Annotated in this window: 190 protein-coding genes and 1 tRNA gene; 100 read left to right on the top strand and 91 right to left on the bottom strand. The window is 57.5% G+C overall.

Going from position 1 to position 183,983, the window contains the following annotated elements:
• Positions 1–325: 325 nt before the first annotated feature.
• The 12 genes from ACR0C9_RS20315 to ACR0C9_RS20260 all read right to left on the bottom strand — a co-directional run bounded on the left by ACR0C9_RS20315 (position 326) and on the right by ACR0C9_RS20260 (position 13,620).
• Entirely contained in the window at positions 326–1,792 is a 1,467-nt protein-coding gene (locus tag ACR0C9_RS20315) for a mannitol dehydrogenase family protein (RefSeq protein WP_480781908.1), read from the bottom strand.
• Between the two features lie 23 nt (positions 1,793–1,815).
• Positions 1,816–2,589 (bottom strand): L-iditol 2-dehydrogenase, encoded by a 774-nt coding sequence (locus ACR0C9_RS20310; RefSeq protein WP_170634608.1) that lies wholly within the window; start codon positions 2,587–2,589, stop codon positions 1,816–1,818.
• Positions 2,586–3,590 (bottom strand): ABC transporter ATP-binding protein, encoded by a 1,005-nt coding sequence (locus ACR0C9_RS20305; protein ID WP_170455971.1) that lies wholly within the window; start codon positions 3,588–3,590, stop codon positions 2,586–2,588. Before ACR0C9_RS20305 ends, ACR0C9_RS20310 begins: the two co-directional genes overlap by 4 nt.
• Before the next feature lie 12 nt (positions 3,591–3,602).
• On the bottom strand, positions 3,603–4,433 hold the full coding sequence (locus ACR0C9_RS20300) for a carbohydrate ABC transporter permease (protein WP_170455969.1): 831 nt from the start codon (positions 4,431–4,433) through the stop codon (positions 3,603–3,605).
• A 12-nt stretch (positions 4,434–4,445) separates the two neighbouring features.
• Positions 4,446–5,312, bottom strand: coding sequence for a carbohydrate ABC transporter permease (locus tag ACR0C9_RS20295; protein WP_170455967.1), 867 nt, complete (start codon positions 5,310–5,312; stop codon positions 4,446–4,448).
• Between the two features lie 107 nt (positions 5,313–5,419).
• Positions 5,420–6,724, bottom strand: coding sequence for an ABC transporter substrate-binding protein (locus ACR0C9_RS20290; protein ID WP_170455965.1), 1,305 nt, complete (start codon positions 6,722–6,724; stop codon positions 5,420–5,422).
• Between the two features lie 95 nt (positions 6,725–6,819).
• Positions 6,820–7,845: a LacI family DNA-binding transcriptional regulator gene (locus tag ACR0C9_RS20285; RefSeq protein ID WP_170455962.1), complete on the bottom strand. Its 1,026-nt coding sequence runs from the start codon at positions 7,843–7,845 to the stop codon at positions 6,820–6,822.
• Positions 7,846–7,942: 97 nt separating this feature from the next.
• Positions 7,943–8,953 carry an Ldh family oxidoreductase gene (locus tag ACR0C9_RS20280; RefSeq protein ID WP_170624800.1) on the bottom strand — a complete coding sequence of 337 codons (1,011 nt, stop codon included), beginning with the start codon at positions 8,951–8,953 and terminating at the stop codon, positions 7,943–7,945.
• A gap of 12 nt (positions 8,954–8,965) precedes the next feature.
• Positions 8,966–9,529, bottom strand: coding sequence for a DUF3726 domain-containing protein (locus tag ACR0C9_RS20275; protein ID WP_170624799.1), 564 nt, complete (start codon positions 9,527–9,529; stop codon positions 8,966–8,968).
• Positions 9,526–11,187 (bottom strand): hypothetical protein, encoded by a 1,662-nt coding sequence (locus tag ACR0C9_RS20270; protein WP_170624798.1) that lies wholly within the window; start codon positions 11,185–11,187, stop codon positions 9,526–9,528. Before ACR0C9_RS20270 ends, ACR0C9_RS20275 begins: the two co-directional genes overlap by 4 nt.
• Positions 11,180–12,178, bottom strand: a complete 999-nt coding sequence (locus ACR0C9_RS20265; RefSeq protein WP_170624797.1) for a membrane dipeptidase — start codon at positions 12,176–12,178, stop codon at positions 11,180–11,182. The genes ACR0C9_RS20270 and ACR0C9_RS20265 overlap by 8 nt, the downstream gene beginning before the upstream one ends.
• Positions 12,178–13,620 carry an aldehyde dehydrogenase family protein gene (locus ACR0C9_RS20260; RefSeq protein ID WP_170624796.1) on the bottom strand — a complete coding sequence of 481 codons (1,443 nt, stop codon included), beginning with the start codon at positions 13,618–13,620 and terminating at the stop codon, positions 12,178–12,180. The genes ACR0C9_RS20265 and ACR0C9_RS20260 overlap by 1 nt, the downstream gene beginning before the upstream one ends.
• Before the next feature lie 104 nt (positions 13,621–13,724).
• Here ACR0C9_RS20260 and ACR0C9_RS20255 point away from each other — a divergent pair, with 104 nt between their 5' ends.
• The 11 genes from ACR0C9_RS20255 (at position 13,725) to amaB (ending at position 24,056) form a co-directional block, all read left to right on the top strand.
• Complete coding sequence (locus ACR0C9_RS20255) at positions 13,725–14,600, top strand: LysR family transcriptional regulator (protein ID WP_170634592.1); 876 nt, start codon at positions 13,725–13,727, stop codon at positions 14,598–14,600.
• Between the two features lie 119 nt (positions 14,601–14,719).
• Positions 14,720–15,235, top strand: a complete 516-nt coding sequence (napF, locus tag ACR0C9_RS20250) for a ferredoxin-type protein NapF (protein ID WP_170455946.1) — start codon at positions 14,720–14,722, stop codon at positions 15,233–15,235.
• Positions 15,232–15,525 carry a chaperone NapD gene (locus ACR0C9_RS20245; protein ID WP_170455944.1) on the top strand — a complete coding sequence of 98 codons (294 nt, stop codon included), beginning with the start codon at positions 15,232–15,234 and terminating at the stop codon, positions 15,523–15,525. The genes napF and ACR0C9_RS20245 overlap by 4 nt, the downstream gene beginning before the upstream one ends.
• Positions 15,522–18,014 carry a nitrate reductase catalytic subunit NapA gene (gene napA, locus ACR0C9_RS20240; protein WP_170524143.1) on the top strand — a complete coding sequence of 831 codons (2,493 nt, stop codon included), beginning with the start codon at positions 15,522–15,524 and terminating at the stop codon, positions 18,012–18,014. The genes ACR0C9_RS20245 and napA overlap by 4 nt, the downstream gene beginning before the upstream one ends.
• A 27-nt stretch (positions 18,015–18,041) precedes the next feature.
• Positions 18,042–18,863, top strand: a complete 822-nt coding sequence (gene napG, locus ACR0C9_RS20235; RefSeq protein ID WP_170455940.1) for a ferredoxin-type protein NapG — start codon at positions 18,042–18,044, stop codon at positions 18,861–18,863.
• Positions 18,860–19,777, top strand: a complete 918-nt coding sequence (gene napH / locus ACR0C9_RS20230; protein ID WP_480781907.1) for a quinol dehydrogenase ferredoxin subunit NapH — start codon at positions 18,860–18,862, stop codon at positions 19,775–19,777. The genes napG and napH overlap by 4 nt, the downstream gene beginning before the upstream one ends.
• A gap of 12 nt (positions 19,778–19,789) precedes the next feature.
• Positions 19,790–20,227 (top strand): nitrate reductase cytochrome c-type subunit, encoded by a 438-nt coding sequence (locus ACR0C9_RS20225; protein ID WP_170455936.1) that lies wholly within the window; start codon positions 19,790–19,792, stop codon positions 20,225–20,227.
• 32 nt (positions 20,228–20,259) lie between these two features.
• The gene (locus tag ACR0C9_RS20220; RefSeq protein WP_480781906.1) at positions 20,260–20,955 is read left to right on the top strand and encodes a NapC/NirT family cytochrome c; all 696 of its coding nucleotides are present in this window, start codon (positions 20,260–20,262) and stop codon (positions 20,953–20,955) included.
• Positions 20,956–20,968: 13 nt separating this feature from the next.
• Positions 20,969–21,226 (top strand): hypothetical protein, encoded by a 258-nt coding sequence (locus ACR0C9_RS20215; RefSeq protein WP_480585838.1) that lies wholly within the window; start codon positions 20,969–20,971, stop codon positions 21,224–21,226.
• A 208-nt stretch (positions 21,227–21,434) separates the two neighbouring features.
• The gene (locus tag ACR0C9_RS20210; protein ID WP_480781905.1) at positions 21,435–22,541 is read left to right on the top strand and encodes a saccharopine dehydrogenase family protein; all 1,107 of its coding nucleotides are present in this window, start codon (positions 21,435–21,437) and stop codon (positions 22,539–22,541) included.
• 18 nt (positions 22,542–22,559) lie between these two features.
• Complete coding sequence (amaB, locus tag ACR0C9_RS20205) at positions 22,560–24,056, top strand: L-piperidine-6-carboxylate dehydrogenase (protein ID WP_480781904.1); 1,497 nt, start codon at positions 22,560–22,562, stop codon at positions 24,054–24,056.
• Positions 24,057–24,092: 36 nt separating this feature from the next.
• On the opposite strand, the gene ACR0C9_RS20200 is transcribed toward amaB, so the two are convergent.
• Positions 24,093–25,670 carry a DUF5928 domain-containing protein gene (locus tag ACR0C9_RS20200; RefSeq protein WP_170455926.1) on the bottom strand — a complete coding sequence of 526 codons (1,578 nt, stop codon included), beginning with the start codon at positions 25,668–25,670 and terminating at the stop codon, positions 24,093–24,095.
• A 141-nt stretch (positions 25,671–25,811) separates the two neighbouring features.
• On the opposite strand from ACR0C9_RS20200, the gene ACR0C9_RS20195 reads away from it, so the two are divergent.
• Positions 25,812–26,630: a sulfotransferase family protein gene (locus ACR0C9_RS20195; RefSeq protein ID WP_170455924.1), complete on the top strand. Its 819-nt coding sequence runs from the start codon at positions 25,812–25,814 to the stop codon at positions 26,628–26,630.
• A gap of 102 nt (positions 26,631–26,732) precedes the next feature.
• On the top strand, positions 26,733–27,116 hold the full coding sequence (locus ACR0C9_RS20190) for an immunity protein Imm33 domain-containing protein (RefSeq protein ID WP_480781903.1): 384 nt from the start codon (positions 26,733–26,735) through the stop codon (positions 27,114–27,116).
• A gap of 96 nt (positions 27,117–27,212) precedes the next feature.
• Here the strand turns inward: ACR0C9_RS20190 and ilvD are convergent, their stop codons facing one another.
• On the bottom strand, positions 27,213–29,045 hold the full coding sequence (gene ilvD / locus ACR0C9_RS20185) for a dihydroxy-acid dehydratase (RefSeq protein WP_480781902.1): 1,833 nt from the start codon (positions 29,043–29,045) through the stop codon (positions 27,213–27,215).
• Between the two features lie 107 nt (positions 29,046–29,152).
• Here ilvD and ACR0C9_RS20180 point away from each other — a divergent pair, with 107 nt between their 5' ends.
• From ACR0C9_RS20180 to ACR0C9_RS20165, 4 genes are all read left to right on the top strand, one after another.
• On the top strand, positions 29,153–29,716 hold the full coding sequence (locus ACR0C9_RS20180; protein ID WP_170455918.1) for an XRE family transcriptional regulator: 564 nt from the start codon (positions 29,153–29,155) through the stop codon (positions 29,714–29,716).
• A 4-nt stretch (positions 29,717–29,720) separates the two neighbouring features.
• Positions 29,721–29,993: a CBU_0592 family membrane protein gene (locus ACR0C9_RS20175; protein WP_170455916.1), complete on the top strand. Its 273-nt coding sequence runs from the start codon at positions 29,721–29,723 to the stop codon at positions 29,991–29,993.
• Positions 29,994–30,063: 70 nt separating this feature from the next.
• Entirely contained in the window at positions 30,064–30,918 is an 855-nt protein-coding gene (gene sseA, locus ACR0C9_RS20170; RefSeq protein WP_480781901.1) for a 3-mercaptopyruvate sulfurtransferase, read from the top strand.
• Positions 30,918–32,102 (top strand): amino acid aminotransferase, encoded by a 1,185-nt coding sequence (locus ACR0C9_RS20165; RefSeq protein WP_480585860.1) that lies wholly within the window; start codon positions 30,918–30,920, stop codon positions 32,100–32,102. The genes sseA and ACR0C9_RS20165 overlap by 1 nt, the downstream gene beginning before the upstream one ends.
• 68 nt (positions 32,103–32,170) lie before the next feature.
• On the opposite strand, the gene ACR0C9_RS20160 is transcribed toward ACR0C9_RS20165, so the two are convergent.
• Together ACR0C9_RS20160 and ACR0C9_RS20155 are read right to left on the bottom strand one after the other, a co-directional pair.
• Positions 32,171–33,481, bottom strand: a complete 1,311-nt coding sequence (locus ACR0C9_RS20160; RefSeq protein WP_480781900.1) for an ammonium transporter — start codon at positions 33,479–33,481, stop codon at positions 32,171–32,173.
• A 34-nt stretch (positions 33,482–33,515) separates the two neighbouring features.
• A complete protein-coding gene (locus tag ACR0C9_RS20155; protein ID WP_170434072.1) occupies positions 33,516–33,854 on the bottom strand; it encodes a P-II family nitrogen regulator in 339 nt (112 codons plus the stop codon).
• A 259-nt stretch (positions 33,855–34,113) separates the two neighbouring features.
• On the opposite strand from ACR0C9_RS20155, the gene ACR0C9_RS20150 reads away from it, so the two are divergent.
• On the top strand, positions 34,114–36,300 hold the full coding sequence (locus tag ACR0C9_RS20150; protein ID WP_480781899.1) for a transglycosylase domain-containing protein: 2,187 nt from the start codon (positions 34,114–34,116) through the stop codon (positions 36,298–36,300).
• Positions 36,301–36,354: 54 nt separating this feature from the next.
• Here ACR0C9_RS20150 and leuB read toward each other — a convergent pair whose 3' ends face one another.
• The gene (gene leuB / locus ACR0C9_RS20145) at positions 36,355–37,458 is read right to left on the bottom strand and encodes a 3-isopropylmalate dehydrogenase (protein WP_170738013.1); all 1,104 of its coding nucleotides are present in this window, start codon (positions 37,456–37,458) and stop codon (positions 36,355–36,357) included.
• A 91-nt stretch (positions 37,459–37,549) separates the two neighbouring features.
• Here leuB and ACR0C9_RS20140 point away from each other — a divergent pair, with 91 nt between their 5' ends.
• Positions 37,550–38,077, top strand: a complete 528-nt coding sequence (locus tag ACR0C9_RS20140; RefSeq protein WP_170455904.1) for a redoxin domain-containing protein — start codon at positions 37,550–37,552, stop codon at positions 38,075–38,077.
• Here ACR0C9_RS20140 and ACR0C9_RS20135 read toward each other — a convergent pair.
• Positions 38,074–38,967, bottom strand: a complete 894-nt coding sequence (locus ACR0C9_RS20135; RefSeq protein WP_480585866.1) for a LysR family transcriptional regulator — start codon at positions 38,965–38,967, stop codon at positions 38,074–38,076. The genes ACR0C9_RS20140 and ACR0C9_RS20135 overlap by 4 nt on opposite strands.
• Positions 38,968–39,050: 83 nt before the next feature.
• Between ACR0C9_RS20135 and ACR0C9_RS20130 the strand changes: the two genes are divergently transcribed.
• A complete protein-coding gene (locus tag ACR0C9_RS20130; RefSeq protein ID WP_480781898.1) occupies positions 39,051–39,965 on the top strand; it encodes a Rossmann-fold NAD(P)-binding domain-containing protein in 915 nt (304 codons plus the stop codon).
• Here the strand turns inward: ACR0C9_RS20130 and ACR0C9_RS20125 are convergent.
• The 6 genes from ACR0C9_RS20125 to ACR0C9_RS20100 form a co-directional block, all read right to left on the bottom strand.
• Positions 39,929–40,957, bottom strand: coding sequence for an endonuclease/exonuclease/phosphatase family protein (locus ACR0C9_RS20125; RefSeq protein WP_480781897.1), 1,029 nt, complete (start codon positions 40,955–40,957; stop codon positions 39,929–39,931). The genes ACR0C9_RS20130 and ACR0C9_RS20125 overlap by 37 nt on opposite strands.
• Positions 40,954–41,784: a hypothetical protein gene (locus ACR0C9_RS20120; protein WP_170455896.1), complete on the bottom strand. Its 831-nt coding sequence runs from the start codon at positions 41,782–41,784 to the stop codon at positions 40,954–40,956. The genes ACR0C9_RS20125 and ACR0C9_RS20120 overlap by 4 nt, the downstream gene beginning before the upstream one ends.
• 332 nt (positions 41,785–42,116) lie before the next feature.
• Positions 42,117–42,722, bottom strand: a complete 606-nt coding sequence (gene leuD / locus ACR0C9_RS20115) for a 3-isopropylmalate dehydratase small subunit (RefSeq protein WP_170455894.1) — start codon at positions 42,720–42,722, stop codon at positions 42,117–42,119.
• Between the two features lie 43 nt (positions 42,723–42,765).
• Complete coding sequence (locus ACR0C9_RS20110; protein WP_170634544.1) at positions 42,766–43,308, bottom strand: DUF308 domain-containing protein; 543 nt, start codon at positions 43,306–43,308, stop codon at positions 42,766–42,768.
• A 37-nt stretch (positions 43,309–43,345) separates the two neighbouring features.
• A complete protein-coding gene (gene leuC, locus ACR0C9_RS20105; RefSeq protein ID WP_170634542.1) occupies positions 43,346–44,749 on the bottom strand; it encodes a 3-isopropylmalate dehydratase large subunit in 1,404 nt (467 codons plus the stop codon).
• A 52-nt stretch (positions 44,750–44,801) separates the two neighbouring features.
• Entirely contained in the window at positions 44,802–44,900 is a 99-nt protein-coding gene (locus tag ACR0C9_RS20100) for an isopropylmalate isomerase (RefSeq protein ID WP_170455888.1), read from the bottom strand.
• Positions 44,901–45,133: 233 nt separating this feature from the next.
• On the opposite strand from ACR0C9_RS20100, the gene rsfS reads away from it, so the two are divergent.
• From rsfS to ACR0C9_RS20085, 3 genes are read left to right on the top strand one after another with little or no spacing between them, the layout of a single operon-like run.
• On the top strand, positions 45,134–45,493 hold the full coding sequence (rsfS, locus tag ACR0C9_RS20095; protein ID WP_039525373.1) for a ribosome silencing factor: 360 nt from the start codon (positions 45,134–45,136) through the stop codon (positions 45,491–45,493).
• 44 nt (positions 45,494–45,537) lie between these two features.
• Positions 45,538–46,008 carry a 23S rRNA (pseudouridine(1915)-N(3))-methyltransferase RlmH gene (gene rlmH / locus ACR0C9_RS20090; RefSeq protein WP_480781896.1) on the top strand — a complete coding sequence of 157 codons (471 nt, stop codon included), beginning with the start codon at positions 45,538–45,540 and terminating at the stop codon, positions 46,006–46,008.
• Between the two features lies 1 nt (position 46,009).
• The gene (locus ACR0C9_RS20085; protein WP_480781895.1) at positions 46,010–46,495 is read left to right on the top strand and encodes a flavodoxin family protein; all 486 of its coding nucleotides are present in this window, start codon (positions 46,010–46,012) and stop codon (positions 46,493–46,495) included.
• A gap of 3 nt (positions 46,496–46,498) precedes the next feature.
• Here ACR0C9_RS20085 and ACR0C9_RS20080 read toward each other — a convergent pair whose 3' ends face one another.
• Both ACR0C9_RS20080 and ACR0C9_RS20075 read right to left on the bottom strand, forming a co-directional pair.
• Positions 46,499–46,846 carry a hypothetical protein gene (locus ACR0C9_RS20080; RefSeq protein ID WP_480781894.1) on the bottom strand — a complete coding sequence of 116 codons (348 nt, stop codon included), beginning with the start codon at positions 46,844–46,846 and terminating at the stop codon, positions 46,499–46,501.
• Positions 46,847–46,881: 35 nt separating this feature from the next.
• Positions 46,882–47,592, bottom strand: a complete 711-nt coding sequence (locus ACR0C9_RS20075) for a DUF599 domain-containing protein (RefSeq protein WP_480781893.1) — start codon at positions 47,590–47,592, stop codon at positions 46,882–46,884.
• Between the two features lie 82 nt (positions 47,593–47,674).
• Between ACR0C9_RS20075 and ACR0C9_RS20070 the strand changes: the two genes are divergently transcribed.
• The 7 genes from ACR0C9_RS20070 (at position 47,675) to ACR0C9_RS20040 (ending at position 54,763) form a co-directional block, all read left to right on the top strand.
• Entirely contained in the window at positions 47,675–49,114 is a 1,440-nt protein-coding gene (locus ACR0C9_RS20070; RefSeq protein ID WP_480781892.1) for an FAD-linked oxidase C-terminal domain-containing protein, read from the top strand.
• Between the two features lie 67 nt (positions 49,115–49,181).
• On the top strand, positions 49,182–50,282 hold the full coding sequence (locus ACR0C9_RS20065) for an FAD-binding protein (RefSeq protein ID WP_480781891.1): 1,101 nt from the start codon (positions 49,182–49,184) through the stop codon (positions 50,280–50,282).
• A gap of 4 nt (positions 50,283–50,286) precedes the next feature.
• Entirely contained in the window at positions 50,287–51,606 is a 1,320-nt protein-coding gene (gene glcF / locus ACR0C9_RS20060) for a glycolate oxidase subunit GlcF (RefSeq protein ID WP_480781890.1), read from the top strand.
• Between the two features lie 110 nt (positions 51,607–51,716).
• Complete coding sequence (locus ACR0C9_RS20055; protein ID WP_480585895.1) at positions 51,717–52,508, top strand: trypsin-like serine peptidase; 792 nt, start codon at positions 51,717–51,719, stop codon at positions 52,506–52,508.
• Entirely contained in the window at positions 52,505–53,320 is an 816-nt protein-coding gene (locus tag ACR0C9_RS20050) for a trypsin-like serine peptidase (protein WP_480781889.1), read from the top strand. Before ACR0C9_RS20055 ends, ACR0C9_RS20050 begins: the two co-directional genes overlap by 4 nt.
• Before the next feature lie 124 nt (positions 53,321–53,444).
• Positions 53,445–53,912, top strand: coding sequence for an Hsp20 family protein (locus tag ACR0C9_RS20045; protein WP_170738040.1), 468 nt, complete (start codon positions 53,445–53,447; stop codon positions 53,910–53,912).
• A gap of 152 nt (positions 53,913–54,064) precedes the next feature.
• Complete coding sequence (locus tag ACR0C9_RS20040; protein ID WP_170738042.1) at positions 54,065–54,763, top strand: tetratricopeptide repeat protein; 699 nt, start codon at positions 54,065–54,067, stop codon at positions 54,761–54,763.
• Between the two features lie 41 nt (positions 54,764–54,804).
• On the opposite strand, the gene ACR0C9_RS20035 is transcribed toward ACR0C9_RS20040, so the two are convergent.
• Positions 54,805–56,988, bottom strand: a complete 2,184-nt coding sequence (locus ACR0C9_RS20035) for an esterase-like activity of phytase family protein (protein WP_480781888.1) — start codon at positions 56,986–56,988, stop codon at positions 54,805–54,807.
• Positions 56,989–57,121: 133 nt separating this feature from the next.
• Positions 57,122–58,597 (bottom strand): NAD-dependent succinate-semialdehyde dehydrogenase, encoded by a 1,476-nt coding sequence (locus ACR0C9_RS20030; RefSeq protein ID WP_480585907.1) that lies wholly within the window; start codon positions 58,595–58,597, stop codon positions 57,122–57,124.
• Positions 58,598–58,880: 283 nt separating this feature from the next.
• Between ACR0C9_RS20030 and ACR0C9_RS20025 the strand changes: the two genes are divergently transcribed.
• From ACR0C9_RS20025 to ACR0C9_RS19990, 8 genes are read left to right on the top strand one after another with little or no spacing between them, the layout of a single operon-like run.
• Positions 58,881–59,960 carry a coiled-coil domain-containing protein gene (locus ACR0C9_RS20025; protein WP_170455862.1) on the top strand — a complete coding sequence of 360 codons (1,080 nt, stop codon included), beginning with the start codon at positions 58,881–58,883 and terminating at the stop codon, positions 59,958–59,960.
• Between the two features lie 51 nt (positions 59,961–60,011).
• Positions 60,012–60,341 carry a hypothetical protein gene (locus ACR0C9_RS20020; protein WP_480781887.1) on the top strand — a complete coding sequence of 110 codons (330 nt, stop codon included), beginning with the start codon at positions 60,012–60,014 and terminating at the stop codon, positions 60,339–60,341.
• A gap of 33 nt (positions 60,342–60,374) precedes the next feature.
• Positions 60,375–61,493, top strand: coding sequence for a hypothetical protein (locus tag ACR0C9_RS20015; protein ID WP_480585911.1), 1,119 nt, complete (start codon positions 60,375–60,377; stop codon positions 61,491–61,493).
• A gap of 56 nt (positions 61,494–61,549) precedes the next feature.
• The gene (locus tag ACR0C9_RS20010; protein ID WP_480781886.1) at positions 61,550–63,481 is read left to right on the top strand and encodes an AAA family ATPase; all 1,932 of its coding nucleotides are present in this window, start codon (positions 61,550–61,552) and stop codon (positions 63,479–63,481) included.
• A complete protein-coding gene (locus ACR0C9_RS20005; RefSeq protein ID WP_480781885.1) occupies positions 63,478–64,074 on the top strand; it encodes a hypothetical protein in 597 nt (198 codons plus the stop codon). The genes ACR0C9_RS20010 and ACR0C9_RS20005 overlap by 4 nt, the downstream gene beginning before the upstream one ends.
• Positions 64,071–65,408, top strand: coding sequence for a DUF6638 family protein (locus tag ACR0C9_RS20000; protein ID WP_480781884.1), 1,338 nt, complete (start codon positions 64,071–64,073; stop codon positions 65,406–65,408). Before ACR0C9_RS20005 ends, ACR0C9_RS20000 begins: the two co-directional genes overlap by 4 nt.
• A gap of 1 nt (position 65,409) precedes the next feature.
• Entirely contained in the window at positions 65,410–65,676 is a 267-nt protein-coding gene (locus ACR0C9_RS19995; protein WP_170455850.1) for a hypothetical protein, read from the top strand.
• A 10-nt stretch (positions 65,677–65,686) separates the two neighbouring features.
• A complete protein-coding gene (locus tag ACR0C9_RS19990) occupies positions 65,687–66,331 on the top strand; it encodes a DUF1523 family protein (RefSeq protein WP_170455848.1) in 645 nt (214 codons plus the stop codon).
• A 6-nt stretch (positions 66,332–66,337) separates the two neighbouring features.
• Here ACR0C9_RS19990 and ACR0C9_RS19985 read toward each other — a convergent pair whose 3' ends face one another.
• From ACR0C9_RS19985 to ACR0C9_RS19960, 6 genes are all read right to left on the bottom strand, one after another.
• Positions 66,338–67,435, bottom strand: coding sequence for a flagellar basal body P-ring protein FlgI (locus ACR0C9_RS19985; RefSeq protein WP_480781883.1), 1,098 nt, complete (start codon positions 67,433–67,435; stop codon positions 66,338–66,340).
• Positions 67,432–68,439, bottom strand: coding sequence for a flagellin (locus tag ACR0C9_RS19980; RefSeq protein WP_480781882.1), 1,008 nt, complete (start codon positions 68,437–68,439; stop codon positions 67,432–67,434). The genes ACR0C9_RS19985 and ACR0C9_RS19980 overlap by 4 nt, the downstream gene beginning before the upstream one ends.
• Before the next feature lie 2 nt (positions 68,440–68,441).
• The gene (gene flgK / locus ACR0C9_RS19975; RefSeq protein WP_480781881.1) at positions 68,442–69,893 is read right to left on the bottom strand and encodes a flagellar hook-associated protein FlgK; all 1,452 of its coding nucleotides are present in this window, start codon (positions 69,891–69,893) and stop codon (positions 68,442–68,444) included.
• 33 nt (positions 69,894–69,926) lie between these two features.
• Complete coding sequence (locus tag ACR0C9_RS19970) at positions 69,927–71,222, bottom strand: flagellar hook protein FlgE (protein ID WP_480781880.1); 1,296 nt, start codon at positions 71,220–71,222, stop codon at positions 69,927–69,929.
• A gap of 90 nt (positions 71,223–71,312) precedes the next feature.
• Positions 71,313–72,152 carry a flagellar motor protein MotB gene (locus ACR0C9_RS19965; protein WP_480781879.1) on the bottom strand — a complete coding sequence of 280 codons (840 nt, stop codon included), beginning with the start codon at positions 72,150–72,152 and terminating at the stop codon, positions 71,313–71,315.
• Between the two features lie 87 nt (positions 72,153–72,239).
• Positions 72,240–73,577, bottom strand: a complete 1,338-nt coding sequence (locus tag ACR0C9_RS19960; protein WP_480781878.1) for a FliI/YscN family ATPase — start codon at positions 73,575–73,577, stop codon at positions 72,240–72,242.
• An 87-nt stretch (positions 73,578–73,664) separates the two neighbouring features.
• On the opposite strand from ACR0C9_RS19960, the gene ACR0C9_RS19955 reads away from it, so the two are divergent.
• The 9 genes from ACR0C9_RS19955 to ACR0C9_RS19915 are packed head-to-tail and all read left to right on the top strand — an operon-like array spanning position 73,665 to position 78,203.
• Complete coding sequence (locus ACR0C9_RS19955; protein ID WP_170455834.1) at positions 73,665–74,051, top strand: FlgB family protein; 387 nt, start codon at positions 73,665–73,667, stop codon at positions 74,049–74,051.
• 6 nt (positions 74,052–74,057) lie between these two features.
• Positions 74,058–74,444, top strand: coding sequence for a flagellar basal body rod protein FlgC (flgC, locus tag ACR0C9_RS19950; protein WP_170455832.1), 387 nt, complete (start codon positions 74,058–74,060; stop codon positions 74,442–74,444).
• Between the two features lie 12 nt (positions 74,445–74,456).
• Positions 74,457–74,747, top strand: a complete 291-nt coding sequence (fliE, locus tag ACR0C9_RS19945; protein WP_170455830.1) for a flagellar hook-basal body complex protein FliE — start codon at positions 74,457–74,459, stop codon at positions 74,745–74,747.
• 3 nt (positions 74,748–74,750) lie between these two features.
• The gene (locus ACR0C9_RS19940; RefSeq protein ID WP_480781877.1) at positions 74,751–75,023 is read left to right on the top strand and encodes a flagellar biosynthetic protein FliQ; all 273 of its coding nucleotides are present in this window, start codon (positions 74,751–74,753) and stop codon (positions 75,021–75,023) included.
• The gene (locus ACR0C9_RS19935; RefSeq protein ID WP_480627182.1) at positions 75,023–75,733 is read left to right on the top strand and encodes a flagellar hook-basal body complex protein; all 711 of its coding nucleotides are present in this window, start codon (positions 75,023–75,025) and stop codon (positions 75,731–75,733) included. Before ACR0C9_RS19940 ends, ACR0C9_RS19935 begins: the two co-directional genes overlap by 1 nt.
• Before the next feature lie 21 nt (positions 75,734–75,754).
• A complete protein-coding gene (gene flgG, locus ACR0C9_RS19930; protein ID WP_170455824.1) occupies positions 75,755–76,540 on the top strand; it encodes a flagellar basal-body rod protein FlgG in 786 nt (261 codons plus the stop codon).
• A complete protein-coding gene (flgA, locus tag ACR0C9_RS19925) occupies positions 76,540–76,956 on the top strand; it encodes a flagellar basal body P-ring formation chaperone FlgA (RefSeq protein WP_480627183.1) in 417 nt (138 codons plus the stop codon). The genes flgG and flgA overlap by 1 nt, the downstream gene beginning before the upstream one ends.
• Positions 76,956–77,687, top strand: coding sequence for a flagellar basal body L-ring protein FlgH (flgH, locus tag ACR0C9_RS19920; protein WP_170455820.1), 732 nt, complete (start codon positions 76,956–76,958; stop codon positions 77,685–77,687). Before flgA ends, flgH begins: the two co-directional genes overlap by 1 nt.
• Positions 77,688–77,696: 9 nt before the next feature.
• Positions 77,697–78,203 carry a flagellar basal body-associated FliL family protein gene (locus tag ACR0C9_RS19915; RefSeq protein WP_170455818.1) on the top strand — a complete coding sequence of 169 codons (507 nt, stop codon included), beginning with the start codon at positions 77,697–77,699 and terminating at the stop codon, positions 78,201–78,203.
• A gap of 40 nt (positions 78,204–78,243) precedes the next feature.
• On the opposite strand, the gene ACR0C9_RS19910 is transcribed toward ACR0C9_RS19915, so the two are convergent.
• From ACR0C9_RS19910 to ACR0C9_RS19880, 7 genes are all read right to left on the bottom strand, one after another.
• Complete coding sequence (locus ACR0C9_RS19910) at positions 78,244–78,633, bottom strand: hypothetical protein (protein ID WP_480781876.1); 390 nt, start codon at positions 78,631–78,633, stop codon at positions 78,244–78,246.
• Positions 78,630–79,718, bottom strand: a complete 1,089-nt coding sequence (flhB, locus tag ACR0C9_RS19905) for a flagellar type III secretion system protein FlhB (RefSeq protein ID WP_480781875.1) — start codon at positions 79,716–79,718, stop codon at positions 78,630–78,632. Before flhB ends, ACR0C9_RS19910 begins: the two co-directional genes overlap by 4 nt.
• Positions 79,715–80,488, bottom strand: coding sequence for a flagellar biosynthetic protein FliR (locus ACR0C9_RS19900; RefSeq protein ID WP_480781874.1), 774 nt, complete (start codon positions 80,486–80,488; stop codon positions 79,715–79,717). The genes flhB and ACR0C9_RS19900 overlap by 4 nt, the downstream gene beginning before the upstream one ends.
• Positions 80,485–82,572: a flagellar biosynthesis protein FlhA gene (gene flhA / locus ACR0C9_RS19895; protein WP_480781873.1), complete on the bottom strand. Its 2,088-nt coding sequence runs from the start codon at positions 82,570–82,572 to the stop codon at positions 80,485–80,487. The genes ACR0C9_RS19900 and flhA overlap by 4 nt, the downstream gene beginning before the upstream one ends.
• Positions 82,573–82,581: 9 nt before the next feature.
• Positions 82,582–83,280 carry a transglycosylase SLT domain-containing protein gene (locus ACR0C9_RS19890; protein ID WP_480585964.1) on the bottom strand — a complete coding sequence of 233 codons (699 nt, stop codon included), beginning with the start codon at positions 83,278–83,280 and terminating at the stop codon, positions 82,582–82,584.
• A gap of 73 nt (positions 83,281–83,353) precedes the next feature.
• Entirely contained in the window at positions 83,354–83,782 is a 429-nt protein-coding gene (locus tag ACR0C9_RS19885; RefSeq protein WP_480781872.1) for an Lrp/AsnC family transcriptional regulator, read from the bottom strand.
• Positions 83,783–83,833: 51 nt separating this feature from the next.
• A complete protein-coding gene (locus ACR0C9_RS19880) occupies positions 83,834–85,054 on the bottom strand; it encodes an MFS transporter (protein WP_170455806.1) in 1,221 nt (406 codons plus the stop codon).
• 180 nt (positions 85,055–85,234) lie between these two features.
• On the opposite strand from ACR0C9_RS19880, the gene ACR0C9_RS19875 reads away from it, so the two are divergent.
• The 7 genes from ACR0C9_RS19875 (at position 85,235) to ACR0C9_RS19845 (ending at position 90,013) form a co-directional block, all read left to right on the top strand.
• Positions 85,235–85,849 carry a ribonuclease D gene (locus ACR0C9_RS19875; protein ID WP_170455804.1) on the top strand — a complete coding sequence of 205 codons (615 nt, stop codon included), beginning with the start codon at positions 85,235–85,237 and terminating at the stop codon, positions 85,847–85,849.
• The gene (locus ACR0C9_RS19870; protein WP_170455802.1) at positions 85,846–86,808 is read left to right on the top strand and encodes a KpsF/GutQ family sugar-phosphate isomerase; all 963 of its coding nucleotides are present in this window, start codon (positions 85,846–85,848) and stop codon (positions 86,806–86,808) included. Before ACR0C9_RS19875 ends, ACR0C9_RS19870 begins: the two co-directional genes overlap by 4 nt.
• Positions 86,809–86,821: 13 nt before the next feature.
• On the top strand, positions 86,822–87,421 hold the full coding sequence (locus ACR0C9_RS19865; RefSeq protein WP_480627188.1) for an LPS export ABC transporter periplasmic protein LptC: 600 nt from the start codon (positions 86,822–86,824) through the stop codon (positions 87,419–87,421).
• Positions 87,422–87,424: 3 nt separating this feature from the next.
• Positions 87,425–87,916 (top strand): LptA/OstA family protein, encoded by a 492-nt coding sequence (locus tag ACR0C9_RS19860; protein WP_170455798.1) that lies wholly within the window; start codon positions 87,425–87,427, stop codon positions 87,914–87,916.
• Positions 87,916–88,674, top strand: a complete 759-nt coding sequence (gene lptB, locus ACR0C9_RS19855; RefSeq protein ID WP_480585977.1) for an LPS export ABC transporter ATP-binding protein — start codon at positions 87,916–87,918, stop codon at positions 88,672–88,674. The genes ACR0C9_RS19860 and lptB overlap by 1 nt, the downstream gene beginning before the upstream one ends.
• Before the next feature lie 252 nt (positions 88,675–88,926).
• On the top strand, positions 88,927–89,490 hold the full coding sequence (hpf, locus tag ACR0C9_RS19850; protein WP_170455794.1) for a ribosome hibernation-promoting factor, HPF/YfiA family: 564 nt from the start codon (positions 88,927–88,929) through the stop codon (positions 89,488–89,490).
• A 58-nt stretch (positions 89,491–89,548) separates the two neighbouring features.
• Positions 89,549–90,013: a PTS sugar transporter subunit IIA gene (locus ACR0C9_RS19845; protein WP_170455792.1), complete on the top strand. Its 465-nt coding sequence runs from the start codon at positions 89,549–89,551 to the stop codon at positions 90,011–90,013.
• Between the two features lie 65 nt (positions 90,014–90,078).
• On the opposite strand, the gene dalA is transcribed toward ACR0C9_RS19845, so the two are convergent.
• On the bottom strand, positions 90,079–90,594 hold the full coding sequence (gene dalA, locus ACR0C9_RS19840; protein WP_170455790.1) for a divisome-associated lipoprotein DalA: 516 nt from the start codon (positions 90,592–90,594) through the stop codon (positions 90,079–90,081).
• A 169-nt stretch (positions 90,595–90,763) separates the two neighbouring features.
• Here dalA and ACR0C9_RS19835 point away from each other — a divergent pair, with 169 nt between their 5' ends.
• Together ACR0C9_RS19835 and ACR0C9_RS19830 are read left to right on the top strand one after the other, a co-directional pair.
• The gene (locus tag ACR0C9_RS19835; RefSeq protein ID WP_170455788.1) at positions 90,764–91,363 is read left to right on the top strand and encodes a L,D-transpeptidase; all 600 of its coding nucleotides are present in this window, start codon (positions 90,764–90,766) and stop codon (positions 91,361–91,363) included.
• Positions 91,364–91,501: 138 nt separating this feature from the next.
• Positions 91,502–91,684 (top strand): hypothetical protein, encoded by a 183-nt coding sequence (locus tag ACR0C9_RS19830; protein WP_170455786.1) that lies wholly within the window; start codon positions 91,502–91,504, stop codon positions 91,682–91,684.
• Positions 91,685–91,758: 74 nt separating this feature from the next.
• Here the strand turns inward: ACR0C9_RS19830 and hemH are convergent, their stop codons facing one another.
• Together hemH and ACR0C9_RS19820 are read right to left on the bottom strand one after the other, a co-directional pair.
• The gene (hemH, locus tag ACR0C9_RS19825) at positions 91,759–92,808 is read right to left on the bottom strand and encodes a ferrochelatase (RefSeq protein ID WP_480781871.1); all 1,050 of its coding nucleotides are present in this window, start codon (positions 92,806–92,808) and stop codon (positions 91,759–91,761) included.
• A gap of 56 nt (positions 92,809–92,864) precedes the next feature.
• On the bottom strand, positions 92,865–93,695 hold the full coding sequence (locus ACR0C9_RS19820) for a class I SAM-dependent methyltransferase (RefSeq protein ID WP_480585987.1): 831 nt from the start codon (positions 93,693–93,695) through the stop codon (positions 92,865–92,867).
• A gap of 40 nt (positions 93,696–93,735) precedes the next feature.
• Between ACR0C9_RS19820 and ACR0C9_RS19815 the strand changes: the two genes are divergently transcribed.
• From ACR0C9_RS19815 to ACR0C9_RS19800, 4 genes are read left to right on the top strand one after another with little or no spacing between them, the layout of a single operon-like run.
• A complete protein-coding gene (locus ACR0C9_RS19815; protein ID WP_480781870.1) occupies positions 93,736–94,434 on the top strand; it encodes a double zinc ribbon domain-containing protein in 699 nt (232 codons plus the stop codon).
• Positions 94,435–94,472: 38 nt separating this feature from the next.
• Positions 94,473–94,730 (top strand): glutaredoxin 3, encoded by a 258-nt coding sequence (gene grxC, locus ACR0C9_RS19810; protein ID WP_170524318.1) that lies wholly within the window; start codon positions 94,473–94,475, stop codon positions 94,728–94,730.
• A complete protein-coding gene (locus ACR0C9_RS19805) occupies positions 94,730–95,560 on the top strand; it encodes a carbon-nitrogen hydrolase family protein (RefSeq protein WP_480781869.1) in 831 nt (276 codons plus the stop codon). Before grxC ends, ACR0C9_RS19805 begins: the two co-directional genes overlap by 1 nt.
• A gap of 13 nt (positions 95,561–95,573) precedes the next feature.
• Positions 95,574–96,014, top strand: a complete 441-nt coding sequence (locus tag ACR0C9_RS19800; RefSeq protein ID WP_037313149.1) for a MarR family winged helix-turn-helix transcriptional regulator — start codon at positions 95,574–95,576, stop codon at positions 96,012–96,014.
• A gap of 367 nt (positions 96,015–96,381) precedes the next feature.
• On the opposite strand, the gene ubiG is transcribed toward ACR0C9_RS19800, so the two are convergent.
• Positions 96,382–97,158: a bifunctional 2-polyprenyl-6-hydroxyphenol methylase/3-demethylubiquinol 3-O-methyltransferase UbiG gene (gene ubiG / locus ACR0C9_RS19795; RefSeq protein ID WP_170738095.1), complete on the bottom strand. Its 777-nt coding sequence runs from the start codon at positions 97,156–97,158 to the stop codon at positions 96,382–96,384.
• A gap of 48 nt (positions 97,159–97,206) precedes the next feature.
• Between ubiG and pip the strand changes: the two genes are divergently transcribed.
• The 8 genes from pip to infB all read left to right on the top strand — a co-directional run bounded on the left by pip (position 97,207) and on the right by infB (position 105,690).
• Entirely contained in the window at positions 97,207–98,184 is a 978-nt protein-coding gene (pip, locus tag ACR0C9_RS19790) for a prolyl aminopeptidase (protein ID WP_480781868.1), read from the top strand.
• Positions 98,181–99,002 (top strand): ABC transporter substrate-binding protein, encoded by an 822-nt coding sequence (locus ACR0C9_RS19785; protein WP_480781867.1) that lies wholly within the window; start codon positions 98,181–98,183, stop codon positions 99,000–99,002. Before pip ends, ACR0C9_RS19785 begins: the two co-directional genes overlap by 4 nt.
• 94 nt (positions 99,003–99,096) lie before the next feature.
• The gene (locus ACR0C9_RS19780) at positions 99,097–100,011 is read left to right on the top strand and encodes a hypothetical protein (RefSeq protein WP_170455766.1); all 915 of its coding nucleotides are present in this window, start codon (positions 99,097–99,099) and stop codon (positions 100,009–100,011) included.
• Positions 100,012–100,020: 9 nt separating this feature from the next.
• Positions 100,021–100,191: a hypothetical protein gene (locus ACR0C9_RS19775; protein ID WP_170455764.1), complete on the top strand. Its 171-nt coding sequence runs from the start codon at positions 100,021–100,023 to the stop codon at positions 100,189–100,191.
• Positions 100,192–100,356: 165 nt separating this feature from the next.
• A complete protein-coding gene (gene rimP, locus ACR0C9_RS19770; protein WP_170455762.1) occupies positions 100,357–100,947 on the top strand; it encodes a ribosome maturation factor RimP in 591 nt (196 codons plus the stop codon).
• Complete coding sequence (gene nusA, locus ACR0C9_RS19765) at positions 100,947–102,560, top strand: transcription termination factor NusA (protein WP_170455760.1); 1,614 nt, start codon at positions 100,947–100,949, stop codon at positions 102,558–102,560. Before rimP ends, nusA begins: the two co-directional genes overlap by 1 nt.
• 23 nt (positions 102,561–102,583) lie before the next feature.
• Positions 102,584–103,207 carry an RNA-binding protein gene (locus tag ACR0C9_RS19760; protein WP_170455757.1) on the top strand — a complete coding sequence of 208 codons (624 nt, stop codon included), beginning with the start codon at positions 102,584–102,586 and terminating at the stop codon, positions 103,205–103,207.
• A gap of 8 nt (positions 103,208–103,215) precedes the next feature.
• Complete coding sequence (gene infB, locus ACR0C9_RS19755; protein ID WP_170455755.1) at positions 103,216–105,690, top strand: translation initiation factor IF-2; 2,475 nt, start codon at positions 103,216–103,218, stop codon at positions 105,688–105,690.
• 70 nt (positions 105,691–105,760) lie between these two features.
• On the opposite strand, the gene ACR0C9_RS19750 is transcribed toward infB, so the two are convergent.
• The 7 genes from ACR0C9_RS19750 to ACR0C9_RS19720 form a co-directional block, all read right to left on the bottom strand.
• Positions 105,761–106,165: a GNAT family N-acetyltransferase gene (locus tag ACR0C9_RS19750; RefSeq protein ID WP_480586006.1), complete on the bottom strand. Its 405-nt coding sequence runs from the start codon at positions 106,163–106,165 to the stop codon at positions 105,761–105,763.
• Positions 106,166–106,418: 253 nt separating this feature from the next.
• Positions 106,419–107,195 (bottom strand): hypothetical protein, encoded by a 777-nt coding sequence (locus ACR0C9_RS19745; protein WP_480781866.1) that lies wholly within the window; start codon positions 107,193–107,195, stop codon positions 106,419–106,421.
• A gap of 216 nt (positions 107,196–107,411) precedes the next feature.
• A complete protein-coding gene (locus tag ACR0C9_RS19740) occupies positions 107,412–108,239 on the bottom strand; it encodes an alpha/beta hydrolase (protein WP_170455749.1) in 828 nt (275 codons plus the stop codon).
• 3 nt (positions 108,240–108,242) lie between these two features.
• A complete protein-coding gene (locus ACR0C9_RS19735) occupies positions 108,243–109,121 on the bottom strand; it encodes a tryptophan 2,3-dioxygenase (protein ID WP_170455747.1) in 879 nt (292 codons plus the stop codon).
• 63 nt (positions 109,122–109,184) lie between these two features.
• Positions 109,185–110,213, bottom strand: coding sequence for an L-threonine 3-dehydrogenase (gene tdh / locus ACR0C9_RS19730; RefSeq protein ID WP_480586118.1), 1,029 nt, complete (start codon positions 110,211–110,213; stop codon positions 109,185–109,187).
• A 14-nt stretch (positions 110,214–110,227) separates the two neighbouring features.
• Positions 110,228–111,412: a glycine C-acetyltransferase gene (locus ACR0C9_RS19725; protein ID WP_480781865.1), complete on the bottom strand. Its 1,185-nt coding sequence runs from the start codon at positions 111,410–111,412 to the stop codon at positions 110,228–110,230.
• Positions 111,413–111,523: 111 nt separating this feature from the next.
• Positions 111,524–112,087 (bottom strand): XRE family transcriptional regulator, encoded by a 564-nt coding sequence (locus tag ACR0C9_RS19720; protein WP_170634446.1) that lies wholly within the window; start codon positions 112,085–112,087, stop codon positions 111,524–111,526.
• A 117-nt stretch (positions 112,088–112,204) separates the two neighbouring features.
• Between ACR0C9_RS19720 and ACR0C9_RS19715 the strand changes: the two genes are divergently transcribed.
• Positions 112,205–113,380, top strand: a complete 1,176-nt coding sequence (locus tag ACR0C9_RS19715) for an acetyl-CoA C-acyltransferase family protein (RefSeq protein ID WP_480781864.1) — start codon at positions 112,205–112,207, stop codon at positions 113,378–113,380.
• Positions 113,381–113,476: 96 nt separating this feature from the next.
• On the opposite strand, the gene ubiB is transcribed toward ACR0C9_RS19715, so the two are convergent.
• Together ubiB and ubiE are read right to left on the bottom strand one after the other, a co-directional pair.
• Positions 113,477–115,006 carry a 2-polyprenylphenol 6-hydroxylase gene (ubiB, locus tag ACR0C9_RS19710; protein WP_480781863.1) on the bottom strand — a complete coding sequence of 510 codons (1,530 nt, stop codon included), beginning with the start codon at positions 115,004–115,006 and terminating at the stop codon, positions 113,477–113,479.
• Positions 115,007–115,759: a bifunctional demethylmenaquinone methyltransferase/2-methoxy-6-polyprenyl-1,4-benzoquinol methylase UbiE gene (ubiE, locus tag ACR0C9_RS19705; RefSeq protein WP_480781862.1), complete on the bottom strand. Its 753-nt coding sequence runs from the start codon at positions 115,757–115,759 to the stop codon at positions 115,007–115,009.
• Positions 115,760–115,845: 86 nt separating this feature from the next.
• On the opposite strand from ubiE, the gene mutM reads away from it, so the two are divergent.
• The 6 genes from mutM (at position 115,846) to recF (ending at position 122,483) form a co-directional block, all read left to right on the top strand.
• Positions 115,846–116,697: a bifunctional DNA-formamidopyrimidine glycosylase/DNA-(apurinic or apyrimidinic site) lyase gene (gene mutM, locus ACR0C9_RS19700; RefSeq protein WP_170624741.1), complete on the top strand. Its 852-nt coding sequence runs from the start codon at positions 115,846–115,848 to the stop codon at positions 116,695–116,697.
• 66 nt (positions 116,698–116,763) lie between these two features.
• Positions 116,764–117,540 carry an enoyl-CoA hydratase gene (locus tag ACR0C9_RS19695; RefSeq protein WP_170624739.1) on the top strand — a complete coding sequence of 259 codons (777 nt, stop codon included), beginning with the start codon at positions 116,764–116,766 and terminating at the stop codon, positions 117,538–117,540.
• A 228-nt stretch (positions 117,541–117,768) separates the two neighbouring features.
• A complete protein-coding gene (rpsT, locus tag ACR0C9_RS19690; RefSeq protein WP_039541017.1) occupies positions 117,769–118,032 on the top strand; it encodes a 30S ribosomal protein S20 in 264 nt (87 codons plus the stop codon).
• 557 nt (positions 118,033–118,589) lie between these two features.
• The gene (gene dnaA / locus ACR0C9_RS19685; RefSeq protein ID WP_170455729.1) at positions 118,590–119,978 is read left to right on the top strand and encodes a chromosomal replication initiator protein DnaA; all 1,389 of its coding nucleotides are present in this window, start codon (positions 118,590–118,592) and stop codon (positions 119,976–119,978) included.
• A 229-nt stretch (positions 119,979–120,207) separates the two neighbouring features.
• Entirely contained in the window at positions 120,208–121,329 is a 1,122-nt protein-coding gene (gene dnaN / locus ACR0C9_RS19680) for a DNA polymerase III subunit beta (RefSeq protein WP_480781861.1), read from the top strand.
• Positions 121,330–121,388: 59 nt separating this feature from the next.
• Positions 121,389–122,483, top strand: coding sequence for a DNA replication/repair protein RecF (gene recF, locus ACR0C9_RS19675; RefSeq protein WP_480781860.1), 1,095 nt, complete (start codon positions 121,389–121,391; stop codon positions 122,481–122,483).
• Here recF and ACR0C9_RS19670 read toward each other — a convergent pair.
• Positions 122,480–123,046, bottom strand: a complete 567-nt coding sequence (locus ACR0C9_RS19670) for a carboxymuconolactone decarboxylase family protein (RefSeq protein WP_480781859.1) — start codon at positions 123,044–123,046, stop codon at positions 122,480–122,482. The genes recF and ACR0C9_RS19670 overlap by 4 nt on opposite strands.
• 100 nt (positions 123,047–123,146) lie before the next feature.
• Between ACR0C9_RS19670 and ACR0C9_RS19665 the strand changes: the two genes are divergently transcribed.
• A complete protein-coding gene (locus ACR0C9_RS19665) occupies positions 123,147–123,719 on the top strand; it encodes a TetR/AcrR family transcriptional regulator (RefSeq protein WP_170524373.1) in 573 nt (190 codons plus the stop codon).
• Positions 123,720–123,821: 102 nt separating this feature from the next.
• The gene (gyrB, locus tag ACR0C9_RS19660; RefSeq protein WP_480781858.1) at positions 123,822–126,239 is read left to right on the top strand and encodes a DNA topoisomerase (ATP-hydrolyzing) subunit B; all 2,418 of its coding nucleotides are present in this window, start codon (positions 123,822–123,824) and stop codon (positions 126,237–126,239) included.
• 238 nt (positions 126,240–126,477) lie between these two features.
• Here the strand turns inward: gyrB and ACR0C9_RS19655 are convergent, their stop codons facing one another.
• Positions 126,478–127,149, bottom strand: coding sequence for a hypothetical protein (locus tag ACR0C9_RS19655; protein ID WP_480781857.1), 672 nt, complete (start codon positions 127,147–127,149; stop codon positions 126,478–126,480).
• 158 nt (positions 127,150–127,307) lie between these two features.
• Between ACR0C9_RS19655 and ACR0C9_RS19650 the strand changes: the two genes are divergently transcribed.
• The 5 genes from ACR0C9_RS19650 (at position 127,308) to ACR0C9_RS19630 (ending at position 133,470) form a co-directional block, all read left to right on the top strand.
• Entirely contained in the window at positions 127,308–128,666 is a 1,359-nt protein-coding gene (locus ACR0C9_RS19650; RefSeq protein WP_480781856.1) for a hypothetical protein, read from the top strand.
• A gap of 187 nt (positions 128,667–128,853) precedes the next feature.
• The gene (locus ACR0C9_RS19645) at positions 128,854–129,810 is read left to right on the top strand and encodes an ABC-three component system protein (protein WP_480781855.1); all 957 of its coding nucleotides are present in this window, start codon (positions 128,854–128,856) and stop codon (positions 129,808–129,810) included.
• A gap of 2 nt (positions 129,811–129,812) precedes the next feature.
• Positions 129,813–130,064, top strand: coding sequence for an ABC-three component system middle component 8 (locus tag ACR0C9_RS19640; protein WP_480781854.1), 252 nt, complete (start codon positions 129,813–129,815; stop codon positions 130,062–130,064).
• The gene (locus tag ACR0C9_RS19635) at positions 130,054–131,862 is read left to right on the top strand and encodes a DUF2326 domain-containing protein (RefSeq protein WP_480781853.1); all 1,809 of its coding nucleotides are present in this window, start codon (positions 130,054–130,056) and stop codon (positions 131,860–131,862) included. The genes ACR0C9_RS19640 and ACR0C9_RS19635 overlap by 11 nt, the downstream gene beginning before the upstream one ends.
• Positions 131,863–132,402: 540 nt before the next feature.
• Positions 132,403–133,470 carry an RES family NAD+ phosphorylase gene (locus ACR0C9_RS19630; protein ID WP_480781852.1) on the top strand — a complete coding sequence of 356 codons (1,068 nt, stop codon included), beginning with the start codon at positions 132,403–132,405 and terminating at the stop codon, positions 133,468–133,470.
• Between the two features lie 237 nt (positions 133,471–133,707).
• Here ACR0C9_RS19630 and ACR0C9_RS19625 read toward each other — a convergent pair whose 3' ends face one another.
• The gene (locus ACR0C9_RS19625) at positions 133,708–134,535 is read right to left on the bottom strand and encodes a hypothetical protein (protein WP_480781851.1); all 828 of its coding nucleotides are present in this window, start codon (positions 134,533–134,535) and stop codon (positions 133,708–133,710) included.
• A 121-nt stretch (positions 134,536–134,656) separates the two neighbouring features.
• On the opposite strand from ACR0C9_RS19625, the gene ACR0C9_RS19620 reads away from it, so the two are divergent.
• From ACR0C9_RS19620 to ACR0C9_RS19605, 4 genes are read left to right on the top strand one after another with little or no spacing between them, the layout of a single operon-like run.
• The gene (locus ACR0C9_RS19620; protein WP_480781850.1) at positions 134,657–135,310 is read left to right on the top strand and encodes a hypothetical protein; all 654 of its coding nucleotides are present in this window, start codon (positions 134,657–134,659) and stop codon (positions 135,308–135,310) included.
• Positions 135,307–137,259, top strand: coding sequence for a Mu transposase C-terminal domain-containing protein (locus tag ACR0C9_RS19615; RefSeq protein ID WP_480781849.1), 1,953 nt, complete (start codon positions 135,307–135,309; stop codon positions 137,257–137,259). The genes ACR0C9_RS19620 and ACR0C9_RS19615 overlap by 4 nt, the downstream gene beginning before the upstream one ends.
• Positions 137,240–138,220: a TniB family NTP-binding protein gene (locus tag ACR0C9_RS19610; RefSeq protein ID WP_480781848.1), complete on the top strand. Its 981-nt coding sequence runs from the start codon at positions 137,240–137,242 to the stop codon at positions 138,218–138,220. Before ACR0C9_RS19615 ends, ACR0C9_RS19610 begins: the two co-directional genes overlap by 20 nt.
• Positions 138,192–139,841, top strand: coding sequence for a TniQ family protein (locus tag ACR0C9_RS19605; RefSeq protein ID WP_480781847.1), 1,650 nt, complete (start codon positions 138,192–138,194; stop codon positions 139,839–139,841). Before ACR0C9_RS19610 ends, ACR0C9_RS19605 begins: the two co-directional genes overlap by 29 nt.
• A 269-nt stretch (positions 139,842–140,110) precedes the next feature.
• Here ACR0C9_RS19605 and ACR0C9_RS19600 read toward each other — a convergent pair whose 3' ends face one another.
• Positions 140,111–140,314: a hypothetical protein gene (locus ACR0C9_RS19600; RefSeq protein ID WP_480781846.1), complete on the bottom strand. Its 204-nt coding sequence runs from the start codon at positions 140,312–140,314 to the stop codon at positions 140,111–140,113.
• A gap of 436 nt (positions 140,315–140,750) precedes the next feature.
• A complete protein-coding gene (locus tag ACR0C9_RS19595) occupies positions 140,751–142,085 on the bottom strand; it encodes a hypothetical protein (protein WP_480781845.1) in 1,335 nt (444 codons plus the stop codon).
• Positions 142,086–142,184: 99 nt separating this feature from the next.
• Between ACR0C9_RS19595 and ACR0C9_RS19590 the strand changes: the two genes are divergently transcribed.
• From ACR0C9_RS19590 to ACR0C9_RS19575, 4 genes are all read left to right on the top strand, one after another.
• A complete protein-coding gene (locus tag ACR0C9_RS19590; protein WP_480781844.1) occupies positions 142,185–142,418 on the top strand; it encodes a hypothetical protein in 234 nt (77 codons plus the stop codon).
• 10 nt (positions 142,419–142,428) lie between these two features.
• Positions 142,429–143,904, top strand: coding sequence for a guanitoxin biosynthesis MBL fold metallo-hydrolase GntH (gene gntH, locus ACR0C9_RS19585; RefSeq protein WP_480781843.1), 1,476 nt, complete (start codon positions 142,429–142,431; stop codon positions 143,902–143,904).
• A gap of 1 nt (position 143,905) precedes the next feature.
• Positions 143,906–144,886, top strand: coding sequence for a CobW family GTP-binding protein (locus tag ACR0C9_RS19580; RefSeq protein ID WP_480781842.1), 981 nt, complete (start codon positions 143,906–143,908; stop codon positions 144,884–144,886).
• A 102-nt stretch (positions 144,887–144,988) separates the two neighbouring features.
• Positions 144,989–145,909 carry a hypothetical protein gene (locus ACR0C9_RS19575; protein ID WP_480781841.1) on the top strand — a complete coding sequence of 307 codons (921 nt, stop codon included), beginning with the start codon at positions 144,989–144,991 and terminating at the stop codon, positions 145,907–145,909.
• Between the two features lie 197 nt (positions 145,910–146,106).
• Here ACR0C9_RS19575 and ACR0C9_RS19570 read toward each other — a convergent pair whose 3' ends face one another.
• The 8 genes from ACR0C9_RS19570 to ACR0C9_RS19535 all read right to left on the bottom strand — a co-directional run bounded on the left by ACR0C9_RS19570 (position 146,107) and on the right by ACR0C9_RS19535 (position 150,491).
• On the bottom strand, positions 146,107–146,283 hold the full coding sequence (locus ACR0C9_RS19570; protein ID WP_480781840.1) for a hypothetical protein: 177 nt from the start codon (positions 146,281–146,283) through the stop codon (positions 146,107–146,109).
• Positions 146,284–146,477: 194 nt separating this feature from the next.
• Positions 146,478–146,771 (bottom strand): hypothetical protein, encoded by a 294-nt coding sequence (locus ACR0C9_RS19565; RefSeq protein WP_171105884.1) that lies wholly within the window; start codon positions 146,769–146,771, stop codon positions 146,478–146,480.
• A gap of 53 nt (positions 146,772–146,824) precedes the next feature.
• On the bottom strand, positions 146,825–148,114 hold the full coding sequence (locus tag ACR0C9_RS19560) for an AAA family ATPase (RefSeq protein ID WP_480781839.1): 1,290 nt from the start codon (positions 148,112–148,114) through the stop codon (positions 146,825–146,827).
• A 4-nt stretch (positions 148,115–148,118) separates the two neighbouring features.
• Positions 148,119–148,616 (bottom strand): hypothetical protein, encoded by a 498-nt coding sequence (locus tag ACR0C9_RS19555; protein WP_171105880.1) that lies wholly within the window; start codon positions 148,614–148,616, stop codon positions 148,119–148,121.
• Entirely contained in the window at positions 148,609–149,031 is a 423-nt protein-coding gene (locus ACR0C9_RS19550; RefSeq protein ID WP_171105879.1) for a hypothetical protein, read from the bottom strand. Before ACR0C9_RS19550 ends, ACR0C9_RS19555 begins: the two co-directional genes overlap by 8 nt.
• 17 nt (positions 149,032–149,048) lie before the next feature.
• Positions 149,049–149,142: transfer RNA gene (locus ACR0C9_RS19545), tRNA-Ile, on the bottom strand.
• Between the two features lie 391 nt (positions 149,143–149,533).
• The gene (locus ACR0C9_RS19540) at positions 149,534–150,049 is read right to left on the bottom strand and encodes a hypothetical protein (protein WP_480781838.1); all 516 of its coding nucleotides are present in this window, start codon (positions 150,047–150,049) and stop codon (positions 149,534–149,536) included.
• A 211-nt stretch (positions 150,050–150,260) separates the two neighbouring features.
• Positions 150,261–150,491 carry a DUF1192 family protein gene (locus tag ACR0C9_RS19535; protein ID WP_480781837.1) on the bottom strand — a complete coding sequence of 77 codons (231 nt, stop codon included), beginning with the start codon at positions 150,489–150,491 and terminating at the stop codon, positions 150,261–150,263.
• Between the two features lie 444 nt (positions 150,492–150,935).
• Here ACR0C9_RS19535 and ACR0C9_RS19530 point away from each other — a divergent pair, with 444 nt between their 5' ends.
• On the top strand, positions 150,936–151,970 hold the full coding sequence (locus tag ACR0C9_RS19530) for an IS110 family RNA-guided transposase (RefSeq protein ID WP_480781836.1): 1,035 nt from the start codon (positions 150,936–150,938) through the stop codon (positions 151,968–151,970).
• A gap of 505 nt (positions 151,971–152,475) precedes the next feature.
• Here ACR0C9_RS19530 and ACR0C9_RS19525 read toward each other — a convergent pair.
• The 3 genes from ACR0C9_RS19525 to ACR0C9_RS19515 form a co-directional block, all read right to left on the bottom strand.
• Positions 152,476–152,964 carry a RidA family protein gene (locus tag ACR0C9_RS19525; protein ID WP_170520075.1) on the bottom strand — a complete coding sequence of 163 codons (489 nt, stop codon included), beginning with the start codon at positions 152,962–152,964 and terminating at the stop codon, positions 152,476–152,478.
• A 345-nt stretch (positions 152,965–153,309) separates the two neighbouring features.
• Positions 153,310–154,347, bottom strand: a complete 1,038-nt coding sequence (locus ACR0C9_RS19520; RefSeq protein WP_480781909.1) for an IS110 family RNA-guided transposase — start codon at positions 154,345–154,347, stop codon at positions 153,310–153,312.
• A gap of 136 nt (positions 154,348–154,483) precedes the next feature.
• Positions 154,484–154,900 carry a MerR family transcriptional regulator gene (locus ACR0C9_RS19515; protein WP_170520077.1) on the bottom strand — a complete coding sequence of 139 codons (417 nt, stop codon included), beginning with the start codon at positions 154,898–154,900 and terminating at the stop codon, positions 154,484–154,486.
• Positions 154,901–154,974: 74 nt separating this feature from the next.
• On the opposite strand from ACR0C9_RS19515, the gene ACR0C9_RS19510 reads away from it, so the two are divergent.
• Entirely contained in the window at positions 154,975–155,619 is a 645-nt protein-coding gene (locus ACR0C9_RS19510; RefSeq protein WP_170734126.1) for a cation efflux transmembrane domain-containing protein, read from the top strand.
• A gap of 237 nt (positions 155,620–155,856) precedes the next feature.
• On the opposite strand, the gene ACR0C9_RS19505 is transcribed toward ACR0C9_RS19510, so the two are convergent.
• From ACR0C9_RS19505 to ACR0C9_RS19480, 6 genes are all read right to left on the bottom strand, one after another.
• Positions 155,857–156,633, bottom strand: coding sequence for a 2-keto-4-pentenoate hydratase (locus tag ACR0C9_RS19505; protein ID WP_480781835.1), 777 nt, complete (start codon positions 156,631–156,633; stop codon positions 155,857–155,859).
• 208 nt (positions 156,634–156,841) lie between these two features.
• Entirely contained in the window at positions 156,842–157,462 is a 621-nt protein-coding gene (locus ACR0C9_RS19500; RefSeq protein WP_171106045.1) for a cysteine hydrolase family protein, read from the bottom strand.
• Between the two features lie 276 nt (positions 157,463–157,738).
• On the bottom strand, positions 157,739–158,596 hold the full coding sequence (locus ACR0C9_RS19495) for a DUF302 domain-containing protein (RefSeq protein WP_480781834.1): 858 nt from the start codon (positions 158,594–158,596) through the stop codon (positions 157,739–157,741).
• A gap of 16 nt (positions 158,597–158,612) precedes the next feature.
• A complete protein-coding gene (locus ACR0C9_RS19490) occupies positions 158,613–158,987 on the bottom strand; it encodes a DUF4345 domain-containing protein (protein WP_109311468.1) in 375 nt (124 codons plus the stop codon).
• A 1,465-nt stretch (positions 158,988–160,452) separates the two neighbouring features.
• A complete protein-coding gene (locus ACR0C9_RS19485) occupies positions 160,453–161,997 on the bottom strand; it encodes a ShlB/FhaC/HecB family hemolysin secretion/activation protein (protein ID WP_480781833.1) in 1,545 nt (514 codons plus the stop codon).
• Positions 161,998–162,216: 219 nt separating this feature from the next.
• The gene (locus ACR0C9_RS19480) at positions 162,217–163,149 is read right to left on the bottom strand and encodes an SdiA-regulated domain-containing protein (protein ID WP_170470501.1); all 933 of its coding nucleotides are present in this window, start codon (positions 163,147–163,149) and stop codon (positions 162,217–162,219) included.
• A gap of 181 nt (positions 163,150–163,330) precedes the next feature.
• Here ACR0C9_RS19480 and ACR0C9_RS19475 point away from each other — a divergent pair, with 181 nt between their 5' ends.
• Positions 163,331–164,089, top strand: a complete 759-nt coding sequence (locus tag ACR0C9_RS19475; protein ID WP_170520100.1) for a DUF4956 domain-containing protein — start codon at positions 163,331–163,333, stop codon at positions 164,087–164,089.
• On the opposite strand, the gene ACR0C9_RS19470 is transcribed toward ACR0C9_RS19475, so the two are convergent.
• The 8 genes from ACR0C9_RS19470 to ACR0C9_RS19435 form a co-directional block, all read right to left on the bottom strand.
• A complete protein-coding gene (locus ACR0C9_RS19470) occupies positions 164,090–165,031 on the bottom strand; it encodes a metallophosphoesterase family protein (protein ID WP_170520103.1) in 942 nt (313 codons plus the stop codon).
• On the bottom strand, positions 165,021–166,454 hold the full coding sequence (locus tag ACR0C9_RS19465) for a hypothetical protein (RefSeq protein WP_480536390.1): 1,434 nt from the start codon (positions 166,452–166,454) through the stop codon (positions 165,021–165,023). The genes ACR0C9_RS19470 and ACR0C9_RS19465 overlap by 11 nt, the downstream gene beginning before the upstream one ends.
• 19 nt (positions 166,455–166,473) lie before the next feature.
• Positions 166,474–167,118 carry a protein-tyrosine phosphatase family protein gene (locus ACR0C9_RS19460; RefSeq protein ID WP_170418739.1) on the bottom strand — a complete coding sequence of 215 codons (645 nt, stop codon included), beginning with the start codon at positions 167,116–167,118 and terminating at the stop codon, positions 166,474–166,476.
• Between the two features lie 120 nt (positions 167,119–167,238).
• Complete coding sequence (locus ACR0C9_RS19455; protein WP_170470490.1) at positions 167,239–167,412, bottom strand: hypothetical protein; 174 nt, start codon at positions 167,410–167,412, stop codon at positions 167,239–167,241.
• Positions 167,413–167,454: 42 nt separating this feature from the next.
• Positions 167,455–167,760, bottom strand: coding sequence for a hypothetical protein (locus ACR0C9_RS19450; RefSeq protein ID WP_170470487.1), 306 nt, complete (start codon positions 167,758–167,760; stop codon positions 167,455–167,457).
• A gap of 52 nt (positions 167,761–167,812) precedes the next feature.
• Positions 167,813–168,427 (bottom strand): hypothetical protein, encoded by a 615-nt coding sequence (locus tag ACR0C9_RS19445; RefSeq protein WP_170408626.1) that lies wholly within the window; start codon positions 168,425–168,427, stop codon positions 167,813–167,815.
• Positions 168,428–168,482: 55 nt separating this feature from the next.
• Positions 168,483–168,944: a hypothetical protein gene (locus ACR0C9_RS19440; protein WP_170520111.1), complete on the bottom strand. Its 462-nt coding sequence runs from the start codon at positions 168,942–168,944 to the stop codon at positions 168,483–168,485.
• A 201-nt stretch (positions 168,945–169,145) separates the two neighbouring features.
• The gene (locus tag ACR0C9_RS19435; RefSeq protein WP_170337109.1) at positions 169,146–169,445 is read right to left on the bottom strand and encodes a hypothetical protein; all 300 of its coding nucleotides are present in this window, start codon (positions 169,443–169,445) and stop codon (positions 169,146–169,148) included.
• Positions 169,446–170,013: 568 nt separating this feature from the next.
• On the opposite strand from ACR0C9_RS19435, the gene ACR0C9_RS19430 reads away from it, so the two are divergent.
• The 3 genes from ACR0C9_RS19430 to ACR0C9_RS19420 all read left to right on the top strand — a co-directional run bounded on the left by ACR0C9_RS19430 (position 170,014) and on the right by ACR0C9_RS19420 (position 171,892).
• Entirely contained in the window at positions 170,014–170,529 is a 516-nt protein-coding gene (locus tag ACR0C9_RS19430) for a DUF805 domain-containing protein (RefSeq protein WP_480781832.1), read from the top strand.
• Positions 170,530–170,601: 72 nt separating this feature from the next.
• Positions 170,602–171,372, top strand: a complete 771-nt coding sequence (locus tag ACR0C9_RS19425; protein ID WP_480781831.1) for a hypothetical protein — start codon at positions 170,602–170,604, stop codon at positions 171,370–171,372.
• Entirely contained in the window at positions 171,356–171,892 is a 537-nt protein-coding gene (locus tag ACR0C9_RS19420; protein ID WP_480781830.1) for a hypothetical protein, read from the top strand. The genes ACR0C9_RS19425 and ACR0C9_RS19420 overlap by 17 nt, the downstream gene beginning before the upstream one ends.
• Positions 171,893–172,145: 253 nt before the next feature.
• Here ACR0C9_RS19420 and ACR0C9_RS19415 read toward each other — a convergent pair whose 3' ends face one another.
• Positions 172,146–173,033, bottom strand: a complete 888-nt coding sequence (locus ACR0C9_RS19415) for a LysR family transcriptional regulator (protein ID WP_480781829.1) — start codon at positions 173,031–173,033, stop codon at positions 172,146–172,148.
• Positions 173,034–173,111: 78 nt separating this feature from the next.
• On the opposite strand from ACR0C9_RS19415, the gene ACR0C9_RS19410 reads away from it, so the two are divergent.
• The 3 genes from ACR0C9_RS19410 (at position 173,112) to ACR0C9_RS19400 (ending at position 175,042) form a co-directional block, all read left to right on the top strand.
• Complete coding sequence (locus ACR0C9_RS19410; protein ID WP_480627206.1) at positions 173,112–173,552, top strand: DoxX family protein; 441 nt, start codon at positions 173,112–173,114, stop codon at positions 173,550–173,552.
• Between the two features lie 29 nt (positions 173,553–173,581).
• A complete protein-coding gene (locus ACR0C9_RS19405) occupies positions 173,582–174,370 on the top strand; it encodes a nuclear transport factor 2 family protein (protein ID WP_480708685.1) in 789 nt (262 codons plus the stop codon).
• Between the two features lie 171 nt (positions 174,371–174,541).
• Positions 174,542–175,042: a hypothetical protein gene (locus ACR0C9_RS19400; protein WP_170624730.1), complete on the top strand. Its 501-nt coding sequence runs from the start codon at positions 174,542–174,544 to the stop codon at positions 175,040–175,042.
• Positions 175,043–175,053: 11 nt separating this feature from the next.
• On the opposite strand, the gene ACR0C9_RS19395 is transcribed toward ACR0C9_RS19400, so the two are convergent.
• The 6 genes from ACR0C9_RS19395 to ACR0C9_RS19370 form a co-directional block, all read right to left on the bottom strand.
• Positions 175,054–177,798 carry an AsmA family protein gene (locus ACR0C9_RS19395; protein ID WP_480781828.1) on the bottom strand — a complete coding sequence of 915 codons (2,745 nt, stop codon included), beginning with the start codon at positions 177,796–177,798 and terminating at the stop codon, positions 175,054–175,056.
• Between the two features lie 103 nt (positions 177,799–177,901).
• Positions 177,902–178,654 (bottom strand): DUF3299 domain-containing protein, encoded by a 753-nt coding sequence (locus ACR0C9_RS19390; RefSeq protein ID WP_480781827.1) that lies wholly within the window; start codon positions 178,652–178,654, stop codon positions 177,902–177,904.
• A 219-nt stretch (positions 178,655–178,873) separates the two neighbouring features.
• Complete coding sequence (locus tag ACR0C9_RS19385) at positions 178,874–179,254, bottom strand: hypothetical protein (protein ID WP_170455709.1); 381 nt, start codon at positions 179,252–179,254, stop codon at positions 178,874–178,876.
• A 24-nt stretch (positions 179,255–179,278) separates the two neighbouring features.
• Complete coding sequence (locus ACR0C9_RS19380; RefSeq protein ID WP_480781826.1) at positions 179,279–179,551, bottom strand: hypothetical protein; 273 nt, start codon at positions 179,549–179,551, stop codon at positions 179,279–179,281.
• A 190-nt stretch (positions 179,552–179,741) separates the two neighbouring features.
• A complete protein-coding gene (locus ACR0C9_RS19375; RefSeq protein ID WP_170524394.1) occupies positions 179,742–181,088 on the bottom strand; it encodes an amidohydrolase family protein in 1,347 nt (448 codons plus the stop codon).
• Positions 181,089–181,202: 114 nt separating this feature from the next.
• Positions 181,203–182,564 carry a metal-dependent hydrolase family protein gene (locus ACR0C9_RS19370; RefSeq protein ID WP_480781825.1) on the bottom strand — a complete coding sequence of 454 codons (1,362 nt, stop codon included), beginning with the start codon at positions 182,562–182,564 and terminating at the stop codon, positions 181,203–181,205.
• Positions 182,565–182,666: 102 nt separating this feature from the next.
• Between ACR0C9_RS19370 and ACR0C9_RS19365 the strand changes: the two genes are divergently transcribed.
• On the top strand, positions 182,667–183,773 hold the full coding sequence (locus tag ACR0C9_RS19365) for a helix-turn-helix domain-containing protein (RefSeq protein WP_480781824.1): 1,107 nt from the start codon (positions 182,667–182,669) through the stop codon (positions 183,771–183,773).
• Positions 183,774–183,983 lie beyond the last annotated feature (210 nt).

Below are 183,983 nucleotides of genomic sequence, written 5' to 3'. Positions count from 1 at the left end.
GCTCCCGCAACCAGTGTCAGAAAACCCCAACCCAGCCCGTTCAGACTACTATTGATCCACTGGATCAATTGCTTAACGTCTTCACCTCGTCAGGCTCATAACCTGAAGGTCAGAGGTTCAAATCCTACGTCCGAAACCAGCCGAACAAACCCAACCGATTCAAAAAGACAGCCCATCGACCTGTTTAACCAAAGGTTCACAGTGTCAAACCTTTGGCGGCGGCCGGTGATGGCGATTGGGTACCCAACGCGTTTGAGCGAAGGGCAATATCCGATAGATGTATCGTTCTTGGCCCAAAGTGATTTTCTTGGGTTTCCAGAAAATGTCAAAGGTACCGTTTCAATGTGGCCCGGGCTCCGTTCTGCCAAATCTCGGAAAGCCAATCTGAAAATTCCTGAGCGAAACGTTCGTTCAATCCGACCTGACCGTACAAACCGGTTTTAACAATCCACGCCTTTGGGTCGTCTTTGGCGGCAATTGCCGCCCGTTGCAATTCGTCCCACAGGGGGTCGTTGGCTTGAATCTCGGTTCCGTCCTCCCGAATGCCCGCGCACATTCGACACCAGAATGCTTCGGCAAGGGCCAAACCGGAAATAGACGCGCCTTCCCCAAGCGCGTCCAGAAGGGACGGCAACAGGAACTCGGGGTGGCGAGAGGATCCGTCAAAGGCAACGCGGCGCGTTGTGTCCTGGATGGTCGGGTTTGCAAAGCGGCGCCCGATCAGGGTCAGATAATCAGTGGGGGTGAGGCCGGGGACCGGTTTGACATGGGGCACAATGCATTCTGACTGTACTTTCCGGAAAAACCCGGCAAGATCAGGATCTTTCATGCAATCTGCAATTGTCGGAACGCTTAATATCTCTGCGACATTGGCAAGCAATTGGTGGCCACCATTCAGGATTCTGAGCTTCATGGCCTCATAGGTATGAACGTCGTTTGTTATGGTAACACCAACCTCTTCCAATGGTGGTCGGCCTGCACAAAATGCGTCCTCAATGACCCATTGGCGAAACCGTTCGTGGGTGACCGGGGCTTTGTCATCGACACCCAGATCGTGACACATTGAAATGACTTCATCCCGGGTGACCGGGACGATGCAATCCACCATCGAATCCGGAAAAGCGCCCTGTTGGTCGATCCAATCGGCAAGATCCGGGTCCGACAATTTGGCCAGCCCAATGACGCAGGACCTGAGTATTGCGCCATTGCCCTTGAGGTTGTCGCAACTCAGTGCGGTGAACGGGCGCGTCCCGGCGTCCCGGCGGTGTTTCAGGGCCGCGACCAGCGCTCCGAACACCGTCCGGGGTTGGTTTGGGTTTTGCGCGTCATGTTGGATATCGTTATGTGTTGTGTCAAAATCCCCTGTTTTAGGGTCTTGATAGTAACCGCCTTCCGTCACCGTCAACGACACGATGCGGATCGCCGGATCCGACATCTGTCGGATCAGAGCACTGTTCCCCTCTTCAATTGGCAGATAGTCGATCATCGGGGCGATGACCTCGGCCGAGATGCCTGAAGGGTCGAGCTCGATCAGGGTTGTCAGGCAATCCTGGGCCATCAGCTTTTCACGCATCTCGGCGTCATAGGGTCGAACGCCCGCGCCGATGATCGCCCAGTCATTCGCCCTGCCCATTTGCATCAGCTGATGGATGTACCAGGCCTGATGGGCCCGGTGGAAATTGCCCAAACCGATATGCACAATGCCGGGTGTTAGGTCTTCGGGCCTGTACCGAGGGGTTTTGACCTCGACCGGTAGATCCGCCAAGGCAGATCGGCGCAGTTTGATCGGCATGTGTGTTTCCGAGCGCGGGTCCATCAGCTCATCCAGTTTCCGCCATCGACGTTATAGGTTTGGGCCACGATGTACTCGGCCTCGTCCGAGGCCAGAAAGACGGCCATGCCGGTCAGATCCCCGGCGTGGCCCATGCGGCCATAGGGGACCGCCGCCGCAACCTCGCGCTTCTTCTGGCCGGGCGCTTTGCCTTCGTATCTGGCGAAGAAGGCATCGACACCGTCCCAATGTTCACCGTCCACAACCCCGGGGGCGATGGCGTTTACGTTGATCCCGTGCTGGATCAGGTTCAGCCCTGCGGATTGAGTCAGCGAGATCACCGCAGCCTTGCTGGCGCAATAGACGGCGACCAGAGGTTCCCCGCGCCGTCCGGCTTGCGAGGCCATATTGATGATCCGACCTTTGACGTCGTTTTTGATCATGTGCCGCGCCACCGCCTGCAACGTGAACAGGGTGCCCGCCACGTTGATGTCAAAGACGCGCTGGTAGTCGGCGCGATCAATCTCGGTGATTGGCGCGGCGGTAAAAATGGCTGCGTTGTTGATGAGAATGTCGATGGTGCCGAACCGGTCGGCGGTTTGGTCAATTGCGGTCTCAATACTGGCCTGATCAGTGACATCCATTTCCACCGCCAAGGCCGCTGATCCAATCAGTGCGGCCGCATCTTTGGCGCGGGCAATATCGATATCGGCAATGGCAACCTGCGCGCCCTCGGCCACATAGGCTTGGGCAAAAGCCAGCCCGATCCCGCGGGCGGCCCCCGTAATCAGCGCGGTTTTGCCCTTCAGGCGCGTCATTCGATCCGCAGCCCCTGTTGATCAAACCGGTGAATGACGTCGGCGCGTGGGGTCAGGTGGATGCGATCCCCGTGGCGGAATCCAACCTCGCCATCCGCGCGGACGGTGATGGTTTCGGCCAGACCGGTTTCGTGGATGTGGAAGAACGTGTCGGACCCAAGATGTTCCGACACGCCGACAACACCGGACCATGTGCCTTCGGTGTCGGACACTGCGATGTGTTCCGGGCGAATGCCGATGGTCTGCGCGCCGTGTTTTGCGGCCTCGTCCCCTTCGATGAAATTCATCTTGGGTGAGCCGATGAAACCCGCGACGAACAGGTTGCGCGGGGTTCGATAGAGTTCCAGTGGAGAGCCGACCTGCTCGATAACGCCTGCTTGCAGCACGACGATCTTATCCGCCATGGTCATCGCTTCGACCTGATCATGGGTTACGTAGATCATCGTGGTCGCAAGGCGCTCGTGCAATTCGCTGATCTCCAGCCGCATTCCGACGCGCAACGCTGCGTCGAGGTTCGACAGTGGTTCGTCGAACAGGAACGCCGCCGGTTCCCGCACAATCGCGCGCCCGATCGCGACCCGCTGACGTTGGCCGCCGGACAACTGGCCGGGGCGGCGGTCCAGATAGTCGGTCAGGTTCAGAACGCCCGCCGCGCCTTCGACACGCTTGTCGATCTCGGCCTGATCCAGCTTTGCCATACGCAATGGGAACGCGATGTTCTTGCGCACGGTCATATGCGGATACAGAGCATAGGATTGGAAAACCATCGCCAGCCCGCGTTTGGCGGGTGGCACGTCCGTTGCATCCGACCCGTCAATGTCGATGGAGCCGCTGGTGATGTCTTCCAGCCCCGCGATCAGGCGCAACAGGGTGGACTTACCGCAGCCCGAGGGGCCGACGAAGACGGTGAACTCGCCATCTTCGATGGTCAGGTCCAGCGGGGGAATGACCTGAACGTCGCCGAAGCTTTTGGTCACGGACTTGAGTTGGATACGTCCCATACGTCGTCTTCCTTATTTCACAGCGCCGAAAGTCAGGCCGCGGACAAGTTGTTTCTGGCTGAACCAGCCAAGGATCAGGATTGGTGCAATCGCCATGGTCGAGGCTGCGCTGAGCTTGGCAAAGAACAGGCCCTCGGGGCTGGAATAGCTGGCGATGAAGGCGGTCAGAGGCGCGGCATCGACGGCGGTCAGGTTGAGGGTCCAGAACGCCTCGTTCCACGCCAGGATAAAGTTCAGCAACACGGTCGAGGCGATGCCGGGAATGGCCATGGGCGTCAGCACATAGAGGATTTCCTCTTTCAACGTCGCCCCGTCCATCCGCGCGGCTTCCAGAATCTCACCCGGAATTTCGCGGAAATAGGTGTACAGCATCCAGACAATGATCGGCAGGTTGATCAGCATTAGCACGACGACCAGCCCTCCGCGCGTGTCCAGCAGGCCCAGCCGGATGAACAGCAGGTAGATCGGATAGAGAACGCCAACCGCAGGCAGCATCTTGGTGGACAGCATCCACAGCAGGATGTCCTTGGTGCGCTTCGAGGGCACAAAGGCCATTGCCCAGGCTGCGGGCACTGCAATGATCACGCCCAGAATGGTTGAACCCCCCGCGATGATGACCGAGTTCCACAGGAACCGCATGTAATCCGAGCGTTCCTGCACGATGGCATAGTTCTCCAGCGTCCAGTTGAAGTTCAGAAACAGGGGCGGGCTGGCAATTGCCTGCGCCTCGGTCTTGAAACTGGTCAGGATGGTCCACAGGATCGGGAAGAAGATCAGCAACCCAACAGCCCAGGCAAGGGCGGTGTTCAGTGTTTTACGGCGGGGTGTGACGGCGCGGGCCATGGTCTTACCTCCTCACGCGTCCAGGTTTTTGCCGACGATACGCATCAGGAAGATGGCAACGATATTGGCAAGGATGATGGCGTAGACACCTCCGGCTGATCCGAGGCCAACGTTCTGGCTTTCCAGCACGCGCTGGAAAATCAGGTAGGTGAGTGTGCGGGTGCCGAACGCGCCGCCGGTGGTCACGAAAATCTCGGCGAAGATCGACAGCAGAAAGATCGTCTGGATCAGGATCACGATGGTGATCGCGCGGCTGAGATGCGGCAGGACGATGTGGTAAAAGCGTTTCAGCACCGGCGCACCGTCCATTTCAGCCGCTTCCAGCTGCTCACTGTCCAGCGACTGGATCGCGGTCAGCAGGATCAGCGTTGCAAAGGGCAGCCATTGCCATGAGACGATCATGATGATCGAGGTCATCGAAGCCTCGGACAGCCATGAAATCGGCTCGGCCCCGAAAAAGCGCCACAGATGCGCCAACAGGCCGTTCACCGGATCCATGAACATGTTCTTCCAGACCAAAGCGGAGACGGTGGGCATCACAAAGAAGGGCGCGATCACCAGAATGCGGACAACGCCTTGCCCCCACATCGGCTGGTCCAACAGCATCGCCAGCAGGACACCCAGAATGACCGTGATCACCAACACGCCGCCGACAATCAACAGCGTCGCCTGAACCGCAGGCCAGAAGGAACTGGAGGAAACGAACCGGATGTAGTTGTCGAACCCGACCCAACCCAGATCACCACCGCGCAGGGGCAGGTATTTCTTGAAGGAGAAATACAGGGTCATCGTCAGAGGCACGAGCATCCAGCCAAGCAGCAGGACCACTGCGGGTGCCATCATCAGGCGGGCAACGGATCGGGAATGTTGGGTTGCCATGGCGCAAGACCTCTCTGTTCAGGCATAGGGCTAGCCTGCGAGAAAAACACGAGTTGTGAAAGTGGGGAGCGGGGGACAGGCACCTGTCCCCCACTGGGAGGGAGGCCTCAGTACCCTGCGGCTTCCATCTCTTCGGTGGTGAAGGCCTGCGCTTTGGCAAGGGCTTCGTCCACGGTTTGCTGACCGGCATAAACCGCCGAGAATTCCTGGCTGACCTGCGTGGCGATGCCTGCAAACTCAGGAATGGCGACAAACTGGATGCCGGTATAGGGCGTCGGCTGGGCGCAGCAGTTCTGCGGATCCGCCGCAAGGATCGACTTCAGCGTCATCTGCGCGAAAGGGATGTCCTTGTAGTTGTCGTTTTCATAAAGCGAGGTCCGCGCACCCGGAGGCACATTGGCCCAGCCTTCGTTCTCGGCCACCAGCTCGATATAATCCTTCGAGGTCGCCCATTCGATGAACTGCTTCGCGGCGTCTTCCTGCTGCGTGCCAGCCGGAATGGCCAGTGCCCAGGCCCAGAGCCAGTTGGCGCGCTTATCAACGCCTTCTGAATTTGGTGCCAGCGCAAAGCCGACCTTGTCCGCCACGGTTGAATCGTCGGGGTTGGTCACGAATGATGCGGCAACGGTCGCGTCGATCCACATCCCGCACTTGCCCTGCTGGAACAGTGACAGGTTTTCGTTGAATCCGTTGGTGGCATAACCCGCAGGACCGGATTCATTCATCATATCGACAAAGAATGTCAGTGCTTCTTTCCACTCGGGCTGATCGAACTGGGGCTTCCAGTTTTCATCGAACCAGCGCGCACCGAATGAGTTCCCGGTTACGGTGATAAAGGCACCGCCTTCACCCCAGCCCGCCTTACCGCGCAGGCAGATGCCGTTGATGTCATTGTCCCGGTCCGTCATCGCCGCCGCAGCTTCGCGGATGAATTGCCAGGTGGGCGCTTCGGGCATTTCCAGACCGGCAGCCTCCATCAGGTCGGTGCGATACATGATCATCGAGCTTTCGCCATAAAACGGCGCGGCATAAAGCGTGCCGTCGTTGCTCAGCCCGCCTGCCATGGCGGGCAGCAGGTCGCCCACATCGTAGTCATCGGACATGCCATCCAGCGGCACCAGCCAGCCATTTGCGCCCCAGATGGGCGTTTCGTACATGCCGATTGTCATGATGTCGAACTGGCCACCCTTGGTGGTGATGTCCGTGGTTACGCGCTGACGCAGCACGTTTTCTTCCAGCGTCACCCATTCCACATCAATGCCGGTCGCTTCGGTGAAATTGTCGGTGTAGCCCTGCATCCGGATCATGTCGCCATTGTTGACGGTGGCGATCGTTATGGTTTGCGCATGGGCCGCGGCCGTGGCGACGAAAGTCAGTGCAGTCGCCGCACGAAGTGCGTTCTTAAAATACATCCCTGTCCTCCCTGAGCTTGGATGTCATGCAGGAAGGGTAGTCGGTAAATTATCGCGGCGTCAATAAAAACTTTACGCGCGTTAAAGTTTGGCGATCATGCAGACTCCCGCAATACAAGCCGGGCCGGGAACAGGGTTTCCCTCCGGCTGTCAAATTTCCCCCCACTTTCAATGAGTTCGAACAGTGTTTCGACACTGCGCCCCGCGACATTGTCATAGTCATGCGCCGCCGTGGTCAAAGACGGGCAGGTGAATTTTGCAAAGGGATGATCGTCGTTCGAGGCGACCCTCAAGCTGCAATCGTCTTTGCGACCAACCCGAATCCCCTGCTCGTAACAGGCGGCAAGAAACCCGATTGCCAGGCGGTCATTGCTGCACAGAACCGAGTTTGTTTTCAGCGCGCCGTCCTCCAGAACTTTCAACGCGCCCCGATGCCCGATCTCTTCAAACGCCCAGCCTTCACCGTCGATCCTGATCACATGGGGGTCGAACCCCAGGCGCTCCATCACCTCGACATAGGCTTTGCGCCGCTTGTTGGCGTTGGGGTTTGCGGGTGTCCGCATCTCGAAGAAAGATGGCGGCTCGCCAGTGCGGGTCATGTATTCCACGGTCTGCGAGACAAAGCTGAAATTGTCTGATCCGATAAAGGCCGCACCCAGCCCCTCGATATTGCTGTCGAACAGGACCGTCGGCACATTCTTGCAGAACTTTTCAATCGCCGACCGGTCCGAGTCGCGCCCCAAGGGCGCAAGCAACACACCCGCCGGTTTCAGCGAGCGCAGGCTGTCCAGAATCTCGACCTCAAGTTTCTGTTCACCATGCGAGCTGAACAGCGAAGGCCGATAGCCTGCGGCGATGCAGCTTTGTTCCAGATAGCGTGCGATCTCGGCAAAGAACGGGTCGGCAAGGTAGGGGACCACGATGCCGATATTCTTGGTCAGTTTCCGGTTCTGATTGATCGCGAAGATATTGGGGCGGTAGTCGAACCTCTCCAGCGCTTCTTCGATGCGGGCGCGGGTGGTTGGGCGGACGCTGTCAGGATCATGGAAGTATTTGGAAACGGTCGGCCGGGATATTCCGCTGAGGGCCGCGAATTCTTCCATATTCCTGATTTTGGTCATTCTACCCTGCCTGCACCCGGAGAGCTGTCTTGATTTGCGCTATCTTTACATAATCTTTGCGCGCGATAACAATCAAGGGTCAGGCAGCCGCGTTTGTTCAGGCAAGGATCGCTTCGATCCGATCCAGGGTCGCCTGATTTACCGCGACGCCCTGCTCGGCAGCGTTGCGGCGTTTCGCCTGACGGCCATCGCCGGGCAGATGCGCGCCGTCTTGCGCGCGAATGGCGTGGACAAGCGCCTCAATCCGGTCGGCAAACGCCCCACCGGATGTCGCGCCGGGATCGATGGCCAGAAACATCTGGCCGGTGCGGGGCGGGCCGCCTGCGGTGCCCGAGAAAGGCGACGCGTCGATCCCCAGGGTCGCGCCGGTCATGGCGGCAGCCAGGACTTCGGTCAGCAGCGAAACTCCGACGCCTTTATACCCGCCTGACGGGGCCATCGAGCCTTTGAGCCCCACATTAGGGTCTGTTGTCGGATTTCCCTCGCTATCCAGCGCCCAACCTACGGGGATCGGTTTGCCTTCGCGCGCGTGTTTCATCACTTCGGATTTGGCGATTGTGCTGGCGGATTGATCGATCAGCAAGGCAGGCTGGCCGTCTGGTCCGGGTGCAGCGACAGAGAACGGGTTGGTCCCGACCACCGGCTTCGCCCCGCCCGACGGCGCAATGGACGCGGGCGCGTTGGTAAAGCCCAGTCCCAGCAGCCCGGCCTGTGCCAGCCGGTAGGTGTGATAGCCCAGAACCCCGCAATTATAGCTGTTCTTGATGGCCAGCGCGGCAATCCCGTGTTCCTTGGCCAAAGGGATCAGCCTTTTGAACCCCGCATCGATGGCCGAATGGGCAAAGCCGGTGGCCGCGTCAACTGCGATCACGCCCGGGCGTGGCTGGTCCACAACCGGTGTGGCCTGCCCATCCACCTTGCCGCATTGCACATGCTCGCAATAGATCGGGATATAGGCCAGCCCGTGGCTGGCAACGCCGTCGGCTTCGGTTGCGGCGGTGGCAACAGCCAGGGGTCGGGCGTTGGCCTCGGACGTTCCAGCGGCCACCAATGCGTGCAGGGCCAGATCTTCGATTTCGGCCAGTGTCAGGGTCTTGGTTTGCATCATCAACTCACTCGGTCAGTCATTGTCAGTTGTCCCGGCACCTGCGCCGCGCGCGCGGCTTTCCTCGGTCGCCGGGGCATAGGTTCGATGGGCCAGCGCGTTCAGTGCCTGCCAATCGCGCGGCAGTGGCGCGGCGCGGGTTGCATGGGCGCGGGCTGTGGTCAAAACGCCGCCGCTTGCGATGGTTACGGTCTCGGACCGGTCAGGAAATCCCTGCGCCAACTCCAGTGACCTGCCATTTGTCACCGCCACCACGCCGCCGCATTTCACAGTGACACACGCTTTGATCAGGCGGGCGGCGTTGGCTGCAAAGGGCAGGATCATAAGCGGAGTGCTGACAGCGGGAATGGTGACGGTTTCGGTGGTCAGAACGCGCGCCCGATCCGACAGGGACACGCCCTTGATCAGTGTTTGCGCCCCGGTCTCCAGATCAGTGGTCAGAGCACCGACCCCGTCCAGACCCTGAGCGCACAACCAGCGGCAGGCCTTTGCCGCCTCGTCCGCCAGCCCCCAGGGTTGGCCCGCCCCACGGGTCGCCCGCTTGGCGATGGTTTCCACCTCATTCAACGACAGGGTCATGCGGACGGCTCGGGATAGACCCACAGGTCGGCATTGTCCGGCGTCAGATCGGGCGGATAAGGGGCCCCGGCATACATGACCACGCGCACCCACCGGTCCGAGCGGGGATCAAACCGGGTTACGCCAAAAAAGGACAGTTTGGCGCGCAGCATGTCAATCGGCACCACGTCGGCCCCGATCGTGTTCGAGCGGATCTCGCCATAGGGCGCTGAGCGTGTGATCTGGGCGCGCCGGACGCTTTGGCGATGTTCGGGGTGGTGGGCGAGGGTGTCTGCCACCGGGCTGTGCGGGTCCGCTGTTACAAGCACGGCCAACGCTGCCGTGGCATCACGGGCCGGGGCCAGCGGTTGTTCGTAGGCTTCTATCGGTTCCTCGAACCGTTCGCCTAACCTTGGTTCCAGCTTCTCTTCCGAGATATACCACGCCCTTGCGCAGTTCTCGGGCGCGGTCCAGTCCCGATCCAGCAAGGGGCCGAAATTCCGACGCAACAGGTTGGACACCTCAGCCACAGGCATGGACCCATCCAGCACAAAGGGCCCGCTGTGATCGGACATTGTGGTCGCCAGATCATCGACCAGATCGCCATGCGGCTCCAGAATCAAGGAGGCGACAAGCTCTTGCCCTTCAGCGCTGAGCGTTTGGTCCGTCCAAATCATGAGATTATTCCAAGGCGTCGCGCCCGACAGCCCTGTATCTTCCAAATAAGACCCAAGCGCGGCCAGATCGTCCGTCAGGTGCTGAAGCTTGACGATCTGGATCGGGTGTTCAGATCGCCATGTCGCCACAAGCTGTTCGCACCTGTTGACCAGATCGCGAAACAGGTCGATCTGTTCAGGCGAGGCGGGCAGGTCGCGCACCCGCGCAATGGCGGTTTCGCGGGCCACAATCCAATTGTTCAGCAAAACCGGATGGTTGACCAGATAGGGGGCCATGCCCAGCCCGGTCGAATTGCCGATGCCGATCTGCCGCGCAAGACCTTCGTCCAAACGCGCGGCCCTGTCGCCGCCGCGCACCTGTGCCATATGCTCGACCAGATCGCGTACGAACCAGCGGGTCAGGTAGACCGACAGCATCTCGGCCTGAAACGGCGACTGCATCTCGGGCCGGTTGGCAATCACCTCGCGGTCGGCGGCCCCCAGCTTGCCCGAGCCGTAAACAGCGGTAGTGCGCATCAGATACCCGACCGCCTCAAGCTGGTTCGCATCCGGCTGGCGGCCATTGGACAGGCAGTCCACCACATGTTCCCACAACCGGACCGAGCGGTTGGCGCGGCTGACCGAAATCTCACGTTCAGTGACCCGGCCCGCTTCTTGCAGGGGCACGTTTTGCGACAGGCGCTCGATGTCATGGGGCTCGGGCACGCCGTCAAACAGGGTGAATGTCGTGTCCCATGCGGTCGCAATCACCCGGTCCGAGCGCATGTGGTCCGGCAGATCATGGGCGAATGCCACCAGCGAATAGGCGCGCTCCGGCCCTTGCGCGGTATAAACGGCGTGACCCACGCCCTGTGCGTCGATCTCAAAAACCGGGCGTGAGAATTCCCAGCTTTCCCGAGCCATCCGGCGGGTCAGCTGCCGCATGAAGCTGAGCCGGCATTGATGCAGCGACCCCAGCCGTTCCAGAGTCATGATCTTCTCGGGTGGGCGCAGCTCAGCCATCTGGTTGCACCTGCGACGTGAAATTTTCAGCGAAGAAGCGATACCAGTTGCCGCCCATCACGGCGGCGACATCCGAGTCATCCATGCCGGTTGCGCGCAGGCCGGATTCGATGTTGCCAAAGTCGCGATTGTCCCGGAACCAGTCTGGCATGGGCGGAAACCCCGGCGCAGCGGCCGAGCCTTCGCCATAGTCGATCTCTTTGCTCCACCGTCCCACGCGCATCCATTCCACAATGCTGTCGGGCTGATCCTGACACAGATCCGTGCCGATCCCCAAATGCTCGATGCCAAACCTGTCCGCCGTGCGCGCGATCATCTCGCAGAACTCCTGCAGCGAGCAGCCCGAGCCGCCCTTCAGGTGATGAGGGTAGATCGAAAAGCCGAACATGCCGCCATTTTCTGTCACTGCACGGATGACATCGTCGCGCTTGTTGCGCAAAGCAGGATGCCAGTCGTGGGGGTTGGCGTGGGTGATGGCGATGGGGCGGGTGGAATGATCGGCGGCTTCGATGGTCGAGCGATCCCCGGAATGGCTCATGTCGATCACCAGCCCCACGCGGTTCATTTCGCGCACGACCTGCTTGCCCATTCGGGTAAGGCCGGTGTCTTCGGCCTCATAACAGCCGGTCGCCAGAAGGGACTGGTTGTTATAGGTCAGCTGCATGAACCGCGCGCCCAAGGTGTGCACGATTTCCACCAGGCCAATATCGTCTTCGATGGGTGAGGGGTTCTGGAAGCCGAAGAACACCGCCGTGCGCCCGGTTGCACGGGCGCGGTCGATATCTGCGGCGGTCAGCCCCTTCATGATCAGATCCGGATACTGCTCGAACCAGCGGTTCCAGCGTTCGAAGTTCAGGACGGTTTCGCGAAAGCTCTCATGGTAGGCGATGGTGACGTGGATCGCATCGACCCCGCCTTCGCGAAGCTGCCGGAAAATCTTTTCCGACCAGTTGGCATATTGCAGCCCGTCTATTCTGAGGGTGGGCCGCATCAGACGGGGCCTGCGCTTATGTAGGCGGTTTTGACCGTGGTGTAGAACTCGGCCGCGGCCTTGCCTTGTTCGCGCGGTCCGTAGGAACTGTCGCCGCGCCCGCCAAACGGCACGTGATAGTCGGTGCCCGCTGTCGGCAGGTTCACCGTGACCACACCGGTGCGCGCATTGCGGCGGAAATGCGTGGCCCGCGCCAGCGAGCGGGTCACGATGCCCGAGGTCAGGCCGAAATTGGTGTCGTTGACGACGCTCAGCGCCTCGTCATAGCTGCCGACCTTGATGACGCTGGTCAGGGGGGCGAACATCTCTTCACGGTTTATCGCCATGTCATTGGTGGTGTTCAGGAACACGCCGGGGCTCATGTAGAACCCGTCATGCGGCATATCCAGACCTGCGCCGCCACAGGCCAGCTCGGCCCCTTCGGATTTGCCCAGATCGACATAGGCCAGATTTTCGTTCAACTGCTGCTGGCTGACGACGGGCCCCATCTGTACGCCCTCTTCCAGCGCGTGGCCAACCTTCATCGCCTGCGCACCGGCGACCAGTTTCTCGACAAATGCATCATGGATGTTGGCGTGGACCACCAGCCGGGATGAGGCAGTGCATTTCTGTCCTGTGCCACCAAAGGCCCCGCCCAGTGCCAGCGTGACGGCCAGATCCAGATCGGCATCGTCCATAACCGCCAGCGCGTTCTTGGACCCCATCTCCATCTGCACTTTGGTCAGGTTCTGGATTGCAGCGGCGGCGATCCCCTTGCCCACGGGAACCGAGCCGGTGAAGGAAATCGCGTCGATCAGCGGGCTTTCCACCAGACGCTGACCAATCGTGCCGCCCGAACCCATGATCAGGCTGAACAGACCTTTGGGGATATCCTGCCGCGCGATGATCTCGGTCAGCGCGACCGCCGATGCCGGGGTCACATTCGCCGGTTTCCATACGACCGCGTTGCCATAGCACAGCGCAGGCGCGATCTTCCACGAGGCGGTCGCGGTCGGGAAGTTCCAGGGGCTTATGATCGCAACGGTGCCTACGGGCTCGCGGCGCACGTCAATCTCAATATCTGGGCGCACGGAATCGGCGTTTTCCCCGATCTGGCGCAGGCATTCGGCGGCGTAGTAGGTGAAGAACTGACCGGCGCGATAGACTTCGCCCTTGCCCTCGGCCAGCGGTTTGCCTTCTTCACGGCTCAGCAATGTGCCCAGCTCTTCTGCGCGGGACATCATTTCGGTGCCGATGGCGTTCAGCACGGCCTGTTTCCGCTCCAGCCCATAAGCCGCCCATTCGGCCTGAGCCGCGCAGGCGCGGGTCAGGGTGGCGTCCAGCTGATCCGATGTCGCCTGAGCGTACAGGCCGATCAGGTCGGTTACATCCGACGGGTTGCGGTTTTCAATCTCGGTATCACCCGCCAGCCATTCGCCAGCGATAAGGTTCTTGTGGGTCACGGAAAGCCTCGGGAAGGGTTTGAGCAAGGTTGCGGGATGATGGACATGGGGCAAAACATCAGTCAAACTCAAATTTCTTGAGAAAACTTCAGGAAAATTGAAATATGGCGATCAAGATCGAGATGTTGCGATGCTTCTGCACGGTGGCGGAAACGGGCAATCTGGCGGATGCGGCAGACCGGCTGGGCCGTACGCAATCTGCGGTTTCCATGACGCTGAAACAGCTTGAGGCGCATCTGGGCCGCCCCTTGTTTGTCGGAGAGCGCAAAAACCGCCTGACGGATTTGGGTGCCCATGTGCTTCAACTGGGCCAAAGCCAGTTGCGTCAGTTCGATTCGACGCTGGAAACCATCGACATGCTGACCCGCGCGCCGCAAGGCCTGCTGCGGATTGCGGCAGTACCGTCGATGGCGGCATTGGTCTTTCCGCCCCTCGTGCGTCATTTCACCGACCACCATCCGGGGGTGAAGATCGAGCTGCGGGACACCGATACCGAGCAGGTTCTGGACGCCATCGGGCAGGGCTGGGCGGATATCGGGATCGCCTCGTCCAGAAGGCCGGTGAAAGGCACCAAAGTTGCGCCGCTGTTTCAGGACCCGTTCGGGTTGGTGATGTCGGATCATCACCCGTTGGCCTCGGTCTCTGGACCGATCACCATCAGTGACGTGTTTCGCAGCCCGTTTCTGCGCAATGCGCTGTGCGATCAGATACAGTCGCGGCGCATTCAGGACCATCTGGCCAGAATCGATGTCACCGTTCACAACACCCATTCCCTGCTGGCCATGGTCAGCACCGGCAGCTGGGGCACGCTGTTGCCTCAGGCCGCGACTCGGCTTGTCTCATCCGATCTAAAGTTCCGAAAAATCGTTGATCTGCCGGAAACGCGCGAGGTCTTTTTGTACCAGTCCGAAACCACCGCCTGGCCGATGCTGGCGGACGAGGCCGCCGGGGTAATCCGGTCGTCCAGCGCCAAAACATGATTCTTAATGAGATTATTTGTTTTGCCGCGTGAAAATTGACCTGTGTCAAATTCGGTAAGTTTGAAAACTGTTAGCACGGCTGATACGTTTGACATTGTCCAGGACACGGTCGCCAGCACATGAGCCAGATGACCACAAGACGCGCGTTTCTCAGCGCACGCGCACTTCGCGAGGATAAGGACGCGATTCGTCCTCCGGGTGCGGTGGAATCTGGTTTTGTGGATGCCTGTTCCGCATGCGGGGATTGCATAACCGCTTGCCCCGAAGGGATTTTGTCAAAGGACGCCGATGGATACCCGATCCTTGAACTGAATGCCGGTGCCTGTACCTTTTGTGCAGGCTGCGCTGAGGTCTGCGAAACCGATGCGCTGCAGGTTGATCGCGTGCCTGACTGGCCATGGCGCGCCGCCGTACAGGCGACCACGTGCCTGTCGATGAAGGGCATCAGTTGCCGTGTGTGTCAGGACAGTTGCGATGCGCGTGCGATCCGTTTCCAGTTGCAACTGGGCGGGCGTGCGGAACCCGTTCTGGATCAGGACAGTTGCATCGGCTGCGCCGCCTGCGCCTCGGCCTGCCCGGTTGGCGCGGTCGCGCTTGAACGCCCTCAAACACCCAAACCAGAGGTCATCCAATGAACATTTGCGGTTGCCTTGTTCACGTGGCTGCGGATCGAACCGCATCAGCCCGTGCAACCATGACCGAAACCGATGGCGTCGAGGTTCATGCCGAAGCCGAAGATGGCCGTTTCGTTGTTGTCGTCGAAGATACGTCCGACCGATTGGCATCCGAGACGATCATGGATCTGCATCAGATCCCCGGCGTGATTTCACTGACGCTGACCTATCACCATTTCGAAGATCTGGCGGAATCCCCGCCCCAACCCAATGCCCCAAGCCAACCGACCAGCAGGAGGCTCGTCCAATGACTGTTTCTGAATCCCGTCGTACATTCCTCAAGGCATCTGCTGCTGCCGCCACCGCTTCGGCCGCCGGTATCCCGATGGCTGCCGGTCAGGCGAATGCACAGGCCGATGCGCCCGACATCCGCTGGGACAAGGCAGCCTGCCGGTTCTGCGGCACCGGCTGCTCGGTTCTGGTGGGCACCAAGGATGGCCGCGTGGTCGCAACCCAGGGCGACCCGGACGCACCGGTCAACCGGGGCCTGAACTGCATCAAGGGCTATTTCCTGTCCAAGATCATGTACGGTCAGGACCGCCTGACCACGCCGCTGCTGCGCAAGACCAATGGCGAATACGACAAGAATGGCGAGTTCGAGCCGGTCAGCTGGGACGAAGCTTTTGACGTGATGGCCGCCAAGTGGAAAGAGGCCCTGGCCAAGAAAGGCCCGACCAGCGTGGGCATGTTCGGCTCGGGACAGTGGACGGTTTGGGAAGGCTATGCCGCTTCGAAACTGATGAAAGCTGGCTTCCGGTCGAACAATATCGACCCCAATGCGCGGCACTGTATGGCCTCGGCCGTGGTGGGCTTCATGCGCACCTTCGGCATTGACGAGCCGATGGGCTGCTATGACGACCTCGAACACGCGGATACGTTTGTTCTGTGGGGCTCGAACATGGCCGAGATGCACCCGATCCTGTGGTCGCGCCTGACCGACACGCGCCTGACCAAGCCGGGCTGCGAAGTGCATGTGCTGTCGACCTTCGAACATCGCTCGTTCGAGCTGGCCGACAATGGCATCGTGTTCGAACCGCAGACCGATCTGGCGATCCTGAACTATATCGCCAACTACATCATCCAGACCGGCGCAGTGAACGAAGAGTTCGTCAAGAACCACGTCAACATCACCAAGACCGCAACCGATATCGGTTACGGCCTGCGCGACAACAACCCGCTACAGCAAGAGGCTGAGAACCCGAACTCGGGCAAGCTCGAGCCGATCAGCTTTGAGGAATATGCCAAGGCAGTCGAGCCTTACACGCTGGAATACACCGCCGAACTGTCCGGCGTTCCGGCCGACAAGCTGGAGAAACTGGCCAAGCAATATGCCGACCCGAACCGCAAGGTCATGAGCCTTTGGACCATGGGCTTCAACCAGCATACCCGCGGGTCCTGGGTGAACTCGCTGATGTATAACGTCCACCTGCTGGTGGGTAAGATTTCGGAACCCGGCAACTCGCCCTTCTCGCTGACAGGTCAGCCCTCGGCATGCGGGACAGCGCGCGAGGTTGGTACCTTTGCCCACCGTCTGCCCGCTGACATGGTGGTGGCAAATGATGAGCACCGGAAAATCTGTGAAACCGCGTGGAATATCCCTGAAGGAACCATTCCGCCCAAGCCCGGTTTCCACGCGGTTCTGCAGCACCGCAAACTCAAGGATGGCGACCTGAACGCCTATTGGGTGCAGTGCAACAACAACATGCAGGCCGCGCCGAATATCAACGAGGAAGGTTATCCCGGTTACCGCAACCCGGAAAACTTCATCACCGTGTCCGATCCCTATCCGACGGTCACTGCCGTATCCGCCGACCTGATCCTGCCCACCGCCATGTGGGTTGAAAAGGAAGGTGCCTATGGCAACGCCGAACGCCGCACCCAGTTCTGGCGGCAGCAGGTGAAAGCGCCGGGTGAGGCGAAATCGGACCTGTGGCAGTTGATGGAATTCTCCAAACGCTTCACCGTCGAAGAGGTCTGGGGCGAGGAACTGCTGGCCAAGATGCCTGAACATCGCGGCAAGACCATGTTCGACGTGCTTTACGCAAACGGACAGGTCGATAAGTTCCCGCTGTCCGAAACCGCCGAAGGTTTCGACAATGACGATGCGGAACATTTCGGGTTCTACGTTCAGAAAGGTCTGTTCGAAGAATATGCCGAGTTTGGGCGCGGACATGCGCACGATCTGGCCCCGTTCGAGATGTACCATCAGGCGCGCGGCATGCGCTGGCCGGTCGTGGACGGCAAGGAAACGCTGTATCGCTTCCGCGAAGGCTATGACCCTTATGTGTCCGAAGGTGCGGGCGTCGAATTCTATGGTCACAAGGATGGCAAGGCCAAGATCATCTTTGCGCCGTTCGAACCCGCTGCAGAGGTGCCGGATGAAGAATATGATCTGTGGCTGTCCACCGGTCGGGTTCTGGAGCACTGGCACTCGGGTTCGATGACCCGCCGTGTGCCGGAACTGCACCGCGCCTATCCGAATGCGGTCGTCTACATGCACCCCGAAGACGCGCGGGATCGTGGTCTGCGGCGCGGGCAGGAAATCGTGCTGTCCACTCGCCGTGGCGAGGTCACAAGCCGGGTCGAGACCCGTGGCCGCAACAAGGTGCCGCGTGGTCTGGTCTTCATGCCCTGGTTTGACGAGCATCAGTTGACCAACAAGCTGACGCTGGACGCGACCTGCCCGCTGTCGAAAGAGACCGACTTCAAGAAATGCGCCTGTAAGGTCGAGCGCGCGTAACCGGCAAGGATCGCAAAGGTCGTCCCCATGTATCCCCTTGTCGACACACCCCTTTCGCCGCAGCGGCGCCGGTTCCTGCAGGACTCGGCGCGGGCGGCGGGCGGCTGCGCAGTCGCCGGGCTCGGGCTGGCGTGGCTGGCCCGCGATGCCCGTGCCCTGCCGGCCGAGGCATTGCGCCCGCCCGGTGCGCTGCCGGAAAAGGAGTTTCTGTCGGCCTGCATTCGCTGTGGGCTCTGCGTGCGGGATTGTCCTTACGATACGTTGAAACTGGCTGAGTTAGGATCTGATGCTGCGGCAACGGGCACACCCTATTTCACTGCCCGTGATGTGCCCTGTGAAATGTGCGACGACATTCCGTGCGTCGCGGCCTGTCCGACAGGGGCGCTGGATCCGGGTCTGCAAAACATCGACGACGCCGAAATGGGCGTTGCGGTGCTGGTCGATCAGGAGAACTGCCTGAACTTCCTCGGCCTGCGCTGCGATGTCTGCTATAGGGTCTGCCCCGTCATTGACGAGGCGATCACACTGGAAACCGCGCATAACACCCGCTCGGGCCACCATGCGCTGTTCATTCCAACGGTTCACGCTGACCGCTGCACCGGCTGCGGTGTGTGTGAGAAAAGCTGCGTTCTTCCCGATGCGGCGATCAAGGTCCTGCCCACCCGACTGGCGCGCGGCAGCAGCGCGGATCACTACCGCAAAGGCTGGGAAGAGAAAGAGGCCAGGGGCGCCCCCTTGGTCGAGGGTCTGATCGATCTGCCCGATCGCCTGCCGGGACCGGGGATCGACAATCTGGCTACACCCGGCGGGTTCGAGCCCGGATACGCTCTGCCGGGGGCAGGGCAATGAGCGCGCGCACCCATATGCCTGTCGGGCGTGAGGCCATCGAGGCCAAGGGCTGGATCGGCGCACATAAGTTCTTGCTGTTGCGCCGTAGCAGCCAGCTGTTGTTTCTGGCGCTGTTCCTTCTGGGGCCATGGTTCGGCATCTGGATCGTTCAGGGCACGTTGGCCGGGTCGCTGACCCTTGGCGTCTTGCCGCTGACCGACCCGTTTGTTCTGATGCAGAGCCTGATTGCAGGCCATTGGCCCGAATTGACGGCCCTGATCGGCGCGGTAATCGTGCTGGTCGCCTATGCGCTGATCGGAGGCAGGGTCTATTGTTCCTGGGTGTGTCCCATCAACCCTGTGACCGACGCGGCCAACTGGCTGCACCGCAAGCTGGACCTGCCCAAAGGCTGGCAACCCAAACGCGGAACCCGCCTGTGGGTGCTGGCCACGGTCCTGATCGTCTCGGGGCTGGGCGGTGTGATTGCGTGGGAACTGGTGAACCCGATCACCATGCTGCATCGCGGATTGATCTTTGGCATGGGCTTTGTCTGGGCCATGGTTGCGGCCATCTTCGTCTTTGACCTTTTCGTTTCGCGCCATGGCTGGTGTGGGCACCTGTGTCCGGTTGGTGCGTTCTACGGCCTGATCGGAACCAAAAGCCTGCTGCGGGTCAGCGCCCACAACCGCGTTGCCTGTGACGATTGCATGGATTGCTATGCGGTCTGCCCCGAAAATCAGGTGATCTCGCCCGCTCTCAAGGGCAAACCGGGATCCAGCCCGCTGATCCTGTCGCCCGACTGTACCAATTGCGGCCGCTGCATAGATGTCTGCGCGGTCGACGTCTTCAACTTTACTCACCGGTTCGACGACCACTTCACCAAACCCATCCGTCCAGTTGCCGCGCCAGAGACGCGCGCCGCCAGACTTCATTAAGGGAGTGCCAAGATGAAAATATCAATCGTGACAGGTGGAATTGCCCTGATCCCCGTCCTGCTCCTGAGTGGGTTTGCCCTTGCGCAGTCAGCCCAGGTGGAAACGCTGCGGGGTGCGGATGTGGATGAGCTGATCCCGCTTGATCAGATCCACAAGAATGTCGAAGGGCGCATGCAGCGCAACTATCGCCAGCAACCTCCGCTGATCCCGCATTCGATCGAACAGTACCAGATCGACATCCGCACCAATCAGTGCCTGTCCTGCCATGACTGGACTAAAGCGGGTGAGCGTAACGCGCCGACCCTGTCGATGACCCACTATCTGGATCGCGAAGGGCGCGAGTTGGATCAGATCGCGGGCACCCGGTATTTCTGCAACCAGTGCCACGTGCCGCAGGCGGATGCTCCGCCGCTGGTCGAAAACGTGTTTCAGCCGTCCTCGGGCAACTAATCCAACCCACAAGAAAATAAAGGAGCACCAATATGGCAGCATCTCCTGAAAAACGCGGTTGGATCCGCCGCCTCTGGTCCTGGATATGGACCCCGGCTGTGGCCTTCAGTTCCGGGTTCCTGATTCTGGCGGGTTTTCTGGCCGGTATCCTGTTCTGGGGTGGGTTCCACTGGACACTGGAACTGACCAATACCGAGGAATTCTGCGTCTCGTGCCACACGATGGAAACCAACCTGGGCGAATATCGCGAGACCATCCACTATAACAACCACTCTGGCGTGCGGGCGATCTGTTCCGACTGCCACGTGCCGCACGAGTGGAATCACAAGATCAAGGCCAAGATCATGGCCGTGAAGGACGTGTATCACGAACTGGCCGGGACCATCAGCACGCCTGAGAAATACGAGGCGCATCGCATCAGCATGGCCTCGGCGGTCTGGAAGAAGATGAAGGCGTCGGACAGCCGCGAATGCCGGAACTGCCACAACTTCGACTATATGGACTTCACCATTCAGGAAACCCGCGCCGCATCCGAGCATCAGCGCGCCATCGACAACAACATGACCTGCATCGACTGCCATCAGGGCATCGCGCACAGCCTGCCGCCCAATTACCTTGAGACCTACGAGGATGTAACGGCCGAACTGGAAGGCAAAGCACCGTTGCAGCAGCACGCAACCGCCGACAGCGACGAAATCCGGTCATTCCTGTCCACGCGGACCGATTGAGAAGGGGCGAGATATGCTTGATATTCTGGGAACCATCGGCGGCAATATCCTAAGCTTGCCGGGTATTCTTGGCCTCGCCCTTGGCATGATGACCCGCCGTCTGTGGCTGGGCGCAACGTTGGGCGGTCTGGTCGGTGTGGCCGAAACCCTGGTATTTGCCGGGTTTCAGTTCGCCCATGTCGAAGCGCTGGAACTGATGATTGCTATCGTGGTTGGCGTTTGTGCAGGCAGCGTCGGCACGATGATCCGGCTGAAAGGCGCGACCGTCTGACGGCGTTCTACCCCGGGTAAACAACAGATTGATGTCAGACGCTCCGGACTGCGGTCCGGGGCGTTTTTCTGTCAGGTCCGTGATTTTCCATAATGACGGAAATCTCGGCATAATGACGAATATGACGTGCTTTTCGTCAAGATACCCCCTGCGAAATGACCATCCTCTGCGCCACTCTTGAAGGAAAACCAGAAAGAGGAGGCACGCAATGTCCTGGACTGTTTGCGTCGTAGGGGCTGGCAAGATCGGGCAGATGATCGCCACGCTTCTGAAAGGATCACCGAATTACAGCGTCACCGTCGCAGATCACGATCTGAAAGCGCTGGGCGAGGTTGCAAAGCTGGGCGTGGCCACCAAGCAGATCGATGCGAAAGACGCTGAGGGGCTGGCCGAGGGGCTGGATGGCTTCGACGCCGTCATCTCAGCAGCCCCGTTCTTTCTGACCCCGACCATTGCCAAAGCGGCCAAACAGGCAGGCGCGCATTACTTTGACCTGACCGAGGATGTCGCGGCCACCAACGCGGTGCGCGAACTGGCCGACGGAAGCCAAACCGCCTTCATGCCGCAATGCGGTCTGGCACCCGGATTTGTCGGTATCGCGGGCGCGTCGCTGGCGGCGGAATTCGACCAGATCGACAGTCTGCACATGCGGGTGGGGGCCTTGCCGCTTTTTCCCACCAACGCGCTGAAATACAATCTGACATGGTCCACGGACGGGTTGATCAACGAATACTGCAACCCCTGCGATGCCATCGTGAATGGTGAACGCGTCAAGACCGCACCGCTGGAAGACTATGAGGTGCTGGGCCATGACGGGGTGGAATACGAATGTTTCAACACCTCCGGCGGTCTGGGGACATTGCCGGAAACGCTGGAGGGCAAGGCGCGGGCGGTCTCCTATCGCTCGATCCGCTATCCGGGCCATTGTGATATCCTGAAACTGCTGCTGCACGATCTGGGGCTGGAACGCCGCCGCGATTTGCTGAAAGAGATCTTCGAGGCCGCCCTGCCGCGCACCGATCAGGATGTGGTGTTGGTTTATTGCACGGCCAAAGGCATGATCGACGGAGCGCTGCGCGAGAAATCCCTTATCAACAAAAGTTTCGCCCGCGAGATCAACGGACAGGTCTGGAGCGCCATTCAGGTCACCACCGCCGCAGGTGTTCTGGGCGTCGTTGATCTGATGCGCACCGGCGTGCTGCCGTCGACCGGATTTGTCCGACAAGAGCAGGTGAACCTGTCCGATTTCCTGAACACCGAATTTGGCCGGCTCTACCGGGCGGGCGATGTAACCCCACAGAACAAGGCGGCCTGAGATATGAAAGACGTTGTGATGACTGCAGAAACCACTCTGGCAAACCTCGACCTGACTGCTGCCGAGTTGACGGGCGGCACGCTGACCGTGCGATCCCCGATTGACGGGCGCGTTCTGGCCGAGTTGCACGAAACCCCGGCCTCTGAGATGGAGACCATCTTTGCCAATGCCAAAACCGCGTTCAAGGCGTGGCGCACCGTGCCAGCCCCGCGCCGGGGTGAGTTGATCCGACTGCTGGGCGAAGAACTGCGCGCCGCCAAGGACGACCTGGGCGCGCTGGTCAGTTGGGAGGCGGGCAAGATTACGTCCGAAGGTCTGGGCGAAGTGCAGGAGATGATCGATATCTGCGACTTTGCCGTTGGCCTCTCGCGGCAGCTGTACGGTCTGACCATCGCGTCCGAACGCCCCGGCCACCGGATGATGGAGACGTGGCATCCGGCGGGGCCGGTTGGCGTGATCTCGGCCTTCAACTTCCCGGTTGCGGTCTGGTCGTGGAACGCGGCACTGGCAATTGTCTGCGGCGATCCGGTGATCTGGAAACCGTCCGAAAAATCGCCGCTGACGGCAATGGCCTGTCAGAAAATATTCGAACGCGCACTGGCCCGGTTTGGTGACGCGCCTGACAACCTGCTGCAAACCCTGATCGGCGGTGCCGCGCTGGGCGAGGCGCTGGTGGCCAGTGAAGACGTGCCGGTGATCTCGGCCACCGGCTCGACCCGCATGGGCCGCGCAGTTGCGCCCATCGTCGCGGCGCGGTTCGGCAAGTGCATTCTGGAACTGGGCGGCAACAACGCGATGATCGTTGGCCCCTCGGCGGATCTGGAAATGGCGGTGCGGGCGATTGTGTTCTCGGCTGTCGGAACGGCGGGGCAACGCTGTACGACGCTGCGGCGGTTGATCGTGCATAACTCGATCAAGGATGAACTGGTTGCGCGCCTCAAGAAAGCCTATGCCGGTCTTCCCATTGGCGATCCGTTGGCCGAAGGGACTTTGGTTGGCCCCTTGGTGGACGAGGCATCGGGTGCCGCGATGACTGCTGCGCTGAAGGCGGCTGAGTCCGAAGGCGGCACCGTGTTTGGTGGCAAACGCGTGACCGCAGGGGTGCCTGGCGGTGTCTACATGGAACCTGCCATTGTAGAGATGCCCGGTCAGACAGACGTGGTTAAAACCGAAACCTTCGCCCCGATCCTCTATGTGATGGGCTATGACGAATTCGATCACGCGCTGGACTTGCAAAACGACGTCCCGCAGGGCCTGTCCTCGTGCGTGTTCACTCTGAACATGCGCGAGGCCGAGCAATTCCTGGCCGCAGCTGGATCGGATTGCGGCATCGCCAACGTGAATATCGGGCCGTCCGGGGCCGAGATTGGCGGTGCCTTCGGGGGCGAAAAAGAAACCGGTGGCGGGCGCGAAAGCGGCTCGGATGCCTGGAAAGCCTATATGCGCCGTCAGACCAATACCGTGAATTATTCGGCGGAACTGCCGCTGGCGCAGGGCGTCAAGTTCGACATCTGATCACGGTCCCGGCGGTGCGGATCGTGCCGCCGGGCCTTAGTCTGAAAACAGGTAATCCAGCTTCATGATGGACTGCGCCTTGTCGCTTTCCACACCCAGAAAGCGGGCAATGGCGGCCTCATTTTCGGCGCGGTCGGCGCTTTCGCGCAGGCGCAGATAGCCATCGATCCCGGCCTCGCGGATTTGCTGGGATTCATAGGCCAGATCATTGCGCAAGGTGGGCAACAGGCGGGAAACCGTCTCAGCCGGGCTGTTTTCACCCGCCAGCCCGACGCGGCGGGCGTGGCCAATCAGGTAGTCGTCGGAATAGTCGCACTCGATCTCCAGCACATGAGTCTTGGCCGCGTCACCGCAGAAATCCTGAATGACGTCCAGATTGGACGGGTCCAGACACAGCGCCAGTTGGTTTGACCCGAAATGCTGAAACAGCATTTGGACAACCGCCCGGCGATGGCGCGAGCGTTTGTTGAGCGTCGTCTCGATCCCACCCAGATCGGGCAGGGGCGTGTCCTGTTCGTTGAACAGATACTCGACGCACGGGATGTCGGTTTCCGAGGCGATCTGATCCACCAGCCGTTTGGCCACGTGCCACTTTTTGCAGACGATCAGGAAAAGTTCACGCTCGGGACCCAGCGTATTTCCGGCCTCCCAGAACCGCTGCCCGAACCGGCGGCCCACGCGGCCCCGCCCGGTCAGGAAGGCGTACAGGTTGCGCCCCTCATCCGAGATAGGGAACTCGACGCCAGTGCTGGCATACAGCGCGCCCAGCCGGTCCTTCAACTCATGCGCCTCGGGGCTGATCTTGCGGGCAAACAGATAGTTCTGCCCCAGCAGCATGTCGAAATGATCGTTGTAGAACGTCACCGGCATTCCGTAATCCGAGAACATCAGGAAGGTCGGCGTGCGGTTTTCGATCTCACCCTTCGGGATCAGATGACGGACAAGCGTCTGAAAGAAGGTTTCATCCGGGATCCAGGTGGTCGAGAAGAACCGGATCACGTCGCGACGCTGTTGCAAGAACTCAAGGATCATTTCGACCGTGCGGCGGCGCAGGCACCACCATTGGCTGCCGATCATGACTTGTAAGTCTTCGGGAATCTCACGGATCAGTTTGAAACGCTTTTGCAGCTCATAAGCGGCATAGAACCGTTTGGCCTGCGTGCGTTCGTTGAAATAGTGGCGATAGATCAGCCGGTCTTCTTTCATCCCGGTCTTGATCCAGTTGCTGGCAAAGAAATCGTGGCTTTCGATGAAATCCCTGTCCTGCTCGTCCAGAAAATTATGCGTGTATTCCGCTGTCTTGATCGCCATGCAATCGCCCGACAGCATGTAGAAATGGGTGGCCCGGGGGAATGTCTCGACAGCCGCTTGCAGCGCATAAAGCGTGGCCTGCACCAAAGACCACTCACCCCAACCGCATTTGATGCGCTTGTCGGCGAAGGTGACATTCGGGTTGCCCTTCAGCGCGGTGCGGATCTTGTCATAATCCGCCTCACGCGCGCGGGCATCGAAATGGATCGCCATGCAATCGCCGGCGGCGGTCAGCTGCTCGGCCTGCGCGATGATCGCGTCAGGGTCTTTGTGGCACAGCAGGATATAGGCAATCTTTGCCATTTGGTGTCGCGATTTCCGTTTTTGCCCGATTGCACCTGTGATACTGAGGATGAGCGATTGAATAAACAGAGTATTTTTGGTTTTTTGATTTCAAAAGCTGGCCTATCAACCTGATACCCGACCAGCATAGGAGGCACGCAGATGGGGTTTCCCGGCACCTGGATGACCGAGAGCGAAAGCATGGTTTACCGTGTGGTGCCGAAATGCGCGTGCTCGACCATTGGTCAGATCATGTATTACTCGGATCACGGGCAGTTCTTTGACGGCGATATCCACGACGCCAAGGACGGGATGCACAAATGGGCCTTCGATCAAAGCCAGGGTATGATCGCGGAAAATGTGCGCAATCACGGGTCGTATTCCTTTACCTGTGTGCGCAATCCGTACACCCGGATTCTGAGTTCCTTTTTCGACAAGATTTGCGGCATCCAGCGCAATGGCAAGAGGTATCGGGGCAATCTGGTGCCGACGCTGGTGTATAATTACGGGATCGAAGTGGGCGGAGATGATGGCAAGGGTGAGTTCGACCAGATCGCCAGCTTCCGCCGGTTCCTGCTGTTTGCCCGCGATACGATCCGCTGGCGGCGCCCGATGGATCCGGATATTCACTGGTCCGCCATGTCGGGGCATGTGTCGACCTTCATCGTGAATGGCGGGCGGTATGATCGCATCTTTTGGACCGAAAAGTTCAACGATGGGATGCAGGGCGTGCTGGACAGTCTTGAGACCCCACACGCCATTGATCTGTCCGCAATCCCCCGTTTCAACGAATCCGAAGGCCACGGCCCCAAACGCGCGCATCCGGTCGAGGACTATTTCGACGATCTATCGATGCATCTGGTCTATGAAATCTACAAACAGGATTTCGAGCTGTTCAAATACGATTTCGAAAACCCGGCCAACAAGATGCCCGTGGGTGAGATCGATCTGGACGAAGTGCACGCCAAGCTGGGTGATTGAGCGGCGATCGGTATCCCCGGCAGCGATACATCTGCCCGGAACATGGTTTGCAGATGAGCGTCTGCTTCTAGTCCAAAGTTGCTTCAAATTTGAAAGTGGATAGTGTCGCGGGACAATGGGAAAGCAATTTTGAAGCAGAGTATTCGACAATCGCAAAAACAAGTCTGTGCGGACCTTGAACTCAAAACTTGCGAAGCCTTCGATGGGGACAAAGTAGGTGTTTCACAATCTGCACTAGAGGGGCTGATGCCACTTAACGGGCTTCGTCATCCGCCGACATCAGGTGTAAGTGGTTGGTATCTTTGGGGTGGAGTAGAGCTTTCAGATGCTGCTGATTTCTTTAAACCGATGCATCTAGCTCACCTTGAAACCCGATGCGAACTCAGTCTTAAGTTTCTGATTCTTCCACCCGGTTGGCGCTTCCTCACTGACGGAACTTACGAGGATGTCTGGTTCGATCCGGCCTTGCTTGAAATCGAAGACTGAAAGCCTCCTGAGACTCGAACGTTAGCTTAATCCCACAAATGAACAAAAACGGCCCACCGGACAGGTAGACCGTTTTTTAGTTGAGCGGTTTCCAACTCAAACCTGACGCACCGCCCCTTTGGCGGCGCTGGTGGTCAGCTTGGCATAGGCTTTCAGCGCGGTAGAGACCTTGCGCTTGCGCGGCTCTGCCGGTTCCCAGCCCTTTTCGTCCTGCTCTGCGCGACGTGTGGCCAGTTCCTCATCCGACACCGCCAGATGGATCGAGCGTTTGGGGATGTCGATCTCGATCCTGTCACCCTGACGCACCAGACCGATCACGCCGCCTTCGGCGGCCTCGGGTGAGACATGGCCGATGGACAAGCCCGACGTGCCGCCCGAGAAACGGCCATCGGTCAGCAGCGCGCAGGCTTTGCCCAGACCTTTGGATTTCAGATACGAGGTCGGATACAGCATTTCCTGCATGCCCGGCCCGCCACGCGGACCTTCGTAGCGGATGACGACCACGTCGCCCTCTTTCACCTTGCCGGTCAGGATGTCACTGACCGCCTGATCCTGGCTTTCGCAGACATAAGCCGAGCCGGTGAAGGTCAGGCTGCTGGCATCCACACCTGCTGTTTTCACGATACAGCCGTCCCGGGCGATGTTGCCGAACAGCACCGCAAGGCCTCCGTCCTGAGAAAACGCGTGCTCCTTGGACCGGATCACACCGCCTTCGCGGTCGGTATCCAACTCCTTGTACCGGTTCGACTGGCTGAACGCCTGTGTGGTGCGCACACCGCCGGGGGCAGCTTTGAACAACTCCCGCGCGGCGGGGTTGTTGGCGATCTTGATGTCCCAATTGGCAATCGCCTCGCCCATGGTTGGCGTGTGCACCGTGCTGCAATGTTCGTGGAACAACCCGGCGCGGCTAAGCTCGCCAAGGATCGAGAAGATGCCACCGGCGCGGTGGACGTCCTCCATATGCACGTTCTCGGTGTTGGGCGCGACCTTACACAGGCAGGGGACATTGCGGCTGAGGCGGTCCATGTCGGACATGGTGAAATCGACGCCGCCTTCGTGGGCGATGGCCAGCAGGTGCAGAACCGTGTTGGTTGACCCGCCCATAGCGATATCCAGGCTCATCGCGTTCTCAAATGCATCGAAGGTTGCGATTTCGCGCGGCAGGAAGCCTTTTTCGTCCAGCTCATAATGCCGCTTGGTGATCTCGACGATGCGCCGACCAGCCTCAAGGAACAGGTTCTTGCGGTCTGCATGGGTGGCGAGGGTCGAGCCGTTGCCCGGCAGCGCCAGACCCAGCGCCTCGGCCAGACAGTTCATCGAGTTCGCGGTGAACATGCCCGAGCATGACCCGCAGGTGGGGCAGGCGTTTTCTTCGATATGCTGCACCTGCTCATCGGTAAAGCGGTCATCAGCGGCGGCGACCATGGCATCCACAAGGTCGATCTTTTTGGCGTCCAGATCGGCAATATCGATCTTGCCCGCCTCCATCGGCCCGCCCGAGACGAAAATGGCCGGGATATTCAGGCGCATCGCGGCCATCAGCATACCCGGGGTGATCTTGTCGCAGTTCGAGATGCAGACCATCGCATCGGCACAGTGGGCATTGACCATATATTCAACGCTGTCGGCGATCACCTCGCGTGAGGGCAGCGAATACAGCATACCGTCATGGCCCATGGCGATGCCGTCATCCACGGCGATGGTGTTGAATTCCTTGGCGACGCCGCCTGCGGCCTCAACCTCGCGCGCGACCATCTGGCCCAGATCCTTCAGGTGGACGTGGCCTGGCACAAATTGCGTGAACGAGTTGACGATGGCGATGATCGGCTTGCCGAAATCGTCATCCTGCATGCCGGTGGCGCGCCACAGGCCACGGGCGCCGGCCATGTTGCGGCCATGGGTGGAGGTTCTGGATCGGTACATTGGCATGATGCTGTTTCCCTATTGCCTCGGGTTGCATTGCGTCGAGATTGTGCGTTATAGCGCACGTATCACATGTGCGCTATAACGCACAAGGGGATTCGAAAGACAGCGATATGGCACCGGACGACATTACTCTGAAACTACGGGATGTGCGCGCGGCCTCGGGGCTGAGCCTGTCGAAAGTGGCTGAAATGACCGGTGTCAGCAAAGCCATGCTGGGCCAGATCGAACGGGGCGAATCCAGCCCGACCATTGCGACCCTGTGGAAGATCGCCAAGGGGTTCCAACTTCCGCTGAGCGCGTTGATCGGGTCGTCCGTTCTGCGCGATCCGGCCAATGCGGGCGTGTTCCAGACCGTCACCTTCCCCGGCAGTATCGAGGTCAAGATCGTATTTCCTTTCGACCCGGCGCTGGGCGCGGAAACCTTTCACGTCCAGCTTGCCCCCAACCAAAGCCACGAGTCCCCCCCCCACGCCGCCGGCGTCACCGAAGAGGTCTTTGTCCTCAGCGGAGATCTGGAGATTCTGCGCGATGGGGAATGGCTGCCCTTGCAGACCGGGCAGGGCCTGCGCTTTGCCGCCGATCTGGCGCATGGATACCGGGCCGGTGCCCAAGGGGCAGCTTTTCTGAATATGCACCACTATTCGCAACAGCCTGACCATCTGAACGGAACCTGACCGCATGACCGCCTTGCTGGAAACCCTGACCATCGTGGACGCCATCGGGTCCTTCGGGGCGCTGATCGTGGTGGCGGCCTATTTTGCAACGCAGATGCGGATGATGAATTCCGACGATCTGACCTTTCCGGTCGTGAACCTGTTGGGCTCGGTGCTGATCGTCTATTCGCTGGTGCATAATTTCAACCTTGCCTCGATGCTGATCGAAGGGTTCTGGATTCTGATCAGTCTGATCGGGATTATTCAGCATTTTCGCCTGCGCCGGGCGTCAGAATAGGCCTATCCAGCCTTGAACCCCTATCCTGCCGGGTATAGGGAAAATTCAAGCTCGCTGAGGAGAGGCTTTGATGCAGGACGATCCGAAAACCCTGGTATCTACCGAATGGCTGGCCGCACATATCAAGAACCCGGATCTGCGGATTCTGGACGGGTCGTGGTATCTGCCTGCGCAGAACCGTGACGCCAGGGCCGAATATGAGGCGGGCCACATTCCCGGCGCGCGCTTCTTCGACATTGACGAGATTTCCGACCACCGTTCGGATCTGCCGCATATGGCACCGCCGGTGGAAAAGTTCATGTCGCGCCTGCGGGCCATGGGCGTGGGTGACGGCCATCAGGTGGTGGTCTATGACGGCGCGGGGCTTTTCTCGGCGGCGCGGGTCTGGTGGCTGTTCCGCCTGATGGGGCAAGAGAACGTCGCCGTGCTGGATGGCGGTCTGCCCAAGTGGCAAGCCGAAGAACGTGAGATCGAGGATCTGCCCCCCGTTATTCGCGACCGCCACATGACCGTACGGGTGCAGAACCAGATGGTGCGCGATGTTACGCAGGTCTCTGCTGCTGCCAAGCTGGCCGATCACCAGATCATCGATGCCCGTTCCGCCGCCCGTTTCGCCGGAACCGAGGCCGAGCCGCGCGAAGGCTTGCGCTCGGGCCATATTCCGGGATCGCACAACGTGCCCTTTGGCGACCTGCTGAATGGGGACGGCACGATGAAATCGCCCGACGATTGCCGTGCCGTGTTCGAGGCCGCAGGCGTCGACCTGTCGAAACCTGCGATCACCAGTTGCGGGTCAGGCGTGACCGCCGCAATCCTCAGCCTTGCGCTCGAGCGCATGGGCAAGAAAGACCACTCGCTTTATGACGGCTCCTGGGCGGAATGGGGTGCCTTCCCGACCCTGCCCGTCGCAACCGGAGAGACCTGATGTTCGAGAACCTCAAACCGCAGCCCGCCGACAAGATTCTGGCGCTGATGCAGATGTACCGCGAAGACCCGCGCGATCAGAAGATCGACCTGGGCGTGGGCGTCTACAAGAATGCCGAGGGCGTAACCCCGGTGATGCGTGCGGTCAAAGCCGCTGAACAGCGCATCTGGCAAGAGCAGGAGAGCAAGGCCTATACTGGTCTGGCCGGTGATCCGGCCTATTCGGATGCGATGATCGGCCTGATCCTTGGCAATGCAGTTCCGCGCGGCAATATCGCCGCCGTGGCGACCCCCGGCGGCACCGGCGCGTGTCGGCAGGCGTTTGAGATGATCCGTATGGCCAACCCCTCGGCCCGTGTATTTGTGTCGAACCCGACATGGCCCAACCACCTGTCGATCCTGAACTATCTGGGGATGGAGACGGTCCAGTACCGCTATTTCGACGGCGAAACGCGCGGCGTTGATTTCGATGGCATGATCGAGGACCTGAAAACCGCCACCGCAGGCGATGTGGTTCTGCTGCATGGTTGTTGCCACAACCCGACCGGTGCAAACCTGAACATGGTGCAATGGCAAGAGGTCGTGAACCTGATCAACGAGCGTGGCCTTGTGGCGATGATCGACATTGCCTATCAGGGTTTTGGCGACGGGCTTGAAGAAGACGCACAGGCAACCCGCCTGGTGGCCTCGTCCGTCAAGCGCTGCCTGATCGCGGCGTCCTGTTCGAAGAATTTCGGCGTTTATCGCGAGCGTACCGGCCTGCTGATGGCAATCAGCGATGATCCGGCGCAGACGGCGTTGAATCAAGCGACCCTGGCCTTCCTCAACCGTCAGAACTATTCCTTCCCGCCCGATCACGGTGCGCGGGTTGTGACCACGATCCTGAACGACGACGCCCTGCGTGCCGATTGGGCCGCCGAGTTGGAAGAGGTGCGCCTGTCCATGCTGGGCCTGCGTCAGCAACTGGCCGACGAATTGCAACGCCTGACAGGATCGGACCGCTTTGGCTTTGTCGCCCAGCATCGGGGCATGTTCTCGCGTCTTGGTGCCGCGCCGGAACTGGTCGAGAAACTGCGCGCCGATCACGGCATCTACATGGTTGGCGACAGCCGCCTGAACATCGCCGGTCTGAACGCAACAACCGTGCCGATTCTGGCACAGGCGATTGTTGACGTTGGGGTTTAGTCCAAACTACATTCCAAAAAGAAACCCGGGCACGAGCGCCCGGGTTTTTTTGTTGAGCAGATTGCAGCTTAGCCTTTCGAGAACTCCGGGTAGGCTTCCATACCCAGTTCTGCCATGTCCAGACCGTTGATCTCGTCTTCTTCGCTGACGCGGATGCCGACGGTTACTTTCAGAACCATCCACAGGATCAGCGCGGCGACGAAGGTGAAGACACCGTAGGCAACGATACCGGTCAGCTGGGTGATCAGGTTGGCCTCGCCGTAGAAGATCACGGCGATGGTGCCCCAGATGCCTGCGAACAGGTGGACCGGGATGGCACCGACCACGTCGTCGATCTTGAACTTGTCCAGCATCGGAACCGCGAAGACCACGATGATACCGCCCACGGCACCGATCCACAGCGCGCCGAACAAGGTCGGGGCCAGCGGTTCAGCAGTGATCGAGACCAGACCGGCCAGCGCGCCGTTCAACACCATGGTCAGGTCGGGCTTTTTATACAGGACCTGGGTCATGATCAGGGCGGCAACTGCACCTGACGCGGCGGCCATGTTGGTGTTGGCGAAGATGCGCGACACGTCGGAGACGTCACCCACGGTGCCCATCGCCAGCTGCGAGCCGCCGTTGAAGCCGAACCAGCCCAGCCACAGGATGAACGTCCCCAAAGTTGCCAGCGCCAGGTTCGAACCGGGCATCGGGTGAACCTTGCCGTCCTTGTACTTGCCGATACGCGGGCCAAGGATCAGACAGCCAGCCAGAGCGGCCCAGCCCCCGACCGAGTGCACGACGGTCGAACCGGCGAAGTCGGAAAAGCCCATGGCGTCCAGCCAGCCGCCGCCCCATTTCCACGACCCCGAAATCGGATACAGGATGCCGGTCAGCACGATGACGAAGATCAGGAAGGGCCACAGCTTGATCCGCTCGGCCACGGCGCCCGACACGATGGACGCGGTCGCAGCCACAAAGACCAGCTGGAAGAAGAAGTCCGAGCCGATCGAGGCATAGTCCAGGGCGGCTTCGGCAGGGTCAACACCCACCGCATCAAGTACCGTCGGACCGCCAAGGGCAAAGAACCCATTGAAGTCGCCCGGATACATCGTGTTGAAGCCGACCAGCCAGTACATGATCGCGGCGCAGGAAAACAGCGCCACGTTCTTGATCATCTGCATGGCCACATTCTTGGACCGCACCAGACCACCTTCCAGCATGGCAAAACCTGCCGCCATGAAGAAGACCAGAAAGCCCGCCATCAGGAACAGCAGGGTGGTAAAGATATACTGGGTGTGCAGCGCGGCCTCGCCTTCTGCGGCTTCTTGCGCCAAACCCATCTGCGGCAGCACGACCAGCGCGGCAGCAGGGATGAGAGATTTCATCAGGTTCATGTGTTTTCCTCGGATTGAGTGTGAGTGTCGGCGCTTACAGCGCCTCTTCGTTGGTTTCCCCGGTCCGCACGCGCAGCGCCTGCTCGACATCGAGGACGAAAATCTTGCCGTCACCGATCTTGCCGGTCTTGGCGGTTGTGGTGATGGTCTCAACGATCTGGTCGGCCATCGTGGCGGGCACCACGATCTCGAGCTTGATCTTGGGCACGAAGTTCACGGCGTATTCGGCGCCGCGATAGATTTCAGTGTGACCGGATTGCGAGCCGAAGCCCTTAATTTCGGTCACCATCATGCCGCGCACGCCAGCCTGGGTCAGTGCCTCGCGCACCTCCTCGAGCTTGAACGGCTTGATTGTCGCAATGATCAGTTTCACGTCTTTCCCCTCTGCTTCTCCGGTCTGACCGGCTTGTTTGCACCTGCAGAAAAAGAGCGTGACCCGAGGCGGTAAGAAACGGTTTTGGGGCGTAATTCGGTTCAAAAATGACGCAAAGTTGCACAATTTTTGCACAAAACCTGCCGTGCGTCCAAATTTTAGGCGGATATGGGAGGGGAAATTCCGGTAAATCGGACCTCAACATAGGCAGGCCACCGGGGTATGGTGGGCCAAAAGTATAACCGGGCAGAGTTTGAGCATGACTGAGTCCAAGCGCCGCAAACCGACATTGGTCGCGGATAAACGGTACCCGTCGAAGGGGCGCAAACCTTCGGCGACCAAGCGGGCTGCGAAACCGGCGGGCAAGAAATCGACCGCCCGCAAGACAACCACGCGCAAGACCGCCCGCAAGAAGACACGCAAACGCTCGAGCGGCAATGGCGGTGGGATTTTTCGCCGTCTTTTCCGTTGGATCTGGCGTCTGATCTGGGGTGTGACCTGGCGCGTCGGGGCCGTGGTGGCGATGCTGATCGCGCTGGCGGTCGGTGTGGTCTACACCTCGCTGCCCGATGTGGATGCCTTGCTGGACGGGCGTGCGCGGGGGTCTGTGACGCTGTTGGATCGTGACGGCAAGGTCTTTGCCTGGCGCGGTGATCAGTTTGGCGGTGTGATTACGGCGGACACCGTCTCACCCCATTTGAAGAACGCGGTGATCGCCACCGAGGATAAGCGATTCTATCGCCATTTCGGCGTCAGTCCGCGCGGCGTTGCCAGCGCCGTGCGTATCAACCTGAGCGAGGGGCGCGGGCCATTGTCGGGCCATGGCGGGTCCACCATCACCCAGCAAACGGCCAAGCTGTTGTGTCTGGGCGTGCCTTACGACCCGGCTGAGTGGGAGTCAGAGGCCGCTTATGAGTCGGACTGCCGTCAGGGCTCGTTATGGCGCAAGGGTAAGGAAGCCATTTATGCGCTGGCGATGGAGGTCAAATACTCCAAGGACGAAATTCTGACGATCTATTTGAACCGGGCCTTCCTGGGTGCAGGTGCGCGCGGGTTCGAGGCTGCAAGCCAGCGCTATTTCGGCAAATCCGCGGCCGAGGTCTCGCCGGCCGAAGCGGCGATGCTGGCGGGTCTTCTGGTTGCCCCGACACGCTATGCGCCCACCAACAGCCTGCAACGCTCGCAGGATCGTGCGCGGCTTGTGGTCGGGTTGATGGAGGATCAGGGTTATCTGTCCGGCGCGCAGGCCAGCGAGGCGCGCAGCCGCCCGGCGGAACTGTCCGAGGCTGCAGCAGCAAGGGCTGGTGGCTATTTCGCCGATTGGGTCATGGCCAGCGGGCCCGAGTTTTTCACCCGCAACACCACCGAGGATGTGGTGATCCGTACGACTCTGGACCAGCGTATTCAGAGATCGGCAGAAGAGGCGCTGCAATTCATCTTTCAGGAGAAGGTTCGGGAAGGGTCCAAGGCACAGGCGGCGATTGTGGTGATGTCCGCTGATGGGGCCGTGCGCGCGATGGTCGGCGGGCGCAAGACCCGCGTGTCGGGCGCGTTCAATCGCGCGACGCAGGCGCTGCGCCAAACCGGATCGTCCTTCAAGCCATTCGTCTATGCCACAGCATTGGAGCTGGGCTATTCGCCCTATGACATTGTGGTCGATGAACCCTATTGCGTCGACATTCCGGGGTCGGGCAACTGGTGCCCCAAGAACTATACGAACAAGTTTTATGGCCGCGTGACGCTGGCCGATGCCCTGAAGAACTCGCTGAACATTCCCGCTGTGAAAGTGGCCGAAGTGGCCGGGCTGGACAATGTGCGCACCGTGGCCAGCGGCTTCGGGATTGCCAGCGATCTGGCGCAGGGACCGGCGCTGGCGCTGGGCGCATCCGAAAGCACACTGATCGAGATGACCGGGGCCTATGCGGGTATCCTGAACGGTGGGTCATCTGTGGAACCATATGGTCTGACCGAGTTGAAGCTGCTGGGCGATGACACGCCGGTCATGGTGACGACCACCGGGATCGGTGAGCGGGTGATCAATGACAACGCGGCCAAACAACTGACCTGGATGATGGAGCGTGTGGTGTCCCAAGGCACCGGCGGTCGCGCGAAGCTGCCGGGATGGCAGGTTGCGGGTAAGACCGGCACGACTCAGGCCGCGCGGGATGCATGGTTCATTGGCTTCACCGCCGACTACGTGGCCGGTGTTTGGATGGGCTATGACGACAACACGCCGCTTTCGGGTGTCACCGGTGGCGGGCTGCCTGCCGAGATCTGGAAAGAGACCATGCTGCGTGTGACCGAAGGGATGACGCCCACGCCATTGCCGATGATCGTGCCCGAACCGCCAGTTCAGGTCGCGCAGCCCCAACCCCGTCGACGCCAAGGTGGTGGCTTTGAACGGGCCATCAATAACTTGATCCGGGATATCTTCGGCGGGAACTGATACGAAAAAGGCGGCGCACCGGGCGCCGCCTTTCTTCAATTCTATCTAGGTAGCTTACAGGCTGGCATCCAGCGCAGCGATGATGGCTGCGCCCATTTCCGTGGTCGAGACCGGGGTCACGCCCTCATCCGCCAGCAGGTCACCGGTGCGGACGCCGTCGGCCAGCACCTTCTCGATCGCGGTTTCCAGACGGGTGGCCTCATCGCCCTGGTCAAAGCTATAGCGCAGCGCCATGGCGAAGCTGAGGATACAGGCGATCGGGTTGGCCTTGCCTTCACCTGCGATGTCGGGTGCCGAGCCATGTACCGGCTCGTACATCGCCTTGGGGCGGCCATTGGCCATCGGAGCGCCCAGGGACGCCGAGGGCAACATACCCAGCGAGCCGGTCAGCATCGCGGCACAATCCGACAGGATGTCGCCGAACAGGTTGTCGGTCAGGATCACGTCAAACTGCTTGGGCGCGCGCACCAGCTGCATCGCGCCATTGTCGGCATACATATGGGACAGTTCAACCTCGGGGTAATCGGCGGCGACGCGGGTCACAACCTCACGCCACAGGATGCCCGATTCCATCACGTTGGCTTTCTCCATCGAGCACAGCTTTTTGTTCCGGCGCATCGCCAGTTCAAAGGCCGAGCGCGCGGCGCGTTCGATCTCGGATTCGGTGTAGCGCTGGGTGTTGATGCCGACGCGTTCGTTGCCTTCCTCGAAGATACCGCGCGGTTCGCCGAAATAGACGCCAGAGGTCAGCTCGCGCACGATCATGATGTCGAGGCCAGCGACGATATCCTTTTTCAGCGACGAGAAATCTGCCAGCGCGTCAAAGCACTGGGCCGGGCGCAGGTTGGAATACAGATCCATTTCCTTGCGCAGGCGCAGCAAGCCGCGCTCGGGCTTGAGGCTGAAATCCAGATCGTCGTATTTCGGACCGCCTACGGCACCCAGCAGCACCGCGTCGACCTCTTGCGCCTTGGCCATGGTTTCGTCCGACAGGGGCTTGCCGTGGGCATCATAGGCCGCACCACCGACCAGATCCTCGCTCACGTCAAAGTGAAGGCCGCGATTGGTGCCGAACCAGTCGATGATTTTGCGCACTTCGGCCATAACTTCCGGGCCAATTCCGTCTCCGGGCAGGATGAGGAGCGAGGGGTTGGACATGAAGGGTCTCCTTGCGTTTCACAGCTCAGGCCCTAGCGTCTGCGCCGCAGCGGGTCAATGAGACGATCCGGCAGAATCACGAGGAAAACACATGTTGATACCGGGAAATCCCGTCCCAGGCCTGAAAATCGAAACCGTGGGCCATGGAAGTTTTGATCTGGATGCCGACAAGGGCGAAAACGGCACGCTGGTGATTCAGTATCGCGGCCTGCATTGCCCGATCTGCATCAGGCAGATGGGTGAGGTTGAAGCCGCGCTGGACGACTTCGCCGCGCTGGGGCTTGAGGTCATCATGCTGAGCACCGACACCGCCGAACGCGCTGCGGAAACCGTGGCAAAAGCGGGCACGACCCGGCTGCGCGTCGGGCACAGCCTGCCGCTGGCCGCTGCGCGGGAAGACTGGGGCCTGTATCTGTCCAAAGGTCGCGAAGGCACCGCCGAGGCCGCGTTCTTTGCAGAACCGGGGCATTTCTACATCGCCCCCGACCGGACGCTGTATTTCGCCTGGCAGCAATCGACCCCGTTTGGCCGCCCCTCGGTCGCTGACATGCAGGGTGGTATCAAATACGCGCTGGACAATGGCTATCCGCCGCGCGGCACCTATACCGGCCCGCTTTAAAGGCTGGCTTTCAGCCCGTCGGCCAGCAAGTCCCAGACCCTGCGAATGCGCGGGGTCTGGCGCATCGCTTGCGGCGCGGCAAGCCAGACCGGCAGGATCGGAATCTTTACATCCAGCGGCAGAACCTCGACCAGAGGGTCCTCTTCGGCGACCTGAACCTGACTGAAGCCGATACCGCACCCGGCGCGGATCAGCTCCCAATAGGCGCTTTGCAGATCGCAGCGGGTGGCAAAGCTGTCCTTGCTGGCGGGCCATCCCTTTTCCTGCATCTTTCGGATGATGTCTTCGTTTGCATCGAACCCGACCAGATCGTGATGGAACAGATCCTCGGGCGTTTTGGGGCGTCCGACGCGGTTCAGGTAAGTTGTGGCCGCGCAGAAACACAGCGGGACATCACCAAGGTAGCGCGACACGATATCCATCTGTTCGGGACGATACATGCGCACGGCGATATCGGCCTCGCGATAGAGCAGGTTTTCAGTTGCGTCCGTTGCGACCAGTTCCAGTTGAATGGCCGGTTCCTGCTGCCGTATATGCGCCAATATGGGCGGCAACAGGTGGTGAGAGGCAAAGACGGACGCGGTGATCCGCACCGTGCCTTCCAGCTCTTGCGACTGGCCTGCCGCCGTCATGCTGAACGCGTTCATCGCCTGATGCATCTGCTGCGCCATGGGCAGCAGCTGGTTGCCCACATCGCTGAGTTTCAGCCCCCGTGCGTGCCGGTCAAACAGCGACACGCCAAGTTCCTCCTCTAGCGCATGAATCTGCCGGCCCAGCGTGGGCTGGCTGCGGTCCAGTTGCCGCGCGGCGGCGGACAGAGACCCGGTTTCGGCCACCGCCAGAAAGCTTTGGATCAGCGACCAATCGGCATGGGTAAGCGCTTTGTCCATTCAGATATGAATACATGATCTGCGTTTGCCGGCAATTCCCTGAATCATGTGCATGGTTAAGTTGGTCCCGACAGGAGGGCACCATGCAACACACCGTACTGATACTCGGCGCCAGTGGCCGGTTTGGCCGCAATGCCGAACTTGCGTTTCGCAAAGCCGGTTGGACCGTGCGGATATTCAATCGCGAGGCTGACAAGCTGGAGCAGGCGGCGCGTGGCGCGGACGTGATCGTCAACGCCTGGAACCCGCCTTATACCCAGTGGGCCCGTCTGGTGCCGGGCCTGCACCGGCAAGTGATTGACGTGGCTGAACGCACTGGTGCAACGGTCATCGTGCCGGGCAATGTATATGTATTCGGGGCGGATACTCCCGGCCCGTGGTCTACTGACAGTCCGCATCTGGCCCGGAACCCTTTGGGTCGTATCCGGATCGATATGGAGGACGCCTATCACCGTTCAAGCGCACGGGTGATCATCCTGCGGGCCGGGGATTTCATCGACACGTGTGCGTCGGGGAACTGGTTTGATCAGGTGATGATCAAGGGTCTGTCGAAAGGGCGACTGACCTATCCGGGCAACCCCGATATTCCCCATGCATGGGCGTACCTGCCTGACCTTGCAGCGACGGCCGTCATGTTGGCCGAGATGCGGCAAGACTTGCCTCGGTTCTGCGATCTGCCATTTGCCGGATATACGCTGACCGGGCGCGAGATTGCGCAGTCTCTGTCGCGGGTGACGGGGGGTGATGTGGCGCTCAAACGGATGCAATGGTGGCCCCTGCAGCTTGCCTGTCCTTTCTGGCGCATGGCCCCGCATCTGCTTGAGATGCGATATTTGTGGGATGTGCCGCACCGGCTGGACGATACGGCCTTGACCACGTTGATCGGCCCGGTGCCGCATACCGATCTGGATCAGGCGATGCGTACAGCGATACCATCAGAGCAGACCGCGACTGCGGTGCCTCATGGCATCGAGACATCCACCCAGACCAGCCGATGACGGCTGGCCCGTTCGGCGCTGTCCCTTTTCGCATCACTCGGCGCGGGCCAGAAGACACCGGCATCAACAACCTTCAGATCGGCTGAGGGCAGAACGTAATCCACCCGCAACTCCCCCACCGCCTTCCAATGGACCGTGGCCCTGTCGCCCGCGAGGGATTTCGGCTGCGGATCCTGCAGGCGCGGGTCCGAGAGAAGGTTGGCGATGGTCTCTCTGCGCCCATCGCTGTGATTGGGATCCAGATTGGCATCCCCAGCGATCACAAACGGATCGGTCGGGGCTGGGCCAATGCCACCATCCATCAGCACCGACCAGAGCCGGATCTCATCCCGGTTGCGCAGGCCGTTGCGATCCTCGGGGCCGTCGAACACGGGCGGGGTTGCGTGAAAGGTCATCAGGTTCAGACGGCCCGAGGGGGTGTTGATCGGCACGACCCAATGGCCGGTCGACGACAGGCGCTGCGCCGCTTGTGCCTGCTCGGACGGGTACGGTGCACCCTCGGCCACGGGCAACTCGGCCCCCGGTAGATCGCGCCACAGAAGGTCCGAGAAATTCCGCACCTCGGACATCGCAATCTCATAACGCGACAACACCGCCAGCCCGCCATGCCCGGTAAACAAGCCCCATCCCTGCGAGTCTCCCGGACCTTGCGTGCGGCCATCCCCATCCAGATCAAGCCCGCTGTCCTGCCCGGTATTGGGCTGCGCGGTAAGCTGATAGGGGTAATCCAGCCCGGCCTCTCTGAGGCTTTCTGCCAGAGCCGTCAGGGCCATCGCGTTCATGTCCCAGTCGATGCCTTGCAGCGCCACGATGTCGGGCCCCGCGGCCACAAGCACATCGATGACCGCAAGCACCTGCGCCTCGTCGCGCTGAATGTCGCGCAGCAGCAGGCCGGGGCCTTTCCGGCTGAGCTCGGTGTTGAAGCTGGCAATGCGCACCACATCTGCCTGCGCCGCGACGGGCAGCAACAGCAGGATCAGGGCGCGGATCATGCGGCCTGAGTTGTCTCGGATGTTGAGTAAGCGCGGCGCTTTTCCACGATCAGCCCGGCGATACGCAGGGTCGCCATGCCACGCATGATCATGCTGGCGGGCAGGAAGGCCCAGGCGCTCATGGTCCAGATCAGGGTCTGCGGGTTGTTCAGCGAAATCGGCGTCACGAAATTGGTCAACAGCTTGATCACGGCCGGGATCAGGAACGGCAGCAGGATACCGATGCAGATGTTCAGACGACCGTCACGCTGCAGGCGGCTGACCACGTCACCGCCTTTGGTGGGGTCGAACAGCGGCAGGTTGGTCCAGACGTTGAAGGCCCCGTTGCCAGTGGGCCAGCCGCGCAGTTTCACCGCATAGGCAAAGCTGGCAATCGTGACCAGAGCGGCGACATAGGCGACACTCGCTGTGATCCGCACCAGTTCAACCAGCGGCGCGCTGGCGTCGGCAGGCAACATCAGAACGATCAGCCGGACGGGTGAGTACGGGAAGTCCACCACATTGGCGACGGCCAGACCCATAGAATACGAGAATGTGGTCAGATCGGTTGGTGCATAGCCATTCTTGCAGACCAAAGTCAGGAACGTGACCATCGACATCAGGCCGACAAAACGCAGCCGATTCACCGGCGGGGCGTCGCGGAATTCGATAAAGCTGGGAAAGGCAGAGTTGTATTCGGCAAAGGTCAGGATGAACGCGAGGATCGCGAGGAAGACCACTATCTCGGTCCCGTTCGTCGATGATACAGGCAGGTACAACGCGGGTGTCAGCACCAGAAGTGCAACCAATATTCCACGTATCGCCGCCCCAGTTGTGCGCGCAATCACTATCCGAACCCTTTTTCAAACTGGATCAGCCGATCTTTGCCGACTTGATTTCCAACTTGTGCCCGCCCGTTTCTTAATTCTGACGGATGCCTCTTTCCGTCACCATGGACGATAAGCGACATTTCGCTCAAGTCAGGGTGCAGATAACATGTGATTTCGGGCAAAATGATGGCGCAACTGGTGCGGGATTGCATCATTTTGGACGCAAATCCGACGTGTATCTCAATTTGATACCTAGATGTTGTGGTTTGGGAAAAATCAACCCCAAGAATGCGAACGGGGCCGCGTGCGCGACCCCGTTAGGTTGAGTGTCAACAGATTCGTCCCCAGAATCACACCCAGGGGCGCGCCTGACCTGCATGTTCTTCGAATTTGTCGATGTGGTGGTCTTTCTCCATCGTCAGGCCGATATCGTCCAAACCGTTCAGCAGGCAGTGCTTGCGGTGCGGGTCGATGTCAAACTCGATGACAACACCGTCCGAGGTGGTGATCTGCTGATCTTCCAGATGCACGGTCATGCGGGCGTTCTCGCCCTTGTGCGCGTCTTCCATCAGAATCGCGTGGTGTTCTTCTTCGACCACGATGGGCAGGATGCCGTTCTTGAAGCAGTTGTTGAAGAAGATGTCGGCAAAGCTGGTCGAGATCACGACCTTGATGCCGAAATCCTTGATCGCCCAGGGCGCGTGTTCGCGGGACGAGCCGCAGCCGAAATTGTCACCCGCGACCAGAATCTCGGTCTGGCGATAGGCGGGTTTGTTCAGAACGAAATCCTCGTTCTCGCCGCCATGGTCGTGATAGCGCATCTCGTCAAACAGCACGACGCCCAGGCCGGACCGTTTGATGGTTTTCAGGTGCACCTTCGGAATGATCATATCGGTATCGATATTGATCAAAGGCATTGGGGCGGCCACCCCGTGGACTTTTTCAAACTTTTCCATGTTCACACTCCGTGCGGGAGAGGGCCGCGCCCATGTCCCGCGGTTAAGCTTGTTTCGTTTCGTTGGGTGCGTTTTTGACAAAGAACGCCATGAAGACCAATCCGAACCCGTTGAACAGCATCTCGATGCCCAGCAGGATGCCCAGCAAGCTCAGCAGAGCTGCGGGTTCCGATGCCGCGTAAGACCAGATGATACCGGCCAGCACGATGGACAAGATGCCCGAGATCAGCGTGGGCCAGAAGAACTGCGTTCCGCGCATCTGGAACGACAGGATGACCCGCGCGATGCCGCCTGCCATGAACAGGATCAGCATCACGGTCGCCAGCGTCAGCGTGCCTTGCAGCGGGTGATCCAGAAAGGACCAGCCCAGAAACAGCATCACCGCACCCATGATGAGTGACAGGATCTTGTTGCCGGTGCCTTCAACCGTGAAGCCGCCGACGATTTGTAGCCCGCCTGCAATCAGCAGCAGCACACCGGTCACCACCGTCACGGCAACAGACGCCACCACCGGCGCGCCCAGCACAAAGATGCCGAACGCGATGGACAGCAGTCCAAGCAAGAGCCATTTGATCCAGTCACTCATGTCTTCAATCCCTCAAATATCTAGATATGAGGAGACCTTACATCAATTCACGGACGTCTGTCAGCCGTCCTGTGATTGCCGCTGCGGCAGCCATCGCCGGGCTCAGAAGATGGGTGCGTCCGCCGCGTCCCTGACGGCCTTCGAAGTTGCGGTTCGAGGTCGCGGCACAGCGCTCGCCCGGTTGCAACTGATCGGGGTTCATGGCCAGACACATCGAACATCCTGCCAGACGCCATTCGAACCCGGCCTCTTTGAAGATGTCGGCCAGACCCTCTTCCTCGGCCTGCGCACGCACCAGACCGGAACCGGGCACGACCATGGCGCGCATCCCGTCCTTGATCTTTTTGCCCTTCAGGATTTCAGCCGCGGCGCGCAGGTCTTCGATGCGGCCATTGGTGCACGAGCCGATGAAGACGGTGTCGATCTCGACATCGCTCAGCTTCTGACCGGCTTCTAGACCCATATATTCGATGGAGCGGCGGGCCGCGTCGACCTTGCCGCCTTCGAAATCCTCGGGGTGCGGTACCGATGCGGTGATCGGCAGCACGTCTTCCGGGCTGGTGCCCCAGGTGACGACCGGCGCGATGTCTTCGCCGCGCAGGGTAATGACCTTGTCGAAATGCGCGCCTTCGTCGGTGTAGAGTGTCTTCCACCAGTCCATCGCGGCTTCCCACTGGGCACCCTTGGGTGCGTGCGGACGACCTTTGACATATTCAAAGGTGGTCTCATCCGGCGCGATCAGGCCCGCGCGGGCGCCGCCTTCGATCGCCATGTTGCAGACGGTCATGCGGCCTTCCATCGACAGATCACGGATCGCTTCGCCGCAATATTCGATGACATAGCCGGTGCCGCCAGCGGTGCCGGTTTCGCCGATCACGGCCAGAGTGATATCCTTCGCGGTCACGCCCGGCTGCAATTTGCCGGTGATCTCGACCTTCATGTTCTTGGATTTCTTCTGGATCAGAGTCTGCGTGGCCAGAACGTGCTCAACCTCAGATGTACCAATGCCGTGGGCCAAAGCACCAAACGCGCCGTGGGTGGCGGTGTGGCTGTCGCCGCAGACAACGGTCATGCCGGGCAGGGTCCAGCCCTGTTCCGGGCCAACGATGTGCACGATGCCCTGACGGACGTCATTCACCGGGTAATAGTGAATGCCGAAATCCTTGGCGTTCTTGTCCAGCGCCTCGACCTGAATACGCGATTCGGGGTTTTCGATCCCGTTCACGCGGTCCGGCGTGGTCGGTACGTTGTGATCCGGTACGGCAATGGTCTTTTCCGGTGCGCGCACCTTGCGGCCCGCCATGCGCAGGCCCTCGAACGCCTGTGGGCTGGTGACTTCGTGCACCAGATGGCGGTCGATATACAGCAAACAGGTGCCATCATCGGCTTCATGCGCGACATGAGCATCCCAGATCTTGTCATAGAGTGTTTTGGGGGACATCGGTCCTCTCCCGTATTTAGATGAGAATAGCTGGCGAGTGGCTGGACGCCGCCTATAGGCGGGCCAGAACCGTGCGGGCAGCCCCAAAGAACCGTTCACGCAGGCGCGCGCGGTCTTGCAGGTCGATATTCGGGGCCGTATGAGGTCTCATAAGCGGTCAGATATAGATACTGGCCGAGTCTATCAAGGTCCCTTACGACCCCGCAGATGCCGTCAGGGCACAATGCTGTGTGGGTTCCGGGGGCCTTCATTGAAATGTCACGGGGTGCTTGTTACCTTATAAGTATCCCTGCGCCGGGGATCTGACGGCGCGCAGCAAAGGAGGACTATGTCCTGTCTCTACATACTCAGGCGGGTTTGCCTGCCGAAGATGGGGCCAGCGTGATGGCCCACTCTCAGTCAATCAGCGACAAGCTGCTTGAACGTATCCTTTCCTCACTTTCCGATGACAAGGCCGAAGACGTTGTGCAGATCAACCTGCAGGGCAAGTCTTCTGTTGCGGATCACATGGTGATTGCCTCAGGTCGGTCGACCCGGCAGGTTTCGGCCATGGCGGAAAAGCTGACGGATCGCATCAAGCAGGAATTCGGTTTCACCTCGAAGGTCGAAGGCAAGGATGCCGGCGACTGGGTGCTGATCGATACGGGCGACGTGATCGTCCATATCTTCCGCCCCGAAGTGCGCGAATTCTACCAGCTGGAAAAGATGTGGCTGCCTGCGGGCGGCAGCGCCTCGGCGAACTGAGGCGCCATCCCGGCCCGTATTAAGGGGCCGGAGGCGAGAGAGATATGCGTATCAGCATAGTTGCGGTCGGGCGATTGCGCGCCGGGCCCGAGAAGTCCCTGCTTGACGATTACCTGACCCGATTTGACCGGACCGGCCGTAGTCTGGGCCTTGGTCCTGCGCGGGTGATCGAGGTTGAAGACAAGAAAAACGCAGGCATGGGGGCCGAGGCCGCGCTGCTGCGCAAGGCCCTGCCCAAAGGCGCGGTGATCTGCACGCTGGATGAGCGGGGGCGGGTGATGACTTCGCCTGATTTTTCCAAGAAACTGGGCGGCTGGCGGGATGCCGGACGGCAGGATCTGGCGCTGATCATCGGCGGGGCGGATGGGATCGACCCCAGCCTGCGGGCTGAGGCGGATTTTTCCATCTCATTCGGGTCGATGGTCTGGCCCCATATGCTGGTCCGTGTGATGCTGGCCGAGCAACTGTATCGGGCTGCAACCATCCTGTCGGGCGGCCCTTATCACCGGGTCTGACATGGCGCAGCTTCTGATCGTTTACCATTCGCGCACCGGCGGAGCCCGGCAGATGGCCGAAGCGGCGGCTGCGGCGGGGCGTGACGAGGCCGAGGTTGTTCTGAAGTTCGCCGATCAGGCCGGGCCGGAGGATTTGCTGGCCGCCGATGGCTATATCTTCTGCGCGCCCGAGAATCTGGCGGCGATTTCGGGTCTGATGAAGGAATTTTTTGACCGCAGCTACTACCACGTGCTGGGCCGGATCGAGGGTCGACCCTATGCTCAGATGATCTGCGCCGGGTCGGACGGAGAGAATGCCGCCCGTCAAACTGCCCGCATCGCCACCGGCTGGCGGTTGAAAGAGGTTCAGCCGCCGCTGATCATCTGCACCCATGCGCAGACGCCCGAGGCAATTCTGGCCGAAAAGACAATCCCTGACGAACAGCTTGAGCACTGTCGTGAGATCGGTGCTGGGATGGCCGCAGGGCTAAGCCTCGGGGTGTTCTGAGCGTCAATTCAGATCGACGACCGTAGTGTCTTCAGCCCAGCCGCCAACATTGTCGCGGGCCTGAATCTGCACCTGCGCGGTGCCTTCGGGAATGGCGACGCCACCAAGTGATCGGGTAAAGGGTTGCTCATCCACATGCGGATGATGCAGCACGCGCATCCCCAGCTCATTCCCGTCCATGTCCAGCACACGCCAGCCATCTGCGTAATCGTCCCAGCCGGTGTCAGGATGCCGGATGGTGACGTCAAACCGCCATGTATCGCCGCTTTGGCGGGCCGAGACCTCCTCGATTGTCGGCGGATCGGCCAGGACGGGCGTGGCAAACAGGGCGGTAAGAATCAGATAACGCATGGGTAGACCATAATTTGTTAAGCGCAGTATTGCGATCACGTCTTGGTGTCAGGCGGCAAGGTCAAAAGAACTGAGCGAGAGTGCGAGGCGAACTCACGCCGGTAGAGAACGCCAACCGTGATGGCTGTTCCAAGGATCAGCGTGATGGGCCCCAGGAACCAGGCCAAAGAGGCAAGAGCGAAATAGGTGGCCCGCAGCGCGCGGTTGAAGCTGCGGGCGGCGGTCACGCAAATCTCGGCCGACTGGGCCGCGCGAGGGTAGGCCTGTGCGTCCTCCGGGTCGTTCGGAACAGCAGCCATCAGCACGGCGCAATAGCCAAACAGACGGTGCGCCCAAACATATTTCAGAAAGGCATTGGCCAGAAACAGGATCACGACCAGTATCTTGATCTCCCACACCAGCGCAGGCGCGCTGCCGATGGCCAGATCGCTGGCGACACCGGACAGTTGTTCGGTATTGCCCAGCAGGGCCAGCCCGCCGCCAATGGCGATCATCGTGGTCGAGGCGAAGAACGTACTGCCCTGCCGCATCGCCGCCACGACCTGCGCGTCGAACATGCGCGGTTGCCGGGTGACCATCTCGCGCATCCAGTCCCGGCGGAAGTCGTCCATCATCATGGAAACGGATCGCCTGTTGGGTAAGGGATGCTCGATCTTCCAGCCGATCCCCTGCCAGGCCCCGATCAGCAACAGGATGGCGACATAGTCCAGTGTCGAAAACAGAAGCGCGCGATCAATCCAGGTCATGGGCGCGACAGTAGGCACAGATCATTGAACTTGCCAGATCGATAAATTGGTAATATTATTTTACCAAATTGGAGGATCAGCAATGGACATGCCCCAGCCAAATCCCGATGTGCTTGCACGCAAGCAAAGCGTTCTGGCGCGTTTGCTGCAGGTTTTGCCCGGGGATGCGGTGATTCACGACCCGGCGGAAACGCGCGCTTATGAATGTGATGCGCTGACCGCCTATCGCTGTCCGCCGATGCTGGCGGTGTTGCCATCAACCACGCAAGAGGTCTCGGACGTTTTGCGCATCTGCCATGATGAGGGCGTGCCGGTGGTCCCGCGCGGGTCCGGCACATCGCTGGCGGGCGGAGCGCTGCCCACGGCGGATTGCGTGATTCTGGGTGTGGCGCGCATGAATGAGGTGCTGGAGACGGATTACGACAACCGCTTCATCCGCGTTCAGACCGGTCGCACCAATCTGAGTGTGACCGGCGCGGTCGAGGAGGAGGATTTCTTCTATGCGCCCGATCCGTCCTCGCAACTGGCTTGCGCGATTGCGGGGAACATCGCGATGAACTCGGGCGGGGCGCATTGTCTGAAATACGGTGTGACCACCAATAACCTGTTAGGCGTCAAGATGGTGATGATGGATGGCAGCGTTGTCGAGATCGGCGGCGCGCATCTGGATTCCGGTGGGCTGGACCTGTTGGGTGTGATCTGCGGCTCTGAAGGGCAGTTGGGCGTCGTGACCGAGGCAACGCTGCGCATTCTGCGCAAGCCCGAAGGCGCGCGGCCTGTGCTGATGGGGTTCGATGACAATGAGGTGGCCGGGCAATGCGTTTCGGACATTATCAAGTCGGGCATCCTGCCGGTGGCGATCGAGTTCATGGATACGCTGTGCATCAAGGCCTGCGAGAACTTCGCCCATGCGGGTTATCCCGATTGCACGGCTTTGCTGATAGTCGAAGTCGAGGGGTCCGAGGCCGAGATCGACTATCAGCTTTCGAAGATCATCGAGATTGCCAAGCGTCACAACCCGGTCGAATTGCGCGAGAGCCAGTCGGCGGAAGAAAGCGCCAAGATTTGGCTGGGGCGGAAGTCGGCCTTTGGGGCGATGGGGCAGATGAATGACTATATGTGCCTGGACGGGACGATCCCCGTGTCGTCCTTACCCGAGGTGTTGCGCCGGATCGGTGAGTTGAGCGAGGAATATGGCCTGCCCGTAGGCAATGTCTTCCATGCGGGCGATGGCAACATGCACCCCTTGATCCTGTTCGATGCCAACAAGCCCGGTGATCTTGAGAAATGCGAGGCGTTTGGCGCGGATATCCTGAAGCTGTGCGTCGATGTCGGCGGGTGCCTGACCGGAGAGCATGGGGTGGGAATCGAAAAGCGGGATCTGATGTCGCATCAGTACACGCCCGCCGATCTTGAGGCACAGATGGCGGTAAAGGATGTGTTCGACCCACGGTGGCTGCTGAACCCGGCCAAGGTGTTTCCATTGGATGTGTCGAAAGGGCGGCGGATGGCGGCGGAATGAGGGGCCAGCCCCTCTTGGCCCTGCGGGCCAATTCACCCCGCCGTATTTTTGAACAAGAAGAAGTATCATGAGACCTGAGACAGAGATGGAACTGGCCGAGATCGTGGCCGGGCTGAACGGGCCGGTGCGTATTGAGGGCGGCGGCACGCGGGGCGTACAGGGACCCGAGCCGGTTTTGAGCACGGCCGCTCTGAGCGGAATAACGCTTTATGAGCCGGGTGCGCTGACTTTGGTGGCGCGGGCCGGAACTCCGTTGTCTGAGGTCGAGGCAGCGTTGGCAGCGGAAGGGCAGCAACTGGCGTTTGAGCCTGCGGATTATCGGGTACTGCTTGGACATTCAGGAGAGCCGACGATTGGCGGAATCGTAGCCGCCAATATCTCGGGCCCGCGCCGGGTGCAGGCCGGGGCGTGTCGGGATTTTCTGCTGGGGGTGCGCTTTGTTGATGGGCTGGGGCAAGTGGTCAAGAATGGCGGGCGGGTGATGAAGAATGTCACCGGCTATGATCTGGTCAAGCTGATGGCCGGATCCTGGGGCACTCTGGGTGTTTTGACTGAGGTATCGTTGAAGATGCTGCCCATGCCCAAGGCGACGGCGACTTTGGGCGTTTCGGCCCCCCATGTCGCGGGTGCGATTGAAGTTCTGTCTGCGGCGTTGAAATCCCCCTTCGAGGTCAGCGGCGCTGCTTATGATCCTGCGATGGGGCTGGCCCTGTTGCGGGTTGAGGGGTTTGAGGATTCGGTTGCCTATCGCGCTGGGCGGTTGCAGACGGTTTTATCCGGGTTTGGCGAGGTGTCGCGCATGGAAAACCCTGAAGATATTTGGTGCGCGATCCGGGATGCCCGGGCGTTTGCGGGCAAGGATGGCGATGTCTGGCGTATCTCGGTCAAGCCGAGCGACGCACCTGAGATTTCTGCGCGGCTTGAGGCCAGCGGGCTGTTGCTGGATTGGGGTGGCGGATTGATCTGGGCGCTGGTGGATGACGGGTCGGACGTTCGGGCGCGATTGGGGGATTTTTCAGGCCACGCAACGCTGGTGCGGGCGGCCCCGGAGACGGTGAATGCTCTGGGCCGGTTTCAGCCTGAACCGGCACCGGTTGCGGCTTTGACCCGTGGGTTGCGGCAGCGGTTCGACCCGCATGGCCGTTTCAATCCGGGCCTGATGGGGTAGGCAGATGCAGACGACATTTACCGAAAAGCAACTGCAGGACCCGGCGATTCGGCGCTCCAATGAAATCCTGCGCAGTTGTGTGCATTGCGGGTTCTGCACGGCCACGTGTCCGACCTATCAGGTGCTGGGCGATGAGCTCGACAGCCCCCGGGGTCGCATCTACCTGATCAAGGACATGCTTGAGAATGACCGTGTGCCGGATGAGAAAACGGTCAAGCATATCGATCGTTGTCTGTCTTGCCTCGCTTGTATGACCACCTGCCCATCCGGAGTGCACTATATGCACTTGGTCGATCACGCGCGGGAATATATCGAGAACAATTACAAGCGCCCTCTGTCGGATCGGGTGTTGCGCTGGGTGCTGGCGCAAATTCTGCCCTATCCGATACGGTTTCGCTGGGCCCTGATCGGGGCCAAGCTGGGCCGTCCGTTTCGGTTCCTGATGCCGGATGCGCGGTTGCGGGCGATGCTGGACATGGCACCGAAACACATCCCTCCGGTCAGTCGCAATGACGATCCGCAGAGCTTTGCGCCCATCGGCCCGCGCAGAAAACGCGTTGCGCTGATGACGGGCTGCGCACAGAAGGCTCTGAACACCGATATCAACGACGCCACGATCCGGTTGCTGACCCGTTTGGGCTGTGAGGTTGTGGTGGCCGAAGGGGCCGGGTGTTGCGGGGCGCTGACCCATCACATGGGCAAAAGTCGTGACAGTCACGTTGCGGCGGCGGCCAACATACGGGCCTGGGCCCGCGAAATGGATCGAGACGGGCTGGATGCCATCGTCATCAACACCTCGGGCTGCGGCACAACGGTCAAGGATTACGGGCATATGTTCCGCAATGATATCCTGGCCGATGATGCTGCGCGTGTCTCGGGTATTGCGATGGATATCAGCGAGGTACTGATGCAGTTGGACCTGCCTGAACAAAGGTATCAGGGCCTGACCGTTGCCTATCACGCGGCCTGTTCGCTTCAGCATGGGCAGAAGATCAAGACCTACCCGAAAGACCTGCTGAAGCGGGCCGGGTTCAAGGTGGTGGAACCCGCAGACAGCCATTTGTGCTGCGGCAGTGCCGGTACCTATAACCTGATGCAGCCCGAAATCTCGGGCCAGTTGAAGCAGCGCAAGGTCAAAACGCTTGAGGCGAAAAGACCCGATATTATCGCTGCGGGGAATATCGGCTGCATGATGCAGATCGGCTCGGCCACCGAGGTTCCGATTGTGCATACGGTCGAGCTGTTGGACTGGGCAACCGGCGGGCCGAAGCCCCGGGCACTGACCACCAGCCGGGCAAATCAAGACGTGCCAATCCTGCGCTGAAACCGCGTGATGCCCGGTGGCATCATATCGGTCACAAAACCCAATCCGCCCTATTTTCGCCGCACGCGCCCCATAAGACAGTGGGCCGGAGGAAACGGGCGGAGTACCGCGTGCGCAAATGGATCAAAGCGATGGCGCTGTGCGTGTTGCCTTTCACGGCAGCGGCACAGGACACCGGGCTAAAAAGCCTGGAAACCTCTGATTCCGGTCGGGATTGGATGGCTGTCGGTCGGTTGAACATCAAGGGCGTGGGGTTTTGCACAGGAACGCTGGTTGCGCCGAATCTGGTCCTGACCGCCGCGCATTGTCTTTTCAACAAAGGCACCGGCCAGATCATCGATCTGGCGGATATCGAGTTTCTAGCAGGCTGGCGTCTGGGGCGGGCCTTGGCCTATCGCGATGCACGGCAGGCGGTGATTCATCCGGGCTATAGCTTTGGTGCCGACGCGTCGCCTGACCGTGTCAGCACGGATATTGCCTTGATCGAGCTTTGGCAGCCAATTCGAAACACCTCCGTGACCCCGTTTGACACCGGCGCGCAGCCGAAACGCGGCGAAGAGGTCGGCGTGGTGTCCTACGCGGCGGATCGGGCCGAGGCCCCGTCACTGCAAGAGGTCTGTTCGGTCATGAATCGGCAGGCGGGCATTCTGGTCATGTCCTGCGATGTGGATTTCGGGGCTTCCGGCGCGCCAGTCTTTTCCTTCTCGGGGCCCGAGCCGCGCATCGTCTCGGTCGTGGCCGCCAAGGCCAGCATGGACGGGCAAAGCGTGGCCATTGGCACCGCAGTCGAACACGCGCTTGAGCTGTTGCAGGCCGAGCTTGCGGCAGGGCGCGGGTTCACATCCTCGGCGTCAGGAAACGGTGGGGGCAAAAACGTAGGGGCGAGGTTCGTCAAGCCATGATCAGGGTCATTCTTTGTTTTCTTCTCGGTCTTTCTGTCATTGCAACCACCGCGCAGGCCCAGACCAACAAGCGCAAACTGACAGATCGAGAGGATCTGTACGGGTGGGAAGCGATTGGCCGGCTGGACGTCGGCACGCGTTCCTTCTGTACCGGAACGCTGATTGCACAGGATCTGGTTTTGACCGCCGCACATTGCGCTTTGGACAAGCGGACGGGCAAACCTTATGTGCCGGGCGAGGTTACGTTTCGCGCGGGCCTCAGCAACGGCACCGCATTGGCTGAACGCAAGGTGGTGCAGATCGCCGCCCATCCCGGTTATGTGGCAAATTCGCCCCTGTCCGTTCAGAGCATTCAGGACGATGTCGCCCTGATGCGGCTGGAAGAACCGATACCCTATGACATTGCCGACCCGTTTGCCCTGCATAACGGGCGGGTGGCGAACGGCGAGATCAGCATCGCCTCATACGGACGCGGGCGGGCCGAGGCGATTACGCGCGAACGCTCGTGCCGTATTCTGCAACGGCGGCAGGGGCTGATCACCTTTGATTGTGACATCACCTTCGGCTCGTCCGGGTCAGCCATTCTGGCCAGGAACGGCTCGCGCTGGCAGATTTTGTCCGTGGTTTCCGCCGTCAGTGTGCAGGGTGGCCGAAAGACCGGATTTGGGATGGAGCTTGAGGGCGTGGTCTCGGACCTCAAAGCAATCATGCGCCGCGACGCGCCCCAGCCCAAAGCGTCGATCCGCCGGTTGCAGGTCGGAACGGACAAGTCCAGTTCCGGCGCGAAATTCATCAGCTCGGGCGGGGGTTGAACTTGGTCAAAATGCTACCCATGTGAACTGTACCGGGTCGCCACAAACGGGGCCTGGCAGTTGAAATCGCCCGTCCGTTCGGAGGGCATATATCGTAAATCGCTCAAGGATGAGGATACGACACATGCGTACTTTTGATTTTGCACCGCTGCACCGCGCCACCATTGGCTTTGACCAGATCGCCGACATGATGGACCGCGTTCTGACCAACGACGTGGCACAGCCCAGCTATCCCCCATACAACATCGAGAAAACCGATGCCGACACTTACCGGATTTCCGTGGCCGTCGCCGGTTTTTCCGAAGCAGACCTGTCCGTCGAAGTGAAGGAAAACTCGCTTGTCGTGGCCGGTAAGAAAGCCGCCGAGGATCAGGAGCGCAGCTATCTGCACCGTGGCATCGCCACCCGCGCATTCGAGCGTCGTTTCGCGCTGGCCGACCACGTCCGCGTCACCGGCGCGAGCCACGAAAACGGCATGCTGAACATCGACCTGAAGCGCGAAGTGCCCGAAGCCCTGAAACCGCGCCGGATCGAGATCACCTCGGCCAAAGCCATCGAGAAGGACGTGGTTGACGCGAAAGCGGTCAACTAACGCCTGAAAGTCCTGCGACAGTCGCCTCCTCCCAGACTGTCGCAACCCACGCCCCGCGTTCCTCCAGACGCGGGGCGTTGTTAGTTTTGACTACCCTAGTATTGAGATCGCCTCTAAGGTGTGTGTCGTAGCTTAATAACTTTGGAAAAAACGTGTATTTTCGGTATCTGAGTTTTTTGCTTCTATGGCCATCCGCCCTTATTGCGGGACCGCACCTGTGTGAGGCCGTCAATCCTAACAACAATCCTGTTGGGAGCGTTGAGGCGTGTTCAGAACTACTGGAAGATAATGACCTATCAATAGAAGTGCGTGCAGCGGCTCTCAGTGATCGAGGTATTGCCTATCGCGAGCTCAGACGATTTGAGCAAAGCGCACAGGACCTCACGGATAGCCTGGCTTTGGTTCGAGATACGTCTACGATGCGAATGCTGGCTTGGACATACCGGGAAATGGGCCAACCCGTAGATGCCGAGGCCATGTATTCGGAGATTTTGACCACAGATACGCATTGGCAAGGCTGGTTATCCAGATGTGTTGTGCGACAGGATCTTGAGCGCTTTGAGGGTGCATTGGAAGATTGCCTGAAGGCACTTAGCCAAGTCGAAGACAACGAAGACGTGTTGTTCTTTACCGCCCGCGCTTACAATTTCCTTGGCCAGCCCGAGGATGCTCTTCTTCTGGCCGAAAAGGCAATTTCTGTAGAGCCCGACTCACCAAGGCATTTGGTAGAACAGGCATGGGCGCTGCATTTGATGGGACGAAGCGAGTTTGCCCGGGACTTGGCGCGGTTGGGCTTGCGCCGTTTCAATGGCGACTCCGGCTTGTTGTCCTTTTTGGAAGATACAAAATAACAAGGTCCCGCGAACAGCCTTCGTGGGACCTTTTTTGAAGTTCAATTCCCAGCCGTTACCGACCCGATCGACCAGAACTTCGTCTCGCCCGAGGCATCGTCGACGCCGTCATTGTCGGTCATAACAAATGCCTCGCCCGAGGGCAGGATGGCCAGGCCTTCGATCTTGTCCAGAACGTAACCGCCGGTCGAGGTCAGGTCGGGCAGCAGGTCGCGGACCTCTTCCTTGCTGACCACCGGCAGGTCGCCGCCCAGCGGGGCCGGGGTCATTTCTGACAGCGGGATGCGGTAGATCTTTTTGGTCACGGCGCGGTGGTCGTGCTGGTTGTCGCGTTCGATGACATAGACATGGTCACCGAAGGCCACGATTTCCGACAGGCCAACCCAGCCTGTTTCCGGGTCTGCCTTGGGATAATGCACCGCGCCCCATTCCTGGGTCTCCAGATTGTAGGCGACCAGTTTCACGTGGTTTTCCGGGTCGTCTTTCCATTCGCGCTGAACGGCCATCCACAGGGTGTCGCCGACCTTGGTGATGCCCTCAAAACCGAAACGCTTTTCGACGGCCATCAATTCCGGCGGCAGGCCAATCTCGCCCTTGCGGTCTTTGATCAGACCGTCGGCCGAGACATGGTAGATCGCGTGCGGGATCACCCGGTCAGTGCGACCTTCCGAGGCGACGTAGAAGCCGCCGTTGCCGTCCAGCGTGATGCCTTCCAGGTCCAGCTTCTGCGCCGGGTTGCCGTCCTGACGATGAATGCGGATCACATCCACGATACGGGCAGGTTGCTGGCTGGGGTCGATCTTGAAGATCGACGGCTGGAAACCGTAAAAGCTGTCATTGACCGCATAGATCATGCCGTCCTCATCCGCGACCAGACCGGAGAGTGCGCCCCATCCGATCAGTTCATCCGCGCCTTCCGAGGTCAAATGCGGATAGTTGGCCGGGGCGTCCTGATACTCGAAAATCGAGACATGCGCGCGCGGGCCGCCATCTTCGATCAAGTCCTTTTCGTTGGCCGAGATCAGCAGGTTGCGCTCGGGGATCGCCACATAGCCTTCCGGTCCAACGCCCGAAGGCAGCAGTTGTTTCAACACCGGATTAGCCGGGTCGGTGGCGTCATAGACACCAACGACCGAGGCACGCTCGGCCCCGACAAAGATCATCGGCGTGCCGTCGAAGGTGGCTGCGGTTACGCTTTCAGGCTCGACGCCCTTGGCGTCTGAACGCTTATCCGGGTAGTGGCCAATCTGAATGATCGCCTTCTCGAACTCGGTGCCATTCTCGTAAACAACGGTGCCGTCCTTTTGGAAGATCGTCCAGCCGCGCGAACCGCCCTGATAGTCGCCTTCGTTGGCCGTGGCGAAGTGGCTGTCGTCGATCCATTTCACTGCATCGGGTTCACGCAGGCGACCCGGCTGGCTTTCGGTGAAAATCAGCGCGCCGCGTTCGTCGGTGGCGTCGATGCCTTCCAGATCCACGCTGCCGGCCGAGAAATGGCTGACCACGTTGCCGTCTTTGTCGACAACCGCGATGTGGTTGTTTTCCTGCAAGGTAACGACGGTTTCGCCGAGGGCGTTGATGTCAACAAACTCCGGTTCGGGGTCGGTGGGCGCAACTTCGGCCAAACCGGTCAGCGAGGCCATTTTCATGCCCGCGCAATCCAGCGCGCCATCCTTCAAAGGCACCAGTGCCAGCGATCCGGCGGGCAATTGCGGGATGATGCCGTCGTTCAGGTCTTCGTCCCGCTCATTCTCGATCGCTACGGCAACAAAGCTGCCATCGGGCGCAATCGCGACGCTGTCGGGCTGACCGCCCAGATCACAAGCACCGGATTCGGCCTTACCCGCGATATCGACCGAGATCAGCTTGCCCGAAGGCGCAGTGTAGCTTTCCGACGTGTTCACGCCAACAAAAGCCGTGTCGCCAACGATCCCAACCGAGGTCGGTTCACCCCCCACTTCCATCGCACCCAATGGCGCAGGGTTCGCGGGGTCGCTGATGTCGATCATGCCGATCACACCCAACGGGCTGTCGGTATAGACCAGCGTCATGCCATCCGCAGTGGCCGCGATGATCTCGGGCGAGGTTTCGCGAGTGGTATCGGCCCCTTCGGCCATGTTCTTGACGACGGGGAAAGACGCAATTCGGTTGAAATTCATCTCTGCCATGGCCTGACCGGCAGTCAGGGCAAGGGCAGATGTCAGGCAGACATAGCGCAATGACATCGGTTGGGATCCTCTCTGGGTTGGTCGCCAGAGGGATGACCCCGGTTCATTGCGGTATTGTGACGATTTCGATTCAGTTTGATGACAAGCGCATCAGGGTCGGCCACCGCCCGAAGGCGATGGCCGGATCGCATCAGACCGACAGGCAGACGTATTTCATTTCCAGATAGTCTTCCATGCCGTGATGGCTGCCTTCGCGGCCCAGACCAGATTGTTTGACGCCGCCGAACGGGCCAAGCTCGGTCGAGATGATGCCGGTGTTCACGCCGACGATGCCGTATTCCAGCGCCTCGGCTACTTTGTAGACGCGGCTCAGGTCCTTGGCGTAGAAATACGAGGCCAGACCAAAAATCGTATCATTGGCCATTGCGATCACGTCGTCCTCGTCTTCGAACTTGAACAATGGGGCCAGCGGGCCAAAGGTTTCGTCCTGCGCCACCATCATGTCCTGCGTCACGCCGGTCACGATGGTCGGCTGGAAGAAGGTGCCGCCCAGATCATGGGGCAGACCGCCGGTCAGCACCGCACCGCCTTTGGATGTGACGTCCTCGATATGCTCTTTGACCTTCTCGACGGCTTCGGCGTTGATCAGCGGGCCGGTTGTGGTGCCCTCGGTCAGGCCATCGCCAATCTTCAGCGCTTCGACTGCGGCCTTCAGTTTTGCTGCGAACTCATCGTAAACACCGGCCTGAACGTAGATACGGTTGGCACAAACGCAGGTCTGACCGTTGTTGCGGAACTTGCACAGCATCGCGCCTTCGACAGCCGCATCCAGATCCGCGTCGTCGAACACGATGAACGGCGCGTTGCCGCCCAGCTCCATCGAGCATTTCATGACCTGATCGGCGGCCTGTTTCAGCAGGATGCGCCCCACCTCGGTCGAACCGGTAAAGGTCAGCTTGCGCACACCGGGGTTTTCGCAGAACTCCTTGCCAATCTCACTGGCGCGCGACGATGGCACCACGTTGAACACGCCCGCCGGGATGCCCGCCTGTTCCGCCAGAACCGCCAGAACGATCGCGGACAGAGGCGTTTCTTTGGCTGGGCGCGCAACAAAGGCACAGCCCGCAGCCAGCGCAGGCCCGGCCTTGCGGGTGATCATCGCGTTGGGGAAGTTCCACGGGGTGATCGAGGCCGCCACGCCAATGGGCTGCTTCATCACCATGATCCGCTTGTCGCGCTGGTGGCCCGGGATCGTCTCGCCATAGATGCGCTTGGCTTCTTCCCCGAAGAACTCGATGAAAGACGCGCCATAGGCGATCTCGCCCACCGCTTCGGCCAGCGGTTTGCCCTGTTCGGCGGTCAGGATCTTGCCCAGATCCTCGGCGTTTTCCATCATCAGATCGTACCAGCGCCGCAGGATTGCCGCGCGTTCTTTGCCGGTCAGCTTGGCCCATTCCTTTTGTGCCGCCTCGGCCTGCGCAATTGCACCCGCCACCTGCGCGCGGCTGACATCGGCCACCTCGGCGACCACATCGCCCCGCGCAGGGTTGGTCACGGTGAAGGTGCCATTGTCGCCATCCACCCACTGACCGCCGATATAGGCCTTGGTCGCCAGAAGATCGGGGTTCTTGAGCAGGGATTTCAGATCGGTTGTTGCGTCCAGCATAGGTTAGCCTCCGGCAGATATGGTTTGCGCGCACCCAAACAGGTGTTGCGGGCTTTGTCTATGGCCACTGTGGCGGGCGGATCATCCCAGTTGGCGTTCCTTTCGGTCGGGCATAGCGTTGCAGCTGCGCCGCAGTGCCGTGTTCACCGTCTGGTTGCGCCTGCTTGCCTTTCAATTCGGGTGCGAGTTTGCCAAAGTTTCCGGGATTTTGGACGTTAAGGGGATGTAAATGACCGTAACATTCCCTATCTTATTGGGTATATAAGGAAAAAGGGATAGCAAGATGTCGAACCAGCAGTTTGAGGCGTTGATTCAGGAAACTCAGACCAAGGTGCGCGAGTCGCAATCGCAGATCGAAGGCCTGACCTCGCGCATTGAAGCCGCCCGTGCCAAGATTGGCACCGCCGAGGCGGATATCGACATCGAAAACGCCACGCTTGAAGATGTGCACGCTCATACAGAAGTGATGAACGCCAATATCGCCGAGCTGATCATGGGTCTGGACGACGTGACCAGTGCGTTTTCCAAGGATTTCGACGAGATGCGCTCGAAAACCGGGTGGGAGAGCTTTGTGGGCGTGTTCTCGAAAGGCAAATCCGAGTCGATGCGGCAGGAGCGGATGCGCACCGCCAATATCGACGACAAGCTGCAGGATCTGATCGCCAAATCGGACGTGATCGTGAAGCTGCTGGAAGGGCAACTGGCCGTGCTGGAAGAACAGCGTGTGAAGGTCGAGGAGAACCTGACCGTCACGCTGGATGATCGCGAAGCGACCGTGGCCGAGTTGGAGGCTCTGCGCGCCGAGATTCAGGGCATGGACCCCACGATTATCACTTTGGAAAACAAGATCAGCGTCGAACAGGACGCCGCCGCGCGGACCCAGTTGGAAACCGAACTGGCCGAGTTGAACAAGCAATACAACGCAAAGGTTCAGGAGGAACAGGTCAAGCTGGCCAAGTCGCAGACGCTTGAGCGCTACATCGAAAAGGGCAAAACCTGGGTCGATTCACTGCAGAACCAGGCGGCGACGCAGATGGTGCTGATCAACAAGCTGCAGACGGACACGCAACAGCGCGTGGTGCTGTATGACGCTCTGACCAAATCACTTAAAACCGCGCAGCAGCAGGACGTGGCCCACCGTATCAACGAGATCGGCGTGCAGACCGACCAAGAGGCACAGACGGCGATGGCCGCCATCGGCACCGCGACCAACCAGAAAATGGCCGACATGCTTGAGGCGCATGAGGACCACATGGTCTTTGCCCGCGATGTGCTGGAGAAAAAGGCCAAGGCCGACGAACGCTTTGCCCGTCGGTTTGCTTCGATTGTCGAGAAGCATGATAAGAATTTGTATGGGGGTTAGGCCCTTATGTGGAGTTGGAGAGTTTTTCGCAGATTTGGTTTCTTGGGCATCTTGATCGCGGTTGCAGGAAGACTGGTCTCGTTTTTCTCTGGACGAAGTGTTTCGTTGGCGGACATTGGTACAGACGCGCCATTTCGCTTCACGCTTCAAGATGACATGAACGGGATTATGTTCGCGGCACTCTTTCTTGTTTTTCTGTTTGTTTTGGTCGGTTGTTTCGGGATTCTTGCCCGCGCGCTTTTCTCCATGGCTGCTCACACTATTCGGAGCCGCGATCCACAATTCTTCAATGTGCGCCAATCGGAGGCCAATATGCTCTTTAGCTTCTTTGAACTTGATGCATTCGGAAGAGTGCGTTCCGCCAAGGGTAAAGGGCAGTGATTTCAGAATTTGAGATCCTGCTAAGAGACGCAAATGACTAACCCCACCCAAGACCATGTCGGCCTGACCGACACCTTCGCCTCGCGCCGCTATTTCCGCAAATTCGAGGTGATCACCGTCCACCTCTTGCGCGTGGCCGCAACGATGGAGGCCGAAGGTGCGATCAGTAAGCAAGAGGTGCGGATCGTGTCGCGTTACCTCTCGGGGCTGCTCTACACCTTCCGGGCGCTCAGCATGAAATACCTGCTGGTCGGGCGCGATACGGGGCGGTTCTTTGGCAGCCTCGCCATGGACAAGCGCGACAGCGGGTTTCCGGTGGCGGCCGAGTTGCTGACCATGGCCAATGATGTGCAACAGGCGCAGGTGCATCTGGCGAATATGCCGTCCGAGGACGACCTGAAAACCGACATGGTGCGCACCATCATTGGCGACCGGGCAATCCCCACCAAGCTGCAATTCGCGCTGTCGCAAAGGCTCTATTACGAGGAATTGCTGAAAGGTCAGCTTTTCTGGGCCCGCAATGATCCCGAATGCCACTGGATCGGAAACGAAGGCGAGCGACGCAAGTTCCTGATCCACTGGGCGGTCTATGACAGCCAGATCAACCTGCCGGTCATTTACCTGATGCAGTTGGAGGACAGCGGCAAGACGGCCCTGCCCAAGGACCAGCGCCGCTGGCCCGAGGTGCAGGCCCATCTGATGGCGCAATCTCTGGGCGGGTTGAAACTGGTGACGATTGCCAAAGGCTTCGATCAGGATTTCGACGACCTGCACCCCAAACACATGCGCCGCATCCATGTGGGGCCGATGTATTCCTCGGCCTATACCGAGCAATCCGGCCCGCTGCGGCAGGTGCTGGAGGACGCGCAATCTCCGCAAGGGCAGGACTGGGCGCTGGCCTGGACCATGGAAGAGTTGGAGAGCGAGGACGTTGTCGAAGAACGCGCCGGGTGGTTTTCCACCGTCGAGCGCGAGGTCTTTGCGCTGGATCCGTTTGGCGGGCAGGGGGCCGAGACCGGGGCGACGCGCACGCAGCGCTCGATTATCCTGCCCCAGCGCCCGTTTCAGGTACTGGCCGAGCGAAATCCGCCGGGCTTTGCGGATGTGCGCAAGTTCGTGGTCAGTAAGTCGGGGCAGGTGTTGCGGTATTAGAATTTTTGCCTCCGGCGGGAGTATTTTTGAAAAGATGAAGCAAGGGCTGTTTTGAAATGAGTTTGACGTCAGATCAGATGGAATTGCGCGAAGCAGATATTCGCAAGCATTATCCGGCGGCGACCGCCCTGCTGAACGGGTTTGAACACGCCCCGCGGATTGCCAAGGCGGTTGAGGCCGCCGTTGAGCGGTCTCCGGGTGTGTCAACGGGGCGGCGGTTTCGATCGACCACGCCGGGACTGGTGACGCGGCGCACCGTGCGGGCAGATGGGGTGCATCTGGTCGAACGGATCGAGTCCTCGGATGATGGCGATACGCTGGTCTCTCCGCCGCAGGCAACCACGCAGCAGGCGATCCGACGCGCCATTGCCATCGCTCTGGCCGTGGCCGAGGCCTATGCGGACCAGACCCCGCTGGCCGACCTGAAACGCGCGAACTTCGCCGGGGACTTGCCCGCCGCCCGCAAGACGGAATTCTCGGAATTGCTGACGGCCGAGGCTCTGATTACGTCGCACGTGTTCGGCAATGCGCTGGCTTATCTGATGTCCTCGCATCTGGGCGAAACCACCGTCGATATTGGTGAGGTCGAAGAGGTTCTGACCGACAATGGCCAGCTCGCCCTGCATGGCGCTTTGTGGGAGCTGGACCAGACCCTTGCCAAACACGCCCCCGACGATACCCACCTGATCGCCGCAACCAGTGCCTATGCCGAGCAATTGATGGATAAGGCCGCCCTGCGTGCCCAGACCGCAGGTCATCTGGCCCCGTTCCAGAACGCCGCCTGGCATATTGAGGCTGATGATCTGACGATCCGGGGCTTTGAACCCGCCTCAAAGGCCAAATCCACCACCCTGACCATGACGTTCAAGAAACCGAACGAGGTGGTCGGCAACCATATCGCCAAGTATCAGGCGATGAAGCTGGCCAAAATGCTGATGGCCTATGATTTCGACCGTCGCCTGAACCCGTTCGCGGAACTCGGCGGGTTCATCTTTACCTTCATGGGCGACGGCAAACCGGGCACCGGCAAGACCACCCTGATCCAGATGATGGCCGGGCTGATCAACGACTATTGCCAGAACGCAGGCTATCCGTTCCGCTACCAGAACCTGAGCACCGACAATATTGACAGCTATCAGGGCAAGTCCGGCCAGAACGCCAAGGCCTTTATCAACACGGTTCAAGACCCCTCGGTCATCGGTTTCGGCACCATCGACGATATCGACCAGTTAGCGGGCAAACGCGGCGACCGGCAGTCCTCAGCCGGGCAACTGGAAATCACCGCCGTTCTGATGGAGAGCTTTGCGGGCGCCAACACTGTCGTGCGCGGCAATTGCACCTTTGGCATGTTCTCGAACTACCCCGAGAATGTGGACGACGCCCTGCGCCAGCGGGCAGGCGCGCGGTTTCTGGTGGACGGGCCGCAAACGCGCGAGGATTACATCGACATTCTGCACCTGCTGATGGGCCGCAACCACGACATCCCGCTGGGCGAACACGACGCCTATGCCGCGCAGGAGATCAAAAAGGCCGTCGCCGCCAGTTTCGAAAGCCACTCCCGCCCGCACGAAGACGCCTTGTTGCAAGTCTATGACCGGGTCTCTGGCGAGATCGGCCAGATGGACACGATCGCCAAGCTGGGCACCTACCTCAAGGCGATCCAACAGGCGGATGAGCGGTTCACCGGTCGCGCAATCAAGAACATCACCGATGCGGTCAAGGTCCGCGCGATGGATTTCGAACTGCCCGACGAGTGGATGGAAAACCCCGACCTGTTCCTGTTCCGGGACTACGACACCAAGAAGGCCATGATCGAGGACCTGCGCCAGCCGATCACGGTCGAGATGGTGATGCAAGAGATCAACCGCTACGCTGACAGCGAGTTCCGCTATGCCGACAAGAGCGACGAGGTCGCCATCGAAAACGCGGTGCGAGAGATGAGCCGGATGGAAGAGGCCAAGCGGCGGTATCTGGAGGGGAAGGGGTGATAGCGCTAGTTGTAGTTCTTGCCGTTTTAACTTTTTTGGCAACTACCCCAGTCGTCCTTGCAGCCCTTTCAAAGTACCCGGGTGGATTGATTGATAAGATTGAGCTTTTTGTATCGGAATTCGATGGCATACTGATCTCAATAGGCACTCTCAGCTTGGTTTCTATGCTGGCTGTTTTGACGGCGAGGTTAACGAACCAGTCAGCTGAAAGAAGGGAAAAAGCCAACAGAAAAGTTCAATCTGAGTTGAAAATCGCGGAATTCAGAAGACAGTGGATCGACGAAATGCGTTCCGACTTAACCGAGTTTTCGCGTCTAGTTTTTCATCGTGACGGAATAGACGACATTAGCCAACTCTTTGCGATTAGAACGAAAATTTACATGCGTTTGAACTTGGAAGAGAAAAAAGCGCTAGCCGTCGTTCAAGCTATGGATGAAGCGTATACAGCGGACTTTAATGAAGCGGACACTGAGACGCTAATGAAAACGCAAATACGACTCTCTAGAGTTAGCAATGAATTTTTGAGAGGCGAGTGGCGAAGACTTAAACAGGATATACTAGACGCTCAAGTTCTTGCTGAGAATGAAACATGATCCGCCTCATCGAAAAAGGCCTGATGTTCGGCAACCTCGTCCACATCTCCAGCCCGGCTCTGGTCGAGCGGTATAACCGCGCGCTGCAGCATCTGGCGGGCAAGACCACGGCGCTGACGGATTTTCATGTCGATATCTCGGGCTATTCGCCGGAGGTGGGGATTGAGTTGGAGGACGAACTCTACCTCAACCCCAACGGGGTCAACCGGCAGTTCATCCTGCTGACGACCGAGCAGAAACGCGCGCCTTTGCTGAACGTCAAATTCTCAACCTCGCGCGAAATCCTGCGCGAATTCATCGAGATGAACGAGGCGCAGTTGTTCGCCCTGACCGCCACCGATGCAGTGGCCGGAGAGCTGGTGAACTCGGTCATCAAACTCACCACGCCCCGCGATCTGCTGAACCTGCGCAAGATCGAGATTGAGGCTGACACCGCCGGCGGCACCTTGCGCAAGGCACAGCAACTGGCGGGGATGGTCGAACGGTTCAAGACCGAAGAGGATGCGTGGTTCGACGACGTATTGATCGCAAAAATGATCGAAACGGCCAAGGAAACCGGCGACGTCACTCGCAACCCGGTCCACCTGCGCCATACTGCGTTCGAGCAACGCAACTTCTGGACGGCGCATTTCGGTGGGCTCTATCTGTTCCCCGATCTGGACCACCCGGCGGCGATTTGCATGGGCAAAAAACCAGACGACCTGCCGATCAAATATGTCTTTGGCCCTTCGCAACGAAACCAGATTGCCAAGTTCCTGGACTATAACGATCTGGTTGAACCCATCGTCAAGGCGCGCAGTGTAGATGCCGCCGCGATCCTGCAACAGAAGATGGATTTCCTGACCATCGCCGCCGCCGCAGATGCCGATGTCGATCTGACCGGGCTGGATCGCAGCGACATGCGACGTCTGGCGCGCAATCATTCGGATCGCCTGCCCGAGGCGTATCACGGTCTGGCGCAACTGCTGCGCTGGGCGACCGATGGCGGGCCGTGGCCGCGCATCACCTCGGACCATCCGGCCTATTTCTACACACTGCGCGCCGCCGATACGCCAAACCGGGACCTTGTGAATATGCTGTTGTCGGAACTGGCCCCACTGGACCCGCGCCAGATGTTCATCTGCCATAAAGAGCTGTTCTACAGCACTTACAAAACCTGGCCCGAGGCCAAGAAAGCCTATGTTGCCGACTTCCTCGCGCGCGAGTATCAGGTGGACAAGGCCGGGGCCCGCGCGGCCCTGTTCGGGCATGAGCCGGATATGTCCGGCGAGGATCGGATCAGCAAGGCAGTGATCGCGCGGGTCGGGCCTTGGGGTTCGGTGAGGAAGGGCTGAGATGTTCGGAGCGATGCGCCTGTTTCTGATCCTGCTGGTGATCCAGACGGTTGCCTATGTTGCGCTGTCGCTCTATTCGCGCAACGCACGCCGCCGCAAGCTGGAAAGCTGGTGGGACGAAAAGGGCAAGCGCGGCAACAAACAGGCCTTTGTGGAACGCGGCCTGCACGTCTACGACAATTCGTTCCGGCGCAAACTGATCCTGGGCGTTTATGTCGTGCCTTGGGTGGCAATCGGCGTGCTGATCTATATTGTGAATTATATGTGAGGGTTAGGGCATGGCCTATTTGAAATGGGCATTGATCATCATCTTCTGGGGCACGATTGCGGTGGTCCTGCAATACTCTCTGCCGCAGCGCGATATCGTGCGGATCGTAAACACATACGAAGAGCGGCAGGACCTGAACGACTGGACCCGTATCTTCTGGTCCGAGCCAGATGATCAATCCACCAGCCTGTCGAACCGCGATGTGCAGTTCATTCAGGCCGTGCGCGCCAATGGCAAGCCGATTGTCTACCGGAACGAGGATACCAGCTGGGGCTGGCCGCCCTATTTCAAGTTCGACACGGCAAACCTGTATACCGAAGCGAATGACGCGATATCTGATAAAGCGGACCCGGATTGGGTGGCGGTCACGCATTACGGCTGGCGGAACGAGTTCATGTCGATCTTTCCCAATGCGGTCTCCATCAAGCATGTGGACGGGCCGGATGTGCGCCTGATCCCGTGGTTCAACATCATTTTCCTGACCGTCTTCTTCGCCATGCTCTGGGCGATCTGGGTACGCTGGCGCAGGTTCCGCCAGCGTCGCATCGACCCGATGCTGGAAAATGTCGAAGACAGTCTCTATGCCGCTGGTGATGCGATCGAGGAAAGGCGCAACGGCTTCCGCCGCTGGCTGGACAGCTGGAAATCGAAATAGGCCACCTCAGCGTACTATGAATTCCGCATGAAGCGCCCCGGCGGCCTTGATCGTTTTCAGAATGTCGATCATGTCGCGGGGCGAGACGCCAAGGGCGTTCAGCCCGGCCACGACCTCGGACAATGTGGTGGCTTCGGGTATCTCGGCCAGACCGGTGCCCTCTTCTTCTTCGATGCCAGCAACGGTACGCGGGACCACGACAGTTTCACCTCGGGCGAAGGGGTTGGGTTGCACGGCAATCGGTGCCTCTTCGACCGTCAGGGTCAGGTTACCCTGCGACACCGCCACGCGCGAAATGCGAACCTCCTGCCCCATGACAATCGTGCCGGACCGTTGATCGACAACAACCCGCGCCTTGGTTTCCGGTTCGACAAGGATGTTTTCGATCCGACCAAGGGCATGCGCGGTTGAGACAGATTGCGTCGCCGCAATGTTCAACTCGACCGTCCCCGAGTCGCGCATGATTGCCACGGCGCGATTGAATTCCGTGTTGATGGCGGCCTCGATCCGTCCGGCGGTGGTGAAATCCGGCTCACGCAGGGCAAGGCGCATCTGGGTCAGGGTTGAAAGGTCGAAGTCAATCTCACGCTCGATCCGTGCGCCCGATGGGATCACGCCGGAGGTTGGAACCCCTTGCACGACAGATGCCGCATCGCCTTCCGCCACGGCGCCGCCTGCCAGAACCGTGCCCTGCGCTACGGCGTAAATCTGACCATCCGCCGCGTTCAGAGGGGTCATGATCAGGGTGCCGCCCAAAAGACTGTTGGAATCGCCAATCGCAGAAACGGTGACGTCAATCTGCCCCCCGACGCGGGCAAAGGGCGGTAGGCTGGCGGTCACCAGCACGGCGGCCACATTCTTGGGCCGAAAATCCTCACCCGTGACATTCACGCCCAGCCGTTCAAGGATGTTCGACATGATCTCTTCGGTGAAGGGCGAGTTGCGCAGACCGTCCCCGGTGCCATTCAGACCAACAACCAGACCGTAGCCAACCAGATCGTTGCCGCGCACACCGTCGAAATCCACCAGGTCCTTCAGGCGGATTGCCCCGGCAGAGGCGAAACCGGGCAGAAGCAGTATCAGAAGGAAAACAAGAACTCTCATCTCAGGAAGTTTACCAGCGACAGGTTGGCGTTGCGCACAGTGACCGAATAGAGGCTTTCCAGTTGGAACTGCACGGTTTGCAACTGCGCTGCCGTTTCATACGGGTCTGCCTCGATCAACGCGTTGCGGCTGTATTCCAGACTGACGCGCGCCGAGGCGTTGCGCGTGGCCGCCTGCTCCACCCGTGCCTCGGCCGCGCCCACTTCGGCCCGGAGTTTCACCGTTTCGTCCTTGGCGTTGGCCAGATCGACACCCAGCTGCGTGAACATGCTGGTGCGCAGGGTCGGCGACCAGGCCAGCGCATCCTCGGACGCCAGTGCGGCCAGGGCCGTATCCCGCAGCGCGGCCTTGAACGTTGGGTCGGTGGCGGTGATCGGGAGGGTGATCCGCTCATTCTCGGCAATCTGCATGGGGGCGAGGGGGGTGTCCGATCCTTGGTAGATCACGGCATCGAACCCTGCGGGGTCGTTGAACCAATCCTCGGCTGCGGTGCGGATATCGGTCATGGTGGTGAGGCCTGAAAGCTCGGTTTCCAGTGCGGCCAGCAAGGTTTCGGCGGATGCCAAAGGTGAGATGTCGGTTGCATTTCCGGCATACAGGCTGCGCCCGGCAACCCGTGTGTTCAAGGCCGACATCATCGTGTCCAGCTCATTCCGGGCCTGAACCGAGGCCTGTTCGTGCGTGACCGTCTGATTGGCCGTACCAAAGGCCAACAGCGTGGCGGATACCTCGGCCAAGGACGTATCAAACGTGTCCAGGCTTTGCTGCATCACATCGGTGAACAGCCCGGCCTCGGTCGTGGCGATCTTGAAGGCGTCCAGCCGGGCAAGGCTGCGGTCCAGATCCAGAAGATGGGAATAATCGCCCCCCAGATGCCCCGAGATATCCTGCACCTTGCCGGTCGACATCTTGTGGGACAGGGTTTCGATCTGGGTTTTGATCTCGGTGGCGCGGCTGCGCAGGGTCATGCCGCGCGCCAGATCGCCTATAGCGGTCAAGTTCATTGTCATAACCTCAGCAGTGTTTCCATAAGCTCATCAACGACGGTGATGACCCGGGCATTTGCGGAATAGATCTGTTCGATCTGCATCAGGCGTTGCAGTTCCTGATCGGTATCAACACCTTGTTCAGCCTCGATCTGCGCCATCTGTTGCTGCGCGCCATTGGCGAAAGCGCGGCGCTGATCGGCGCGATGGGCGTTTGCGCCAGCTTTGGACAGCAGTGCTTGGGTCACTTCGGCGGCGCGCATATTGCCGGTTCCGAACAACGCGCCGGGAACAGGCCGGGCGTCATTCAGCACGGTGCCAAAGGCCTGCAATTGCGATGAATCGCCCGGGCTTCCCGGTGTTGCCGCCCCCAGACCCGCGCGCAGCCTCCAACTGTCGCCGCCTGCATCCGGGTCCACGATTGCGTTCAATGATATGCGAGAGGCCAGCCCTGTCACCATTGTTGCATCGAACCGGTTTCCATCGTCAGTGAACAGGCCCGGATCGGTTGCGGCTACGGTTGGGTCCAGCCCCGGCGTTTCGTACCGTTCGATCAGGTCGCGCGCGACGGTGTCCAGCTGTAGCTGCGCCTCAACGGCCAGATCATCCCGAATGGTAAACTGTGCCGCCAGGGCCCCGCCCCGTATCTGCGCCGCGTCACCGCCGGTGCGCACCGGGTTGCCGTTCATTTCCAGCCCCGAGAGCAGCCCGTTTGCCGCTGTCATATGCGGTTTTGTCTCACCCGTGGTGGTAAAGGCGAACTCTGCCGCCTTGCCTTCCAGCAGGATCAGCCCGCCATCGGAATAGAGCGAGACCTGGTCATTGTCGCGCGGGATCACGTTCACAGGGATCAGATCGTTGACCTGATCAATCAGCACCTGTCGCTGGTCCAGCAACGCGCCAATGTCGCCACCCGAATAGCGAATGGCGGGGATCTTGGCGTTCAGCTCTTCGATGTCCTGCAGCGTCTGGTTCAGGCTGTCGATCTGAGCACCAATCCTGCGATCTGCATCCGATCGCGCCTGACGCACCCCTTCCGAGGCCCTATTGAGCTCGCGCGCCAGATCATCCCCGGCACGGGCGGCCTGATCCAGACGCTGCGCGGATTCCGGCAAGCTGGACGCCGTTATCAGGCTGCTGTCAAAGGCAGACAAACGGGCGGCCAGCGATGTTGCCTCATCCGGTGTTCCCACAAGGCGTTCGAACTGAGTATGGAACGCCGCAAGCGCCGTTTGCTGCCACAGATCGGCGTCCGTGGCGCGTCGGTTGGCGGTCAGAACGGGGTTCTCGTGACGGATCACACCGGCGGCGCGCACGCCATGGCCCGAGATCGGACTGGTGGTCAGTTCCAGAGACCGGCGTGCATAGCCGGGCGTCAGCGCGTTGGCGATATTGCCGGACACGACGGCAGCCCCTCGACTGGCTGCGGTCAGCCCGCCCAAGGCATTGTTCAAAGCTGTCGACATATTCATGAGGCCATACCTTTCTCGTGACCGATACCCGGATTACCGTTTGATATTCGTGGTTTCCTGCAGCATCTCATCCACCGTCTGGATCACGGTCGCGCCCGAGGAATAGGCGCGCTGTGTCTGGATCAGCGAGGTCAGCTCGGTTGCGACATCGGTGGTGGATTCCTCGCGCGCGAAGGAAATCAGGTTGCCGGTCGGGCCTTCACCCGCGTTCCAAAGGAAGAAGGTGCCGCTGTCGCGCGATGGGGCATAGGTCTGGCTGTCCAGCGCGGTCAGGCCGTTGGGATTTGGAACGTCCGCCAGCGGGATCTGGAACATCCGGCGGCTGACACCCGTATCGTAGAACGCAAAGACATAACCGTTCTCATCCACCTCGACACTGGTCATCGTGCCCACGGCCGAGCCATCGCGTGTGATCGAAACAGGCGCGAAGGTATCAGACAGCTGCGTAATTCCATCGGCGTCGCCGATCTGGCCGATATTCACCTCCATCGGGCCACCTGCGACATTGACCACGACGCTGCCCGTAGTCGGATCATAGGCCCCGCCCGAAACGGTCGTCACGCTGGCGAGGGTTCCCCCGGCGGTGCGGCTGTCGGTGAAGGTCAGCGTGTACTCTCCGATCACCGCGCCACCCGAGGCCGAATCGCGCAGGATCATCGTCCATTCATTGCTGGACCCGGTGGCCGGTACCGTCGGCACCAGCTCAATATCGACACTTTCGGATTTGCCCAGATTGTCGAAATATTCGACCGACAAGGGCTGCACGTCGCCGGGCGCGCCCGCATCGGTTGCCGTTGCCGGCAGGTTCATGCGCAGGTTCATCTGCGTTGTGGGTGCGCCGGACAGCTGATTGACGCTCAGCTGCACGGGCTCAAGCGCGGCGGGGGTGTCGCGCGGCACGGCTGGGATCGACCCATCGGGATTCGCGCGCCAGCCCAGCAGCACCAGGCCGCTTTCGGTCACAAGATATCCTTCGTCATTGGTGCGGAACGACCCGGTTGTGGTCAGCAGCATCTCGTTCGATCCGCCCGCGATCTGCGAACTTGGGCGCACAGGGATCATCCCCCGCCCCCGCACCGCCAGATCGGTCGAATTGTTGGTCGTCACCAGCGAGCCATGCTGATCGATCAGCCGTTGGCTGGTGGTCCTGACGCCGCCGGCGGAATAGCTGCCGCCCTGACCGGACGTAACCATCGAATGAAAATCCGTCTCGACCCGTTTGTAGCCGAAGGTCGAAGAGTTCGCGATATTGTCGGATATGGTGGCCAGCCTGTTGGCATTGGCCCTCAGCGCCGCCACACCGGCATTCAGCGAAGAGGAAATTGTCATCGGCACGCCCTTCTGTTGCGTCAATCGTTGATGCAACAGCTAACGCACTGCCCCTTAACAGCGCGCTAACAGGTAAAATGCGCCCTACCTTTAGGGGGCGCGCAGAAAGATCACCTCGATCCGGTTGTTGCGCGGGGCCATCGGGTTGTCACTGTGCAGCTTGCGATCGGCATGTCCCGTGACCCGATCAAGTCGCTGTGCCACAACGCCTTTGTCCTGCAGCATCTGACGCACCGCCTGCGCGCGCGAGGTCGACAGATCCCAGGCAGGATTACGCGCCAGCACGACGGGCGAAGCGCCGACATGCCCCTCCACGGCAATGGAATTCGTAACCAGATCCGAGGCGCGTGCGATCAGCAAACTCAAAGCCCGCAGGATCGGCGTCGGTGTATCCGAGCCCGATTCGAACAGCGGCTGATCCTCGGTATCGAACAGCTCGACAATCAGGCCTTCGTCGGTGACGCGGGTGACAATGTGCTTGAGCAGCTTGTCCGACACCGCGCTTTCACCGGTACGCCCCAGCAACTGCGCCTCAAGCGTCGAGAAATCCTGCTGCGCGCCTTTGCCGCCGCCATCCGCGTCCAGACCGGTTGTGCCGCGCGCCTTGCGCGCCTCGGTCGGAAAGCGGTTGGTTGCGCCCTTGCCGTCCGAGACCAGAGTGTTTTCTGAGAACATGCTGTCGCCGCCAAAGGCTCCGTCACCGCCGCCGGAATCGGGGCTGATCGGGATTGTTGGCGAGAAGTAATCCGCCAGCCCCTTGCGTTGCGTTTCGGTCGTTGCGTTCAACAGCCACATCAACATGAAGAAGGCCATCATGGCCGTGACAAAGTCCGCATACGCGACCTTCCACGCGCCACCGTGATGGCCATCGCCACCTGACACACGCTTCTTCTTGATGATGATTGGCGCCGCATTGGTCTGCGCACCCATCTCCACCACCTTTTTATCACCCAAGCTCAGAGGTAGCAGCGCAGGTCTTAAGGTGGGCTTAACACTTAAAACTGTTCAGAGTTCGCTTTACCTTGGCAGCCCAGCCGAGGCGCGGCGCAGGATCAGGGACAGGCGGTTGAAGCTGTTTTCAATCCCGTCCGGGTCGGTTTTGCCAAAGAAACCATCCAGATCGTCATGTACCCGGACCGCCTGATCCAGCAGGGGATCAGAGCCTTCTGTATAAAGCCCGGCTTTGATCATCACCTCGGACTGCTCATAGCTGCCGACCAGTTTCCGGGCCTCGGCGATCATCTGATTCTCGGCCTCGGTCGCCGCCCCCGGCAGACTGCGCGAAACCGACCGGCTGAGGTCAATCGCCGGAAAGCGGCCGCGTTCGGCGATCTCGCGGCTCAGCACGATATGGCCGTCCAGCACGCCGCGCAGGATGTCGGCGATGGGTTCGTCCATATCCGATCCGGCGACCAGAACGCTGAACACCGCAGTAATGTCGCCCTGTTCATGCGTGCCCGGCCCGGCGCGTTCGCACAGCTTTGAAATCAGCGGCGTGACCGATGGTGGGAAGCCGCGCAGCGAGGGGGCCTCACCCATCGCAACGGCAATTTCCCGATGCGCCTCGGCAAAGCGGGTGACGGAATCGGCCAGAAACAGGACGTTCAGACCCTGATCGCGCATGTATTCGGCCACGGACATGGCCGACCACGCGCAACGCCGTCGCGCCAATGCGGATTGGTCCGAAGTGGCCGCCACAACGACTGCACGTTTCATGGCCTCGGGCCCTAGGGCATGGGTGACAAACTCATTCACTTCGCGCCCGCGCTCGCCCACCAGTGCCACGACGACCACGTCAGCCTGCATCGACCGCGCCATCGTTGCCAACAGGGTGGATTTCCCGACACCCGAACCCGCAAACAATCCGACCCGCTGCCCACGCACAATCGGCAGCATGGTATTGAGCGCCGCCAGACCGGTCGCCATCCGTGCGCCAAGTGGCTTGCGATTTACGGCCGGGGGCGGGGCTTGCACGATGTCCCTCTCCTGCGGTCCGCCCAGCAGCGGTTTGCCATCAAGCGGGGCACCAAACGGATCGATCACCCGCCCCAGCCAATGCATCCCCGGCGCAAATCCGGGTGAGGGGTTCAGAATCACTCGGTCCCCAAGGCTGACCCCATCCGGTGCGCCGCCGGGCATCATGTGAATATGATCGGAGCCCACATGCAGCACCTCACCCGTCAGATCGGGGCCCGAGCGGCGTTTCAGCGTCAGCAGATCCCCGATTCGTGCCTGCCGGGTCAAACCGCTGATTTCTATGACGCCTTGCGCGACACTGGACACCAGCCCGACATGCCGCGCCATGGCCATCCGGTCGAATTCGCATTTCAGAAGCATCGGGTCGAGATCTGACATCGTGGGTTCTCCAACTGAGTTCTGAAAACTGTTTCTAAAGGAATCGGGGTTAAGCCTTGATTGAAATTGATCGAGGGAGAAGCCCCGATGTTCTATGACCTGAACGTCTTTAAGACAGCGTACGCAATGGCAACCCATGCCGGGCAACGGCAGGCCGTCATCGCGCGCAACATGGCCAACGCAGATACGCCGGGCTATCAGCCGCGCGATATCGAAGCCTTTCAAACAGCATTCGAAAACACCGGGTCCGGGGCCGAAATGACGGCCACCCGGCAGGGGCATCTGAACGGCGGCATGTCCGGGCAAAACTGGGCTGAATACACTGCCGAGCCGAAAGGGGATCCCAACGGCAACGGTGTGTCGTTGGAAGAGGAAATGCTGAAAGCGGTTGACGTCAAACGGCAGCATGATCGGGCGCTGACGATCTACAAGTCCTCGATGGGCATTCTGCGCACCAGTTTGGGTCGGGGTTAATCGGAGATGAGCGATTTTTCCCACTCTCTTACTGCGTCGGCCAGTGCCCTGCGGGCGCAGGCGGCCCGGCTGCGTCATGTGTCCGAGAATATCTCGAACGCGGATACGCCCGGCTACCGGCGCAAAACGGTCCCGTTCGAGACGGTGCAGAAGGACGGCAAGGAGATGGTGCAGGCCGGGCGCGTGCAACTGGATCGCCGCGATTTGCAGCGCGTTCACGACCCCAGCCATCCGATGGCGGATGAAAGCGGTCATTATCTGGGCTCGAATGTCGATCTGATGATCGAGATCGCCGACGCGCGCGAGGCGCAGCGCAGTTACGAGGCCAATCTCAAGATGTTCGACCAGACGCGCAAAATGTCGTCGTCGCTGATGGAATTACTCCGGAAATAAAGGAACGCCAGAATGGATATCCGATCACTTACCGCCGCACAGAACTATGCTGGCGCGCGCCCCGCAACGCAGGCCGACCCGGATCATGCCGGCATGGCGCAGGGAATGCGCGCGACGTTTCAGGACTTTGCGGCAACGCTGAAACACAGCGAGCAAATGTCTCAGGCCGCGATGACCGGACAGGCTGATCCGCATGCCTTGGTGCAGGCACTGGCGCAGACCGAACTGGCCGTCGAAACCGCCGTTATCGTGCGCAACAAGGTGGTCGAAGCCTATCAGGAAATCCTGCGGATGCCGGTCTGAACGATGCTGAGCGAAGGTCTGTTCTACGACACCGTGCGTCAGGCGCTGTGGGTCGCGGTGATCACCTCGGTCCCGATTCTGGCCGTGGCGCTGGTGTCCGGTCTGATCGTCGGCCTGTTCCAGGCACTGACCTCGGTGCAGGAGATGACGTTGACCTTCGTTCCCAAACTGATCGCCATTGTCGTCGTGTTCTGGATTTCGATGGGCTTCATGACCCAGACGCTTGTCACGTTTTTCACAGGCACTCTGGTGCCGCTGATCGCAGGAGGTCGCTGATGGATACCGCCTATGTCACCCTGTCCCGTCAATCCGGGCTGATGAACGAAATGCGGCTGGTAGCGAACAATATCGCCAATGCCAATACCACCGGCTACCGCGCACAAGGGTTGGTGTTCTCGGAATTCGTGCGCGACATGCCGGGCAATCCGTCCCTGTCGATGAGCCGGGCCGAGGCGCGCAATACGTCCCTGCAACAGGGCGTTCTGACCGAGACTGGCGGGCAGTTCGATTTTGCCATCGAAGGCGAGGGGTTCTTCATGGTTGAAACCCCCGAGGGCAATCGCCTGACGCGGGCGGGCAGTTTCACCCCAAACGCGCAGGGTGATCTGGTGGCGATGGATGGCGCGCGTGTTCTGGACAGCAACGGCTCGCCTGTTTTCATCCCGCCTGATGCGGCCTCGATCGACGTTGGTGCAGACGGCACGCTGAGTGTCGAGGGGCAGCTTCTGGGCCAGATCGGCGTCTATCGGGTGGAAGACCCCGAGACTCTGGTCCGCGAGGGCAATACGCGGTTCCGGGCTGATGGCGGGATCGACGCCGTTGATGAACCCGTTGTCGTGCATCGGTTCCTCGAGGGCTCGAACGTCAATGCAATCCAGCAGGTCACGCGTCTGGTCGAAATCCAGCGCGCCTATGAGTTGGGCCAAAGCTTTCTGGAAACCGAAGATGAGCGCGTGCGCGGGGCCCTCGACGCGCTGATGCGCTGATCTGAACAAGGAGATTTTGAAATGCGTGCTTTGAAAATCGCAGCCACAGGTATGACGGCGCAGCAGATGCGGGTTGAGACGATCTCGAACAACCTCGCGAACATGAACACCACCGGTTACAACGCCCGCCGTGCGGAGTTTGCCGATCTGCACTATCAGCAGATGGCCCGCGCGGGTGCGGTCAACGCATCGGACGGAACCGTGTTGCCGACCGGTATCCAACTGGGCCTTGGCGTCCGGCCCGCTGCCGTCACGGTGCAACTGGCACAGGGTGCGCTGTCGGCCACCGGCAGCGATCTGGACGTGGCCATCGAAGGCCGTGGTTATCTGGAGGTGGCGCTACCCAACGGTCAGTCCGCCTATACGCGCGATGGCAGCCTGAAACGCTCGGCTGAAGGTCTGATCGTGACCTCGGACGGCTTTGCCGTGGCCCCAGAGATCACAATCCCGGATGATGCCCGGTCAATCTCGATCAACGCCTCGGGCGAGGTTTATGCCTATTTTGACGACACGCCCGAAGGGCAATTGCTGGGTGAATTCTCGCTGGCCAGCTTCTCGAACGCCAAGGGCCTTGAGGCAATCGGCAGCAACCTGTTCCGCGAAACCGAAGCCTCGGGCGCGCCGATCCTGGGCCTGCCCGGCGAAGACGGGTTGGGCACGCTGCGACAAGGCTATCTGGAAGACAGCTCGGTCGATGCCGTGCGCGAAGTGACTGAGTTGATCGAGGCGCAACGTGGCTATGAGATGAATGCCAAGGTTATCACCGCCGTCGATCAGATGATGGGCGCGACAACGCAGGTGCGGTGATGCGGTTGGTGCTTCTGATATGCTTGATGGTCGCGCCCCTGGCTGCATTGGCGGATATCGTGGTCCCGACCCGCACGATCCGCGCGAAAGAGGTGATCTCGGCTGCGGACCTTGAACTGAAAGCGACGGATTTGCCCGGCGCCATCAGTGATCCGGGCGCGTTGATCGGGCTAGAGGCACGCGTCGCCCTTTATCCCGGTCGCCCCGTACGCGCGGTGGATGTCGGCCCGCCTGCCATCGTGGATCGCAATGATCTGGTTGTTCTGGTTTTCAACCGCCAACCCCTGTCGATCTCTACCGAAGGCCGGGCGCTGGGGCGTGGCGCGGTGGGTGAGCGTATCCGCGTCATGAACCTGTCCTCCCGCACAACGGTCACCGGCCTGATCCGGCCCGACGGACAAATCGAGGTGAAATAATGACTGGACTGTCAAAACCCCTTCTGCTGACGATCTTTGCGCTTTCCGCCTGCGGTCGATTGGATCATCTGGGCAAACCGCCAAGCTTCACCCCGAACGAGGAGTCACCGGAACAGGTGGCAATGCTTTGGCCGGGCCTGCCCCTTCACACACAGACGCAACGGGTGGTCGACAGATCCTCGCTATGGAGCGGCGGGCAGCAATCCCTGCTGGGCGATCAGCGGGCGATCAAGAAAGGCGATATTCTGACCGTTGTGATCGAACTGGACGAAGAGGCCGAGTTTTCCAACAACACCAGCCGGTCCCGCTCCGGTTCGGAAAGCCTTGAGATCCCTAACCTGTTCGGGCTGCCGCAACGGGCCGAAGAACATCTGCCCGAGGGGGCGACCCTGGACGATGCAGTCGGGATCGAGTCGGATTCCTCAAGCTCGGGCCGGGGGTCGGTGCGGCGCAACGAAAAGCTGACTTTGCGGGTCGCGGCCACGGTGCTGGACGTGTTGCCAAACGGGGTTCTTTCGATCTCGGGTTCACAAGAACTGCGCGTGAACTTCGAATTGCGAGAGCTTTTGGTTGCCGGCTACGTCCGCCCGCAGGATATCTCGCGCAAGAATGAGATTACGTATGACAAGATCGCCTCGGCGCGGGTGTCTTACGGTGGGCGCGGGCAAATCACCGATGTCCAGCAGCCGCGCCTTGGCCAGCAGATCCTCGACTCGATTCTACCGTATTGAGGTGCGCACATGATGAAGCTGTTGCTGCCAGTCGTTTTCCTGTTGGTTGGTCTGGGTGCCGGTATTGGTGCTGCGAAATTCCTGACCCCTGAAAAACCGCCTGAGGTTGCGTCTGATGCGAAGGACGAAAAGAAGACAGAGGCCAAAGAACAAAAGGCCGATAAGAAATCCGACAAAGGGGACAAGGCGGGTGGTTTTGAGTATCTGAAACTGACCAAGCAATTTGTCGTGCCGGTGGTGAAAGATGATCAGATCTCGGCCATGGTGACGATGTCGCTAAGCCTTGAGGCGAACCCTGCCATCACCGAAACCTTCTATGCCATCGAGCCGAAACTGAGGGACGGGTTTTTGCAGGTTCTGTTCGATCACGCCAATACTGGCGGCTTTGACGGTATCTTCACGGAATCGGACACCCTGACCGTCCTGCGCAAGGCGCTGCTGGAAGTGGCACAGAAGGACCTTGGTGCGGATGTATCTCAAGTTCTGATCATGAGCGTGAACCGGCAAGATACCTGAACCCAAGAACCTCCGGCCCGATCCGATTGGGCCCCGGGGGCTACTGTTGATTTGACTGTTTTCTGGCCTGAGCCAGCCGATGTTCTTGTCGAAGCTGGTCGGAGATTGAACGGATCGCCTGTTGCCGTCCGAACGCCGCCCGAAGTTGTTCGATCGCGGCTAGTTTCTGCGCCCGCAGACGGGCGAGGTCGGTGTTCAACTGGCGACGGGTTGCGGATTCCCACCCGTTCCACAGAATATCCGTCCCGGTGACCTGATACCCTTCGGCCGAGGCACTGTCGCGCCGCACCTCTGCAACCTGTGTGTTCAGCGATGCAAGCTGCTGCTGTACGCGGGCTTCGGCCTCGATCACCGGGCGCAGGGTCTGATAGTTTTTCTGATACACGGCATCAGTGGCGCGTTGCAGGTCGGACATTTTTTTTCGGTTCATCTGATCTGACCTATTGCACGTTTGCGCATCGCCTCGGCAAATCGAATTGCGGCGGCGACCGGGCGGTAGTGCTCTTCGGCGATTTCCTGACCGATCTCGACGGTCGCGTGCAGCGCGCGTGCAGTTGGCGGATCCGAGTGGATCGGGACCCCGCCCTCGCTGGCGGCGGATCGGATGGCCGCCGCCACCTCATCCACGCCCTTGGCAACGCAGACAGGGGCGGCACCTGCGGCGCGGGACCATTTAAGCGCGACCGCGAAATGGGTAGGGTTGACGATCACCACATCCGCCTTGGGCACATCGGACATCATCTGGTTGGTTGCAATGTCCTGCGCACGTTGGCGGCGCTGTTGTTTGACATGCGGATCGCCCTCGGCATCCTTGGTCTCATCCTGGATTTCCTTGCGCGACATGCGGTTCTTGCGCATGTGCTCGGCATATTGCCAAAGGTAATCGATCACACCGATGGCCAGCGCAATGACGATCACGATGAACAGAAAGCGAAACAGCAGGTTCATCATCAACAGAATCGACGATTTTGCAGGTGCTGCGCTGGCCGAAATGATCTCGGTCAGATTGGCCTTCAGGAACAAGGCCAGGCAAGTGCCATAGATCAGCAGCTTGGCAAAACTCTTGGCAAATTCGAACAGGCCGCCGCGTCCGAATTTGTTTTTTGCATTCGACACAAGCGAGATACGCGAGAGCTTGGGTTTCAGCTTGGTGGGTGCAAAGATCAGCGCGCGCTGGGCAATCAGACTGAGCAAAACCGCCGCGGCGGGCAGTGCAAAAAGCATCGAGACCGGCACTAGTGCGCCCCGAAGCAACCCGGCAACCGGCGCAGAAGCAGGCCCGGTCGCGACCAGTTGAGACAACGCATCCGACTGGTCAATCAGCACAACAAACAGCGTGCCCAGATGTTGGGCTGTGTGCTGCCCCGCCGTCAGCAGCGCGATGACCAGACCGGTATATCCCGCGACCACGGACAGATCGCTGGACTTCGCAACCTCACCCTTTTCGCGCGCTTTCTGCAGCTTTTGCGGGGTGGGTTCAAAGGATTTGTCGCTGTCGTCGTCAGGTCCGCTCATGGCCTTTCCCCGGTCGGGTTGAGAAGGAAGGCGTTCAGGGCGTCTGACCAGACGGACAGGATCAGCGGTGCGCCGGCAAACAGCAGGAACAGCCCGGCAAAGGTGATGGCAGGGGCGCCGACGAAGGCCACCATCAGCTGCGGCATGGCACGGTTGATCACCCCAAGGGCCAGATTGTAGATCAGCGAGGCGATCACAAACGGGGTGGCCAGCGCAAAGGCCAGGCTGAAGCTGTGCGCGATCTGTTGCACCCCCCAGTGGGACAGATCCGATGGTGCCGGAAGCATCCCCATCGGGAACATCGCGTAGCTGTGGATCAGAAATTGCGCGGCCCGGATGTGCAGTCCCATGATCACGGCCAGCGTCAGACCGGCCAGCATCAGAAAATACCCTATTGCTGGCATCGGATCGACTGCGGCCCCGCCCAGAAGCTGCGACAGCGAGGTCGATTGTGCTGCAATGGACCCAGCGGTTTGCAGGGCCAGCACAAACAATCGTAACCCAATGCCGAGGGCCATCCCGATCAACACCTCTGTCCCCACCAGCCGGACCATCTGCGGGAAACCGGCGGCCAGCTCAGCTGCGCCAATTGCGGGCGCGATTATCAGGGTGAAGGCCATCGAAAGACCCAGTTTGACGCGCACCGGGATGCTGCGCTCGCCGAACGCGGGCAGCAGCGACACAAAGGCCGAGACACGCAGAAACACGGCAAATAGATGCCAAACGCTGACGCCGATCTGGTTCAGCAGTTCCGGGGGCAGGGCGATCACGCGGGAACCGTTCCGACCAGTGACGGCCGTGCCTCAAGCCCGATCTCTTCGAACGACAGGACCGGGTTGGCGACGCCCCGCGCCTGCATGATCGTGCGCAGCAACCGGCGGCGGCGGGTCGAGGTGACGATGGCCGGGAACAGCCCGCTATCTGCCGATTTCGCCACGCTGGTCACGACGCCATCTGCCAGTTTGTTGAACAGGTTGGGCGGCAGCGCGACATCCAGCCCGGCATTGGGGGCGTCGATCTGGTAGGTGGCGAACGTATCCTCCCATTCCGGGGCAAGGTGGATCAGCGGGATCGATCCGTCCTCTCGTTTCATCTCGGCGACCAGTTGGAAGCCAAGCCTTTGGCGGACGATCTCGCAAATCCCTTCGGGCTGGGTGGTGGTCATCCGCGCCTCGGCCACGCTTTCCAGGATCAGGGCCATGTTTCTGATCGAGACGCGTTCGTCCAGCAGCAGGCGCAGGACGGCGTGCAGCGTGTCGATAGGAACTTTGTCGGGGATCAATTCGTCCAGCAGCTTGCGGTTGGCCTCGGCCCGGACCGGATCGCTAAGGCGGGTCATCTCGGACAGCAGACGGCGCAGGGATTTCAGCGTCAGCAGGCGCGGGAAGTTCTGTTTTATGATCTCCAGCAGATGGGTCGCCAGAATCTCAGGCGGTGAGACGATGGTGGCCCCGCTCAGCGCTGCATCCTCCTGATCTTTGGGCAGAATCCAGCGGGCAGGCGCGCCGTAGACAGGCTCGGTCACGTCGTTGCCGTCGGGCAGCAGGTCAAAGCCGTCCTGCACCAGCGCCAGAACCAGATCGGGGTTCAGGACCCCGCGCGCCTGTTCTACCCCCTGAACCTTGATCACATATGTGCCGGTTGGCAGGTCGGCGCGGTCGGTCAGGCGAATCTCGGGCAGGATCAGACCAAAGGTCGAGGCGACATAGGTCCGCATATTGGCAATCCGCGCATCCAGCCCGGTGCCCTGGTTCAACACCATGCTGACCAGATCGGGCGCAAACTCCAGATGTACGTCGTCCAGATCCAGGATGTCTCCGATGGCCTGAGACACGGGTGCATCCACCTCGGACGATGGGGTTTCGGGTTCCAGCGCGGCGGCTTTTTGGGTGCGGTGGACGTGATAGGCGGCATAGCCCAGAACGCCGGCCCCCAGAATGAAAGGCAAAAACGGCAGGCCCGGCACCAGAGCAAACAGGACCATCAGAACGGCCACGGTTGCCAGCGCGGCGGGGTGTTTACCCAGTTGCGAGAAGATGGCGTTGTCGGTTGCCCCTTGCGTGCCGCCCCGCGCCAATAGCAACGCCGAGGCAATCGAAATGATCACGGCTGGAATCTGCGAAACCAGACCATCTCCGACAGTCAGGATGGCATAGGTCTCAAACGCCGAGGCGACCGGCATGCCGTGCACGATCACGCCCATCACCAGACCCATAACAAGGTTCAAAAGCGTGATCAGCAACCCGGCAATCGCGTCACCCTTGACGAATTTGGACGCGCCATCCAGCGAGCCGAAAAAGGTGGTTTCCTGCTGTTCCCGCTCGCGCCGTTCCTTGGCCTGCTGGTGGTCGATGGCCCCGGCGGACATGTCGCTGTCGATGGCCAGCTGCTTGCCGGGCATCCCGTCCAGCGCAAAGCGCGCGCCGACCTCGGCCATGCGGGCAGCGCCTTTGGTGATGACCATGAAGTTCACGATCAGCAGCACGCCGAACACCACCAGCCCCAGAAAGATACTGCCGCCCATGACAAAATTGGCGAACCCTTCGATCACATCCCCGGCGGCATTGGGGCCGGTATGGCCCTGACCGATGATCAGCTTGGTCGAGGATACGTTCAGCGACAGGCGCAACATCAGCGACGCAAGCAGGATCGTCGGGAAGGACGAGAAATCCAGCGGACGTTCGATAAACAGGGTCAGGGTAAAGATCAGAATGGCCAGCGCAAAAGACGCGGCCAGCCCCACATCCAGCACCCAGGCGGGCATCGGCAAGATCATCATCACGATGATGGTCATCAGTGCTAGCGCCAGCAATACGGTGGGCGAGAACAGGGATCGGACGTCGATCTTGGGCACGAAACGCTCCTAATTGAAGGCGATAAAGGCGGTGGCGGACCCGCCGGTAGGCACCAGAGAGCCCAGCGACCCCCGAGGGGTCTGGGTCGGTTGCAGCGGGATCAGCGGGGCGGCGGAACCGGTGAACGGGTCACGCGACACAAAGGCTGTTTGTGTTTCAGGCGCGGTGCCAAGTTGCGCCAGGACGGTCTGGAACCGGCCCTGATAGGCGTTTGCCAGCTCGGGCGTGCGGGAATGATAGGCCCCGGCGGCGGCGGACCATGAGCCGAGCTCGGCGTGCAAATCCTTCAGGAACCGGGCCGCATAGGTGGCGTTTTCATCCGGGTCGAACATTGCGTCGATAGATCGGAACGCCTTGCCGTGCCAGCGATAGTTGATCTGGAAACATCCGACATCAAAGCTGCGCTTGCCCGCTTTGAAAATGTCGAACACGTAAGATTTGGCCTCGATTTCCGAGTTGAACCAGAACCCGTGCCCTTCGACATTGATGGTCCACGGCCAGGGAATGAAATGCCCGCCCTGCGTGCGCCCGGTTTCAACGCGCGTTATGGCGCGCAATACATCCAGCGGCACATCTTCGGACTGCGCGGCACGGCGGGCGGCCTGATCGCAGACATCGCCGGTGCGCGCGTCCGACATGGCAAACGCCGCCTGTGCCAACCACACCTGCATCAGGGAAACAAAAAACGCGACTATACGAAAGGGCATTCTGCCGGTCCGGGATTCTGATCTGTCCCGGTCACGCTAGCCGCGCATTGGTTTACAGCGCGTTATCGCCTGTTCATTTTCGGTTGATCCGCCGACCGAACACGACGCTGGTATTGGTGCGCAGCACGCCGGGGATTTTGGCCAGATCATCGACCAGAATATCCAGATCCTCGATCCTTGGGGCCTCGGCGGAAAGCAGCAGGTCGAACTCGCCATTGATCGACAGGCAGCGTTTGACCTCGGGGTAGGTTTCCAGCCGTTTGATGATGCGGGTGGTTTCCTTCTGCTGCACTTCGAGCAGCACAACAACCTGCACACGAGGCGCATCCTCGGGCGCGTTCAGAATGACCGAATAGCCTGCGATCACGCCGCGGTCTTCCATGCGTTTGATCCGCTCGTGCACAGTTGTGCGCGCCACGCCCAGTTTGGCGGCGATATTTGTGGTCGATTCACGCGCGTTATGTTGCAGGGCGGCGATGATATGGCGATCAAGCTGATCCATAGGGTCTCCGGCAGGCGGTCGCTCAGGTTTAAAGCAAATCGATGGCGACGCTCAAGGTTTATGCGTCGCTGGCGCGGTGCCGGACCGGGGCCAGATCATCAGTGCAGTCGTCAGGCCCAGCACGGCAGCGCAAGTCATGCCCGTCAATGCGGTGGTCGCGCCGTACCGGGTCATCAACCAGCCCGCCATTGGGTACAGTACCAGCCAGCACGCGTGCGACAGGGTGAATTGTGCGGCAAAGAGGGCGGGTCGATCCTCGGGGCCGGCAGACCGGGTCAATAAGCGGCCCGAGGGGGTCAGGGTCATCGAATATCCAAAGCCCGCGATGGCCCAAAGCGTGGTCAGGGCAGGCAAAGACAAAAGGTCTGACATCGAAACAAAGGCTGCCGCTGCCATGGTCGATGTTGCGATGGTCGAGCCGCTTAGCATGACGCGGCGATCCGGAAACCGGTCCAACAGCGGGGGCAAGGCAAACGCGGCCAGCATGGACCCGCCGCCAAAGCCAGCCAGCGCAATGGCCACTGCGCTTTCGGACAGTCCCAGATCGGACCGCACCAGCACCACGGTGTTCACAATAACCATCGAACTGAGCGCGGCGGCGCACCAGCTGAGCGCCAGTAGGCCGCGCAAGCGTGTCGTGGACAGGTACAGACGAATGCCCCGCGTGGTTCGGTCGTAGATGCCGGTGCGCCCGGACGGTTTGGGCGAAGGCAATATGACTGACACCACCAGAAGGGCCGAGGCGACAAACCCAAGGCCGGTGCCCAGAAACAGGGTGTCAAAGCTGACAAACAGCAGCAGAAGGGCCGCCAGCATCGGGCTGAGCAGGCTTTCCAGATCGTAAGCCAGCCGCGACAGCGACAAAGCGCGGGTATAGTCCCGCTCATCCGTCAGAACATCCGGGATCGTGGCCTGAAACGTGGGTGTGAACCCGGCAGAGGCCGATTGCAGGACGAAAATCAGAACATAGACCTGCCAGATCTCGGAGACGAAGGGCAGGCAGAGGGCAACGGCGGCGCGGACCAGGTCCAGAACCACCAGCATCTTGCGTCGGTCGATCTGTTCGGCAATGGCGGCGGCCAGCGGGGCCACGACAACATAGGCCACCATCTTGATGGTCAGGGCAGTACCCAAAACCAGCCCGGCGGCGTCTCCGGCCAGATCATAAGCCAGCAACCCCAAGGCAATCGTTGCCAGCCCGGTTCCCGTCAGCGCAACAACTTGCGCCGCCAGAAGGTGGCGATAGGTGCGGTTTTGCAGGATACTGAACATGGATCAGAGACGGTTCGTGGTGACCTTGGAACACAGCCACTTTGTTTGGTTTGCCATAAGGGCAGACTATCCAGCAATTCAGGCGGATAACAAGACGTGCAGACCCAGGAAAACGGACGGCGTTGAGTTTGTGGGCCAAACCGCCTATCTCGGGGTCGAGACCGCACAAAGGACATTTCCGTGGCGAACCATCTGTATAAGAACGACCTGCCGGACGGGCTGGATCTGGGGCCTATTGTGGCCATTGATTGTGAAACCATGGGGCTGAACCCGCATCGGGATCGCCTATGCGTGATTCAGATGTCCGGCGGGGATGGAAACAGCCATATCGTTCAGGTCGAAAAAGGCCAGACCGAGGCCCCGAACCTGTGCGCCATGTTGGAAAATCCGGATGTGCTGAAGCTGTTTCATTTCGGGCGTTTCGACATTGCCGCGATGTATCATGCGTTCGGCGCTTTGGCCGCGCCGGTCTATTGCACCAAGATCGCCAGCCGCCTTGTGCGCACTTATACCGACCGGCATGGGCTGAAAAACCTGTGTCAGGAGTTGATCGGCGTCGATATCTCGAAGCAACAGCAGATGAGCGACTGGGGGGCGGAAACGCTGACCGACGCTCAGCTGGAATATGCTGCATCCGATGTTCTGTATCTGCACCAGTTGCGCGAGGCGCTGGATGGGCGACTTGCCCGCGAAGGCCGCACCGAGATGGCGCAGGCCTGTTTTGATTTTCTGCCGATGCGTGCGAAGCTTGACCTCGCTGGCTGGCCCGAAACGGATATTTTTGCACACTCATGACTGACACTGAATCTTTTCTGAAAACCGCCCGTCAGGTTGTCACCGATGAAGCCCGCGCGCTGGACGTGCTGGCCGACAGTTTTGATGAACATTTCGCTGAAGCCGTACAGATGATCCTGCAGGCCACGGGCCGTCTGATCGTCAGCGGGATCGGGAAATCCGGCCATATCGGGCACAAGATCGCGGCAACTCTGGCCAGCACTGGCACTCCCGCCCATTTCGTCCATCCCGCCGAGGCGAGCCATGGCGATCTGGGCATGGTCTCGAAGGGGGATGTGGTTCTGGCGATCTCGAATTCGGGTGAGGCGCCTGAGCTGGCGAACTTGCTTGTTTACACACGTCGGTTCGGCATCCCTCTGATCGGTCTGTCCAGCAAGCCCCAAAGCACGCTGATGAAACAGGCCGATGTGCATCTTCTGATCCCCTCGCTGGGCGAGGCTTGCGGGTTTGGCATGGTACCCTCGATCTCGACCACGCTGACACTGGCGATGGGCGATGCGCTGGCGATTGCGCTGATGAAATATCGCGATTTCAAACCCGAGAACTTCCGTGATTTCCATCCGGGCGGCAAACTGGGTGCGCAACTCAGCAAGGTGCGCGACCTTATGCACACGGATATGCCGGTGGTCTCAGTCGGGACACCGATGGGCGAGGCATTGCTGGTCATGAGCCAGAAAAGCTTTGGTGTCGTTGGTGTCACGGATGACGCGGGCCGCTTGCTGGGCATCGTCACGGATGGTGACTTGCGTCGTAACATGGACGGCTTGCTGGACAAGACCACCGAAGAGGTCATGACCGCAGACCCGATGACCATCGCGCCGGGCTCTCTGGCGGAAGAAGCCGTGGCGATCATGAATGACCGCAAGATCACCTCGCTTTTTGTGGCAGATCCGGACGCAGGTGGTCAGGCGCAAGGCCTGTTGCACATCCACGACTGTCTGCGCGTCGGGCTTGGGTAAGGGAGAGGCTGAGGTGGACCGCTATTCCCGCATGGTGCAGTTCCTGAAGGTTCTGTTGCCGCTTGCGGCCATTATCATGCTGTCTACCGTCTTCCTTTTGTCCCGCAGTATCGAAACCACGGTCTCAGGCCCGTTCAGCCAGCAGGATATCGATGCGCGCCTTGCCGATCAGGTGGTGACCCAACCGGACTATCGCGGCACCACAACCAAGGGCGAGGACGTGCAGATCATCGCCACGAAAGCGACGCAGGGGACCGAAGGCGCGGTTCCAACTGCGACGGAATTCAGCGGTCGCTATGTATTGTTAAGCGGGCGGGTCATCACGTTGGACTCCAATTCAGGCCTGATCCGACCGGACAAGGGCACGGCCACCTTCGTCGGCGATGTGCTGATCACCACCGCTGACGGGATCGAAGTCACGACCGATCTGCTCAATACTTCACTCGATGAGATCCGGGGCGACAGCCCCGGGCAGGTCAACGGAACCGGCCCCATCGGCGATTTTTCGGCGGGTGGCATGACTTTTGGGACTGAAAAAACGGACGGCCCGGTCCATATTCTTTTTACAGATGGCGTGAAGCTGGTGTATGAGCCTCAAAAAGCAGAAAGATAACCTGTGTTCGATTTTCGTTTTGTCCTTTTGTGTTTTGCTCTGGTAACAGGTGCCGTTTCTGCAACCGCGCAAGAAGCGCAGGTGGCCTTTGGCGCGACGCGCGCGGACCCGTCCCTGCCGGTTGAGGTAACCTCGGAAACGCTGAACGTGAATCAAGAGGATGGCTCGGCCGAGTTCATCGGCAACGTGATCGTCATTCAGGGCGAAATGCGGCTGACAGCCGAACGGGTTCTGGTCATCTACAATGACGAACGCTCGGCGATTGAGCGGATGGAGGCGACCGAGAATGTGGTTCTGGTCAGCCCGCCGGACGCAGCCGAAGGGGATTGGGCCGAATACACGATCGACAGCGGTGTGATCGTGATGCGTGGCAATGTGCTGCTGACCCAAGGCCCCAGCGTGATCAGCGGCGATCAAATGAACGCGAACCTGACGACCGGCACGGCAACGATGACGGGCCGGGTCAAGACGATCCTGCAGCAGGGGAACAACTGATGGCGCGTCCCCACTTGTCTGTGGCCGAGGGCAGTTTGGGCCTGCGGATCGAAAAACTGCGCAAGTCTTACCGGAAAAAGACGGTTATCCGCGACGTCTCGATGACGCTGGACCGGTCCGAGGTTGTGGCGTTGCTGGGTCCGAACGGGTCGGGCAAGACGACGACGTTTTATTCCGTGGCCGGTCTGGTCTTTCCCGAAGCCGGAAAGGTGACGATTGACGGGCAGAATGTGACCACCCTGCCGATGTATCGCCGTGCCCGGATGGGGATCGGCTATCTGCCACAGGAAATGTCGATCTTCCGCGGCATGAGCGTCGAGGACAACATCGCCTCGGTCCTGGACATTACAGTCAAACATGCCCACCGCCGCAAAGAGCGGCTGGAAGAGCTGTTGTCGGATTTCTCGATCGAACACCTGCGCCGCGCACCCGCGCTGGCCCTGTCGGGCGGTGAACGCCGCCGGGTCGAGATTGCGCGCTGTCTGGCGGCGGATCCGAAATATCTGCTGCTGGATGAACCCTTTGCGGGCGTTGACCCGATCAGCGTGGGGGATATTCGGCATCTGGTCGCGGATCTAAAAAAGCGCGGAATCGGGGTTCTGATCACTGATCACAACGTCCGCGAAACGCTGGAGATTGTCGATCGCGCCTATATCCTGCACGACGGTCAGGTTCTGATGTCCGGCACGCCCGACGAGGTTGTCGAAAACGAAAACGTCCGCAGGGTTTATCTGGGCGAAAACTTCAAAATTTCATAGGGTTGCGCGGTTTTGCGCCGGTTGCATGGCGGAAATCGCGTATATACACATCTGTTTTGATTGACTCTTCCCTCGGCTCTTGTCTCAATTGGGGCATGGCATTTATTCGGTTCCAGGCTGGATCTCGATGTCCCTTCAGTGAAGGGCCGGGTCAGCGGCAACCGATCAGAATGTCGATATCCCCCACCCGATAAAAACAAGCATGTTGCGCGACGCAACGTCAGAATGGGTGTGAATTGTGAAGGAGATCACATGCGTTACCAAATCAGCGGAAAACAGATCGACATCGGCGCGGCCCTGCAGACCCATGTGCAGACCGAGCTGGGCGAGGTCGTTGGCAAATATGCCCAGCGCCCGACAGACGCCAACGTCGTCTTTTCCCGTTCAGCGCATGAATATGTATGCGAAACCACTGTGCATCTTTCGACGGGCCTGACCGCCCAGGCCAGGGCCCACGCCACTGAAATCTACGCAGCGTTCGAGGCATGCTGCGACAAGATGGAAACCCAACTGCGCCGCTACAAGCGCCGCCTGAAGGACCATCACAAGGATCGTGCCGAACCTGTTGAACTCTTCGGGGCGTCCTCTTATATCCTCGCCTCTGACGAATCGGGGACGGCAGATGAACCCGAATCGCTGCAGCCCATGATTGTGGCTGAGATGGAAACAAAGATCCCATCGCTCAGCGTCGGTGAAGCCGTCATGCAAATGGAACTTGCTGGTGCTCCGGTGCTGGTGTTCAGGAACGAAAACAAGGATGGATTGAATGTCGTTTATCGTCGGGATGACGGTAATATCGGCTGGATCGATCCTTAACAGGCAAGATTAGAAAGGCGGGCCTTGGCGCAGGTCAGGGCCGCCGTGGAGCATGATCATGGAGCTTTCGAGCATTCTGAAGCCCGAAGCAGTACGTGTACTTTCCGCCGCCTCAAGCAAGAAGCGGCTGTTTCAGGAAATCGGCGACGTCGCGGCCGCGACGCTGGACCTTGAGGCCCAGTCGATTGTCGATTGTCTTCTGGAACGCGAAAGCCTTGGCCCAACTGGCGTGGGTCATGGTGTTGCCCTGCCACATGCGCGCCTGCCCGACATCGCCGAGGTTTCGGGGGTGTTTGTCATGCTGGAAAAGCCGATTGACTTCGGTTCGGTGGACCGTCAGCCGGTCGATATCGCCTTTTCCCTGTTTGCCCCGGAAGAAGCCGGTGTCGAACACCTGAAAGCGCTGGCGCTTGTGTCCCGGACGCTGCGCGACAGCTCGGTCTGTGCCAAGCTGCGGGCCAATCCGGATCCGGTCAAGCTCTATGCCATTTTGACCGAAGCGCAGTCGATGCAAGCTGCGTAAAGCGTTGTAATCACAAAAAAGCCCCCGAAATTCGGGGGCTTTTTTTGTTTGAAGATCCCGGCAAATTAGCCGCCGGTTCCCATTTCCAGCGTCCACCAGATCTTGCCGCCGCTTTCCTGATGCCAGTTGAAGCCCATCTGGGTCGCTTTGGGGTCCATGATGACCGATCTGGGTCCGGATTCCTGCATCCATGCCGCAAGGGTTTCGGTCTCGGTCTCGTAGGTCTCGGAAATTGCTTCGCCCAGGAATGTGCCGAAATACCCGACCCGTGCGGCCCGATCGATGGGCGAGGATCCGTCAGAGCCGAAATGCCACGGGCGGTTCTGCCGGGCCATATCCTTGGAATGGGTGGCGGCGGCAGCGTTCAATTGTGCGTTCAGTTGCACGGGCTGCAAGCCTTGTGCCTGCCGCAGGGCATTGACTGAATCCAGCATCCGGAATTGCAGCTTCTCCGGGTTGCCACGGATTTTGTAGACCGTGGGCAAGGGGCGGCCATCCGCACCAAAGCTGGTGGGCTGGGTGCTTGTACATGCCGCCAGCGCGACAAGGCACATCAACAGTAAAGAAACGATACGCGTCATGATCGACCTGATTATTGTGTCGATAACGGGCATAACCTGCCAGACGGTGCGGGGCAAACGCACAATAGTCTCACCCCGCGTGATTTTGCCGGTTTGATTTGCGACTGAAGCATTCTGGCAATAGAATACACCGGATTTCAGAACCCGCCCACGCAAAGGACCGTTTGTCATGGTCAAAAAACGTATTCCCTCGTCGACCCGCCGGGGATTTCTTGTCGGTGCGACCGCCACGCTGGCCAGCCCGGCGCTTGCGCAATACATTCCGGGCGACCCGCTGCGCCCCGCGCCCGAACCCGAAGCGCCTGTTCGCCGAAATGTTTCAGGCTTTCGGGCGCAGGACTGGCAGCCTTATTTCTCGAACACGCGGAATGGCGCCATTCTTGTCGATACGGTTTCACGAGCGCTGCATTATTGGTCAGATGATCAATCTGTATACAAACTCTACCCGTCATCGGTGCCTCTGACCGAAGAAATGACGCGCCGCGGACGGACCAGCGTCATTCGCAAGGTCGAAGGCCCAAGCTGGGCGCCGACCCCATCGATGAAAAAGCGCAACCCCGAATGGCCGGATTACATTCCGCCCGGACCGGATAACCCATTGGGAACACACGCTTTGTACCTTGGGTGGAAGTATTACCGCATCCACGGCACCCATGACACGCGCAAAATCGGGCGCAAATCGTCCAATGGCTGCATCGGATTGTTCAACGAAGACATCGCCGAGCTGTTTTCAATGGCGAAGGTCGGCACGCAAGTGTTGCTAATTTGACGACATTTTCGCGCACGAAGCCGCTTAACGCTCAAGTTGCAATTGCATTCCAACCGCATTGCTGATTAGAAAAAACCACGAGGTAAGTCTTAGGTGTGCGGTTCCTGGACAGGAATCGCGCAAATTCTGGAGGTTAATATGAAAAAACTCGTTCTCGCCGCTGCACTGACCGCTGCTGCTTCGACCGCATATGCTGGCAACCTGGAAGAGCCGGTTGTTGAAGCACCTGTTGTTGTTGAAGAAACTCAGGGTTCTTCGCAGGGCATCCTGCTGCCGCTGATCCTGCTGGTCGTTGTTGCCGCAGCTGTCGCAGCCGGCTAAGCCGACGAGCGTTATCCAGAGAAAAGGCGGTGGATGTTCCACCGCCTTTTTTCATGTCTGGCTGTCAGGGTCGGTTAGTCTAGCCACCCGCTCAGATTATCCTCGATGATCTTGCCCAGCGCGGCGATATGCGAATCATCGTCGTTGAGGCAGGGGATATAGGTGAACTGTTCTCCGCCCGCGTCCTCGAAACTCTCTTTGATCTCTTCGTTGATCTCTTCCAGCGTCTCGATGCAATCGGCCGAGAAGGCGGGCGCGATGACAGCGATGTTCTTTTTGCCCTGCCGCGCCAGATCGGCGACGTGATCCACGGTGTAGGGCTTCAGCCATTCTTCGGGGCCAAAGCGCGACTGGAAGGTCGACACGATCTGGTCGTCTGACCAGCCAAGCCGCTCTTTCAGCAGTCGGGACGTTTTCACACATTGGCAGTGATAGGGATCGCCCTGCTGCAAATACCGCTCGGGCATACCGTGGTACGAGCAGACCAGAATATCGGGTTTGGTGTCCATCGCCGCATAGGCGCGTTCGATGGACTGGGCCAGGGCCTCGATATAGGTCGGTTCGTCGTAATAGGCGGGCACCGTGCGGCCGGCCGGTTGCCATGGCTCCTCCATCAGGGCGCGGAAGAACTGGTCATTCGCCGTGGCGGTCGTTGCCCCGGCATAGTGCGGATAAAGCGGGAAAAACAGGATACGGTCGCAACCTTCGGCAACCATCTGCCGGACTTTGGATTTGGTCGAAGGGTTGCCATAGCGCATACAGAAATCGACCAGAACCTGATCGCCAAAGCGAGCCTGCATGCTGTCGCGCAGCTTGGCGGTTTGGTCCTTGGTGATCGTCATCAGCGGGCTTTCGCCTTTGTCGTGATTCCAGATCGACTTATAGGCCTCGCCCGAACTGAAAGGACGTTTGGTCAGGATGATGGCCTGAAGAATCGGCTGCCATTTCCACGCCGGATAGTCGATCACGCGGCGGTCCGACAGAAACTCGTTCAGATAGCGCCGCATCGGCCAGTAGGTGTAGTGATCCGGTGTGCCCAGATTGGCCAACAGGATGCCCACGCGCCCCATCTTTACCTTTGGGTGATCGGCAGGTGCGTGCGCGGGTCGGGTTGCGTCAAACATTTGGGTCTTCCTGAGTTTACCGGTTCTGGCCTGAGATAAAGGGAAATGCCGGGTCGTCAATCGGGCAGTTTGCCCTCGTCAGTGCCCAAGGCGTCTGCAAGGCGCATCTTGGCTGACCCCGGGCGCAGGGGTTGGGGTTGGCTGGCATCCGGCGACCAGCCGGTCAGGCAGATCAGATCGAAAGTTGCGGGCAGGCGACCCTCGGGTGTGGCAAAGTGATCGGCATAGATCTGTTGCGCGCGGACAAAGACCTGCCGACGCGTGGGGGATTTCAGCCGGTCGGTCAGAACATTGGTCTCGCCCATGGCGCGCAGGTCCTGCATCAAATGGCTCAGATCGCGATATTCCGCTGTCAGCGGAACCGCATCCGCAACTGGCAAAGCAAGCCCGGCCCGTTGCAGCAAAGCGCCTAGATCCCGCAGCTCTGCCATCGGGGCGATGCGGGGGCTGAGGCCGCCGGTCACCTCGACCTCGGCTCGCCCAAGGGCCGCACGCAGCTGGTGCAGCGTTTCGCCGCCCAGACAGACGGCCAATAGCAGTCCATCGGGGCGCAGGGCGCGGTGGCATTGGATCAACTGCCCCACCGGATCATTGGCCCAGTGCAGCGCCATGGCGTGGACAACCAGATCATGCGCGCCGGGGGTCAGGGTCAGCGTTTCCTCGTCTGCTACGATGCGCGCGCCGGGCAGGACGTCCTGCCAAATCTGCGGGAAGGGGCTGACAATCGCAGGGGCCGTAAAGCTTCTGTTAACCATGCTCAGCCGATGCTGCACTTCGTCCACGGCAGCGCGGTGCAGGAACAGGGCGTCATCCTGAACCCGCGCACGGCGGCGCATCAGGGTCTGGCGGTCAAACAGCGAGGGCGCATTGGAAGCTGGCAATTTCATACCCCGCACGTATCGCATTTGGCCGCGAGTTCAAACCGCGTTGCACCTGATCTACCCACCCAGATGCCTTAGCTGCGAGGATCTGACCGAATCCGACTTTGGCCTGTGCGGCACCTGCTGGCGCGAGACGCCCTTTATCGGCGGAACCGTTTGCGACAGTTGCGGCATGCCCGTGCCGGGGGATGGTGACGGGCACCGGATCGAGTGTGATGACTGCCTGAAAACCCCGCGCCCTTGGCAGGATGGACGGGCAGCGCTGCTGTATAAAGGCCGGGCGCGGGCATTGGTGCTGGCGCTGAAGCATGGGGATCGGTCCGAACTGGCCCGGCCTGCTGCGCGCTGGATGGCGCAGGCGGGGCGGGAATTGTTCAAACCGGACATGCTGATCGCGCCGGTTCCCTTGCATTGGTCCCGACTGATCAAGCGGCGGTATAACCAGTCCGCCTTGCTGGCGCAGCATCTGGCGCGCGAGACGGGGCTTGAGGCCTGCCCGGACCTGCTGCTGCGAACTGCGCGCACGCCGGTGTTGGACGGTAAAACCGCCGCCCAAAGGGCCGAGACGCTGGACGACGTGATCGCCCCACATCCAAAGCGGCAGATGAAAGGCCGCGACATCCTGCTGGTCGATGATGTGATGACATCGGGGGCGACCTTGGCGGCCTGTACGCGGGCCTGTCGCGACGCGGGGGCAAATCATATTTTCGTGTTGGTTCTGGCACGCGTTGCCAAGGATGCCTAATTCGCTCAAGATCGTGCGAAACCCGAAGGGACGGAATTATGAAACCAGTTGAGATTTACACCTCTCCGCTATGCGGCTTCTGCCACGCGGCCAAACGCCTGCTGAAACAGAAAGGTGTCGAGTTCAAGGAAATCGACGTGCTGTTGCACCCCAAGCGCAAGCCCGAAATGATCAAGCGCGCGGGTGGCAAGCGCACCGTGCCGCAAATCTTCATTGGCACTGACCATGTGGGCGGCTGTGACGACCTGTACGAGCTGGACCGTCAGGGCAAGCTGGACCGTTTGCTGGCGGCGTGATGAAAACCGCGCTGCTGCAAATCACCTCGTCGGACGACCCGGCTGCGAACCTGGAGATGGTTTGCGCGATGATTGCCGAGGCCGCAGCACAGGGCGCGCAGTTTATCCTGACCCCCGAGGTCACGAATTGCGTGTCCAACAGCACCACGCGGCAGCGCGAGGTGTTGCAGCATGAGGAAGACGACATCACGCTGGCCGGTCTGCGGGCGCAGGCCGCCGCGCTGGGCGTCTGGCTGCTGATCGGGTCGCTGGGGATCAAGACCCACGACCCGGATGGCCGCTTTGCCAACCGCAGTTTCATGATCGACCCTCAGGGGCAGATCGTGGCGCGATATGACAAGATCCACATGTTCGACGTGCAGGTCACGGAAACCGAGACCTTTCGCGAATCGAAAAACTATCGCCCCGGAGAACAGGCGGTTATTGCCGAGGCCGATTTCGGCAAGGTTGGCCTGACCATCTGCTATGACATCCGCTTTCCTTACCTGCACGCCGCGCTGGCGCAGGCCGGGGCGCGTATCCTGACCGTCCCGGCGGCGTTTTCACCCGTCACTGGCGCGGCACATTGGGAATCGCTGCTGCGCGCGCGGGCGATCGAAACCGGTTGTTGGGTCCTTGCCCCTGCCCAAACCGGCGCGCATCCAAAAACCCGAGGCAAAACCCGCCACACCCATGGCCACAGCATGGTTGTGGCCCCGTGGGGAGAGGTGCTGATCGACGCAGGCACCGATCCGGGCATTCACTTTTTCGATTTGGATGATAGTTCTGTGACAGAGGCGCGCCGCCGCGTGCCCTCATTAACTCACGTGCGGCCCTTCGAGGGGCCCTGACCCAGATCGGACCATGACGGACGAACACAATGCCCTTGCGGTCACGCTGTTCAGTGAAATTCTGACGGCAGACCAACTGTTGCGCAACCGGCTGAGCCGGGTGCTGCCCAAGGGCATGGAAATCTCGCATTTCTCGGTGCTGAACCATCTGGTCTTTGTGGGCGACGAGCGCAGCCCGGCGCAACTGGCCAACACGTTCCACGTGACCCGAGGGGCGATGACCAACACTTTGGCCAAGCTGGAATGGGCCGGATACATCCACATCCGCCCCGACTGGGACGACGCCCGACGCAAGATGGTCGCCATCAGCCCCGCCGGTCGCAGGGCACGCGATCAGGCGATTTCCTCGATTGCACCGTTGATCAACCGCGTGGTCGGAGAACTGGGGTTGGAGCGGGTGCGGAGTACCCTGCCTGTGTTGCGCGATTTGCGGTTGCAGTTGGAGGGGGAGTAGGGGTGTGAAATTTTACTCTGCACCAGAATTGGACTCGTGAGAGCGCGAGGCGATCTTGATTTAGACCTTAGGCTCATAGCTTTTGCGAATAGGACAACCTTTAACTTTCAGAAGAGAGTAAACTCCAAAATTCTTCCAAATGAATTCGCACGCTAGGCACATCACCATAAACATTGGTTTCATCAACATGATGACAAGAGGTGCCAACACTAACCCGGCTATCGGTGTTGGAACACCGACGAACCCTTCAATAGCAAGCATCAACACACTAATCGTAACGAGCGAAAAGGATATGAACGCTAACCCCAATGCGCTTCCAATTAATGGGTTTCGATCATAGAGCGGAAGAAACCACCTAATTATCCAGTTATTTATCGTATTCATCGTTGTATTGAGGCTGCCCAGCCTTCACACTCGCCGTCACATAATTCACGCTCAAATCCCGGTCCGAGATCGCCCAGCTCCACAACAACGGGTTGAACACGAACCCTTTGCGATCCACCGGATCGAGCCCGGCTTGGCGCAGCAGGTCGAACAGCTCATCCGGGGTGATGAATTTGTTCCATTCATGCGTGCCGCGTGGCAGCCAGCGCATGACGACCTCGGCCCCGAGAATGGCCATGGCATAGGATTTCGGATTGCGGTTGATGGTCGAGCAGATCAGTAAGCCACCCGGTTTCAAAAGTTGTTGCGATGCGGTCAGGAAACCCAACGGATCGGCCACGTGTTCGACCACCTCCATATTCAGCACCACGTCGAATTGTTCGCCTGCCGCCGCCATATCCTCAGCGGTGGTGTGGCGGTAGTCGATGTCCAGCCCCGATTGCTCGGCATGGATACGGGCAACGGGCAGGTTGCCCTCGGCGGCATCGGCCCCCACGACCTCGGCGCCCAGACGGGCCATCGGCTCGCTCAGCAGCCCGCCGCCGCAACCGATATCCAGCAGGCGCAGGCCCTGAAACGGGTGCGGAGACTTCAAATCTCTGTCAAATTCCCCGGCGATTTGTTGGGTGATATAATCCAGCCGGCAGGGGTTCAGCATATGCAACGGCTTGAATTTTCCGTTCGGATCCCACCATTCCGCCGCCATCGCCTCGAATTTTGCGATCTCGGATGGGTCGACCGTGTTCGGATGCGCTTGCATTCCTGTCTCCGTGTGCTCTTTTACGCTTAAGGACTATATAGGGCCGTAATGGATAAGTACCCGGACCAAAAGCGCGCAGTGCAATATCTTTACCCGCCGATCGACCCGTTCGATCAGCGGTTGGTCAGCGTGGGCGACGGGCATCAGATTTATATGGAGCAAAGCGGCAATCCCGACGGGCTGCCGGTGGTGGTGCTGCATGGCGGGCCGGGCGGTGGCTGTAGCCCGGCGATGCGGCGCTATTTCGATCCGCGTGTGTACCGGGTGATTCTGTTCGATCAGCGGGGATGCGGGAAATCGCGGCCCCATGCCTCGGTCGAGAACAATACGACCTGGCATCTGGTGGCGGATATCGAACGGCTGCGGTCATTGCTGGATATCGATGAATGGACGGTGTTTGGCGGCAGCTGGGGGGCCACGCTGGCCTTGGTCTATGCGCAGACGCATCCGGATCGGGTCAGTCGGCTGGTGCTGCGCGGGGTGTTTCTGGCCACGCAGGCCGAGCTGGATTGGTTCTATGGCGGCGGTGCGGGCAAGTTCTGGCCCGAGCCATGGGCCAAGTTCACCTCATTGCTGGCCGAAGATGAGCTGTCGGACGCGATCCGGGCCTATAACAAACGCCTGTTCTCGGGCGACCGCGCGACCGAGATTCTGTATGCGCGGGCGTGGTCGGCGTGGGAGAACGCGCTGGCATCCATTCATTCCAACGGATCAACCGGGGAAAGCCCCGGTGAATATGCGCGCGCCTTTGCGCGGCTTGAGAATCACTATTTCATCAACCACGCCTTTCTGGAGAAGGACGGGCAGATTCTGGATCAGATGGGCAGGATCGCCCATATTCCGGGCCATATCGTGCAGGGCCGTTACGATATGATCTGCCCGCCTGAATCGGCCTGGAAACTGTCGCAGCGCTGGCCCAATGCCGAGCTGAAGATGGTGCGCCATGCGGGCCATGCCTTGTCCGAGCCCGGAATCAGCGCCGAGCTGGTGCGCATCATGGATCGCGTGGCGGAGGGTGTGGCATGACCCGGATGGACCGCCGCGCTCTGTTCGCCTCGGGTGCCGCTGCCGCGTTGTTGGCGGCGACGGGGGCGTCGCTGGCGGATACGCCGAAAGCGGGCGGGACATTGCGACTGGCAGTGCCGCGGGATGACAGTCTGGAACAGGTTGCACGCGGTGCCGTGTTCGATACCCTGACCGAGATCGCGCCGGACGGGACCCTGCGTGCCGAACTGGCAACCGGTTGGCAGACGGATGCAAAGGCGCAGGTCTGGACCTTTGATCTGCGTGAGGGCGTAACTTTTCATGACGGAACCGCACTGGATATTGCGGATATAATGCCGGTGCTGGCCGAGTTCGGGCAAACCGAAGCTTTGACGCCAACCGTTGTGCGTCTGGAACTTGCCGCCCCTAATGCCGGATTGCCGTTCTTGCTGGCCGACAACCGGTTCGTGATCACCCGCAATGGCGCAGGAGTGACGCCCCTGAAACAGGCCAACGGCACAGGTTGCTACCGGGTTGACCGGGCCGAGGATGACAGGAACTTCCTTGGGCGCAAAGTAGCGGATCACTACAAGTCGGGCTCGGCCGGTTGGGCTGACAAGGTCGAGGTCATCGTGATCCCGGATCCTGCCGTGCGCGCCGAAGCTTTGCGCGATGGCTATGTCGATATCGCAGCCATCCCCGCGCGCGATCACCTGCGCGAAAAGCGGGGCCTGCGGTTCTTCCCCAGTGAAACCGACATGTCGCTGGCCGTTGCGGCCCATGTCGGAATGCCGCGCCAGATCGGGCAACGGACGGGAATAGATGACGGGCGAATCGCCGAAAGGTGGTGGATGGCCTAGCCCGGCTACACCTCTTGCATTTTGAATTTGTGCTTAACTGTGCTATAACCTGCACATATTTTATTTTGTTATTTGTTAAGTTGGGAGTTTTCCCATGACCAAAGAGAGTCAGAAAACGATTACCATAATAGCGTTGGCATTGATCCTGGCGGGGGTCGTTGCCTATGCGATTGTGAACGGAAACAACGTCAATGTCCTGATCAGCAAAGACGGGAAGATGGAGTTCACAGCAAATCGCGGTCAGTCCTTGATCGAGCTTTTGCATGAAGGTCTGGATCAGGTTGAACCTGCCGAGGGCGATACCGACGAAGAATTGAACCGAAAAGCATCGGAAAAGATGAAGCTGGCGGGCGCGCTCAGAACGCGGGGGTACTATAATATCCATGACCGGTCCCTTGGTGACGCAATCCGCGACCTGAACAAGGAAGACCCTTTATCAGAAGAGCTTCGCAGCGTGCTGTATAACCTCGAAGGTCCGTTTGCCTTGCCGGGAACACTGCGCGGGGCTGATTCCCGGATGTGGCTGGCGATCTCGGATTTGTATGACGGGCTGACGGCTGAACCCAGCAATGACAGCCAGTTGTTTGCGACGCTCTATACCAACTTTATCCAGCAAGAGACGATTTTCAGCCCGTTCAAACATGTGGTGGCGGCCACGGCCGAGATGCGCGGCGAGGATGAGACCGGCGTTCCCCAGGTCTATTCCTGCCCGGACAGTTTCCTGACGCCGGGCACAATTGTTCTGGTCCGACCGCTGGGCAATACATCCAACATCATGGAACAATTCACCGTCAGAAAAGACCCGCTCCGCCATCCCTGCACGGCAACGTCGCCGTTCGAGGTTCTGTCCGGCTCGAAATTGAAGCTTGGCTTCAACAAGGCGGCCTTTGATCAGCTGTTTCCGCCGCCCCTGGCGCAGCCCGAACAGTTTCTGGGCGGGGGCAATCTGTCGGTGGTGATCTATCCCCGCAATACACAGCCGACACGGTTTGTCGGGGTAACGCAGTAGGAGATGGGAATGAACAGTTTCTTGCGTGTTCTTGCGGTTTTCGCCGCCCTTCAGGCGATGGCCGTGACCAATGCGGTCGGCCAGACAACTCAGTGCATCTTTGATGGCGTTGTGCATGAAGAAGGGGATCGCGTTGGACCCTATACCTGTACCAATGGCAACTGGATTCTTTCAGACTAGGCATGGGCGGTGGATAAGAGGGTGCACCGGGGTTGCATTCTCTTATCTTGGCAGCTATATCGCACTCAACAGCGGCGTGTCGGGCTAGGGTCCGGGGCTCCACCGGAAAAGATCGACGGGCCGCGCGCCCGTTTTTTTGTGCCCGATTGAAGGGTAGAGAACCTGATGACAAACGACCTGATAGCCAAAGCTGCCATCGACCGGCGACTGGCCGAGATCATCACCCCTGTGATCGAGGATCTGGGGTACGAACTCGTCCGTATCCGCCTGATGAGCGGTAAGACCACCACGATGCAGATCATGGCCGACAAGCCTGAGGGCGGCATCGAAGTGGATGATTGCGCCGAGATTTCCAACGCCGTCAGCGCCACGCTGGATGTCGAGGACCCGATCCTGGACGCCTATACGCTTGAGGTGTCCAGCCCCGGCATCGATCGCCCACTGACCCGCCTCAAGGATTTCGAGACGTTCGAGGGGTACGAGGCCAAGATCGAAACCGCCGAACTGATCGACGGCCGCCGCCGGTTCAAGGGCGAATTGGCCGGGATCGAAGGGGATGAAGTTCTGATCAACATCCCCGAGGGCGATGAGACCATCACCATCGGTCTGCAATTCGACTGGCTGAGCGATGCCAAGCTGGTCCTGACCGATGACCTGATCAAGGAAATGCTGCGCCAGCGCAAAGACGCCGGTGCCCTGAACGAAAACGCTTTCGACGAGATTGAGACCGAAGGGTCCGAAGAGGAGACGAACTGATGGCAATCACCTCAGCCAACCAGCTGGAGCTGCTGCAGACCGCCGAGGCCGTGGCCCGCGAAAAGATGATCGACCCTGGTCTGGTTGTCGAAGCGATGGAGGAATCGCTCGCCCGTGCCGCCAAGAGCCGCTACGGCGCGGAAATGGACATCCGCGTATCCATCGACCGCAAGACCGGCAAGGCGACCTTCACCCGCGTCCGCACCGTGGTCGAGGATGAAGAGCTTGAGAACTATCAGGCCGAGATGACCGTCGAACAGGCGCGCCAGTATATGGAAGCGCCCGAAGTTGGTGACGTTTTCGTCGAAGAGGTTCCGCCGGTTGAAATGGGCCGTATCGCTGCCCAGTCCGCTAAGCAGGTGATTCTGCAGAAGGTCCGCGAAGCGGAACGTGACCGTCAGTACGAAGAATTCAAGGATCGTGCAGGCACCATCATCAACGGTGCGGTCAAACGCGAAGAATTCGGCAATGTCATCGTCGATCTGGGCGGTGCCGAGGCCGTTCTGCGCCGCAATGACAAGATCGGCCGCGAAAGCTATCGCCCGAATGACCGCGTGCGCGCCTATATCAAAGAGGTCCGCCGCGAGGTTCGTGGCCACCAGATCTTCCTGTCGCGCACCGCGCCGGAATTCATGGCCGAGCTGTTCAAGATGGAAGTGCCGGAAATCTATGACGGTATCATCGAGGTGAAGGCCGTGGCCCGCGACCCCGGTTCGCGCGCGAAGATTGCCGTGATTTCCTATGATGGCTCCATCGACCCCGTTGGTGCCTGCGTTGGTATGCGCGGCAGCCGCGTGCAGGCCGTTGTGAACGAGCTGCAGGGCGAAAAGATCGACATCATCCCGTGGAACGAAGATCAGCCGACCTTCCTGGTGAACGCGCTGCAGCCTGCCGAGGTCTCCAAGGTGGTTCTGGATGAAGAAGCCGGCAAGATCGAAGTTGTTGTCCCCGAGGAACAGTTGTCCCTCGCCATCGGTCGCCGCGGTCAGAACGTGCGTTTGGCCAGCCAGCTGACCAATCTGGACATCGACATCATGACCGAGGCCGAGGAATCGGCGCGTCGCCAGAAAGAGTTCGAAGCCCGCACCCAGCTGTTCATGGAAAGCCTGGATCTGGACGAATTCTTCGCGCAACTGCTGGTCTCGGAAGGGTTCACCAACCTTGAAGAGGTTGCCTATGTCGAGATCGACGAGCTGCTGGTGATCGACGGTGTCGATGAAGGCACCGCGCAGGAACTGCAGGCCCGCGCGCGTGACTTCCTTGAGGCGCAGGCCAAGGCCGCTCTGGACGCCGCGCGTGCGCTGGGCGCCGAGGACAGCCTTATTGAATTCGAAGGCCTGACACCCCAGATGGTAGAGGCGCTGGCCAAGGATGATGTGAAGACGCTGGAAGACTTTGCAACCTGCGCCGACTGGGAACTGGCCGGTGGCTGGACCACAGTCGATGGTGAGCGCATCAAGGATGATGGCGTGCTGGAGCCTTTCGGTGTGACACTGGAAGAGGCTCAGGATCTGGTCATGACAGCGCGCATCATGCTGGGCTGGGTTGATCCGGCTGAACTGGAACAGGCCGAAGAAGATGGCGACGTTGCAGAGGAGGAGGCCGAGGCCTGATCTCAGGGCCTCGGGTGGCTGACATGGGTCGCGGTGGCGTCCATAAGGATCGGTCCGAAGGGCCTGAGCGCAAGTGCATTGCCACGGGCGAGGTGCAGCCAAAATTCGGGCTGATCCGCTTTGTCACTGGCCCGGACGGTCAGGTCTATCCGGATGTCGCGGCGAAACTGCCGGGGCGCGGGGTCTATGTGGCGGCGGATCGTGCCGCTTTGGACAAGGCCGTTGGCAAGAAACTGTTTTCCCGCGGGTTCAAGGCGCAGGTCACTGTGCCCGCCGACCTGACCGCCGAGGTGGAAAAGCAGGTTGCGCGCCGGGTGATCGAGCTGTTGAGTCTGGCCCGCAAATCCGGTGATGCGGTTGCGGGCTATGAAAAGGTCAAGACGTGGCTGGACCGGGAAGAGGCCCAGGTGCTGATTCAGGCCTCTGATGGATCGGGGCGCGGCAAGTCGAAACTCAGCACGCCGCACTTTGGAAAATACATCGGTTGGCTGACTGCGGATGAATTAGGGCAGGCATTTGGGCGCCAAACCGTGATTCATGCGGCCTTGGCCTCTGGCGGACTCGCCAAACGTGTTGTAGAGGAAGCGCAGCGCCTGCGTGGCTTGCGCGAAACGGATGACGGCGGCAGGGGCCGCACGGAAGGGTAAGAAGCTTTATGAGCGATAATGACGGCAAAAAGACATTGGGTCTTCGTGGCGGGGCACGCCCCGGAAATGTGAAACAGAGTTTCAGCCACGGACGCACCAAGAATGTCGTGGTGGAAACCAAACGCAAACGCGTGGTGGTCCCCAAGCCGGGTGCCAGCAAGCCGAGTGGCGGTGCAACGCCTTCGGGTGATCCGTCGCGTCGTCCGGCAGGAATCTCGGATGCCGAAATGGCGCGCCGGATGAAGGCATTGCAAGCCGCAAAGGCGCGTGAGGTCGAAGAGGCTGCCGCCCGCGAGGCTGCTGAAAAGGCGCGGGAAGAAGAACGCGCCCGCCGCCGTGCCGAGCAAGAGGCCAAGGAGCGCGAACAGCGCGAGGCCGAAGAACGCGCCCGCGCCAAGGCCGAGGAAGAAGACCGCAAGCGCAAAGAGGCCGAAGAGGCCGCCAAACGAGCGGCGGCTGCCCCGGCGCCGGAAGAACCCAAAGCGGCCCGGGCTCCGGCAAGCAAACCGGCCCCCGCAGCGACCCCGCGCAAGCAGGATCGCGAGCGTGAACAGCGCGGTCGCGGCAAGGGCCGTGACGACAACCGCCGTTCGGGCAAGCTGACTCTGGGTCAGGCCACGGGTGGCGAAGGCAACCGCCAGCGTTCGATGGCGGCGATGAAGCGCAAGCAGGAGCGTGCGCGTCAGAAAGCCATGGGTGGCACGGTCGAGCGCGAAAAGGTAATCCGCGACGTGCAGCTGCCCGAGGCGATCATGGTCTCGGAACTGGCCAACCGTATGGCTGAACGTGTGGCTGACGTTGTCAAATCGCTGATGCAGATGGGCATGATGGTCACGCAGAACCAGACCATCGACGCCGACACCGCAGAACTGATCATCGAAGAGTTTGGCCACAAGGTCACCCGCGTCTCGGATTCGGACGTTGAAGACGTCATCAAAGAGGTCGAAGACAGCGACGAAGATCTGAAACCGCGTCCGCCGGTCATCACTATCATGGGTCACGTCGACCACGGCAAAACCTCGCTGCTGGATGCGATCCGCGATGCGCGGGTTGTGGCAGGCGAAGCCGGGGGCATCACCCAGCATATCGGCGCTTATCAGGTGAAAACCGATGGCGGCACCACGCTGACCTTCCTGGATACGCCGGGCCACGCGGCCTTTACCTCGATGCGCTCGCGCGGGGCTCAGGTGACGGATATCGTGGTTCTGGTTGTTGCTGCGGACGACGCTGTGATGCCGCAGACCATCGAGGCGATCAACCACGCCAAAGCGGCCGAAGTGCCGATGATCGTGGCGATCAACAAGGTCGACAAGCCGGATGCGAACCCGGACAAGGTGCGCACTGATCTGCTGCAGCACGAAGTCATCGTCGAGAAAATGTCGGGTGAAGTGCAGGACGTCGAAGTCTCTGCCATCACCGGCCAGGGTCTTGATGAACTTCTGGAAGCCATCGCGCTGCAGGCCGAGATTCTGGAACTGAAAGCCAACCCCGACCGCGCCGCCCAGGGTGCCGTGATCGAGGCGCAGCTGGATGTGGGCCGCGGCCCCGTCGCCACCGTTCTGGTTCAGAACGGCACGCTGCGTCAGGGCGATATCTTCGTTGTGGGTGAGCAGTACGGTAAGGTCCGTGCGCTGATCAACGACAAGGGCGACCGCGTCAAAGAAGCTGGCCCCTCGGTTCCGGTCGAGGTTCTGGGTCTGAACGGTACACCCGAAGCGGGCGACGTTCTGAACGTGACCGAGACCGAAGCGCAGGCCCGTGAAATCGCCGCCTATCGTGAGCAAGCCGCCAAGGACAAACGCGCTGCTGCTGGTGCCGCGACCACCCTTGAGCAGCTGATGCAGAAGGCCAAGGAAGACGAAAACGTCACCGAACTGCCGATTCTGATGAAAGCGGACGTGCAGGGTTCTGCCGAGGCCATCGTTCAGGCGATGGAAAAGATCGGCAACGACGAAGTGCGCGTGCGCGTTCTGCACTCGGGCGTTGGTGCGATCACCGAAACGGATGTCGGCCTTGCCGAAGCCTCGGGCGCTCCGATCTTTGGCTTCAACGTGCGTGCCAATGCTTCGGCCCGGAACACCGCAAACCAGAAGGGTGTCGAGATCCGTTACTACTCGGTGATCTATGACCTCGTGGACGACGTCAAAGCCGCCGCATCGGGCCTGCTGAGCGCCGAGATCCGCGAGAAGTTCATCGGTTACGCCGAGATCCGCGAAGTCTTCAAGGTCACAGGCGTCGGCAAAGTTGCCGGCTGTCTGGTCACCGAAGGCGTTGCCCGCCGCTCCGCAGGCGTCCGCCTGCTGCGCGACAACGTGGTGATCCACGAAGGCACGCTGAAGACGCTCAAGCGCTTCAAGGACGAAGTGGCCGAGGTTCAGTCGGGTCAGGAATGCGGTATGGCGTTCGAGAACTACGACGACATCCGCGCAGGCGACGTGATCGAGATCTTCGAACGCGAAGAGGTCACCCGCACGCTGGATTGATCCGGTCCTGCCTTAAAACCAAAAACAGCGGCCCTTTTGGGCCGCTTTTTTTGTGGATCGCTGAGAGCTTTTAGCGTTGATCGTGCGTCAGGTGCTTGGTCATTGAGACGGTGTTGGTGCTTCGGGACACCTCAACCCATCCCAGATGCTCGTACAGCCCAACGTTTTCGGGCATATCGACATGGGTGTTCAAACGCATCTCATCAAACCCCTGCCGTCTGGCCTCGGCTTCCGCAAGTTCGATCAGCTTCCGTCCCAATCCCTGCCCACCATGGTCGGGATGGACCGCCAGATTTGCCAGCTTGATGAAGCTGTCACTGGCAACAAGAACGATGCCGGCGATGATCTCATCGCCTTGCTCGGCGACCCAAACCTGATTATCCGCAATGTCCTCGGCGCAGCCCTCGGAAACTTTGGGTAAATCGGAGATCCTGTCGGCGTATTTGGCATAGGCCGCGTCAATGCAGGCTGCCAATCCACTGGCATCCTTCGCTTGTGCAGGCCGTATGGTGGGGGGGTGAGGTTTCAATTCGTTGCGTTGGAGTTGTTTCAGTTGTCTGATGTCATAGCCTGAAAAGCGGGGATTTTGAAGCTGACCGTAGTTGTATCAAAAGATGTTGGAATGGGCTTTCCGCAGAGGATCCGCATTCGCCAATAAGAAACACACGCCAGCTTTGCGAACAAAGCTGCCGATCACACTTTAAATGTCCCAACGCCTTCGAACTGTCTCACTTCTTGGGGCGACCATAGTACAGATTACGTACCTTCATTGTCAGACCATCCTTTGGCCAGGGTCGAAAAGGCGACTTTTTTCCGCTCTGCTTATAGGCAGTCCCGTAACCATTCAGCTTTGGACCCACTTGCCACTGTATCGGAGGACGCAAGTCCATTTTGTCTAAATGGCATTGTTGTTTCGCTTTGGTTCCACAGGCGGGAGGAATTGCATTCTGACCGTTCAGTGCAAAGATGCGTTTCCCTTCACAAAACACTTCCATGAAGCCGTCATTATTTTTTGACCATTTGACACGCATTTTAAATGACACCCATCGTCCGAAGCGGGACGGTGGAAAACACGTTCTGTCTTCGAATTTAGCGCCACCCGAGGAGTCAAGATGCAAGACGTAGATGTGGTTTTTTATCGTGTTAATCCGCTGCCATTCCATCAGCGTAAGTTTGCTTCTGGGAACGTTGCCTTTGCTATATCGAAACCCCGGCTTTATCCAAAAATCTAAACTGTTTTCCACCGTTTGGCCGAGTTTTGCATACTTTTTTGCGTTAATTTGCGATCGGATGTTTCCATTTTTGCAATCGCTTTCTCCTCGACCATCGCCGTAGTTCTTTGAGCTACATTGACCTGGCAAAAGCGTGAAAATAACTTCGTTACCATTCAGTTTTGGGCTGCTTCCTTGAAACGTTGCTTCCTTAAATCCCTTTGGCGTGTCAGCTGACACTGGAACCGTGAAATACAGAGGTAGTAACACCAACATGGTCAGCAATTTTTGCATTTGATACCCCCCTTCAACTCACTAAACTCGATCAATGTAGCGACGAGAACAAATGCAGGCAACGGACTACCGCCTGTCACTCGTTCTTGAAACTACAGAGCGAGCCCTTTGTGTTCGAACCGGGAATACCCAGTTTCACAAGTCATGTGGGGTTCAAAGTGGTTGCTTTGGTCTGTGGCGCAAGGACCAAATCCGTCTGCCGTCCAACACCTGTGACTATCGAGACACGGGCAAAAACGTCCCCGGATGCATGATGATATCGAAATGCTGCATCCCCTTCTTCAAATCAAAGCCAACCGAATGCCCGGCCTTGCGCAGTAACTCGGCGTAATCGCGGCTTTGGCGGATGAACTCGGGTGTATCCCGCTCGGCCACGGTCACGTGGTAGCGTGGGCCAGGGCGGGGCAGGTGGCGGATCGGGGACAGGTCGTTGACCTCGACCGGTGTCAGTTGCAGCGGGTCGTTTACCGGGGTCAGGCTGATCGGCTCCAGATCGTAGACCCCGCTGATCAGGATCACATCGCGTACCCGCAGCCCGGCGCGGGCCAGATCGTTGGCGGAACCCGCCATGACCATGCTGACCAGCTGGGCCCCGGCGCTGTGCCCTGACAAGGTGATCCGCGAGGGGTCAAACCCAAGTGTTTCGGCCTGTGCGGCCAGCCACAGCAACGCGTCGCGGCATTCTTCAACCATCTCGCCGATCCGAGCATCCGGGGCGAGCGTGTAATTCAACGTCGCAAAGGAGTGTTCGGCCTCGACCAGTGCCGGGGCCATTATCGCCGACTCGCGCTGGCTGAGTGCCTGCCAATAGCCGCCGTGAATGAACACATGCAGCGGTGCCCCGGCACCCTTTGCTGGAAAGAAATCCAGAACCTGCGTGGGGCTGTCGCCATAGGCGAGGTTTTCCCGCACCTCCATCTGCGCCCGATACTGCGCGCTCAGCGCCGCGTAGCTGTCCAGATAGGGCGTCAGGTCGCCGCCGATCATCGACCGGGGGGAATATTCCTGATCCAACTCGGTCTGAGTGAAACCCCGATACAGCATCTCTTACTCCTGATCCTTGTACATCAATTCGGTGCGCACATCGTAGAGATCATGGAAAAAGCGCAAATCCAAGGCCTTGCGCAGGAAAGAGACACCGCTGGACCCTCCGGTGCCGGGCTGGTTGCCGATCACCCGCTCGACCGCTGTGACGTGATCGAAGCGCCAGCGCTGGAACAGGGATTCCACATCCATCAGCTTTTCGGCCAACGCATACAGGTCCCAATACCGGTCCGTGTCGCGGAACACCTGCACCCAGATTTTCACCACACGGCTGTCGCCCGAATAGGGATGCGCAAAGTCGCGGTCCAGCAGGTCTTGCGGCACGTCGAACCCCTGACGGGCCAGCATGAACAGAACCTCATCGTACAGCGACGGCTTGGACAGGGCGGCATTCAGCACCTGCATGACCTTTTCGTCATGGGCGTGAACCTTCAGGGTCGAGGCATCCTTGTTGCCCAGAATGAACTCGATCTGGCGATAGCCATAGCTTTGAAAGCCTGACGAACTGCCAAGCGCCTGCCGAAAGGTCATGTAATCGGCCGGGGTCATGGTCAGCAGCGTCTCCCACGCGGCGATCAGTTGCCGTTGGATCGCCTTGACACGGTCGAGGTTCTTCATCGCCGGGCCAAACGCGTCCTGTTGCAGAAAGCCGCGCACCTCGACCAGTTGGTGATGCATCAGTTTCAGCCACAACTCGCTGACCTGATGGATGATGATGAACAGCATCTCATCCGGCTGCGCAGGGTCCTGAAAGGTCTTTTGCAGGTTCAGCAGGGTCTTGAGCTGCAGGAAATCACCGTAACTCTTGCGGTGGGTCTGCGCGAAATCGGTGACCAGAGTCTCTTCGATCCCGCGTTCCAGATACCTGTCCTTGTCGCTCATATGCGTCTCCCAACACCTGCGTTTCCCTATGTTTAGGGTCTGAATTGGCATGAGGCCAGAGCGTCAGGTCCAGTCCAGCACCACCTTGCCCGATTGGCCGGATTTCATTGCGGCAAAGCCTTCGGCAAAATCATCGACCTTCATCTGGTGCGTGATGACGCGGCTGACATCCAGACCGTTCTGCAACATGGCGATCATCTTGTACCAGGTCTCGAACATCTCGCGCCCGTAGACGCCCTTGATGGTGATGGCCTTGAACACGATCCGGGACCAGTCCACGGGGGATTTGCCGGGCGGGATGCCCAGCAGGGCGATCTTGCCGCCCATCACCAGCGCCTCGACCATCTGGTCCAGCGCGGCTTGCGAGCCGGACATTTCAAGACCCACGTCAAACCCCTGCGCCATGCCAAGCTCCGTGATGACGTCCTCCAGATCCTCCTTGGAAACATCGACGGGGCGCACGGTTGGCACCACATGCTCGGCCAGTTTCAGGCGGTCGGGGTTGATGTCAGTAATTACCACGTGCCGCGCGCCCGCATGGCGGGCAACGGCGGCGGCCATGATGCCGATGGGGCCTGCGCCAGTAATCAGCACATCCTCGCCCAGCAGATCGAAGCTGAGCGCGGTGTGTACGGCGTTGCCGAGCGGGTCGAGGATCGCCCCGATCTCGTCCGGTACATCGTCGGGCAGGGGGACCACGTTGAAGGCGGGCAGTTTCAGGTACTGCGCAAAGGCCCCCTGTTCGTTCACCCCAATGCCCCGCGTGCCGGGGTCGAGGTGGAACTTGCCCGCGCGGCTTTGGCGGCTGTCGGTGGTGATCAGGTGCCCTTCGCCCGAGCAGCGCTGACCGATCTCAAGCCCGGTCACGTTGCCGCCCATCTCGACGATCTCACCGGCAAATTCGTGGCCGGTGATCATCGGGATCGGCACCGTGGCGGCGGCCCAGTCGTCCCAGTTCCAGATATGGATATCGGTGCCGCAGATGCCGGTCTTGTTGACGCGGATCAGAACCTCGTCGGGGCCAATCTCAGGCACCGGGGCCTGCACCATCCACAACCCTTCCCCGGGTTTGGACTTTTCCAGTGCTTTCATTGTGTTGGGGCGCATCAAATCACCCCCAGTTCTTTGCCGACCTTGCCGAAGGCGGCCAAGGCGCGATCCAGATCGCCCTTGGTTAGAGCCGCATTCATCTGCGTCCTGATCCGCGCCTGCCCACGCGGGACAACGGGGAAAAAGAAGCCCGAGACATAGACGCCCTGGTCAAACAGGCGCGATGCCATCTCTTGCGCCAGCGTTGCCTCACCCAGCATCACCGGGATGATCGGGTGTTCGCCGGGCAGCAGATCGAAACCCAGTTTCTCCAGCCCCGCGCGCCAGTATTTCGCGTTGCCAAACAGTTGCTTGCGCAGCATGTCGCCCTGTTCGACCAGACGGATGGCCTCAAGCCCGGCAGCGACGATCGAAGGCGGCAGCGAGTTAGAGAACAGATAGGGCCGCGCCCGCTGCCGCAGCAGGTCGATCACCGGCTGCGGCCCAGCGATATAACCGCCGATTGCCCCCCCAAGTGCCTTGCCCAATGTTCCCGTCAGAATATCCACATCGACGCCGAAATGGTCCGGTGTTCCGGCCCCGTTCGGCCCCATGAAGCCGGTGGCGTGGCAGTCATCGACCATGACAATTGCGTCGTAATTATCGGCCAGTTCACGGATCTTCGGCAGGTTGGCCAGATAGCCATCCATCGAAAACACACCGTCAGTAGCGATCATGATATGCCGCGCCCCGTCCGTGCGCGCCTGTTTCAGCCAGGCTTCGAGGTCGTTCATGTCATTGTTCAGATAGCGATAGCGTTTCGCCTTGCACAGGCGCACCCCGTCGATGATCGAGGCATGGTTCAGGCTGTCTGAAATAATCGCGTCTTCAGGCCCTAACAAAGGCTCAAACAGCCCTCCGTTCGCGTCAAAGCAGGCGGCGAACAGGATCGCATCGTCCTTGTTTAGGAACTGCGCCAGCTTCTGTTCCAACTCACGGTGAATGTCCTGCGTACCGCAGATGAACCGGACCGAGGCCATGCCGAACCCTTTCGGCCCCATCGCGCCCTGGGCGGCCTCGATCAGCGCGGGGTGATCGGCCAGACCCAGATAATTGTTGGCGCACAGGTTGATGACCTGTTTGTCGCCCACAGTAATCTCACCGCCCTGAGGCGAGGTGATCATGCGCTCGCGCTTATACAGGCCTTCCGCTTCGATCTGCGCGAGGGTGTCCGTGATATGGGACAGGAATGCATCTGCCATGGCGGCCTCCGTTCAACCTGAGTCGCATATCTAACATAACGGAGGAATTTCCCAAATAGGGGAATTACAGTATGAAGGAAAAATATCCGTGAAGGCGGAAATTTGCCGGTTTCAAGCGTTCTTTACGATCAGGAAGACCCGGGCCGGTGCGCTGGCCGAGATGGAATGGGCGATATCTGCCGCATAGCGGGCAGTGTCGCCCTGTCTCAGCTCGGTTACGGCGCTGCCCGAGGTGACTTTGACCGCGCCGTCCAGCACGGTCAGTTGTTCACGCGCGCCGCGTGCGTGGGGCTGGCTGTTCAGCGCGCCGCCTGCGTCGAACTGAATGTCATAGACCTCGTGCCCGCCGGCCTCTTCTGGCGGGGACAGGATGCGGATACGGCAGTTCTGGCCCATATTGTCGATGCTGGGCACCTCGGATTTCCTGAGCACTTCGATCTGGTCGGCGGTCTTGGTCCCCTCCAAAAGACCGGCGAAATCCACCTGCAGCGCGCGGGTCAGATTCCACAGGGTCGAGATCGTGGGGCTGCTTTCGCCCCGTTCGATTTGGCTGACCATGGATCGCGAGACGCCGCTGAGATTGGCGACCGCTTCCAGCGACAGGCCCTTGGCCCGGCGCGCCTCTTTCAACCGCGCGGGCAGCAGGTTCAGGATATCGTCTGTGTTTTCCGTCATGACGGAATCCTTGCGGGTTGAGCGGACAGATGTCAATTCCGGCCGTGACGGGACGTCCTGCGCGACAGTATCTTTCTGCATGTGCATACTGCAGCCAAAATTCAGCAGGAGAGATCCATGACCGATATCGTAATCCTTGATGGTGCCCGCACCGCAATTGGCACCTTTGGCGGCGCCCTGGCCTCGACCGCGCCGATCGATCTGGCGACCGTGGCGACCGAGGCCGCGCTGGAGCGTTCGGGCGTCGAGGGTGCCCAGATCGGCAACTTGGTGTTTGGTCATGTGATCAACACCGAGCCGCGGGATATGTACCTGTCGCGCGTCGCAGCGATGCAGGCCGGTATTCCGAATGGCACACCTGCGATGAACGTGAACCGTCTGTGCGGGTCCGGCGCGCAGGCGATTGTTTCGGCGGTTCAGTCGCTGATGCTGGGCGATGCCGAATTTGCCGTCGCGGGCGGGGCCGAAAGCATGTCGCGCAGCCCGTATATCGTGCCGCAGGCGCGCTGGGGCGCGAAGATGGGCGACATTTCCTCGCAAGACATGATGCTGGGCGCGCTGAACTGCCCGTTTGGCACCGGCCATATGGGTGTGACGGCCGAGAACGTGGCTGACGAACATCAGATCAGCCGCGAGCAGATGGATGAGTTCGCCATGGCCAGCCAAACCCGCGCGGCAGCGGCGATTGAGGCCGGTCTGTTCGACAGCCAGATCGCCCCGGTGCAGGTGAAGGTCAAGCGCGACATGGTTGACTTCAAGGTGGACGAGCACCCCAAGGCGACCTCGCTTGAGGTGCTGGCCGGGCTGCGTCCGGTGTTCAAGAAGGATGGACGGGTGACGGCGGGCAACGCCTCGGGCATCAATGACGGTGCGGCGGCGATGGTGCTGGCAACGGCGGATGCGGCTGAAAAGGCCGGTCTGAAGCCCAAAGCCCGCGTGTTGGGCTACGCCCATGCTGGCGTTCGCCCCGAAGTGATGGGCATCGGCCCGGTCCCGGCGGTTCAGAACCTGCTGAAAAAGACCGGCCTGTCGGCCGAGGGTTTCGACGTCATCGAAAGCAACGAGGCGTTTGCTTCGCAGGCGCTGGCCGTCAATCAGGAACTTGGACTGGATGCGTCGAAGGTTAACCCGAACGGCGGCGCAATTGCGCTGGGTCACCCGGTGGGTGCAACCGGTGCGATTATCACTCTGAAGGCGCTTTATGAGCTGGAGCGCACAGGTGGGTCCAAAGGTCTGATCACCATGTGCATTGGTGGTGGTCAGGGGATCGCCATCGCCATCGAGCGGCTTTGATCTGAAGCCGGGCAGGGGGGCTGTCTGCCCCCCATCGCGCCCTGGCGCGATTCCCCCCGAGGATATTTCTGGCCAGATGAAGCGGGCGGGTTGGTTTTAGCTGAGCGCGTTGAGCAGCAAGACAAGCGCCGCGCCTGCTGCGGCGCCTATGGTTGCCGGTAGGGCGGCGGACCAAAGCGGCGATTTTTGGGGTTCGTCTTTTTGCGTCTGGGCGATCAGGGCGTTTTCGACCAGTGATGGCAGGCGCGGGCCGAACCGGGCCAGTACCATTGCCGTCTTGCCGAAATCTCGCAACGCCGCGCGGGGACCGATGGATTGCTTGATGTAATCCTCGACCACGGGACGGGCGGTTTCCCAGATGTTCATATGTGGGTCTAGTGAGCGGGCCACACCCTCAACGACGACCATGGTGCGCTGCAGCAAGATCAGTTCGGTCCGGGTTTCCATGCCAAAGCGCTCGGTGACTTCGAACAGGTAGTTCAGCAGGCGGCCCATCGATATGTGCGAGGCGTCCATGCCGAAGATCGGTTCACCCACCGCGCGCAGGGCGCGGGCGAATTCATCGACATCCCGGTCGGCGGGGACGTATCCGGCCTCGAAATGAACTTCGGCCACACGTTTATAGTCGCGGCGGATGAAGCCAAAGAGGATCTCGGCATAGACCCGGCGGGTATATTCGTCGATATGGCCCATGATGCCGTAGTCATAGGCGATGATGTCCCCGTTCGCGGCGACCTTGAGGTTGCCCTGATGCATATCGGCGTGAAAAAATCCGTCGCGCAGGGCGTGCAGCAGGAACATGCGCAACACGCGTTCCGCCAAATCGCGGCGGTTGTGGCCTGCGGCGTCGAGCGCGTCGTTGTCGCCCAGCGGGATGCCATCCGCCCAGCTGAGTGTCATCACCCGCCGCGCCGACAGCGACCATACCACCGGGGGTAGCCAGAAGCCTGCGTCGTCTTTGGTGTTGGCGGCGTATTCCGAGGCGGCGGCGCTTTCCAGACGCAGGTCCAGTTCGCCACGCACCACGCCGTCGAAATGTTCGATGACCTCCATGGGCCGCAGGCGGCGCGCGCCGGGGGCGAACAATTGCACAATGCGGGCGGCGAAATAGAAGGCGTCCACATCCTTGCGGAAGGCGCGTTCGATCCCCGGGCGCAGGACCTTGACGGCGACGTCTTCGCCGGTGCTGACCAGCTTGGCCTTGTGGACCTGCGCGATGGAGGCGGCAGCGATCGGTTCGCTGAAATCGCTGAATATCTCGGCGACGGGCTGGCCCAGTTCCTTTTCAACCTCGGCCAAGGCCTCGGATTTGGAAAAGGGCGGTAGCTTGTCCTGAAGAACGCGCAACTGAGCGGCCAGTTCATTGCCCACCACATCGGGTCGGGTGGACAAGACCTGCCCGAACTTGATGTAGGCCGGACCCAAGGCGGTAAGGGCGCGGGTGGCGGGTGGCATATCCGGGTCGCCCTTGTAGCCCAGCCACTGGAAAGGTTTGCCCAAAGCATGGGCCACGAAACGCAGCGATTTGGGCGCCTCGAACGCATCCAGCACCACGTTCATGGCGCCTGTGCGCTCCAAAGTGGCGCCTGTGCGGATCAGACGAATAATGTTGTGAGGACCGCGCATCTAGATTTTCCAGCCGGAATGCAACGCGGCAATGCCCATGCTCAGGTTGCGGTACTTGGCGTTCTCGAACCCGGCGATGCGGACCATGTTCAGGAACGTCTCCTGATCGGGGAACTTGCGGATCGATTCCACAAGATACTGATAGCTGTCGTAGTCATTGGCGATCAGCTTGCCCATACGTGGGATGACGTTGAAACTGTAGAGGTCATAGAGCTTTTGCAGCCCGTCATTCGGCAACTGGCTGAATTCCAGCACCATCAGGCGGCCACCGGGTTTCAGCACTCGGTAGGCCTCGTTCAACGCCTCTTGTGGGCGGGTCACGTTCCGAATGCCGAACGAGATGGTGTAGACATCAAAGGTGTTGTCCTCGAAAGGCAGCGCCATCGCATCGCCCACAACCCAATTCAGGCTATCGGACATCTGGTCGGCTTCGGCACGCTGTCGGCCTTCGACCAGCATCGGCTCAGTCAGGTCCAGAACGGTGGCGTGGCCGTGGCCCGCGCGTTTGAGGAAGCGGAAGGAAATATCTCCGGTCCCGCCTGCCACGTCCAGCAGGCGCTGACCGGGGCGCGGGGCCAGCCAGTCCATCATTGCGTCTTTCCAGACCCGGTGGATGCCCATCGACATGACATCGTTCATCACGTCATATTTCGAGGCGACCGAGTTGAACACGCCCTGCACGCGCCCGGCCTTGTCAGCCTCGCGCACGGTTTCGAACCCGAAATGAGTGGTCTTGTCGTTGGTGTCGGACATTTGCCTTGCCGTTCGTCGAATTTCGCCTCTGTTATAGGGCCATAAGAAGCGGGCACAATGCGGCCCTTTGGAATAGGAGCCATCTAATGCCCGAATTGCCCGAGGTCGAGACAGTAAGACGCGGCCTGAGCCCGGCAATGGAAGGGGTGGTGATCGAGCGCGCGGATGTAAACCGACCCGATCTGCGCTGGCCTTTCCCGGATCGGATGGCCGAACGGCTGACCGGGCAGCGGGTAGAGCGGTTGCGGCGGCGGTCGAAATACATTCTGGCCGATCTCAGCAGCGGTGAGACGTTGCTTATTCACTTGGGCATGTCCGGGCGGATGACGGTTTCGGGCGATCCGCTGGGGCAGTTTGTGCATGACCATCCTGCGGCGCAAAAACACGACCATGTTGTATTTCACATGGCCAACGGTGCGCGCGTCACCTTCAACGACCCGCGCCGGTTCGGGGCGATGGACCTGCTGCCGACGGCCACCGCCGAGGCACATAAGCTGCTGGCGGTTCTGGGGCCGGAACCGTTGGGGAATGATTTCCACGAACAGCACCTGATCGACGCGTTCAGGGGCAAGAACACACCTGTGAAATCCGCCCTGCTGGACCAGGGAATCGTTGCCGGGTTGGGGAATATTTACGTCTGCGAGGCTTTGTATCGCGGAAAGGTGTCGCCACGTCGCAAAGCGGGGCAAATTTCTTCGGCACGTGTCTCGGGTCTTGTGCCGATCATCCGGCAGGTGTTGCAGGACGCCATCGACGCAGGCGGATCCTCGCTTCGCGATTTCCGCCAAGCCGATGGAGAACTTGGATATTTTCAGCACAGCTTTGATGTCTACGGGCGCGAAGGCGAACCCTGTCGGACCGAAGGGTGTAGCGCCCGGATCAAGAGAATCACCCAGTCCGGTCGCTCAACTTTCTATTGCGCGCAATGCCAAAGATAACTTGATCCAGCTTTTGCGCGTGATAATGACTCGTATCTGAACGGAACAACCGGAAGCTTTCACCTCATGGCTTTTGAGACGATCATCGTCGAAATCGAAGACCACGTCGCCCTTATCAAGCTCAACCGACCGGACGCGATGAACGCGCTGAACACTCAGCTGCTGGGTGAGTTGTGCGATGCGCTGGAAGACGCTGACCGCAACGACAAGGTGCGCTGCATCGTGATCACCGGCTCGGACAAAGCCTTTGCCGCTGGTGCGGACATCAAGGAAATGTCCGAGATGAGCTTTGTCGATGTGTTCAACACCAATCTGTTTGCTGACGCCAACGACCGCGTTACAGCTATCCGCAAGCCAATCATCGCCGCCGTTGCGGGATATGCGCTGGGCGGGGGCTGCGAACTGGCGATGATGTGTGATTTCATCATTGCCGCCGATACCGCCAAATTCGGCCAGCCCGAGATCAATCTGGGCGTCATCGCAGGCTTGGGGGGCACGCAGCGTCTGACACGCTTTGTGGGCAAGTCGAAAGCGATGGACATGAACCTGACCGGCCGCTTCATGGACGCCGAAGAGGCCGAGCGCGCAGGTCTTGTCAGCCGCGTGGTCCAGGCCAAGAAGCTGATTGAAGAGGCGATGGGCGCAGCCCAGAAGATTGCCGAGAAATCCCAGCTGACCGCGATCGCCGCCAAGGAGGCCGTGAACCGCAGCTATGAATTGCCGCTGAACGAAGGGATGCTGTTCGAGCGTCGCGTCTTCCATTCGATGTTTGCGACCGAAGACCAGAAAGAGGGTATGGCCGCCTTCCTGGAAAAACGCGCAGCCCAGTTCCGCGACAAGTAAACCAGCGTAGCATTCGAAACAGGCGGGCCCGGCCCGCCTTTTTTCATGGCCGCTATGCGCCGGTAAAGAATCGGCTTGGCAAAGACCGCAAACTTGGATAACTAGCGCCGCTATACATGCGCGTGCGGCCCGCCTGGCCCGACTCACACTCGTGATTTCTGATCCGGTGCGGATATGTCCGTGGCGCGCAACCCAAGATAACCGTACCGAACAAAGGTCAAGAAACACATGGCTAACTCGCCCCAGGCAAAGAAGCGCGCACGTCAGAACGAAAAGCGTTTCGCCGTTAACAAAGCGCGCCGTTCGCGCATCCGCACCTACCTGCGCAAAGTTGAAGAAGCGATCGCATCCGGCGACAAGGACGCGGCCACCGCAGCCCTGCGCGCCGCTCAGCCCGAGCTGATGCGCGGCGTCACCAAAGGCGTCTTCCACAAGAACACCGCAGCCCGCAAAATGTCGCGCCTGTCGGCCCGCGTCAAAGCGCTGGGCTAAGCTTTTTGGGTGACCTAGGGTCATGTCAGAAAGGCTGAACTAATTTGAAAGGCGTCGCGGGCAGCGGCGCCTTTTTCACGTGTTGCCGGAATACCGCGCCCTCACGAAACCGAGAGATTCTTTCGGCCAAAGAGCCGAGTCAATATCAGAGTTTCGTTGCCGCGACCCATTTCATCTTGCTACCACTGTTACAGCGATTCACTCGCTTGGGGGGACAGGCTGTTTCCTCGGTCAGACTGACGGGCATCAGGATGATTGAGGAGCTAGCGTCGTTGACCGGCCTTGGCCGGGCTGCCGATCTGCCATGGATCTCGGGATAACCGCTGATCCGGGCCCTGTCTAAAAAAATGTGTTTGCGATGTGCCACCCGGTTTGCCGGACGCTGTTGTTTTGTTTGGCGTCTGAACCTGGCAGTACTGACATTCGGGCGAATAACCCGCCGGACTACTCGGTCCGGCGCACCGTATCCCTGTGCGTGTGTTTTCGTAATCCGGGTTACCGGATCCGTATGAATAAGGCCGACAGGCCAATAAAGAATGGGATGCGTGAGGCGCTTGATGACACAAGAGAAATGGGGACTACTGCGTAATAAATTGCTTAAGGTGATTGGCCGGAACAACTACACGACCTGGATCGAACCGCTGGAGTTCGAAGAGCTGCAGGACGGTGTGGCGGTTTTTTCGGTGCCGACGAACTTTATGGGCAATTACGTAAGCCAAAACTTTGCCGACCTCATTTTGTATGAACTGAACACGTCGGGCGAATCCGTGCAGCGCCTGGATTTCCGTGTTGCCGCAAATACGCCGGCGCGCCCCAATCCCGTTGCGCGCCCAAAGGCCGACCCCGAGCCCGTGGCAGAAGCGCCCGCCACCAGATCAGATGTTGCGCAGGAGGCCTTGGATTCCCTTCAGGCCGCACCGCTGGATGCGCGCTTTACTTTTGACAGCTTTGTCGTCGGCAAGCCGAACGAATTGGCCCATGCCGCTGCGCGCCGCGTCTCGGAGGGCGGGCCGGTGACGTTCAACCCGCTGGTCCTGTATGGGGGTGTCGGTCTGGGTAAGACGCACCTGATGCACGCCATTGCGTGGGAGTTGAAAACCAAGCATCCCGAACTGAATGTGCTGTACCTGTCGGCGGAACAGTTCATGTACCGCTTTGTTCAGGCCCTGCGCGAGCGTCGGATGATGGATTTCAAACATCTGTTCCGTTCGGTCGATGTGCTGATGGTCGATGACGTGCAGTTCATCGCCGGGAAGGATTCGACGCAGGAGGAATTCTTCCACACATTCAACGCGCTGGTCGATCAGAACAAGCAGATCATCATCTCGGCCGACCGCGCCCCCGGTGAAATCAAGGATCTGGAAGAGCGCGTGAAGTCGCGCCTGCAATGTGGTCTGGTCGTTGATCTGCACCCGACCGATTATGAACTGCGTCTGGGCATCCTGCAGAACAAGGTGCAGCAGCATATCAGCACCTATCCGGATCTGGTTATCGCGGATGGCGTGCTTGAATTCCTCGCCCATCGCATCTCGACCAATGTTCGGGTGCTGGAAGGCGCGTTGACGCGTCTCTTTGCCTTCGCCTCGCTGGTCGGGCGTGAGATCGATATGGAATTGACGCAGGATTGTCTGGCCGATGTGCTGCGCGCATCGGAGCGCAAGATCACCGTCGAAGAGATTCAGCGCAAAGTCTCGGATTATTACAACATTCGTCTGTCCGACATCATCGGTCCGAAACGCCTGCGGTCTTACGCGCGTCCGCGTCAGGTGGCGATGTATCTGTGCAAGCAGCTGACCAGCCGGTCCCTGCCCGAGATCGGGCGCCGCTTTGGCGGGCGCGACCACACCACGGTCATGCATGGTGTCAAACGCATCGAAGAGCTGAAAGTGACGGATGGCCAGATCGCGGAAGACGTGGAAATGCTGCGTCGCGCGCTGGAAGCCTGAGGTTTACCCCTAAAACCACTCAGAGACGCCTCGGGACTTGGGTTCCGGGGCGTTTTCTTGTGCGCAATTGTCCACGGTCGCGGATGAACTGTGTCCACAGCACAACGCGCCCCTTGACCGAATGGGTTTTCCAACCCAGAAATCCGTAAAAAATCCTTGTGCCTCAGGGCTGAACCGCTAACGTGCCAGTCCCGCCCATTTCGGCACTTAAGTCAGAGGAATTGAGGGTATGAAGATCAGCATCGAACGCGGCACCCTTCTCAAGGCCGTTTCGCAGGCCCAATCGGTTGTCGAACGTCGCAACACAATTCCGATCCTGGCCAATGTGCTGATCGAGGCCGAAGGCGATCAGGTTCAGTTCCGCGCCACCGATCTGGATATCGAAGTGGTCGACAAGGCTCCGGCGCAGGTCGAGAAGGCCGGGGCGACCACAGTGGCGGCCACAACGCTGCATGAGATTGTGCGCAAACTGCCTGACGGGGCGCTGGTGACACTGACGGCGGACAGCGCTGCGGGCCGTTTGACGGTTGAGGCGGGTCGCTCGAATTTCTCGCTGGCGACATTGCCGAAAGAGGATTTCCCGGTGATGGCGTCCTCGGAATATCAATCGAACTTTACGGCCTCGGCGGCGCTGCTGCGGCGGCTGTTCGACAAATCTAAATTTGCGATCTCGACGGAAGAGACGCGCTATTACCTGAACGGCGTTTACATGCATGTCACGGATGGCTCCGACGGCAGCAAGGTGTTGCGCTGCGTGGCTACCGATGGTCACCGACTGGCGCGGATCGACGCGGATTGTCCGGATGGGGCGGCGGACATGCCCGGCGTGATCGTGCCGCGCAAGACCGTGGGTGAGTTGCGCAAACTGCTGGACGATGACGAGATGGACATCGCCGTGTCGGTCAGCGAAACCAAGGTGCGTTTTGCGACGCCCGACATCACGTTGACCTCAAAGGTCATTGACGGCACCTTCCCCGACTACACCCGCGTTATTCCGCAGGGCAATATTCGCAAATTGGAAGTGGACGCGGCTGAATTCGCTCAGGCCGTGGATCGGGTGGCAACGGTTTCATCCGAACGCTCGCGCGCGGTGAAGCTGCAATTGGACGGTGACAAACTGGTGCTGTCGGTCAATGCCCCGGACAGCGGCGCGGCCGAAGAAGAACTGGCCGTGGCCTATGGCGATGAGCGGTTGGAGATCGGATTCAACGCGAAATATCTGTTGGAGATTGCGTCTCAGGTCGATCGTGAGAATGCAGTGTTCCTGTTCAATTCTGCCGGTGATCCGACCCTGATGCGTGAAGGCAATGATCAAAGCGCGGTTTACGTTGTCATGCCGATGCGCGTCTGATCGCGCTGGCGCGCGATGCCTCCGGCGGAGGTATTTTTGAACAGAAGAAGGGAGGGGTCATGGGATTGGCCCTGACCGAGCTTACGGTCTCGCATTTTCGGTCTCACAAGCTGGCGCGGTTGTCTTTGGATGGGCGGCCTGTGGCGATTCATGGGCCGAACGGGGCCGGGAAGACCAACATTCTGGAAGCGGTGTCCCTGTTTTCGCCTGGGCGCGGGATGCGGCGGGCGAGCGCGGCCGAGATGACGCGGCGGCCCGAGGCGCTGGGCTGGAAGCTGTCCGGGCTGTTGCAGGCGCAGGGGCAACGCTACGAGATCGAGACCTGGTCCGAGGGTGGCGCGGCGCGGCAGGTTCGGATTGATGGCAAGGCGGCGAGTCAGATTGATCTGAGCAAGCTGGCGCGGGTTGTCTGGCTGATCCCCTCGATGGATCGGCTGTGGATCGAGGGGGCCGAGGGGCGGCGGCGGTTTCTGGACCGGATCGCGCTGAGTTTTGATCCCTCGCATGCTGAGGCATCCCTGACTTATGAAAAATCCATGCGGGAACGGAATCGCCTGCTGAAAGAGCAGGTGCGCGATGCCCATTGGTACGCCGCGCTGGAAGGACAGATGGCCGAAACCGGGTATCGCATTCACGCAGCGCGGTTGGCGGCGCTGGATCATCTGCGCGTGGCGCAGGACCAGGCAGAGACGGCGTTTCCGTCGGCTGATCTGGAATTGGTGCAGACCGAAGGTGCGATGCCAGATACAGCAGACGACCTGCGAGAGGCGCTCAACGAAAGCCGGTTTCGCGATCTGGCGGCGGGGCGGACTTTGGTGGGGCCTCACCGGTCTGATCTGTACGGAGTGTTTGCGGCCAAGGGCGTGCCGGCCAAGGATTGCTCGACTGGTGAACAGAAGGCGTTGCTTGTCTCGCTGATCCTGTCGAATGCGCGGGCGCTGGCCGGGATGGTCGGGGCCCCGCCCGTTGTGTTGCTGGATGAGGTGGCCGCGCATCTGGACGCGGATCGACGGGCGGCGCTGTATGATGAGATTTGCGCGCTGGGGGCTCAGGCCTGGATGACGGGCACCGGGCCTGAACTGTTTGCGGAATTGGGGGACCGGGCCCAGACGCTGGTTGTCACCGAAGGCGACGCGGGCTCGGTCGTCGTTTAGGCGGGTTCGCTGACTTTACGTTCCCACATGAAGCCGCGCATCACTTCGTCGACCGGTGTTTGTGCCATGTGGTTGACGTAGTTCGACATGGTTTTCTGCGCCAGACCCAGAACCACGTCCAGAACCGCGCGGTGCGAGTAACCTGCGTCAAAGAATGCCTGCATCTGTGCGTCGGTGACGTTGCCGCGGGTTTCCATCATCTGCAGGGTGAAGCTGCGCAGCGCCTCAAGCTTGGCCGATGGCAGCGGGGTTTCGTTGCGCAGCGCCTCGGTGATCTCATCCGAGACCTTCATCATCTTGGCAATGCCTGTATGGGCCGGGACGCAGTAATGGCACTCGTTCTCCACATTGATGGTCTGCCAGACCACGGTTTTCTCGTCATTGTCGAAATCGGTCTGCATGAACAGGTGATGCAGAACCTGATAGCCTTCCAGATGTTGCGGGCTTTCAGACATCACCTTGTGCAGGCCCGGCAGACGACCAAAGGCAGCCTGCGACTTTTCCAGCAGTGGTTTGGACCCTTCCGGGGCGGTTTCGAGGTCATGAGAGGGGAAGTTTGCCATGTCAAAACTCCTGTTTCTGGCGCGATAAGGCAGAAATAGGGTTTCTTGAGCAATCACTCAAGTATATATTTGAGCAATCGTTCAAGAAATGGTGAAGAGAATGCCAAGAAAACCCGGATATGACCGAGACGCGCTGATCGCGCAGGCCAGGGATATGTTCTGGCGTCAGGGATGGGCGGGGACCTCGCTGAAAGATCTTGAGCGTGAATTGAAGCTGAAACCCGGCAGTTTCTATGCAGCCTTTGGGTCGAAAGACGCGCTGTATGCGCTGGCATTGAAGCGCTACACGCAGGACGGCATCGCGCGGCTTGAGGTGCTGGCTGAGGAGCTTGGGCCAAAAGGCGCGCTGAAGGCGCAGCCGTTTCGGGTGATCGAGGCGGCGGATATGCCAGCCAAAGCCTGCATGCTGGCCAAAACCTATGCCGAGTTGCAGGCGAAGGATCACGATTTGGCGGATCGGGCAGGTGCCTATATGGCCGAGATGAAAGCATGTTTTGCCGCCCTGTTTCGGCGCGCGCAAATGGACGAGGAGATCGGGCCCGAGCATGATCCCGAACGGTTGGCCGCGCGCTACCAATCCGACCTTTTGGGGCTGCGTCTGTCAGCTGAGCGCAGAGACGTGGACGCCGCTGCTATCGCCTCGGATATCGCGGCTGATCTGGACAGGCTTTGACCTTTCGCGATCGGCAGCGAATGGCACAAAATGTGGGGGTAGCGCGTGACAATCCCCACCAGAAAACGTATAAGTTATCAAAATAATATAGGTACTGACTGAATGTCCGAAGACGCACAGGCACCACAGGAATACGGCGCGGATTCCATCAAGGTTCTCAAAGGGTTAGAAGCTGTTCGCAAGCGTCCCGGTATGTATATCGGGGACACGGATGATGGCTCGGGTCTGCACCATATGGTGTATGAGGTTGTCGACAATGGGATCGATGAGGCTCTGGCCGGTCATGCCGACCATGTGACGGTGAAAATCCACGCCGATTCCAGCGTCTCGGTCAGTGACAACGGGCGCGGAATTCCGGTGGATATTCACCCCGAGGAAGGCGTGTCCGCTGCCGAGGTCATCATGACCCAACTGCACGCGGGTGGTAAGTTTGACAGCAACTCGTACAAGGTGTCGGGCGGGTTGCACGGCGTTGGCGTTTCGGTGGTGAACGCGCTGTCCGACTGGCTGGAACTGCGCGTCTGGCGGAACGGCAAAGAACACGTTGCCCGGTTTGAAGGCGGCGAGACGGCCGAGCATCTGAAGGTGGTCGAGGAATGCGGCGACCGCACCGGGACCGAGGTGCGGTTCCTGGCCTCGACCGACACGTTCTCGAACCTGGAATACTCGTTTGAGACGCTGGAAAAACGCCTGCGCGAACTGGCCTTCCTGAACTCGGGCGTGCGCATCATCCTGATCGACGAACGCCCTGCCGAACGGCTGGAAACCGAACTGTTCTATGAGGGCGGCGTCAAGGAGTTCGTCAAATATCTGGACCGCTCCAAAACGGCGGCGATGGCCGAACCGATCTATATCAAAGGTGAGCGCGATGACATTGGCGTGGAAATCGCCATGTGGTGGAATGACAGCTACCACGAAACGGTGCTGCCATTCACCAACAACATCCCGCAGCGCGATGGCGGTACGCACGTGGCGGGCTTCCGCGGCGCGCTGACGCGGACCATCAACAACTATGCGCAGTCCAGCGGGATTGCGAAGAAGGAAAAGGTCAGCTTTACCGGTGACGACGCGCGCGAGGGCCTGACCTGTGTGCTGTCGGTCAAGGTGCCCGATCCGAAATTCTCATCCCAGACCAAGGACAAGCTGGTCAGTTCCGAAGTGCGCCCGGCGGTCGAAGGTCTGATGAACGAAAAACTGGCCGAATGGTTCGAGGAAAACCCGAACGAGGCCAAGACCATCGTCGGCAAGATCATCGAGGCCGCCCTTGCCCGTGAAGCGGCGCGCAAAGCCCGCGAACTGACCCGCCGCAAGACCGCGATGGACGTGAACTATCTGGCTGGCAAGCTGAAGGATTGCTCCGAAAAAGACCCATCCAAGACCGAAGTCTTCCTCGTCGAGGGGGACTCAGCTGGTGGTTCGGCGCAAACGGGCCGGGACCGGCTGACGCAGGCGGTTCTGCCGCTGCGCGGGAAGATCCTGAACGTCGAACGCGCGCGGTTTGACCGGATGCTGTCCTCGCAGGAAATCGGCAATCTGGTGATGGCGCTGGGCACTGGCATTGGCCGGGATGAGTTCAACATCGAAAAGCTGCGCTACCACAAGATCGTCATCATGACCGATGCGGATGTGGACGGTGCGCATATTCGGACGCTGCTGCTGACGTTCTTCTACCGGCAAATGCCGGAACTGATCGAAGGCGGGTATCTCTATATCGCGCAACCGCCGCTCTATAAGGTTTCGCGCGGTAAATCCGAGGTCTACCTCAAGGATCAGGCGGCGCTGGATGATTACCTGATCAATCAGGGGGTTGAGGGCGCGGTGCTGAAACTGGGTTCGGGCGAGGAAATCATCGGTCAGGACCTGACCCGCGTGGTGGATGAGGCGCGGCAGTTGAAGCGTGTGCTGGACGCCTTCCCGACGCATTACCCGCGCCACATTCTGGAACAAGCCGCCGTTGCCGGGGCCTTTGTGCCGGGCGCGGTGGATGCCGATCTGCAGGGCGTCGCCGACAAGGTCGCCGCCCGTCTCGACCTGATCGCGCTGGAATACGAGCGCGGCTGGCAGGGCCGGATCACCCAGGATCACGGCATCCGTCTGGCCCGCATCCTGCGCGGCGTCGAAGAGGTCCGCACGCTGGACGGCCCCATGCTGCGCTCGGGCGAGGCGCGCAAGACCGGCAGCTTCACCCAAAACCTGCAAGAGGTCTACAACACCCCAGCCACCCTGATCCGCCGCGACCGGATGCAAGCCATCCACGGGCCCCTGGACCTGCTGCGCGCGATTCTGGAAGAGGGCGAAAAGGGCCTGTCGCTGCAACGCTACAAAGGTCTGGGCGAAATGAACCCCGACCAGCTATGGGAAACCACACTGGATCCGGATGCACGTACCCTGCTGCAAGTGCGCGTGGACGACATGGTCGAGGCAGACGACCTGTTCACCAAGCTGATGGGCGACGTGGTCGAACCCCGCCGAGAGTTCATCCAGCAAAACGCGCTGAGCGTTGAGAATTTGGATTTCTGAGGCGTTTGTAGGTGCGCCCATAGCTTTGCATTTCGCCTAAAGATTTGCATCTTTGGCCCAAAACTTTGGGCGCAATTGACACCCACTGAATTTGGCATCCAAAGAAAATTGTGCACAGTGCAAATTTTAGTTAAATCCATGCCATGATCGTGGCTCCCGTGAAGCTCTAAGTCTGCCGCTTCCAACCCAACGCAGCCACTTGTTCTTCAACCGACATCAGATGCGGCCGCTAACCAACTTACCAAAGTTTCAGAAGAACGTCTCTGACCACGGCTAGCGTGATATCTAGCGTCGGAATTGCTAATAGTAAAATTCCGGCGACACCCAGACTTAGTGACACGAAGCGCGCCAAACGGAATGTATGCATCTCGCCGGTCCACCATTCTCGCGAAAGGTAGCTGATGTAGTCGCCATGCTTGTTGAACATGAATGTTCGCACATCAGGCCGGTAGCCTGAAACCAGCGGCTTCTTGTTCCTGAACTTGTCGTGCACTTTCCAGAACAAAGGCAATCTCGGTTTCCAATGACCGGAAAACACTTGTGCTTCCATTGCTGCAAGTTCATGGACGCTGTAGCGTTCTCCCACTCTGGCTGCAAACTCCATGTCTCCCTTGGCAAGCCCCAAAACATGTGGGCGAAAGGCCTTAAATATTAGGTTGGAAAACAGAAGGAGCAGACTTCCAAAGAAAACCAGCCTCATCTTTGCTACACCATTTAGAAAAAACGGTGTTTCTGCGCCCGGCTCAACTCCAGCGATCACCCGAAATGAAGCGATTTCCGCAATTTGGTCGTTGAATAGGATCAGATAACCAATGATTGGCACCAATGCGACGATCCGCGTTAAGTCATTGTTGGCAACTCGTTCGACAGACTGCCATTGGGTGAACTTCCAATCCGAGTGAAACTTCATTGAATTGCGCTGCTCCTATCAGAGCGTGGTCTATCAAGCACGCTAGAGGCCGTTCCCTTATTCGTTCTGAGAACGGTACTTCATTGAAAACTTGACGGAAAGCTGCTGGAACTGTCTATTTGAGACATAATATTCAATTTCAAGTTGTAGGCATGTAGATGACTGAGAAGCTGCCAGATTACCTGGCTCAAGGCGAAGCCGCACGTTTGTTCCCCGTTCTCTCAACCACTTCAAAGGAAGGTCGCACAACGTCAATTGTGCTGGCCTGCATGGTTCAGATTGAAGAGTTGGGAGCCGCGTTGCTCCAATCAGTAGGCCAGAAGCGTGGGAAACGGGCTCAGGTACAAGCATTCACTGAGGTTGTGTTCAAGAACCAATCCAAGACAATCAAGGATCGACCCGACGGATTGATTGTTCTGAAAGTTGGGTCCCGTGAGTGGAAGGCCCTCATAGAAACCAAAGTTGGGAACAACACCCTCGATGCTGAGCAAATCGAAAGATACCGTGCTCTTGCCAAAGAGAACGGCGTCGATTGCGTCATCACGATATCCAATCAATTCGCGACTACGCCGACCGCGCACCCTGTTGAGGAAGTTAGGAAGAGCAGGTCCAAGATTCCCGTATATCACTGGTCATGGATGCATGTAGTCACGACTGCGGAGTTGCTGATCAGCAATGAGCAAGTCGAGGACAAGGACCAGCTACTGTTGCTGAATGAGCTTCGGCGCTTCCTCAACCATGAGAGCGCTGGCGTACAGGGCTTCCATAGGATGCCCAAGGAATGGGGTGATCTCAACAAACTAGTGTCTTCCGGCGGTGTCATTCCAGCGCGGTCGCCAGAAGCTCAGGTCGTGATTGACGCTTGGCATCAGGAAACCCGAGACCTGTCGCTGATATTGAGCCGATTGGTCGAAACATCCGTCAGTGAAAAACTGTCGCGCAAGCACATCAATGATCCGGCTCAGCGAAAAAAGGATGAGCTGCTGATGCTTCGCGAACACCACCAGCTCCAATGCACATTAGATGTCCCGGATACGGCCGCCCCTATCGAAGTCACCGCAGACCTGAAGCGGCGATGTGTCGACGTAGGTATGACCATCCGAGCGCCTGAAGATAAGAAGTCGACTAAAGCCAGGCTGAATTGGCTGCTGCGGCAGATCAAGGTCGACAATATGGAAGGGCTGTATATTCGTTTGCTTTGGCCTGGCGCCAGCGAGCCGACGCAGCACTTGGTTTCAGAACTCCGGGAAGACATTGATGTCTGCCAAGAAGGCAAGGACCACCTGGTTACGCACGGCTTCCACGTTTTCTTATCCAAGCGCCTCGGCGGGCGGTTCACACAACAGGCCAACTTCATATCTGACTTAGAAGATGTTGTTCCTCTATTTTACGGCGAAGTGGGCTCGAACCTCGCTGTTTGGAAGAAGGCCGCACCGAGGATAAAGCAAGAAAAACCGACTGCTGAGGATGTGTCGACAGACGCGATTGCGGAAGAAGCAGAAGGCTTCGAAAGTTGACACAAGTTACTGAATTAATTCCTCTATGAGAAACTACGCGACTAAAGGGGCTTCGGTACGACACCAAGGAAAGTCAGCATTCAAATTGCGATCATGACTAACAAACGAAATGTAAAACGGTTTGACTTTGTGAATTCCTATCCCCTAACCTTAGGGTTGAGCAGACTATTTCTAATTCAGGCTATTTATGCGCAGAGACTTCCGTCTACACGAACTCAGCGACGATGATTTTGAAGACCTTTGTGTCAAGATTTCAGTCGATTGGTTAGGCGAAGGCATGACGCCATTCGCGCCCGGTCCCGACGGCGGCAGAGACGGTAAGTTCACCGGAAAGGCGAATAAATTCCCCAGCTCAAACGAACCGTTGGGCGGTAAGTTTGTGCTTCAGGCAAAACACGCAGCTTCACCGATAGCGTCCTTTTCGGAGAGACCATTCCAACGCACGCTAAAGAACGAGGAATACCCTCGCATTTCAACACTCGTCGAGGATGAGATGTGCGAGCACTACCTTTTGTTTGCTAACCGAAAGTTAACAGGTCGCGCTGAAAAGAAAATTCATGAGGAGCTTATGGCTCTAGGGCTTCAGTCAGCGCATATCATTGGAATAGAACGACTCAATCTGGAACTGGAAAGTAAGCCTAACTTGGCGAGATCGCTACCAAACGCTAGAGACTTTCAACCGTTCTCGTTTCAACCAGATGACCTCGTTGAAGTTATCTCCGCCCTTCATGCCTACTCGGATGGGCACGTCGATGAAGCGTTTGACAGCGCTCAATCGTTCGATACCATCTCAATCAAATCAAAAAAGAACCCAATCAATGGATTGTCCAAAGAGTTTTATGAGCAGGTGATTGAAGCTGAATCCATGCTTCATTTCGACAAGATTGAACGCTTTCTCAAGAACCCTCGTAACGTCGAATTCAAAGACCTCTACCATGACGCTGCTGACGAATTGAAGCAAAAGCTGGTTGTAGAACGAGATCAGTTTTCAGACTTTGATCGGGTTTTTACGTTTTTGTACGACAGGGTGCAAAGCCAGCGAGACGCCTTGAAAGGCAAGCGACGGCTGGTCAGCATCCTCTTGCACTACATGTACTGTAACTGCGATATCGGTGTGAAAAGCGAAGATGAATTGGCGGCTTAACCATGTTGACAGCAGAGAAGCATTTAGACCTCGACACCTCACTAATCCGTGTAGCCGCAGTGATCCTTAAAGAGTTGAAACGCAAGGGTGCTGTGAGCTTCGAGGCACTACGTAAGCTGATCATTCGGCGTATCGGTGAGGATGGTGAGTTGATGTTTCTTCCCGCGCTGCGCTTTCTGTTCCTTCTGGGGCGTGTTGAGTATCACACCAAGAACGATGTGGTCGAACTTGTCGGTGTTACCAATGCAAATTAGCCGCTTGTACAGCAACCAAGATGAGATTTTCACACCCATTGATTTTAATTTCGGGAATCATGCGACAAGCTTAAACGTTGTACTGGGCGAAATTCGTCATCCGTCAGATCACGCGCGAGACTCCCATAATCTTGGGAAGACCACGCTTCTTCACCTAATCGACTTCCTATTGTTGAAAGGCATGTGGCCGGGACATTTCCTTGCCAAGAACAAGAGCCTGTTTGAGGGCTTCGAGTTCTTTATCGAAATTGCGCTGAATGCCGGAGGATTTGCGACCGTGCGCCGGGGGGTTAATGACCCTAACTTGGTGTCACTGGCGCGACATGACAAATCGGGCTCATCATTTGTGGATGAGCCAGAGGAAAGATGGGATCATTTTGAACTAGGCAGAACCGACGCTGAACTAATTCTAGACAGCTGGCTCGACCTGCGCGTCTTGAAGCCCTTTAGCTACAGGAAAGCAATTACCTATTTCTTGCGAGCCCAAAGTGACTGGGATGATGAACTGAAGGTTCAGAAATTTGCCTCATCCAAAGATCAGTACTGGAAACCATTTATCGCCAGGCTTTTTGCTTTTGATGATGGCTTAGTGCAGCAAAAGTACAATCTCGACGAGGAGTATGCCGACAAAAAGGTAAAGTTGGACCATCTTCAGGGAGAAGTTCAGTTCTCCGAGGATGAACTCCCTCAGCTGAACGCACAGATATCGTCGTTGGTCCAAGACATCAAATCAAGCGAAAAAGCGTTGGATGCCTTCAGCTTCGATGAGGAAGAACAGAAGTTGGTCCGCGATCTTGTGAACGAGATTGAAGCGGAAATAGCAGACATCTCAACACATATTTACAATTTGAGATTTGATATCAGACAGATTGACGAAGCTTTGGCCCACAAGGACAAGTTCGACCTAAATGATGTCAGATCTATTTTTGAAGAGGTGGAAATCCACTTTCCTCGGCAACTTTCCCGGGACTATGAACAACTTGTAGCGTTCAACCGAAAGATCACGAGGGAGCGAAATTCTGCACTCCGTAGACAAAGAAAAAATCTCGAAGAAAATTGGGAGGAGCTTTCCAAGAGGAAGAGTCAGTTAGATGCCCAACGCTCGCATCGGCTACAATTCATTCAAGCGACTGATACATTTGAGAAGTTCAAGGCATTGCAGAAGGGCCTCGCAGAACACAAAGCTCGTCTTGTTTACTTGGAGGAACAAAAAGGAAAACTCGAACTCGTGGCGGCGGCTGCACGCGAACTACGCGAAGTCGAAAGAAATCGAGGGCGAGTTGCGGATGAACTAAAGGCCATGATCGAGAAACCCAACCAACTCTTTGAGAGGTTCCGAGATACCTTTAATGCCTACTGTAAGCGAGTTCTCAACCACGACGGATTAATCTTCTTTCGTGTCAACAGGCAGAACAATTTTGACTATGAAATCGGCCTATCGTTGCCGGGGAGTACGACCACTACATCCAATTTGTCGGACGGAACGAGTTATCAAAAGCTGATATGTGTTCTCTTTGATTTGGCACTCTTGAAAGTATACGAGAACGCGCCATTTTTCCGGTTTGTATTTCATGATGGGGTATTTGAAGGCCTCGACAACCGCAAAAAGAAGAACTTACTCGACGTGATTCATGAACAGATCGGCGACGGTAAGCTACAGTACATTTTCACTCTGATCGACACCGACCTTCCTCGCGATTTAGAAGACCACCCTGTTCGGTTTTCTGAGGACGAAGTGGTTCTAAGGTTAAATGACGATGGAAGAGATGGTCGTTTGTTTAAAATGGCAGAGTTTTAGATTGTAGAATGCCTTCGCTTCGACCGACCAAAACTTTCATCTCGCGAATATTGCGCAGAGCATCACTGTCTGGCTCGAAAAGTCGAGTCGAAGATTTTTTAGGGTTTGTGCTGCGTAGGTTTGTGATGGCACCATTTCATCCCTTAAAAAAGCTCAGTGTCGCCTGTAAAGATCACCACCGACCAACATCAGAAATCTGTTTTGGGATCCAGCCGGTGCGCTCCCTCTCCCGATAATGCCAAAAACCAACGAGTACGTTTTTCAGAAACTGCGCATCGAAGCCCACGCATGTAGCCGCTTCTTGGAATTTATTCACGGCAAGAAAAGATATTTGACATGACTTTAGTTTGCCCAGACTGCTTTGGAGATTCTGGTCTACAGCGCCGGATCAAGGACGTTAGGCCTAGCTTCCCAGACAATCCCTGTGATTTTCATCCATCTAAGAAGGGAGTGCCAATATCCGCGGTAGCCGAGATCGTCGATCCAGTTTTCAGGAATAGATACACTTTTGGGAACTACCATCCCCAATATGATGAATTTATGGGTGATGACCTGCCTGGGACACTGTATCATTTGACGGAAGCTGACGATCACGCGGTCGTCACGGCTTTGGCTGATGCGCTAATCGAAAACGACGATTATTGGCCGCCCGATGGCGAAGACGCCTTCTACATTTTTGATGGCAGCTATATCGAAAATGATGCCGGATATGACGAGCACAGCCAGACTTGGCGCCATTTTCGGCGTGAAATCTTGCACGAACAGAGGTTCTTCAGTCAGAACGCACTAAGCAAACTTCGCGAAATCTTCGATGGACTCCATTTGTTGCGCGATGACGCGAATAGACCGGCTGTTTACACGTTAAACCCTAGTGATGGAGTCGACCATATCTATCGTGCGCGTAAAGCCAATAGTATCGCAGAGAGAGAGCAGATAGCACAGGATCCTGCCAACCAGCTGGGCCCGCCTCCGGAGAAACTACGGAGTGCGGGTCGTATGAACCCTTCAGGCATACTAGCTTTTTACGGAGCTTTCGATTTAGACACTTGCATTGCCGAATTGCGCCCTGCGGTAGGGGAAACGGTGATTTCAGCCCAATTCGAACTAACGCGCCCTCTACTGGTTCTTGACACAACAAAGTTCACTGGACGACCCAAAGCGATAAATGTTTTTGCGCCAACTCACGTGAAACGATTAAGGCTATGGAAGTTCATGACAACTTTCATGAGCGAAATTGCACGTCCATGCCTGCCTAACGACGAACACTTGGACTACGTACCCACCCAAGTTGTCTCGGAGTATTTGACAAATCTTCACAAGCTTAGACTTGACGACAACGAGAAAACTATCGACGCAATCATTTACCGCTCAGCTCAAAACGGGAACGGTAAGAACATAGCTATATTCGGGGGTGGAGCCGTAGTTGAAGGTGCCAAATCAAGTTCGCACTATTTCCATCCAACCGAACGACCAGCTATCAAGATAGTGGAAGGCTCTATTTTTTCTCATGAAGTATCAGGGGTGACTCACGAAAAACATGAGGCGTACACACCTGAATCAAACCCCCACGCAGCAGGCAAAGGCAAAGAGGAATGGTTTCCCTTCTAGTTAGATTTTGACCATGCAGAAAAGAAAGAAAGGGTGACCGGCCATGTTGAGCCGACTGCTGTACTTTATAAAGTCTGCTTTTATGCGCATAGTTTGCCTTGGTGCTAGGTACTACGGCCCTTCGATGTCGAGTCAGTTCTGTGCGGCTGTTTCAGCCAAGCCACTATCGATTTGGTGTTTGTTTTGTAGAGTCGCGTAATTCACCATAGGTGGATTGAATACCATACAGCAGATACGTCATCCTACTAGATGTATGTCACCTGGCGTGAGCGAACGTTTTTCCGGCAATGTTCCAAACTTAATGCCTTCAATTTCTAGCTTATCGCGTATCGTAACAAGTTCATCTAACTTGTACTCAGATTTCTCGGGGACAATGTAAAGAACTTCGGGAACTTTCCTTAGAAGAAGTGCTGCCCTAGCCATTTGGTCGATCAAATACCCGGGATCAATCCTATTGCGAGGCCCTCGTATTTCAATCGCAGCAAAAGGTTGCGAGCCGTCGTAAACGATTAAGTCTGTGGCGAGAGGTTCGAATGTTCGGCCTTCACGAACAGTCAGGGTTTTTCTCGTATCAAAAATGTCGTTGGCGTTCTGTTTGATAAGCTTCTTGGCATTTGACGCGAAATCTCGCGCTCTTTTCTGGCCGCCGAAACCACCTCTCGCTATGACAACAGTCGGCTTTTCCGCCAATCGGGCTTGATCAAGAATAGATTTGGTTTCGGCTTGCGATAGCTCGCCTGAAAGAACTGCATCTGCAATCTCGCGGGCTTTCTTTGGATCATACCGGTCTATTCTTGAGAGCATAATCACTTGCATCATCGCCAGCCAGTCAGGCTTCGCATCAAAGAGATCGGGGTGGTTACTTTTCAACCATTTTGCCGCAGACATGGGATTGCGAAGGCTGGCAGGCTTTGTGCCCCTGATCTCGGCTACACTTTGAAGTGCGTCGTCAGGAAACTCGAAACCATATGTCTCGCTTTCTTGAACGACTTGGTTGAGCCACGCTCCGAGGGCAATCCAGTTTTCAGTTTTGGCCAAATCTTGAAATTCGTCTTCAGTCATCATCAGTCGCAATCATTTTATTCGCATCGAGCCCATTGCCAATGCGAATGGATGCATGTATAGAGCCCGTATGAGGATAGATCGACACGCACCCCCGACGGCCCGACGCGTTCACAAGCGCGGAATGAAAAAACGCGCTGGCAAAATGTCTGGCGCCAAGTTCCCAGGCGTCATTCAGCTTGAAAGCCAAATGGAGGCATCGCTGGTTCGTTGCATGCAGGTCGACCCTCGTGTGGTCTCGCTTAAGCCACAGCCTTGCACAATCGACATGGGAACCGGAAGAGCATTTGCAAACAAAGAAGCGGCGCTAGAGGCTTATGAAGGGCGTCGGTACAGGCCTAAGCTTTATACACCGGACCTAGAAGTCAAACTTGTCGACGGCCGTTTGTTCTACTTGGACGCCAAGCACAGCGCTCACATAGATAAGAAACCTGAGTACCTGGACTATCCTTCACTTCTTGCCGAAGTCGGAGTCTCCCTGGTCATAGTTACTGAGGATTTGTTGCAAGGGCCGATTGATCGAAATGCCTGGCTGCTATTGCAAGGACAAGCCGAACAGACCGCCCCTCAACTTGCAAGCAGAATGGTGAACCTCAAACAGCAACGTGTCACGTTCAAAGAACTAAGAGAGAATATTGGTATCCCCCAAGCGAAGATCCTTCGTCTTATTCTTGATGGCTACCTGGTGTTCGATTTTTCACGCGAAGCTCTTGGGCCGTCCACGCACCTCAATACTGCGATCCGCGACCGAAGGCATCTGGAGGTAATCGAGTTTTGAAGCAGATCCTCAAAAAGCGGCACCAGAGAACCATTCAATTTAAGGGTGAGACCTACGCTGTTGATGGAGCGATAGCCGGGCGGGATGCATATGAAATCTCGAACTCGCAGGGTGAATCTTTTGAGATAACTGGGCAAGAATATCGGGACCATGTGCATAACGGGCTTGTGCAGCGTGGAGGTTTCGACAAACGCCCTCGCAATGTAACCACTGACGATGCACGTGTAGCTCAGCTCAGACTACGCATTGTGGAAAAGGCACTAAAGCTTGGTGAGGAAGGCGTTCAATGGGGAAAACGCATACCAATACTGAAACGCGAGTTTGCAGAAGAACCAACCTACAAAATCAAGGGTAATCGTTTTCCGAGGCAATCGACGGTTCAGAATTGGGTAAAATTGTATCGACACGGGGGGCCCGAAGCTCTCTTGCCCAAACACAGCAACTCTGGCAATCGTACGCCAAGGTACGACAGCGTTTTCCACGAGCTAGTACTCGATCTCTTGGAAATGCAATATACATCGTCGGACAGACAAAATCTGACAAGCTTATCCATAAATGCATACGATCAATACCAGTTCATCTGTCGTGAGCATGGCATAGAGCCCGGATGCTGTGGACGCAAGGCAGTCGAAGCGATTGTAAAAACAGTCCCACATTTTGACGTTCTGAAGTGGCAATTGGGCAGTAATGAAGCCCGCCAGCATATGCGTGTGGCCCAAAAATACTGTCACGTCGCAGCACCTTATGACCAAATAGAGTTGGATTGTACAAAAGCCGACATATTGCTGGTGGATGATGACGGAAATGTAATTGGACGCCCGTGGATTTGTGAGGCCATCGACTGTGCTACTGGTTGGATTGTTGCGTTACAGGTTTTCTTATCAGAACCGTCGTCAGAGCATGTAGCTAAGGCGCTAAAGGAGATGATCAGCTATCCTGAAGACGATTTTTTTGAGCAGCACAATATCGTCAACAGGAAGAAAATTGCTGCCATGCCGAAAATGGCCGTCATGGATCAGGGTTCGGAAAATGTGGGCGAACCTATCGATGCTTTCATCGCTGTTTCAGGTGTCCATGGTCACTGGGCAAGACCCAAAAATCCTCAAGAGAAACCATTTGCCGAAAACATGTTCTTGCCAGTGCGAAACAAGGTCAGTCAGCTTCCAGGAGCCACTAAGTCAAAAGCTTATCCTGACAGGAAACGAACACAAAAAGCGATGGAAGAAGCCTGTCTGACGTTGAGTAAATTCAACTCGATTATGCAGCGTTGGCGCTATGATGAATATGGAAGAACTCCAAGACGAAGAGTTCAGGACATCTACAAAAGAGGGGAAACACCAAGCGCCGCTTGGGACAGGTTGGCCGAAGAACACATTGTGCCTGAACCACCGTCTTTGGACGAGCATCAAGCGGCGTTGATGATCCGATCAGAAACGCGGACCTTGTGGCACTACGGCATCGAATTCGAGACTATGAACTATCACTCTGAGGACTTGGCAAGTCTTTATCGCCGAATTGGTCCAAATCAACGCGTCGAAATTCGCTACGCTCCCCTTGATGCAAGGGAAATTTTGGTGGTCGATCCGCACACAGGCGAATTGGTGCGCGCGTTCAATAAAGCAAAAGACTTGGCAGCACTTTCTTATAGTGAGCTGAGAGAATGCCGACCGCCTAAGCCGAAACACAACGGACCAATGAAAACGGCTGCGGAGCTCCATGCAGAGGTCGAAAAGCGTAGGGCATACAAGCAAGGCCCCAAGACAAAGATGCAAAAAAACCGCGCTGCGGCAATCGACAAGCTACGGGCTGCTGAAATGCAGAGCAGAAGTTTAAGGGACCCACAACTAATAGACCAAATACGGTCAGCAGTTGGTCCCAACAAGCTTGCGGTAACGAGATCAAAGAACTTGCCAAGGGTCGAAAGAAAAGATGCTGGACCAAACAACTAGTGGAGCTCTGCAAGGTGCATTCATTCGACATAGCCGCCACGAATGGGCTGTCTCGGAGATAAAACGTCTTTTGAATATTGCAGCAACCGAGGGTGGACGGATCATACCAATCTTGGGGCCGACGAGATGTGGAAAGACAGAACTGACAAAGGACTTGAAGGCACAAGTTGAAAATGACCGCCACGGCCCAAGTGCTATTCTGGTATCTTCAGATGTCATTCTGGGCCGACTTCCGCCACGGCCTTCCGAGCGGGATTATTACGGTTCCTGCTTGCGAAGCATGGGCTTTGATTTCGTAGAACGAGAGCGACCTGCCCAAATTCGAGAACGTCTCTTTCGGCTCGTAGCTGAGCACGGCATTCAAACAATCATTATCGACGAAGTGAACCATTGCGCCGAAACTCTGACTAGGCACTCGCGTCGACAAGCAGCTGATCACTTCAAGACTATTGTTGATGAAACCTCAGTCACTCTGATTTTAGCTGGGTTGCCAATGTTCGAAGCGGTTATGGACAGCAACGAGCAGTTTGCGGGACGCTGTTTGAACACCATTCGAATGAACCCCTATTGGTGGAGCGTTGAGGCTGATCGTATCGCGTTCTGCGATGCAATCTTTGCTGCCTTCTATTGTCTTGAGGAGTCCGGCATCCTTTTGGAGTTTGACCAAGACGATATGGTACGGCGATTGTACGGTGTTTCCGGCGGACGTGTGCCAGTGGCGTTGGAAGTACTGCGCGCGCCCCTGGCATTGGGTGCCCAAAATTCACAATACAGCACCAAAACGATTGCCAGGGCAGCGACGGATTCAGGCCTGGAGCGAGATCCGTATCAGTCGTTTTTTCAAGAAGAACCACCATCGGATACTGAGCTGATCAGGTCGTACATCAGAGTCATGGCAGATGCTGGTCTCGAAGTAGAGCCTATGACGTCGCATGAGCTTGCGATTATGCGAGGTGTATGAGGTGCCGGGTTTGTTTGCAGTACCACCATTGAAAGGCGAGAGCCTTATCGGATACTTGCGTCGTCTAGCCCATGTAAATGGATACAGAGATGTCTCTGAATTTTTGACACGGTTCCGGCGGAAGTATGGGCGAATTCTAGTCGAGAACATCGAGCACTTTGAGCAAGAGATGGGCTTAGAGAAAGGTTTGTTGGTTGCTATTTCCCCTTCTGCCAAACCTGAGTCACCCAGCTTAAACTGGCGTTTCGAGCGGCATCATAGCGATCCGATTTGCCCTTCATGTCTTGCCGATGGCTTACCCTTTCAACAAACTTGGCGTCATTACTTGGTGACTGCCTGTCACCATCACAAAACGCGTCTTCAAGATGTTTGCCCTGTCTGCAAAACCACATTGCGTCCGACGTCCGGCGGCTTTGATAAATGCAGATGTGGCTTTAGCTACTCCAATTTCCCACGGGTGGCAGCAAAGGACCACGAAGTGATCATCTCCGCCTTGATTGCGGGAGATTCAACGGTTGGCAATCGGTTTCTTGACCTTGCAGGAGGGCGTCAGGTCCCAAAAGACATTGGCGCTTTTATTTATTTCCTAGCGAGTGGTTTCGCTCAGAACCGCACGGGCAAGTCTGGGAAAACACAAACACCCAAAAGCGTTGCAGATTCGTTGGAACTGATTGAGCCGTTGGCAACTGTATTTGACCATTGGCCAAATGGGTTCGAAGAACACGTTCGAGGGTTGATACTGGCAGGAAATTCAGAAACCAACTCTGTGCCGTCCATGCTCGGAAGCTGGTATCAAAGACTTATGAAGTTCGAAGATGATGCGTACCAGCTTTTCAGAGATGCAGTGTCGCGTGCTGCTTCAACCGAGTTCAAGGGAACCTATCTGGGAAAGCTAACGCCGTTGCAAGCTCGGGAATGGGTCTCGGCTAAACAAGCGGCCAAGGAACTGGGAATTTCTGCACAGCGCTTGGTGGCTGAGGTTCAGTCAGGTCAAATTGCCGGAAAGCAAGCCCGTAGCGGGTATGGGCACCGGCATACGATGATTCCACGCTTCGAAATTTCGAACATCTATCTGGATAGGAAGCGGTATTGGGATGGGTTGCAGGCCAGAGACTACCTTGGTGTTACAAGAAAGCAATTTGATCTGCTTCGCGCGTCAGAATTGATCCACGAGGTTGCTGCTGAATACCGTCCTCCACTTGTTGATGGTTGCATTGACAGTGAAAGCCTAAAAGAGCTCACAACAAACATTCGAAACTGCACTCAAGTTCAAGCGGGAGAAACTATACCGTTCAATCAGCTCAACCTGAGGCGCACAACTGATCGAGCTGCTTTGATGCATGTTCTTCAGAAAATCTCCACAGGCGTTATCAAACCTGTTGTTGCGGAAGAAAACATGCGACTTGGGGAGTTTCATTTTTCAGTTTCCGACATCGACCGCGAACTTGGGACGCAGCGGTTATCAAAAGACTGGACCGCAAATGATGTCGCAAAGTTGACGGGCTGGAAGGCCCAGGCTGTAACTCACTGGTGCAAGCTGGGCCTACTCGGATCTCGCACCGTTCCGCATGGTCCAAGTGAGTCTTTCTTGGTCAAGCCGCAGCAGCTTGCGATCTTTTAAAGCGAGTACATGCCCGTTGCGACACTGGCTAGGTCAAGAGGAACAACGTCCCGGAAGCTCCTGTCTGATTTTGAGAGCAAAGGGATTGAGACCCATGGTGCGCAAATGGAAGGTAAGACGACGCGAGGGCACTTAGTAAAACTAAGTGACCTGGCTTCGCTGCTGTCTGAAGCTGCCTAGTGTTCGCCCGCGCCATCCGAAAAATGACTGAAATGCGATGTTAAATTGCGGGTTCGTGGTTGCGTGGCGGCATACCAGGCCCTCTCTAGTCAAGTCTCGGCGCTAAAGACTTCGAAGTAGGTATTCACCACACGCAACAGATGCTCAAAGTCACCCTGGACAGCGTCCTCGAGGAAGGCCCGAATTCTGGCTTGTTCAGCTCCGGCTTTTTCGGCTGCGGTCTGGCAGCGTGCCAGCACTTCAAACGCATTGCCGCTTGTCCTGGGCAGGTCGATGGTTGCAAGTTTTTTCATGTCAATTCCTCATCTAGAATACCGGGCAACCATTGCAGGTCGAAATTAATCTCAGGTATAAGAACTGCTGATTTTGCCCCCGATCCGGAGACTGATTGGGATTTAACATAAGTCGCGATTATGGAGCGTTTTCGCTCTCGTCAGCCAACCACCGCTGCACGAGAAAAACGGCCAGTCGTGAGTACACTTTCAGTGGTTACCTTGAGCCCAAGGTACAAAATGTTTCACCGGACACTAAGGTCAGCTATGCGCAGAAAGCAGACGTTGCAAAGTCGCCTGTATTCGCCACTTCTTGCATTCTGTGATGGCTTCCAAAGCTGGAAAGCGTAGCGACCAAAACCAATAATTCGAGTTCAACGAAGCATTGCCATTTTGAATATGACATCAACGACAGGAACTAGAAAACTGTTCATCGGCAGCTATGCGATGCGTTTCATCAGTACCTACTCAGCGTATCCAGTATCGCTTGCCGCGTTGCGTCATCATTGTGGAAAATCCTGCCGGCAAGAAACTCAGATGGAAACTCCGGCCACGTTTTGCGCATTTCGGAAATAAGTCGCTGAGCTTCTTCGGTATGTCCCAACTGATCCTGCGCAACGGCTTGGAACAGGAGAGAAGGAGCACTTACAGGCGCACCGGCTGCGGGCGCTCCTTTAAAGGCGTCCACAACGCCTTCGTAATTTCCGAGCATCAGTTGCGATACACCCCAAATGTTTCGTGCGCCAAAGCGGCCCGATCCTGACCTTAGTCTTACTGGATCGCTAACCTCAGCCGCGAGATCTGGGGCGCCCGCCATGATGGCGGTGATGCCGACAAGATCCAGAATATGACCATCCTTAGGCGCAAGTTCAGCGGACATTCTTGCGTATTTCATAGCCTCAACTGGGTTATTTTGGGTGGCCAGTACCCAACCATTTGCTCCGTTTGCCCAGGCATCGGCTGGAGATAGATCAAGTGCTTTTCCCGACATCTCCGAAGCTTGGAAAAAGAGGTCATCTCTTTGTGCTTTATCAGGGGACAGCATGGCCAAAGTCGCCAGGACCTGTGCCGATCCGGCATAACCATCGGAGAGTGCGGGATCTAGCTCCGTTGCATGCTGAAACATTCCCAGTGCTATTTGCTGGCGCTTGACATCGAAAACAGGAAAAAACATGCCTCTGGCTTGATCCGCAAGGTTAGCCGCCTGAAGCCTTGTCAAAGACTGCTCACCAAGAGCAGTTCGCTCAGCCTGTTCGATGGATTGAGCTGTCGGCAAAACCACCTTGGTATCCCGATTTAACCAAATGCCAATCACCGCAATCAACACCAAGCAACCCAGTCCCATTGGCAGCAGTTGCCGTAGACGCCGATGCCCGCCAAGCACATCGCTGTCGTGAACTCTTGAGTTGTCGTCTCCTGTCGTCCTTCCTTGCGAAAACCGTGGCTTGTATCCGCCGGAATCAACAAAAATTCGAACTCCCTCACCGTCCCATTGATCTTCGTAAAACTCATGTAGCAGTCGACGCAGCCGTCTGGCTTCGACGCGGACAAGATTCCGACCACCAGTACCATCAATGCTCCGACCGTAGACTTCGACCGCGATTGCTTTGCCACGAATCTGGGCGCCGCGACCCGCGAGAGTTTCTTCGACCACGTAAGTAAGAAATTGCTGGAGTCGAGGTGAAGCCTGGAATGCGACGCTGGAAACAACGCTCTGAAGTGCCCGTCGAACAAGCTCCGGAGAAGGCGGTGCAACATCTTGATCTATCGGCAATTCATTGGCTTGGTTCAAAGCAAACTCACCCCCAACTCACGGTGACTCACTTGGCGCATGTCGTCAACCGCACTCATCTTGATGTCAGAATAGATAGTGGGAACCGGGGATAATCCAGTGACTTGGGAATTGTGTGACGAACTTCCTGAGCTTTCCGATGCGCTTTCAGGGCGTATCGAAACGGATGCGTTGCTCAGCGAGGCAATCGAAGACCTAAAGAAAGTTACTACGCTGTTGGATGACACATCGATCACAGCCTCAGAGCGCGCGGAATGGGCCCACATCAGATCTGAACTCGTAAACGAGCTTCGCCGGATGGTGAAGCGCGCTCCTCGCAGCATTTCCAACTAAGGGCATAGCCATGACAAAAGAAGACAACGGCAAAGAACTTAAGAACGAACAGAACCAGCAACCTGACGACATCGAAAACCCTTCCCGGCGACACGTTATACAGGGACTGGCAGCAGGTGCGGTCGCAACCGGTGCCGTCAGCTACGGTACAGGAGCTGCACAGGCGCACCCCGGTGATGGACCACTAGGGGAAAGCCTAAAGAACCCGTACGGCGGTCGACCTGCCGGGGGCATCACTCTGCCGGAGTACTTCCGTCCCACAAAATACATGACAGGTTCGAACGCGAATTACTTCCCGCTGTCCGAGGACCTCGGGCCTGACGAAATGCGGATATCGTTCTGTGGTTCGACGCCATTTCCGCCCCGCGAAGATCAGGCTGGAACGTGCATCATGGTCGAGCTGGGTAACGGAAAGAGGTTCTTCTTCGACTTCGGGTCAGGTTGTGTTCGCAATATCATCGGGATGCAGGTTCCGGGTCAGTTGATCAATGATATCTTCATCACGCACCTGCATGTCGATCACTATGCCGACATCCCTTACATCTACCCGTTCCGGGCCTGGTCCGGTGGCTACACACCGCTGCGCATTCACGGCCCTTCTGGTCGCACACCAGAGCTTGGAACAGCGGGAATGGTTAAGGGTATGCAACAGATGCTGAAGTGGCATCTAGAGGCCTTTGATGTATTCCCGATTGGGGACGGCTACGAGATCGAAGTTAACGAATTCGATTTCCGCCAAGAAGGTGGCATCGTCTATGACGAAGATGGTGTGACTGTTCGGTCCTGGCCTCGTAGCCACGCCAAAGATGGTGCTGTTGGCTATAGGCTCGATTGGAATGGCCTGAGCTTCGTTTGGACCGGTGACGGCCGCCCTGACGAACTGAGTCTTGAATACGGAAAAGGCGTCGACGTCTTTGTAACCGAAATGTCCGGTCAGGATATCGGTCAGTTGATGACCTACAAATACGGTCTGCCGCAAGAGCTGTTCAACTACACAATCGATACGCATCATACATCGCACTATGCGGTCGGTAAGATGATGGCTGAGGCGCGCCCGCGGCTTGCAATGGTAACCCACTATACGCAAGACGAGGACATCGATGCCGAAATGCTGGCGGGAATCCGTGCCCACTACGATGGGCTGTTCGCTTGGGGTTTGGACGTCGCCGTCGTCAACGTCACCAAAGACGCAATCTGGTATCGGAAGGCGACACTTCCCGGAAAATCTGGTTCGGTCGCGCCATTCCGCGAATTGGGCAAGATGGAAGCAGAAGGCAAGATCACGTTGCCGGATGAAATCAAGCCGCCAGCACCGCGGTCATCACGCGCCGAACAGCAGGACCAGAAATACCGCGACATGGAGATTGATCCCAAGGAATACTATCCAGCTGACGTATTCCGAGCCCCCGATCCCGAGTGGCCAAGTGATTTCGTAATCAAGGTCGATGACGTCATCCCGAACCGCAAGAAGAAGGCGGAGCAATGATATGATCGAGTTCGGTTCGACATCCGCAATCCCTGTCACGATCCTTACCGGCTTTCTTGGGGCCGGTAAGACAACACTTTTGAACCGGATCCTAACAGGCAATCACGGGTTGCGGGTTGCAGTTCTGGTCAACGACTTTGGATCCATCAATGTCGATGCTGACTTGGTAGTCGGTCTCGAAGATGATGTAATGAGTTTAGCAAATGGCTGCGTGTGCTGCTCGATCCGAGATGACCTGATCGAAACGGTAGAAGCCGTTCTCGCCCGGCCTGAGAAACCGGAATACATCGTCCTTGAAGCAAGCGGAGTGTCGGACCCGTCATCAATTGCGATGACATTTACCGATCAGAAGTTTCGGGACATGATCCGCTTGGACAGCCTTATGTGCCTGGTCGATGCGGAACAACTATTTTCTGCGCCGGAACAAATGGAACTGAAGCTCCGTCAAATCGCGTTCTCGGACATGGTTATTTTGAACAAGGTCGACCTCGTCGACAGGGCGGCTGTTCAAAGGGTGCACGATTGGCTCGGGTCTCGCTTCCGTCGATATCGTCTGGTCGAAGCCGTCAACGCAGATGTCCCATTGGATATACTTCTTTCAGTTGGTCGCTTTGCCGCCGAACAGCTCGAAACAGAAATACCCGATCATCATGAACATGGGCCCGATTGTGGTTGCCACCACTCTGATCACTCGAACAGCTTCTCTACAACTATGATGAAAGCTAAGCGCCCGATAAGCTTGTCTTCTCTTCGGAGTGCAATTCGAAAGCTTCCGGGTGATGTTTATCGCCTTAAGGGCTTTGTATTCAGTGAAGAGGATCCGGATCATCGCATTCTTGTACAGGTTGTCGGAAAGCGCATGGACATCGCAAGGGATGGCGCATGGGGCCACCGAAAACCTGAAACAAGGCTTGTTGCAATAGGTGCACCAGGGGCCCTTTCGGAATACGAGCTTTCCGATGCGTTGTTGGCGACCGCATAGTAGCAAGTTAGACCAAACTTGTTTGCGTGTGTTTGTAAAACTCCAACACGTAACAGCTCGAAAGCCCGCAGTACCGCGGACCGTATATGGAGAAAAACCTAATTGCTGAAGCAGTTTAGGAAATGGAGCCAAGCGATCAGATTGCTTGCACTTGCCACTGCGATTGTCTTGTCGGGAACGGCTTTATGCGCGCAGGACGTTTCAAGTCGAGAACTTGAAGATACAACCCCAAACCTCGGATTGCCGAGTTCAGCTGGAGGACAAGATGCCGAGTTGCTTTCCGCTTTCCACGGGCTCGAGGCGTTGCCCCGTGTAGCAAATCTCATTTGCAGAGGTTCCAGGGGCAAAGACGGGATGCCTGTAATTTTTGCAACCGAGGTAGATCTGGAAACTATGCAGGCAGGTGACTTCAGAGTTGTAACAAAGTCAGGCCAGATCGGAACAATGCATTGCGCGTCAGTGTTGCCCGCTACCGATCCTGGTGAATTGCGCACGGTGCTTCTCATCGGAGACTTTGGGAACGTTGCCGAGGATCCCCCCGTTACAGTCGAGGTTATTGGGCACCTTCATTCCATCGAAGGGACACTTGATTTTCGAGGTGCCACTGTAGCCGTGACTCCGCTGGAAGACGGGCCCTCAATGATCTTTGCCGAGGTTGTTGAGGATTGGACTTTGGTCGGAAACTTGGGGCCACGTCGCACTAGAGGAAGCCTTTGTCCAAGTGACAACATCGTACAAGCAATTAGGGTCACTTGGGCGGGCGGGGTTACGCTGGCCAATGGCAAAGAACCCGGTGACGTGGAACGTGATCTGTACAGTATTACTGTAGTGGCCGAGGATGGATCACAACGCATAGTGACACCCGCGGCGCTCGCAGATCTGGGCGACGGAGACAATAACCACATGCTCTGCCTTGATACAAAGGATCGACCTATCTCGGTGTCATTCCCGGCTGGTATTCTGACGGATCCGAATGACGATCTGAACCCTGCAACCAGCATATTTCTCACCAAACCTAGGTAAGAAACTCGATTGAATATTTTGCAATGAACTCTTAGCCGAAAACGCTCGGTTGGGCCGGTTGCGGGCATTGCAGTGGTTTATGCGAAAGAATGGAATTATACTCAAAGCCGCCTTTGCAAAGCTCAGTAATGAAAGTCCGGTTTGGGCTGACTGCGGCCTATCGCAAAATTTCAAAAAACCGGCGACACTTACCCTTCCTAGACCTGCTTTAGGGCGAGTTCTCCCCACTCATCAGCGCTCATGCTTTTCCGCGCTAACCCATCCTCTGAGGCGAACTGCGCTGCTTTGAGGAGGAGAAAGGCCACGGTGATGGCGTCTAGCTCGCAGCGGTTCTCGAATTCTTCGGTCGTCTCATTGGGCCCTTTTTCTGACATTCCCATTCCCCTCTGTATCTGACGCTTTCGGGCAATTGGCTAACTTTGCATAATACTTCATCGCCCTCAGAAAGCCAGTTCTCGGGCGTGCGAGCGCTTCTTCAGGAGAGGCTCTAATTCTGCAAACAAGCTCGTCTTCCAGCGCGAGTAGTTTGCGATGGTGCAGAAGGACAGGAGACCGGCTCCGGTACTCTTCATTGCTCGTTTTGCTGGGTGTCATCTGGCGACACATCGTGCTCATTGTCAGACGTTGCTTCAATCTCCTGTACAGCCAACTCGGCAATTTTTTGAACCAGATACCAAACGCTGCTGCGGCGTGTGTGCCCCTTAATCCAGCCGGTCACATCCTGAGCCGGGATGTCGAGATATGGGGCTTCATCTTCGAATACTCGGACCTTGTAGTCAGAAATATCTGCAAGCCCGGACATGTTTCCTGCATGGGCTTCCGCGATTGGAGTATGGTTTACATAAACAACAACTCTAAGCATTTTCGTCCTTCCTATTTTGTGGTGTTTGCACGCTTGGCCCTCGTGGGCCTGCCTTAGTTCCACGAGTGGTTTTTGGTTTTCTGATGCAGAAGGCCCCGCACCAGCCGTCTCAAAATCCGAACTGATCTGTGCCGCCCATAGGTGTCTACCAGAGCTTCGACATCGCCCAGATCCAGCCGAAAGAACTCAGGCCTCAATCCAAAATCAGCAGCGAATTCACTCACCAGGCTTTGAATGATCGCAGGCAGTTGCTCCGGTGTTGGAGGCGGGATTTCATAGATTGTGCAACGGCTGAGAAGAGGGGCGGGTACGCCAGTCAGATCATTTGCTGTCAGAATCCAACTCACATGCGAGGCATCCACGTCAGCCGCCAGATATTTCTCTCGATATCTCCTGGCTTCAGAGGGCTCGAGCAACGCAAGAAGTTCGCCGGTGATATCTCCGTTGCGGCTCGCGTGCGTCTTGTCGATTTCGTCGAGGATGATCATTGGGTTAAGGACGCGTGCCGTTGCCACGGCCTCCGTCACGATCCCTGCATGCGCGCTACTCCAACCTACCGAAAGACCAAACAAATGGTTCTCCGATTTGCCGCCGACGTTTGCGCTTTGCACATAAAGGCCGAGAGCTTTACAGGCTGTCTTTGCAAAAGCTGTTTTGCCAATGCCGGGCTCGCCAACCAGTAGGGTGGGTTGGATATGAAGGATGTCAGATCCGATGCTCCATCGGCACTCGATATGGTGGACCATCCCCTCGATGACGAAGTTGCAATGAGGGAACCTTTGTGAAACTGCACGAAGCTCGTTCAGCTCATCAAGTGAGCCCAGTCGGGCGAACTGATTGCTCCAGGTTGTGAGTTGCTTGATATGTTCCGGCATCTCGTTTCGGAGGGTGCGCGGCAGGTACTCAAAGTCCACCTTGTCCAGAAGATATCGGGCAGCAGTGGCTTTCTCACTCTCTGCGCGAGAGGCTTCCATATTCATGTCGGCAGCATGACGTTCGGAGATGAGGCACATGACCTCTTTCCAGCGCTTCAGACTCGTCATCTGTTCCACCATGTCCTGGGCGAAGACGGTGAGAGCAGGATCGATTTCCCTCAAACGGTTAATTTCAGTCTGCCGCCAGTTGTCAGGATCATCGCTAAATCTTGCGGTTTCTTCAGATCGTTTATTGATCACCTTGAGGAGGTCTTCAGAACTGGCCCTTTCCAAAATCCTTTGCTTCACGATTTCCCAGGAGGCAAAGGAGTTGGCTGCGCTCAAAACAGGGCGGAGGATGTCTGCCTCGTCATGGCAAAAGCCAGCCAGCGCAAAAATCTCATCTTCTTCCCAGGTTGTTCCACTCATCGGGTTACCACCCTTTCGCCACGCAGGCGGGACATCGGTGACCCGATGCGCCCCAGGCAATTTGTCCGATATAGCCGCAGCTACGACATTGAAGCGCATCTCGCTTGGCACGAGTATTCAAACGCACCGTGGGAAAGGTCTCCATCCGCTCAGTGGCCGCCTCGTGCGCGTGCCAACAGCACAGGTTGACATGCCAGGCAGCGATGACCTGAGCTGTGGATGCGTTACCGCACCGCTCACAGGACATCTCTGCTTCCTGCATAGCTTGCTGCAACCGCAGTTGAATGAAAGTGTCTTCCTGCGCCCCATCCATATAGATTCGAAGCGAGCCGAATTTCTGCTTGATCAGGCCGACCGAGGGATAGCTTTCTTCACGCCGGTCGCAGTGCTTCTTGATCGCTTCAAAGCACTCGGCGACAATACGAACCCAGCCCAGGTTGATTTTTCCGAGGTGCTTCTCAACGGAGCCGCGGATGTCGTCGTAGTCGAAGATGTCACTCATTCGCCGGATCCCCGGTTCTAGGGGGCTGGGATTCTTGAACTGAAGCGATTTCCTCCAGCACAGCAACAAGACGATGCAGGCCTTTTTCTGTCTCTGCCGCCACCGTCGATTTGAGAGCAGAGAAGTGTTCGTCCGGTAAGTCGAACAGGCATTCAGAGACGTTTTTATGACTGATACTGTCAGGATCGAATTCGTGAAAAGGGAATACCAATCGCAGAATGGCGTCTGGAGGAAGACGGCGTCGGTCTTCTTTCCCATAGTCTGAGTACATGCGACCTGTAGCGCCATGGAACAGAAGCGTTTCTTTCAGCTCACCAGTCTCGATGCGCGTTTTGACTTCCGATAGAAGCTCGTCGTTGGCGTAGAGCTTCAGGCGTCTTTTCAGGTCTTCATTTGTATTGGGGTCCTGTGACATGGAATGCCTCCAAAGGATGGTAGGAGGCGCCGGAATCGAACCGGCTCGTGCACTCTGATCTGGAGCTATTACAGGGGTATAAGCCCCGCCCGCATGCCAATGCTGCCTCCCACGAGTTTCGCGTGGGGTATCGACTTAAGCCGGTATTCGTTGGCAGTGGATGCGTGTGTTGGTCATGGGGCGAAGCTGCATCTGCTCGGGGCATCGTGTCAACATGAAGCGTGCAAAACGTCGTGATTCACCGCGTAGTTCCGGGAACTTTCTATCATGGGTTGTGAGAAACGCTGCCTCCCGACCGTATCAGGCGCGTATATTTTCCCACTCAAGGGGAGATTCGCGAGGTGATTCTGGTTTCTCAAAAAGCGCCCGGAAGTCCGGAGTCTTAGTCGGCGCGAACTGGTTTGCAGGTTCCGTGTTTTCTCTGAGACAGCGGGAGACCAGCTCTTAAGTCACTCCACATGAGGCGATGAGTTTCGTGAGCGGCGTGGAACCCGCCCAGATCTCACCAGCCTTTTTTCACGCAACTGGGGCACCTCCGCCTGTCATCTGAACGGTCGATATGTCCAACATAGCCACAGACCGAACAGACGAGGTGCTCGGGGGCGTCTGTTCGGCGGAAATAGCGGCGTTTGTGCTTATCGAACCGCTTGGCCGCTTCTTCATGCGCGCACCAACAGCATAAGGTTATGATCCAGCTATCTAAATCATGCGGGCGTGCCGCGTTCCCGCATCGCTCGCAACTCTGGTTCGCCCTATCGATAGTAGCTGCGACCCAGCCGCGGATGCGTTCATCCTCGGATGCCTTGCTAAAGTAAATCCGGAGTTCGCCAAACTTCTCCTTGATCTGGAGTACCTTTGGATACTCGACCTCAATCTCGTCACTGCGTGCTTTGATGTGCTCAAAAAGCTCAGTCACGATCCCTGACCAACCGAGTGGAGTTTCGCCCAATTCGCGTTCTACGCTTGATCTAATGTTGTCGTAGTCGACCACATTGATGGTGGCTTCAGCTTCAGACATTACGCGCCCTCCTGGAATTCCGCCGGTGGGGGTCAGGTCCGATGGGGTTCCGTCAGTACTTCGGTGGACAAAATGGTCTTTGCTTGTCGCATCAACTGCAAGTTGTAGTATCTATTACTACAGGAAAGTCGCGTTTCTTTGTGCCGGATTTGCAACTGCTTCGCGTCACCCATGACCACAGGAACTAACGGCCCGGCGGTGAGGTTTTTTCCTAGAGCGCGTGCTTATCCTGCCTTTGCTTTTCCAACCGTTCTATCTCGGCTTTCAACAACGCGATCCTCTGCGATGTCTGATGTTCCGCGATCAGATCGAGGAACATCTTGGTTTTACCGCCATGTTTCATGCCATAACGCTCATAGACTAACGCATTAAACGCATCCAGTTTCGCCTTAGGGATCCTAAACTGGATGTGCTCAAACTGTTCGGTCTCTGTTTTTGTCATCGAATCCACCATTGTTGTCTGATGATAGCAGACCGAAGCTAGTGGTGTTGGCAAAGCTTCAGCCAGGACATTGGCACTCAGAAAAACTCCAGGACGCGCCGTCCATTGCGAGCCTCGCTAACTCTCACCACACAGAACGAACCCGCCATTCAATTGGGGACCTTGAATGGCGGGATCCGGTCTTTCGGTGACGGTTCTGAGTGGACTTCAACCGTGTTGTGAAGTGTCACACCAACGCGGCTGCATGAACTGCGGGATCGCCTTTGTCCTGCCACTCAGTTTCTCGACTGACCCTTCCGTCAACTCCAGCGCCATCGCCGTATTGCCGGGGAAGGTTTTCGGATGGCCGCTTCCAGCCCAAAGCATGCGTAATTGGGCTGACCCATATCTGAGGTCGAGCTCCCGATAGGATCACAGGAGATCTGTGAACAAGGGAGAATGACGATGGAGTACTTTGCAGGCTTGGATGTATCGCTGCGGTCTTGCGCAGTTTGTGTTGTGGATGGCAAAGGTGCTGTTCTGTTTGAGCGAGACCTTCCTTTTGAGATCGAAGAGATTGGAGGGTATCTGACCGCGCTTCCCTTCCCGATTGAGCGCATTGGCTTTGAATCTGGGACTTTGAGCCAGCATCTTTTCTACGGCCTGACCGCGGCAGGGTTCGATGTTGTCTGCATGGAGGCGCGTCAGGTGAGTGCCGCGCTGTCCGCGATGCGCAACAAGACAGATCGCAACGATGCACGTGGTATTGCCCAGATTTTGCGGACGGGTTGGTTCAGCCCCGTTCACATGAAGAGCCGAGAGGCTCATGGTGTTCGAGCTCTTTTGAGAACGCGGAAGGCGTTACTTAGCAAGACCATTGATTTGGCCAACGAAGTACGCGGTCTACTGAAGATATTCGGCATACGGCTGCCAAAGACGGTGAAGCATGGCAGCTTTGACGGCGTTGTCCGGCCGATGATCGAGATGGACGAGGTTCTGGCCCATGCCATGCTGCCGCTGCTCGATGCACGGTTGGTTCTATATCAGCACTTTCTGGAACTGGATCGCCGGGTCAAGCGCGCAGCAAGCCAGGACGAGGTTAGCATGCGCATGATGACAGTCCCTGGTGTTGGACCAATCGCAGCCCTGACGTTCAAGGCCGCTGTCGATGACCCTGCGCGCTTCAAACGATCCCGAACAGTGGCCGCCCACTTTGGGCTGACACCCCGACGGTTCCAATCCGGTGAGCATGACAACCCCGGACGTATATCCAAAGCCGGGGATCGAGATGTCCGTGCAACCCTCTATGCTGCTGCCAATGCCTTGCTCATGCGAACCATGGCCGGATCGCAGATCAAGTCATGGGGTATGCGCCTGATGCGCACTAAAGGGCGTCGACGCGCCGTTGTGGCTGTTGCTCGCAAATTGGCTGTCATGCTTCACCGAATGTGGGCGGATGGAACCGAGTTCCGTTCGGAAAAGATGGAGGGCATGGCATGATCTAAACGCCCTACATCAATCTGAACGGGGTCGTCCTCACCGGACGAGGTTCGTGGATGAAGCCGAAAATGTCTGCTGCGCCAACAAAAGCGCGTCTCAAAGCGAGGCTCTCCACAACCAATCCGACACATGCGTGCAGCGATGCCCCGCGCGGCGTCAATCAGACTGCGAAGAGAAGCGTGACCCGGATGAGCGAAAAAGATCCCAAACAACGAAGAAATACGAGCTTGACCCAAACGCCCAATTAGAGAAGCGGACATCGAAATTGCTCAAACTAACGGTCTCTCACCAGTGAACAGCCTGGTCCAATATAGATCACCGAATTCCACATCTCTTCTGTAACTTTGTAGTTGCCGGTTCCTCTTTCTTGGTCGTCTGTTGGGCTGAGTCCTGCTGAGGCGGATCTGGCTCACCCAAATGCCTTCTTCCATACAGTACTTCTGCCCGGCGCAGCGACATTCCTGCTCCTCTTTGACCAGTACGTCGTTCCGGATTCACGTGTATTCTAGGCCGTTGAGACAATAACCTCTGCTTCGATTTCAATTGGGAAGTTGATTGGTAGACCTGCCACCCCGACCGCCGTACGTGAATGGCGGCCAATCTCTTCTCCAAAGACGTCAATGATCAAATCCGTGAAACCGTTGAGAACCGCAGGCGTATCGCTAAAGCCAGATTTGCAATTGATCATCCCATGGACTCGGCACCACCCCGTTATTCGGTTTAGACTGCCAAGTTCGCGCTTTAGACTGCCGAGAATAGAAAGCCCGACTTTGCGTGCTGAGGCGTAGCCCTCTTCAACAGACACGTTTTCCCCGACTGCTCCAAATGGCCCGGCCGGAGTACCGTCTATTTCTTGTGGTCCATGACCAGATACGAACGCTCGGTCGCCCCGAACATTAATCCACGGAAATGGCAACACCATACCAACAGGCAATTTCAGCGGCGCAGGTAAAATGATGTTGTGGTGTATCAATCGCTGTTCGGCGTCGATCATGGTACTCTCCCTCGCTGACATGCAAGGACCTTACCATAAACCATGCCCAAAGTTGGCCTCGACCACCAAACTTTGCAATGTCCGCTTCTCTAATCGGGCTTTTGGGTCAAGTTCATTTCATTGTTTGGTTTCCGACTTTTGGGATCACTGTCCTTCATCCGGGTCACGCTTCTCTTCGCAGTCATTGTTGGTCCGGTTCGGTTGGACCGCTGCATGCATGTGTCGGATTGGACGTAGAGCGCCCCGCTTCGTCTCGCGCTCAGATCGTCGCAGCAGACATATTCGGCGTCATCTACAGACCTCGTCCGGTGAGGGACGATCCCGTCGCTTGTCTTTGGGAGGCTGTCAGGTCATAGCGCCCTCCAAAGGTCTGTGACGGAACTCGGTGTTATCCGCCCACATGCGGTGCATGATGACGGCCAGTTTGCGAGCGACGGCCACGACAGCCCGGCGGCGGCCCTTGCGGCGCATGAGGCGCAGACCCCAGCTCTTGATCTCGGAACTCGCGACCGATCTCATCATCATTGCGTTGGCTGCTGCGTAAAGCGTGGCACGGACATCACGGTCACCAGCCTTGGAGATGCGGCCGGGATTGTCGGTTTCTCCAGATTGATATCGTCGGGGCGTCAATCCAAAGTGCGCCGCAACTGTACGAGAACTGGTGAACCGTGTCGGATCATCGACCGCAGCCCGGAAGGTGAGTGTAGCGATTGGCCCGACGCCGGGTATCGCCATGAAGCGCAGGCAGATCGCGTCGTGACTAGCGGCTTGCTTCACGCGCCTGTCCAACTCGCGGTAGGTCTTATAGAGCATCGCTCGCGCGTCCAAGAGTGGCAGCAGGGCGCGAGACAGATCCGGATCGGCTTCGATCAACGGCCTGACCCGCTCATCGAACGACCCCTGATCAACGCGGGACGGCAAGCGGAGACCGAAGACTCGGAACAGCCCCCGAACCTCATTTGCCAGATCGATGCATTTCTTTTGGACAGCCTTTCGGCTGCTCAGCAAGGCGCGATAGGCGTGCGCCTCCCGGCTCTTGATGAAGACCTTGCTATACCACCCGGACCGCAGAACCTGCGCGATCCCACGAGCGTCCGTTTTATCGGTCTTGTTCCGCATCGCGGACAGCGCCGCATTTACCTGGCGCGCTTCCATGCACACAACATCAAAGCCAGCACTTTGAAGGCCGAAATAGAGATGCTGGCTCATCGCGCCAGACTCAAAGCCGATCCGGCACTGGCCCTGCGGCACATCGCGTAGGCAGGCCGCAATATCTTCAATCTCGCAAGCAACAGCGCGTTCAAAGACGTGCTTGCCACTGGCGTCAATCACGCAGACGGCCACAGACCGCAGCGATACGTCCAAACCCACAAAGTAATCCATTTCGTTCTCCTCAGATTGCAGCAACTGCTGCAACTCTATCGAGAACCTGACCCATCCATCAGGCCAGCCCGATTACCCATGCTTCGTCCGCCAAGCGGCCGTTCAAAATCAGTGAAAAGATGTCTGCTTTTGTGGGTCAGTGATCTCGACCACAAAGGTCATGGTCTGCAAGCGAAGCCAGGACGTAACAGTCTTCTGCCACACCCCGTCCGTCACATCCCTGTGCGATGCGCTTCAATTCATATTCGAGAGCTTTGAGGCGTTTGATCTTTGCGCGTACTTCGGACAACTGACCTTCTGCGATTTCGGTGGCCGCTTCGCACGACCGATCCGGATGGTTCTGTAACTCAATCAAAGAAGAAATTGCTTCGATGGAGAAGCCGAGATCACGCGCGTGCCGTATAAAGCTCAGGCGCTCCAAACCCTCATTTGTGTAGCGCCGCTGGTTGCCTGCCGTCCGTTCCGGTGCGGCCAGTAGACCCATTTCTTCGTAATAGCGGATGGTGGGCACTTTGACCTTCGTCCGCTTCGAAAGCTCGCCAATCGAGAACATGTGAAAACCCTCTTGAACCTCTAGTCACTAGAGACACTACATTGGATCTGACGCGATTCTGAAGAGGTTTTGAGATGGCAGGGTGCTGCGGCAACGAGGTGAAATTCGACGGAATGTCGAACGAATACAAACGTCGGCTTTGGATCGTCATCGCGTTGAATGCGACGATGTTCGTGGTCGAGATGACCGCGGGACACTACGCGAAGTCTCAGGCACTTCAGGCCGACGCGCTCGACTTCCTTGGTGACGCACTGACCTACGGCATTTCCCTCGCTGTGATCGGCGCGTCTATCCGCGCTCGAACGAATGCCGCCTTGGCAAAGGGGATCAGCCTCTTTTTTATGGGTGCGTGGGTGTTTGGGTCTACCGTCTACCGTGTTTTTTACGTGGGCGTTCCAGAGGCCGAAATTATGGGCATCATCGGCGCGTTGGCTCTCGCAACAAACCTTGCGAGCGTATTCTTGCTTGTTAGCTACAAGGATGGAGACGCCAACGTGCGATCAGTCTGGCTATGCTCGCGGAACGACGCCATCGGTAACGTAGCTGTGATGATTGCCGCGTTAGGCGTCTGGGGCACGGCAACAGGTTGGCCTGACCTAATAGTTGCTGCGATCATGGCAAGCCTCTTCTTGTCATCTTCGTACCAGATCATTCGTCAGGCTCTTGAGGAACGGCACGAGGAAGCAGCGCATGAGCATAGAACAGCTCGGACAAGCTAACATTCGCTGCGGAGGGCAAACTACACAGGTATGGGCTCCACGCGGTCATTCGCAATATCGCGATGCATGTCCGCTTTCCGGACATTCGCCGCGACTGAGCGAACGACGACACCGAGCCTAAACCGGACCTGGTTAAATTGCGTCCCAGATTTGATGAAACCAGTGGAAGACCATCATGGTCAGCTATTGAGAGCAACTTTTCTTTGGTGCAGTAGGCGTCACCAATCTACCAAAGCCTCATGTAAATCGTACCGATAGCTCGGTGTCCATCACGCCACCAAAACCAGCTGACCATTCTTCACCCGGAGACACTGGCCATGCGTCTGTCAAAGTACCGGTTGTAACCAGCTCGCCTCCCTGAAGCTGGTCGGCTTCGGAGAGCAGAGACACAAGATGAGCCAAGACTTCAATTGGGCCGCCGAGCGCGTTTTCACCCTTGCCGGACTCGATAGCCTCGGTGCCCTTGAACAATGCTAGTGGCACTTCGGCCAAGCCGGTTAAGACATCATGCGTCGCCTCGATTTTGTCGCCAAGAACAAGGCAGCCGTGCAATCCTTGTGCTGCGATTGAGTCTTCGACCGAGAATTTCCAGTTGGGATAAATCGATTGAACAATTTCAAATCCCGGGGCAACCCAATCCACGCAACCTGCCAACTGCTCATTGTTCATTTCAGCCGTCGGCGCATCGCCGAGGCCAAGTACGATTTCTGGCTCGATTCTCGGTTCTGAATACCTTGCCAAGTTTACCGGCTGATCAGTCGAAAACAGCCCATCTGAGTGAACCTCTCCCCAAATGGGTTGATCTACACCATAAACAGGCCAAATCGCGCGGTTCGTGAAGCCGACTTTTCTACCAACTCTCTTTTTGCCCTGAAGCTTTCGGACGCGTCTTGCAATCGAATAAGCGTCATCCAGCGTTAGCTGTTCTGCCTCTGAAGACAGATTAGATATCTGCTGGGCAGAGGTCAGGGCATCAGCGATTTTCTGAGCGTTTGCTTCAACATCTCTTGTCATATTCGCATTATACGGACCAAGGGCTGGATTACGATGCAATCCAGATTTTGAAGGTCTATAATCGAAAACTCAAAGGTTAGCACTGAAAGTGTCGATACCTTCTGCATCAAATGGGCAAGTCCAAGGCGTTCTGGCGACAAAAAACTCCACCCGTTGCTGCACCCTAAAAATTATGCACCCCAACTGGTACTAACAGTTCAATTGCAACTTAGAGCGACGAGATGGAATTGATCACTGCTTCTCTGCTCTGAACAGCGCCGGTTTGTAGATACTCCATAGCTTTGAGAGCAGCTTCATGGGCTTGGAAAGATGACCCGCCAACGCAATCTTCTACAACGCGGCAGAAGTAGTCTGATTGGTGGCCATCGACGAATGTGTAGTGCACACAAACATCTGTCAGCCCGCCGCACAACAAAAGTGTGTCCACCTTTAAACCGCGCAGCAGGATTTCGAAATCGGTTCCAAAAAACGCAGAATACCGTCGCTTCGAGACGATGTAGTCACCTTTGCGATATCCCATCTCATCTTTTGCAACTTCCGTACGTGGATCACCTTCGAGACAGTGTATGTCTTCGTCACCATCCAGTTCCCTGCCGAAGTCGATCTGATCGGGACGATGGACTTCCTGAACGAAGATGACGGGCACATTGTTGTCATGCGCAGCGTCAACCAAATCGCGCGCAGCGATCATGCGCTCTTTGTAGCCCGGCATGTTATCGATGGAGCGTACTTCGCTGTCATCAATAAACGTGCTCTTTTGAATGTCGATTACGATCAGGGCAGGTCTACCTTCGATCAGTTTCCTGGCTTGTTTGGTTTTAGTTGTCATGTTCGACCTCTAATTTGCCAGGTCGTCCTGAAAAAACGCCCTTGCTTGGCCGGGCCGTCCCAGCGGGCAGATCAATTTTGACTAAATGTGCAACTAAGTATGGTCAAGGCTGTGCTGCGTTGTTTTGGAATGAAAACTGTATACTCGCGCCCAGGGCAACATTGCCCGCAAATTGCCGTTAGGGTTTAAGTGTAGAGATGGTCTGTACCCAGCCCAGAATGGGCAGCTAAATACGGAATATAGCAATTCAGAAAAATTGTGACTTCCAACCAGCGGCTACTCAATTGCAGTGCGAAATGTTGAGGTAAGCCGTTTGTTCAAACCGTAATGAGGTTCGGCTGAAGAACCGTAGTGCAATTCCGCCAAGGCAGCGATGTCATTGAAAATCACTACGGAGCCGCCTTCTTCATTCGCGTAAACTAGTAGTTTTTGGCAAAAGGCATCCAAACCAATTGCCGGAAAGCCCGCCATAGCTACGCCACCGGGTGCTGGTCCGCCGGACAGTAAAAGTACCGCCTCCGGCAGGTCCACCCCCAGTTGGGACGCTTCGGTCGCAAAATCGATTTCCCCAAACCACACAGTATCGTCCTGCCCCATCACAGCTGTCCTGAGACGTTCTACTGCCTCTGGTACGCTGAGCAGAGTTTGCAGTTCGATGACCCCATAGTCGGCAAACAATCCGCTGGTTGGCGCTGGTGTTGCATCCAAGTCGTTTAGAACTTCGAGCATCTTGCTCTCAAATGCATTTAACGCTTGGGTGTCATTCAGACCATGCCGCACTTTGAGAAATTGAGAGTCTGTGTAAGCGATCTGTGGGTTACCATCCTGATCGAAGGAAAGTACGCGAAAAGGAAGGTCCAGACCTGCTCGCACGGTCTCTTCCAGAATTGGCGTGTTTATCTCAGGATCAGAAAAAATGAGTACACGAGACGCTGGCATTTCTACGCCTTCGGCTTTGGCCAGTCGCGCGTGATCTATCGATGCGATTGGAGTATCTCCCGCTTTGGCAACGACAGTCTCAACCGCTAAGAAGTTTTCGTCCACCGCAGTCTGGATGGTTGACGATTGTGCCAGAGCGGATGTCGACACAGATGAAGTCGCAACCATCGAGAGAACGAAGAAAAACCTCAGCATTTTACCACTTCCTGTTTCATCGTACTTTTTTCAGCGAAACCGCCGCCAGAGCTGCAAAAGCTATCTCGGCCGCAAGATAAAATAGAAGTATCCCGTTCGGAACTCCATCGATAAGAATGCTTAGTATGCGTCCAACGGCCAGTCCCGACATAAACAAAAATAGAACCCACAGCGCGGGGCGTTGTAATTCTGGTTTCGAAGCGGCCGCCAACCAGAACAATGCGTTTGCCAGGTAAAGACCCATAATCGCTCGGAACACGTGGGTTTGGTTCGTCCCTTCCACCGGAAATCCCAGCAAAACTGGGATCGAACTGCCGGGCATCAGACCGTATGACAACGCAATTGGCACGAGGCCAACGGCAGCAAGCAGAAGGACCAATCTAGCACTCATGGAGGACTCCTTCTCGTAGAGGTTTCGCTTTTTTGCGAAATTCCTAGTCGGTTTTTTGGGGCATCCGATGATCCGAGCCGGATGCCCAAACAGCACTCAGAAAGGCATATTTTATGCCTCATTAACCTTCTGAGCGATGACACCTTCGGTTGATGTCTATTCTTCAGCTTAACCTTGGTCGGAAACCAGCTTCCCACTCGGAAGAATTCCTCTAAGGTTTCAAGATGTGCCTTTACCAGACTGGCGCTACTGCTGCTTTCGTTTGACCGAAATAATGCAGCCAGAGTGTTTTGGATGTCGTGCCGGTACATCGCGTGCCATTGCGTCCACGTTTCCGAGGTGCCGCAACGCTCCGTTGTTCAGCAACACGCCTCGCCCAGCATCATACCGGCGCTGTCCAAATCCGCTGGCAACGCATTCCCAGTCTTCCTTGGCCGCCGCGTTGCGGAACCTCGGTAGGTCGTGCGGGTCATGTCGTCCAGGTGTTGCTGCGACGTGATCGTGTTTCTTCGCATTACTTTGGTGGGTTAAATGGTGGGTCACTTGTGTTGTGCCAGGTTGTTGGACAGTACCGGTTGTCGGCCTCGGCTTTGGGCGCATGATTGTCACGACGCCTTGTGGTTTCGGATGTCCTGGGACGGCCACGTGAGTTGCCGTCGGTTTTGGTGTCAACTGTGGAACCTGGCCAGGAACCGCCGTTGGAACCTGATTGGGGGTTGCGGTTGGGACAAGCGGTGGTGTCGCCGTAGTACCGCTGGGTTGCGGAACACGGCCGGGCACTGCGACCGGAATCTGGTTTGGTGTTGCAGTCGGGACGAGCGGTGGCACAGCAGTTTGTCCAGTGGGCTGAGGTGGGACCTGACCAGGAACTGCGACTGGTATTTGGTTTGGTGTTGCGGTGGGCACAAGTGGCGGCACCGCTGTTGGGCCGGTGGGTTGAGGCGGAACCTGGCCAGGGGTAGCGACCGGAACTTGATTGGGAGTTGCAGTCGGAACTTGCGGGGGCACCGCGGTGGGACCAGTAGCCAATGGCGGAACCTGATTTGGAACAGCTGTCGGAACCCGGTTTGGTGTCGCGTTTGGTGCCAGAGGCGGAGTTAGGGTCGGCGCTAATACCGGCGTGGGAACCTGACCAGGAACCGCTATCGGTGTCGCAATAGGAACCTGACCGGGAATTGCGTTCGGGACCGCGCCCGGCGCAAGGACTGGAACAGTAACGGACGTGGGCGTTTGCTGCGTTCCCTTAGGCGGCAATTGATTTGCCACCGGCTGAGTTGGACCAGTAACTTGATTACCTGCCCCTTGCCCGCCAGCCTGCCCGCACCCTTGGCTCGACTGGTGTGGGTTCCCTACGCCTCGGCACCACCCGTAGTGATTTCCGCGGGCAAAGACCTGAGTAGCGGCCAGTTCTGCAATTAGACAAGTTGCGGTAAGTACAGCAATTCGGTTCAGTTTCATAACATCCTCACCAACTTGTTGTCAGAGCAAGATACGCGCCAGGATCGCCAGAGTCGGTCAAAGGGCCGTCTCTCAAAGGGACACCGACATATCCGGACAGGAATAGATTTTGCTTAAACTCAATGTCCAAACCCAGACCTGTCGACGCCAGTGTAGCATTATCAACTTCGAAACTCGCAGGGTCATTGTTCGAGATGTAACCCACGTCGAAAAAGGCAAAGGGCGTTAAGCGATGTATGCTCTGGGAACTGGGGAAGTAGGAATGAGACACTTCGAAAATCGCGGAAATCCCGGAATCACCATCCACTTCGTCAAAACGATATCCGCGCAAAGCGTAGCGATCACCAAGGAAGTACTCTTCGACAGAGGGCAGCCGGTCTGTTGTGTACTGCCCCCAGATCTCGGTGCGCCAAGCTGTGTTGGGCGACAAGCCCGTTAGTGGGCTTTCGTATCCGATGCCGCCTCGTAGATGCCAGAACGAAGAGTCCCCGTCGTCAAAATTCGCATCTGTCGTTTCATTGTCATTATCGCCAAAAGATAAGGTTAGCCCCGCTTCCAGAGCTTGTCCCTTTGGATAGTTTTGCCCGTAAATATAAGTAAGGCCAACGACACTTGCGTCACTGGATAATGGAACGCCGCCACTGACTGAGTCCGCTTTTGAAAGGCGATAATCCAGCAGAAAGTATCCATATCGGGCTACATCTCGGATTACGGGGTAACCCATCGCGACGGTGAAGTTCTCGCCGTCAATATCTGTTCTCGCAAAATTTCCTGAGAGGTCACGTTTTGCGTTTATGTTCCCGTAGAAGATCTCACCGTACAGACCATTACTGTTCAGCGGGGTGCGATAGGTAAGAGCGCCCCATAAAGAGTGTTCATCGTCTTTGTCCCAATTGTAATTGCCTGAACCCTCAAATCGCAGCAGATCCCCAACGGTCAGTGTCGAATAAAACTCTTGTACGACATAGAAACTGAGCGCTTCCCCAAGCTCACGCGGAGGGTTGTCTAGTGTCGCACTACCGGCTTGTTTGCGCAGAGGTTCTCCCAATACTCTCAGCCGAGCACCAGCCTGATCCGGGTAATCAAGTTCGGTCGACACGTCCAAATCGGGTATGTCCTCGGCTAGCATAACCGCCCGCTCAAATCGTTTGAGAGTTATTGGATATGCGGTGGTGAGGGGCTGAAAAATCTTCTCTAGTGTTTGGAACGTGCGAGTATCTACGCCTTCAATTTCGATGGTTTGAATGCGCCCTTCATCAACAATTATGCTCTGCCCATCGGGACCGGGCCAGGCCTCAGCCAAGAAGTAACCGTCTTCTCGGTAGATCTGAGTAATCGTTGATGCGACCTCCACCGCTGTGATGCGCCCAGACCGATTGAAGGCCAATTGACCGGCAAAAGTTAACAGCTCATCCGCATCATACACCGTTACGCCGCTGACCGAGTGCTGGGACGCGATGTCCCAGGTTTGGGCAATGCTGCTTCTTGGAACTGATGCAGTGGCCACAAGAGTGCAAATGATCGCAAAAACAACTGAGCTGAATATGCGCATTTTTGACAACCTTAAAGTGACTGAGCATGTTGAAGTCCAATGTTATTATGTGGTTCGCATGTGTGAACCTGACGCTACTCGAATGTATTGATGGGTGATGTTTTTAAGAAACACAGTGAACAGAACGCGGATTTACTTAATATGCCGCACATACGACGGCGCTCAATTACACAACCCGGCTTTTCAACAAGTTAGAGTAGAGAACTAGTAGAACAGTCCTCACAATTCCGGTTGCTCAAAAACATAAAGCCGCGATTTCTTGGCATCGTCTGTCAGGATATAGAGAAGCCCTCTGGTCTCATCGAGGGCGATCCCTTCGGGATGTTTAACTTCTTTTTGTTTTCCATCTTCTGTGAACGTCAAACTGATAGACTTTACGGACTTGGACTCTGGATTGTAGACGAAGATCTGACGGCTTTTGTCACTCACAATCCAAAGAGAACGCGAGGACCGGGACCATGCCAGGCCACTCAAATCCAGTTCATCATCATCTATACGCTCGGAGATAAAACCTGCATCGCGGGCTAAAGGAATGATCTCAATAATTTCGTCTAGCTCTGGCGATAACACCATTAACAACCTTGGTTGTCCCTCAATGCCAACGAAGACCCGCCCGGATTCCGGGTCAACGGCGATGCCTTCGGGTCCCTTGTTCAATGGGTTGCCGACGAGTAATGCAGCGGCGGTCGGGTAACCTTTAAGAGATGCGAGAGGTATTGTCGTCAGTTGAATGGGGTCAGTTGGGTGAACGACTAGGATTGATCGGTCAGTTTCTTGAAGCACCAAAACAGACCCATCCTTTCGAGGTGCAACACCCTCCAAATCTGATCCTGCCAATGCTGGCAACTTGAAAGAGTTTCCTAATACCCCGTCGACTCCGAGTAGGTGCAGTTTAGGTTCGGCATCACTTACAGACCACAAGAAGCCTTCAGCGTTAGACATTGCCAAACCGGAAGGCTCTGAAAATCCCTCTGATTTGTCTGCCACCTTGAATTTATCGACCAGAACCAAACCAGCACTTTCGGCGTAGGCAAAATCGGTCCAAGGCAAGAAGGCTGCCGCAACCAAGCTGGCCGTAAAAGCGAATCGTCTAAGTTTGCAGAAACACCGTGAAATTTCAGCTTTTGACGAAAACACTCTGTTTTCTGTCATTGGATTCTCTCGCGCTTGGACCACATCCCTGTATCAGCGTTCGTATCACAGTCCGGATACGATGTCCGAAGAATGCACTGTAATCTCTTTACCTGATCCCGCCTGTTGCGATTGAATTGAATAGGGCACGATGTGCTTTTGTTAAGCGTAAGCCTTTGGCTTGAGCAGGAAGGAAGACAAGTTGAATACGACCCTCACACTTGTGACCGTGTTGTTGATGCTGCTGTTGCCAGGTGCTGCGGTGTCACAAGTCGACCCTGCGACGATGCTGGCCGGGGCTTCGGGGTCAGAAATCGTTATCGAACGCCGGTGGACGCAGTTTCGTGGCAAACAGGAACTGTATTTCTTTACTCTCGATGTGATCGTCACGATCATTCTGGCTGGCTTGATCGTCTATCATCCGGTGAGACGTAAAGCCCGTAGAAGCGTCCGCGACATAGTTATGCCAAGGCTTTTCTTCCTGTATGCGCTTATCGGCATGGCGGTTGGTTTTCTGGTGGTTCAGCATGGGTCAATGATCGGTTTTGTCATATTTGGAATCGGAGCGTTGCTCAGGTTCCGCTCCAATCTCGATGATCCGGTGGACACTGTCGAAATGATAATCGTGACTGTTCTTGGTCTTGCGGTCGGTTTGGGCTTGCCGCTGATGGCCACACTGGTGGCGGTTGTATGTTGGTGTTTCATTTGGCTCGGTGGACGAAACAAGGGTGTGGAAATTTCGCTCAAAGCTTCAGACGAAGAACACTCATTGAACGTCAGCGGGGCCATTGAAGCTATGGCCGCAGACGCTGGCTGGAAGCTGGTCAGAAAACACCACGTCCCCGGAAAGTCTCGCGTCTCATTGCTTTTCATCACCTCGGGAGGGCTTTCAGAAGCCCGGATAGAAGAGATGATAAACGATCTGGTCCCTGATAAAGTTGAGCTGAAACTCAACCTCTAGTCATTTAACAAGGTCCAAACGTTTCAACACCGCGTTCGGGGATCTGATCTCTTTCGGAAGCGACTTGAAGTTTACCGACCTTTCGAAATCGGGTCCTCGATATACTGCTATCCCAAACTCTCCGTTCGGCTGGAACGTAACATGAGTGAAGCTGTGAGGTGATCTGGCGCTATCGCCAATAAGCCGCCGCGGACCACCTCCCAAACAAGCTTGAGAGACATAAGCCACACCGTCTTTCCAACCGGGATAGAAGGCATGATGGTGGCCTGACAGATGCAGAACGACACCGCTTTCCAAATAGATTTTTTCAAGTGTCGGATCACCGATGATTTCGCGCTCGCGCTGGATCGCGAAGGGCCAAAGTGGGAGGTGACTGAAAGTGACAATCGGGTCCCCGTCTGCACCCAGTTCCTGTAGCCGGTCCTGCTGATCACCGGATAGCGGGCCCAGGGTCGTTGCATCCAGAGACGCAAACGTAATGCCCTGCATCTCAAATGCGTAGAAGAACGGGTAGTCATCCGAAACCAGGAAGTCGACGCTTGGTTTTCTCGGAGTCCATTCCTCTGCGTATATTTTTCTTTCACGCTCGAACCCTCGGTAGGCGGAGGCATCATGGTTTCCTGGTGTGACCGCAAATGGAATGCCGGCAGCCTCTAAAGGATCTGATACGGCCTCGTGAAACGCCTTCCACATCTCTCTGACCTGTTTGTCTGACAAGTTGGGAATGCGCTGTCCCGCGACCATATCGCCCGTCGAAATCACCAGATCTGGATCAATCTCGACTATCCGCTTAATCGCCTTGTCGACGCGGGCATCGTATTTCACCGAACCATAGCTGCCGTTCAGATCCGATATGACGATAACATCCAATGCCGCCGCTTTGCAGGCGATCAGAGTGGTCCAAATGAACGCCGCGAAAAGCGTAGAAAGCCTACGGGTCATTACAATCCACTGTCTCTACCTCGGTGTTGTTTCTCAAAAAGAATGCGACAGGATCCAAGTCGAACATCAAATCGCCATTTGAGCAATTGTCCTGGAGAATGGACGTTGCCAGCTCGGTGTTTTTTACAACTTGTGCAATCTGCCTGTCTGACAACCCAAGGCTTTGCGATAGCCAGCCGTAGACGGGACCTTGAGATTGAAGATCACTATTCAAAGCGACCAAGCGCCGATACACGCTTGGAGAGAAGTGCCGCATTTTCTCCAGCATTTGAGTGGATTTCGCGAAGTTGGCATACTCGACACGCCCGCCAGCATCGTTGTCGTTTAGATTGCTGCGACGGATCAATAACGCGTCGGCGGGAACGTCTCCATCGTTTGGCTCATGGTGCTTGGCTTTCTTATGCTTCAGCTTTCCGTCTTCGACCCAATACCAATAGGGTGTGAAGTCTATGTTTCCTACGCGGTCCTGCTGGCTAAAGATGAAATCGAGGAGTACAATCTCGGTAAGTTCTTGCATCCAAAATGCCATCTGTTGGTCGCTGACATCGGGACCGAGATCCTTGTTGATCATCCGGTCTCTTCGACCTTCTCCGACGCCCACTACAATGGCCTCTGGCAAGGGTTTTGAAGAACGCAAAGCCAAGAAAGCAGGAGTTTCCTGAAAATCGCGGTTCTGACCTTTTCCCCAACCAGATTTACGGGTGCCGTTGATTTCCGAGCCGTATCGATGCCCAGGGCTATCAAGCAGCACACCGAATATTTGCGTTCGATCTGCGGTGAACAGATCGTCGGTTGGCTGGTATGAGTTCGGGTCAGCATCCGCAGCTGCGAAGACCCGCCAGCCTTCGTGGTTCATGCGCCCGCCATGAGAGCCACCAGAAATCGCAAGGCCAGGCTCGGCGACCTCGGAAAAATGCGCCTGGGCGTCCATGCTACGCCAAACGGCGACTGGAACTTTTACAGTCGCGTCGAAATATCTGGAGAAATGATAGTAAAGCAGTGAAGACGTGGAAAAGGTTCCACTGGTGCCTTTTTGGTTCATGGTGGACTTGAATTTAGCCACCCTGTCCTTAGCCAGATCTTTTGCCGCCTTCCCCTCTTTGCAAGCGTTTCTCTCGAATTCAGAACGGTTCCCCACGTAAGGTCCTTCCGAAATATCGTAGACTGCCATTCCTGGGCTGGTGCTCCAGGTTTTTGGGCAAATAGCAATTTCGGAGGCATAGAAATCGATCTCGCAATAGGCCGTTTCTTCCTCAAGATCGCTTTTCTTATACTCGCCCGATGGAACTTTTTCGATCCGAATACAGCGTTCAGTAACGCCGTTGGGACTATCAAATGTCGTGGCTTCACCGAGAACATCGTCGTTCGCCCACAAGACAGTGGGTGCAATTAAAGCAAGTGACCCCAGAAGATTGAACTTCATTTGGATAGTCCTCCCAATATCATTTGGGGCAAATCGCTGCCTGTTGCTCGTTGGAGATCTTCAATTTTGGGTCGACACTGAAGTTGGAAAATTTTGAGTCAATCCACTGGTCGCACCCGCCTGAACAAGGGGCTCCGTTTCGGGCATCATTCCAATATTCCTTGGCCCTTTCTTCTGTCCAACCGCAAAACTGAACGAGCGCCATCGCCGACAATGCACCTGAGGAATGAACGCCCCACATGCAGTGCACCAGAACAGGGCCCTTTCCAGGGTTTTTAATCACCTCGTGTATGGACGCCATGACAGCATCGGGTCGAGAGGATCTGGCGCTCTGATAGTCAAAGGATCCGTTTCCGCAGCTGGTGCGACCGTATTCAGTGTTTTTGCCGAAGTCGGCATAAAACCCGGTTGAAAACCCTTCGCCGCACAGAGTTTCGCGTTGACCTTCACTTAGGCCAGTTCGATCCTTGTCGCCGCCCTTGAAACCGGATCGATACAACACTCCGCTTAAGACTGGGCGAAAGAAAGCGACACCATCAATGCCTCCGTCACCACCCTTTGAAAGCATTTGACTGTTGCTTGGACCGCCATTTCGACTGGTCACGTCAGAATTCGCAGCGGTTGCGAGAACACCAATGAATATGAGGGACGCCAAAAACCGCATGCCAAATCCTTTCTATTCTTGAACCTTTAATGCTCAAACTCTTGCGACCTGATAGTCTCTCGGAAAGGCTAGTTCATGACAACCATATCAAGTGGGCAAATAGCTTTCCGCTGTGAAACTTTAGATGGGCCACACGAGATTGATGATAACGACGACTACGAAGTAGGCTAGAACAACTTTCCAGTTCCATTGGTGCTTGTTTTCTTCGTTGATCACGCCAGCCGATTTCAATACCAGGTTAGTGATGATTAAGGCGACAACGATGACCGCCGCGTGTGCCAGGTCGAATTGCAAGTTTGGGCTCCTTCTCTTGGATTTGGGATTGATGGAAATTTGTCAGCAGTCACCTGATGGCAGCATAGCTACATCTGAGTACCTTCCCTCAGACGTCGTGATCTGAGCACATGCACCTGTATCCTTGTTAAACCAGTACGAGGTCAGCCCTTCGCTTCGGATGAGTTCAAATCCGAGACTTTGGATGCCCATTTCAGCTTGGCCCGCTCTTGCCCCTTCAAATGGCGAAAGATCGCTAGAGCTGCCCACAGTTGGTGCACTTGAATCCACCGATCCGCCACTCTCTTCGCATGCTGCAAGTGCAGAAATACATACCGCGCCGATCACCATTAGGACATTGGTTCTCATGTGTTTTTCCTGGCTGTTTTGGGAACGTGTTCAAGGGCTTCTCGTCGATCACCTATTCAATTCCGAAAATTACGTTGTAGCCGACGGAAGAGTTGCTGCGATTGATAACCTCCACAACATGATCACCAGATTGCCAAAGCTGCCCTCGATACTCCTTGTCCGCCGACATTAATCCCAACAGTTCAGAACCATCGGGGTTACGAATAACGTAGTCTAAGGAGCCATTTCGCGGAGCAACGCGGACGTAAAGAAACTGTTCGTTTTTTGCCCCGAGAACATATTGCTGTGACGCTCCGGGCGCGAGTTCACCAACGAGTTCGGCGCCGGTGGAACCAGCATCGAATTTGACACGTTGGCTACCAGTAGACCCGGCGGCGCCTGCCATGGCTCCACCGCCATCATCCATCGCTTCGACAACCGACATCTCGCCGATGCTACCATCCTTGTACGCGATGCAGCGCCAAAGTGTTCCGCCTGCGTCTCGTAGCATGACGAGCGTGCCCGCTTCTGAGAACTCTGAGCTTTCAATCGTACCTGATTGACCGTCTGGTCCTCCAACCTGTCGCAAATGATCGATACACGCGTCGTCTGCTTCAGACATTGCAAAAGAAGCCGTGCCTGCGATTGCGAACATCGGTGCGAGGAATTTGAGTACAGCGAATTTCATCAGATGGTCCCTTGCTGGCTGATCCTTAGAGTTTTGTTCCGTACAAAGCGGAACCTCACTTCGCGTCTCGTAACTTTGACAGAAATTCATCGCATGCCTGCGCGCTGCCGACGATCTCGTCCGTCGTTTCAATTCCTTGCAGTGACGCCATTTCGGAATTTACGCGGTTGAGGATCTGATCCGCTTGCTCGGCGGTGATAAGGTTCTCAGCTTGTGCTCCTTTCAATGTGGTGCAGACACCGGCGGACAAGCCTGTCGCAACGCCGACACCCACCGCGGCCCCGCCACCCAAGGTCATCGCCCCAACCACGCCGAGGACGAGCCCGATCACAATTCCCAAGATTACTTTTCCCATGTTTTCCTCCCTTTTGGTGAGAAAGAGTTCAGCCACCACTACTGGCGCAATCTGCGTGCCCATCTGCAAATCAAAACCAGCGCTAACAGGTTGAGCGCCGGAGCAATCGCCGCGAACCACGGCTTGGCGGAATCCGAAAATAAGTCCGCCACAAGTATCCAAGGTAGTCCCAACGGCAGCAGGAACACTCCGGACAAAGGGTCTCGTTCCTGTCCCAACCAGCCAAATGTGCCCGTCAAGAATGCAACCAACGCCAACAGGTACATGACCGCGAATACGATGATGGTGGTTCTACAAACCAAGTCGAGCCTCAGCAGATCAAGCCAGTGCTGCGCAGCCGTTTTCAGCTACGCAGCAGACAGGTCACAATGCGCCTTCGTCGCCCAGGAACTCGATACCAGCTGTCGCGCCATCACTGTAAGCAATGCAATTCCAAGGAGCACGATCCTCGCCAACGCCGACTGTGACCTGTGTTCCCGCCTCGCTAAACGCGGATGAGAGCACCACGACTTGCGAATTGTTCGTCGTGTTAGCTACATCTCGCAAACACGCCTGCTGAGCCGGCGTGAGCTCGGCGGACGCGCTTGATGTACTCGTATCGTCGCAGGCCGCAAGCAGTGCGAAACATGTCGCGCCTGCAATCATCACCATCTTGTTAGACATTTTCTTCTCCCTCTGGTTCCCTTGAAATTAGTGAAATTGGATGCGCTTGTTTGAAGCTCCCGCGTCTGTGCAGCCAATTGAACATACCTTGATCCTGTGACTACCATTCCCAAAACTTGCCGCGGGGGGCTTGGTCGGCGGGAAGATATTTCGTTGACTATCGGGGCCGACAATAACGTGTGAAGGCCGAATGACGTCACTAGCAAATGCTAGAGCAAACTCTGGACAGAGGGCGAGTACGTTAAGTCTAAGCATCGCGTCCTCCCAGCGCTCAATCATTGTAAAGTGCCTTCCGACCGCCAGCACTCACTCCAGCAGTCGGAAGGGCTCGGCACAGCGAGCAGCAACGACAACAACGGAGGTAAAATAAAGTTGTGTCGAATTCGCATGTTTGAATCTAATTTTTGATAAATCAATATATTTTCCGCGCGTAAAATTATTTACGCTCTCTTGCGATAGGCTTCTGCTTTCAAACAAAAAGGTAAGTGGGAGCATCCTTAGGGGCGAGTGCGTTCTCCTGAGCGGCAAAGCGTTTGAGACCGCACAGAAAGTAAGAAAGGAGTGAAATATGGGATTTGGTGAAGCAGTTAAAACGTGTTTCTCGAAATACTTCCAGTTCTCCGGTCGGGCTTTACGCTCAGAATACTGGTGGTTCTTCTTGTTCGTGGTTCTCGTGAGTGCTGCTTTAGCTGTGCTGGATACGATCATATTCGGGACCAACCCAGAAACTGGGCAGGGATCTCGCGTCATGTCCTCTGTTTTCCAACTGGCTGTTCTCATGCCGATGCTGGCCGCCGGTTGGCGGAGGCTGCATGATACAGGACGACCTGGCTGGTATTTGCTGCTGCCGATGGCGCTAAGCATTACAACGCTTTTTGTTATGCTGGGTGGGGTGGCGTTCTTCTCGGTGTTGGAGCAAGGGACCGAGAACCCTGACGCATTGCGAGGACCTGCGGCAGTCCTGGGCGTGACCGGTATTGTTGTTGTCTCAATTCTTCAATTGGTTCTGTCCATTCTGATGATCTGGTGGTTGACGCGCCCTTCGGAAGAAGGCGCAAACGAATACGGCGAGCCTGTTTCCTGACCTGGTTGTCCAGGCAACAAGCCGGAATTCCTGCTGAATGAAAGTCCGAACCGCAACACCATGGAGATAGAAATGAGTTTCAAAACGATTTCCATTGGAGCGTTGATGATGGCAATGGCGACCACTGCATCGGCGGAGTGGTCGTTCAGTTCCGGGCCTAATCCCAATGCATTTATTCAGACTGAAAGCATGACACTGGAGCTTCAGTGCAACCGTATCCGCTTTGCTCCGGCTGGATACGAGGACAGCCAGGACATTGTGGATAAGCAGGGGCTTTCCATTCGATTTTTGAAGAACGGCACCACCGAAGTTGGCGCATTTCAGGTTGGCGCAGAAAACGCTGCCGTGCAGATCGTCGACAACTATCCCGTCGAGGTCAGTTTCAATAGTCAGCCGGACTATGGTTTTGTTCTGGACCAGCTTGCGGCCAATGCATCGGTTAATCTGTCGATGATTGATCAAGATGTCAGCTACGGAATTTTTGACTTGAAAGGTTCCAGCGCAGCAATTCGGTCCCTTCGTTCTGCGTGCGATTCAGAAGTTAGCCAAGAGACCTCCTACGAAGCGCCCGAAGGCATCGTCTATTGTGGTGGCGGAGCGGTGAAACGCGTGATCGAACCCGTAATTTTGGACAATCCAGAGGGGGAGTGGGACGCGCGAGTAGCGGTTAACGGCGATTCGATCAGAGCCATGACGGCCTACAGTTACTTCGGAAACTCTGAGCCGCCGGCGGGATTTGTTGTCGCCCTGCTTGGGGAAGACAGGTCCGAATTTCTGATTTTTAACGAAGGCGCGGCAAACTGGCTGGAATACGGGGACTACAGGTATGAACAATGCAACTGAAGCCACCTTCCAACCGGCTTCCCAATTGGCAAGCTACTTGAAACGTTTGGTATCTGCGATCCTGCTTGGTTCGGGCCTGGTTTGGACCTCACCAGTTGTCGCGGCTGACGTTTCGCAAATTCCAACCGGTTTGCGAGCAAAGGTTGATCTGGCGGCGCAGGCATGCGCGGAGTTCAACAACGGTCAGTTTGACTTAGATTGGGGCGCGGTTGAAAGGGTCGATCTCGACGGAGATCTACAACGCGACTGGGTTTTGAATGAGTCTGGTTTTGCGTGTTCGAGCGCCGCATCTCTTTACTGCGGAACTGGCGGATGCATGTCGCACTTCTTGATTGAAGAGGAGGTTCAATCCTTGCTCAACCAGGGCTGGACGGTTGTTGATTTTGGGCGTCAACGCGTTGTTGTTGCGGATATTCATGGATCCAATTGCGACGGAATAAACCCAACGCCTTGCGTCACCGCCAGTGTTTGGGATGCGGACGCTAAGACGTGGCGCTCGTCTGCTGGCGATTGGGAATAAGTTGCATTTGAGAATTGCAGATAAGCCATAGGAGCTGGTTTGTTCGATGGGTTCTCTGTGGCACGCAAACTTATGGGCAAATCGTGCAAAGTTATGCGCAAATACCGCGCAGAGTTATGGGCAATCTTCCAAGATTTTCTTCAATGAAATCAATGTTGGGAGTGCAGCGTTATGAGCGCACCTACAGCGTTGTAGGGAACCTCAAAAACCGACAGCGTGAGCGATGCTGAAAAGCTCTCCGGTTTTCTGGCCGCTAAACATCCAGCTGGCTACGGATCCAGCTGAGAAGGGGGGATCGCGCGTCTCGCTCATGCCAAATCGCACGGATTCCCAATTCCGGCAGGGGAAAAGGGCAATCACGCGTGATTAGATTTCCGTTGATGGTGGCGGCTTGGGCGAGCGTCTCCGGTACAAAAGCGATTAGATTTGTTCCTTCCAGGAAGGCCGGTTGCAGATGCAGACTATCTGTCACCAGCCCAATCTGGCGTGGGGGCAAACCCTGATCCTTGCCAAAAAGGTGAACTGGGTCATCTTGTTTGGCCATGAGGCTCAGCCGGACATGTGGATATAGAAAGACCGTCTCGGCATTCCAGCTTTTCAACGCTGGGTGGGTTCGGTCCAATAGGCACACAAGGCGCTCGCGCAGTAGCAGCTTTTGAAGAAACTTCGGATTTGCCTGAAGTCCTGCGCCAATGATCAAGTCGGCATCCCCAGAATCGAGCATCTGGTAGCTGTGATCTGAATAGCTGTGAACTTCGAACACGATCCCTGGTGCTTGCTCTCGAATACGCCGAACAGCGTTTGCAAGGAAACTGGTGGCAATAAAATCATGGGCATGAATTCGAATAGTTGCGCTTGCGTTTTCAGGTGAGAATGTAACCGGTGCGGTCAGTACGCTGATCTCAGAAAGGATCGTGTTCAACCGCGCAGCAAGGCCCAGAGTGCGCGCTGTTGGCACCATTTCGCGCCCTTGCTTGACGAACAGAGGGTCGTCAAACAGGCGGCGCAATCTTGCCAGAGTATGACTCATGGCAGGTTGTGTTACGTTCATTCGCTGCGCAGCCCGCCCGACATGCCGCTCCGAGATGAGGGCTTGCAGAGATTTCAGTAGATTGAGGTCAATTCCATCAATTTCATTCATGTTAAGAAGAAGTAGTGATAATTTCCAATCATGTCCATTGAGTGCCATTTCCCTCTCGACCACCAGAGGAACGGATAGATGAATATTCTGATCACAGGGGCCAGCAGCGGCTTCGGAAAAGAAATGGCCATCAGACTTGCGGGCGAAGGCCAGACTGTGTTTGTCGGATTGCTGTCCGTCTTCTTCCTCTTCGCAAGCTCGATCAAGATCTTCGGCTGGCAGAAGTTCATATTTGAAACCCAATTGGCGATGTTCATCAAGTACGGGTTGAACCGGCAGATCATGGCCCTGGTTGGCGTGGTTGAATTGTTTGGTGCAATCGCGATCTGGTTTCAGGGATCATGGGTCGGGACTTTGGGCGCGTTGGCAATTCTTGGCACGTCCATCGGCGCCATTGGGTGTCATCTGATCTGGGACACCTGGAAAGAAGGCGTTCCTGCCATGGTCACAGGCACCTTGTCCGCTATCGTAGCCTGGTCTGGCCGTGACGCGTTGTTGAGCATTTTAGGTATTGGCTAAAACCAAACTGTGAAACGGGAGTACATATCGTGACTGACAGTATCCGCGTGGCAAATGCCAAGGGCCTTTATCTGGAAGGCATTCGTGATGGCAAGATGGTCGATGCGCTCGATAAATATACCGGGGATCGCTACACGCAACACTCAACGGGTGTACGTGATGGTAAACAAGGTTTCATCGAGTTCTTCACACCTTTTCTTGAGCGGAATCCGGTGCGCGACATTCAGGTTCTGCGCACCATCGAGGATGGGAATTTCGTCTTCGTTCATGTGTATCAAAGCCTCAACAACGGTGAAGCCCAGTGGGTAACGGCCGATATCTTTGATACCGACGACGACGGTAAAATCGTCGAGCATTGGGATGTGATTGCCGCGTATAAATGGCCAACCGTCTCGGGCCGCAGCATGGTGGATGGCCCAACCGAAATCGAAGATCTCGATCTCACCGAAGCCAACAAGACCGTGGTGCAAGGGTTCATCGACAATGTCCTGATGGCCGGACGCACCGATCTTGTGAATGACTACATATCGACCGACCAATACGATCAGCACAATCCAGACATAGCCGACGGATTGGAAGCTTTCTCCAAGTATCTTGGAGAGGTGACGAATGGTGGAAAAACCGCGCAATACATCAAAGTTCACCGACTACTCGGCCAAGGAAATTTTGTGGTTGCCTTTAGCCATGTAAATCAAGACGAGGACGATTGGGCCGTCTTTGACTTGTTCCGGCTCAAAGGTGGAAAGATCGTCGAACATTGGGATGTTCAGGAACAGATTGGCCCGAAAGAGACTTGGAACAACTCTGGCAAATTCTAGAGGAGTAGAGCGTCATATTTTCTTTGGCCGAGGCCGAAGATTATTGCCTCTTCAGGGCTAGGGCGCGTTGATTTCGGTTCAACATTCCAGAAATTGAATGGTTGTATTTGAATAACCCCGCGCGATACTCTGAACGCAGCTTATACTTTCGAAACTGGAGTGGAGTATCGAATGAAGAAGTTGGCGCTGACAGCAATAGCATTGATCTCCACTGGCGCGGTGTGGGCCGCCGGTATGGAACGGTGGGGTGAATCCGGCGACTGGACAATCCTGATTGATCCCGAAAAGGGCAACGGCTGTCTTGCGTGGAAACCGTTTGAAAATGACATGACCGTTGAAATTGGCGCGGCACCCAATCAGGCCGGTGGCTTTTTTGCCGCCTTTAATCCGGCCTGGGTTCAAATCGAGGATGGTGCGACAGGGGTCGTACAGTTCGACTTTGGTGATGCGAAATTCGAAGGTGAAGCGGTTGGTGTCTTCAAGAATGGCGTGCCCGGTGGCTACGCCTTTTTTGACAACCCGGCATTTGTAACCGAGTTTGGAAAACGCCAAAGTGTTACGATCATTGGTGAAAGTGGGGCCGAGGTGGAGCTTGATCTCAGCGGATCTGCCAAAGCCATTGAGGCCGTTCTGGCGTGTCAGGCCGAACAGCCGGAGCCGCTGAAGAACTAGGACGCGCCCGATTATTCCAATTGATTGATGTCTGGCACACATGGCTGCCTTTCGGCAGGCATTTCATCAGCACCGCCCGGAGCCTTGTTTCTGGACCCGCCCACATCCAGCTTGAATTTTGGCGACGAAAGCGGGCCAGTCACATCAAAGGGCCAGGCGCTTCGGGAAAGGGGTTTACCCACGCGCCGCGGCTCCGCTCGTATTGCTATCGTATCGTTCAGCCAGTCCACTTGCCCCCTTGCAACCAATTGAACTGATCCCGTTTCAATGACGATGGAGTTTGAGCTGACCCGCCCGGCCTGGATATCAACCGGGGCGACCACGCACGTGATGTCGGTGTAGCCTTGTCTGAATTCTTCTGAAAACAGCCACGGGAAAATACCCAGCCCGGCCAGTTCCAGTAGACTGGTACTAATGTAACCTTGCGACATCGACAAAGACGCATTGCCGCGCATCGAGTTGACGAAGGCCTTGCCCGAGGCGGTACTGCCAGAAACGTTGAACTCACCGCTCAATCGCCCATAGGCATCAATACCTATGCCCAATTCATCAAGGATCTCACCGAATTCCCATCCCGAGGTCGATCCTGACAAGGAAAGCCAATCAGGTGAGTCAATCAGATCCATGACTGCACGCAGGCTGAAGTTTCCGCCACCATAAGCCATCTGGAGCGGGCCGAAATCCACGGTTCCTTCTTTGGCAGACAATTGGCTTGAAACAGATGTAACGCCTTGCTGGCCTACAATCTCTTTGAATTCGATCAGCACCTCGACGTCAGCTTCTCGCAGCACGCGCTGCACATCCAGAAGATCGGCAGGTTTCCCTTTTTCTTTTGGCAACACCAAGGGCTGGACATTTGTCTCCTTCGGTAGAACCAAGGGTTGAACCTCGGTTTCAGGTTTTTGCGAGGCCTCGCCTACCAGGCCCTTCAGTTGGTCCAGTACGGCGGTGAGGGTCTTCAGGTCGTTGAGATCGAGCCTCTCGCTCGTAATGTTGCCCCGAACGACGGATGCACCTTCGGGAAACCGCGCATCCAAAGCGGCAAGAAGATGCGAAGACCCGGCTTCGAACTCGATTGCGGCATCAAAGTCTTCGCCCTGCCTGGAGGTTTCAGCATCGATCGCCAGAGCGCCGATTTCGACAGGTTGCAAGTTGAGCGCGGTCAGAAACTGCGCACCGTCGTCGACATCCAGTTCCACGTCAAAATCAAGACCAGCGAGCCCTTTGAGCTCGTTAACTGATAGCGCAAGATCCAGCGCCCAGAGATCGGTGTCGTAAGTGGTCGCGTTAAACCTGTTGAGTGAAACCGGCCCGCCCGCATTGGATATGTTGAAATCGGCTTTGATGCCGCCGAATTGGTAAACATAGTCTTCTTCGAGGTTGGGCAAAATCAACTTGGCAGGCCCGTTCAACACACCATCGAATGTTACGTCCTGAAGCTGAAGCAGGTCGAGGATTTCACCTTCGGCTTTGAGGACCGGTTCCTCAATTGGCCCGGCTTGCAAGGCAATTCCCAGCATGGCGAGCCGGCCGTCCGGCATGCGGCGAATGCTTTCGATTGAAGCTGGGCCGATTACGTCCAGCCCTTGGTCAAACGCATTGGTCTGGAACAGCAACTTCTCGAATTCGAAGGAAGCCAGCGATCCGACCATATGCATTTCAAAGCCTGTGAATTTCAGCTCCTGAATACTCTTTGCTGCTGGCGGCGGCTGCCCTTCCGGATGAAGCCGTGCGTTGAAAAGCAGATCGACGCCCTGAGCGGTGTAGAGGTCTTCAATGGAACCCTCAGCTTCAAGTTTCTGCCCATCCTCAAGGCTTACGGTGCTTGTAAACGCTTCGATCTTCAGGGCGTCCTGAGACACGAGTTCAGCTTGCAACTGGCCATTGCCTTCCAAAACCCGTTCCAATCCAATGACATCCAGAAAATCACCGAATTCTCCGGTGTCCATCTCTAAGACTGCGCGATAGCCGCCACCTTCGTCTTCCGCCAATGGCTCGCCGTCGTAGCTTACGGTCATTTCGCCAAAGCTGGCGCGCGTCGTAAATGGCGCGTCATGGGGGTAGTCGCCTTCGATTTCGAAACCCTGACCGTTGACGGAGCCGGAACCAGAGACCTTTGACCGTTGTCCACTATCTACTTGTTCGAGCGCGAGGGACTGAAGGTCAAACACAAACGAGAAGCCCGAGACCTTGTCATCGATGTTTAACCCTATTGATGTGAAACGGACGTTCTTGTCGCTCAGGAAGTTCAGGATTCCACTGCCTTCTGTGTCACTCTCACTGGCACTATCAGCGCTGGCGACGTCTTTTTGATCCTCCGCTGATACAGGTTCCTCGGACGCGGGCTTGGGTGTTGGATTGCCTTTTCGCCAGCTTGTTGTGCCGTCTGCGGCTGTAAGAATATTCGCCTGCAGGCCTTCCACGACCAGATTGTCAAAATGCAGACGCCCATTGGTCAAAGCGGCAATGTCCAGCTCCAATTCCAGCAGGTTCAATTCAACAAAGGGTGAGTCCGGCATTGTCAGGCTCGGGATGACCACACCACCGACGTAAATGTGACTAATGCGGCCAAGCGCGACGCTTACATCATCGTTTACCAAAAGGGATCGACCAATTTGTTCCGAAAGAACTCTTTCTACAAGGTCACGCCGCATGTCCGAAAACATCGGAGCAGCAAGCAATAACCAAACAAATGCGACTGCTGCGAATGCAAGTAATGCCACAAGCCCAATTATTCTAAATAGCCAAACCCTCATGCACTCCCCTATCGCCGCTTTTGTCGTTCAGTCTCTCATGCGGATATTCCGCCCACCAAACTGAACGCCCGTTCTGAACCTTATTCAGGTCAATTGGCTCGTGTCACTCATCGTCTCTGGTAGCCCCGCCAGTCGCTTTTGTTCTTCCCATCAACACACTTGCCCTATTGGTTGCAGCCTCTTCGGAAGTCTTGGTTGGTCCAAAAGTCTGAACGTCATCGACCGCCAAAGTAAACGCAGCCTTCATGAGGACGGGACCATCAACAACCAGCATTTCCTTCTGCGTCGGCTCAATCCTGATTTGACCGGTTACAACGATGGGCTCGTAGACCGTCGATGGCGTCCATGAATCACTCAGGCGCAAACGCACCATCTGGTTCGGGGGCGGAGGTGGAACATGGCTGCACATTCCACGTTCCGGCACGATATACGCCATTTGGGAGCCATCTTCGTCGCGGGGTGCCGGGATCACAAATCCACCCAATGAAACGGTTGCACCATCGATGTCGATGTTGGCAGCCGTGCCCGCCGTCTCACGTCGTTCCATCACAATCCAACGTTGGGAAATCAGCCAGTCCGCATCAACGCCTTCCTCAGCAAGGATTGCTTCGGTCGCCTCGAGATCCATTTGAAGCTGGTCCAGCTGTTCCGGCGTCGACCCACCTTTTTCTTGCTGCGCGCGCAACCGGACCAATTTGCGAAGCGCGCCAAGCTGTTTGCCCGTCAATTCGACGAACGGATCTTCATAGTTCTGAGCAGTTTCATCGATCAAGTCTGACCACTCGATACGTGCGACTTCCGAATGAGTCGGCAATGCCAGAAAGAATGCAGCAATCACAGCATAAGACAGTCTCATTGTAATATGCTCCTCTTTAGTCCGGTGAACGATTTACAGTTCGCAACTGCACCGCGTGTGGTCATTCCTGTGGCAAGTGCAAAAAGTACAAGAAGGGGCTCTATCGTCGTAGCACCTCGGATCCGGTTTTTGAACTTGGGCCGGGGTTCACAGTATGATCGCCCCGGCCAGCTTCAGGACAAACGAGGTAGTTCTTGCCCTGAAACATTGAACTTTCGCCTAGTTTAGAAGATCACCGACGATGCCGACCGCATCGACAACGGTAGACAGATCATTCGTAACTTCGAGGACTTCGTCATCGACCAGAATGTAGCGGTTTCCTTTGCCCGGCTCCCCCAGCTTCCATTTGGAAAGGTCCCCAATATCCTCGAACTCCAGATCAGATGGGAGCTTGGCACCGCGCGTGTAGCGCTTGATCTGACCGGGCGGCACAGCCTTTGGGCCTTTGCCGGGTTTGTCTTCGATCTGAATGCTGACATCACCTTTCTTGCCCCCCTTGTTCGGCTTTTTACCCTTGTTGTCTTTGGCAAAGGCATCGCTGCCTCCAAGGATGAAAAACACAACTGCCAAGGCTGCGAGAATTCCGTATGCGATCTTCATAGCTTGTTCCTTTGCTTCCCAACTTCATTCCACCGGCGTTGAAAATTCCGGCACGCGCTTCAGGGCTTCGATCATGTCCGCGCTCGTCATCAGTTCGATGAACGTGTAGTCTTTCAGAACCCCCTGGCCCAGACGCGAAATATATATGGCCTGCACCATGCCCGGATCGTCCGGGAAACGGACGGTGATGTAGTTCTTGCCATCCGCCAGTCCCCAGAAATAGCTGATCATCTCACCGCCCATTGCGGCGAGCGCAGCGCCCATGTCCTTTTCCCGGTCGGTTGGGTTGTCGATCATGATTTGCCAGGCATCGGGGTTTGGTTCCCCGATCCCCAGGTAGTATCGGCTGTGAGACTCCTCCGTCGCTGCTCCGGAAACTCCAATCCCAACTGCGCAAAGAGATACTGCGATTGCCTTGTTCATTGATCGCTCCCCTGTTCAGGATCGACGGCGCAAGGCGCAGGGGCCAATTTTCCGCATACTCTGCTCATTCGAGTGTATTCTTGTAGAAGACGCCGTCTTTCATGATCACCCGAATGGTCTCGAACCCTCGATCACGCGCAGGTGCATCAAACCACTTCGGATTTGCGCCAAGAACCGACAGGTCCTCCAGCGGGTTTCCGTCGACGATCAGAATGTCGGCATAGGCCCCTTCTTCGATCACACCCAGCTTATTGGGATAGGGGTTCCGCCGCCCTGTCAGTTGGGCGAGTTCGCCACCAGTTGATGTGGCCGCGACCAGGAAAGCGTGGTTCCCCAGCAATTCAGCGAAATAGTACTTTTCAAAGTCGCGGTGCGCGCGGCCAAATCCGATGGTGGACAGCACGGTGTCGACGTTATGCACGATCTTGGGTTTGTACTTCTTGATGTACTCAATGACGTTTTCTGACCCGACCAGATATTCTTCCAGTTTCGGTTTCACCGTCGGCATCGAGAAATTCGGATGGTCGAGCAGCGCCGGGTCCATTCCAGCCACATTCAGGGCCCAGAAGATACCTTCATCCGCTATGCGTTTGACGGTCTCCTCGCTCACCATCTGAGCGTGCTCCAGCGATTTGACGCCCGCGTCCAGAGCCATTGTGACCGTTTCGTCAGTATAGGCGTGGACAGTCACGTAGGTATCAAAGAAGGACGCAGCCTCAACCGCTGTTGAAATCTCATCAACGTTGTAGGCAACGGACCAGAGCGGGTCGAGCTCGGATGACACACCGCCCCCAGCCATCAGTTTCAGGAAACTCGCCCCGTGCGCGAAGTTAAGCCGCGATGCCTTCCGGATTTCTTCGGCGCCATCAGCAATATAGGACAGGTTGAACGTATTGGCGACGTCGTCCGATCCCATGTTGAAGGTTCGCTGCTCGGGGTTACGCCAGTCACCATGCCCGGACGTCGGGCCGATGGCGGCACCTGACGCATAGATGCGTGGCCCGTCTACAATCCCCTTGTCGATCAGTTCGCGCAGACCTGATCCCATTCCGCCGGTATCCCGAACCGTGGTGTAACCATCGTAGAGATAGTCGCGGGCATTTTCAGCCGCGGTGGCCCCGATCTGATCCCATTTGGCGGCCTGAAGACCCGAGAAGGATTGCACGAGCCCTGTCGCGTAGAGATGCACGTGACTGTCAATCAACCCCGGCATCAACGTGCGCCCACCCCCGTCAACAAGCGTCGCATCAGGCGCATCAATACCGTCGGTCGAGACTGTCTTTATGAGATTGCCTTCAACCAGAACATTCGCGTTTTCGATCCGCTCTTCACTAATTCCGTCAAAGATATGCACGTTGGTGAACAAGGTTTGTGCAGGCGCGTCCTGCGCCAACGCGCTGCTTGCTGCCAAGGAAACAAGTCCAGCGATTGCTGTCAGTGGGGCCAGTGTTTTCACGTCTCAGTACTCCCATTTGTCAAAAAAAGGGGGCGCGGGATGTCGAGGTAAATTCACCCCGCGCGACACTCAATCGAGTGTATTCTTGTAGATCACGCCATCTTTCATGATCAGATCGATGTTATTGGTGTAGTCGACCAAGATCTCAGCGTCCTCGACCGGGTTTCCTTCAACAAGCAGCAGATCGGCATATGCGCCCTGTTCGATCACGCCCAGCGGGCCTGCTTGGTAGGGGTTGAGTTTTCCTGAAAGTGCCAGAAGTGCGGCCGATTTTGACGTGGCCTGTTGCAGGATTTCGTACGAAGTCCACGCCTCCAGCCGGTATTTGAACTCGTCATTCTGCTTGGTCAGAGCCACCGGGTCGCCGATGATATCGGTTGAGAATGCAACGTTTTCGATCTCGTACTCTTTCAACAGTTTCATCTGGTTGCGCGCACCGGCCTGAACATCAAGGAATTTGGGCGCCGCTGCCGGGCCAAGCGCCTTCTTGACAACTTCCTCATCAAGCCCAAGCAGAGAATAAAACGGGACAATCCAGGCGCCAGAATCCTTGATGGCCTGGGCTGATACTTCAGTCATCAGTTGCCCATGTTCTATGCTGATGACGCCTGCTTCCAGTGACCGCAGGATCGAGTCGTCGTTATAAGCGTGGACCATGACATAAGTCCCCCAATCGGCCGCTGCGCGAACCGATGCCTCTAACTCTTCCGGCAATCCTTGAACGGTGTGCAACGGATCAACCGAAGATGACACACCACCACCTGCCATCACCTTGATCTGGACCGCGCCCATGCGCAGCGCTTCGCGCGTTGCACGTAAGACTTCGGGCACGCCATCGGCCAGGAACTCGACATGCTGGTTGAAGAAAGACGGCTGCGCCCCCATGAAGTTCGGGTGGGGTTCGGTATAGACTCGATGCTCGCCATGCCCGGAAGTCTGCGAAATGACCGGCCCCGATGCGTAAATCCTTGGGCCCACGGCCTTGCCGCGGTCTATCGCTTTTTGCAGACCAATTGCCGGGCCACCCGCATCCCGAACGGTTGTGAAACCACGTAGCAGCATCTTCTCGGCCTCAATTGTGGAAACTGCGCCCCAGTACATCCAGTCAAAATTGTCCCTCAGGTCCGCGACGGGCTCGGTGATTGCCATATGTACGTGCGCATCGATCAAGCCCGGCATCAGCGTTCGCCCACCACCGTCAATGATCTGGGCATTGGCGACGGCCAACGGTTCCGCTGATACCTCGGCAATCAGATTGTCCACGACCAGAACGTTTGCGTTCTCAATGCGCTGTTCATCGACACCGTTAAACACGTGCACGTTGGTAAAGAGGATCGGGAAGTTTTCTTCCTGCGCACAAGCCTGGCTCGCGATCGCCAGACTTGCAAAGACCGCTGTAGCAGACAGTATTTCCTTTAATCCAAGCGTCATGGCGGCTCTCCAATCGCGAATCACAAATGTTGATTTATGAATGTGATTTTAGACTGACCGCTGAAAATTGCCTGACAATATGACCGGTCCGGCCAAATTGACTTGGCATTCTGCAAGCTTTCGGCGCCTTTTCTGTGTGTTTGCTGTCTTTCTGTCATAAACTTCGTGATATTTGAGGGCGACATGGACGCATTTGAGCAAAAAACAAAGAAGGCGTTGCCGCTGGTCCGGGCATCGGTTGCTGCACCCGTTGTAGCTGCTTTGCGTGGCGCCGGTGTTGAACCGGCTTTTGTTTTGGACCCGCTGGGCGTGAGCGAATCCCAAGTGATGGGTCGCCAGAATTTCCTGCCACACGAGACGATCTATAAAATCCATCAAGCCGCTGCTGACGCAACATCACCGGATTTCTGCGCGCAAGTTGGTCAATCAATCGACCTTGTTCGGTTTCTGCCTCTTGGTGACATGTTGGCCAAGGCGTTGACGCTGGGCGACTTTTTTACGCGCTACACTCAAGCCGTCTCGAAAGAATCCAATGCGGTCACGCAATCGCTGCTTGTGGAAGGCGAGCACGCCTATTTCAGTGCCAAGCGGAATTTCAAGCTTTCGGTTTCGCCCGGGCAGACCGACGCATTTCTGGCAAGCATCTGGATATCATTGCTGCATCGGGTTCTGGATTTCAGATGGGACCCGAGCCAGATCATTTTACGGGTCAGCGAACCTGACGTGCTACCCAGGCATTTTCATGGTGTTCATGCCATCATGTGCAGCCCTCAGGGTTTTTCGATCCGGTTTCCCTCGACCTGGCTGAGCCATCAGTTGACCCCGGAAATATTGGAGAATCCGTCAGACCTGACACGCGCTACCCTCGACCAGCATGCGCCTCAGGATTTCTTGGCCGGGCTTCAGGGCCTGATCCGGATTCACCTGGCCGAGCCGGGATTTGGCGTCGATCAACTGGCGCGGCTGTGCGGTTTCCACCGGGAGACATTGAACAACCGGCTGGCCCCTTACGGGCAATCAGCCTCTCAGGTCATGTCTGGCGTCAAACTGGAAGAAGCAAAGAGGCTGCTGGGTCCGGCAGGGAAGTCCGTTGGTGAAACCGCACTGCGGCTTGGCTACGCAGACTCCACTGCGTTTTCGAGGGCGTTTCGAAATTGGTCCGGAATGTCACCGTCGGCTTATAGGAATTTGGTGAAAGGGCAGGGCTGACGATCACTGTTGTCGAATCGCTTTGTATCCGATTGCATGCTATTGGATGCAACAAAAGCGACGTGAACATGATGACCCTTCATGACACCCCGTTACAACCTGGCCCACAAGGCAACTCTGCGTATCAGCGCCTGCTGGACGAGATTCGCGAGGGCACTCTTCTGCCCGGCGACCGGCTGCGTGAGATTGAGCTCTCGGAACGGTTGGGCG

Source organism: Ruegeria sp. C12 (genome assembly GCF_056537745.1).
The sequence above is the reverse complement of the archived record's forward strand: the minus strand, read 5'-3'. Positions and strand labels throughout refer to the sequence as shown.

What these genes read in the sequence shown, in the direction of transcription:
- ACR0C9_RS20315 (WP_480781908.1), bottom strand. Translation starts at nt 1,792, where the DNA reads ATGCCGATCAAACTGCGCCGATCTGCCTTGGCGGATCTACCGGTCGAG.
- ACR0C9_RS20310 (WP_170634608.1), bottom strand. Translation starts at nt 2,589, where the DNA reads ATGACGCGCCTGAAGGGCAAAACCGCGCTGATTACGGGGGCCGCCCGC.
- ACR0C9_RS20305 (WP_170455971.1), bottom strand. Translation starts at nt 3,590, where the DNA reads ATGGGACGTATCCAACTCAAGTCCGTGACCAAAAGCTTCGGCGACGTT.
- ACR0C9_RS20300 (WP_170455969.1), bottom strand. Translation starts at nt 4,433, where the DNA reads ATGGCCCGCGCCGTCACACCCCGCCGTAAAACACTGAACACCGCCCTT.
- ACR0C9_RS20295 (WP_170455967.1), bottom strand. Translation starts at nt 5,312, where the DNA reads ATGGCAACCCAACATTCCCGATCCGTTGCCCGCCTGATGATGGCACCC.
- ACR0C9_RS20290 (WP_170455965.1), bottom strand. Translation starts at nt 6,724, where the DNA reads ATGTATTTTAAGAACGCACTTCGTGCGGCGACTGCACTGACTTTCGTC.
- ACR0C9_RS20285 (WP_170455962.1), bottom strand. Translation starts at nt 7,845, where the DNA reads ATGACCAAAATCAGGAATATGGAAGAATTCGCGGCCCTCAGCGGAATA.
- ACR0C9_RS20280 (WP_170624800.1), bottom strand. Translation starts at nt 8,953, where the DNA reads ATGATGCAAACCAAGACCCTGACACTGGCCGAAATCGAAGATCTGGCC.
- ACR0C9_RS20275 (WP_170624799.1), bottom strand. Translation starts at nt 9,529, where the DNA reads ATGACCCTGTCGTTGAATGAGGTGGAAACCATCGCCAAGCGGGCGACC.
- ACR0C9_RS20270 (WP_170624798.1), bottom strand. Translation starts at nt 11,187, where the DNA reads ATGGCTGAGCTGCGCCCACCCGAGAAGATCATGACTCTGGAACGGCTG.
- ACR0C9_RS20265 (WP_170624797.1), bottom strand. Translation starts at nt 12,178, where the DNA reads ATGCGGCCCACCCTCAGAATAGACGGGCTGCAATATGCCAACTGGTCG.
- ACR0C9_RS20255 (WP_170634592.1), top strand. Translation starts at nt 13,725, where the DNA reads ATGGCGATCAAGATCGAGATGTTGCGATGCTTCTGCACGGTGGCGGAA.
- napF (WP_170455946.1), top strand. Translation starts at nt 14,720, where the DNA reads ATGAGCCAGATGACCACAAGACGCGCGTTTCTCAGCGCACGCGCACTT.
- ACR0C9_RS20245 (WP_170455944.1), top strand. Translation starts at nt 15,232, where the DNA reads ATGAACATTTGCGGTTGCCTTGTTCACGTGGCTGCGGATCGAACCGCA.
- napA (WP_170524143.1), top strand. Translation starts at nt 15,522, where the DNA reads ATGACTGTTTCTGAATCCCGTCGTACATTCCTCAAGGCATCTGCTGCT.
- napG (WP_170455940.1), top strand. Translation starts at nt 18,042, where the DNA reads ATGTATCCCCTTGTCGACACACCCCTTTCGCCGCAGCGGCGCCGGTTC.
- napH (WP_480781907.1), top strand. Translation starts at nt 18,860, where the DNA reads ATGAGCGCGCGCACCCATATGCCTGTCGGGCGTGAGGCCATCGAGGCC.
- ACR0C9_RS20225 (WP_170455936.1), top strand. Translation starts at nt 19,790, where the DNA reads ATGAAAATATCAATCGTGACAGGTGGAATTGCCCTGATCCCCGTCCTG.
- ACR0C9_RS20220 (WP_480781906.1), top strand. Translation starts at nt 20,260, where the DNA reads ATGGCAGCATCTCCTGAAAAACGCGGTTGGATCCGCCGCCTCTGGTCC.
- ACR0C9_RS20215 (WP_480585838.1), top strand. Translation starts at nt 20,969, where the DNA reads ATGCTTGATATTCTGGGAACCATCGGCGGCAATATCCTAAGCTTGCCG.
- ACR0C9_RS20210 (WP_480781905.1), top strand. Translation starts at nt 21,435, where the DNA reads ATGTCCTGGACTGTTTGCGTCGTAGGGGCTGGCAAGATCGGGCAGATG.
- amaB (WP_480781904.1), top strand. Translation starts at nt 22,560, where the DNA reads ATGACTGCAGAAACCACTCTGGCAAACCTCGACCTGACTGCTGCCGAG.
- ACR0C9_RS20200 (WP_170455926.1), bottom strand. Translation starts at nt 25,670, where the DNA reads ATGGCAAAGATTGCCTATATCCTGCTGTGCCACAAAGACCCTGACGCG.
- ACR0C9_RS20195 (WP_170455924.1), top strand. Translation starts at nt 25,812, where the DNA reads ATGGGGTTTCCCGGCACCTGGATGACCGAGAGCGAAAGCATGGTTTAC.
- ilvD (WP_480781902.1), bottom strand. Translation starts at nt 29,045, where the DNA reads ATGCCAATGTACCGATCCAGAACCTCCACCCATGGCCGCAACATGGCC.
- ACR0C9_RS20180 (WP_170455918.1), top strand. Translation starts at nt 29,153, where the DNA reads ATGGCACCGGACGACATTACTCTGAAACTACGGGATGTGCGCGCGGCC.
- ACR0C9_RS20175 (WP_170455916.1), top strand. Translation starts at nt 29,721, where the DNA reads ATGACCGCCTTGCTGGAAACCCTGACCATCGTGGACGCCATCGGGTCC.
- sseA (WP_480781901.1), top strand. Translation starts at nt 30,064, where the DNA reads ATGCAGGACGATCCGAAAACCCTGGTATCTACCGAATGGCTGGCCGCA.
- ACR0C9_RS20165 (WP_480585860.1), top strand. Translation starts at nt 30,918, where the DNA reads ATGTTCGAGAACCTCAAACCGCAGCCCGCCGACAAGATTCTGGCGCTG.
- ACR0C9_RS20160 (WP_480781900.1), bottom strand. Translation starts at nt 33,481, where the DNA reads ATGAACCTGATGAAATCTCTCATCCCTGCTGCCGCGCTGGTCGTGCTG.
- ACR0C9_RS20150 (WP_480781899.1), top strand. Translation starts at nt 34,114, where the DNA reads ATGACTGAGTCCAAGCGCCGCAAACCGACATTGGTCGCGGATAAACGG.
- leuB (WP_170738013.1), bottom strand. Translation starts at nt 37,458, where the DNA reads ATGTCCAACCCCTCGCTCCTCATCCTGCCCGGAGACGGAATTGGCCCG.
- ACR0C9_RS20140 (WP_170455904.1), top strand. Translation starts at nt 37,550, where the DNA reads ATGTTGATACCGGGAAATCCCGTCCCAGGCCTGAAAATCGAAACCGTG.
- ACR0C9_RS20135 (WP_480585866.1), bottom strand. Translation starts at nt 38,967, where the DNA reads ATGGACAAAGCGCTTACCCATGCCGATTGGTCGCTGATCCAAAGCTTT.
- ACR0C9_RS20130 (WP_480781898.1), top strand. Translation starts at nt 39,051, where the DNA reads ATGCAACACACCGTACTGATACTCGGCGCCAGTGGCCGGTTTGGCCGC.
- ACR0C9_RS20125 (WP_480781897.1), bottom strand. Translation starts at nt 40,957, where the DNA reads ATGATCCGCGCCCTGATCCTGCTGTTGCTGCCCGTCGCGGCGCAGGCA.
- leuD (WP_170455894.1), bottom strand. Translation starts at nt 42,722, where the DNA reads ATGGAAAAGTTTGAAAAAGTCCACGGGGTGGCCGCCCCAATGCCTTTG.
- ACR0C9_RS20110 (WP_170634544.1), bottom strand. Translation starts at nt 43,308, where the DNA reads ATGAGTGACTGGATCAAATGGCTCTTGCTTGGACTGCTGTCCATCGCG.
- leuC (WP_170634542.1), bottom strand. Translation starts at nt 44,749, where the DNA reads ATGTCCCCCAAAACACTCTATGACAAGATCTGGGATGCTCATGTCGCG.
- ACR0C9_RS20100 (WP_170455888.1), bottom strand. Translation starts at nt 44,900, where the DNA reads ATGAGACCTCATACGGCCCCGAATATCGACCTGCAAGACCGCGCGCGC.
- rsfS (WP_039525373.1), top strand. Translation starts at nt 45,134, where the DNA reads ATGGCCCACTCTCAGTCAATCAGCGACAAGCTGCTTGAACGTATCCTT.
- rlmH (WP_480781896.1), top strand. Translation starts at nt 45,538, where the DNA reads ATGCGTATCAGCATAGTTGCGGTCGGGCGATTGCGCGCCGGGCCCGAG.
- ACR0C9_RS20085 (WP_480781895.1), top strand. Translation starts at nt 46,010, where the DNA reads ATGGCGCAGCTTCTGATCGTTTACCATTCGCGCACCGGCGGAGCCCGG.
- ACR0C9_RS20080 (WP_480781894.1), bottom strand. Translation starts at nt 46,846, where the DNA reads ATGCGTTATCTGATTCTTACCGCCCTGTTTGCCACGCCCGTCCTGGCC.
- ACR0C9_RS20075 (WP_480781893.1), bottom strand. Translation starts at nt 47,592, where the DNA reads ATGACCTGGATTGATCGCGCGCTTCTGTTTTCGACACTGGACTATGTC.
- ACR0C9_RS20070 (WP_480781892.1), top strand. Translation starts at nt 47,675, where the DNA reads ATGGACATGCCCCAGCCAAATCCCGATGTGCTTGCACGCAAGCAAAGC.
- ACR0C9_RS20065 (WP_480781891.1), top strand. Translation starts at nt 49,182, where the DNA reads ATGAGACCTGAGACAGAGATGGAACTGGCCGAGATCGTGGCCGGGCTG.
- glcF (WP_480781890.1), top strand. Translation starts at nt 50,287, where the DNA reads ATGCAGACGACATTTACCGAAAAGCAACTGCAGGACCCGGCGATTCGG.
- ACR0C9_RS20050 (WP_480781889.1), top strand. Translation starts at nt 52,505, where the DNA reads ATGATCAGGGTCATTCTTTGTTTTCTTCTCGGTCTTTCTGTCATTGCA.
- ACR0C9_RS20045 (WP_170738040.1), top strand. Translation starts at nt 53,445, where the DNA reads ATGCGTACTTTTGATTTTGCACCGCTGCACCGCGCCACCATTGGCTTT.
- ACR0C9_RS20035 (WP_480781888.1), bottom strand. Translation starts at nt 56,988, where the DNA reads ATGTCATTGCGCTATGTCTGCCTGACATCTGCCCTTGCCCTGACTGCC.
- ACR0C9_RS20030 (WP_480585907.1), bottom strand. Translation starts at nt 58,597, where the DNA reads ATGCTGGACGCAACAACCGATCTGAAATCCCTGCTCAAGAACCCCGAT.
- ACR0C9_RS20025 (WP_170455862.1), top strand. Translation starts at nt 58,881, where the DNA reads ATGTCGAACCAGCAGTTTGAGGCGTTGATTCAGGAAACTCAGACCAAG.
- ACR0C9_RS20015 (WP_480585911.1), top strand. Translation starts at nt 60,375, where the DNA reads ATGACTAACCCCACCCAAGACCATGTCGGCCTGACCGACACCTTCGCC.
- ACR0C9_RS20010 (WP_480781886.1), top strand. Translation starts at nt 61,550, where the DNA reads ATGAGTTTGACGTCAGATCAGATGGAATTGCGCGAAGCAGATATTCGC.
- ACR0C9_RS20000 (WP_480781884.1), top strand. Translation starts at nt 64,071, where the DNA reads ATGATCCGCCTCATCGAAAAAGGCCTGATGTTCGGCAACCTCGTCCAC.
- ACR0C9_RS19995 (WP_170455850.1), top strand. Translation starts at nt 65,410, where the DNA reads ATGTTCGGAGCGATGCGCCTGTTTCTGATCCTGCTGGTGATCCAGACG.
- ACR0C9_RS19990 (WP_170455848.1), top strand. Translation starts at nt 65,687, where the DNA reads ATGGCCTATTTGAAATGGGCATTGATCATCATCTTCTGGGGCACGATT.
- ACR0C9_RS19985 (WP_480781883.1), bottom strand. Translation starts at nt 67,435, where the DNA reads ATGAGAGTTCTTGTTTTCCTTCTGATACTGCTTCTGCCCGGTTTCGCC.
- ACR0C9_RS19980 (WP_480781882.1), bottom strand. Translation starts at nt 68,439, where the DNA reads ATGAACTTGACCGCTATAGGCGATCTGGCGCGCGGCATGACCCTGCGC.
- flgK (WP_480781881.1), bottom strand. Translation starts at nt 69,893, where the DNA reads ATGAATATGTCGACAGCTTTGAACAATGCCTTGGGCGGGCTGACCGCA.
- ACR0C9_RS19970 (WP_480781880.1), bottom strand. Translation starts at nt 71,222, where the DNA reads ATGACAATTTCCTCTTCGCTGAATGCCGGTGTGGCGGCGCTGAGGGCC.
- ACR0C9_RS19965 (WP_480781879.1), bottom strand. Translation starts at nt 72,152, where the DNA reads ATGGGTGCGCAGACCAATGCGGCGCCAATCATCATCAAGAAGAAGCGT.
- ACR0C9_RS19960 (WP_480781878.1), bottom strand. Translation starts at nt 73,577, where the DNA reads ATGTCAGATCTCGACCCGATGCTTCTGAAATGCGAATTCGACCGGATG.
- ACR0C9_RS19955 (WP_170455834.1), top strand. Translation starts at nt 73,665, where the DNA reads ATGTTCTATGACCTGAACGTCTTTAAGACAGCGTACGCAATGGCAACC.
- flgC (WP_170455832.1), top strand. Translation starts at nt 74,058, where the DNA reads ATGAGCGATTTTTCCCACTCTCTTACTGCGTCGGCCAGTGCCCTGCGG.
- fliE (WP_170455830.1), top strand. Translation starts at nt 74,457, where the DNA reads ATGGATATCCGATCACTTACCGCCGCACAGAACTATGCTGGCGCGCGC.
- ACR0C9_RS19940 (WP_480781877.1), top strand. Translation starts at nt 74,751, where the DNA reads ATGCTGAGCGAAGGTCTGTTCTACGACACCGTGCGTCAGGCGCTGTGG.
- ACR0C9_RS19935 (WP_480627182.1), top strand. Translation starts at nt 75,023, where the DNA reads ATGGATACCGCCTATGTCACCCTGTCCCGTCAATCCGGGCTGATGAAC.
- flgG (WP_170455824.1), top strand. Translation starts at nt 75,755, where the DNA reads ATGCGTGCTTTGAAAATCGCAGCCACAGGTATGACGGCGCAGCAGATG.
- flgA (WP_480627183.1), top strand. Translation starts at nt 76,540, where the DNA reads ATGCGGTTGGTGCTTCTGATATGCTTGATGGTCGCGCCCCTGGCTGCA.
- flgH (WP_170455820.1), top strand. Translation starts at nt 76,956, where the DNA reads ATGACTGGACTGTCAAAACCCCTTCTGCTGACGATCTTTGCGCTTTCC.
- ACR0C9_RS19915 (WP_170455818.1), top strand. Translation starts at nt 77,697, where the DNA reads ATGATGAAGCTGTTGCTGCCAGTCGTTTTCCTGTTGGTTGGTCTGGGT.
- ACR0C9_RS19910 (WP_480781876.1), bottom strand. Translation starts at nt 78,633, where the DNA reads ATGAACCGAAAAAAAATGTCCGACCTGCAACGCGCCACTGATGCCGTG.
- flhB (WP_480781875.1), bottom strand. Translation starts at nt 79,718, where the DNA reads ATGAGCGGACCTGACGACGACAGCGACAAATCCTTTGAACCCACCCCG.
- ACR0C9_RS19890 (WP_480585964.1), bottom strand. Translation starts at nt 83,280, where the DNA reads ATGCCCTTTCGTATAGTCGCGTTTTTTGTTTCCCTGATGCAGGTGTGG.
- ACR0C9_RS19885 (WP_480781872.1), bottom strand. Translation starts at nt 83,782, where the DNA reads ATGGATCAGCTTGATCGCCATATCATCGCCGCCCTGCAACATAACGCG.
- ACR0C9_RS19880 (WP_170455806.1), bottom strand. Translation starts at nt 85,054, where the DNA reads ATGTTCAGTATCCTGCAAAACCGCACCTATCGCCACCTTCTGGCGGCG.
- ACR0C9_RS19870 (WP_170455802.1), top strand. Translation starts at nt 85,846, where the DNA reads ATGACTGACACTGAATCTTTTCTGAAAACCGCCCGTCAGGTTGTCACC.
- lptB (WP_480585977.1), top strand. Translation starts at nt 87,916, where the DNA reads ATGGCGCGTCCCCACTTGTCTGTGGCCGAGGGCAGTTTGGGCCTGCGG.
- hpf (WP_170455794.1), top strand. Translation starts at nt 88,927, where the DNA reads ATGCGTTACCAAATCAGCGGAAAACAGATCGACATCGGCGCGGCCCTG.
- ACR0C9_RS19845 (WP_170455792.1), top strand. Translation starts at nt 89,549, where the DNA reads ATGGAGCTTTCGAGCATTCTGAAGCCCGAAGCAGTACGTGTACTTTCC.
- dalA (WP_170455790.1), bottom strand. Translation starts at nt 90,594, where the DNA reads ATGACGCGTATCGTTTCTTTACTGTTGATGTGCCTTGTCGCGCTGGCG.
- ACR0C9_RS19835 (WP_170455788.1), top strand. Translation starts at nt 90,764, where the DNA reads ATGGTCAAAAAACGTATTCCCTCGTCGACCCGCCGGGGATTTCTTGTC.
- ACR0C9_RS19830 (WP_170455786.1), top strand. Translation starts at nt 91,502, where the DNA reads ATGAAAAAACTCGTTCTCGCCGCTGCACTGACCGCTGCTGCTTCGACC.
- hemH (WP_480781871.1), bottom strand. Translation starts at nt 92,808, where the DNA reads ATGTTTGACGCAACCCGACCCGCGCACGCACCTGCCGATCACCCAAAG.
- ACR0C9_RS19820 (WP_480585987.1), bottom strand. Translation starts at nt 93,695, where the DNA reads ATGAAATTGCCAGCTTCCAATGCGCCCTCGCTGTTTGACCGCCAGACC.
- grxC (WP_170524318.1), top strand. Translation starts at nt 94,473, where the DNA reads ATGAAACCAGTTGAGATTTACACCTCTCCGCTATGCGGCTTCTGCCAC.
- ACR0C9_RS19805 (WP_480781869.1), top strand. Translation starts at nt 94,730, where the DNA reads ATGAAAACCGCGCTGCTGCAAATCACCTCGTCGGACGACCCGGCTGCG.
- ACR0C9_RS19800 (WP_037313149.1), top strand. Translation starts at nt 95,574, where the DNA reads ATGACGGACGAACACAATGCCCTTGCGGTCACGCTGTTCAGTGAAATT.
- ubiG (WP_170738095.1), bottom strand. Translation starts at nt 97,158, where the DNA reads ATGCAAGCGCATCCGAACACGGTCGACCCATCCGAGATCGCAAAATTC.
- pip (WP_480781868.1), top strand. Translation starts at nt 97,207, where the DNA reads ATGGATAAGTACCCGGACCAAAAGCGCGCAGTGCAATATCTTTACCCG.
- ACR0C9_RS19785 (WP_480781867.1), top strand. Translation starts at nt 98,181, where the DNA reads ATGACCCGGATGGACCGCCGCGCTCTGTTCGCCTCGGGTGCCGCTGCC.
- ACR0C9_RS19780 (WP_170455766.1), top strand. Translation starts at nt 99,097, where the DNA reads ATGACCAAAGAGAGTCAGAAAACGATTACCATAATAGCGTTGGCATTG.
- ACR0C9_RS19775 (WP_170455764.1), top strand. Translation starts at nt 100,021, where the DNA reads ATGAACAGTTTCTTGCGTGTTCTTGCGGTTTTCGCCGCCCTTCAGGCG.
- rimP (WP_170455762.1), top strand. Translation starts at nt 100,357, where the DNA reads ATGACAAACGACCTGATAGCCAAAGCTGCCATCGACCGGCGACTGGCC.
- nusA (WP_170455760.1), top strand. Translation starts at nt 100,947, where the DNA reads ATGGCAATCACCTCAGCCAACCAGCTGGAGCTGCTGCAGACCGCCGAG.
- ACR0C9_RS19760 (WP_170455757.1), top strand. Translation starts at nt 102,584, where the DNA reads ATGGGTCGCGGTGGCGTCCATAAGGATCGGTCCGAAGGGCCTGAGCGC.
- infB (WP_170455755.1), top strand. Translation starts at nt 103,216, where the DNA reads ATGAGCGATAATGACGGCAAAAAGACATTGGGTCTTCGTGGCGGGGCA.
- ACR0C9_RS19745 (WP_480781866.1), bottom strand. Translation starts at nt 107,195, where the DNA reads ATGCAAAAATTGCTGACCATGTTGGTGTTACTACCTCTGTATTTCACG.
- ACR0C9_RS19740 (WP_170455749.1), bottom strand. Translation starts at nt 108,239, where the DNA reads ATGCTGTATCGGGGTTTCACTCAGACCGAGTTGGATCAGGAATATTCC.
- ACR0C9_RS19735 (WP_170455747.1), bottom strand. Translation starts at nt 109,121, where the DNA reads ATGAGCGACAAGGACAGGTATCTGGAACGCGGGATCGAAGAGACTCTG.
- tdh (WP_480586118.1), bottom strand. Translation starts at nt 110,213, where the DNA reads ATGAAAGCACTGGAAAAGTCCAAACCCGGGGAAGGGTTGTGGATGGTG.
- ACR0C9_RS19725 (WP_480781865.1), bottom strand. Translation starts at nt 111,412, where the DNA reads ATGGCAGATGCATTCCTGTCCCATATCACGGACACCCTCGCGCAGATC.
- ACR0C9_RS19720 (WP_170634446.1), bottom strand. Translation starts at nt 112,087, where the DNA reads ATGACGGAAAACACAGACGATATCCTGAACCTGCTGCCCGCGCGGTTG.
- ACR0C9_RS19715 (WP_480781864.1), top strand. Translation starts at nt 112,205, where the DNA reads ATGACCGATATCGTAATCCTTGATGGTGCCCGCACCGCAATTGGCACC.
- ubiB (WP_480781863.1), bottom strand. Translation starts at nt 115,006, where the DNA reads ATGCGCGGTCCTCACAACATTATTCGTCTGATCCGCACAGGCGCCACT.
- ubiE (WP_480781862.1), bottom strand. Translation starts at nt 115,759, where the DNA reads ATGTCCGACACCAACGACAAGACCACTCATTTCGGGTTCGAAACCGTG.
- mutM (WP_170624741.1), top strand. Translation starts at nt 115,846, where the DNA reads ATGCCCGAATTGCCCGAGGTCGAGACAGTAAGACGCGGCCTGAGCCCG.
- ACR0C9_RS19695 (WP_170624739.1), top strand. Translation starts at nt 116,764, where the DNA reads ATGGCTTTTGAGACGATCATCGTCGAAATCGAAGACCACGTCGCCCTT.
- rpsT (WP_039541017.1), top strand. Translation starts at nt 117,769, where the DNA reads ATGGCTAACTCGCCCCAGGCAAAGAAGCGCGCACGTCAGAACGAAAAG.
- dnaA (WP_170455729.1), top strand. Translation starts at nt 118,590, where the DNA reads ATGACACAAGAGAAATGGGGACTACTGCGTAATAAATTGCTTAAGGTG.
- dnaN (WP_480781861.1), top strand. Translation starts at nt 120,208, where the DNA reads ATGAAGATCAGCATCGAACGCGGCACCCTTCTCAAGGCCGTTTCGCAG.
- recF (WP_480781860.1), top strand. Translation starts at nt 121,389, where the DNA reads ATGGGATTGGCCCTGACCGAGCTTACGGTCTCGCATTTTCGGTCTCAC.
- ACR0C9_RS19670 (WP_480781859.1), bottom strand. Translation starts at nt 123,046, where the DNA reads ATGGCAAACTTCCCCTCTCATGACCTCGAAACCGCCCCGGAAGGGTCC.
- ACR0C9_RS19665 (WP_170524373.1), top strand. Translation starts at nt 123,147, where the DNA reads ATGCCAAGAAAACCCGGATATGACCGAGACGCGCTGATCGCGCAGGCC.
- gyrB (WP_480781858.1), top strand. Translation starts at nt 123,822, where the DNA reads ATGTCCGAAGACGCACAGGCACCACAGGAATACGGCGCGGATTCCATC.
- ACR0C9_RS19655 (WP_480781857.1), bottom strand. Translation starts at nt 127,149, where the DNA reads ATGAAGTTTCACTCGGATTGGAAGTTCACCCAATGGCAGTCTGTCGAA.
- ACR0C9_RS19650 (WP_480781856.1), top strand. Translation starts at nt 127,308, where the DNA reads ATGACTGAGAAGCTGCCAGATTACCTGGCTCAAGGCGAAGCCGCACGT.
- ACR0C9_RS19645 (WP_480781855.1), top strand. Translation starts at nt 128,854, where the DNA reads ATGCGCAGAGACTTCCGTCTACACGAACTCAGCGACGATGATTTTGAA.
- ACR0C9_RS19640 (WP_480781854.1), top strand. Translation starts at nt 129,813, where the DNA reads ATGTTGACAGCAGAGAAGCATTTAGACCTCGACACCTCACTAATCCGT.
- ACR0C9_RS19635 (WP_480781853.1), top strand. Translation starts at nt 130,054, where the DNA reads ATGCAAATTAGCCGCTTGTACAGCAACCAAGATGAGATTTTCACACCC.
- ACR0C9_RS19630 (WP_480781852.1), top strand. Translation starts at nt 132,403, where the DNA reads ATGGGTGATGACCTGCCTGGGACACTGTATCATTTGACGGAAGCTGAC.
- ACR0C9_RS19625 (WP_480781851.1), bottom strand. Translation starts at nt 134,535, where the DNA reads ATGATGACTGAAGACGAATTTCAAGATTTGGCCAAAACTGAAAACTGG.
- ACR0C9_RS19620 (WP_480781850.1), top strand. Translation starts at nt 134,657, where the DNA reads ATGAAAAAACGCGCTGGCAAAATGTCTGGCGCCAAGTTCCCAGGCGTC.
- ACR0C9_RS19610 (WP_480781848.1), top strand. Translation starts at nt 137,240, where the DNA reads ATGCTGGACCAAACAACTAGTGGAGCTCTGCAAGGTGCATTCATTCGA.
- ACR0C9_RS19605 (WP_480781847.1), top strand. Translation starts at nt 138,192, where the DNA reads ATGAGCTTGCGATTATGCGAGGTGTATGAGGTGCCGGGTTTGTTTGCA.
- ACR0C9_RS19600 (WP_480781846.1), bottom strand. Translation starts at nt 140,314, where the DNA reads ATGAAAAAACTTGCAACCATCGACCTGCCCAGGACAAGCGGCAATGCG.
- gntH (WP_480781843.1), top strand. Translation starts at nt 142,429, where the DNA reads ATGACAAAAGAAGACAACGGCAAAGAACTTAAGAACGAACAGAACCAG.
- ACR0C9_RS19580 (WP_480781842.1), top strand. Translation starts at nt 143,906, where the DNA reads ATGATCGAGTTCGGTTCGACATCCGCAATCCCTGTCACGATCCTTACC.
- ACR0C9_RS19570 (WP_480781840.1), bottom strand. Translation starts at nt 146,283, where the DNA reads ATGTCAGAAAAAGGGCCCAATGAGACGACCGAAGAATTCGAGAACCGC.
- ACR0C9_RS19565 (WP_171105884.1), bottom strand. Translation starts at nt 146,771, where the DNA reads ATGCTTAGAGTTGTTGTTTATGTAAACCATACTCCAATCGCGGAAGCC.
- ACR0C9_RS19560 (WP_480781839.1), bottom strand. Translation starts at nt 148,114, where the DNA reads ATGAGTGGAACAACCTGGGAAGAAGATGAGATTTTTGCGCTGGCTGGC.
- ACR0C9_RS19555 (WP_171105880.1), bottom strand. Translation starts at nt 148,616, where the DNA reads ATGAGTGACATCTTCGACTACGACGACATCCGCGGCTCCGTTGAGAAG.
- ACR0C9_RS19550 (WP_171105879.1), bottom strand. Translation starts at nt 149,031, where the DNA reads ATGTCACAGGACCCCAATACAAATGAAGACCTGAAAAGACGCCTGAAG.
- ACR0C9_RS19540 (WP_480781838.1), bottom strand. Translation starts at nt 150,049, where the DNA reads ATGTCTGAAGCTGAAGCCACCATCAATGTGGTCGACTACGACAACATT.
- ACR0C9_RS19535 (WP_480781837.1), bottom strand. Translation starts at nt 150,491, where the DNA reads ATGACAAAAACAGAGACCGAACAGTTTGAGCACATCCAGTTTAGGATC.
- ACR0C9_RS19530 (WP_480781836.1), top strand. Translation starts at nt 150,936, where the DNA reads ATGGAGTACTTTGCAGGCTTGGATGTATCGCTGCGGTCTTGCGCAGTT.
- ACR0C9_RS19525 (WP_170520075.1), bottom strand. Translation starts at nt 152,964, where the DNA reads ATGATCGACGCCGAACAGCGATTGATACACCACAACATCATTTTACCT.
- ACR0C9_RS19520 (WP_480781909.1), bottom strand. Translation starts at nt 154,347, where the DNA reads ATGGATTACTTTGTGGGTTTGGACGTATCGCTGCGGTCTGTGGCCGTC.
- ACR0C9_RS19515 (WP_170520077.1), bottom strand. Translation starts at nt 154,900, where the DNA reads ATGTTCTCGATTGGCGAGCTTTCGAAGCGGACGAAGGTCAAAGTGCCC.
- ACR0C9_RS19510 (WP_170734126.1), top strand. Translation starts at nt 154,975, where the DNA reads ATGGCAGGGTGCTGCGGCAACGAGGTGAAATTCGACGGAATGTCGAAC.
- ACR0C9_RS19505 (WP_480781835.1), bottom strand. Translation starts at nt 156,633, where the DNA reads ATGACAAGAGATGTTGAAGCAAACGCTCAGAAAATCGCTGATGCCCTG.
- ACR0C9_RS19500 (WP_171106045.1), bottom strand. Translation starts at nt 157,462, where the DNA reads ATGACAACTAAAACCAAACAAGCCAGGAAACTGATCGAAGGTAGACCT.
- ACR0C9_RS19495 (WP_480781834.1), bottom strand. Translation starts at nt 158,596, where the DNA reads ATGCTGAGGTTTTTCTTCGTTCTCTCGATGGTTGCGACTTCATCTGTG.
- ACR0C9_RS19490 (WP_109311468.1), bottom strand. Translation starts at nt 158,987, where the DNA reads ATGAGTGCTAGATTGGTCCTTCTGCTTGCTGCCGTTGGCCTCGTGCCA.
- ACR0C9_RS19485 (WP_480781833.1), bottom strand. Translation starts at nt 161,997, where the DNA reads ATGCGCATATTCAGCTCAGTTGTTTTTGCGATCATTTGCACTCTTGTG.
- ACR0C9_RS19480 (WP_170470501.1), bottom strand. Translation starts at nt 163,149, where the DNA reads ATGACAGAAAACAGAGTGTTTTCGTCAAAAGCTGAAATTTCACGGTGT.
- ACR0C9_RS19470 (WP_170520103.1), bottom strand. Translation starts at nt 165,031, where the DNA reads ATGACCCGTAGGCTTTCTACGCTTTTCGCGGCGTTCATTTGGACCACT.
- ACR0C9_RS19465 (WP_480536390.1), bottom strand. Translation starts at nt 166,454, where the DNA reads ATGAAGTTCAATCTTCTGGGGTCACTTGCTTTAATTGCACCCACTGTC.
- ACR0C9_RS19460 (WP_170418739.1), bottom strand. Translation starts at nt 167,118, where the DNA reads ATGCGGTTTTTGGCGTCCCTCATATTCATTGGTGTTCTCGCAACCGCT.
- ACR0C9_RS19450 (WP_170470487.1), bottom strand. Translation starts at nt 167,760, where the DNA reads ATGAGAACCAATGTCCTAATGGTGATCGGCGCGGTATGTATTTCTGCA.
- ACR0C9_RS19445 (WP_170408626.1), bottom strand. Translation starts at nt 168,427, where the DNA reads ATGAAATTCGCTGTACTCAAATTCCTCGCACCGATGTTCGCAATCGCA.
- ACR0C9_RS19435 (WP_170337109.1), bottom strand. Translation starts at nt 169,445, where the DNA reads ATGTCTAACAAGATGGTGATGATTGCAGGCGCGACATGTTTCGCACTG.
- ACR0C9_RS19430 (WP_480781832.1), top strand. Translation starts at nt 170,014, where the DNA reads ATGGGATTTGGTGAAGCAGTTAAAACGTGTTTCTCGAAATACTTCCAG.
- ACR0C9_RS19425 (WP_480781831.1), top strand. Translation starts at nt 170,602, where the DNA reads ATGAGTTTCAAAACGATTTCCATTGGAGCGTTGATGATGGCAATGGCG.
- ACR0C9_RS19420 (WP_480781830.1), top strand. Translation starts at nt 171,356, where the DNA reads ATGAACAATGCAACTGAAGCCACCTTCCAACCGGCTTCCCAATTGGCA.
- ACR0C9_RS19415 (WP_480781829.1), bottom strand. Translation starts at nt 173,033, where the DNA reads ATGAATGAAATTGATGGAATTGACCTCAATCTACTGAAATCTCTGCAA.
- ACR0C9_RS19410 (WP_480627206.1), top strand. Translation starts at nt 173,112, where the DNA reads ATGAATATTCTGATCACAGGGGCCAGCAGCGGCTTCGGAAAAGAAATG.
- ACR0C9_RS19400 (WP_170624730.1), top strand. Translation starts at nt 174,542, where the DNA reads ATGAAGAAGTTGGCGCTGACAGCAATAGCATTGATCTCCACTGGCGCG.
- ACR0C9_RS19395 (WP_480781828.1), bottom strand. Translation starts at nt 177,798, where the DNA reads ATGAGGGTTTGGCTATTTAGAATAATTGGGCTTGTGGCATTACTTGCA.
- ACR0C9_RS19390 (WP_480781827.1), bottom strand. Translation starts at nt 178,654, where the DNA reads ATGAGACTGTCTTATGCTGTGATTGCTGCATTCTTTCTGGCATTGCCG.
- ACR0C9_RS19385 (WP_170455709.1), bottom strand. Translation starts at nt 179,254, where the DNA reads ATGAAGATCGCATACGGAATTCTCGCAGCCTTGGCAGTTGTGTTTTTC.
- ACR0C9_RS19380 (WP_480781826.1), bottom strand. Translation starts at nt 179,551, where the DNA reads ATGATCGACAACCCAACCGACCGGGAAAAGGACATGGGCGCTGCGCTC.
- ACR0C9_RS19370 (WP_480781825.1), bottom strand. Translation starts at nt 182,564, where the DNA reads ATGACGCTTGGATTAAAGGAAATACTGTCTGCTACAGCGGTCTTTGCA.